Source organism: Micromonospora sp. CB01531 (assembly GCF_001905095.1).
In the GTDB taxonomy this organism is placed as follows: Bacteria; Actinomycetota; Actinomycetes; order Mycobacteriales; family Micromonosporaceae; genus Micromonospora.
In genome coordinates this window covers 340,136-544,665 of sequence record NZ_LWLS01000001.1, presented here as the reverse complement: position 1 = coordinate 544,665, position 204,530 = coordinate 340,136, and the positions used below count along the sequence as shown (strand labels likewise).

Here is a 204,530-nt window from a genome sequence, read left to right as displayed (position 1 = left end):
CTCCACCTCCCGCGTTCGTGTTCACAACAAGACCCTGAAGTACGCCCCTGTGTTCCCGCAGCGGTTCGCGTCCCTGGCCCATGCTCGGGTGTTCATGACCGACTTCGTGGCCTGGTACAACGAGGCACACCGCCACGCTGGCATCGGGCTGCACACCCCGGCCGAGGTCCACCACGGCCGCCACCACGCGGTCCGCGTGGTGCGGGAACGGACCCTGGCCACCGCCCGCGCGGCGCATCCCGAACGGTTCAGCACCCACCGCCTCGCACCCAAGATCCTCGACCTGCCCGACCAGGTCTGGATCAACAAACCCGACCAGCAAACGGAGCCGCAACCGCTGGTCGCTTAACTCCCACTGGCCTCAATCCCTTGAAACGTTCCGGGAGCCCCCGGGCAGACGGACCGACGAATGCCTGCTCACCACAGAAACGCCGCGAGCGCGGCAGGAAGGCCTGCCGCGCTCGCGAGACGGGTGAGACGTCAGCTGCAGCCGCTGGTGGAGCCGCAGCCCTCGCAGACATAGCAGCTACCGGCCGGCCTCATCTTCGTACCGCAGGTGAAGCAGAGCGGCGCGTCGGCGGCCTTGCCGATCACGGCCTCCAGCAGCTCGGTGCTGGAGCCCACCGACGGCGCCGGCTTGACGGCGGCGACCTCCGCGACCTCCTGCCTCGGCTGTACGACCGCCTTCGGCTCGGGCGTCGCGACCGGGGCGGAGGCGGCCATCGCGGTGAGGTCCGCACCGTTCGCCTCCGCCTCCGCCTCGGCCTGGAGCTGGGCGGCCCGCTCCTTGGCGGTGAAGATGCCCAGCTCCGCGCGGCGCTCGTATGGCAGGAAGTCCAGGGCCAGGCGACGGAAGATGTAGTCCATCACCGAGGCCGCCATCCGCACGTCCGGGTCGTCGGTCATGCCGGCCGGCTCGAAGCGCATGTTGGTGAACTTGCTGACGTACGTCTCCAGCGGAACGCCGTACTGGAGACCGATGGAGATGGCCACCGAGAAGGCGTCCATCACGCCGGCCAGGGTCGAGCCCTGCTTCGACATCTTGAGGAAGACCTCACCGAGGCCGTCGTCGGGGTACGACGAGGCGGTGAGGTAGCCCTCGGCGCCGCCGACCGAGAAGGAGATGGTCTCCGACGGGCGCTTCTTCGGCAGCCGCTTGCGCACCGGCCGGTACTCGACGACCTTCTCCACCACCTTCTCGACCTGGGCTGGGGCCTCGGTCGACGCGGCGGCCTTGTTCGGCTTGGCGGCCGACAGCGGCTGGCCGACCTTGCAGTTGTCCCGGTAGATCGCCAGCGCCTTGAGGCCGAGCTTCCAGCCCTCGAAGTAGATCTTCTCGACGTCCTCGACGGTCGCCTGCTCCGGCATGTTGACCGTCTTGGAGATGGCGCCGGAGATGAACGGCTGGACGGCCGCCATCATCCGCACGTGGCCCATCGGCGCGATGGACCGCTCGCCCATGGCGCAGTCGAAGACCGGGTAGTGCTCCGGCTTGAGGCCAGGGGCGTCGACCACGTGCCCGTGGTCGGCGATGTGCTCGATGATCGCCTCGACCTGCTCCTCCGGGTAGCCGAGGCTGCGCAGGGCGCGCGGCACGGTCTGGTTGACGATCTGCATCGAGCCGCCGCCGACCAGCTTCTTGAACTTGACCAGGGCCAGGTCCGGCTCGACACCGGTGGTGTCGCAGTCCATCATCAGGCCGATGGTGCCGGTTGGGGCGAGCACGCTGGCCTGCGAGTTCCGCCAGCCGTTCTTGTCACCGACCTTGTTGCCCAGGGTCCACTGCTTCGTGGCCTCCCGCTGGATGGCGGTGGCCACCGTGCCGGCCGGCTTGATCGCGTCGTTGGCGGCAGCGTGCTTGCGCATGACCCGCTTGTGCGCCTCGGCGTTGCGGGCGTAGCCGTCGTACGCGCCGACGATGCCGGCCAGCTCGGCCGAGCGGCGGTACGCCGTGCCGGTCATCAGCGAGGTGATCGCCGCGGCGACCTCCCGGCCCTGCGCCGAGTCGTACGGCAGGCCGGAGGCCATCAGCAGCGCGCCCAGGTTGGCGTACCCGATGCCGAGCTGCCGGTAGGCGCGGGTGGTCTCGCCGATCTTCTCGGTCGGGAAGTCGGCGAAGCAGATCGAGATGTCCATCGCGGTGATGACCAGCTCGACCGACTTGACGAACTTCGCCACCTCGAAGCTGCCGTCGGCGCGCATGAACTTCATCAGGTTCAGCGAGGCCAGGTTGCACGAGGAGTTGTCCAGGTGCAGGTACTCCGAGCACGGGTTCGACGCGGTGATCCGCCCGGTCTCCGGGCAGGTGTGCCAGTCGTTGATGGTGTCGTCGTACTGCAGGCCGGGGTCGGCGCACTCCCAGGCGGCCTGGGAGATGGTCCGGAACAACTTCTTGGCGTCGATCGTCTCGATGGTCTGCCCGTCGAGCCGGCCGCGCAGGTCGAAGCCGCCGCCGTTCTCCACCGCGGTCATGAACTCGTCGGAGACCCGGACCGAGTTGTTGGCGTTCTGGTACTGCACGCTGACGATGTCGGCGCCGCCCAAGTCCATGTCGAAGCCGGCGTCCCGCAGCGCGCGGATCTTGTCCTCCTCGCGCGCCTTGGTGACCACGAACTCCTCGATGTCCGGGTGGTCCACGTCGAGGATGACCATCTTGGCCGCGCGCCGGGTGGCTCCGCCGGACTTTATGGTCCCCGCGGACGCGTCCGCGCCGCGCATGAAGCTGACCGGGCCGGAGGCGGTGCCGCCGGAGGAGAGCAGCTCCCTGGAGGAGCGGATCCGGGACAGGTTGACGCCGGAGCCGGAGCCGCCCTTGAAGATCAGCCCCTCCTCCTTGTACCAGTCGAGGATCGAGTCCATCGAGTCGTCGACGGCCAGGATGAAGCACGCGCTGACCTGCTGCGGCGACGGCGTGCCCACGTTGAACCAGACCGGCGAGTTGAAGCTGAACACCTGGTGCAGCAGCATCCAGGTCAGTTCGTGCGCGAAGACCTCCGCGTCGGCCGGGGTGGCGAAGTAGCCGTACTCCTCACCGGCGGTGCGGTAGGTGCCGACCACCCGGTCGATCAGCTGCTTGAGCGACCACTCGCGCTCCGGGGTCCCCACCGCGCCCCGGAAGTACTTGGTGGTCACGATGTTCGCCGCGTTGACGGACCAGGACTCGGGGAACTCCACCCCGCGCTGCTCGAAGTTGATCGAGCCATCCCGCCAGTTCGTCATCACGACGTCGCGGCGCTCCCAGGTGACCTCGTCGTAGGGATGCACCCCCTCGGTCGTCCAGACGCGCTCGATCTTCAGCCCTGTCCCGGCCTTGTTCCGTGACTTGCTGGTCGTCACGCCGTCGCCCCCCTCGTCTGCGCGCGGTCACCCACCGCGCGTTCCAATCTGTCAGAAATCCGAAAGCATTCAGCTGGTGCGGCCCGCGGCCTCGACCGGCTGCTCGCCGGCCCCCTCCCGGGCCTGGGCGGCCGCGCGCAGCGTCTCGATCTCACGCTCGAAGTCGGCGAGCGAGTCGAACGACCGGTAGACGCTGGCGAACCGCAGGTAGGCCACCTCGTCCAGGTCGCGCAGCGGCCCCAGGATGGCCAGCCCGACCTCGTGGCTGGGGATCTCGGCGGCCCCCTTGGCCCGCACGGTCTCCTCGACCTTCTGCGCCAGCAGCGCGATGGAGTCGTCGTCGACCGGCCGGCCCTGGCACGCCTTGCGCACCCCGCCGATGATCTTGGTGCGGCTGAACGGCTCGGTCACCCCGCTGCGCTTGACCACCGCGAGCACCGCCTCCTCGACGGTGGTGAACCGCTTGCCGCACTCCGGGCAGGCCCGCCGCCGCCGGATGAGCTGGCCGTCGTCGGCCTCCCGCGAGTCGACCACCCGAGAGTCGGCGTGCCGGCAGTACGGACACCGCATCGCCTGACCTCCTTCATCGACCGTGGGCACACCGACCGGCTCCCGGGCACGCGTCACCGGGGCGAGGCCATCGTCGGATGGCTGACGCCGGGTTGACGGTACGGGAGTGCGTTCGGTAGTTGAACCCAACCTGTAGGCGACTTACGCCCGTGTGACTACTACATCTAGGGGTCGACCGTATGCCGTCGCCCCAGCGAGGTCAAGTTGGCACGCGTGTCGCGCGCGTCATCAGAATCACTCACCCGCCCCACCCTTCCCAGGTCGCCGAAAGCCCAACGGCCGACACCTCGGAGGGTTACCGCACGGCCCTGAACCGCCGCGTTCCGTTGGAACACGCGTTCGACAGCGACGTACCATTTACCAGAACAGGCGTTCGGAAATCCAGGATTTCACCGCGACACGCCGACAACAGGTCGTACAGATGTTTGAAAATGGCTGATCTCACCTATACGGTCAACAACGACCGGACACGGCGTGTCGCGTCGAGCCGGTCGGCAGCACCAGCATCACCCGAGTACGCACCACGAGCCGCCAAGGCACCCAGCGCCGACCAGGGAGGACGGACGTGACCGAGGACCGGGCCAGCCGGCAGAAGAACCCGCAGCCGATCGACGGGGCGGGTCCGCCGGCGACCCGTCGACCCCGCACCGCGCGCACCCGGGCCGCACAGCCCGCCGTGCGCCCGGTCACGCCGGTGGTCAGCAGCTTCCCCGACCCGACCACGGTCGACCTGACCGCCCGGCAGCGCCGGATCCTGGAGTTCATCCGCACCTGGGTGGAGCGCCACGGCTACCCGCCGAGCGTGCGCGAGATCGGCGAGGCGGTCGGCCTGGTCTCGCCGTCCAGCGTCGCCTACCAGCTCAAGGAGCTGGAGAAGAAGGGCTTCCTGCGCCGCGACCCGAACCGGCCGCGCGCGGTGGACGTCCGCGCCCCCGGCGACGTGCTCGACGACGAGACCGCCCGCGCGCAGCGGCCCGCCCCGGCGTACGTGCCGATGCTGGGTCGGATCGCCGCCGGTGGCCCGATCCTCGCCGAGCAGGCGGTGGAGGACATCTTCCCCCTCCCCCGCGAGCTGGTGGGCGAGGGCGAGGTCTTCATGCTCCAGGTCAAGGGCGACTCGATGCTCGACGCCGCGATCTGCGACGGCGACTGGGTGGTCGTCCGGCAGCAGCCGAACGCCGAGGCCGGCGACATCGTGGCGGCCATGCTCGACGGCGAGGCGACCGTGAAGACCTACCGGCGCCGCGACGGGCACGTCTGGCTGATGCCGCAGAATCCAGCCTTCGACCCGATCCCGGGCGACGACGCCACCATCATGGGTCGCGTGGTCGCCGTGCTGCGCCGGATCTGACCTGGCACGGGTGACCGCCACCGCGGCGGTCACCCGTGCCAGGTCAGTAGCGGTCGCCCCGATACTCCCGGCCGCCGCCGGACACCGGCCCGTACTGGCCCCGCTCGTCGTAGCCGCCGTGGCCCCGGCCGTTGCGCGGGTCCCGGTAGTCCGGCTCGCCTCGGCGCGGCTCGGCACGCCCGCCGCCGTACCCGCCCCCGCCCTGGGGTCCACCGCCGTGGCCGCCGCGTCCCTGCGGCGGGCGGCCGTACCCGCCACCGCCCTGCTGCGGGCCGCCACCGTAGACGCCGCCACCCTGCGGGCGGCCACCGCCCCGCTGGCCCCCGCCGTAGACGCCGCCACCACCGCCGCCCTCCTGCGGACGGCCACCGCCGTACACGCCGCCGCCCGCCGGTCGGCCCGGGGTGCCGCTGGCCGGGGCGCCGCCGTAGCCGCCGCCACTGCCCCGGGCGCCATCGCCGCCGTAGACCCCGCCGCTGGCGCCCCCGCCGTAGACCCCGCCGCCGCGCGGCGCGCTGTCCAGCCGGTTGCCGGGCGGGAAGGACTCGTCGCCGCGCTCTTCGGCCGGCTCCTCGGCCTTCGCGGGCTTACGGCGAGCCCGCAGGATGCCGAAGATGCCGGCGCCGACCATCAGCGCGCCGATCACGCCGACCGCGGCGATCAGGTAGGTGATCTGGTCAAGCGTCAGCCCGTCGAGCCAGGACTTCTCGGCGGTCGCCTTGGTGACCTCCTTGCCAGGGTTCGGCAGCGCCTCCGCGCCCTTGGTCGACGGGGTGTAGCTGAGGATGTCGACCGGATCCGAGGTGTCGAGGAGACCGGCGTCGGAGACCGTGACGAAGAGCTTGCCGTCCGGGGTGTAGGAGATGGCCTCGCCGAACGGGTCGGCGAGCGGGGTGACCCGGGGCTTGCCGGTGGTGACCGCCGTGACGATGTCACCGCCGGTCACGTCGAACTCGAAGGCGTCCGCATAGGTGCGCAGGACGACCTTGGTGCCGTCGGGCGAGCGGGCGGCACCGGTGACCAGCAATCGGCCCGGCGCGCCCAGCTTGTTCTCAGTGCTGGTCTTGGGCAGGGTGACCTCGCCGACCTTCTTCATCGGCACCGGGTCGGTGTCGCCGTTCTTGAGCTTCGCCTCCGGCTTGAAGATCTCCGACTTGCCGGAGGTTTCCTTGGTGATGATCAACGGCAGGTTGTCGTCACCGATCAGCAGCGCCTCGGCGTCGTGCGGCTCTTTGCCCGGGTAGGACAGGCGGTGCAGGACGGGCCTCTTGGACCCGTCGAGCGGCATGCTCCACACGGCGACCCGCTCCCGGCGGGTCTTGCTGGTGATGTTGTCCCCGGTGTCGGCGATCCAGAGCGTCTCGCCGTCCGGACCGAGCACGAGGTCCTCGGTGTCGAACGGCCCGTCGCCCGAGTAGCGGACCGGCTCCTTCGAGATCTTGCACTTGGCGTCGAGGTAGAAGACCTTTTTGAGGCTGTCCTGCTCGCTGCCGTCGTTGATCACCACATAGCCGCTGGTGGTGGCGACGAGGCCGGACAGCTCACGCAGCCGTTTGTCCTCGATCGTGCACTTCTTCTTGGGAGCCGCGGCCAGCGCGGAGGCCGCGGCGGGAGCCGCCAGGGCCGGCCCGGCCGGTGCCACGACCGCGCCGACCAGGCCGAGCGCGATCGTGACCGAGGAGACAGCATGCCGCATGGCGCCAAGTGTCGCACGCCTCGGGTTACAGGCGGGTGACGCCGAACGGCTCACCGGCCGACGCCAACCCGCTCTCCGCTGGCGAGCCGCTCCCCCGCCCGGTACGGCGCCAGTTCGGCGGCGAGCGCCTCGTTGACCCGTACGTGCAGCAGCGTGCCCTCGGGCAGGTGGGAGATGCTCAGCACCTCGCCCTGCCGGTGCAGCCGGGCCACCAGGTCACCCCGGTCGTAGGGGAGCACCGCACGGACCTCGACCGCCGGGCGCGGCAGCCGCTGCTCGATCGCCTCGCGCAGCCCCTCGATCCCGCCCCCGGTGTGCGCGGAGACGAGGACCGCCTCGGGCCAGATCCGCTTGAGCCGCAGCAGGTTCTCCTCGTCGGCCGCGTCGGTCTTGTTGACCACCAGCAACTCGGGCAGCCGGTCGGCGCCCACCTCGGCGAGCACCTCGCGGACCGCCCGCACCTGCTCCTCCGGGTTCGGGTGGGTGCCGTCGACCACGTGCACCACCAGGTCGGCGTCGGCGACCTCCTCCAGGGTCGAGCGGAACGCCTCGACGATCTGGTGCGGCAGGTGCCGGACGAACCCGACGGTGTCGGAGAGGGTGTAGAGCCGGCCGTCGGAGGTGGTGGCCCGGCGGGTGGTCGGGTCCAGGGTGGCGAACAGTGCGTTCTCCACCAGCACGCCCGCGCCCGTGAGCCGGTTGAGCAGGCTGGACTTGCCGGCGTTGGTGTAGCCGGCGATGGCCACCGCGGGCACCGCGTTGCGCGTCCGGCGGGCGCGCTTGGTCTGGCGTACCGTCGTCATGCTCTTGATCTCGCGGCGCAGCCGGGCGATCCGGCGCCGGATCCGGCGCCGGTCGGTCTCGAGCTTGGTCTCACCGGGGCCGCGCAGGCCCACGCCACCGCCGGCGCCGCCACCGCGACCGCTACCACCGGTCTGCCGGGAGAGCGTCTCACCCCAACCGCGCAGTCGCGGCAGCAGGTATTCGAGCTGGGCCAGCTCGACCTGGGCCTTGCCCTCGCGGCTCTTGGCGTGCTGGGCGAAGATGTCGAGGATCAGCGCCGTCCGGTCGACCACCTTGACCTTGGTGCGCTGCTCCAGGTTGCGCAGCTGCGACGGGGACAGCTCACCGTCGCAGATCACCGTGTCGGCGCCGGTGGAGAGCACCACCGCGCCCAGGTCGTCGACCTTGCCCCGACCGACGTACGTGGCCGGGTCGGGCCGGTTGCGACGCTGGATCAGCCCCTCGAGCACCTGCGAGCCGGCCGTCTCGGCCAGCGCCGCCAGCTCGGTGAGGCTGTTCTCCGCGTCCTCCTGGGTCCCCTCGGTCCAGACGCCCACCAGGACGACCCGCTCCAGCCGCAGCTGGCGGTATTCGACCTCGGTGATGTCGGTGAGCTCGGTGGAGAGGCCGGGGACCCGCCGCAGCGCCTGCCGCTCCGACAGCTCGTACTCGCCGGTGGTGGCGTCGAGCTCGTCGTCCTCGAAGGGTACGTAGGTCTCCTGGTCTCGCAAACTGCGTCTCCTGTCCGTTCTGTCCGCTACCGAGGGATTTCCGGCGCGTACGAGCAATCCTGACATGTGGCAACGCCGGATGCACCTGCTATATGCCGGTGGCCGTACCCACCAGTAGCGGGGCCGGCTGCCGGGCAAACTCGACGAGCGAGTAGAAATGCCTGGCGAACCGCAGTGATGACGGAGGAGTTTTCGTGGCCATCAGCCGACTGCCGAGTGCCGGATTCTCGATAACGATCCGGATCGCGGTACCCGCCGACGCCTCCTCCATCGGCCGACTGACCACGGCGGCGGGCGAGGCCGGCGCCATCGTCACCGCGCTCGACGTGGTCGACTCCGACCCGGCGCACGTGATCGTCGATCTCACCTGCGACACCGCCGACGCCAACCACGCCGACCAGGTGGTCGAGGCGCTGACCGCGCTCGAGGGGGTGGACGTCCGCAAGGTCTCCGACCGGACGTTCCTGCTGCACCTCGGCGGCAAGATCGAGGTCAGCTCGAAGGTGGCGCTGCGCACCCGGGACGAGCTGTCCCGCGCGTACACCCCGGGGGTGGCCCGGGTCTGCCAGGCGATCGCCGAGAACCCGGCCGACGCCCGCCGGCTCACCATCAAGCGCAACACGGTCGCCGTGGTCAGCGACGGCTCGGCCGTGCTCGGCCTGGGCAACCTCGGGCCGGCCGCCTCGCTGCCGGTGATGGAGGGCAAGGCGGCGCTGTTCAAGCGCTTCGGCGGGGTGGACGCCTGGCCGGTGGTGCTGGACACCCAGGACACCGACGAGATCGTCGCGATCGTCAAGGCGATCGCGCCCGCGTACGGCGGGATCAACCTGGAGGACATCGCCGCGCCGCGCTGCTTCGAGATCGAGGCCCGGCTGCGCGAGGCGCTGGACATCCCGGTCTTCCACGACGACCAGCACGGCACCGCGATCTGCGTGCTCGCCGCGCTGACCAACGCGCTGCGCGTCGTGGGCAAGCAGCTCGCGGACGTCCGGGTGGTCGTCTCCGGCGCCGGCGCGGCCGGCACGGCGATCATGAAGCTGCTGCTCCGTCAGGGTGTGGGCGACATCATCGCGTACGACCGCCAGGGCGCCCTGCACCGCGGGCTGGCCGACCTCAACCCGGCCTGGCAGTGGCTGGCCGAGCACACCAACAAGGACAACTACGCAGGCGACCTGCGCGGGGCGGTCGAGGGCGCGGACGTGTTCATCGGGGTGAGCGCGCCGAACCTGCTCACCGGCGACGACATCGCCACCATGGCCAAGGACGCCATCGTCTTCGCGCTGGCCAACCCGGACCCGGAGGTGGACCCGCGGGAGGCGCGCAAGTACGCCGCGGTGGTCGCCACCGGTCGCTCCGACCAGCCGAACCAGATCAACAACGTGCTCGCCTTCCCGGGCGTCTTCCGCGGCATGCTGGACGCGCACGCGGAGGAGTTCACCGAGGAGATGGCGATCGCGGCGGCCCGAGCCATCGCGGACGTGGTCGGCGAGGACAAGATCAACCCGACGGTGATCGTGCCGAGCGTCTTCGACGCCCGGGTCGCCCCGGCCGTGGCGGCCGCCGTCCGCGCCGCCGCGCAGAACCCGGGCGCCACGCCGCCCCCGGCCGCCGACCCGGGTCCCGCCGACCTCCCCGAGATCGCCGCCGAGGCCAGCGCCATCCCCTGACTCCACCGCTGCCAGTCCCAGGCCCGCCCCCGGAGCCGGCGGTGGCCCGCCGCGGCCGGGTGCCCGGGCTGGTGACCGCCCGGCGTGTCGCGGCCACCCCGTCCGGTGCCCGAGAGCGATATGCCGCTCAGGCATAAAAATGACTGAGCGGCATGTCACTCAACAGTGTGGTGGCCCGGGAACGGGCGACGACCCTTCCGGACGGCGCCGCCCACCAGCAGCGCGACGGACCAGCGGCGCTCGTGATCCCGGCCCACCACCTCGACCGGCTGTTCAACCCGCCGGCGCCGTCACCGTGACCTCGCCGGTGGCGACCAGGACGGCGGGGCCGGAGAGCCAGCAGGAGTCGGGCGTGACCGTCACCGTGAGGCGGCCGCCGGGGACGTCCACGGCCACGGTGCCGGTGTCCCGGCCGGCGTCCCGCAGGGCCACCGCGGCCACGGCACACGCCCCGGTGCCGCAGGAGAGCGTCTCGGCGGAGCCCCGCTCGTAGACCCGCATCCGCACGTGCCCGTCGGCGCCGGGGACCGGCTCGCCGGGGGCGGTGAACTCGACGTTCACCCCGGCGGGGAAGACCGCCGGATCCACGTCGGGCGCCCGGGTGAGATCCAGGCCGGCCAACTCCAGGGCGGCGGGCAGGACGCAGACCAGGTGCGGGTTGCCCACGTCCACCGCCGCGCCGGTCAGGGTCAGCCCGCCCAGGGCGGCGGTGGCCGTGTCGTACACCCGGGGGCGGCGCATCTCGACGGCGATGGCCTCCCCCTCGACCCGTGCGTGCACGACGCCGGCCCGGGTGGCCACCGGCAGCGCCGCACCGGACGGGGTAGCCAGCCCGGTCTCCAGCAGGTAGCGCACGAAGACCCGGGCGCCGTTGCCGCACATCTCCGCGAACGAACCGTCGGAGTTCCAGTAGTCCATGAACCACTCGGCCTCACCGGCCAGGGCCGCACCCTCCGGGTGCTTGGCGGCCCGCACCACCCGCAGCACGCCGTCCCCGCCGATCCCGCGCCGCCGGTCGCAGAGCGCGGCGACCAGGCCCGGCGTCAGGTCGAGCGCCCCGTCCGGGTCGGGCAGGATGACGAAGTCGTTGCCGGTGCCGTGGCCCTTGGTGAACTCCACGCCCCCATCATTCCCGATGCTCGGCGACCACCCGCAGCGCAGTGTCGAGAAACGAAGACGAGGCCGAGTCCAGCCAGTGGATCCGCGGATCGCGCCGGAACCAGGACCGCTGCCGCCGGACGAACCGGCGGGTCGCCCGGATCGTCTCGACGTGCGCCTCGGCCTCGGTCAGCTCCCCGGCCAGGAATCGCAGCACCTGCTGGTAGCCGAGGGCCCGGCTGGCCGTACGCCCCTCGGGCAGGCCGCGGCCGACCAGCGTCTGCGTCTCGGCCACCAGCCCGTCGGCCCACATCCGGTCGACCCGCAACGCGATCCGCTCGTCCAGCAATGCGGTGTCCAGGTCCACGCCCAGCTGCACAGACGGGTAGTACGGCGTGGGCTCGGGCAGCGAGGCGGTGAACGGCGCCCCGGTCAGCTCGATCACTTCGAGTGCCCGGACGATCCGCCGCCCGTTGGTCGGCAGGATGCCGGCCGCCGCCACCGGGTCGGCCGCCTGCAGCCGGGCGTACAGCGGAGCCGGGCCGGCCACGACCAGCTCCGCCTCCAGCCGCTCCCGCACCGCCGGGTCGGTGCCGGGGAACTCGAACTGCTCCAGCACCGCCCGCACGTACAGGCCGGAGCCGCCGACCAGCAGCGGCACCTTCCCCCGGGCCAGGATGTCGTCGACCGCGGCGCGGGCCAGCCGCTGGTACTCGGCGACGCTGGCCGGCTCGGTCACCTCCCAGATGTCGAGCAGGTGGTGCGGCACGCCGTCGCGCTCGGCCGGGGTCAGCTTGGCGGTGCCGATGTCCATGCCCCGATAGAGCTGCATCGAGTCGGCGTTGACCACCTCGCCGTCGAGGGCGTGCGCGAGCGCGATGCTCAGCGCCGACTTCCCGGCCGCGGTCGGACCGACCACGGCCACCACCGGGCCGGTCACTGCTGCTCCCGGTCCCAGCTCGCCACGAAGTAGGAGACCCCGTAGGGGGCCTGGTAGTAGCCCAGGTCACCGCGCCAGCCGCCGCCGGCCGCGCGGACCGCGCCGGCCAGCACCTGCCAGGGCGCCCGCCCGGCGACCTTCAGCTCCGCGGACCGTACCGGGTCCAGGCCGAGCAGGGCCCCGGCGTCCGCGCCGGCCAGGGCCCGGGCCACCCCGTCGTCGTACGCCTCGGCGCCCGGGTCGTCGTAGCCGGGCGCCCCGGTGCCCCGGCACGCCGACCCGTCCCCCAGCACCAGCACCGCGGCGCGCCGCTCGGACTCGTCGGCGAGGGCCGCCCCGAGCTCGGCGCACTCCGCGGGCGTCGCGCCCTCGGCGACGGACCGGGCCAGCCGGGGCAGCTCGGTGCCGGTCCGGCCGACCAGCCACGCGCCGACGGTGAGGCTCAGCGGCAGGACCTCCGCCCCGGAGCAGGCCGGCCACAACCGCACCGGCCGGTCGAGGCCGTAGCCGCGCAGCGACCCCGAGTCGGCGGGGCCGAAGGCCCTGCTCTCCGGCCCGCCGCCCACCAGCAGGATCACCTCGGGAGCGGCGGCGAGCAACCGGGCCAGGGCGCCGTCGGCCGCGGCGCGGAGGTCGTCCAGCTCACCGGCGGCGGCGCCGGCCAGTTCGGGCACGATCAGGGGCGGATGGGGGCAGACGGCGGCGGCGACCAGAGGCACGGGTCCAACCTATCCGTACCCCCCGGTGCGTCCCCGCGCCGATCCGGTCACCAGGGCCCTACGACACCGTATGGTCACGGTCGACGACAGGCGCTCGACACGGACCGGGTCGGACCTGTGACAATGCCGGAAGTAACTTTGCTGCGCCGTGGCGGCGATCGCGGGACCTCCCGTCGACGCCGGGAGAACGAGGATGGGCACATGAGCGACTGGACTGCCTTCGGACGGGTGGACGAGGACGGCACCGTCTACGTCAAGACCGCCGAAGGCGAGCGGGTGGTCGGATCCTGGCAGGCGGGAGCCCCGGAGGAGGGGCTGGCCCACTTCGCCCGGCGGTTCGCTGATCTGGTGACGGAGGTGGACCTGACCGAGGCCCGGCTCAACTCGGGCGCGGCGGACGCCGGGCACTCGCTGACCACGATCAAGCGGATCCGCGCCTCGCTGCCCGAGGCACACGTGGTCGGCGACATCGACGCGCTGGCCGCGCGCCTGGACAAGCTGGCCGCGACGGCCGAGGAGAAGGCCGGCGAGGCCAGGGCAGCCCGGGACGCCGCCCGGAGCGAGGCGCTGGCCCGCAAGACCGCCCTCGTGGAGGAGGCGGAGAAGCTGGCCGCCGAGTCGACCGGCTGGAAGACCGCCGGGGACCGGCTCAAGGAGATCCTCGACGAGTGGAAGACCATCCGGGGGGTCGACAAGAAGACCGACGGTGAGCTGTGGAAGCGGTTCGCCGCCGCCCGGGACGGCTTCACCCGCCGGCGGGGCGCCCACTTCGCCTCCCTCGACCAGCAGCGCAAGCAGGCGCAGTCGATCAAGGAGGAGCTGGTCACCGAGGCCGAGAAGCTCAAGGAATCCACCGACTGGGGCGTCACCGCCAACCAGCTCAAGGACCTGATGGCCCGGTGGAAGTCCGCACCGCGGGCGTCCAAGGAGGCCGAGCAGAAGCTCTGGGAACGGTTCCGGGCGGCGCAGGACGACTTCTTCACCCGGCGCAGTGAGGTCTTCTCGGCGCGGGACAACGAGCAGCGCGCCAACCTGGAGCGCAAGCAGGCCCTGCTCGCCGAGGCCGAGGGACTCGACATCGACGGCGACCCGAAGGGTGCCCAGGCGAAGCTGCGGGACCTCCAGGCCCAGTGGCACGAGGCCGGCCGGGTGCCCCGGGAGGCCGCCGCCGGGCTGGAGCGCCGGCTGCGCGTCGTGGACGAGAAGGTCCGCGAGGTGATGGACTCGGCGTGGCGGCGTACCACCAAGGAGGACAGCCCGCTGCTGGCCCAGATGCGTACGCAGGTCGCCGAGGCCGAGGAGCGGCTGGCCCGGGCGCAGGCCGCCGGCGACACCCGGCGGATCAAGGAGGCCGAGCAGGCGCTCGCCTCGAAGCGGCAGTTCCTCCAGCTGGCCGAGCAGACCAGCTGACCTGAGCACACCCGGGAGCCCTCGGTCCCCCACGGGACCGGGGGCTCCCGCCTGTCCCGGTCGCCCCGCGCCCCCCGCCGGGACCGGTCGGGGCTCCGCCGTCCGGCGGGGCGCCGATCGCGTCAGTGGGCGGCGCAGCCGGTCGCGGGCGTGGGCACCGCGGCCGGCGCACCGATGGTCGGCAGCCCCAGCAGCACACCCGGGGTACGCGGGGCGCGCCCCGCCTCGGCGGCGTCGCCGGCCCGGGTACGCCGGTGCGACAGCGGCTCGCCGTCGGCGTTGAGGTGGTGCGGCGCGGCGTACGTGACGGCGGTGTGCACGATGTCGCCGGGGCGGATCTGCCCGGCCAGGCTTCCCGCGTCGAAGTGCACGAGGCGGCCGTCCCGGGCCCGGCCGGACATCCGGCCGGTGCGCTCGTCCTTGCGTCCCTCGCCGACGGCGACCAGCACCTCGACGCTCTCCCCCACGAGCTTCTTGTTCTCCGCCCAGGTGATCTCCTCCACCGTGGCGATCAGCCGCTCGTACCGCTCCTGCACGACCTGCTTGGGGAGCTGGCCGTCCATGGTCGCGGCCGGGGTGCCGGGGCGCTTGGAGTACTGGAAGGTGAACGCCGAGGCGAAGCGGGCCTCGCGGACCACGTCGAGGGTCCGCTCGAAGTCGGCGTCGGTCTCGCCAGGGAAGCCGACGATGATGTCCGTGGTGATCGCCGCGTCCGGCATGGCCGCCCGGACCTTCTCGATGATGCCCAGGTATCGCTCCGAGCGGTACGAGCGGCGCATCGCCCGCAGCACGTCGTCGGAGCCCGACTGCAACGGCATGTGCAGCGAGTGGCAGACGTTCGGCGTCTCGGCCATCGCGGCGATCACGTCGTCGGTGAAGTCCTTCGGGTGCGGGCTGGTGAACCGGACCCGCTCCAGGCCCTCGATGTCGCCGCACGCCCGCAGCAGCTTGCCGAACGCGTACCGGTCGCCGAACTCCACACCGTAGGAGTTGACGTTCTGCCCGAGCAGGGTCACCTCCAGCACGCCCTCGTCGACCAGGGCGCGCACCTCGGAGAGGATGTCGCCAGGGCGGCGGTCCTTCTCCTTGCCGCGCAGCGACGGCACGATGCAGAACGTGCAGGTGTTGTTGCAGCCCACGGAGATCGACACCCAGCCGGCGTACGTCGACTCGCGCCGGGTGGGCAGCGTGGAGGGGAACACCTCGAGCGACTCGAGGATCTCCACCTCGGCGGCGGCGTTGTGCCGGGCCCGCTCCAGCAGCACCGGCAGCGAGCCGATGTTGTGCGTGCCGAAGACCACGTCCACCCAGGGGGCCTTGCGGACGATCTCGCCGCGGTCCTTCTGAGCCAGGCAGCCGCCGACCGCGATCTGCATCCCGGGGTGCTTGTCCTTCACGGGACGCAGATGACCGAGGTTGCCGTAGAGCCGGTTGTCCGCGTTCTCCCGGACCGCGCAGGTGTTGAACACCACCACGTCGGGCTGCTCGTCGGCCTCGGCGGCGCGCACGTAACCGGCCTGTTCGAGCAGGCCGGAGATGCGCTCGGAGTCGTGCACGTTCATCTGGCAGCCGTACGTGCGCACCTGGTAGGTACGCGGGCTGCCTGCGGCTGCGGTAGTCATGACCCGGACAGCGTATCCGGGCCGAAGCCCGGCGCCCCACCCACCGCCCGGGCCTGACGACCTCGGCCGGTGCGGCGGTGCCGGTCCGGTCAGGCGGCGGCGAGCGCGGGGGCGACCGAGTCGGGGGCCCAGCGCGAGCGGTGGCACTGCGACCAGCCCCGGCACCCGGGGTGGGCGACGGTGCAGAGCCGCTGGTCGCTGAGCACCTCGCCCTCGTCGGTCTCGACCACGTCGAAGTGCACCGGACGGATCGTGCCGTCCGGGGCGACCAGCAGGTGCCGTCCAGCATCGAGGGTGTCGTCACGCATCAGGCAGTTGCGGTCCAGCAGCCGGGCCAGCGCCGCGATGCTGGGCAGCTCGGGCAGGCGCTCGGGCACCCCGTAACAGTCGACCATGGTGCCGTACACCCCCGGCGCCTCCCAGACGTCACAGACCACCGCGTACGCGGGCAGTCGGACCGGGTCGGCGACGGCGAGGGGCATCACCACCCGGCCGAGCGCCTCGGCCAGCGCCGGGTAGACCTCCACGGGCGCCGCGCCGTCGATTCTCCAGTTCCACAGCTCGGTCATGCCGCCTCCTCGCTGTGCTCGTCCCACCGGCCTCCGGATCGGGCCTTACTGACGATGGTGGGGTGCATTTGACCTCAGCCGGGGGCAAGTTACCGGTCTGTGACCATTCCGGGCAAAATTTCCTCGAGCGTCATCGCTTCGAGTAGCGGGAAGATGACAGTTTATCGGGTATGGTGCCCCGTCCGGGAGAGCGACATGGCGGTCAGCGGACCCGGATGAGGTGCTCGCTCGCGGGCAGCAGCTCGCCGATCACCGTGGCGCCGGGGATCTCGCCCGCCACCAGCAGCCCGCCGGAGGTCTGCGCGTCGGCCAGCAGCAGCCGCTCCCCCTCGTCGAGGCCGCCGAAGTCGGTCCACGGGGTCACCCAGTCCAGGTTCCGGCGGGTACCGCCGCTGACGTACCCGTCCCGCAGCGCTTCCCGGGCGCCGGGCAGGTAGGGCACGGCCGCGGCGTCGATGGCGATGGTCAGCCGGCTGGCCCGGGCCAGCTTCGAGGCGTGCCCGAGCAGCCCGAACCCGGTGACGTCGGTGCCGCAGCGGATGCCGGCGGCGATCGCCGCCCGGGCCGCGTCCCGGTTGAGCCGGGTCATCGAGGCGACCGCCTCCGGGAACCGCTCCCCGGTCCGCTTGTGCCGGCTGTTCAGCACCCCGACGCCGAGCGGCTTGGTCAGCGACAGCGGCAGGCCGGCCCGGCCGCCGTCCAGGGTGATGAGTTCCTCCGGCCGCACCACGCCGCTGACCGCGAGGCCGTACTTCGGGCCGTCATCGTCCACGCTGTGCCCACCGGCCAGGTGGCAGCCGGCCTCCCGGGCCACGTCCTGGCCGCCACGCAGCACCTCCCGGGCCAACTCCACCGGCAGCACCTCCCGGGGCCAGCAGAGCAGGTTGAGCGCGACCAGTGGGGTGCCGCCCATGGCGTACACGTCGGAGAGCGCGTTGGTCGCGGCGATCCGGCCCCAGTCGTACGCGTCGTCCACCACCGGGGTGAAGAAGTCCACGGTGCTCACCAGGCCGGTCCGCTCGTCCAGCCGGACCACCGCGGCGTCGTCGCCGTGGTCGAGGCCGACCAGCAGGTCGGCGGCGCCGGCGGCCGGGCCGAGCCCGGCGACCATGGCCTCCAGCTCGCCGGGCGGAATCTTGCAGGCGCAGCCGCCGCCACGGGCGTAATCGGTCAGCCGGAGCGGATGGGTCATCCCCACATGATCTCCGCGTGGTGCCCGGTCCGCCACCGGAGCGGGCCGGTACGTAGCAGAAATCGGACTCCCCGGTACGTGGGCGACCGGTGTTACCTCACTGTGACCGTTCGAGTTGCGTTCCGCCATGTGGCCCCGCCTAGAGTTGCCCAACCGGGGGTCGACCGACCCCGGCTTATCTCCACGGACAGGGACGGTGGACGACGTGACGACGGGCGAACCGCTCATCGTGCTGGACGGGGTCAACAAGTGGTTCGGCCCGCTGCACGTGCTCGACGACGTCTCGCTCTCCGTCGGCAGGGGTGAGGTGGTCGTGGTGATCGGCCCCTCCGGCTCCGGCAAGTCGACGCTCTGCCGGACGATCAACCGGCTGGAGCCGATCAGCTCGGGCACCATCACCTTCGACGGGCAGCCGCTGCCGGCCGAGGGCAAGGCGCTGGCGAAGCTGCGCAGCGAGGTCGGCATGGTCTTCCAGTCGTTCAACCTCTTCGCGCACAAGACCATCCTGGAGAACGTCACGCTCGGCCCGGTCAAGGTCCGCAAGGAGAAGCCGGCCGCCGCCCGCGAGCGCGGCCTGGCCCTGCTCGACCGGGTCGGCATTGCCAACCAGGCCGACAAGTACCCCGCCCAACTCTCCGGCGGCCAGCAGCAGCGGGCGGCCATCGCCCGTGCGCTGGCCATGCAGCCCAAGGCGATGCTCTTCGACGAGCCGACCAGCGCGCTCGACCCGGAGATGGTCGGCGAGGTGCTGGACGTGATGACCTCGCTGGCCCGCGACGGCATGACCATGGTGGTGGTCACTCACGAGATGGGCTTCGCCCGGCACGCGGCCAACCGGGTGATCTTCATGGCCGACGGTCAGCTGGTCGAGGACGCACCGCCGACGGAGTTCTTCGCGAACCCGCGCAGCGAGCGGGCGAAGGATTTCCTCTCCAAGATTCTCACGCACTAGGCATTCGTAGTGGAGCGCGCCGTCCCCCGGCGGCTTCTGTCGAAAAGGAGATGAGTATGCGCATGAAGCGTATGGCGGCGGTCGCCGCCGCGGCCGCCCTGGCGCTCGGGATGACCGCCTGCGGTGACAACAAGGGCGACGAGGGCACCGGCTCGGGCAGCAAGTCGTTCGCCGCCGGCAGCACCATGGAGCGGCTGAGCAAGGCCCAGAAGATCAAGGTCGGCACCAAGTTCGACCAGCCGGGCTTCGGCCTGAAGGGCCTGTCGGGCAAGCCGGAGGGCTTCGACGTCGAGGTCGCGAAGATCATCGTCAAGGAACTCGGCATCCCCGAGGACAAGATCGAGTACGTCGAGACGCCGTCGAAGGTCCGTGAGGACAAGATCGTCGATGGCAGCGTCGACCTGGTCGCCGCGACCTACACGATCAACGACAAGCGCAAGGAGCGCATCGCCTTCGCCGGGCCGTACTACGAGGCCGGCCAGAACATCCTGGTGAAGAAGGACGACACCACGATCACCGGGCCGGACTCGTTCCAGGACGGCACCAAGAAGGTCTGCTCGGTCACCGGCTCCACCCCGGCTGAGGAGATCAAGAAGCACGTCAAGGACGTGGCCACCCAGCTGGTGCTCTTCGACACCTACGACAAGTGCCGCGACGCCCTCAAGGGCGGCCAGGTGGACGCGGTGACCACGGACAACGTGATCCTGCTCGGCTACGTCGCCAAGGACGAGGCCTCCTTCAAGCTCGCCGGCGAGAACTTCACCAAGGAGCCGTACGGCATCGGCGTGAAGAAGGAGGACACCGACTTCCGGAACTTCATCAACGACGTCCTGGAGAAGGCCATGCAGGACGGCCGTTGGAAGAAGGCCTGGGACGACACCGCCGGCAAGTTCGGCGCGCAGCTGGGCACGGCCCCGACCATCAACCGCTACTGAGCTGATCGTTCGATCTGGAGGGTGGGAAGGAACACCGACCCGTGAGTGTGCTCATCGACAAGTTCGACGTGTTTGCGGGTGGTTTCTGGCTCACCCTCCAGATCTGCGTACTCGCCGCGATCGGCGCCCTGATCCTGGGCGCCGTCGTGGCGGTGCTCCGGATCTCCCCGGTGCCGCCGCTCCGCGCCGTCGGCACCGCCTACGTGAACATCTTCCGGAACATGCCGCTGACCGTGGTGATGTTCTTCGCCGCCTTCGGCCTGCCGGCGCTGGGCTCCAACGCGGACTTCCTGCGGATCCCCGGCCTGGACGTGGTCTTCAGGCGGCTCAGCACCGACCTGCCGTACTTCCGCTTCGCGCTGATCGCTCTGGTGCTCTACACCGCGGCGTTCGTCTGCGAGGCGCTGCGGTCCGGGGTGAACGCGGTGCCGGCCGGTCAGGCCGAGGCTGCCCGCTCACTCGGTCTCACCTTCGGCCAGAACCTGCGCTACGTGGTCCTGCCGCAGTCCTGGAAGGCGTCGGTGGTGCCGCTCGGTTCGGTGATCATCGCGATGATCAAGAACTCCGCGCTGGTGGGCTTCTTCGGCGTGGTCGGTGACCTGTCCCAGACCGCCGACCAGCTCACCTCGGCCGAGGGCTACGCCTTCATCCCGGTCGCCATCGGCATCTCCATCGGCTACCTGATCATGACGGTGCCGCTCGGTGCCCTGCTCGACCGGATCGAGAAGCGACAGGCGGTGGCCCGATGAGTCAGCAGAACAGCGTCCTGTACGACGTCCCCGGCCCCCGGCAACGACGGATCACCCTGATCAGCAGCCTGGTCGCCACCGTCGTGGTGCTCGTCGGGGCGTACTTCCTGATCTACCGGCCGCTGTCCGACAAGGGCCAGTTCTCGATGGAGCTGTGGGGCCCGCTGGTCGACCCCGGCAACGAGAACTTCTCCCAGGTCTGGGACCGGATCGGGCTCGGCCTGAAGAACACGCTGATCGCCGCCGCCCTGGCCATCGTGTCCTCGCTGGTCGTGGGGACCCTGATCGCCGTGCTGCGGATCCAGCTCAAGAGCCTGGCCCGACGGCGCTACACCGGGCTGGCCACACCGGTGGCGTACCTGCTGCGCGGGCTGAACGTGCTGCTGTCGGCGGTGACCCGGGTCTGCGTCGAGGTGTTCCGGGGGCTGCCCGTCGTCATCACGATCTTCTTCGTGGCACGCGGCTTCCCCGAGTTCGGCATCTCGTGGGACAACCTCTGGTACCTGGTCATCGGTCTGACCATCTACAACTCGGTGGTGATCGCCGAGATCATCCGCTCCGGCATGGAGGGGCTGCCGGGCGGCCAGGCGGAGGCCGCCGCCGCGATCGGCCTCTCCCCGTTGCAGACCACCCGGATGATCCTGCTGCCGCAGGCGTTCCGGATCATGCTCCCGGCGCTGATCAGCCAGCTCGTCGTGGTACTCAAGGACACCTCGCTCGGCTTCATCATCAGCTACGAGGAGACGCTCAACATCGGCAAGCAGATCATCGGCGTGCTGGGCAACCCGATCCAGGTCTACGTCGTGATCGCCGTGCTCTTCATCGCGGTCAACTACTCGCTGTCGAAGCTGGCCCAGTACGTCCAGCACCGCCTCTCCCGCGGCCGCAAGACCGCCGGCACGCCGGCGCAGAACCCGCCGCCCGTGGCGCTCACGTCGCAGGCCGAGGGTGCCGGCGGAGGCGTCATCTGATCCGACCCGTACGGCGAAGGGCCGGCCCGGTTTCCCGGGCCGGCCCTTCTGCATCTCTGCGGTCAGCGGGCGATCTCGGTGACCCGGGACTCGCGGACCACCGTCACCCGGATCTGGCCCGGATAGGTCAGCTCCTCCTCGATCTGCTTGGCCACATCCCGGGCCAGCACCGCCGCGCCGATGTCGTCGACGTCCTCCGGCTTGACCATCACCCGGATCTCCCGGCCCGCCTGCATGGCGAAGACCTTCTCCACGCCGAGCTTGCCGGCCGCGATCTCCTCGATCCGCTCCAGCCGCTTGACGTACGCCTCCAGGCTCTCCCGCCGCGCCCCCGGCCGGCCACCGGAGCAGGCATCGGAGGCCTGGGTGAGGACCGCCTCGATGGTCTGCGGCGGCACCTCGTTGTGGTGCGCCTCGATGGCGTGCACCACGTCCTCGCTCTCGCCGTACTTGCGGGCCAGGTCCGCGCCGATGATGGCGTGGCTCCCCTCCACCTCGTGGGTGAGCGCCTTGCCGATGTCGTGCAGGAACGCGCAGCGCTTGATCGTCGGCACGTCCAGCCGCAGCTCGGCGGCCATGGTCCCGGCGATGTGCGCGGTCTCCACCAGGTGCTTGAGCACGTTCTGCCCGTACGACGTCCGGTAGCGCAGCCGGCCCAGCAGGGTGACCAGCTCCGGGTGGATCTCGGTGATGCCGACCTCGACCAGGGCGTCCTCGGCGGCCCGGTGGCAGAGCTCCTCCACCTCGTGCCGGGCCTGGTCGTAGACCTCCTCGATCCGGTGCGGGTGGATCCGGCCGTCCAGCACCAGCTTCTCGAGGGTGAGCCGGCCGACCTCCCGGCGTACCGGGTCGAAGCAGGAGAGCAGCACCGCCTCGGGGGTGTCGTCGATGATCAGGTTGACCCCGGTGACCGATTCGAAGGCGCGGATGTTGCGCCCCTCTCGGCCGATGATCCGCCCCTTCATCTCGTCGCCCGGCAGGTGTAGGACACTCACCACGCTCTCCGCGGTCTGCTCGCTGGCGACCCGCTGGATGGCGTCCACGACGATGTGCCGGGCCCGCTGCTCGGCGGTGCTGCGGGCGTCCGACTCGATGTCCCGGACCAACAGGGCGGCCTCCCGCTTGGCCTGGCTCTCGATCGACTCGACCAGCTCGACCCGGGCCGCCTCGGCGGTCAGCCCGGCGACCCGCTCCAGTTCGCGGCGGCGCTGCTCCTCCACCTCGGTGAGGGCCTGCTCCCGCTCGGCCAGCGCGGCCTCCCGGGCGGCCAGGGCAGCGCTGGCGGCCGTGAGCTGCCGTTCCCGCTCGGCGAGCCGCTCCACCTCCTCGGTGTGCAGCCGCTCCCGCTCGTCCATCCGGGTGGCCCGGCGCTCGACCTCGGCCGCCTGCTCGCGGGTGGTCGCGGCGAGCACCGCCACCTCCCGCTCGCCGCTGCGCCGGGCGGCGGTGCGGAGCTGCTCGGCGTCCGCCTCGGCCTGCTTGTGCGCCCGCTCCAGCACCGTGTCGGCCTCGGCGCGGGCATCGTCCAGGACCCGCCGGGCCTCGGCCCGAGCCGCCTTCGCCTCGGCCTTCGCGGCGGCCGCCTCGGCCCGGGCCGCCGCAGCGGCCGACTTCGCCACATCGGCGGTGCTGTTCGCCTCGTCGGCGGCGCTGCGCAGGGCAGCCAGCGACTGCTCCTGGCGATCCTTCTCGGCGATGAAGGCCGGGTCCTCCGGGGTGGGCGTGACACTGAGCCGACGCAGGGTACGCGCGCCGAGCAGGACCGCACCGACCACCACCGCGGCGAGCAGCAGCACCAGCACGAGGATGACGGCCTCGAACGCGCTCATGCCGCTCCGCCCAGTCCGGCCCGGCCGGTCCCGGTCGCACCGGCGATCAGGCTGCGGCGGCCGGCACGGGCCCGGGCGCCGGCGGACGGCCCGCCGAGGGCCCACGGAGGATCACCGGTGAACCTGTCCCGCCCCACCATGGCCGCCTCCCCTGAACGTCGGCGCCGCAGCCCGCGCGCCGACGGCACACGCCTGCGGCTCTGGACGCCCGACCGGAGCGGCTGGCCGTGGGTAGCTTTCCGTCGACGGTGCCCGTGGAGAGCATCGCCGGCGGCCGGTTGCAGTTGTCGGTGGCACCGGACCGACCGTCCGGTGCTGCCGTCAAAGGCCGGTGAAGCTGGCCCAAAGTGATGCGGTTCTGTTACGCGTTCTATGTTGTGCGCTTAGCCTGCGCTGGTCGGGCAATGTGAGCCTGTATGGCGAGGCTAGGTCTCCGGAGGCCGTTCGGTCAAGAACTCATGATCAAACCACCCGGACGGAGAGAAGTTGCGGCATCACCCAGCGCTGATCAGATGCCGGACACCGCCGGACAAAACCCACGCCGGGCAAGCTCGCCGATCACCCTCCCGACCTGCTCAGGGGCCCTCACGAGGCAGATCCCACCCACCCTCCGCTCGCACCGCGCGCCACTCGGCGTGGTCGCGAGGGCAGGCCACAACTTCTCCGAAAGAGTGGTCTTGCGGCGGCGGAAGGCCACACTTTCGGAGAAGTCGTGCGGACCTTGACGACCCGCGGCCCGAGGGCGCCGGCTCGCACCGGACTTCGCTGATCGGTCAGTCGAGGGTGCGGGTGTCCCGGTCGAGTTCGTGCTCGGCGTCCGCGAGCGCGTCGGCGTCGATGTGCTCGGCGAACTCGGCGGCCTCGGCGCTCTGCGCGGCCAGGGCCTCCTTCACCGCCCGGATCGCCACGCCCGGCGGGTACCCCTTGCGGGCCAGCATGCCCACGAGGCGGCGGAACACCGCGTCCGGCTCGCCCCGGGCGGTCCGCAGCTTCCGCTCGACCAGGGCCCGGGCGGTCTCCGCCTCGGTCTCCTCGTCCAGCTCGCCCAGCGCCTCGCTGGCCACCTCGCCGTCGACGCCGCGCTGGCGCAGCTCGTTGGCGAGCGCCCGCCGCGCCAGCCCACGGCCGGTATGCCGGCTGGTGACCCAGGCGCGGGCGAAGGCGGCGTCGTCGATGATGCCCACCTCGTCGTACCGGTCGAGGACCTGGGCGGCGACCTCCTCGGAGATGCCCCGCTTCGCGAGGGCGCCGGCCAGCTCGGCCCGGGTACGCGGCCGGACCGCGAGCTGCCGCAGGCAGATCTCCCGGGCTGCTTCGGCCTCGTCGCGGGGCGGGGCCGGCGCGGCCTCCGGATCGGTCTCCTCGGCGCGGCCCCGGCGAGGGCGGGGTGTGGTGGCGTCACCCGTGCGGGGCGGGCTGGCGTCCCAGCCCCGCCCCGTACGGGCGCGTCGTCCTGCCACGGGTCAGGTCAGAAGTCGACCGGCGGCAGCTCCGGGCCACCGGCGGCGTCGCCCACGCCGACCCCGACGCCGAGCTTCTCCAGGATCTTCTTCTCGATCTCGGCGGCCACATCCGGGTTCTCGCGGAGGAACTCGCGGGCCTTCTCCTTGCCCTGGCCGAGCTGGTCCCCGTCGTAGGTGTACCAGGCGCCGGACTTGCGGATGATCGCCTGCTCCACGCCGACGTCGATCAGCGACCCCTCGCGGGAGATGCCCTTGCCGTACATGATGTCGAACTCGGCCTGCTTGAACGGCGCGGCGACCTTGTTCTTCACGACCTTGACCCGGGTGCGGTTGCCGACCACGTCGGTGCCGTCCTTGAGGCTCTCGATGCGGCGCACGTCGAGCCGGACCGAGGCGTAGAACTTCAGCGCCCGACCACCGGTAGTGGTCTCCGGGCTGCCGAACATCACGCCGATCTTCTCGCGCAGCTGGTTGATGAAGATCGCCGTGGTGCCGGTGTTGTTGAGCACACCGGTGATCTTGCGCAGCGCCTGGCTCATCAGCCGGGCCTGGAGACCCACGTGGCTGTCGCCCATCTCGCCCTCGATCTCGGCGCGCGGCACCAGGGCGGCGACCGAGTCGATCACGATGATGTCGAGCGCGCCGGAGCGGACCAGCATGTCCGCGATCTCCAGCGCCTGCTCGCCGGTGTCCGGCTGGGAGACCAGCAGGGCGTCGGTGTCGACGCCGAGGGCCTTCGCGTACTCCGGGTCGAGCGCGTGCTCGGCGTCGATGAAGGCGGCGATGCCGCCCGCCCGCTGGGCGTTGGCCACCGCGTGCAGGGCGACCGTGGTCTTACCGCTGGACTCCGGGCCGTAGATCTCGATGACCCGGCCACGGGGCAGACCGCCCACGCCGAGCGCGACGTCGAGCGCGATGGAGCTGGTCGGGATCACGGCGGTCTGCACGACCGGCCGCTCCCCCAGCCGCATCACCGAACCCTTGCCGAACTGCTTGTCGATCTGAGCGAGAGCAAGGTCGAGTGCCTTCTCCCGGTCCGGCCCTGCCGCCATCGTTGCCACCCCTGCCTTCGCCGGCGTCTTACCTGAGCTTCGCGTCACGCGGGACACGCTAGGCGCTGGGTCCGACAGAAAACCAGCCGACGGGCCGCGAGCTGTGGACGAGCACCCCGCTGTGGACAATAGCCGAACAGGTGTACGACTCGGCAAGCGACACGCGGACTCGAGAAAAAGGCTGCTCAGCGTAGTCGCGCGGGGACCCGGTCGGGATAGGCGGCGACCACCGCCCGCCACACCACGTGCGTCTCCTCACCCGCGGCGAGGGCCTGCTCGATGGTCCGCCCGCCGAGCTGGGACAACACCTGGTCGCTGGCGATGCTGGCCGCGTAGCCCGGCCCGAACGCCTCCTCCAGCCGCGCCCAGAAGTCGGTCAGCCGCACGTGTCACTCCTCCTTGTCGGGCGCCCCCGCTGGCACCGGACGCAACGCTAGCGCCACCAGGGGCACCACCGCGATCGCCGCGAGCAGGGTGAGGGTCGGATAACCGGCCACCCGCACGACAAAACCACTCAGCGCCGCAGCGCCCGCCCCGGCCAACCCCATGGTCAGGTCCGACAACCCCTGAACGCTCGGCCGCACGTCCGTGGGCACCGACTCGGACAGCAGGGTGGAGCCGGCAACCATGGTGCCCGACCAACCCAGTCCGAGCAGCGCCAGACCGAGCGAGAGTTCCGGCGTGTGGTGTCCGGCCGTGCCGGCGACCGCGCAGGCGGCGAGCAGCACCCCGACCCCGCCGAGGATCACCGCGCGCCGGCCGAGCCGGTCGGTGAGCCAGCCGACCACCGGGGACAGCGCGTACATGCCGGCGATGTGCAGGCTCAGCACGATGCCGACCACCCGCAGCACGTCGGCGTCGTCGTGGAACTCGCCGAGCCGAACCGGGGTCATCGACATCACCGCGACCATCACCAGGTGCCCCATCGCCACCGCGGCGATGCCGAGCCGGGCGGCGGGCCGCTCGCGTACCACCCGCCAGGCCACGCGCATCCCTGCGTCGCGCCGCGCGGCGACCTTGACCGGCGCGGGGCCGGCCGGAGCCGCGACCGGCTCGACCGCCGGGGCGTCGGCCGCCGCCAGCCGGCGCGCGGTGAGCAGCGGGTCGGGCCGCAGCAGGATCAGCAGGACGACCGCGGCCACCACGAACGCGGCGGCGCTGAAGGCGAACGGGCCGGCCAGCGGCGGCAACCCCCAGCCGCTGGTGGCGTGGTCGGCGAGCGCGGCGAAGTTCGGCGCGGCCACCGCGCCGATCGTGGTGGCCCAGACGACCACCGAGAGCTGGCGCCCCCGGCGGGCCGGTTCGGCCAGGTCCATCGCCGTGTAGCGGGCCTGGAGGTTCGCCGCGGTTCCGCCGCCGAAGAGCAGCATGCCGAGAAAGAGCAACGGCACCTGACGGATGACCGCGGCGAGCACCACCAGTACGCCCCCAGCGGCCCCGACCAGGTACGCCACCACCAGGCCCGGCCGACGGCCGTGACCGGTCATGATCCGGGTGACCGGGACGGCGAGCAGCGCCCCGCCGACCACGGCGGCGCTCTGTGCCAGGCCGGCCACGGCGGTGCCGGCGATCCGGGCGGCGAGCAGCGTACCCACGGCGAAGACGATGGCGACGCCGATCCCGCCGATGATCTGGGTGACGAAGAGCAGCCGCAGCGTCCGACGCTGGATCGGGGCGACGTCGGACCGGGTCGGTGCCAGGGCGGTCAGATCGGTGGCCATGCGGAGCGCTCCTTGGTAAGGGGTGACCTATCCTCCCGCACCCGACCAGGCCGCCGGCACCCGGTTTCTGTTAGAGGCCGAGACCCCGGCCGATGATCTCCTTCATGATCTCGGTGGTGCCGCCGTAGATGGTCTGCACCCGGCCGTCCAGCCAGGCCTTGGCCACCGGGTACTCCAGCATGAAGCCGTAGCCGCCGTGCAGCTGCAGGCAGCGGTCGGCCACCCGGTTCTGCAGCTCGGTGGTCCACCACTTGGCCTTCGCCGCGTCGGTCACCGAGAGCCGGCCGGCGTTGAACTCGGCGACGCAGTGGTTGACGAAGGTCCGCGCGATGGTGACCTCGGTGTCCAGCTCGGCCAGGAGGAACCGGTTGTGCTGAAACTTCCCGATCGGCCGGCCGAACGCCTCCCGTGAGCGGGCGTAGTCGAGGGTGAGCGCGAGCAGTTTCTCCGCCGCCGCCACCGCCGCCACGGCGATGCTCAGCCGCTCCCGGGGCAGGTTGGCCATCAGGTGGTAGAAGCCGTGGTTCTCGGTGCCGATCAGGTTCTCCACCGGCACCCGGCAGTCATCGAAGAACAGTTCCGCAGTGTCGTTGGCCTTCAGGCCCACCTTGGCCAGCCGCCGGCCCCGGCTGAACCCGGGCGTGCCGGTCTCCACCGCGATCAGGCTCACGCCGTGCGCGCCCTGGTCGGGCGCCGTCTTGGCGACCACCACCACGAGGTCGGCCAGCTCCCCGTTGGTGATGAACGTCTTCTGGCCGTTGAGGACGTACGTGTCGCCGTCGCGGACCGCGCCGGTGCGGATGCCCGCCAGGTCGGAACCCGCCCCCGGCTCGCTCATCGCGATCGCGGTGACCAGGTCGCCGGAGCAGAAGCCCGGCAGCCAGAGCTTGCGCTGGTCGGCGGTGGTCAGCTCGGTGAGGTACGGGGCCACCACGTCGTTGTGCAGGCCGAACCCGAGGCCGGAACAGCCGGCCGCGACGATCTCCTCGTCGAGGACCGCGTTGAACCGGAAGTCGTGCTGCCCGCCGCCACCGTGCGCCTCGTCAACGTCCATGCCGAGCAGCCCGGCCGCGCCGGCCTTGCGCCACACCTCCCGGTCCACGATCCCGTCGGCCTCCCAGCGCTCGTGGTAGGGCAGGGCTTCCCGGGCGAGGAACTCGCGGCACAGGTCGCGGAACTCCTCGTGCACGGGCTCGTAGAGATGCTGCTCCATGGCGATGAGTCTGCCCGCCACCCGGGCGGGCGGGAAGGGCCGGCAACCCCGCGAAGCGCCCGCAAGGTCTTGACGACGCTATCCGTCGCAGCCTTATTCTCACGAAACGATTTCCGTGGACCTTGGTCCGCTCGCGCAACGCTAACCGTAGGACTGAGGAGCGCCCATGTCAGCCGGGCCCGCCACCCCCGCGGTCGCTCTTCGCGGCCTGCGCAAATCGTTCGGCGCGGTGGAGGCGGTGGCCGGCGTCGATCTGGAGATCGCCGACGGTGAGTTCTTCGCCATGCTCGGGCCGTCCGGCTCGGGCAAAACCACGGTGCTCCGCATGATCGCCGGGTTCGAGCCGCCGACCGCTGGGACGGTCCTGCTCGGTGGGCGCGACGTCACCCGGCTCGCCCCGTTCGAGCGGGACGTCAACACCGTCTTCCAGGACTACGCGCTGTTCCCGCACCTCACCGTGCGGCAGAACGTCGAGTACGGCCTGCGGGTACGGAAGGTGGGCCGCGCTGAGCGGCGCGCGCGGGCGGAGGAGGCGCTGCGCAGCGTACGGCTGGACGGGCTGGATGATCGGCGGCCGGCCGCGCTCTCCGGCGGGCAGCGGCAACGGGTCGCCCTGGCCCGTGCCCTGGTCATCCGCCCGAAGGTGCTCCTGCTCGACGAACCGCTCGGCGCGCTGGACCTGAAGCTGCGCGAGCAGATGCAGGTCGAGTTGAAGGCGCTGCAGCGGGAGGTCGGCATCACCTTCGTCTTCGTCACCCACGACCAGGAGGAGGCGCTCACCATGAGCGACCGGGTGGCGGTCTTCGAGAACGGTCGGATCGCCCAGGTGGGCAGCCCCGCCGAGGTCTACGAGCGGCCCGCCAGCCCGTTTGTCGCCGGCTTCGTCGGCACGTCCAACCTGCTCAGCGGCGACGCGGCACGAGCCATCCTCGGCCGGGAGGGCACCTTCTCGGTCCGCCCGGAGAAGATCCGGCTCGTGGGCCCGCCGACGGCTCCAGGTCGCGGCGCGGCGACAAACGCGCCCGAGCTGGAGTTGCCGCCCGCGAGTGCGGAGGAGGCCTCGGCCACCGGACGGATCGCCGAGGTCGTCTACGCCGGGGCGACCATCCGGTTCGTCGTCGACCTCGACGCCGGCGCCCGGCTGGTCGTGACGCAGCAGAACCTGACCACCTCCTCGGCCGACGTGGCGGCACTGCGCGGCACCCCGGTGCGCCTAGCCTGGCGCGCCGAGCACGCTGTGGCCGTGCCCGACCCCGTGGTGCCGACCCCCCGCGAGAAGGAGAGCGCACATGCGTACCGGTAGAACTCTGACCGCGCTCGCCGCGGTCGGCTTGCTCGCCCTGACCGGCTGCGGCGACGGCGGAACGGACGCCGGCGGATCCGGTCCCGGCGGCATCAAGCCCCCCTCCGTGCCCAAGCTGAGCAGCCTCGGCGCGGGCGAGGGCGAGGTCAACATCGTCGCCTGGGCCGGCTATGTGGAGGACGGCTCCACCGATCCGAAGGTGGACTGGGTCACCGACTTCGAGAAGCAGACCGGCTGCCAGGTCAACGTCAAGGTCGCCGGCACCTCCGACGAGATGGTGACCCTGATGAAGACCGGCGAGTATGACGTGGTCTCCGCCTCAGGTGACGCCTCGCTCCGGCTGATCTACGGCGGGGACGTCGCGCCGGTCAACACCGACCTGGTCACCAACTACAAGGACGTTTTCGACGGGCTCAAGCTGAAGCAGTGGAACTCCGTGGACGGGGTGGCCTACGGCATCCCGCACGGGCGCGGCGCCAACCTGCTGATGTACCGCACGGACGTGGTCAAGCCGGCCCCAACGTCGTGGGGCGCGGTGTTCGACGCCAACTCGCCGTACAAGGGCAAGATCACCGCGTACGACTCGCCGATCTACCTCGCCGACGCGGCGCTCTACCTGATGAAGCACCAGCCGGACCTGGGCATCAAGAACCCGTACGCGCTGGACGACAAGCAGTTCACCGCGGCCGTGGACCTGCTGAAGAAGCAGAACGAGACGATCGGCGAGTACTGGTCGGACTACACCAAGGAGGTGCAGGCCTTCAAGACCGGCAACTCCGTGCTGGGCACCACCTGGCAGGTGATCGCCAACCTGGCGCAGGCCGACAAGGCGCCGGTCGAGGCGATCCTGCCCGAGGAGGGGGCGACCGGCTGGTCCGACACCTGGATGATCTCGGCGAAGTCGAAGCACCCGAACTGCGCGTACCGGTGGATGGACCACATCATCTCCCCGAAGGCCAACGCCGCGGTGGCGGAGTGGTTCGGTGAGGCGCCGGCCAACCGGCTCGCCTGCGCCCAGACGGCCGACAAGAACCACTGCGGGACGTTCCATGCCGAGGACGAGGCGTACTTCGAGAAGGTCTGGTTCTGGAGCACGCCGGTGGCCCAGTGCCTCGACGGGCGCAAGAACGTGACCTGCAAGGACTACGCGGCCTGGACCCAGGCCTGGACCACCGTCAAGGGCTGAGGTGGCCACCTCGATGCTCGGCCGGTCCGCGGACGCCGCTGGAGCGGACACCGCCCGCGGACCGGTCCGCCGGCTCTCCGCCTGGCTGCACCGCCACGCCGGGGTCCGGCTCGCCGCCCTGCTGGCCGCGCCGCTGTTCTGGCTGGTGGTCGCATACCTGGGCGCGCTGGCCGTGCTGTTCGTCTCGGCCCTGTGGACCGTCAACGGCTTCACCGGGGAGGTGGTCCGGCAGCCGACTCTGGTCAACTTCCGCACCATCGCCGCCGACGAGGTGTACCGGACAGTCGCGCTGCGCAGCGTCGGGGTGGCCGCGGCGGTAACCGTGATCGACACGCTCATCGCGCTGCCGATGGCCTTCTACATGGCGAAGGTCGCCCGCCCCCGGTACCGGCGCTGGCTGGTGGTCGCCATCCTCACCCCGCTCTGGGCCAGCTATCTGGTCAAGGCGTACGCCTGGCGGGTGCTGCTGGCCAACGGCGGGCCGGTGGACTGGCTGCTCGGGGGACCCGGCAGCGGCCCGGGTTACGGGCTGACCGCCACCGTGCTGGTGCTGGCCTACCTGTGGTTGCCGTACATGATCCTGCCCGTCTACGCGGGCCTGGAGCGCCTGCCCGATTCGCTGCTGGAGGCGTCGGCGGACCTCGGGGCGCGGGCGGGCCGGACGTTCCGAAAGGTGGTGCTGCCGGTCATCGTCCCGTCGTTGATCGCCGGTTCGATCTTCACCTTCTCGCTCTCGCTGGGCGACTACATCACCGTCCAGATCGTCGGCGGCAAGACCCAGCTCATCGGCAACCTGGTCTACGCGAACATCGGGGCGGCCAACAACCTGCCGTTCGCGGCCGCGCTGGCCACCATCCCGGTCCTGATCATGGTCGTCTACCTGGTCGCCGTGCGGCGCTCCGGGGCTCTGGAGGAGTTGTGACGCTCTCCCGGTCGGCGCGTTGGCTGCTGCGCGGCGCGATGGCGCTCGGCCTGGCCTTCATCTACCTGCCGCTGGCCATCGTGCTGGGCAACTCGTTCAACGCCGACCGCACCTTCGCCTGGCCACCGGTCCGGTGGACGACGGAGTGGTGGGTGCGCGCCTGGGACAACGCGGGCGCGCGGGAGGCGCTGTGGACGTCGGTCAAGGCGGGGCTGGGCGCCACCGCAATCGCGCTGCTGCTCGGCTCGCTGGTCGCGTTCGCCGTGCAGCGCTACCGGTTCTTCGGCCGCGGGACGGTGTCGCTGCTGGTCGTGCTGCCGATCGCGCTGCCCGGCATCGTCACCGGCATCGCCCTGGACACCGCGTTCCGTTCGGTGCTGGCGCCGCTGGGCATCGGCAAGGGCCTCTTCTCGGTGATCGTCGGGCACGCCACCTTCTGTGTCGTGGTGGTCTACAACAACGTGCTGGCCCGGTTGGGCCGGCTGGGCGGCAACCTCCAGGAGGCGTCGGCCGACCTGGGGGCCGACGGCTGGCAGACCTTCCGGTACGTCACCTTCCCGGTGCTGCGCTCGGCGCTGCTGGCCAGTGCGCTGCTGGCGTTCGGGCTCTCCTTCGACGAGATCATCGTCACCACGTTCACCGCCGGCCCGGGCGTGCAGACACTGCCGATCTGGATTTTCAGCAACCTGTTCCGGCCGAACCAGGCGCCGGTCATCAACGTGGTGGCCGCCGTGCTCATCGTCGCCTCGGTGGTGCCCATCTACCTCGCCCAGCGGATCTCGGACACGGCCAGCGGCGGCCGCCTCTGACCCGCCGTGGTCTTTTCCGGGCCCGACCGGTGGGTCAGGATGGCGGGATGACCACGCTCACCGGCCGGCAAATCGCCGACGAGGGACTGGACGGGTGGACGTACCTGCTCGGCGGTCTGCAGACCCGGATCGCCACGGGGAACTTCGCCACCGGGCTGGCGGTCGTCGACGCCATCGGCGCGGAGGCCGAGCGGATGGACCACCACCCCGACCTCGACCTCCGCTACACGCACGTCGACGTGCGGCTCTGGTCCCACGACGTGGGCGGGGTGACCGCCCGGGACGTCCGGCTGGCCCGGGCCATCGCCACGATCGCCGCCGATGCCGGGGTGACGCTGGGTCACACCAGCGTCGCCCGGCTCGAACTCGCCCTGGACACCCCGGACTTCGCCGCCGTGCTGCCGTTCTGGCAGGCGGTGCTGGCCGTGGCGCACCGCTCCGGGCCGGGCCTCGGCGACGAGCTGCGCGACCTGGCCGGCACGCTGCCCACCGTGTGGTTCCAGGAGTCCGGCAGTGCGGAACCCCGGCAGCGCTGGCACCCCGACGTGTGGGTGGACCCGGCGGAGGTGCCACCGCGCATCGAGGCCGCGCTGGCCGCCGGCGGCACGCTCGTCAGCGACGAGAACGCGCCACGGTTCTGGGTGCTCGCCGACCCGGACGGCAACAGCGTCTGCCTCTGCACCTGGCAGGAACGCGACTGACCGGACGTGCCGACGGGTGAGACAGAACCCTTCTCACCGGAGGCGTTGAGAAGGGGCCTCCTCTCACGCCAGGGCGCGGGCGGCCACCGTCAGGTCCGCGACCAGGCCCTCGTACGCCACGTCCTGGTTGTCCGCGCGCAGCACGGCGGACGGGTGGATGGTGGCCAGCAACTGGGCCTCTGGGGCGTCGGCCACCTTGCCGGCCTGGTCCACCGGCACCCGCTTGAAGTCCTGCGGGCGCTGCGCGGCGTCCGGCCAGGGCAGTAGTTCCCCGCGCTGCTTCGTCACCCGGAACGCCGGCCCGAGCAGCGCCTTGGCGGCGGTGGCGCCGAGCACCACGACGACCTCCGGGCGGAGCCGGGCGAACTCGGCGACCAGCCAGGGCCGGCAGGCGGTGATGTGCACCCGGTCCGGCGTCTGGTGGATCCGCCGCTTCCCGCGCAACTCGAACCGGAAGTGCTTCACCGCGTTGGTCAGGTAGATGTGGCCGGGGTCGATGCCGGCGTCGTCCACGGCGCGGCGCAGCACCCGCCCGGCAGGGCCGACGAACGGCAGGCCCTTCTGGTCCTCCATGTCGCCGGGCTGCTCGCCGACGAAGACCACCCGGGCACTCTCGTCACCCCGGCCGAACACCGTCTGGGACGCGTTCCGGTAGAGCTCGCAGCCCTGGCAGCCGGCCGCGGCGGCGCGCAGCTGGTCGATCGTGTCCGCCTGCGGCGGGATGAACTCCTGCGCTCCGGGCGCGCTCTCGGTCTCGGCCATGCCCGACTTTATATACCGGTTTCGTCATCGACGCCGGGTGCCGCCCACATCAGTAACCACCGCCCCCGCCGCCGCCACCGCGCGAGGCCAGCGCGATCGCGATGATCACCAGGATGATCACCACCACCGCCACCCCGATCCAGATGCCCTTCCGGGACCTGTTCGCCACGGTCACCCACCTCCCGGCCGGTCTTACCCGCCGCCGACCGGGCCATGCCGCCGGGCGTGCCGGGTGCGCGGCCCGGCCGGGATCACGCGGTGAACGGGGCCGGCCCGACGGGACGCACCGCTCGCGCCACCGCCTCGGCCAGGGGCGCGAGGTCGGCCTCGTCGAGCGGGCTGACCGTGATCCGGACGCCGGGGGCGGCGGCGATCCGGTTCAGCGCGCCGGGGGCGACCGACCAGCCGGCGTCGCGCAGCGCGGTGACCACCACGGTCTCGTCGGGCACGGGCACCCAGACGTTGATCCCGGTGCGCCCGTGGGCGGCCAGCCCCCGGGCGGCCAGCGCGTCGACCAGCCCGTCCCGCCGCCGCTCGTAGCTCTCCCCCGCCCGCCGCACCAGGTCCGCCGTACCAGGGTCGTGCCAGAGCGCCAGGACCAGGCGTTGCAGCACGGTGGAGACCCAGCCGGCGCCCACCCGGGCGCGGCCGGCCACCCGGGCCACGGTGGCCTCGTCGCCGGCGAGCACCGCGAGTCGCAGGTCCGGACCGTAGGGCTTGCTCACCGACCGGACGAAGGCCCACGCCGGGGTCGCGCCGGCGAGCGGGTGCAGGGGAACGCGGGCCAGCTCGGCGGCGTGGTCGTCCTCGATCAGCAGCAGGTCGGCGCGGCCGGCGAGCAGCGTACGCAGGGCCGCAGCGCGGTCGGCGGAGACGGCGGCGCCGGTCGGGTTCTGGGCGCGGCTGGTCACGATCAGCGCGCGGGCCCCGGCGGTGAGGGCGGCCCGGACGCCCGGCTCGGTGGGGCCGTCGTCGTCGACGGGCACCCCGATGACGCGTAGCCCGAGCGCGGCGAGCAGGTCGAGCAGGTTGGCCCAGCCCGGGTCCTCGACCGCGACCGCGTCGCCGGGACGCAGGTGGGCGGCGAGCAGGCGCTCGATGCCGTCCAGCGCGCCCCCGGTCACGGTGATCTCCTCGGCCGGTACGCCGTCGGCGGCGAGCCGCTCCCGGGCCGCGGCGGCCAGCTCGGGCAGGACGGCGGTGATCGCGTACCCGCCGGGCGGGCCGAGCTCGGTGGCGAGCGCGGCCAGGTGCGGGCCGAGCGGCGGCAGCAGCCGGCTGTCGGGCTGGCCGGCGGAGAGGTTGCGGGCACCGGGCAGCGGGGCCGGCATCAGGGCGGCGCGGCGGGTGGCGACGGGTGGGCGGGGCCGGACCCGGGTGCCGTGCCGGCCGGCGGTGACCACCAGGCCCCGCTGGCGCAGCTCCTGGTACGCCTTGGCCACGGTGGCCGGGCTGACCGCCAGCTCGGTGGCCAGGGCACGGACGGCCGGCAGGGTGACGCCCGGGGCGAGGCCGCCGCTGCGGATGCCGCTTTCCACGCTCGCCGAAATGGCCGCCGACGACGAGCCGACGATCTGATAATGTGCTGCCACAGTTCGAAGATTGTACTAGAACAAAGGTGGGACTGCCGCATGTACCCCCGGACCGAACGGACCACGGCCACCCGCATGCGGGACCGGATGAGCTACGACGAGGCCGCCGCGCACGCCGTACTGGACGAGGCGTACCACTGCGCCCTGGGGTTCACCGTGGACGGCGAGCCGCGCGTGCTGCCCACCCTGCACGTCCGCATCGGCGACACCCTCTACCTGCACGGCTCCACCGGGAGCCGGCCGCTGCTCGCCGCCCGGGGCGACGGGCTGCCGGTCTGCGTCGCGGTGACCCTGCTCGACGGGCTGGTCTACGCCCGGTCCCAGTTCAACCACAGCGCCAACTACCGGTCGGTCGTCGTCCATGGCACCGCCCGCCCGGTGACCGACGAGCGGGAGAAGGCCGAGGTGCTCACCGCGCTGGTGGAGAAGGTGGCGGCCGGACGCAGCACCGACAGCCGCCCGCCGAGCCGGCGCGAACTGGCCGAGACGGCCGTGCTGGCCCTGCCGCTGCGCGAGGTGTCGGTCCGCGCCCGGGCCGCCGGAGCCAACGACGACCCGGCCGACCTCGACCTGCCGTACTGGGCGGGGGTGCTGCCGCTGCGGCTGACCGCCGGCGTGCCCGAGCCGGCCGCCGGGGTGGCCGCGCCGGTGCCGGCGTACCTGCGGCCCGCCCGGTCGGCCTGGCTGGAGCCCGTCGTGCTGCGCGGCGAGCACGTGGTGCTGGAACCGCTCGACCTGTCCCACGCCGAGGAGCTGTACGCCACCCTCGACGACCCGGAGGTCTGGCGGTACGTCGGCAGCCCCCGGCCGCGGAACGCGGCCGAGACGGCCGGCCAGATCCGCGCCGCGCTGGACGCGAACCTGCGGGGAGTCCGGACGCCCTGGGTGCAGCGGTGCGCCGCCACCGGCGCGGCCGTCGGCACCACCTCGTACTACCAGCCCGACCCGGACCTACGGACCCTGGAGATCGGCTTCACCCAGCTCGGACGGGCGTGGTGGCGCACCGGGATCAACACCGAGGCGAAGCTGCTGCTGCTCACCCGGGCCTTCGAGGAGCTGGACGCGATCCGGGTCACCTGGCAGACCAGCACCCTCAACGAGCGCTCGCAGCGGGCCATCGAGCGGCTCGGCGCCACCCGGGAGGGGACGCTGCGATCCAACCGCCGCCGCGCCGACGGCACCTGGCGGGACTCCGCGCTCTACTCCATGCTCGCCACCGAGTGGCCCAACGCACAGGTCACGCTGCGGGAAAGGCTTCGCCCGGCGGCCTCGGTGGCGTCATGATGTCCGGCGTGCTGGGCATCACCGACATCTGGACGTACGTGCTGGGGACCGTGGCCATCGTGCTGCTCCCCGGGCCGAACTCGCTCTTCGTGCTCTCCACCGCCGCCAAGCGCGGAGTACGGGCCGGCTACCGGGCCGCCGGCGGGGTGTTCGTCGGCGACTCGGTGCTGATGTTCCTCTCCGCCGCCGGGGTGGCGTCGCTGCTCAAGGCGTACCCGCCGCTCTTCCTGGTGGTCAAGTACGCCGGCGCCGCGTACCTGGGTTACGTGGGCCTGACCATGCTGCGCGGCGCCTGGCGGCGCTGGCGCGACCGCAACAACCCGGCGACGCCGCGCCTGATCGACGCGGCGGAGCCGGCCGCGATGCGCAGTCCGTTCCGGAAGGCGCTGGTGATCAGCCTGCTCAACCCGAAGGCGATCCTCTTCTTCATCTCGTTCTTCATCCAGTTCGTCGACCCCGGGTACGCCTGGCCGGCGCTGTCGTTCGTGCTGCTCGGGTTGATCGCCCAGGTGACCAGCGCGCTCTACCTGACCGCGCTGATCTTCGCGGGCACCTTCCTGGCCGCCCAGTTCCGCCGTCGCCAGCGCCTGGCCGCCGGCGGCACCACCGCCGTGGCCGCCCTCTTCCTCGGCTTCAGCATCAAGCTCGCCACCGCGTCGATGTAAGGAACGGGCCCCGGTCAACGCCTGGGGTGTAGCAGGGGTCCCCGGTTGACGTGTGGACGCGCGGCGGCACCGGCCCGACACGGGGGCGGGTCAGGTGCCGTCGCCACCGCCGCCGCCCCCGATGCCGCCACCCCCGCCAGCGGTGCCCTGGAGGCCGAAGCCCGGCTGGACGGGCTCGTCCGGGTGGCGGCTGACGTGCGCCGACTCCCGGATCATGGCGGACCAGTCGGCGTGCGCGGCGGCTGCCGCATGCCGGTCGATCGCGTGCCGCAGCCAGCCGTCCACGGTGGACACCCAGTCCCGCTGCCCGGCCCCGGCGTGCCAGACCCGGAACCGGCTGATGCTCTGGTGGGTGACTCCGGCCAGGGAGAGCCGTCGGTCCATCCAGAGCAGCACCTCCAGCCCTGCCGAGTTGGTCACGAAGATCACCTCCAGCTCGGTGATCGGGCCGGCGTACAGCGGCGCCACCCAGTAGCCGAGCTGCTCGTAGAACGGCAGCGTCTGCTCCACGCCGGGCAGCCGGCCGTGCTGGAGGCCCGCCTGCCGCATCACGAAGCCGAGGGTGTCCAGCGCGGCGAGGACGCCCTGCTGGGCGGGGAGCGGGTGGATGAAGATCGGCACCATCGCGCCCTGATCTAGGTCCGGATCGACCGACACCTCGGTACGCAGCCCGTGGCGCAGGCTCATCAGCGGTACCCCGCCGAACATGTTCACCGGGGTCTCCCAGGGCAGCGGGAAGGCGAAGTCGACCGCCCGCCGGCGCCCGGCCGGCACCACGAACCGGCCGGCGACCGGCACCTGGTGGTACTGCACCAACCGGCGCGGCGCGTCCGGATCCTCCGGCTCGAGCTGGGCGGCCAGTCCGAGCCGGATGTGCCGGACCGGCACGTCCTCGACCCCGGCGGTGAGCGTCACCCGGCCGGGCAGCCGCAGGCCCGGTCGGGTGCTGGCGTTGGTCACGGTGGTGCTCACCGAGAGCCCGGTCCAGACGGACTCCGACGACAGCCCGGTCAGCCGCATGCCACCGGCATTCCCGCTCGCCGGGCGGGCACTCCTGCCCCGCGACCGGTCCGGCCCCCGGGCCCTAGGACGTGCAGACGGGCCGGCCGTCGGGCCCGAGGAACCCGACGGCCGGACAGGGTGGGACCGTCAGCGCAGGCGGCGGCCCCGGGGCACCGGGTCGGTCTCGTCGTCGAACTCGCCGATGACCTCCTCCAGCAGGTCCTCCAGCGCCACGAAGCCGATCGGCCGGGTCGGGCCGCCACCGTTGCGGACCAACGCCAGCTGGGCCTGCCGGCCCCGCATGGCCGCCACCGCCTCGGTGACCGACGCACCGGAGGGCAGCGTGAACGCCGGGGTCATCAGCTCACCCGCGGTCGCCGGCCGACCCGTGGTGACCGCCCGGACCGCCTCGCGGACGTGCACGAGGCCGCACACCTCGCCACCGGCGTCGAGCACGGCCAACCGGGACCGGCCGCTGTCCCGCGAGACGTGCTCGATCCGCTCGGCGGTGTCCTCCCGGCGTACCGTGACGATCCGGTCGAACGGCTCCATCACCTGCGCGACCGTGGTGCCCTGCAGCTCCAGCATGCTGGTCAGCATCTGGTGCTGCTCCGCGCCGAGCAGCCCGTGCTCGCGGGACTGCTCCAGCAGGATGCGCAGCTCGTCCGGGCCGTGCACCTGGGCGAGCTGGTCCTGCTGGCGTACGCCGACCAGCCGCAGGATCGCGTTGGCCAGCGCGTTCAGCGCGGACAGCACCGGGCGGGACACCCGGGCGAAGGCCCGGAACGGCAGCGCCAGCAGCGTGGCTGAGCGCTCCGCGTCGGTGATCGCCCACGACTTCGGGGCCATCTCGCCGACCACCAGGTGCAGGAAGGTCACCAGGGCGAGCGCGAACACCAGCGCCACCAGGTGGCTGGCCGCCAGCGGCAGACCCACCGCGTGCAGCAGCGGGCTGATCAGGTGCTCGATCGCGGGCTCGGCGAGGGCACCGAGGCCCAGGGTGCAGAGCGTGATGCCGAGCTGGGCGCCGGCCAGCATCAGGCTCAACTCGCGGACCCCTTCCAGCGCCGCCCGGGCCGCCCGGCCGCCGCCGGCCGCCATCTGCTCCAGGCGGTACCGTTTGGACGCCACCAGGGCGAACTCGGCGGCCACGAAGAAGCCGTTGAGCGCCAGCAGCACCACGGAGAAGAACAGCGCAAACCCGGGGGTCATGCCGCCTCCTCCCCGCGCTCAGCGACGGTCGTCCGGAGCCGGACGGAGTCGGCGACGTGCCGATCCACGGCCAGCACCTCGACCAGGGCGCGCTGTTCGACGTCGGGCAGCTCGCCGTCGACGGCAAGGCTGATCTCCAGCCGGTCGCCGACCTCGGGCACCCGGCCCAGCTCCCGCATGACCAGCCCGGAGAGAGTGTCGTACTCGGGTGCCTCGGGCAGCGCGATGCCGGTGCTGTCGGCGACCTCGTCGATCCGCCAGCGGGCCGGCACCACCCAGGAGCCGTCGTCCTGCCGCGCCGCGGCCCGCTCCGGCGGATCGTCCTCGTCGCGGATCGGCCCGACCAGCTCCTCGGCGATGTCCTCCAGCGTGATCACGCCGGCGAAACCGCCGTACTCGTCGACCACGCAGGCGAGCTGCCGGTGCCCGACCCGGAGCCGGTCCAGCACCGTCGGCAGCGGCAGCGTCTCCGGCACCAGCAGCGGGGGTACGGCCACCGCCTCGACCCGGGTGGTGGCCCGCTCGGCCGGTGGCACCCCCAGCACGTCGGCGATGCCGACCACGCCGACCAGGTCGTCGACGCCCTCGGCGCCCCGGACCGGGAACCGGGAATGCCCGGTGTCCAGCAGCTCGACGACCCGGCTGACCGGCTCGTCGGCCCGTACGGTGTGCACGTCGACCCGGGGAACCATGGCCTCCCCGGCGGTCAGTTCCCGGAAGTCGAGACCCCGGTCGAGCAGATCGGACATCGCGGCGTCGAGGTGCCCCTCCTCTCGGGACTCGGCGATGATCTGTTCCAGGTCCTCCGGGGTGGCGCCGCTGGGCAGCTCCTCGATCGGCTCGATGCCGACCCGGCGGAGCAGCCGCACGGCGGCCCGGTCGAAGAGGGTGATCAACGGTCCGGCGATCTTCAGGTAGATCAGGGTGGACCGGGCCAGCGCCCGGGCCAGGGGTTCGGCACGGGCGATGGCGAGGTTCTTCGGGGCCAGCTCACCGAGGACCATCTGCACCACGGTGGCGATGATCAGGGCCAGCGCCACCGACAGCGGCAGCGCGACCCCGGTGGAGACCCCGGCGACGCCGAGCAGGTCGGCCAGCCCGGCGCCCAGGTACGGCTCGGCGGCGTAACCGACCAGCAGGGCGGTGACGGTGATGCCGAGCTGGGCGCCGGACAGCATGAACGACAGCCGTCCGGTCACCTCCAGGGCCCGGGCGGCGGCCTGGTCACCCCCGTCGGCGAGCTGCTTGAGCTTGCCCCGGTCCACGGCGACGTAGCCGAACTCCTGGGCCACGAAGTAACCGGTGGCGGCGGTGAGCACGATGATGAGAACGAGTCCCACGAGGATCAACACGGGACGCTCAGGGCTCCCGGGGCCGTCGGGACTGGGGATTGCCGGGCATGACCCGGCTGGCTACTGCTGCCCTCCTGGGCAGAGGAGTCGATCATGCGGCCATTTTATCGGCGCTGGCTGTACGTCCGCTGAGGGTGCCGGGAAGCTCCTCGACGTCCGGTTCGCCGGTCCGCCAGGTCCCGCGTGCGGTTCACCGGCCGGCCAGTTCGTCGGCGTCGAGCAGGGCGGCGTCGACCCGGCCCGACCGGTACGCCGCCCGCCCGATCATCTGCGCGGCGACCGGCGCGGTGGTCAGTTGGAAGACCGCGACCAGCCCGATCATCCCCAGGTCCGCCGGCGTACGCAGGCGCAGCGCCACCCCGACGAGCAGCAGCAGCACGCCGAGGACCTGCGGTTTGGTGGCGGCGTGCATCCGGTCCAGCACGTCCGGGAAGCGCAGCACGCCGATCCCGGCGGCGAGCCCGAGCAGCGCCCCGGCCAACAGGAAGGCCGCGCCGAACCAGTCGGCGACGGCGGCCATCAGGCGACCTCGCGGACGGCGAAGCGCACCAGGGAGACCGAACCGACGAAGCCGAGCAGCGAGAGCACCACGAGGATGGGCAGCGTGGTGGCGTGCCGGTTGACCGCCGCCTCCACGGCCACCGCCGCCAGCATGGTGGAGAGCAGCAGGTCGGCGGCGACGACCCGGTCGAGCAGCGACGGTCCGCGATAGATGCGGGCCAGGGCGAGCAGCGCGGTGACCGAGATCAGCACGGTCAGCGCGCCGGCGAGAAGCGTGGTCACGGGTTGGTCCTCCGGTCGTCGGGTTCGGCGGTGAGCTGGCGTACTTCCTGCGGGGAGCCGACGGCGCGGACGATGCGCCGCTCGACGGCGAGGACCCGCTCCCGGCTGTCGGTCAGGTCCTCCGGGCTACGGACGTCGAGGACGTGCACGTAGAGCGCGCCGCGGTCACGGTCCACCTCGAGAATCAGGGTGCCCGGGACCAGGGAGATCAGCTCGGCGGTGAGCGCCAGGTTGAGGTCGGTGCGGATCCGCAGCGGCACCGCGATGATCGCGCCGCGCGGCCGGTAGCCGGGGCGGACCGCGATGGCGGCGACGTGGACACTGGCGCTGACCAACTCGCCGACGAAGGTGACCGCGAGGACCAACAGCGCCCCGGGGCGGAGCCGGCCGCCGAAGGTGACCGGCGGGAGCGGGAAGAACAGCAGCACCGCCCCGCCGACGAGGATCCCGCCGAGCAGGTTTCCCCAGGACAGGTCCCCCCACAGCAGCAGCCAGATCGCCACCAGCCAGCCGAGCGTGACGGCCTGGTCGCGGCGCCGCCCGCCGCGCCCGATGGCGGGCGCGGCCGGGCCGTTGTCGGCCGGCGGCGGTCCGTCCGCCGCGCGCCCGTCGTCGGCCGGCGGGCCCGGGGGCGGGGCGCCGGTCACCGGACGCCCGCGGGCAGCACGGCCCGGACGTACGGGGTGCGTTGCCGCAGGTCGCCGGCGGCGTCCGCGGTGACCCGGAACAGCGGCCCGGCGGCCAGGGTCAGCGCCACGCCGAGTGCCACCAGGGCGGCGGTCGCACCGACCATCAGCGCGGGCAGCCGGACGGCCGGGGCGGCGGTGGCCAGCTGGGGTGCCCGCCAGAACGCGATGTTCCACACCCGGGAGGCGGCGTAGAGGGTGAGCAGACTGGTCACCGTTCCCGCGGCGACCAGCACCCCGGGCAGCACCCCGCCGGCCGCCACCCCGGCCTGGAGCAGGCCGAGCTTGCCGAGGAAGCCGGAGAACGGCGGGATGCCGGCCAGGTTCATCGCCGGGACGAAGAAGAGCACGGCGAGCAGCGGGGCCATCCGGGCCAGTCCGCCCAGCCGGCGCAGGTCGGTGCTGCCGGCCCGCTCCTCGACCAGGCCGGCGACCAGGAAGAGGGTGGTCTGGATGGTGATGTGGTGCACCACGTAGAAGATCGCTCCGGAGAGCCCGGCGACGGTGCTCAGCGCCACCCCGTAGATCATGTAGCCGATGTGGCTGACCAGGGTGAAGGAGAAGAGCCGCTTCAGGTCGGACTGGGCGACCGCGCCGAGGACGCCGACCACCATGGTCAGCCCGGCCACGACCATGAGCAGGCCGGAGACCTGACCGCCGGGGAAGAGCAGGGTCTCGGTGCGGATGATCGCGTACACGCCGACCTTGGTGAGCAGGCCGGCGAAGACCGCGGTGACCGGGGCCGGCGCCGTCGGGTAGCTGTCCGGCAGCCAGGCCGAGACCGGGAACACCGCCGCCTTGATGGCGAACGCGAGCAGCAGCATGAGCTGCAACACCAGGCGTACGCCGGCCGGCAGGTCGTCCAGCCGCCCGGCGAGCTGGGCCATGTTGAGGGTGCCGGTGGCCGCGTACACCAGTCCCACCGCGGCCAGGAAGATCATCGAGGAGAGGACGCTGACCACCACGTACGTCGCGCCGGTCCGGATCCGGGTCTCGGTGCCACCGAGGGTGATCAGCACGAAGCTGGCGGCCAGCAGAATCTCGAAGCCGACGAAGAGGTTGAACAGGTCCCCGGCGAGGAACGCGTTGGTCACGCCAGCGGTGAGCACCAGGTAGGTCGGGTGGTAGATGTTCACCGGGGCCGCCTCCGTGGTCTCCCCGCGCCCCTGACCGATCGAGTAGAGCAGCACGCAGAGGGTCACCGCCGAGGAGACCACCAGCATCAGCGCGGCCAACTGGTCGGCGACCAGCACGATGCCGACCGGCGGAGGCCAGCCACCCACCCGGACCACCACCGGCCCGTGCCGGTACGCCTCGACGAGCAGCACCACCGCGACCGCCAGGGTGGTGACGAGGCCGAGCACGCTCACCGTCCGCTGCCAGCGGGGCCGGTTGGCCAGGATCAGGGTGAGCGCGGCACCGAGCAGCGGCACCACCACCGGCAGCGGGACCAGGGCCGGGGTCATAGTTGTTCCCCCCGGCGGCGCAGCCGGCGCAGCGCCGGCCCCGGGTCCACCTGCTCCGGGTCGTTGTTCGGCCCCTCGCCGCCGCGATCCGCGGTGGACACCTCGTTGCGTTCGGCGAGCCGGACGATCTGCCGGTCCTCCAGGTCGTCCTGCACCTCGTCGTCGCCGCTGAGGTACCAGCTCCGGTAGGCGACCGCGAGCAGGAACGCGGTCAGCCCGAACGTGATCACCACGGCGGTGAGCACCATGGCCTGCGCCAGGGCGTCGCTCATCTGCCCGGTCGGCCCGGTGCCGACCAGGGGCGGGCCGCCGGACCGGCCACCGAGCAGGATCAGCAGGTTCACCCCGTTGCCGACCAGGATGACGCCGAGCAGGATCCGGGTCAGGCTCCGCTCCAGCAGCAGCGTGACGCCGGCCGCCACGAGCGCCCCGACGGCGATCACCAGGACCAGCGTCGGCCCCGTCCCGACATTTGTCATGGCCGGTCCCCCTCCCGCTGGACCACGAGCCCCGAGGCGGACTCGCCGGCGGACTCGATGTGCCGGTCCACCTCGGCGCCGAGGCTGCGCAGGATGTCCAGCACCAGGCCGACCACGATCAGGTAGACGCCGATGTCGAAGAAGAGCGACGTGACCAGGTGGAGGTGGCCGACCACGGGGACCCAGAGGTTCACCTTGACGCTGTGCAGCACGGCGCCAGTGACCAGCAGCGAGAGCACGCCGCCGCCGACCGAGACGGCCAGCCCGGCGCCGAGCACGGTGCCGGCCCCCACCGGGGCGGCCTCGGCCAGCTCGTACCGGCCGCCGGCCAGGTAACGGAGGGCCAGCGCGAGGCTGGCGACCAGCCCGCCGGCGAAGCCACCGCCCGGGGCGTTGTGCCCGGAGAAGAGCAGGAACAGGGAGAACAGCACCACGGTGTGGAAGATCAGCCGGGTGACCACCTCGAAGACGATCGAGCGGCGGCGCTCGTGCAGGGTGGTCCCGCCGCGCAGCCAGACGGTGCGCCGGTCCCGACGGGGCGTGGACGGGCGTGGGCGGCGCGGTCGGGGCCCGGTGCGGGACCGCTCGAAGATCAGGCTGGCCACCCCGGTCGCGGTCACCACCAGCACCGAAATCTCGCCCATGGTGTCCCAGGCCCGGATGTCCACCAGGGTCACGTCCACCACGTTGCGGCCGTGGCCCTCGGTGACCGCCAGGTGCGGGTAGGCCAGCGAGATCGACGGCGCCCGCCGTGCGCCGGCCGCGGCGAGGGCGAGGCCGGCCATCACCAGCCCGGCGGCCAGCCCGATGCCGCGGCGTACCCAGCGGCTGCGGCGCAGCGGGCGGGCCGAGAAGTGGGGCGGCAGGCGCCGCAGGACCAGCACGAAGACCGCGATGGTGGCGGTCTCCACCAGGAACTGGGTGAGCGCCAGGTCGGGCGCGCCGTAGAGGACGAACATCATCGCCGTGCCGTAGCCGGTGACGCCGACCAGCAGCATCGCGGTGAGCCGGCGCCGGGCGCCGAGCGCGAGCACCGCCGCCACCGCGATCACCGCGCAGACCACGAGCTGGGCCGGGCTGGCCCAGCCGGCGATGTCGTTCCGCCAGGGCCGGGTGACCAGCATCGCCGTGCCGGGCACCAGCACCAGGGCGAGCAGCACGATGCCGAGGTACTGCGGCAGGGAGCCGCGCTGGGTGAGGCTGGTGACCTCGATGGCGATCCGGTCGAACCAGTGGGTGATCCACTCGTACCCCTGGTTGCCGCCGACCGGGAAGCGCAGCCGCCGCAGCGCGGACGCCAGCCGGCCGCGGACCAGGTGCAGCACCACGCCGCCGCCGATGGCGGCGGCGGAGAGGCCCAGCGCGACGGTCGGTCCGTGCCAGAGCGCCAGGTGCTCCCCCACCGGGCCGAAGAGCGCCGCGTACGGATGGAGCAGGCCACCGATCCAGCCGGCCGCCGGACCCGCGGCGAGCCCGGCCACGGCGAGCAGGGCCGGTGGTACGAGCATCGCGGCCGGGGGCCGCTCCAGTTCGGTGTCGGCCAGGCCGGGCCGGGTAGCGAAGGCCCCCCAGAGGAAGCGGATGCTGTACGCGACGGTCAGCGCGATGCCCGCGACCAGCACGGCGAGCACCAGCGGCCGGTCGGTGAACGCGGCGAGGACGGCCTCCTTGGCGACGAAGCCGAGCAGCGGCGGTACGCCGGCCATCGAGGCGGCGGCCAGCCCGGCGATCCCGGCGAGCAGCGGCGCGTTGCGCCCCACCCCCGACAGTTCGCGCAGGTCCCGGCCGCCCGCGCTGTGGTCGAGGATGCCCACGACGAGGAACAGCCCCGCCTTGAACAGCGCGTGCGCCAGCAGCATCGCGGTGCCGGCCAGCGCTGTCTCGGGGGTGCCCGCGCCGAGCACCACGGTGAGCAGGCCGAGCTGGCTGACCGTCCCGTACGCCAGCAGCAGCTTGAGGTCGTCCTGCCGCAGCGCCGCCCAGCCCCCGGCGACCAGGGTGATCAGCCCGGCGACCACGGTGACCGGGCGCCACGGACCGGCCGGGGCGAGCGCCGGGCCGAGCAACCCGATCAGGAACACCCCGGCCTTCACCATCGCCGCCGCGTGCAGGTAGGCGCTGACCGGCGTGGGCGCCGCCATCGCCACCGGCAGCCAGGAGCTGAACGGGAACACGGCGGCCTTGGCGAGCGCCCCGGCGAGGACGAGCAGGACGGCCGTGACCAGGTACCCGCCGCCGGGCAGCGGCACGGACGTGATCAGTGACCAGCGGTAGCCGCCGGCGTGCCGGCCGAGCAGCAGGAAGCCGACCAGCATGGCCAGCCCGCCCAGCGTGGTGACGATCAGCGCCTGGGCGGCCGCCAGGCGGCTGGACCGCCGCTCGGTGCTGTGCCCGATCAGCAGGTAGGAGAAGACCGTGGTGAGTTCCCAGAAGACGTAGAGCAGCAACAGGTCGTCGGAGACGACCAGGCCGACCATCGCTCCGGCGAAGGCGACCATGACGGCCGCGAACCGGGCCAGGCCCGCCGAGCCGGCGTGGAAGTAGCGGGCGGAGTAGACCAGCACCAGTGCGCCGACGCCGCCGACCAGCAGCAGCATGAGCCAGGACAGGGTGGTGACCCGCAGCGCCACGTCGAGCTGGAGCTGCGCGATCCACGGGTACGTCTCGACCACCGCGCCGCCGTGGCGTACCACCCCGGTGTGCGCGACGGCCCAGCCGAAGGCGGCGGCCGGGGCGAGGGCGAGGGCGTAGCAGGCGCGTGGGCCCCACCACCGGACCAGCAGTGGCGCGAGCAGGGCCGCCACCAGGTGCAGGATCAGCAGGACGAGCACGCGGACTCCCGGTCGAGTAACAGCGCACGCCGGCACGCTGCGGCCACGACCGATCAGACGTCACAGCGGCACCCACTCGGGCGGTTTTCGGGAAAACCACCCACCCCAACCGGTCCATCCGGCCCACCCGACGCGGCCCCCGTCTGGTTGATCAAGAGGCTTGCGTCCGGATCCGGGGCAGGGGCGACGCGAGCTTCTTGATCAACGACCGCCCCCGTTCGAGCGCTGCTCGCCGCCGGCTGAGCCCCACCGTTGGGTGGGCCGGGCGGTGGGTGGGGGTGGACGGGGCGGTCAGCGGAGGGCGGGGTCGCCGGCGGGAACCGCCGGCGACCGGGCCGGGCGGTCCCGGCGGGTCTCCACCAGCAGGTCCGGGCGGCCGAGCTGGCGGACCGCCTTGTTGACCACCCGCTGCGCGGCGGCCAGGGAGCGCACCGGCAGCAGCTTGCCGCGGCTCTCGCGGCGAAGGACGAAGTAGTGCACGGCGGCGCGGACCAGGGCCCGGTCGGCGGCGCTGGAGTGGGCGGTGGCGACGACCAGCTCACGCAGGCACCGGGCGAGCTCCTCGGCGAGCTCCAACTCGGGGCCGTGCAGCCCGGCGCGGAGCGCGGCGAGGTGGCCGTCGACCTTGCGGATCAGCACGTCGGTCCCGGGCCCGGAGTCTCGCTCCTCGACGGTCATCCAAGCCCTCCACCCCACGCTGCGTTGCGAGTGAAGTTACTTTATGTTGCGCGGCGCGAGCAAGCAGTTAAGTAAGACTTAACGCATGCAACGCCGCATCCGCCGCGTAAGCGGCTGAGCCGGACAGAACAGCGCTCGCCACGGGCCGAATGTCACATCGGCGAGGCAGGATGGGAGCGTGGCGGACGAGGTGACCGGCGGGGACGCGTCGGTGCTGGCGGATTTCGGCGCGGCGACCCGGGAGTGGTTCACCGCCGCCTTCGCGCGGCCCACCGCCGCCCAGGCCGGCGCCTGGCGGTCGGTCGCGGCCGGGCGCAACGCCCTGGTCGTCGCCCCGACCGGCTCCGGCAAGACCCTGGCCGCGTTCCTCTGGTCACTGGACCGGCTGGCCAAGGAGCCGCTGCCGGCCGAGCCCCGGCAGCGCTGCCGGGTGCTCTACGTCAGCCCGCTCAAGGCGCTCGCCGTCGACGTGGAACGCAACCTGCGCGCCCCGCTGGCCGGCATCCGGCAGGCCGCCACCCGGCTCGGTCTCGCCCCGCCGGAGATCACCGTCGGCATGCGCACCGGCGACACGCCGGCCGACGAGCGCCGGTCCTTCGCGCGTACCCCGCCGGACATCCTGATCACCACGCCGGAGTCGCTGTTCCTGCTGCTCACCTCCGCCGCCCGGGACTCGCTGCGCGGCGTACGGACGGTCATCGTCGACGAGGTGCACGCGGTGGCCGGCACCAAGCGCGGCGCTCACCTGGCGCTCTCCCTGGAACGCCTCGACGCGCTGCTGGAGGCGCCGGCACAGCGGATCGGCCTGTCCGCCACCGTCCGGCCGGTCGACGGCTGCGCCCACTTCCTCGGCGGGGCCCGCCCGGTCGACGTGGTGCAGCCGGCCAGCAGCAAGACCATCGAGGTCAGCGTGCAGGTGCCGGTGGAGGACCTGACCCGCCTCGACGAGCAGGAGCCGCCGGAGGACGATCTCGGCGGCCCCGGCCCGCGCCGGCCGTCGATCTGGCCGGCCGTCGAGGAACGCGTCTTCTCGTTGGTCCGGTCGCACCGGTCGACCATCGTCTTCACCAACTCCCGGCGCAGCGCCGAACGGCTCTGCGCCCGCCTCAACGAGCTGGCCGCCGAGGAGCTGGCGGCGGCGAACGCCCCGGGCGGCGGCCACGTGGCGCAGGGCGGCCGGCCGGTGGGCGTACCCGATCGGCCAGGGTGGGACGACGGCCCGGCAGCCGCCGACGGCGGTCCGCGGCGCGGGCCGCTGCGCGCGCCCCGGCAACCGGCCGAGGTGATGGCGCAGTCGGGGGCGGCGGCCGGGGCGCCACCGGTGATCGCCCGGGCCCACCACGGCAGCGTCTCCCGCGAGGAGCGCAAGCAGATCGAGGAGGCGCTCAAGTCCGGGCAGCTCCCCGCCGTGGTCGCCACCTCCAGCCTGGAGCTCGGCATCGACATGGGCGCGGTCGATCTGGTGGTGCAGATCGAGGCCCCGCCGAGCGTCGCCGCCGGCCTGCAACGGGTCGGCCGGGCCGGGCACCAGGTGGGCGCGGTCTCCCGGGGCGTGGTCTTCCCGAAGCACCGCGGCGACCTGCTCTCCTGCACGGTGGTCGCCGAACGGATGGCCGAGGGCGCGATCGAGGAACTGCACTACCCGCGCAACCCGCTGGACGTGCTGGCCCAGCAGATCGTGGCGATGGTGGCCCTGGAGCCGTGGCGGCTCGGCGACCTGGCCGTGCTGGTCCGCCGGGCGGCCCCCTTCGCCGAGCTGCCCGACTCGGCGCTGCACGCCGTGCTCGACATGCTCTCCGGGCGCTACCCGTCGACCGCCTTCGCCGAGCTGCGGCCCCGGCTGGTCTGGGACCGGGCCACCGACGTGCTCACCGGCCGGCCCGGCGCCCAGCGGCTCGCGGTGACCAGCGGCGGCACCATCCCCGACCGGGGGCTGTTCGGGGTCTTCCTGGCCGGCGCCGAACGGGCCGCCCGGGTCGGCGAGCTGGACGAGGAGATGGTCTACGAGTCCCGGGTCGGCGACGTCTTCCTGCTCGGCTCGTCGTCCTGGCGGATCGAGGAGATCACCCCCGACCGGGTGCTGGTCTCCCCCGCCCCCGGGCAGGCCGCCCGGATGCCTTTCTGGAAGGGCGACCAGCTCGGCCGCCCGGTCGAGCTGGGCCGGGCGATCGGCGCCCGGGTCCGGGCGCTGCTGCGGCAGAGCGACTCCGACGCCGTCGCCGCGCTGCGCGCGGGCGGGCTGGACGACTGGGCCGCCGGCAACCTGATGGCGTACCTGCGGGAGCAGAAGGAGGCCACCCGGGCGCTGCCCGACGACCGGACAGTGGTGGTCGAGCGGTTCCGCGACGAGCTCGGCGACTGGCGGCTGGCCGTGCACTCGGTGCTCGGCGCCCGGGTCAACGGCCCCTGGGCGCTCGCCATCGGCCGCCGGCTCGCCGAGCGGTACGGGGTGGACGCCCAGGTGATGCCCGCCGACGACGGCATCGTGGTGCGGCTGCCGGACACCGCCGACGAGCCGCCCGGCGCCGACGTGGTGGTCTTCGAGCCCGACGAGATCGCCCAGCTCGTCGAGGAGTCCGTCGGCACCTCGGCGCTCTTCGCCGCCCGCTTCCGCGAGTGCGCGGCCCGGTCGCTGCTGCTGCCCCGCCGCGACCCGCGCCGCCGGCAGCCGCTCTGGCAGCAGCGCCAGCGGGCCGCCCAGCTGCTCGACGTCGCCCGGGAGTACGCCGACTTCCCGGTCACCCTGGAGGCCGCCCGGGAGTGCCTGCAGGACGTCTTCGACCAGCCGGCGCTCGCCGAGTTGATGCGCGACCTGGCGGCCCGCAAGGTACGCCTGGTCGAGGTGGCGTCCGAGCGCCCGTCGCCGTTCGCCCGCTCGCTGCTCTTCGGGTACGTCGGCGCGTTCCTCTACGAGGGCGACGCGCCGCTCGCCGAACGCCGGGCCGCCGCCCTCGCCCTCGACTCCGGGCTCCTCGGCGAGCTGCTCGGCCGGGTCGACCTGCGGGAGCTGCTCGACCCGGCGGTGCTCGCCGAGACCGAGCGGCAGCTGCGCTGGCGCACCGAGCAGCGCCGCCCCCGCGACGCCGAGGACGTGGTGGAGCTGCTCCGGGTGGTCGGCGACCTGAGCGACGCCGAGCTGGCCGAGCGGGGCGTACCCGCCGGTTGGCTGGACGAGCTGGCGGCGGCCCGGCGGGTGCTGCGGGTCCGGATCGCCGGCGAGGAACGCTGGGTGGGCGTGGAGGACGCGGCCCGGCTGCGGGACGCGCTCGGCGTGGCACTGCCGGTCGGGGTGGCCGAGGCGTACCTGGCGCCGGTGGCCGACCCGCTCGGTGACCTGGTCGCCCGGTACGCGAAGACCCACGGCCCGTTCGCGGCGGCTACCTGCGCCGCCCGGTTCGGGCTCGGGGTGTTCGTGGTCGAGCAGGCGCTGCGCCGGCTCGCCGCCACCGGGCGGGTGGTCTCCGGCGAGTTCGCCCCGGACAGCGTCGGCAGCCAGTGGTGCGACGCCGAGGTGCTGCGGCTGCTGCGCCGGCGGTCCCTCGCGGCGCTGCGGCGCGAGATCGAGCCGGTGCCGCCGCGTGCCCTCGCCGCGTTCCTGCCCCGCTGGCAGCAGGTCGGTTCGTCGGCCCGGGGCGTGGAGGCGGTGGCCGCCACCGTGGAGCAGCTGCAGGGCGCCGCGGTGCCGGCGTCGGCGCTGGAACGGCTGGTGCTGCCCGCCCGGGTCGCCGACTACTCCCCCGCCCAGCTCGACCAGCTCTGCGCCAGCGGGGAGGTGGTGTGGGCCGGGTCCGGGGCGATCTCCGGCGGCGACGGCTGGATCACCCTGGTGTACGCGGATGCCGCGCCGCTGCTGCTCCCGCCGCCGGACGAGGCGCTGACCCGCACCCCGCTGCACGAGGCGGTGCTGGGCGCGCTCGCCGACGGGCAGGCGCTCTTCTTCCGTTCCCTGTCCGACCGGATCGGCTCGACCGACGACGCCGCGCTGGCGGCGGCGATCTGGGATCTGGTCTGGGCGGGGCACCTCACCAACGACACGCTAGCCCCGCTACGGGCGGTGCTCGGCGGGGGCGGCGCGCACCGGTCGCGGCCGTCCGCGCCGCGCACCCGCTACCGCCGGCCGGGCCGGGTGGCGCTGCCCAGCCGCGGCGGCCCGCCCACCGTCGCCGGCCGCTGGTCCCGGCTGCCCGATCGCGACCTCGATCCGACCCGCCGGGCCGCCGCCCTCGCCGACCTGCTGCTGGAACGGCACGGCGTGGTCACCCGGGGCGCGGTCATGGCCGAGCAGGTCACCGGCGGCTTCGCCGCGGTCTACCCGGTGCTGTCCGCGCTAGAGGAACGCGGCGCCGCGCGCCGGGGCTACTTCGTGGAAGGGCTGGGCGCGGCCCAGTTCGCGGTGCCCGGGGCAGTGGATCGGATCCGCGCCCTGGCCGACCCGGCCGACGGCGCTCGTGGCCCGGGCGGGCCGACCCTGGTGCTCGCCGCCACCGACCCGGCAAACCCGTACGGCGCGGCGCTGCCGTGGCCGGATCGGGTGGTCGACTCCGGCGACGGCACGACGCCGGCCACCGGGCACCGGGCCGGACGCAAGGCCGGCGCGCTGGTCGTGCTGGTCGGCGGGGAACCGGTGCTCTACGTGGAGCGGGGCGGGCGGACCCTGCTGTCGTTCACCGACGACGTCGACCTGCTCGCCGCGGCGGGCAAGGGGCTCGCCGACGCGGTGCACTCCGGCGCCCTCGGCGCCATCTCGGTGGAGCGTGCCGACGGCGAGGCGGTGCACTCCTCGCCGCTGCGCGACGCGCTGACCGCCGCCGGTTTCCGAGCCACCCCGCGCGGCCTGCGCCTGCGCGGCTGACCGGTCACCACCAACGACAGCCTGTCGGCGCTGCGGTGACCGGCGTTCGATCTCGGCCGCACGGACGCGCGAACGGCGCCGCGCCCCCGGGGTGGTCCCGGGGGCGCGGCAGCGGACAGCCGGCCGTCAGTTGGCCCGGATCAGCTGACCCACCAGGCCGTGCTGCTCGTCGTCCGGCCCCGAGCTGAACCAGAGGGTTCCCTCGCCGCCGGTCTGCTCGGTCCCCGGCAGCAGCGCCCAGAGACCGTCGATCGTGATGACGTCGCCGTCGTCGTCCCGCAGCAGACCCTCGAACTCGTTCCCGTCGAACACGTTGATCTTGCCGTCGCCGAAGTTGCCCACCAGCAGGTCACCGGCGAACCGGCCGAAGCTCTTCGGCGCGATGGCCATGCCCCATGGCGCGTTGAGCGTCCCCCTGCTGGCGACCCGGCACACGCGCCGACCGAAGTCGGTGAAGAGGTCCACGAAGCCGAGCCCCACACCGGGCACGTCGTCGTGGGCCGCCGCGTCCTGCTTGGCGTAGCTGACGTAGACCGCCTCCCCGACCGCGAACACGTTGAACGGCGCGAAGCCCTCCGGCAGCTCCCGGTCCTGGAACCGGCGGTCCGAAAGGTCGACCTTGTCGAAGTCCTCGTCGAACACGTCGATCCGCGCGTTGTGGAAGTCGGCGGCGAGCAGGAAGTTGCCGGAGTCGGTATGCAGCAGGGTCGCTCCCTTGTAGACCGCACCCTCCTCACCGTGGGCGACGGCGACGCCATTGGCGCCCGCCTTCTGGTTCCACGCGATGACGTCGCCGCTCTCGGTGACGAAGATGAACCTGGCGGGCGCGTTGCCACCCCCGTCCGGCACCGCGAAGCCGTCCGTGTCGTTGAACACCGCGCCGGTCGGCCCACCGGGCACGCTGACCGTGATGTTGACCTTGTTGACGGGCGCGCCGTCCACCCCGCCGCTGTAGACGGTGGCCGTGTCGGTGCCGTTGTTGGCCACCCACAACGGCGTGTCCGGCCCGAGGGCCAGGCCCCAGGTGTTGACCGCGTTCGGATCCACGAGCGGTGGTCTTCGGGAATCCTGCTTCAGCGCCTGGTCCGAGACCTGGTTGATCACGTCGAACTCGGGCGTCCGGTGCCTCTCATGGCCGCCGTCGTGGGCCCACGCCGGGCTGCCGACGGCGGTGGCCGCGGCCACCGCCCCGGCGGTCACCAGCCGTGCCATCTTCGTCGCCATGCTGCTCCTCTCGATCGAGTGACAGGGACCAGCGGCCGCGAGAAGGGTCGGGTGACGTCGCGGGCGCAGGCGTGGGCGTCAACGGCTCGGCGCGTGGGAAATTCGTGGAGCCCTCGGCCGTACCGAGTCTCGGACACCCATAGCGACCCTTCCACCCCGATCGGGTGGGCATCGACAGTTTGGCGAAACATTGTCACATTCCACCCGATAGGGGCGGCGCCAGCCGTTCGGCTGCCACCGGCCCGCCGGATAGCCTTCCCCGCATGTCCCGGACCACCTGGATCTCGCTGACCACCGACTACGGTCTCGCCGACGGGTTCGTGGCGGCGTGTCACGGCGTCCTCGCCCGGCTCGCCCCGGCCGCCCGGGTGATCGACGTGACCCACCTGGTGCCACCGGCGGACGTCCGCCGGGGCGCGGCGGTGCTCTCGCAGACCGTGCCGCACCTGCCCGAGGGGGTGCACGTGGCGGTGGTCGACCCCGGCGTCGGCACCGCACGCCGGGCGATCGGCCTGGCCACCCCGAACGGGCTGCTCGTCGGGCCGGACAACGGCCTGTTGCTCGACGCCGCCGCGGCGCTCGGCGGAATCGCCGCCGCGGTCGAGCTGGCCAACCCGGCGTGGCTGGCTCCCGCGGTCTCCCGCACCTTCCACGGCCGGGACGTCTTCGCGCCGGTCGCCGCCCGCCTCGCGCTCGGCGCACCGCTCGCCGAGGCCGGCCCGGCGCTGGACCCGGCGACGCTGGTCCGGCTGCCCGCACCGGTGCTCCACCGCACCGCCGACGGGTTCGCCGCCGAGGTGCTCACCGTGGACCACTTCGGCAACGTCCAGCTCGCCGCCCCGGCCGACCTCCTCGACGGGCTGCCGGACCGGGTCCGGGTGACCGGCCGGGCCGATCGACCACGCCAGCTCGGCGCGCCTGACACCGCGCCACTACGACAGCCTCAGCTCGGCGCGCCTGACACCGCGCCGCGACCTGAGGCCGTCGCCGAGGCCGTCACGGGGGCCCTCGCGGTGCGCGGGCTCACCTTCGCCGACGCCCCGGTCGAGGAGCTGGTGGTGTACCCGGACTCCGCCGGGCTGGTCGCCGTCGCGGTCAACACCGGCCGGGCGGTCGACCGGCTCGGCGTACGCCCCGGGGACGTGGTGACGGTGACCCGCGGCTGAGCCCCTGTCCGGCCCGTGTGCGGCCCGGGCCGGCGAGGGAGGATGGTGAGGTGCCCGAAGGTGACACCGTCTGGAACACCGCCCGCGTGCTCCAGCGCGCCCTGGCCGGCACCCGGCTCACCGGCTCCGACTTCCGGGTGCCGCAGCTCGCCGTAACCGACCTGACCGGCTGGACCGTCCGGGAGTCGGCCAGCCGGGGCAAGCATCTGCTGCTCCGGCTCACCGCTCCCGACGGGCACCCCGACGGCGGGCGGGACTGGACCCTGCACTCGCACCTGCGGATGGACGGCGCCTGGCGGGCGTACGCCCCGGGCGAGCGGTGGGCAGCCCGGCCGGCGCACCTGATCCGGGCGGTGCTCCGCTCCCCCGGCGCGGTCGCCGTCGGCTACCACCTGCACGAGCTGGCGCTCATCCCGACCGCAGCGGAGGAGTCGCTGGTCGGCCACCTGGGGCCGGACCTGCTCGGCCCGGACTGGGACCCGGACGAGGCGGTCCGCCGGCTGGTCGCCCACCCGGACGAGAGCATCGGCGAGGCGCTGCTGGACCAGCGCAACCTGGCCGGGGTGGGCAACCTCTACAAGTGTGAGGTGCTCTTCCTGCGCGGGGTCTCGCCGTGGACCCCGGTCGGGGCGGTGCCCGACCTGGCCGGCACGGTCGCCCTCGCGCAGCGGTTGCTCGCCGCGAACCGGGGGCGCTGGACGCAGAGCACCACCGGCTCGCTGCACCGGGGGCAGACCAGCTACGTGTACGGCCGGCGGGCCCAGCCCTGCCGGCGCTGCGGCACCGCCATCCGCAAGGCGGAGCAGGGCGAGCGGGTCACCTACTGGTGCCCGGCCTGCCAGCCGGACCGACCCTGACCTCCGCGCCACGACCCCGAGGGCCGGGCTCGGAACAGGCGGGTGGAGATCCGCTTCGGCCGGCAACACTGGCGGCCGGCCCGTGGAACTTCCACGAACCGGCAAGATCGCCCGAGATTGGGACGATTGGGTACTTCCCTCACCGGCTTCGGCGTCGCATGCTGCGGTTGACTGCTCACCCATCGTCAGCAGCGCGTACGCCCCGCCACGCCGCGGTGGCGGCGGGCGCGCCCCGATCCCGGGGAGAGCCATGGCCCTGTTCCGCAGATTCCGGCCGGGCTGGGCGGACCGTGCCGTCCGGGCCGTCGAGGACAATACGCCGACCGTGCCCGCCGCCCGGCTCGCCGAGGAGGCGACCGGGCCGGCGCCGGCCAGCCTCGACCCGGCCGCCGTGCCCCGCTGCTTCGGCCCGGTGCCGAACTTCGCCGGCAGCCCGCTGTCGACCCTCGACCCGGCCGGCCGGCCGGTACCCGGAACGGGCATCCGCAAGTTCGTCGACGCGCTGCCGGTGCCCGCGTTCGACAACTCCAGCTCGGCGCGTCTGACGCCGCGCCGCGACCTGGAGCAGTCGTTCGACAACTCCGGCTCGGCTGGCGGCCCTAATTCGGCCTCCGCGCCGCCAGGCGGCACTCCGGACCGAATGAAGGCCGGTCTGGCGCCGCGCAGCGATCTGAAGCCGTCGCTGGAGCCGTCACCGGCCACCGCCGGGCTGGATGCCCGGCTGCCGGTGGCGGTGCCGGACACCATCAGCTGGCCCGGCTGCGACTACTACGAGATTGGGCTCCAGGAGTACGCGCAACGCCTGCACCGCGACCTGCCCGCCACCCGGCTGCGCGGCTACCGCCAGCTCAACCTGGGCACCGACCCGTCCGGGCACAACACGGTCAGCCCGCCGGACCGGCCCTGGCACCTCGGGCCGCTGATCCTGGCCCGCCGTGGCCGGCCGGTGCGGATCAAGTTCATCAACCAACTCCCGACCGGGCGGGCCGGTGAGCTCTTCCTGCCGGTCGACGAGACCGTGGACGGGGCCGGGACCGGGCCGCGGGACGGGCCGGCGCCGTACCCGCAGAACCGGGCGGTGCCGCACCTGGCCGGCGCGCAGACCGCCTGGATCAGCGCGGGCAACCCGTGGCAGTGGGTCACCCCTGCCGGCGAGATCACCCCGTACCCGACCGGGGTGGGGGTCGTCCCGGTGCCGGACATGCCGCCGCCGGGCGCCGGGGCCACCACGCTCTACTTCCCGAACGAGCAGAGCGGGCGGCTGATGTGGCTGCACGACAACACGCTCGGCCTGTCCCGGCTCACCGTCTACTCCGGGCAGCTCGCCCCCTACCTGCTCACCGATCCGGCCGAGGAGCGGCTGGTCGACGAGGGGGTGCTCCCCGCCGAGCAGCTGCCGCTGATGATCCAGGACAAGACGTTCGTACCGGACGACGCGCAGCTCGCCGACCAGGACCCGACCTGGGACCGGGACCGTTGGGGCGCCAAGGGCAGCCTCTGGCACCCGCACGTCTACCAGCCACGGCAGAACCCCTATCGCCGCACCGGCAGCAACCCCACGGGCCGCTGGGACTACGGGCCGTGGACACACGACCCGGACGGCAGCGGCAGCCCGTGGGTCGCCCCGGTGCCGAACCCGCACCACGACCCGGTCGCCGAACCGGAGGAACCGCCGCTGGCACCGGGTGTGCCGCACCCGTCGGCCGTCCCCGAGGCGTACGGGGACACCCCGCTGGTGAACGGGGTGGCCTACCCGTACCTGGTGGTGGCGCCGCGGGCGTACCGGTTCCGGATCCTCAACGCCTGCGCGGACCGCAGCCTCCACCTCCAGCTCTACCGGGCGTGCTCGGACGAGCCGATGTGGACCGAGGACGGCGACCTGGCCGAGCCGGAGGCCGGGGAGGTGCCGATGGTCGAGGCGGTCCACGCGGCCGGGCGGCCGGCGTACTGGCCCACCGATGGGCGCGACGGCGGGGTGCCGGACCCGCGCGCCGCCGGCCCGGACCTGATCCAGGTCGGCAACGAGTGCGGCCTGCTGCCCGCCCCGGTGGTGCTGGTGAACCAGCCGATCGGCTACCGCTACGACCGCCAGGACCCGACCGTGCTCAACGTGGACGGGCACACCCTGCTGCTCGCCCCCGGCGAGCGGGCCGACGTGGTGGTGGACTTCTCCGCCGTCCCCCCGGGCAGCACACTGATCCTCTACAACGACTGCCCGGCCCCGCTGCCCCGGTTCGACCCCCGGTACGACCACCACACCGACGCCCCGGACCGCACCGCGATCGGCGGCCTCCCCGCCGCCCAGCCCGGCTACGGGCCGAACACCCGGACCCTGCTCCAGTTCCGGGTGGCGGGCATCCCGGCGCCACCGTACGACCTGGCCCGACTGGCCGCCCGCCTGCCCGGCGCGTACGCGGAGAGCCAGCAGCCGCCGATCGTGCCGCAGCCGGCGTACGACGCCGCCTTCGGCACGCTGACGCCTCGGGAGACGCTGGTGCCTGCACGGACCACCTCGGTGACCTTCACCCCGGTGGGCGCGGTCACTCCGGTGACTCTGCCGTTGGCGGTGAAGTCGGTCGGGCAGGTGTTCGAGCCCCGGCACGGCCGGGCGGTGGGTCGCCTCGGCGTGGGCCACCCGCACGCCGGCCCGCTGGCCCCGGCCACCCTGCCGCTCGGGCCGGTCGACCCGGCCACCGAGGTGCTGTACGCGACCGACCCCACCGTGCCGGTGGGCGCCCCGGCCGATGGCACCCAGTTGTGGCGGATCGTCGGGGACGCCCCCGGTACCCAGCCGGTGCACGTCGAGGGCTGCGACCTGCAACTGGTCAACCGGGTCGGCTGGGACGGCACGCTGCGCCCGCCCGAGCCCAACGAGCTGGGCTGGAAGGAGACCGTCCGGGTCAACCCCCGGGAGGACGTGATCGTGGCGCTGCGCCCGGTCCTGCCCGGCCTGCCGTTCAAGATCGGCGACAGCGTACGGCTGCTCGACCCCACCCGGCCGGCCGGCGTCCGCCTCGACGGCAGCCCGGTCAGTCCGATCGACGGGCGGCCCGCCACCGTGGTCAACCAGCTGGTCAACCTGGGCTGGGAGTATCGCTGGCAGACCCGGTCGGCGGGGCTACGCGACCAGGGCATGAGCCGGCCCCTGGTGGTGCGGGTCGCCCCCAAGGCGCCGACCGGGCTGACCGCCACCCCGGCGCCCGGGTCGGCCACCGTGCTGCCGGCCATCGCGCTCGCCTGGACGGGCAACGGCAGCCGCCCGCCGGCCACCAGTCACCTGCTGCAGCGGGCCACCGACACCACGTTCACCGCCGGGCTCACCGAGATCACCGTGGCGGCCAGCGCCACCCGGTACACCGACGCGACGGTGACGCCCGGGGTCACCTACCACTACCGGATCCGGGCGGAGAACGCGGTCAGCTGCTCGGCCTGGTCGAACAGCGTCCCGGCGTCGGTGCAGCTCACCTCGCCGGCGAAGCTGACCGCGGCGGTGCCGCCGGCCGCACCGCTGCGGGTCGCGTTGCGCTGGGCCAACCGCTCCTTCGCCACCGGGGTGGACGTGCAGCGGGCCACCAACCCGACGTTCACCAGCGGGCCGGGCACCACCGCCATCGCGGTCGGCGACGCCCATCTCGACGCAGCGGCCGCCCCGGACACCACGTACTACTACCGGGTACGCACCACCTACCTGGGTGCCGCCTCACCCTGGTCCACGGTGGCGACGGTGACCACCCCGCCCCGGCCCGGAGTGCCGACCGGGGTGTGCGCCACCGCGACCGCACCTGCCCCGGACACCGCCACGGTGATCCTGAGTTGGTCCGCCAGCACGCCCACCGGGCCCGGGTCCGGCTTCGTGGTGCAGCGCGCGATAGACCCCGGATTCACCCGCGAACTGTCCGCCTTCAGCGTCACCGGCCGGGGGTTCACCAACACCGGGCTGGCCCGCGGCGTCACCTACCACTACCGGATCAGGTCGTTCAACGTCGTCGGCACGTCCGCCTGGACCGGCCCCATCCCCATCACCACTCCCGACTGACCACCCGCTGCGTTGATCAAGAGGCTTACGTCAGGACTTCGCGCGGTCCGGACGCACCTTCTTGATCAACACAGGTCGGTCAGGGAGTGGGGAGCGGGGGGTGGGCGGTGCGGAGTTCGGCCAGGGCCGAGGCCACGCCGTGCAGCAGGTCGGTCGCCTCGGTGAGGCGGGCGGCGGCCGGGTGCTCGGTGCTGGGCCGGGCGTCCTCGGCAACGTAGCCGGCGGCGGCCACCACCAGCCGCTCGTACGCGGCGACCCCGCTCTCGAGCTGGGCGGCCAGGGTGCCGTGCGCTGCGGCGAGCGACCCCTGGGCCTCGGCCGGGGCGAGCTTGAGGGCCCGTTCCACGCTGGCCACCCGGTTGGCCAGGTCGCGCAGGGAGCGGTCGGCCTCGGCGGCCTCCTGGACCGCCGGCTCGGCCAGCCCGGTCAGCCGCCCGGTCATCCCGGCCAGGGTCAGTGCCGCCCGGTCCAGCCGGGCCCACGCCCTGGCCGCGGAGGTGCCGCGTAGCGCCAGGCGGGAGCGGACCCGGCGTACCTCGGACAGGACGCCCGGGCCGACGGGCAGCCGCTCGACGGCGGCGACCAGCCGGGCGCGGGAGCGGGCAGCGGCCTCGGCCGGGTCGAGGGCCGGCGGTGCCGGCACGGCGGCCAGCGCGCGGAGGTCGGCCCAGCGCCAGGCGGCGACGGCGATGGCGCTGCCCGCGGCACCGGCCCAGACGGCGTCCGGCAGGCCGATCCCGGCGTACGGGGTCAGCACCGCCGCCGCACCGCCGAGCCCGCCGGCCAGGACGCTCCACCGTCGGGCGGAGCGCCGCAACCGGCGCAGCCGGCGGAAGTGTCGGTTCCGCTCGTCGGCCATCGGTCTCCCCCGCCTCTCAGCCGGTGGTGCTCTCCCCGGCGCCCTGCTCGCGGCTCATGCTGGCCCGGATCTGGTCCAGCCGGGCGGCCGCGGCCGGGTCGGCGGCCGGCGCGGCCGCTGGCTGCCCGACCGCCGGGGACTCCTGGCGGCCGGTGAGCCGCTCGCCGGTCATGCTCGACCGGATCTGCTCCAGTCTCGCCGTCCCGGCGGAGTCGAGCGTGGCCTTCTGGATCTCCAGCATCCGGCCCTCGACGGAGTTGCCGGCCAGCTCGGCCCGGCCCATCGCGGTGGCGTACCTGCGCTCGATCCGGTCCCGGACCTCGTCCAGGGAGGGGGTGGTGCCGGGCGCGGTGAGCGCGGACATGGACTCCAGCGAGCGGGCCACGCTCTCCTGCATCTTGGCCTGTTCGAGCTGGCTGAGCAGCTTGGTCCGCTCGGCCAGCTTCTGCTGGAGGATCATCGAGTTGTTCTCGACGGCCTTGCGGGCCTGCGCGGCTGCACCGAGCGCCTGGTCGTGCAGCGTCTTGAGGTCCTCGGCGGCCTGCTCGGCGGAGACCAACTGGGTGGCGAGCAGCTGCGCGGACTGCTCGTACCGCCCCGCCTCGGTCTCGTCGCCCCGGGCCCGGGCCTGGTCGGCCAGGACCAGGGCCTGCCGGGCGTTGGCCTGGAACTGCTCGACCTCGGACATCTGCCGGGACAGCTTCATCTCGAGCTGGCGCTGGTTGCCGATCACCGCAGCCGCCTGCTGGACCAGCGCCTGGTGCTGCCGCTGGGCCTCCTCGATGGCCTGCTGGATCTGCACCTTCGGGTCGGCGTGCTCGTCGATCTTCGAGCCGAAGAGCGCCATCAGGTATTTCCAACCCTTGACGAACGGGTTCGCCATCTCCGCGTTGTCCCCTCAGTAACGTCGCGCCGCCACGCCGGCCGGGCGGGTCGACCGGCGGGCCGCGCGGTGAGCCTCCATCGTCCCAGCCCGACGCCAGCGCGGCACCTGTACGACCCTGATCAACAGTACGCGGCGTCCGCCACCGGCGGCCATGGCGCGACGGAGCGGATCAGGCGGCGCAGACCACGTCCCGGTCCGCGGGGCGGACCCGGGTGCTGCGCAGCGTCGCCTTGAGCGGCGAGTCCTGGCGGACCTGGACGGCGACCGACCCGTCGGAGGCGACCTGGCGGACGCTCCGGTTGGTCGCCTTGCGGACGGCGGGCGGGGCGACCGGGGTCGACTCGACCGGCTCGTCGGCCACCGGCACCAGCACGCCCGGCAGCTGCTCGGCCAGGGCGACCGTGTCGCTGACCTCGCGGAGCAGCTCGGACAGGCGGGCGCCGAGCGCGTCGCAGATCGCGGCCAGCAGCTCGCTGGAGGCTTCCTTCTGGCCGCGTTCGATCTCGGAGAGGTAACCGAGGCTCACGTTGGCGGCGGAGGAGACCTCGCGGAGGGTGCGGTGCTGCCCCTGCCGGCGCGCCCGCAGTGCGTCACCGATCACCCGGCGTAGCAGGACCATCGCACCTCCCCCTGACGGGACCACCATCTCCGGCCCGTCGTGCCGCGCCGGACGCGGTGGACCGCCCCGGCGCCGACGTCGTTCGTCGGAGCCTTCCCGCAACCGTACCCGTTAGCCGCCCCGGCGACATCCCGCCCCGCCCCATCAATCGCCGAGCCCGCCGCGCGGGCCGGTCGGGCGGCCCTCGGCCGGGCGGTGGGCGTCCGGCTCACCGACGACCCACCCCGGCCCGGTCGGCGGCATCCGTCGGACCCGCATCGGCCTCCCGCTCGGTGGCGGCGTGCAGCCGGTCGGCGAGCAATCGCAGCGCCTCGATCACCGCGGCCGACCGGATGTGCGCGCGGCCCCCGTCGAGGTCGAGCTGGCGTACCTGGGTGTCGCCGGGCCCGGCGACCGCGACGTACACCAGGCCGACCGGCTTGCCGTCCTGCGGTTCCGGCCCGGCCACCCCGGTGGTGGCCAGCCCCCAGTCGGCACCGCAGCGGCGCCGCCCGCCCTCGGCGAGCGCCACGGCCACGTCCGGATCGACCGGTCCCCGCTCCGCCAGCAGGTCCTCGGGTACGCCCGCCAGCTGCGCCTTCAGCTCGGTGGCGTAGACCACCAGCCCGCCCCGGTACGTCCCGCTCACCCCGGCGATCTCCACGATCGAGGCGGAGAGCAGGCCGCCGGTGAGGGACTCGACGGTGGCCAACGTCTCGTGCCGCTCCAACAGGCTGTGCACCACCCCGGCCGCTGGACTGCCGACGGGGCGTTCCCCCCGCGCATCCCGATCATCCATGCCCCAGTCCCTTCCCTCCCCACCTCGGCCTACTCATCCTCCCCACCGATCCGTCGATCACGGGGTCATCGCCATGACACGCCGGTCCAGGGGGCAACGAACTCATGATCGCCCGACCCGGGCGAGGGGTGGGGCGGGCGCGGTCAGGGGATGGGGCGGCGGCGGAGCCGGAGGGCCTGGGCGATGTAGTCGAAGCCGGTCAGCACGGTGACGACGACCGCGGCACCCATGATCCACGGGCCGACGACGGCCAGCGGCTCCGGCATCGGCCAGAGGTACCAGGTGATGGCGAGAATCTGGAGCGCTGTCTTGATCTTGCCGCCCCGACTGGCCGCGATCACCCCGCGCCGGATCACCCAGAAGCGCAGCGCGGTGATGCCCAACTCCCGGACCAGGATCACCACGGTGACCCACCAGGGCAGCCGGTCGTACCAGGAGAGCAGCACCAGGGCGGCGCCGGTGAGCGCCTTGTCGGCGATCGGGTCGGCGACCTTGCCGAGCGAGGTCACCAGCGCGAACCGGCGGGCGATCCAGCCGTCCACGAGGTCCGTCGCCGAGGCGACCACGAAGATCAGGCAGGCCGCCATCCGCCAGCCCGCGTCCGTGAAGTCGGAGGCGACCACCGAGGCGGCGAAGACCGGCACCAGCACCAGCCGCACCGCGGTCAGCACGTTCGCCGCGTTGAGCAGGGGCACCCGACCCACGGTCGGGTCCGCCCCGGTCATCGCCGTGCCCCGCTCCGCCCGCCGTGGCGTACCTGGCACCGCACCACGTGGCTCCCCCGCTCCGTCCGGGCCCGTCGTCACCGTGCCGCGCCGGGCGCCGCCGAGATCATCTCATCCGGTACGGCGACCAGGTCGACACCCTCGGTCGCGGTGACCGTGGCCCGGACCAGGTCGCCGGGGCGCAGCGCGGCCAGGTCGACCCCGCCGCCCACCGGCGCGACCAGGGTGGTCGAGCCGTCCACCTCGGGTGCCTGATGCGCCGCCCGGCCCTCAACCACACCGTCGGCGACCGAGTCGACCAGCACCTCGACCGTCGAGCCGAGCCGCTCCTCGGCCCGCTGCGAGCAGAGCTCGTCGGCGAGCGCGCTGAGCTTGTCGTACCGCCGCTTGACGGTGGCGGCGGAGACCTTGCCGGGCAGGCCGGCGGCCTCGGTGCCGTCCTCGTCGCTGTAGTCGAACATGCCGATCGCGTCGAGTCGCGCGTCGGTCAGGAACCGGACCAGCTCGGCCACGTCCTGCCGGGTCTCGCCCGGGAAACCGACGATGAAGTTGCTCCGGGCGCCCGCCTCCGGGGCGAGCGCGCGGGCCGAGGCCAGCAGTTCCAGGAAGCGGTCGGTCGACCCGAAACGGCGCATCCGGCGCAGCACCGGCTCGCTGGAGTGCTGGAACGACAGGTCGAAGTACGGCGCCACGCCTGGCGTGGTGGCGATCACCTCGACCAGGCCGGGCCGGGTCTCGGCGGGCTGGAGGTAGCTGGCCCGCACCCGGACGATCCCGTCGATCGCGGCGAGCTGCGGCAGCAGCTTCTCCAACGCCCGGGGGTCGCCCAGGTCCTTGCCGTACGAGGTGGAGTTCTCGCTGACCAGCACCAACTCCCGGACGCCGGTCTTGGCCAGCCACTCCGCCTCGGCGAGCAGCTCGTCCGGGGTACGCGAGACGAACGCGCCGCGGAACGCCGGAATGGCGCAGAACGCGCAGCGGCGGTCGCAGCCGCTGGCCAGCTTGAGCGAGGCGACCGGCCCGGTGTCGAGCCGGTGCCGCAGCACCTGCCGGAGGTGGGCCGGGGTGTGCTCGTCGGTCGCCGCGAGAGCCCGGGTCGGGGTGCCGTGGCCGGGCAGCGACACCGCCGCGTCGCGCCGCTTGACCGGGGTGAGCGGCAGCAGCTCCCGCCGGTCACGAGGGGTGTGCGCGTCCAGCGCCTCGCCGGCCACGACCGCGTTCAACCGGGCGGAGATCTCCGGGTAGTCGTCGAAGCTGAGCACCGCCTGCGCCTCGGGCAGGCTGTCGGCCAGCTCGCGGCCGTACCGCTCGGCCATGCACCCGGCGGCCACCACCTTGGCGCCGGTGTCGGCGGCGGCGAGCAGCGTCTGGATCGAGTCCTGCTTGGCCTTCTCCACGAAGCCGCAGGTGTTGACGACCACCACGTCGGCGCCCTCGCCGTCGGTGGTCACCTGCCAGCCGTCGGCGTGCAGCCGCGCGGCCAACTCCTCCGAGTCGACCTCGTTACGGGCGCAGCCCAGGGTCAGCAGGGCGACGCGACGGCTGTTGGCAGGGGAGGTGGCAGACACCATCCGAGGGTACCGGGCCGGGTCGGGGGCCCCGCGACGGCGGGCCGTCGGCATCAGCCGCCTCTCCCCCGGGCCGCCCGGACGTCAGCGGGCCGCCGCGCCGACCCGGGCCAGACGGTCGAGCAGGAAGACCTCCGTGCCGGCCAGGCCGGTGGAGCAGAAGACCGAGATCTGGTCCGCGCCGGTCCGGCCCGGGACCGCCCCCGCCAGCACCGCGCCCAGGTCGCGCAGCCGGCCGGCGTACGGCTCGACGGCGGTGAGCATCGGCGGTACGTACGCGGCGGCCTGCGCCGGCGAGTCGGTGACCAGCAGGTGGGCGGCGTCCAGCAGGTCGGTGCCGAACTCGTGCCGGTTGACCTGCTTGAAGCCGACCGTGTTGACGTGGGTGCCCGGGGCGAGGTCGCGGGCGTCGAGCACCGGCGTGGTGCTGGTGGTGGCGAGCACCACCACGTCCCGGTCGCGGACCGCTTCGGCGGCGGAGGCGACCGCGTGGGCCGGCACGCCCAGCTCGGCCTGGACCCGGGCGGCGAACGCCTCGCGCCGGGCCGCCGAGCGGCTGTGCACGGTCACCTCGCGCAGCGGACGAACCGCGGCGGCGGCCCAGACCTGGGTCCACGCCTGGCGGCCGGAGCCGATCACCCCGACCGTGGCCGCGTCGGGGCGGGCCAGGGCGGCCACGGCCACCCCGCCCAGCCCGCCCGTACGCCGCGAGCCCAGCTCGTCGCCAACGGCGATCGCCCGCACCGCCCCGGTGCGCGCGTCGTGCAGCACGACCAACTGCCCGCTCTCCGCGTGCCCGAAGGTGTCGTACGAGCGGAAGCCGTACCACTCGCCGGTGAGGTGACCTGCGGTGAGCACCATCCGGCCGCCGCCCAGCGGGGCGGACGCCCGGGGCGGGGCGATCAGCCGGCCCTCGTACGCGGCCAGCAGGGCGTCCCGCATGGCGGCGACGGTGAGCGGCGCGTCCACCGCGGCGGCGACGTCCTCGTCGGAGAAGAGCAGGGCCATGCGAACATAGTGCAACCTGAAGTTAACTTGAGATCCACCGACGGTGGGCTTTGTCACCACATCGGCCGCTGGCCGGCGCCGGTGCTACCGTCGGCTGCGGCGGCCCCGAGCCGCCCCGGACGAGTGGTGGCGTACCCGGTCAGGCCAAGACGCCCCGTGACCGCCCCCGTCCCGGTTCCGGTGGCCGGGCTCGCTCGTCAAAGGTGATCTCATGGCTTGGATCCTGCTGGTGCTCTCCGGAATCCTGGAGACCGTCTGGGCGATCGCCCTCGACCGCAGTGCCGGCTTCAGCCGCCCCCTCCCCTCGTTCGTCTTCGGCGTCTCGCTGGTGGCGAGCATGGCCGGCCTGGCGTACGCCCTGCGCGACATCCCGGTCGGCACCGGCTACGCGGTCTGGGTGGGGATCGGAGCGGTGGGCACCGCACTGGTCGGCATGCTGGCGCTGCACGAGCCGGCCACCCTGCCCCGGATCGGCTGCCTGCTGCTGGTGGTCGCCGGCGTGGTCGGCCTCAAGCTCTTCCACTGAGCGGCCCGGAAACGGAGCCGGCGTCCGGTTTGGTGGCCGGCCGGTGGGGGGTAGTCATCCGTCACCTCACCCGAGGGACCGATCTGACGGAGGACACCATGGCTGACATGCCCGCCACCGCCCGCCCGCGCAGCAGTGCGGCGCGCGTCTGCACCATTCTCGCGTTCGTCTTCGCGGTCATCGCGATCTTCTTCCTGCCGCCGCTGTTCGGCCTGGTCGGGCTGATCCTCGGCATCGTCGGCGCGGTCCTGGGCGACAAGCCGCTCGGCTGGTACGCCGCAGCCGCCAGCGTCGTCGGCGCGGTGCTCGGCATGATCATCGGCTACGCGATCCTGAACTCCTGAGCCGTCGTAGACGCTGAGGGCCCGCCGGCTGGCCGGCGGGCCCTCGCGCGTCACATCGGAGTCGGCGGCGGTCGGCGAGCATGACCCGGTTGCCGCCCGGATCGAGGACGACCGCCATGCGCTCAGTCGTCACCACCGCGCAGGCCGACCAGGACCTCCTCCAGTTCGTCCGGCTTGACCAGCACGTCGCGGGCCTTGGAGCCCTCGGACGGCCCGACCACGCCCCGGGTCTCCATCAGGTCCATCAGCCGGCCCGCCTTGGCGAAACCGACCCGCAGCTTCCGCTGGAGCATCGAGGTGGACCCGAACTGCGAGGTAACCACCAGCTCCACCGCCTGCACCAGCAGGTCCAGGTCATCGCCGATGTCCTCGTCGATCTTCTTCTTGCTGTCCTGCGCGGCGGTCAGCACGTCCGCGCGGAACTCCGGCTCGCGCTGGTTCTTGCAGAACTTCACCACGTCGTGGATCTCGCGCTCGGTCACCCAGGCGCCCTGGATCCGGACCGGCTTCGACGCGCCCATCGGCAGGAAGAGGCCGTCGCCCCGGCCGAGCAGCTTCTCCGCGCCCGGCTGGTCGAGGATGACCCGCGAGTCGGCGAGCGACGAGGTGGCGAAGGCCAGCCGGGACGGCACGTTGGCCTTGATCAGGCCGGTGACCACGTCGACCGAGGGCCGCTGGGTGGCCAGCACCAGATGGATGCCGGCGGCCCGGGCGAGCTGGGTGATCCGGACGATCGAGTCCTCGACGTCGCGGGGCGCCACCATCATCAGGTCCGCCAGCTCGTCCACGATCACCAGCAGGTACGGGTACGGCCGCAGCTCCCGCTCACTGCCCGGCGGAGCCTTGATCTCGCCGTTGCGCACCTTGCGGTTGAAGTCGTCGATGTGCCGGACTCCGTTGGCGGCGAGGTCGTCGTAGCGCATGTCCATCTCGCGTACGACCCAATCCAGCGAGTCGGCCGCCTTCTTCGGGTTGGTCACGATCGGCGTGACCAGGTGCGGGATGCCCTCGTAGCTGGTCAGCTCGACCCGCTTCGGGTCGACCAGCAGCAGGCGTACCTCGTCGGGGGTGGCCCGGGTGAGGATCGAAACCAGCAGGGAGTTAAGCAGGCTGGAGTTGTGAGTTGGGACGAGGGTACGACCGGCCAGAAACAGATGACTCGGGCTGTCCACCTGGATGCACCGCACTGGGATCGACGGCACGGGTCGCACATCCACGATGTAGCGCCGTGAGGTGCTGGGGCGGCTCTTCGTAACCTGGCGGACCAGCTTCCTGGTGAGCCGGAAGACCTTGTCCTCCGGCGTGAAATGGATGCGGTAACAGGTCGAGGACTCGGGGCGCCTGCCCTTGACGGCCTTCGTGGTCATGGTCGCCTGGTAACCCAGGCCGAGGACGAGATCGAGGGCGTCCTGGGCAAGCCGTTCGCAGGTGAGTGCGAGTTCGACCCCGCCGCGCTTCGACACCGAACCGTCAGTGTCCAACAAGCCGGCCAGCAGTGCCCGCCGCTGGTTCTCGGACGCCCGCAGGTAGGCCGGCGGAATGTGCTTCTCACCGATTTCTCGGAAAAGGGCGCGCATCGTGCGATACGGCCCACCATTCTCGATTTGTACCGAGTCCGCCGCCAGGCCGCCCTCTGGCACCGCCCCCTTACGGGCCAAGTACACGGCAGTGACAGACACGCCGACCTGTCGGGCTGCGGCCGGCCCACTCATGCCCTGCGCCACGAGGCGCAGAGCTTCCAGGATGCGGAGCTTGCGTTCCTGCCGGTTGGAGATCGTGTAGTGGATCTGGCCGCCGGGCTGTCTGATGACCTCGAAACCATCCAGCCGGATCTGGTCCAGGATCTCGTCGTCGGCGCAGGTGAAACCCGCTGTGCCTGTCGTCCCGTCCCCCAGCCAGCAGCCCAGGGTGTACGGCGCGATGGGCAACTCCTGCTCAGGACAAAGCAGCGGCCGAGCCACGTCGACCGCATGGTTCGCCCACTGGCCGTTGGGGCCGACGCGTAGACTCTCCGCGATCTCCCGGGTTGTCACAGTCTCTTCGTCGTGGCGTTTTCTGCCGCCGGAACGGCCGGGGGCAAGGATCCGCTGGGACAGCGCCTCATACACACGGTGGCGGGAGTAGGTAGGCACCCATCGCGTGATGCGGCGACCGCCACGGTGGTAGGGCATCCGGCCGAGCGTCTGCTCCTTCGGCACCTCCCGAAGCACCTGGTAGAGAACGTTCCGGAACTGCTCGCCGAGATCCGTCACCACCTCGTTGGTGGATACCGACCGATCAGGCTCGTCCAGCACCTCCCGAGTCCGACGAGAAATCAGCTCACGGTCAGCTTCGGCCCAGTAGGAACCGTCCTTCCACCGGTGCCTGCGCTGGGTGCGCCCGGCCCTGGTCGTCGTCCGCCACTCGTGGCTGGCGTCGGCCACGATGACCGTGCCGTCGGAGAACTCAACCTCGTAACACGGGCGACCGTGCATAACGGGGGTCGCCGCAACCACGATGCACGGCCGCCCCTCTTCGTCGAACACCTGATCGCCCACACGCAGGTCGCCCATCGTGGACCAGCCGACGGGCGTGGCGACCGGCGTGTCCAGGGCCAGAGCCTTACCGGCTCCGGTCGCGCCTGCCACGAGAATGTGCGGCATCTTGGCCAGGTTGGCGACGACGTAACCGCCTTCGATGTCCTTGCCGAGAGCGACCACCATCGGGTGGTGGTCAGCGGTGGCGGCCCGGGAGCGGAGCACGTCGCCGAGCGCGACGTTCTCCGGGTCGGTGTTCGGGATCTCCACGCCGACCGCGCTCTTGCCCGGGATCGGGCTGAGGATCCGCACGTCCGGCGACTTCACCGCGTACGCGATGTTGCGGGAGAGTTGGGTGATCCGCTCGACCTTGACGCCCAGGCCCAGCTCGACCTCGTATCGGGTGACGGTCGGGCCGCGGGTGAAGCCGGTGACCGCGGCGTCCACGTCGAACTGCTCGAAGACGCCGGTCAGCGCGGCGATCACCTCGTCGTTGGCCTTGCTCCGGCTCTTCGGCGTGGCACCGCTGCCCAGCATGTTGGCCGGCGGCAGCGTGTAGTCGCCGGCCAGCCCGGTGAGGGCGAGTTGCTCGGCCCGGGTGGGCAGCGGCGAGTGCTCCGGCGGCTCGACCGACTTACGGCTCGCCGGCACCTTCACCGGCTTGCGCGGCAGCACCAGGGTGTCCTGGAGGTCGACGCCGTCGAGGTCGTCGTCCAGCTCCGCCGGGTCCAGCGGCGGCGCAACGCGCTTGGCCGGCCGCTTGCGGGCCGGCTTGGCCGGCGTCTCGGTTTCCGCGTCCGCCGTCTCGGGCGGCGCGACCAGGCTGCCGGCGAGCAGCCCGAGCCGTTCCGGGATCTTGTTAATCGGGGTCGCGGTGACCACCAGCAGACCGAAGACCAGCAGCAGGATGAGCAGTGGCACCGCCACCCAGGGGGTGATCGCGGCGGCCAGCAGGTCGCCGAGGCCGGCGCCGATCAGCCCGCCCGCGTAGTCGCGCTGCACCGCGTCGACCGGGTCCTGTCCGATGTGCAGCATCGCCGCGGTGGCGAGCAGCATGGAGCCCCAGCCGACCAGGCCGCGCCCGCGGTGGGCCGGGTCGCCCGGCGTCCGCATCAGCCGCCAGGCGCCGATCATCAGCAGCACCGGCACGACGATCGCGATCGCGCCGAGGAAGAGCCGCACGGTGTCGGCGAGGCGCGCGCCGACCGGCCCGGCGCCGCCAAACCAGATGGCCACGGCACTGAGGATGGCCAGGCCGAACAGGAGCAGCCCGGCGCCGTCGCGACGGTGCTCCGGGTCGAGGTCGCGGGCCGAGGCGGCCTGCCGGCCGGCGGCGCGGACCGCCCAGCCCACACCGTGCGCGACGCCCATCCACATCGCACCGACTGCGCGGCCCAGGTAGGCGGCCGGGCTCGGCCGCGCCGCCGGTCGCCGCCGCGGGGTGGCCCGGCTGGCCTTCTTCGCCGGCTGGCGGGCACGGCTGTTCGTGGTACCGCGCGGCGACGCGCCGCGCCGCCGGCTCGCCTGAGAGGTACGGCCCGCCATACAGTCACGGTAACGGCGGGACCCGGCAGATCGCCGCTTTTCCGGGTCGTGTCCGCGCGTCGCAGCGCGGGCCGCGCCGTCCGTTGTGTTATTCGCCTCAGAAGGGATGCCCTGATGGCGTCGCCGGAGATCGAGGACGGTCCGGACGGCCCCCTGGCCGGACACCCGCAGACGCTGCGGCCGCTGACCCGCGAGCTGATCGCCGCCGTGCTGGCCAACCGTGGGTACGCGGTGGCCGAGGACGCCGACGGCGACCTGGTGGGCCGCTGGGAGGAGAGCCTGATCTGGTTCTACCGGCGGGGCACCGCCGGGGAGGTGCTCCAGGTCCGCACCGTCGCCGGGCACCGTTTCGGCATCGAGCACGTCCCCGACCTGTACGCGTTCTGCAACTCCTGGAACCACGACCGGCTCTGGCCCAAGGCGTTCGTGCACGTGGCCGACGACGGGCTGGCCCAGGTCTGCGGCGAGGTGACCACCGACCTGGAACGCGGGGTCACCCCGCACCAGCTCGACCAGCTCATCGACTGCGGCATCGTCACCGGCTGCCAACTCGCCGCCGAGGTGGGCCGGCGGCCCGGCGGGTCGCTGCCGTGACCACCTCTCGCGACCGGGGTCTGGCCGAAGCCCTCGACGACGCCCGGGACCTGCCCGACGGCGAGGCCCGCTGCGCCGAGTTGGACCGGATCGCCGCGCGGGCCGACGCTACCGGCGAGCCGCGTATCGCGCTGGCGGCACGGGTGGCGCTGATCGAGGCGTACCTGCAGCTCGGGGAGCGGTGGCGGCTGGTGGAGCTCGTGTGCCGCTGCCTGGCCGCACTCGACCGGACGCCCGGGCTACTGGCCGGCCGCCCCGGCGACGCCGAACGGCTGCACCGGCACCAGCGGCAGGCGGTGGAGGCGCTGTTCGCCACCCCTCGGGTCAGTCTGGACCAGGCCCGGTCCTTGTTGGACGATCTCGCCGACCGGCTCGGCCCGGACGCCGAGGTGGTGGCCGAGCTGCGCTGCCGGCTCGCCGACCACCTGGGCGACGAGCCGACCGCCCGCCGCGAGTACGCCCGCTGGCACGGCGACCAGTCTGGCAGGGCGGGTCCGACACCGCGCCGCGACCAACAGTCGGCCGACCGGTCCGCCACTGCGGGTCCGCGCCGGGTGCCGGACCGGTCGGCCGCGCCCGACCCGGTCGCCGGCTGCCCCGGATGCGCCCCGGTGCGGCGGGCCGAGCTGCTGGCCGGCTGGGGCGAGCCGGCGGCGGCCCTGACGGTGCTGCGCCCGGTGTTCGCCGGCGAGATGGGCTGCACCGACCAGCCGGAACGGGCCCTGGCGGTGGCGCTGCTGCCGTGGCTGCGCACCGGCGAGGCGGCCCGCGCCGCCCGGGCGCACGTGCGCGCGTACCGGCGGCACCGCCGGGAGCGGACGGCGCTCCCGCTGCTCGCCGCGCACCTGCGGTTTTGTGCGCTGGGCGGGCACCTGGCCCGTGGGCTGGACATCCTCGCCGAGCAACTGCCCCGGCTGGACGCCACCGCCGACGACCTGGCCGCGATGGAGTTCGCGGCGGCCGGCGCGCTGCTCTGCGGGCTGGCGGTCGAGGCCGGCCTCGGCGGGCGGCGGATCCACCGCCCCGGGCACGGGTCCCGGCCAGCCGCCGAGGTGGACCTGACCACGCTCGGCGGGCAGCTGCAGACGCTCGCCACCACGCTGGCCGGCAGCTTTGACGCCCGCAACGGCACCGGGCACCAGTCCGGCCGGATCGCCTCCTGGCTGGCGGAGCGCCCGCTCGCCGAGGCGGTGCCGCTGCCCGCTGAGGACGCCGCCGACGAGTGGCCGGAGGACGACCCGGCCGAGCCCGGCCCACCGGGCGACGAGGAGCTGGTGCCGCTGAGCCTGGCGCTGCTCACCGCCGCCCTCGACGACCGTGGAGACGGGTACGCGGCGGAACCGGACGGCACGGTGGTGGGGCGCTGGGGCGAGGCCGTGATCCAGTTCCGGCTGCTCGGGCAGCGCGGGGAGATCCTGCACGCCCGGGTGGTGGCGAACCGGCGGCTGCCGGCCGCCCGGCGCGCCGAGGCGTACGCGTTCTGCAACGCGTGGAACCACGACCGGCTGCTGCCCGCGGCGTACGTGCACGACCCCGGCGACGGGACGTTGGCGCTGGCCGCCGACGTCACCACCGATCTGGCGCACGGGGTCGCCCCGGCGCAGCTCGCGGTGCTGGTCACCGCCGCGGTCAGCACCGGGGCCGCGTACGCCGAGGCGGTCGCCGCGCTGCCCTGACCGGGACGTGGCGCCCCCTCGGCGGGGTGGACACCCCGGAACGGCGACGCCGGTACACCGCGGACGGTGGACCGGCGTCGGGAGCCGGCAGGGATCAGACCTCGACGACCGTCGGGACGATCATGGGCCGGCGCCGGTACGCGTCGTTGACCCAGCGTCCGACGGTGCGCCGGACGATCTGCTGGAGCTGGTGTGGGTCGGTGATGCCGTCCGCGGCGGCCCGGTTCAGCGCCTCGGTGACCAGCGGGACCACCGGGCTGAACGCCTCCGGGTCCTCGGAGAAGCCCTTCGCCGAGACGGTCGGCCCGCCGACCACCTTGCCGGTGACCGAGTCGACCACCACGGTGGCGGCGATGAAGCCGCCGTCGCCGAGGATCCGCCGCTCGGTGAGCAGCGACTCGCTGACGTCGCCGACGGCGAGGCCGTCGACGTAGACGTAGCGGCTCTTCACGTGGCCGACTAGGCTGGCCCGCCCCTCGACCAGGTCGACCACGTCGCCGTCCTCGCAGAGCACCACCCGGTCCGGCGCGACGCCGGACTCGATGCCGAGCCGGGCGTGCGCCCGCAGGTGTCGCCACTCGCCGTGCACCGGCATCAGGTTGCTCGGGCGGGTGACGTTGAGCAGGTAGAGCAGCTCGCCGGCCGGGGCGTGGCCGGAGACGTGCACCTTGGCGACGTCCTTGTGCACCACCACCGCGCCGGCCCGGGCCAGCCGGTTGATCACTCGGTAGACCGAGGTCTCGTTGCCCGGCACCAGCGACGAGGCGAGCACCACGGTGTCGCCGGGGGCGATGGTGATGTGCCGGTGGTCGCCGCTGGCCATCCGGCCCAGCGCGCTCATCGGCTCGCCCTGCGAGCCGGTGGACATCAGCACGATCTGCTCGGGCGGCAGGCTGGTGGCCTCCTCTAGGCCGACGACCAGGCCCGGCGGGATGTTGAGCAGGCCGAGGTCGCGGGCGATGCCCATGTTGCGGACCATCGACCGGCCGATCAGCGCCACCTTGCGGCCGTGCTCGACGGCCGAGTCGAAGACCTGCTGCACCCGGTGCACGTGTGAGGCGAACGAGGCGACGATGATTCGACCGCGCGCCTTGGCGAAGATCGAGTCCAGCACCGGACCGATCTCCCGCTCGGGGGTGACGAAGCCGGGGATCTCCGCGTTGGTGGAGTCCGAGAGCAGCAGGTCGACGCCCTCCGCGCCGAGCCGGGCGAAACCGGCCAGGTCGGTGATCCGGCCGTCGAGCGGGAGCTGGTCCATCTTGAAGTCGCCGGTGTGCAGCACCAGGCCGGCACCGGTCCGGATGGCCACCGCGAGCGCGTCCGGGATCGAGTGGTTGACGGCGAAGAACTCGCACTCGAACGGGCCGAGCCGTTCCCGCTGCCCCTCCCGGACGGTCAGCGTGTACGGCTGGATCCGCCGCTCGGCCAGCTTCGCCTCGACCAGGGCCAGGGTGAACTGCGAGCCCACCAGCGGGATGTCCGTCTTGTGGGCGAGCAGGTACGGCACCGCCCCGATGTGGTCCTCGTGGCCGTGGGTGAGCACGATCGCCTGGATGTCGTCGAGCCGGTCCAGGATCGGGCCGAAGTCGGGCAGGATGAGATCCACACCCGGCTGTTCGACGTCGGGGAAGAGCACCCCGCAGTCGACGATCAGCAGCTTGCCGTCGTACTCGAAGACGGTCATGTTCCGGCCGATGGCGCCGAGTCCGCCGAGCGGGATGATCCGCAGGCCGCCTTCTGGCAGTGGCGGGGGCAGTTCGCCCTCGATGTGCGCCTCGGTCACGCGTCCACCTCATTCTGCGACGCCGGTACCCGGCGTCCGTCGTGTCGTTCGATCATTCGGGAAGGGGCAGCCCGGCCGCCGCGCAGTCGGCGCGCAGCTGGGCCAGTTCGGCCGCGGTGGCGTCCACCAGCGGCGGGCGTACCGGGCCGGCGGGCAGGCCCCTGGCCGCCAGACCCGCCTTTACCAGGATCACGCCCTGGGTACGGAAGATGCCGGTGAACAGGGGCAGCAGCCGGTGGTGCAGCGTCCGGGCGGTGGCGACATCCCCCGCCTCGTACGCCTCGATCAGCTGCTTGGTCGGCACGCCCGTGAAGTGCGTCGAGGTGCCCACCACGCCGACCGCGCCGACCGCGAGAGCGGGCAGGGTCAGCGAGTCCTCGCCGCTGTAGTAGGCGAGGTCGCTGCGGCTCAGCACCTCAGAGGTGGCGGCGAGGTCGCCCTTGGCGTCCTTGACCGCGACGATCCGGCCGTGCTCGGCCAGCTTCACCAGGGTGTCGGTGGCGATCGCGGTGCCGGCCCGGTGCGGGATGTCGTACAGCATGATCGGCAGCCCGGTGGCGTCGGCGACCGCGGTGAAGTGCCGCAGCAGGCCGCTCTGCGGCGGCTTGTTGTAGTACGGCGTGACCACCAGCAGGCCGTGCGCGCCGGCCTTCTCCGCCTGCACGGCCAGCTCGATGGTGTGCCGGGTGTCGTTGGTGCCGACCCCGGCCACGATCCGGGCCCGGTCGCCGACCGCCTCGACGACGGCGCGGATCAGGCTCTCCTTCTCCCCGTCGGTGGTGGTCGGCGACTCGCCCGTGGTGCCGTTGAGCACCAGCGCGTCGTTGCCCTGCTCGTCGACGAGGTGCTGGGCGAGCCGTACGGCACCGTCCAGGTCGAGCGACCCGTCGGCGGTGAACGGCGTCACCATGGCCGTGATCAGGCGCCCGAACGGGCGCGACGCGCCCCGGTCCGGGGCGGCAGGGTGGTCGTGCGTCATGTTCACAACCTAGCGGACGACCACCGGAGCCCCGGTGGGGAAGGGCGCAGGAGTCACTCGGCGTGCGGGCTGGCCGCCACCTCGGTGCCGTCGGGCAGGGTGGAGATCACGAAGTCGGCGAAGACGTTCGGCGCCACGCCCTGGAGCTGGCGCAGGCACTCCACGGCCAGCTCGCGGATCTCCACGTCGGCGTGCTCGGTCGCGCGCATCTTGATGAAGTGTCGCCAGGCCCGGTAGTTGCCGGTGACCACGATCCGGGTCTCGGTGGCGTTGGGCAGCACCGCCCGGGCCGCCTGCCGGGCCTGCTTGCGGCGCAGCGTCGGGTTAGGCTCGTCGGTGAAGCGCGCCTCCAGGCCCTCGAGGAGCTCGGTGTACGCCCGCACGCTCGCCTCGGCCGCCTCGACGAACTTCTTGTGCAGCTCCGGGTCCTCGGCGATCACCGCCGGCTCGACCATCGCGGCGTCCCGCTCGGGGACGTAGCGCTGGGAGAGCTGGGAGTACGAGAAGTGCCGGTGCCGGATCAGCTCGTGGGTGAAGGACCGGGAGACGCCGCTGAAGTAGAAGCTCACCGAGCCGTGCTCCAGCACGGACAGGTGCCCGACCTCGAGGATGTGCGCCAGATAGCCGGCGTTGGTGGCGGTGGCCGGGTTCGGCTTCTTCCAGCTCTGGTAGCAGGCCCGACCGGCGAACTCGGCGAGCGCCTGGCCCCCCTCGGCGTCGGTCGACCACGGCACGTCGTCGGGGGCCTGGAACTGGGTCCACGCGATGAGCTTGACCTGGGGCTGCACCATCTCCGGCATTCCTGCGACTGTAGTGGCCGGTGGGCCGGTGGGGAAACTTGGGCGCGCGGACGTGAACCCGCACACGAGCCGACCGCCGGCGGCGTGGCCCGCTCGCCGGGCCAAGTTCGGGCGTGTCGCGTCCGTGCCGTGCCAAGAGTCGGGACAGATATGCCTGAGAGGCATAAACATGCCTCTGAGGCATACCCGTCTGAACGGATACGGCCTGCTGCGGACATGACGCTCGGTAACCCGCGACGATGCCCAACGACGCCGCGTGCGCCAACGCCTGATCCCGCACTGCACTGGCCGAAACCAGCGGGCGGAACGTCAGACGTAGAGCGCGGTGAACGGCGCCCAGGGAAGGTTGCGCAGCACCGAGAAGGCGAGCCAGAAGGCCAGGAAGCCGCCGAGGACCTTCGGGTTGAGCCGCAGCTCCGGCAGCCGCCAGCCGAACGCCCGGTTCCCGGCCCAGGTGACGAAGAGGTACGCCAGGAAGGGCACCGAGAAGACGAAGAGGAAGTGGTGCCGGGCGGCGGCCGGCAGGTCGCCGTGCAGCAGGTACCAGAGGGCGCGGGTGCCGCCGCAGCCCGGGCAGTCCAGCCCGGTGGTCAGCTTGAGCAGGCAGGTGGGCCGGGCGTCCGGATCGCTGTGGGTGGGGTCGCTCAGCAGGGCGTACGCCATGCCGAGCCCGACGCAGCCGAGCGCGGCCAGGGGCACCGCCCAGCGCGGGGCGCGGGCGTGCAGCCGGAGCACCAGGCGGGTGAACCGGTCCGGCTCGACCGGCGCGTACGCCACCCCGGCGGGCCAGTTCGCCGACCCGGGATCCGGGGCTCCGGCGACGGCGTGCACCCCGTCCGGGGCCGGGGCGGTGGGCGGGACGGGGACCGTCTGCGGGTCGGGCGGGGCGTCCGGCCGGTCAACGCTCGTCACGCGCTCACCGTACACCGGCCACGCCCACCAGCGCGGCGGCCAGCGGGACGGCCAGGTCGCCGGCCGCCGGCGGGGCGACCGCGTCCAGGCCGAGCCAGCCGGCGAGCCGGTAGAGCTCGGCGGCGAGGGCCACCGCCGTCTCCCCCGGGTCCACCCCCGGCTCGACCCACGCGGCCGGCACCAGCAGCACCCCCGCCTTCCGGTCGGCCTTGAGGTCGACCCGGGCGGTGAACCGCTCGCCCTGCAGGAAGGGCAGCACGTAGTAGCCGTGCACCCGCTGCGGGGCGGGCACGTAGATCTCGATCCGGTAGGAGAAGCCGAAGAGCCGCTCGGCACGGGCCCGCTCCCAGACCAGCGGGTCGAACGGGCTGACCAGGGTGTTGCCCCGGACCCACCGGGGCAGCCGCGCCTGCCCGTGCAGGTAGGCCGGCTGCCGCCAGCCCGGCACCGTGACCGGGGTCAGCTCGCCCGCCTCGACCAGCTCCGCGATCGCCCGCCGCGCCCCGGCCACCGGCAGCCGGAAGTAGTCGCGCAGCTCCGGCTCGGCCGCCACGCCCAACGACCGGGCGGCGATCGCCACCAGCGCGCGGTGGGCGTCGGCGTCGCTCGGGGTGGGGACGTCGAGCACCTCGGCCGGCAGCACCCGCTCGGGCAGGTCGTAGCGGCGGGCGAAGGAGGTGGTGCGTTCGGCGGCGGTCACCTCGCCGGACCAGAACAGGAACTCCAGCGCCCGCTTGACGGCCGACCAGTTCCAGCCCCAGTTGCCGGTCTCCCGGGGTGCGTCGTGCTCGATCTCGGCGGCGGTGAGCGGCCCCCGGGCGGCCACCTCGTCGCGCACCCAGGCGACCAGCTCGGGCTGCTCCTGGGCGATCCGGCGCATCCCGCCCCAGGCCTCGTCACGGGCCTTGGCCATCCGCCAACGCAGCGCCGGATGCAGGCCGACCGGGATCAGCGACGCCTCGTGCCCCCAGTATTCGAACAGCTCCCTGGGGCGCCGGTAGGCGGCGTTGTCGAGCAGGGGGGTCGGATAGGGCCCGAGCCGGCTGTAGAGCGGCAGATAGTGGGCCCGTTGCAGGACGTTGACCGAGTCCATCTGGATCAGCCCGACCCGGTCCAGCACCCGGCGCAGATGCCGGCGGGTCGGCACCCCGGCGGGCGCCGGGTCGGCGAAGCCCTGGGCGGCGAGAGCCACGCGGCGGGCCTGGGCGAGCGAGAGCGATTCCGGTGCGGCCATCGTCCCGGGACCCTAGTCCACGGGTATGACGGAGCGGGCGCTGGACCGACCGCCCCTCGGGGCATAGAACGGACGGATGCTGACCATCCGCCGGGAGGACCCGGACGACGCGGCGGCGATCGCCGCGGTGCACATCCGCAGCTGGCAGGCCGGGTACGCCGGGATTATGCCGGACGAGGTACTGCACCGGCTTAACCCGGCCGCCTGGGCGCAGCGCCGCCGGGACCTCGGCACCGCCGACCCGGCGCACCCGTTCACCACTCTGCTCGCCGAGGTCGACGGGGCGATCGCCGGATTCGCCACCTTCGGGCCGTACCGGAACAACCAGGACCGCGACGACCTCGACCCGGCGTACGGGGAGATCCTGGCGATGTACGTCGAGCCCGCGCGGTGGGGCACCGGGACCGGGCGGGCCTTGCTGGCGGCGGCCCGGGCCGGCCTGACCGAGCGGGGCTGGACGGAGTACCGGCTCTGGGTGCTCACCGACAACGTCCGGGCGCGGCGCTTCTACGAGCGGGCCGGGCTGTCACTGGACGGCGCCGAGTCCGTCTACCGGCTGCCGCTCTCCGGCGGGCGTGACCCGGTCCTGCTTCGGGAGGCGCGCTACACCGCCCGACTCGATCAGTGACCCGGACGGGCCGTCCCGGTCGGCGGGCCCACCGCCGGTCGACGCGGCCCCGTGCCGAATCGGCATGCCGAGCAGCAGCGCCAGGCTGATCCAGACGTACGTGTTGCTGCCGAGGAAGCCGGTCACGCCGCTGAAGTCCTCCTCGAACAGCCACACGATCCGGCTGATCAGGAAGGCGTACCCGATGGCCACGGCGGCCAGCAGGAGGCGGCGCCGGTGGCTGCGCGCGGGCGCCGCCATGCCGTTGTCGACCAGCAGGATCAGCGCCGGCAGCAGCCAGACCAGGTGGTGCACCCAGGTGACCGGGCTGATCAGGCACATCACCGCGCCGGTCAGGGCCAGGCCGGTGGCCTCGTCGCCGGCGGTCACCGCGGCCCGGGAGCGCCAGCCCCAGACCGCGAGGGTGGCGAGCACCAGCACCAGCCAGGCGAGGGTGCTCGGATGCTCCGGGTTCAGCCGGGCCACCACCCCGCGCAGCGACTGGTTCGAGACGAAGGCCAGTTCGCCCACCCGGCCGGTGTTCCACAGCGCCTCGGTCCAGAACTCGCGGGAGGCGTCCGGGAAGAGCGCGCCGGCCAGCAGGGTGGCGCCGGTCGCCGCGCCCATCGCGGTGAACGCCGCCCGCCAGCGCCCGGTGATCAGCAGGTAGACGATGAAGATGCCCGGGGTCAGCTTGATCGCGGTGGCCAGGCCGATGCCCGCCCCGGCCCACCGGCTGCCGGCCGGGAGCAGCCGCAGCAGGTCCACCGCCACCAGGAAGAGCAGCAACATGTTGACCTGGCCGAAGTTGACCGTCTCGCGCATCGGCTCGAACGCGGCGGCCAGGCAGAGCGCGACCGCGAGCGCGAACCAGCGGGTCCACCCGGCGCGGCGGGCGATCGGATCGAGCAGCCACCAGATGACCACCGTGCTGACCACCACGGTGGCGGCCACGCTGACCGTGATCGCCGCGTGCCACGGCAGGTACGCCATCGGCAGCATCACCAGGGCGGCGAACGGCGGATAGGTGAAGCCGTACTGGGTCCTGGCCCGGAGGAAGTCGTAGATCTCCCCGCCGTCGTGCACCCAGTAGTTCAGCGCACCCCGGTAGACGTGGAGGTCGAAGAAGCCGTGCCGCACGGCCGCCTCCCTCAGGAAGGCGGCCACCGCGACAGCGAGCACCACCACGGCGACGACCTGCACGATCGTCCGCCTGGCACCCTGCGCCACCGTCGCCTCCCTCGCCCTGCGTAGGCTCACGTGCCATGGCTCTCGGGTACGTCCGCCCCGCGCGTCCAGAGGACGCCGGCGAGATCGCACGCATCCAGCTCGCGACCTGGCGGGTCGCGTACCGCCGGATCCTGCCCCGGCACGTGCTCGACAACCTGGACGAGGCGTACCTCGCCCGGCGGTGGAGCGCCGCGGTGCAGGAGCCGCCCTCGGGCGCGCATCGCGTGCTGGTCGCCGTCGAACAGGCCGAGCAATCGTATCTGGTGGGCTTCGCCGCTTCCGGTCCGGCCGACGCCGAGGCGCTCGCCCCGGGCGAGCCGGCCGACGCGCTCGACGACGGCGTGGCGGCGGTGACCGACCTGCTGGTCGAGCCGCGCTGGGGCCGGCGCGGGCACGGCAGCAGGCTGCTCGCCGCCACCGTCGACGGGTGGCGGTCCGACGGCTTCACCCGGGCGGTGGCCTGGACCTTCGACGGGGACGCGGCGACCCGGAAGTTCCTCACCTCGACCGGCTGGGAGCCGGACGGCGCGGCCCGCGCCCTGGACGTGGACGACCTGCTCGTCCCGCAACTACGGCTGCACGTCGCCGTCCCGACCGAGCCGGTCGCGGCGGACTGAGCAGACCGGCGGTCGCGTTCCGCACCCACGGCCCGCCGTGTCACCGGCGCACGTCGGACGGCGGGCCTACTGTGACGCAGTGCGGGCTTCGCCGCTCCGGCACTGCCCGCCGACGGAGCGCGACCGGAAGAGGGAGACGATCATGTTCAGGGACACGAGGGCGTTCAGCGGCTTCTCGGTGGACGACACCGATCGGGCGATGACGTTCTACGCCGACACGCTCGGCCTGCGGGTGTCGCGGGACGACGCGATGGGCGGACTGCTGACGCTGCACCTCGCCGGGGACCGGGACATCCTGGTCTACCCCAAGGACGACCACACCCCGGCCACCTACACCGTGCTCAACTTCCCCGTGGACGACATCGATCGGGCCGTCGCCGAGTTGACCGCCCGCGGGGTGCAATTCGCGCGCTACCCCGGGATGCCCCAGGACGAGCAGGGGATCGTCCGGGGGAACGGACCCGCGATCGCCTGGTTCACCGACCCCGCCGGCAACGTCATGTCCGTACTGGAACTGAAGTGATCGGTGGCGGTTCCCCGCGCCGCGGGGAACCGCCACCGACACCGATCGAACCCGTCGCTCAGCCCTTGTCGGCGCCCTCGTTGGCGCCCCGCACGAAGTAGCGCTGGAAGATCACGAACAGCACCGCCACCGGGATGGTGGCCAGCAGCGCCGCGCCCAGCTTGAGCGGATACTGCGTGCCCTTGCCCAGCGACCCGCTGACCAGGTCGGCCAGGCCGCGGGGCAGGGTGAACAGGTGCGGGTCCTGGACCGAGACCAGGCTGTGCGGGAATTCGTTCCAGGAGCCCTGGAACGACAGGATGGTCAGCGTGATCAGCGCGGGCCGCGCCATCGGCAGCACCACCGACCAGAAGGTGCGGAACACCCCGGCGCCGTCGATCCGGGCCGCCTCCTCCACGCTGACCGGGATCGACTCGAAGAACTGCTTCATGATGAACACCCCGGCCGCGTCCGCCAGCAGCGGCACCACCAGGCCCGCGTAGCTGTCGTAGAGGCCGAGCTGCTTGAGCACCAGGAACTTCGGGATCAGCAGCACCACGCCGGGCACCGCCATCACCGCGATGACCGCGGCGAAGAGCCCTGCCCGGCCCCGGAAGCGCAGCCGGGCCAGCGCGTATCCGGCCAGCGAGTCGAAGAAGACCCGGCCGAGCGTGACCAGGACGGTGACCAGCAGCGAGTTGCCCAGCCAGAGCGGGAAGTTGGTGCCCGCGAAGATCCGCTCGAAGCCGGCCAGCGTCACCGGGTCGGGCACCGGTGAGAGCGGGTTCGCCGCCGCGTCCGGCTCGGTCTTGAACGAGTTGCCGAGCTGGATCACGAACGGGTAGATGAAGACCAACCCGAAGAAGATCAGGACCGCGTACCCGAGGATGCGGTTGACCCGGGCGCGCGGCCCACGGGCGGCGCGCGGCGCGACGGGCGCCGCCGGCCGGTCGGTCAGCACGGCCATGTCAGGACCCTTCCGGTACGCGTCGCCGCCACCACCGGCCGCGTCGGGATCCGTCCCGGTCGGCCATCACCCGGCGCTGGAGCAGGGTGAACACGATGATGATCAGGAACAGCACGAACGAGATCGCCGCCCCCGAGCCGTAGTCGAAGTCCCGGAACGCGGTGCGGTACGACAGGTACGCCGGGGTGAGGGTGGTCTTGGCCGGGTCGCCCTGGCTCATCACGTACACCTGGTCGAAGACCTGCCAGGAGCCAATCAGGCCGAGGGTGAGCACCAGGAAGGTGGTCGGCTTGATCAGCGGCAGGGTGACGTGGCGGAACCGCTGCCAGCGGGTCGCCCCGTCGAGGGTGCTGGCCTCGTCCAGCGCCACCGGCACGTTCTGCAACGCGGCGAGGAACATCAGCATGAACGTGCCCGAGGTGGTCCAGATCACCAGGCAGATGATCGAGACCATGGCCACGCTCGGCCCGGAGAGCCAGTCCCACCAGCTCAGCCCCAACGGGCCGCCGGAGGTGAGCGCGCCGGGCGGGGAGTCCACGCCGACTGCGCCGAGCAGCAGGTGCAGTACGCCGCGGGAGTCGGCGAACCACTCCGGCCCGTCGATGCCGAGGAAGCTGAGCAGGTTGTTGACCGCGCCGGAGTTGGCGAACAGGAACAGGAACACCACGCTGATCGCCACGGAACTGGTGACCGAGGGGAAGTAGAAGGCGCTGCGGAAGAAGCCCTTTCCCTTGAGCATCCGGTTGTTCACGATCAGCGCGAGACCGAGGGCGAGCGCGGTCTGCGCCGGCACCACGATCCCCACGTAGTACATGGTGTTGCGGATGCTGGTCATGAAGTCCCGGCGGTCGAGCCCGTCCTCGGTGAACAGCCGGGTGTAGTTCTTCCCGCGGACGAACGGCACGTCCGCGGTGAACGGGCTGCCCTGGCCGTTCCAGTCAGTGAGGCTCACCCAGAGCGCCATCAGGATCGGCAGCAGCAGGAAGAACCCGAGGATCACGATCACCGGCGCGACGAAGAGCCAGCCGGCGATGTTCTCGTTGCCGCGGATGCCGCCGAGGCGGCGGCGCGACGGACCGGCCGGCGTGGTGGCCGGAGCGGTGAGCGCCTCCGTAGCCATCTCCCCTCCCTCCTTCGAGTGGGAGCCGACGCGGAGGGGCCCGCGAGGCGGGCCCCTCCGGTCACGCTCAGCCGCCGAGCGCCGCCTTGGCGTTCTTGTCGAAGTTCGCCAGGATGCTCTTCGGGTCACCGTTGGCCAGGCCCTGCAGGCCGGACTCGAGGTCGCGCAGCACGCTGTCCATCTTCGGCGCGTTCACCGGGCCCTGGGCGTACGCGGCGCCGTCGATGAACGGCTTGTCGGCCGGGAAGGCGCTGGTGTACTGGTCGCGGACGGACTGCCGGGACGGCATCACGCCGAACGCGTTGGCGAAGGCGATCTGCTGGTCGCCGGCGGTCATCGCCTCGACGAACTTGATCGCCTGGTCCTTGAACTTCGACTTCGCGGCGATGCCCCAGCACTGGGTGAAGGAGAGGGTGCCCTGGCCCTTCGGTCCGGCCGGCAGCGGGACGACCTTGTACTTCACATTCGGGAAGTCGTTCTTCAGGGCACCCTTGATCCAGTTGCCCTCGATGGTCATCACGGCCTTGCCCTTGCCGAACGCCTCACCGGACCAGCCGGCGTCGAGCTGCTTCGGGAACTTCGCGTAGCCGTTCGTGAGCAGGCCCTTGACGTACTGGAGGGCCTGGAGGTTCTCCGGGGTGTCGGCGGTCGGCTGCTTGCCGTCCTTGCTCATCAGCCAGCCGCCGTTCTGCACCATGAACGCGCCGATCCGGTCCCGGGTGTCGCCGAGGGCGAGCGCCACCATGCCCTTCGCCTTGATCTTCTGGCTGGCGGCGGTGAGCTGGTCCCAGGTGGTCGGCACGTCGGCGTCGGTCAGGCCGGCCTTGGCCCACAGGTCGGTGTTGATCTCGAGCGCCAGGGTGGAGAAGTCCTTCGGCGCGCAGTAGAGCTTGCCGTCGTAGGTGAAGGTGTTCCGCAGGCTCTCGTAGAAGTCGTCCTTGTTGCTGACCTTGTCGCCGTACGGCTCCAGCGCGCCGACGCTGGCGTAGTCGGCGAACCGGGACGCGTCGACGTAGAAGACGTCCGGCGGGGTGCCGCCGGCGAGGGCCTGGCCGAGCTGCTGGGTGAGGTCCTGGGCCGGGGTCACCGTGGCGGTGTTGCCGGAGGAGGAGGCCCACTTCGCGACGGCGTCCTGCACCGCCTTGGTCTCGGCGTCGCCGGAGGAGCCGATCATGATCTGCAGGTTGGCCGGACCGCTGGACTGCTTGGTGTCCTTCGCGGAGTCGTCGAACCCGCTGCCGCAGGCGGCGGTGCCGAACAGCGCGGCGGCCGCGAGGCCAGCCAGCGCCGCCCGGGTGAGGGTGCGAGGTGTCATCTCATTCTCCTGGTGGGGATGGGGGGATCACGCGGTGTGCCGGAGCACGAGCGTGGGGCTGAGTAGCACGTGTGGGTCGGTGGGCTGACCGTCGAGCAGGCCGGTGAGCAGCTCGAAGCAGCGGGCGGCGGCGGCCGCGAGCGGCTGGCTGACGCTGGTCAGCCCGACCACGGCGGCCACCGGGGTGTCGTCGAAGCCGACGACGGCGACGGAGGCGGCCACCGCGCGTACCGCCTGGAGGGCGCCGAGGGCGAGCGAGTCGCTGACGCAGACCACCGCGGTGGGCGGTTCGTCGGCGGCGAGCAGCGCGCGCATCTCCCGCTCGCCGTGGGCGATGCCGTCCTCGGTCTCGCGGTGGGGTGCGGCGCCGGCCAGGCCGGCGGCGGCCATGACGGTACGCCAGCCGGAACGCCGGTCGTCGCCGACGCCGGAACCCGCCGGCCAGCCGATGAAGCCGATCCGGCGGTGGCCGGTGTCGAGCAGCCGCTGGGTGGCCTGCGCGGTGCCGGCCGCCCCGTCGACGTCGACCCAGGGATGGGCCTCGGCGGCGTCCCAGGGCCGGCCGAACGTCACGAATGGCACGTTCCGCTCGGCCAGCCAGGCGGTCCGCGGGTCACCGTGGTCGGTGCCGGTGAGCACAAAACCGTCCAGGTCGTACGCGCCGAGCAGGTCGTCGTAGGTGTCGATCTCGTGTCCGTCGTCACGGGCGGTGTAGAGCAGGACCCGGTAGCCGGCGGCGTCGGCGGTCTCGGTGAGGCCGTGCAGGAACCGGTCGAGCACCGAGCCGTTGATCCCGTCCCGGGTGGGCTCGATGCGGACCGCGACGAGCCGGGAGCGACCGGTCCGCATCTGCCGGGCGGCCTGGTTGGCCCGGTAGCCCAGCGCGGCGATCGCCTCCTCCACCCGGCGCCGGGTCTCGTCCCGGACGATGTGCGGCGCGTTGAGGACGTTGGAGACCGTCTGCCGGCTCACCTGGGCATGCCGGGCCACCGTCGAGATGGTCACCTTTTCAGCCATTGAGTCCCTCTCGCCGCCTTGAACGTTCCAACGTGGATACGGCAGTATTAGATCGTTCAAAGTTTCTGGAATGTTTCGCACTCTGCACCGGGCCGGAGCCAGTTGTCAAGACACGCTCCGGCCACCCGATCAGCACCAGGAGTTCCCCGTGTCCGAACGCCACCTGCAACCCCTGCTGCACGAGCTGGTCGGGGCGGTCCACGCCCCCACCAGCGCGCTGGGCGACGCGGCGGGTCAGATCCGGCCGAGCGGCGTCCAGGGCGTGTTCCACGCCGACGCCCGCGTACTCTCCCGCGCCGAGCTGCGCGTCGACGACCGGGAACCGGAGGCGGTGGCCCACGGGGCGGCCGGGCCCCACGGGGTCCGCTTCGTCACCCTGGCCCGCTGGCTCGGCGACCCCGGCCCCGACCCGACCGTCCGGATCGACCGCATCCGGGAGGCCGGCCCGCACGGCGTCACCGAGGAGATCCAGGCCACCTCCACCGCCGCGGCGCCCGTCCGCGCCACGGTCAGCGTCGACCTGGGCTGCGACCTCGCCCCGATCGAGCTGGTCAAGTCCGGCGGGAACGGGTCGCCGCTGGAGGCGAAGTCCGGCGAGCCCGGCCGGGTCCAGTGGGCCGCCGAGGGCGTCACCGTCACGGTGACCGGCGAGGCGGCGACCGTCGACGCCACCGGCGACCGGGCCCTCGCGCCCCGGCTCAGCTGGCCGGTCGACCTCGCCCCCGGCGACGCCGTGACGCTGCGCTGGCGGCTCGCCGTCACCGACCCGAAGGCCGTGGTGGTCGCCCCGCCGGCCGGCCCCGAGTGGTCCGTCCCGCAGGTACGCGCCGACGACCGCCGCCTGGTCCGGCTGCTCGACCGCTCCCTGGCCGACCTGCGCGGGCTGCGGCTCGCCGACCCGGCCCACCCCGGGGACGTCTTCCTCGGCGCGGGCGTGCCCTGGTTCCTCACCCTCTTCGGCCGGGACAGCCTCTGGGCCGCCCGGATGATGCTGCCGCTCGGCACCGAGCTGGCCGCCGGCACGCTGCGCGTCCTCGCCCGCCGGCAGGGCACCAGGGTCGACCCGGCCACCGGCGAGGCGCCCGGCAAGATCCTGCACGAGCTGCGCCGGCACGAGTTCAGCCTGCCCGCCCATGAGCTGCGGCTGCCGCCCGCGTACTACGGCACCGTCGACGCCACCATGCTCTGGGTCGGCCTGCTGCACGACGCCTGGCGCTGGGGGCTCGCCGCCGACCAGGTCGAGCCGCTGCTCCCGCACCTGGAGGCGGCGCTCGGCTGGCTCGGCGAGCACGCCGACGCCGACGGCGACGGCTTCGTCGAATACGTCGACACCAGCGGCAGCGGCCTGGCCAACCAGGGCTGGAAGGACTCGGGCGACTCGATCCGGTTCCGCGACGGCCGGCAGGCGCAGTCGCCCATCGTGCTGTCCGAGGTGCAGGGGTACGCCTACCAGGCGGCGGTGCACGGCGCCGACCTGCTCGACGCCTTCGGCCGCCCGGGCGGCGACCGCTGGCGGGAGTACGCCGACCGGCTGGCCCGGCGGTTCCGCGACGCGTTCTGGGTCGACGGCCGGTACGGCCCGCAGCCCGCGCTGGCGCTGGACCGGGACAAGCGCCCGGTCGACTCGCTGACCAGCAACATCGGCCACCTGCTCGGCACCGGCCTGCTCTCCGACGCCGAGTCGGCGCAGGTGGCGGCGCTGCTGTCGACCGAGGCGCTGGCCGGCGGCTTCGGGCTGCGCACCATGTCCACCGACGACGCCGGGTTCAGCCCGCTGTCGTACCACTGCGGGTCGATCTGGGCGCACGACACGGCGATCGTGGTCGGCGGGCTGGCCCGGGCCGGCTTCGCCGACGCCGCGCTCCGGCTCGCCGACGGGCTGCTCGCCGCCGCCGAGGCGTTCGACTACCGCCTTCCCGAGCTGTACGCCGGGGACGACCGGGCGACGCTCAGCCGTCCGGTGCCCTACCCGGCGGCGTGCCGCCCGCAGGCGTGGGCGGCGGCGGCCGCCGTGCTGCTGGTCCAGGCCGGCGTGGGCATCTATCCCGACGTGCCGGGCGGCCAGGTGCGGCTGAGCCCGCTGGCCGGCCCGGAGTTGGGCGCGCTCGCCGTCGACAGCCTCCGCGTCGCCGGCGCCCCGGTCGCCGTCCAGGTCGACGCCTCGGGCCGGCCCACCGTCACCGGCCTCCCCGCCGGCCTGACGGTGACCCCCGCCCCGCAGGTCCCCACCCAGCGCCCCGCCACGGAAACCCCCGCCCCCCGCTGACGTCGTTGATCATGAGGTTGGCGGCGAAGTCGATCTCGGACGGTGCCGTCAACCTCATGATCGACGCGGTCAGGCGGGGGTGAGTTCGGCGACCAGTTCGTCGTCCTCCGTGGCGCCGGTGGGGTGGAAGCCGAGGGCACGGTAGAGGGCGGCGGCCTGGGTGTTGTCGGGGTGGTAGCTGAGGCGGATCGGGTGGCCCGCGGTGGCGAGCCAGTCGGCGAGGGTACGCACCGCGGCCCGGCCGACGCCCCGCTCCTGCTCGGCGGCCTCGATCACCATGCCGCCGATCCACCGGGAACCGTCGTCGTCCACGCCCCACATGACGTGCCCGACCGCCGTCTCGTCCGCGTACACGGCCAGCGAGGTCCAGACGTCCGAGCGCATGGTCAGCAACAGATAGCGGGCGGCCAGGGCGGGCACCCAGGCGCGCTGGTCGTCGCGGGGCGCCACGTCCGCCACCGCCCGCCAGTTGTCGTCGTCCACCGGACGCAGGGTCACGTGCCGGCCGGTGCGGTCCCGGAGTGCAGAATCGATCATGTACGCGACCCTAGGCGGGATGTCCCAGCACCACGATCGCTTTCCCGCCCCACCCACGGTCGGCGCGCTCGACCAGCACGTTCCGCCCCTCCCCCGTGAGGTTGCCGCCCGCATCTCGCGCCAGCCACCGGCACGTCCGCCACCCGGTTGACGCGGTCCGTACCCGGCCAGGCGCAGTTGCGCCAGGTCTCATCCATTGACACCGGGCCACCGGATCGGCATTCTCATTTCCCGGCGGGACACACCGCCACAAAGCCCAGAGAAGACCCTTCCTGGGACGACCCATTCAACGGGGGATAGATATGCTTCGATTTGCTGCTGCCCGTCTCGGATCCGCTCTGATCACCGGTCGACTGCTGGCGCTGGCTGCGCTGACCGTGGTCCTCGCCGGCGTTGCCCTGGCCGCCGGGCACGGCGGCTCGTCCACGTCGCTCGCCGAAGGCTTCGGCTGGGGCAGCCCGCAGCCCTGATCCGGCGACAACGGACGAGATCGTCCGTCGACCAGGCTCGCCAGCGATACGGTCGACACCTCAGGCCGGACCCTGCTTTCGGGCCCAGCCAACACGATCGCCAAGAAACTTAGCGGGAATTGCCCCGCCACTGAACGGTGGCGGGGCAATTCGTTCGACCAGAGGCGAATGCCCCCGATCCGCGGGCCCGTCCTTGACAGGTTCGGGCCGTCCGGGGCTTGCCGCGTCAGTCGAGCAGGGCGTCCAGGCCGACCGTGAGGCCCGGCCGGTGGCGTACCTCCCGCACAGCGAGCAGCACGCCCGGCATGAACGAAACCCGGTCGTACGAGTCGTGCCGGATGGTCAGCGTCTCGCCGGTGGTGCCGAAGAGCACCTCCTGGTGGGCGACCAGCCCGGTGGCGCGGACGGCGTGCACGCGTACCCCGTCGATCTCGGCGCCGCGCGCGCCCGGCACCTCGTCGCGGGTGGCGTCCGGCGCGGGGCCGAGGCCGGCCTCGGCACGGGCCTGGGCGATCAGTCGGGCGGTGTGCGTGGCGGTGCCGCTGGGCGCGTCGAGCTTGCGCGGGTGGTGCTGCTCGATGATCTCCACCGACTCGAAGTGCCGGGCGGCGCGGGCGGCGAACTGCATCATCAGCACCGCACCGATGCCGAAGTTGGGGGCGATCACCACGCCCACGCCCGGCTTGCGCGCGAGCCAGCCGCGGACCCGGTCCAGGCGCTGCTCGGTGAAGCCCGTGGTGCCGACCACGACGTTGATGCCCTGGTCGACGCACCAGTGCAGGTTGTCCATGACGACGTCCGGAGTGGTGAAGTCGACGACCACCTCGGCACCGGCGTCGGACGCGGCGAACAGCCCGTCGCCCTGGTCGACCATCGCCACCAGCTCCATGTCGGGGGCCGCGTCGACCGCCTTGCAGACCTCCATGCCCATCCGGCCGCGGGCGCCCAGCACGCCGACCCGGATCGGCTCGGCCAGGTTCTTCTCGTGCTCGTCAGTCACGGGGCACAACCTATCCCAATCGGGGCGCCCACCCCGCTGGAGCTCCGGCCGTCCCACCCCACGAGCATGATCGACTCGGGTTGCGGCAACCTGGGCCCGCCTCGGCGGCGGACACCCCGACCTGCGCCACCCCTCGTCGGCGGGCGCGGCGGGAAGGGTCAGGCGGAGAAGGCGGACTCGTCGAACGGGCCCACCACCGCCAGGGACATCGGGCGGCCGAGCAGGTCGGCGGCCAGGGCGTTCACGTCGTCCAGGGTCACCGCGTCGACCCGGGCGAGCAGCTCGTCCACCGGCATCAGGTCGCCGTAGAGCAACTCGCCCTTGGCCAGCCGGCTCATCCGGGAGCCGGTGTCCTCCAGGCCGAGGACGAAGGAACCCTTGCTCATCCCCTTGCCCCGGGCCAGCTCGGCCTCGCTGATCCCCGCGGCGGCCACCTTGGCCAACTCGGCGCGGGTCAGCTCCAGCACCTCGTCCACCTTGCCCGGAGCGCAGCCGGCGTAGACGGCGAACAAGCCGCTGTCGGCGTACTGGCTGGCGTACGAGTAGACCGAATAGGCCAGCCCGCGCTGCTCGCGGATCTCCTGGAACAGCCGGCTGGACATGCCGCCGCCGAGGACGTTGTTGAGCACCCCGAGGGCGAAGCGCCGCTCGTCGGTGCGGTCGATGCCCGGGCAGCCGAGGATCACGTGCGCCTGCTCGGTCTCCTTCGGCTCGACCACCGTGGTGGCCGGCTTCGTGCATACCGCTGGGGCGGCCGGGCGGTGCGGCGCCGGCACCGCCGGATCGGTGTCCAGCGGGGTGCCGCGCAGGGCCTGGCGGACCAGCTTGACCACGGCGGCGTGGTCGAGGTTGCCGGCGGCGGCGATGACGATCTGCGGCGCGGTGTACCGGCGGCGGTAGAAGGTCTGGATCTGCCGGCGAGTCATCGGGGTGACCGTCTCCTCCGTGCCGGAAATCAGCCGGCCGAGGGGGTGGTCGCCGTAGACGGCGCGGGCGAACAGGTCGTGCACCTCGTCGCCGGGCTCGTCGTCGTGCATGGCGATCTCTTCGAGGATGACGCCGCGCTCGGTCTCCACGTCGGCGTCGTTGAGCACCGAGTCGGCGACCAGGTCGCACATGACGTCGATGGCCAGGGGCAGGTCCTCGTCCAGCACCCGGGCGTAGTAGCAGGTGTATTCCTTGGTGGTGAAGGCGTTCGTCTCGCCGCCGACCGCCTCGATCTGCGAGGAGATCTCCAGCGCGCTGCGCTTGCGGGTGCCCTTGAAGAGCAGGTGCTCCAGGAAGTGCGCGGCGCCGCCCTGCGACCCGGTCTCGTCCCGCGAGCCGACGGCGACCCAGATGCCGAACGAGACGCTGCGCATCGCCGGGATCGCCTCGGTGAGCACGCGCAACCCGCTGGGCAGCACGGTACGGCGTACGGTGCCGCCCAGCGGGTCGTCGCTGAGCGTGCGGGTGACCGCCCGGGTCGACCCGCCGGCGGACCGGGTGGCCCCGGTCACCTGCCGGACGGCGCCCGACGGCGCCACCCCCCGTCGATCCGCAGGAAAAGACGAACGAGGGGTCCGACTCACGAAAAACCTGCTTCCAGTTCGACGAGGGGGTGGATGGCGACGGCTCCAGGTCGCGGCGCGGTCAGACGCGCCGAGCTGGAGTTGCCGAACGACGGCTTCAGGTCGTAGCACTGCGGCGGACGCGCCGAGTTGGAGCCGTCGCAGGATCGGCCGGGTGACGCCGTCGGCGTCACCCGGCCGATCGAGGATCAGCTGTGCCGGGTCCGGCGACGCGGGCGCTCGCCGCCGCCTTCGCCGCCGCCCTCGCCACGCTCCGGGCCCCGGCTGCCGCGCTCGCGGTCCCGGTCGCCGCGGTCGCGCGGGCCGCGGTCGCCCCGGTCCCGGCCGCCCGGGCGCTCGCCACCGGCGGCCTCCTCGGCGGCCGGCGCCTCGGCGCCCTCCGGGCGGACCTTGTCCAGGTAGATCTTGCCGCGCTGGTCGATGTCGGCGATCTCCACCTCGACCTTGTCGCCGACGTTGAGGTAGTCCTCGACCTTCTCGACCCGCTTGCCGTCGCCCACCTTGGAGATGTGCAGCAGGCCGTCGCGGCCGGGCAGGAGCGAGATGAAGGCGCCGAACGGGGCGGTCTTCACCACGGTGCCGAGGAACCGGTCGCCGACCTTCGGCAGGGTCGGGTTGGCGATCGCGTTGATCCGCTCGACCGCGGCCTGGGCCGACGGGCCGTTGGTCGCGCCGACGTAGATGGTGCCGTCGTCCTCGATGGAGATCTCGGCGCCGGTCTCGTCCTGGATGGCGTTGATGGTCTGGCCCTTCGGGCCGATCACCATGCCGATCTTGTCGACCGGGATCTTGACGGTGGTGACCCGCGGCGCGTAGTCGCTCATCGCGGCCGGGGCCTCGATCGCGGACTGCATCACGTCGAGGATGGTCTGCCGGGCCTCGTGCGCCTGCTGGAGCGCGGCGGCCAGCACGTCCGACGGGATGCCGTTGAGCTTGGTGTCGAGCTGGAGGGCGGTGACGAAGTCCCGGGTGCCGGCGACCTTGAAGTCCATGTCGCCGAACGCGTCCTCGGCGCCGAGGATGTCGGTCAGCGTCACGTACTGGGTCTTGCCCTCGACCTCGTCGGAGATGAGGCCCATGGCGATGCCGGCGACCGGGGCCTTCAGCGGCACACCGGCCGAGAGCAGGCCCAGCGTCGAGGCGCAGACCGAACCCATCGAGGTGGAGCCGTTGGAGCCGAGCGCCTCGGAGACCTGCCGGATGGCGTACGGGAACTCCTCGCGCGACGGCAGCACCGGGATCAGCGCCCGCTCGGCCAGCGCGCCGTGGCCGATCTCGCGCCGCTTCGGCGAGCCGACCCGGCCGGTCTCACCGGTGGAGTACGGCGGGAAGTTGTAGTTGTGCATGTAGCGCTTGGACTTTTCCGGGGAGAGGGTGTCCAGCGCCTGCTCCATGCGCAGCATGTTCAGCGTGGTGACGCCCAGGATCTGGGTCTCGCCGCGCTCGAAGAGCGCCGAGCCGTGCACCCGGGGCAGCACGCCGACCTCGGCGGTCAGCGGGCGGATGTCGCGCGGGCCGCGGCCGTCGATGCGGACCTGCTCGCGCAGCACCCGGCTGCGGACCTCGGACTTGGTCAGCGAGCGGAAGGCGGCGGAGAGCTCCTTCTCGCGGCCCTCGAAGCGCGGCCCCAGCTCCTCGGCGACCCGGGCCTTGATCCGGTCCAGGGCCTCCTCGCGGTCGTGCTTGCCGGCGATCTTCAGGGCCTCGGCGACGTCGGCACGGGCCAGGTCGGCCACCGCCTCGTACGCGTCGTCCTGGTAGTCGAGGAAGACCGGGAACTCGGCGACCGGCTTGGCGGCCACCTCGGCCAGCTCGCTCTGCGCCCGGCACAGCTCGCGGATGGCGGGCTTGGCGGCCTCCAGGCCGCTGGCGACGACCTCCTCGGTCGGGGCGGGGGCACCGCCGGCGACCAGCGCCACGGTGTGCTCGGTGGCCTCGGCCTCGACCATCATGATCGCGACGTCGCCGTCGGGCAGGGCACGGCCGGCCACCACCATGTCGAAGGTGGCCCGGGCCAGCTCCTCGTGGGTCGGGAAGGCGACCCACTGGCCGTCGATGTGCGCCATCCGGGTGGCCCCGATCGGGCCGGAGAACGGCAGGCCGGAGAGCTTGGTCGACATCGAGGCGGCGTTGATCGCCACGACGTCGTACGGGTGCTGCGGGTCGAGCGCGAGGACGGTCTCGACGACCTGGACCTCGTTGCGCAGGCCCTTGACGAAGGACGGGCGCAGCGGCCGGTCGATCAGCCGGCAGGTGAGGATGGCGTCCTCGCTGGGCCGGCCCTCGCGGCGGAAGAACGAGCCGGGGATCCGGCCCGCGGCGTACATCCGCTCCTCGACGTCGACGGTCAGCGGGAAGAAGTCGAACTGCTCCCGCGGCTGCTTGCCGGCGGTGGTGGCGGAGAGGACGACCGTCTCGCCGAGCTGGGCGATGACGGAGCCGGCGGCCTGGCGGGCCAGCCGGCCGGTGGAGAAGGTGATCTCACGGGTACCGAAGGACCCGTTGTCGATCACGGCGGTGCGGGATTCGGTGCCGAGGTTGGTCTCGGTCATGGTGCTGTCGTGCTCCTTCGCGTCGGGGGTCCACGACACGGGAGCTACTCAGACGGCCGGTCTTCGATCGAAGCGCCCGGATGGCCGGCATGATGCCGGGGTGCCCGGGAGCCACTACCGGAGACCGGTACGCTGACCGGCTCCCTCTCGGGTGGTCGCGTGACCCGGTTCGTTCTGTGGTACCGGAACGGGGGAGCGGCCGCAGGCCACTCCCCCGTCACGTCACCGGCGCAGGCCGAGCCGCTCGATGAGCGACCGGTAGCGGTTGATGTCCTTCTTCTGGACGTAGTTGAGCAGCCGACGGCGACGGCCGACCAGCAGCAGCAGCCCACGGCGGCTGTGGTGGTCGTGCTTGTGCACCTTCAGGTGCTCGGTGAGCTCGGCGATCCGCTTGGTGAGGACCGCGACCTGGACCTCCGGCGAACCGGTGTCGCCCTCGGCGGTCGCGTACTCCGCACGGATCTTGGCCTTGGCTTCCTGGTCGAGCGCCATGTTCTCCCTGTTTCGTGGGTCGTTCGATGAGGTCCGTCGGAGTGGTCGCAGCGACCGGGGGGACGGACCGGTTCCTCGCACCCGCGGCGTCGTGCAGGCAGGCGAGGCCCCGCGTCGGTCAGCCGACGTCCCTGCCAGACTACCAGCCCGGTCGGGAACCACCCGGTGAAGGGCCAGGTGCCGGTGTCGGCCCGCTCAGCCGAGCGCCCGGCGGGTCCGCTCGACGTCCTCGCCGATCTGGGCGATCAACGGCTCGATCGCGTCGTACGTCCGTTGTTCGCGCAGGTGCGCCACGAAGTCCAGGGCCAGCCGCTCGCCGTACAGGTCGCCGGTGAAGTCCAGCGCGTACGCCTCCACCCGGCGTTCCCGGCCGGAGAAGGTCGGGTTGGTGCCGATCGAGACGGCCGCGGCCAGGGGCTCCCCGCCGCGGCGCACCAGCCGGGCGGCGTACACCCCGTCGGCAGGGATCGCCGCGTACCGGTGGGTCAGCAGGTTGGCGGTGGGAAAGCCCAGCTCACGCCCGCGCTGGTCGCCGCGGACCACCACACCCTCGACCCGGTGCGGGCGGCCGAGCGCGGCGGCCGCCGCGGCCACGTCGCCCGCGTCGACGCAGGAGCGGATGTACGTGGAGGAGAAGACCGTCCCCGCCTCGGCGACCAGCGGGCCGCTCTCCACCCCGAAGCCGAAGGTGCGGCCCAGCCGTTCCAGCAGGGCCACGTCGCCGGCCGCCCGGTGCCCGAAGCGGAAGTTGCCGCCGACCATCACCAGCGCGGCGTGCAGGTGCTCGACCAGGATGTCGTGCACGAACTCCTCGGCCGGCAGCCGGGAGAACTCGGGGGTGAACGGCACCACGCAGAGCACGTCAGCCCCGAGCGACTCGATCAGCTCCGCCTTGCGGGCCGGCTCGGTGAGCACCGCCGGGTGCGACCCGGGACGGACCACCTCCGCCGGATGCGGGTCGAAGGTCAGCACCACCGACCGGACGCCCAGTTCGCGGGCGCGGGCCACGGCGTGGCCGATGATGGCCTGGTGCCCCTTGTGCACGCCGTCGAAGACGCCGATGGTGACGACCGAGCGCCCCCAGCCCCCGGGCACCGCCTCGTACCCCCGCCACCGCTGCATACCGTTCCTCCGCTCCTCCCCTGGTCCCGCACCGGCCGAGGCTCGCCGGCCCGGGGGCCGGTGGGGCGCCGTCACGCCGGGGCCAGCACGATCTCCGCGCGGGCCCGCCCGGCCCGCTCGCTGACGATAGCGATCAACCCGCCGTCGGGGCCGAAGACCGCGTACGGTCCGGCGATGCCGGCCGCGCCGAGCGGGCCGCCGTGCGCGAGCGTGCGCGCCTCGTCCGGGGTGGCGTCCCGGCGCGGGAAGAACCGGTCGGCGGCCGCGTCCAGCGGTAGATTGACCACGTCGGGCGCCCGCTGCTCCAGCGCGTCGAGGGTTGCCGCCTCGGCCAGGGTGAAGCCGCCGACCGCGGTCCGGCGCAGCGCGGTCAGGTGACCGCCGACCCCGAGCGCGGCGCCCGCGTCCCGGGCGATGGCCCGGATGTACGTCCCGGACGAGCAGGTCACGTCGACGTCCACGTCCACCACGTCCGGGACGTCCCAGCGGACCGCCAGGACGTCCAGCCGGGAGATGGTGACCCGCCGGGCGGGCAGCTCCACGATCTCCCCCTCGCGGACCCGCTTGTACGCCCGCTGGCCGTTGATCTTGATGGCGCTGACCGCACTGGGCACCTGGTCGATCTCGCCGGTCTGGGCGGCGAGCGCGGCCCGGATCGCGTCGTCGGCGACGGCGCCGGCCGGGGTGGTCGCCACCACCTCACCCTCGGCGTCGTCGGTGATGGTCGCCTGGCCGAGCCGGATCGTCGCGGTGTAGCTCTTGGCGGCGCCGATCACGTAGGTGAGCAGCCGGGTGGCCCGCCCCACCCCGATCACCAGCACCCCGGTCGCCATCGGGTCGAGCGTGCCACCGTGCCCCACCCGCCGGGTCCGCGCCAGCCGCCGGATCCGCGCCACCACGTCGTGGGACGTCATCCCGCCCGGCTTGTCGACCACGATCAGACCGTCTGTGCTCACGACGGCCAAGCCTGCCAGACCACGGTGATCGCACGCGCGGGGGATACCTCCCTGCTCTGCCGCAGTGCCAAGATCATGCGACCGGGGCAGGAACGTGGTCGCGCGGTCGACTCCGGTGCGGCAGACTTCGCGCGCCCCCTCGCACCCTCAGGAGTCCTCTTGACCAACCCGCCGCCGTCGCACCAGCACCGCCCCCGGGTCGACCTGCCCGACTGGATGCGCAACCCGGAGCCGCCGCGCCGCACCCTCGGCCGCCGGGTCTCCGGATTCGTCGACGGCTTGCCGGCGCTGCGGGCGGCCCGGCACCGGCTGTGGGCGTGGCGGGACCGGAGCCGGTTCAGCGAGCGACACCCGGTGGTCTCCGCGATCGTGTCGTTCGTCGTCGTCGCGGTGGTGGCGACGTGCCTGGTGGTCGGCACGCTGTACCTGTTCTACAAGATCGCCCACGACCGGTCCTGAGCCGACGTCTGATGACCACCGAGGAACCGACCGCCTCGCCCGCCGACGTCGACCGGCCCGCCGTCGCGACCCGCGACGACTCCGTCCGGCTACCCAGTTGGATGAGTGGACAGGACGCGGCCGAGCCGCTCACCCGCGGGGAGCGCGCCCGGCTGGTCTGGGCCCGGCACCGCGGGAAGCTCCTGGTCGGCTTCGTCATCCTGCTACTGCTGGCGCTCGTTGCCGGCACGGCGGTCCTCGGGCACCTCACGGTCGAGCGGATCCGCGCCGGCACGCAGCCCTCGGCGTCCCCGCTGTCCTCGGCGTCCCCGCCGCCGAGCAGCCAGGTCGGCGAACCCCGGGACCTCTACGCCGGGAGCCCCGCCGCCAACTTCGCGGTCGGCGAGGCCGCGATCGTCCTGCCCCCGGTCGCCGCCCGGGCACCCTTCTCCGCCGCGGAGGTACGCGCCGCGCTGACCCAGGTGCGGAAGGCCCTGGTCTCACCGGACCGCGCCGACCACCGCCCAGCCGCCGGAGCGCAGCCGTAGCAGCAGCGCGACCAGCCGGAGCACCACGAACAGCATCAGCCCGGCCCAGATCCCGCCCAGCCCGAGGTCGAGCCCGTAGGCCAGCCAGATCGCCGGCAGGAAGCCGCCCAGCGCCGCGACGATGGTGAGGTTGCGCAGGTAGCGGACGTCGCCCGCGCCGATCAGCACGCCGTCGAGGGCGAAGACGACCCCGCCGATCGGCTGCAGCGCGACGAACCACGGCCAGGCGAGCATCGCCTGCTCGCGTACCTGCGGGTCGGAGCTGAACCACGACGGCACCAGGCCGGCGCCGGCGGCGATCAGCACCGCGAACGCCACGCCGCAGGCACCGCCGAGCAGGGCGATCCGGCGGGCGAGGGCGCGGGCGCCGGACGCGTCGCCGGCGCCGAGCGCCGCGCCGATCAACGCCTGCGCGGCGATCGCCAGGGCGTCGAGCACCAGGGCGGTGAAGAACCACAGCTGTACGGCGATCTGGTGGGCGCCGACCGCGGCGGCGCCGAACCGGGCCGCGACGGCGGTGGCGGACAGGAAGCTCGCCTGGAACGCGACGCCCCGGATCAGCAGGTCCCGACTGAGCACAAGCTGCTGGCGGATCAACCGGGGTCGGGGGCGCAGGGAGATCCGCTCGCGGACCAGCGCGGCCGCGAACAGGCCGCCGGAGAGGGTCTGCGCGATGGCGTTCGCCACCGCCGAGCCGACCAGCCCGAGCCCGACCGGATAGACGAGCAGTGGGCAGAGCAGCGCGGAGAGCAGGTTGGGGGCGAGCACGAAGAGCAGCGGGCGCCGGGTGTCCTGGATGCCGCGCAGCCAGCCGTTGCCTGCTGCGGCCACCAGCAGGCCGGGCGCGCCGAGCGCGGCGACCCGCAGCCAGCCGGCGGCGGCGTCGGCCACCTCGCCCGGACCGCCAACCAGGGTACGCGCCAGCCACCCGCCGCCGACCTGCATGGCAAGTGCCACCAGCACGCCGACGCTCAGGGCGAGCCAGGACGCCTGCACGCCCTCGGCCACCGCCGCGGCCCGGTCCCCCGCGCCGAACCGCCGGGCCGACCGCCCGGTGGTCCCGTACGCGACGACGGTGCCGAGCCAGGCGGTCAGCGTCAGCACCGTGCCGCCGACGGCGAGCGCGGCGAGCGGGACACGGCCCAGGTGCCCGACCACCGCGGTGTCGACCAGGACGTAGAGCGGCTCGGCGGCCAGCACCACGAGTGCCGGCAGGGCGAGCGCGGCGATCCGGCGGGGCGAGGCGGCGGGCAACCCGGTGGCGGGGGCGGCGGTCTGACTCATCGCCGCCGATCCTGGCACGCCCCCAGTAAGGAACGCAACAGACCCCAGCACTTACCAACCCGCCGCCCGGCGTACGTTGATCATGAGGTTGGCGGCGCTGTCGATCTCCGCAGCCGCCGCCAACCTCATGATCACCGCAACGGGGTGGGGAGGGTGGCGAGCCAGCGGCGGGTGTCGGCGCGGGTGCGGAGGCGGATCACCGGCACCTCGGGGGCATGGGCGGCGACGGCCGCGTAGACCAGGGGTCGGGATCGGCGAGGGTACTGCCACACGTACCGGAGGAACTGGAGGTCGACCTGCTCGGGGCAGCCGTCCGGCAGGTCGGGCCGGGGCTTGGCCCGGTACGCCCAGCGGCGACGCAGCACCCGGACGAGGCAGAGCAGCCAGGGCGGGTCGCAGAGCACCAGCAGGTCGGCGTGCGGCAGGCGAAGATCGAAGGTGCTGCGATAGTTGCCGTCCATCACCCACGCGGGGCGGGCGGCCAGCGCGGCGACCTCCGCCCGGAAGTCGGCGGCGGCGGCGGCGACCCAGCCGGGCCGCCAGTAGTGGCGGTCGAGGTGGATCAGCGGGAGGCCGAGCCGGCGGGCGACCGCGCGGGCGAGCGTGCTCTTGCCCGCGCCCGAACTGCCGACGATCAGGATGCGGCGCACCGGGCGACGGTAGCCCCCGCCCGGGTGTACGCGGAACCGGGCGACCGGAACGACGGCGGTGGCGCGGCGGCTACCGCGCCACCGCCGGACGGCCCGCCGTCACTGACGGGTGTCCATCGACGTCTGCAGCGCGCGGCGCAGCTGCTCGCGCGCCTCGTCGTTGGTGGTCTCGGTCTTCGGCTTGCGCTTGCTGGCCATGGGAGTTCCCTTCCAGGGTACGGACCACCGACGGCCGGTGGACGCGTCTGACGCCGCGCCGTGACCTGGAGCCGTCGGTCCTGCTGAACGCCGGGGCAGCGGTCCGGGATCACCGGAGCGGCTCGCCTGGCAGCGTGAGCCCGGGTCGGTCTGACCCTGGAGGGAGGCGGCGCCGGATGTGGCCCCACCGCCCGCGACCAGCGCCGAAGCGCCGGCCCGTCCCTAAATTAACGTTCACTTTCCAGCTGCTGCCCACTGTTCCCGGGATACGGACACGATGGGGTGGACCGGGCCGATCAGCGGGCCAGGAAGTGCCAGCCGAGCCACCACCAGAAGCCGAGGAACCCGATCCGCCCCACCGGCACCGGCCCGACCTCGTAGCGCATCACGAACGCGCAGACGTCGGCCAGCGACGGGATCCGCGAGCCCTCCCGCCGGGCGGCCCACTCGACGGCCGCGAACAGCACCAGCGCGGTCAGGAAACCGCCGATCGCCAGGGCTCGCATCATCGGCGGACCAGCCCCCAGAACGCGGCGAGCCAGGCGAACCAGGCCGCCGAGCGGACCAGGTGGTCCTCCAGGAACGGGTCGGCCAGCAGGGAGAAGGTGGGAAAGTCGTCCCCCATCGACAGCACGAAGGTGGTTCCCTCGAACACCCCGAAGACGGTGACCGGCACCAACCACCAGGCCGCCGCCGGTGGCAGCCGGTGTGGCGCGGGTCGGCGGGGCACCCGGTTGCTCAGGCCGATCCAGATCAGCGCGCCGCCGGTGCCCAGGGTGTAGAGGTTGGCCTGGGCGGAGAAGGACGGCAACTGCCCGCCGACCAGGGAGAGGCAGATCAGCACCGGTACGGAGACGACGGGACGGTCCCAGGCTCGGGGCGCCTCGGCGGTGAGCTCTCGAGGGTGATCCATCACCCGATTGTCCCCACCGTCACGGAACGCCGGAAGACCACCACGCCCCGGAGTCGTCCCTGATATCAGGCCGTCAGCAACGCCCCGTCCAGCTCGGCCCGGATCCGGTCCACCACCTCGTCGACCGTGCCCCGCCCGGTGAAACCGGCGGCGAACCGGTGCCCGCCGCCGCCCAGCGCCACCGCCACCCGGCTCACGTCCACCGCGCCCTTGCTGCGCAGGGAGACGGCCCACTCGGCGGCGGCCACCTGCTTGATCACGCAGCTCACGTCCGCCTCCGCGGTGCACCGGACCGAATCGATCAGCGCCTCCAGCACGTACGCCGGCTGGGCGTACCGGGCCAGGTCGTCCTGGGTGGCGTAGGTCCAGACCAGCCCGCGCCCGGCAGCGGCCGCCGGTTCCAGCCGGGCCCGGCCCAGCACCTCGCCGAAGAGCCGGACGGCGCCGAACGGGCGGGTGTCGAAGATCCGCCGGGAGATGTCCCCGGGACGGATGCCGGTGGCCAGCAGCCGGGCCGCCATCCGGTGCACGTCCGGCGTGGTGGCCTCGAAGCGGAACGAGCCGGTGTCCGTGCTCAGCGCCACGTAGAGGCAGGTGGCGATCTCGGCGTCCAGCGGCACCCCGAGGCGGTCGAGCAGCCCCTCGGCGACCACCGAGGTGGCAGCCGCGTGCGGGTCCACCAGGTGGATGCCGCCGAACCGCGTGTTCGACGCGTGGTGGTCCAGCACCAGCGCCGCCCCCGCCTTGTCCAGCCGGTCGACCAGGTCACCCAGCCGGGACTCGCTCGCCACGTCGAAGCAGATCACCAGGTCCGGGTCCAGGTACGCGTCGTCCTGCGGCACCAGCAGGTCGAGCCCCGGCAGCCAGCGGAACGGCTCCGGCACCTCCGGCGGACCGGGGAAGGTCGCCTGGAGGTGCCGTACGCCCCACCGGCGCAGGCCCAGCCCGAAGCCGAGCATGCTGCCCAGCGCGTCGCCGTCCGGGTTGACGTGACAGATCAGCAGCACCCGCGCATCGGCGGGAAGCCCGCGTACCGCCGCGAGGGCGGCCGCCCAGTCGGTGTCGGTCGGGCCGGCACCGGCCGGCGTACCGCCCTCGGCGGAAGAGGTCACGGGCGGTCGCCGCCGCGCGGCTCGTCGTTCTCGGTCTCCTCGTCCTCGCCGTCCGAGTCCTCCTCCAGCCGGTACGGCTGCGCCTCGCCCGCGAACTGGGCGCCGGCCGCCAGCCGCTGCACCTCGGCGTCGGCGGTGCGGGCCGCCGCGAGCAGGTCGTCGATGTGCTTGACCTGGTCCTGCACGTCGTCGAGGACGAAGGTCAGGGTCGGCGAGTGGCGCAGCCCGAGGGCCTTGCCGACCGTGCTGCGCAGCATGCCCTTGGCGCTCTCCAGCGCGGCGGCGGTGCTGGCCTGCGCCGCCGCGTCGCCGAGCACCGTGTAGAAGACGGTGGCGTCGCGCAGGTCGGCGGTGATCCGGGCGTCGGTGATGGTGATCATCCCGAGCCGGGGGTCCTTGATCTGGCTCCGCACCACCGACGCGACCAGTTCACGGATGCGCTCCGCGTGCCGGCGTACCTTGGCCGGATCCGTCATGTCCCCCACCTCCAGGGCTTCCCGCTCCCGGCCGGAGACGACGGCGCGGGCGCCGCCGGGTCCGACCGCCCAACAACTCGAACACTACCCGCGCGATCGCGGCCCTCGCGCGGGGCCGCCGGTGCAAGGAAGGGCCCCGGGCAACGCCTGCGGCAGGGCGCTGCCCGGGTAGCCGCCGTCCGTCCGTGGCGGTCAGTCCTCCGCCCCGTAGAGGCGCCGGCGGACCGACAGCAGCTCGGTCTCCGGACGGGCCGCCACCAGGCGCTCGCACGAGTCGAGCACCTCGCGGACGTGCGACGCCTCGGCGGCCACCACGGCCACCGCGATCTCGGCCCGGCCGTGCAGGTCGAGCGACCCGACCTCGGCGACCGAGACCTCGAACCGGCGTAGCGCGGCGACGATCGGCCGGACGTACGACCGCTTGGTCTTCAGGGACCGGGAGTCCCCCGGCAGCAACAGGTCGAAGTGCGCGGTTCCCGTATACACGGCGAGCAACGGTACGGCAGCGCCGCCGCCCCGGTCACCCGTTTTCCGTCGGCACGACCGCCACCAGCACGTCCCGGTCGATCGCCTGGTCGACCCGGTGCGCCAGGTCCCGCCAGCCGGGCCCGTCGACCACCCGCAGGCCGGCCCCGGCCAGCACCGCCTCGGCCGCCGCCCGCGGTGCCACCTGGGTGTTCCAGGACAACCCGAGCGCCCCACCGGGACGCAGCAGCTCCCGCCAGACCGGTACGGCCGCGGTGAGCAGGTCCAGCGGGCTGCGGGACAGCCCCTGCTCGGTGCGGCTGCCGTGGGCCACCCCGTACGGCGCGTCGGTCACGATCACGTCGGCGCAGCGCGGGCGCAGCACCTCCCGGGCGCGGGTGGTGTCGGCGTGCAGCACGGTGACCCGCTGGGTCGCCCCGGCCCGGTGGTCGTCGCGGGACGGCGCGAGCACCGCCTCGAAGCGCCGGGCGATCAGCTTGCGGTCCCGGCGTACCGGCACCGTCTCGGCGGTGTGCTTGAGCCGCTTACGGCGCAGCCAGGTGCGCAGGAACGCCCCGTACGCGTCCACGTCCTTGCCGTCGTGCTCGACGCCGATCCCGTCGTAGCCGTACATCAGCGCCTGGTTGAGGGTGGTGCCCCGGCCGCACAGCGGGTCGAGCACCACCAACTGTCGGTCCAGCATGCCGCCGGCCGAGGCGGAGGCGAGCAGGGTGACGTTGAGCAGCAGCCGGGTGAACTGCTCGTTGGTCTTGCCGGCGTACTTGGGGATGGTGATCAGATCCGAGTCGTACCGGGCCAGCGGCCCCAGCGGCACCGGGCGGAGCAGGTCATCACCCACCCTCTCGAACAGCGCGTACGCCGCCGACAGGTTGGCCAGGTACGCCAGGTCCCGCCCGCCCAGCCCCGGCGCGGGCGCGGCGAAGGTCAGGTACTCCACCCCGCCGATCCGCTCCACCGCGGCGTCGACCGGCGCCTCGTGGAGCACCCCCGAGCCGGCGAACACCTTCAGTTCGGCGCGGGCCAGCCGGCCGGCCGCGTCGGCGTAGACGCGGTTGGCGGAGGGGGCGAGGAGCAGCGCGTACCTGAACACGCCGGAGATTGTCGCAGCCGGCGCAGACGGCGACGGCCGGGGCCCACTGGGCCCCGGCCGTCGGTCGTTCACGCCGCTCAGGCGCGCGGCTTCTCCCGCATCTCGAAGGTCTCGATGATGTCGCCGACCTGGACGTTGTTGAAACCGCCCAGCGTCAGACCACACTCGAAGCCCTCGCGGACCTCCGTCGCGTCGTCCTTGAACCGCTTGAGGGAACTGATCGTGAGGTTGTCCGCCACGACCGCCCCGTCCCGCAGCAGCCGCGCCTTGGCGTTGCGGCGGATGAGGCCGGACCGGACGATGCAACCGGAGATGTTGCCGATCTTGGACGAGCGGAAGACGTCGCGGATCTCCGCGGTGCCCAGCTCGACCTCCTCGTACTCCGGCTTGAGCAGCCCCTTGAGCGCGGCGTCGATCTCCTCGATGGCCTGGTAGATGACCGTGTAGTACCGGATCTCCACGCCCTCGCGGTCGGCGATCTCGCGGACCTTGTTGGCGGCCCGCACGTTGAAGCCGATGATCGTGACCGCCTCGGACGAGGCGCTCGCGAGCATGACGTCGCTCTCGGTGATCGCACCCACGCCCCGGTGGATGATCCGCAGCTGGACCTCCTCCGGGATGTCGAGGTTGAACAGCGCGTCCTCGAGGGCCTCCACGGAACCGGAGACGTCGCCCTTGAGCACCAGGTTGAGCGAGGTCTTCTCGCCCTCCTTGAGCTGCTCCATGAGCGTCTCGAGGGTGGCCCGGCCACGGGAGTTGGCGAATGCCGCCGCCCGCCGTCGCGCCTGCCGCTGCTCGGCGATCTGCCGCACGGTCCGGTCGTCCTCGGCGGCCAGGAAGGTGTCACCCGCGCCTGGCACCGTGGTCAGACCCAGCACCATGACCGGACGCGCCGGACCGGCCTCGTCGACCGGCTTGCCGTTCTCGTCCAGCATGGCCCGGACCCGGCCGTGCGCCCCACCGGCGACGATCGAGTCGCCGGCCCGGAGGGTGCCCTTCTGCACCAGCACGGTCGCCACCGCACCACGGCCCTTGTCCAGGTGCGCCTCGATGGCGACACCCTGCGCCGGCCCGTCGATCGGAGCGGTCAGCTCCAGCGACGCGTCGGCGGTCAGCAGCACGGCCTCGAGGAGCTCCTCGATGCCGATACCGGGCTTGGCCGCCACGTTGACGAACATCGTGTCGCCGCCGTACTCCTCGGCGACCAGGCCGTACTCGGTCAGCTGCTGGCGGACCTTGTCGGGGTTCGCCTCCGGCTTGTCGACCTTGTTGACCGCGACCACGATCGGCACGTCCGCCGCCTTGGCGTGGTTGAGCGCCTCGATGGTCTGCGGCATCACGCCGTCGTCGGCCGCGACCACGAGGATCACGATGTCCGTCACCTGGGCACCACGGGCACGCATGGCGGTGAACGCCTCGTGACCCGGGGTGTCGATGAAGGTCACCGCGCGGTCCTCGCCCTCGTGCGGGACGTGGACCTGGTACGCGCCGATGTGCTGGGTGATGCCACCCGCCTCGCCGGCCACCACGTTCGCCTTGCGGATCGCGTCGAGCAGCTTGGTCTTACCGTGGTCGACGTGACCCATGACGGTCACCACCGGCGCACGGCTGACCAGGCGCTCCTCCGCGACCTCGGCATCGAGGTCGATGTTGAACTGCGCGAGCAGCTCGCGGTCCTCGTCCTCCGGGCTGACGATCTGCACGTCGAAGCCGAGGTGCACACCCAGCAAATTCAGGGTGTCGTCGGAGCAAGACTGAGTCGCGGTGACCATCTCGCCCAGGTTGAACATCTCCTGGACCAGCGAACCCGGGTTGGCGTTGATCTTGTCGGCGAAGTCCGACAGCGAGGCGCCACGGGACAACCGGATGACCTGGCCCTGCCCCTTGGGCGCACCTGAGGACATGGTCGGGGCCGACAGGTTGTCGAACTCCTGTCTGCGCTGCTTCTTGGACTTGCGGCCACGGGTCGGACGACCACCCGGACGCCCGAAGGCACCCGCGGCGCCGCCGCCACGGCCACGACCGCCGCCACCCGGACGACCACCACCACCGGCCGGGGCGCCCGGACGGAAACCACCGCCGGGAGCACCGCCGCCACCGCCACCGGGGCCGCCACGGTAGCCACCGCCACCGCCGCCACCACCGGGACCGCCACGGTAGCCACCGCCACCGCCGCCACCACCGGGACCGCCACGGAAGCCACCGCCACCGCCGCCGGGGCGACCGGCGCCGCCACCGGGACCGCCACGACCGCCACCGGGGCCGCCAGGGCGACCCGTGGTTGGGCGCTGGCTCGGCATGGAGGCCGGGCTGGGCCGCGGCGGCATGGAGGCCGGGCTGGGCCGCGGCGGCATGCCGGCCGGGCTCGGACGGGGGCCGCCGGCACCGGCGGCCGGCGGCCGCTGCTGCTGGCCACCCTGGATGCCGAACGGGTTGTTGCCGGCGCCGCGCGCCGGCGGACGACCACCCGGCCGGGCACCCGGGCCCGGGGTCGGGCCACCGGGACGGCCGGCGGCCGGGCTACCCGGACGCGGCGGCACCGCGTTCGGGCCCGGACGCGGACCCGGACGGGGACCGCCCTCGGCCGGGGGCTCCCGGCGGACGTTCTCCCGCTGCTGCTGGCGGGCGGCCTGCGCGGCCTTGACCGCGGCCTCCTGCTCAGCCTTGAGGGCGGCGGCGCGCGCCTCGGCGGCCGCCACCTCGATGTCGTGCGCACTCGCCGGCTTGGCGACCGGGGTCGCCGGCTGCGGCGGGCCGGGGACCGGGCCCTTGGGCCTCGGTCCAGGGGTCGGCGCAGCCGGCCGCCGGGGCGGCATCGGCTTGGCCGAGACCCGGGGGGCACCCGGGGTCGGGGTCGGGGTCGGGGTCGGCGCCTGGCTCGGGGCGGCCGCTGCTGGCGCGGCCGGCGCTGGCGCGGCCGGTGCCGAGGAGGCACCGGCGGACGCGACGAATGCGCCACGCAGCCGTCGGGCGACGGGCGCCTCGACGGTGCTGGACGCGGACTTGACGAACTCGCCCATTTCCTTCAGCTTGGCGAGAACGGTCTTGCTTTCGACCCCGAGCTCCTTGGCAAGCTCGTGTACGCGGGCCTTTCCTGCCACTGCACTCCTCACTCCGAGGTCGTGCGGGCAGCACCCGCAGCGACCTCACTCGTGCACTTGAAGCCTGGTCATTTCAGGGACTTCATCGTGTGCTCATGTTGGTCGTCCTACCTTGCTAGCGATCTCTCGTCCGGTCGGGCTGACCGGACGTAGAGGTTGGCGCGTCGATGTGCTCCGCCAGCGCACCGTGATCGACGACCCCGGTGATGCGCAGTGCCCGCCCGAAGGCGCGGCGCCGCACCGCTTGCGCGAAGCAGGCCGGATCCGGGTGCATGTTCGCTCCCCGACCCGGCAGTCTGCGGGCCGGATCGGATCGGAGGCTGAAGTGATCAGCCCCGTCGCCGACCGCGACGATCCGCAGCAACTCGCTGGCCGGCGCTCGTTTCCGGCAGCCCACACAGGTGCGCTCCGGCAGCGCGCGTCGTGCCACTGGAGGAAGTCTACCCCTAGCTGCTCGAGATCGCTCCGCCCGGCTCGGGTACGTGATCAGCTCCGCTCCGGCCGGGGGCGGCGGTCTGCTCCGCGTCGGAACGGATGTCGATCCGCCAACCGGTCAGCCGGGCCGCAAGCCGGGCATTCTGCCCTTCCCGGCCGATCGCCAGGGAGAGCTGGAAGTCCGGCACGGTGACCCGCGCGGTCCGGGTGAGCGGGTCGACAACCTCCACCCGCAGCGCCTTGGCCGGGGAGAGCGCGTTCCCGACGAAGGTGGCCGGGTCCTCCGACCAGTCGATGATGTCGATCTTCTCACCGTGCAGCTCGCTCATCACCGCGCGGACCCGCTGGCCCATCGGGCCGATGCAGGCACCCTTGGCGTTGACGCCGGGCGCGGTCGAGCGCACCGCGATTTTCGTACGGTGACCTGCCTCACGGGCGATCGCGCTGATCTCCACGGTCCCGTCGGCGATCTCCGGCACCTCCAGGGCGAAGAGCTTCTTCACCAGCGCGGGGTGCGAACGGGACAACGTGATCTGCGGGCCACGCATTCCCTTGGCCACGTGCACCACAACGCAGCGGATCCGCTCGCCGTGCGCGTACCGCTCGCCGGGGACCTGCTCGGACTGCGGCAGGACGCCCTCCAGCTTGCCCAGGTCGACGGTGACGATGCCCTTCTCGGCCCGCGCCTCGTGCGCCTGCACCACGCCGGTGACCAGGTCACCCTCGCGGCCGACGTACTCGCCGAGGTGCACCTCGTCGGTGGCCTCCCGCAGCCGCTGGAGGATCACCTGCTTCGCCGTCATGGCCGCGATCCGGCCGAAGTCGTGCGGGGTGTCGTCCCACTCCCGTACCACGCTGCCGTCGGCGTCCACCTCCTGGGCGTACACCGAGGCGGCCCCGGTCTTGCGGTCGATCTCCACCCGGGCGTGCGGCTCGGCGCCGTCGGTGTGCCGGTAGGCGGTCAGCAACGCGGTCTCGATCGCCGCGAGGATCGTGTCGAACGGGATCTCCCGCTCGCGCTCCAGTGCGCGCAGCGCCGCGAGGTCGATGTTCACCTCTCCTCGTCCTCCACATCATCTTCGTCGTCGATGTCGGTTTCATCGTCTTCGTCAGCCTCGCCGGCCGCGTCGAGCTCGTCCGCCTCGTCGATCTCGTCGAGGCGGCTGAACTCCACCTGGACCCGGCCGGGCCCGAGCTCGGCGTAGCGGTGCGCCACCCGCCCGGCGTCGGTCTCCAGCACCACGCGCTCGTCGTCGGCCTCGACCACCCGGCCGGTGACCTGCCGGTCCCCGGCGGTCCGCTGCTCGGGCACCCCCGCCGCGCCGCGCACGGTCACCTTGACCAGCCGGCCGACGTTGCGCCGCCAGTGTCGGGGCAGGGTCAGCGGCCGGTCCACCCCGGGCGAGCTGACCTCGAGCTGGTACTCGCCGGCCACGATGTCGCCGCCGGCCTCCTCCGCGGCGTCCAGCGCGGCGGAGACCGCCCGGGAGACGTCCGCGACGGCGTCCAGGTTGATCCCGCCGTCGGCGTCCACGATCACGCGGACGACGTGCCGCCGGCCGGCGCGGGAGACGGAGAGGTCCTCCAGGTCGTACCCGGCGGCGGTGACCACCGGCTCGATCACCTCGCGCAGCCGGGCCCGGCGGGCGCTCAGATCGCCGCGGGGCGCGCCGCCCCGACCCCCGGCACGGGGGCCGTCGGCCCGGCGGGGTCGCCCGGCGGGCCCCGTCGGCCTGGTGGCACGGCCACGCTGCGTCATCTGGCGCACCTCTCTGCTGTTCCGACGGGCCGCCCGGCCCGTCATGTCTGCTGTCCGGCGGGGCATTCGTCCCGCCATGCCGGCACGCCACCGGGGCATTCGCGTCCGGTGGCTGCGCAGAGCGTAACGCGCGGGCGGCGCACCGGACCGGGCGGCGCACCGACGGTCGTGGCCCACGACACCGCCGAGATGGTGTTGACTTGTCCGGTGGCGACGGGCAGAACGACACAGCGCGACGGAGCACCGGGACATTCCCGGCGCACCCTGCTGCGCGCCGGGGCGCTGGTGGCGCTCGGCGGCGCCGCCGTACCGCTGACCGGTTGTGATCTTTTCGACCGCGGCGACGACAAGCCGCCGCCCCCGGACTCCCTCGAGCCCCTCGCGGCGGAGTCGGCCGCCCTGGAGGGCCGGTACCGAGCCGCCATCGCCGCCACCCCGGCGCTGGCCGACCGGCTCGGCGCGATCGCGGACACCCACCGGGCGCACGCCGAGGAGCTGCGCAAGGTGATCGGCCGCCCGGCCCCGAGCGGCTCGCCCGCCGCCACCCCGACCGCTGCGGCCGGCGACCCCGACGAGCTGCTGGCCGAGCTGCGCCAGGCGGAGCAGCAGGGGCGGGAGAATGCGGCGAAGGCGTGCGCCGCCGCGCCCGCCGAGCGGGCCGCGCTGCTCGGCTCGATCGCCGCCGCCCGCGCGACCCACCTGGAGGCGCTGAAGTGATCCCGCGGACCGCACCGGCCGGCCCGGCCCAGGCCCTCGCCGACGCGCTCGCCGCCGAGTATGCGGCCATCTGGGCGTACGGGGTGATCGGCGTGCACCTCGCCGACGCCGCGCGGAGCGCGGCCCGGGCCGCCGAGGCGGCCCACCGGAGCCGCCGGGACGCCCTCATCCTGCAGTTGAGCGAGAGCGGCGGCCAGGTCCCCGCCGACCGGGCCGGGTACGCCCTGCCGTACCCGGTGACCGACAGGGCGAGCGCGCTCAAGCTGGCGGTGGAGATCGAGGAGCGGACGGCCGGCCACTGGCGCGCGACCCTGCCGCACACCACCGGGACCGACCGCAACCGGGCCCTGACGGCGCTGACCGACTGCGCGGTACGCGCCACCCGCTGGCGGCGCACCGCCGGCGTGACCCCGATCACGGTTCCATTCCCCGGCCGCCCGGACTGAGCGAGACGACGGTCACGCCCCGGATCGCTCCGGTTGCGGGTCGCATACCAGGTATGCATACTCCTCGCCATGTCCATCCGTCACGGCCTGCTCGCGCTGTTGGAGCGCGGCGAGATGTACGGCTACCAACTGCGGGCCGCGTTCGAGGAGTCGACCGGGTCGACCTGGCCGCTGAACATCGGGCAGGTCTACACCACGCTGGCCCGGCTGGAACGCGACGGCCTGGTCCGCTCGCTGCCCGAGAGCGAGAGCGGGCAGCGGCCGTACGAGATCACCGACGCCGGACGGGCGGACCTGGCGCTCTGGTTCGCCACCCCGATCAGCGCCGCCGACCGGCCCCGGGACGAGCTGTCGATCAAGCTGGCCCTGGCCCTCACCACCCCTGGCGTGGACGTCCGCGCGGTGGTGCAGACCCAGCGCAGCGCCACCATGCGGGCGTTGCAGGAGTTGACCCGGTTGAAGTACGCCAGCGACAAGCCGGAGGACCTGGCCTGGCGGCTGGTGCTGGACGCGATGATCTTCCAGGCCGAGGCGGAGATCCGCTGGCTCGACCACTGCGAGACCAGCCTGGTCCGCCATCGTCCTGCCCCGAGCCGGCCGACCGGCCGACCCGAGGCGGTGGACCGGACCGGCGAGGAGGCCCACCGGTGAGCCGCGGCCCGGCCCAGCCCGGCGGGTCGGCGGTGAGCGCGAGGACGCGCATTCCGGGGCGGCTCGGGTGGGACCCGGCCGAGCCGGAATGCGCGCATGAGCCGGTTTTGCGAGCCCCGCAGCCGCGAACGGAGGTGGCACCGTGAGCGAGGTGCTGGAGCTGCGGGACGTGCACCGGACCCACGGCGCCGGTCCGGCCGCCGTGCACGCGCTGCGCGGGGTCAGCCTGACCGTCCGGGCCGGCGAGCTGGTGGCGGTGATGGGCCCGTCGGGCTCCGGCAAGTCGACCCTGCTGGCGCTGGCCGGTGGGCTGGACCGGCCGACCGGCGGCGAGGTGCTGGTCGAGGGGGAACCGCTCGGCGGGCTGGCCGCCCGCGAGCTGGCCCGGCTGCGCCGCCGCCGGATCGGGTACGTCTTCCAGGACCTGAACCTGCTCGGCAGCCTCACCGCGGCGGAGAACGTGGCACTCCCCCTGGAACTCGACGGCGCCGGCGTCCGACAGGCCCGCCGGCTCGCCCTGGCCGCGCTCGCCGAGGTGGAGGTGGCGGGGCTGGCCGACCGGTTCCCGGACCAGATGTCCGGCGGCCAGCAGCAGCGGGTGGCGATCGCCCGGGCGTTGGTCGGCGAGCGCCGGCTGGTCCTCGCCGACGAGCCCACCGGGGCGCTCGACTCGCAGGCCGGGGAGGCCGTGCTGCACCTGCTGCGCCGCCGGGTGGACGCCGGCGCGGCCGGGGTGCTGGTCACCCACGAGGCGCGGCACGCCGGCTGGGCCGACCGGGTGGTGTTCCTCCGGGACGGGGTGCTGGTCGACTCGACCGCCCCGCTGGCCGGCGTCGAGCAGCTGCTCACCGGCAGCGGACGGTGAACCGGGACCGGACCGCCGCCATGCTCGGGTCGTGGCGGACCGCGCTGCGCGTCGCCCGGCGCGAGGCCCGCCGGGCCCGCGGGCGTACGGCGCTCGTGCTCGCCATGATCGCGCTGCCCGTGCTGGCGCTGAGCTTCGCCGCCGCCAGCTACGACATGGCGGAGCTGAGCCGCGCCGAGGAGCTGGACCGCCGGCTCGGCGCGGCCGACGCCGAGCTGCGCTGGACGGCGGTGAACCCGCTGAAACAGGACGCCTGGGGCCAGAACTCCTGGCCGGTCGAGGGTGACCTGGCGCCGCGGACCCACCCGGTGACGGCCGACGAGATCCGCGCCCTGCTGCCCGCCGGCAGCCGGGTCACCCGGCTGCGCCGCTGGGTCCCCTTCGAGGTACGCGTCGACGGCCGCCCCACGGCGTTCGACGCCCGGGCCGTCGACCTCACCGACCCGCTCACCCGCCCGCTGGCCACGCTGCGCGCCGGCCGCCCACCGGCCATCCCGGACGAGCTCGCGGTCAGCCCGGCCGCGCTGCGCGCGCTGGGCGTCCGGCTCGGCGACCCGCTGCGCACGGCCGACGGAACGACGTACACCGTGGTCGGGGTGGTGGAGTTCCCGGACAGCCTGCGGGAGGTGGTCGCGCTGCGGCCGGAGACGCCACCCGGACCGGTCAGCCCGCCGGACGAGAGCTGGCTGGTGGACCTGCCCGGGCCGGTGGACCCGGCGTTGGTCGACCGGCTCAACGAGCGCGGGATCCAGGTGGCCGCCCGGGCCCCGCTGCCCGGCCGGGAGGAGGCGTTCACCGGCCCGGGGCTGCCCGACCCGGAGCAGGCGGGGAACGCGGTACTGGTCGGCGGACTCGGCCTGCTGGAGGTGGTGCTGCTGGTCGGCCCGGCCTTCGCGGTCGGCGTACGCCGGCGACGCCGGGACCTCGCCCTGGTGGCGGTGGCCGGCGGGGACGCCGCGCACCTGCGCCGGATCGTGCTGGCCGACGGGGTGGTGCTCGGCGCCGGCGGGGCGGCGCTGGGGCTGCTGCTCGGCGTGGGCGCCGCGCTCGCCGGCCGGCCGCTGGTCGAGCAGTACGTCGTGGGCGCCCGCTTCGGCGGGTACCGGGTCTTCCCGGCGGCCCTGGCCGCGATTGCCACGGTGGCGGTAATCGCCGGGCTGCTGGCCGCGCTGGCCCCGGCGTGGACCGCGGCCCGGCAGGACGTGGTGGCCGGCCTCAACGGGCGGCGCAACCCGCCCCGGCACCGGCGCCGCTGGCTGGTGCTCGGGGTGCTGCTCACCGCGGCCGGCGCCGCCCTCGCCGGGCTGGGCGCCAACCGGAGCAGCCCGTCCGTGGTGCTGACCGGGCTGATCCTCGGCGAGCTGGGGCTGGTCTTCGGCACCCCGACGCTGATCGGGCTGCTCGCCCGGGCGGGACGGTTGCTGCCGCTGGTGCCCCGGCTCGCGCTGCGCGACGCCAGCCGCAACCGGTCCTCAGCCGCGCCGGCCATCTCCGCGGTGATGGCGGCGGTCGCCGGCAGCGTCGCCCTCGGCGCCTACCTGGCCAGTGGCGAGGCCCGCAGCCGGGCGGAGTGGCAGCCCGGCATCCCGCCGGGTCAGGTGCTGCTGCTGCGCTTAGGCGGTGCGACAGCAGCCACCCTGCCGCCGGTCGCGGAGGTCACCGAGCCGGTCCGGGCCGCGCTGCCGGCCGCCACGGTCGTCCCGATCGCCACCCCGGCCTGCGCGAGACCCGCCAGCGCCGAGGACTACTGCGTCGCGACGGCGGTGCTGCCCCCCGAGCGGCGCTGCCCTTACGAACTGGGAAACGCCATCGTCACCGCCGACCGCGCCCGGGCCGACCCGCGCTGCGTCCGGGCGGTCCGCGAGTCGACCGGCATCTACCTCCCCGTCCTCGTCGACGACGGGCGCGCGCTGCCCGCCCTCACCGGTGCCCCGGCGGAGGAGGTCGCCGCCGCCACCCGGACGCTCGCCGCCGGCGGCGTGGTGGTCACCGACCCCGCGCAGGTGGTCGACGGCCGGGTGACGGTCGCCGTCACCCACGGCGCTGGCGACGTCACGGCGACGGCCAGCACAGACCTGCCCGGCCATCTGCTGCGCGGCGGCCTGCCGGTGGACCGGCTCGTCCTCTCCCCGTCGGCGGCCGCCGCGGTCGGCCTGGTGGCGGAGCCGTTCGGCTACGCGGTCGACGCGGCCGAACCACCCACCGCCGGGCAGCGGGAGCGGCTCTCCGCCGAACTGTCCCGGCTCACCGCGCTGTCGGTGCTGACAGATGATCAGCCCGGGTCAGACCAGCGGTCGCTGCTGCTCCTGCTGGCGATCGGCTCCGGCGTGATCACCCTGGGCGCGGCCGGGGTGGCCACCGGCCTCGCCGCCGCCGAGGCCCGCCGGGACCTGTCCACCCTCGCCGCGGTCGGGGCCGACCCCCGGGTACGCCGGGTGCTGTCGCTCTGTCAGGCCGGGGTGATCGCGGTGCTCGGCTCGGCGCTCGGCATCCTCGCCGGCCTCGGCTCGGCGGCCATCATCCTGCTCTCCCTGAACCAGCGGTACGCGCAGGCCTGGCCGGCACCGACGCCGTACCCGCTGGTGGTGCCGGGGCTGACCCTCGGCGTGCTGGTGGTGGTGCCGCTGGTGGCGATGCTGGGGGCGGCCCTGTTCACCCGGTCCCGGCTGCCCGTGGAACGCCGGCTGGACTGAATCGGGTCCGGCGTGGACAGCCCCAGGCGTGGCTCCCGGGTGGTTCCGGCTCGCCTGGCTAGGGTGGTGGACGGTCGACGTGTGCGGGACCGCCGACGGGCAGCCCGCCCGCGGAACGGAGGTGGCCGTGGACGCCAGCGGGGGCGAACTGGAGACCGACCGATACCTGGACGATCCCAGGTGGCGGGTCGCCGAGCGGGTGAGCGACGCGGCGCTGCGACGGTTCGCGGCCGACATCCTCGCCGTCGCGGTGCACGGCCCCCTCGCGCACGGCGACGAGGACGGCGGCGGGGACGGCGAGGTCGGGCTGCTGCTGGCCACGTACCGGCCGGGCAGCGGGCCGTCGCCGGCCACCCGGCGGGTGGACGGGGTGCTGGTCGACCTCACCGTCGCCGGGGCGGACGACTACCTGGGGCAGGCCCGGACGATCGGTCCGCTCTGGCCGCTCACCGCCGACCGCTACGTCACCACCCGCGCACTGCACGATCCGACCGGCTGGCTGCGTTCGCTGCGCGACGAGCATCTGGCCCGGCTGGCCCGGGCCCGCCCGGCCGAGTTCAGCGCCGCCGCCCGCCAGGCCTGGTACCGGGGCAGCGCGGCGCACGCCCGGGCGCTCCGGCTCGCCGAGTGGTACGAGACCGACCAGGCGTTGCTCATGCTCGGCGAGGCGCGGCTGGCCGCGGCCACGGTGCACGGGCTGCTCAGCCGCACCTACTTCCGGGACCCGGGCGACGCGGTACGGCGTACCGGCCTGGCCGGCGCGGACATGACCGAGGTCGGCGCGGTGCTGGCCCGCCAGGCCGAGGAACTGGCCGCCCGGGGCCGCCCGGTCGACGGCACCGTCGGCGATCTCCTCACCGGCTGACCCGCCCGGGTCAGCCGAGGCCGCCCTGGACGCCGATCAGGGCACCGACCAGATAGGTGGCGCCGGCCGCCAGCGCGCCCAGCAGCAGCTGCCGCAGGCCGCTGGACCACCAGGGACGGTGGGTGAACCGGGCAACGATCGCGCCGGCCACGAAGAGCCCCACCCCGCCGACGCCGAGCGCCAGCCACAGGCTGGTGAAGCCGAGCAGGTAGGTCAGCAGCGGCACCAGCGCGCCGACCGAGAAGCAGAGGAACGACGAGATCGCCGCCGCCCAGGGGCTCGGCTGCTCGTCGGGGTCGACGCCCAGCTCCTCCCGGACGTGCATCCGCAGCGCCTCCTCCGGGTTGCGCCCGACCGCGCTGGCGACCTGCATGGCCAGATCCCGGGGCAGCCCCCGGGCGACCCACGCGTCGGCCAGCTCGCGGGCCTCCGCCTCCGGGTGCCGTTCCAGCTCGCGCCGTTCCTTGGCCACCTCGGCGGCCACCTGCTCGTTGGCCGACCGGACGCTGGTGTACTCCCCCAGCCCCATCGAGATGGCGCCGGCGACCAGGCCGGCGGCGCCGGTGAGGACGATGCTGCGCGGGGAGACCCCACCCCCGCCGACACCGGCGATCAGGGCGATGTTGGTGACCAATCCGTCCATCGCGCCGAACACGGCCGGACGGAGCCAGCCGCCGGACACGTCCGCGTGGTGCGCCTCGCGCAGCGCAGCCGGGGTGTCGGTCACGGCAGGGTGAGGATCTCGTAGCCGTCGTCGGTCACGACGATGGTGTGCTCGAACTGAGCCGTCCACTTGCGATCCTTGGTGACCACCGTCCAGCCGTCGTCCCACATGTCGTACTGGTAGGTGCCGAGGGTGATCATCGGCTCGATGGTGAACGTCATGCCGGGCTCCATCACGTCGGTGGGCCGCGGGCTGTCGTAGTGCGGCACGTAGAGGCCGCTGTGGAAGGATTCCCCGATGCCGTGGCCGGTGAAGTCGCGGACCACGCCGTAGCCGAACCGCTTGGCGTACGACTCGATGACCCGGCCGACCACGTTGATCTGGCGGCCCGGGGCGACCGCCTTGATGCCCCGCATCATCGCCGCGTGGGTCCGCTCGACCAGCAGGCGGGCCTCCTCGCTCACCTCGCCCACGCAGAACGTCGCGTCGGTGTCGCCGTGCACGCCACCGATGAACGCGGTGACGTCGACGTTGATGATGTCGCCGTCCTGCAGCACCGTCGAGTCCGGGATGCCGTGGCAGATCACCTCGTTGAGGCTGGTGCAGCAGGACTTCGGGAAGCCCTTGTAGCCCAGCGTCGACGGGTAGGCGCCGTGGTCGCAGAGGAACTCGTGGACCACCTTGTCGATCTCGTCGGTGGTCACCCCCGGCTTGCAGTGCTCGCCGGCGAGCTGGGTCGCCTGGGCGGCGAGCCGGCCGGCGATCCGCATCTTCTCGATGGTCTCCGGCGTCTGCACGTGCGAACCGCGCCACTCCTGGGGACGCTTCTTACCCACGTACTCGGGGCGCGGGATGTGGGCGGGCACCGCTCGCCACGGGGAGAGCGTGCCTGGGGTCAGCGGCGCACGGACGGTCATGACCACACCCTATCGCCGGCACCGCGGTGAGCCCCGCCACAGGCGGCCGGCCCGGGGTTGTTGCCGGGCCCGGCCCGCTGTGCCATTGTGGCTGCGTGGATCAAGGGAGCGCACCTCCCGTCTTCTCCGCGACCGCGGAGGCCGACGGTGACCGCCTCCGGGTGGTGGTGACCGGCGAGGTCGACATGGCGACCGCCGACACCATGTACCAGACCGCCCTGCGGGCGCCCGCCGCCCACCTCACGCTCGACCTGCGCGGCGTCACCTTCTTCGACTCGGCCGCGATCCAGGCGCTGGTCCGGCTGGCCCAGCGGTTCGCCGGCACGCTGACCGTGCTGCCGTCCCGCCAGGTACGCCGGGTGCTGGAGATCTCCGGCCTCGGCGACCAGGGCTGGCTGGCGCCCGCCTAGCCACGCCCGGCCCACCTCGGACGGCCGTCAGTCCGCCAGCCGGCGGCGCAGCGTCACCTCGGTGCCCGCCCCGGACCGGGTCACGGTCAGCTCACCGAGCGCCTGGATCAGCGCCAGCCCCCGGCCGCGGAAACTCGACCCGGTGGACTCCCGCCACCGCCCGCTGTCCCGCACGGTGGCCGTCACCGTACGGTCCTCGATCATCACCTCGACGCCGATCACCGGCTCGGTCGGCGACACCGGGTGCTCGATGGCGTTCGCGGCGGCCTCGGAGATCGCCACGGTGAGGTCGAACAGGTCGGTCTCGCCGACGTGGTGGGCGACCAGGAAGTCCTCCAGCCGCTTGCGCAGCACGCTGAGCCGGGTCGGTTCGGCGGGCAGCCGCAGCACGAACCGGTTCAGCTCGGTCGCCTCCAGCGCGAGCACGGCCACGTCGTCGTGCCGGGTACGCTCGGCGACCCGCTGGACCACCGCGTCGACCAGATCGGCCACGTGCTCGCCCCGGGTGGTGGCGTCCAGCCGGAGCCGCCCGAGCCCGGCGTCGATGCCGAGCTGCCGGTCCTCGATCAGCCCGTCGGTGTAGAGCAGCAGCCGGCCGCCGGGGGCCAACTGGCCCTCGACGGTCCGGTACTCGGCCTGCGGCATCGCGCCGACCGGCGGCCCGAGGGCCCGGTCGTGCAGGTACGACACGTCGTCCCCGCGGATCACCAGGGGTGCCGGATGACCCGCGCTGGCGTACCGCAGCCGGCCGGTGCGCGGGGAGAACCAGAGGCAGACCACGGTGGCGAAGGAGCCGCCCTCGGTGGAACCGACCAGGCGGTTCAGCCGGGTCAGCGCCTGCCCCGGGCCGTAGCCCTCCAGCACGTACGCCCGCAGCGCGTTGCGGAGCTGGCCCATCGCGGCGGCGGCCCGGACGCCCTTGCCCATCACGTCGCCGATCACCAGCACCAGCTCGTCGTCGGACGTGCCGATCACGTCGTACCAGTCGCCGCCCACCTCGACCTCGGCGCTGCCGGGCAGGTAGCGGCTGGCCACCACCGCGCCCGGCAACTGCGGCAGGGTACGCGGCAGCAGGCTGTGCTGGAGGGTGGTGGCGATCCGGTGCTCGGCCTCGTAGAGCTGGGCGTTCTCCAGCCGTACGCCGATCAGCCGAGCCAGCTCGGTGAGCGCGGCCTGTTCGGTGCCGCCGCCCTCCCGGCGCCACACCCGCAGCTCGCCGAGCCGCACACCGCTGGTGCCGGTCAGCGGCAGGACGGCTGACGGTTCGGTGCTCGTCTCGCCGCCGCCGTCGGCCTCGTACCGGGCGCCGGTGGCGGTGACCGCCACCCGGGCGGCCTCGGCGAGGCTGAGCGCGTGCCGGGCGGCGACCTGCACCACCTCGGCCGTGGAGCGGGCGGTGTTGACCGCCACGGCCGCGTCGGCGAGGGCCCGCAGCCGGCGGATGATCTGCCCACGCAGCTGGCCCAGCTCGACGTTGGCCCGGACCCGGGCGATCAGCTCCTGGCTGGAGAAGGGCTTGGTCAGGTAGTCGTCGGCACCGACCGAGAGCCCGGCGACCTCCTCGGCCGAGCCGGCCCGGGCGGAGAGCAGCACGATCGGCACGTGCCGGGTGACCGGGTTGGCCCGCAACGCGCTGACCAGCCCGTAACCGTCCAGCCGGGGCATCATCACGTCGGCCAGCACCAAGTCGAACGGGGACTCGACGGCCAGTCGCAGCGCCGCCGCGCCGTCCGGGACGGCGACCACCTCGTACGAGGCGGAAAGCAGCCGGCTGACGTGCTCGCGCAGGTCGGCGTTGTCGTCGGCGAGCAGGATCCGGCCTGCCCCGGCGGGCACCTCGGCCAGCTGCGGCGGGCCGGCGGGCACGGTCATCTCGTCGGTCCAGAGTGCGGTCTCGGCGACATGCAGCCGGGCCTGTTCGGGCTCGCCCAGCGGCGCCGTGGCGCGGGCGGCCACCCGGTCGGCGGGCAGGTGGGCGTACCCGAACGGGACGGTCACGGTGAACGTGGTGCCCTGCTCCACGACGCTGTCCGCCTGCACCGTCCCGCCGTGCATCTCCACCAGCTCGCGGACCAGGGCGAGGCCGATGCCGGTGCCCTCGTGGGTGCGGGCGCGCACGCCGGGCACCCGGTGGAACCGCTCGAAGACCTGCGGCAGCTCCTCCGGCGCGATGCCGACGCCGGTGTCGGCCACCGTCAGCACGGCGACGCCGTCGCCGGGGCGGACCCGGACCCGGATCTCACCCTCGAAGGTGAACTTGACCGCGTTGGAGACCAGGTTGAGGACGATCTTCTCCCACATGTCCCGGTCGAGGTGGACCGGCGCGGGCAGCGGCGGGCAGTCCACCACCAGCCGCAGTCCGGCCCGTTCGGTGGCCGAGCGGAAGGTGCTGGCCAGCCGGGAGGTGTAGTCGGCCAGGTCGGTGGGCTGGTAGTGGGCGGTCATCCGGCCGGACTCCAGCCGCGAGAAGTCGAGCACGGTGTTGACCAGTTTGAGCAGCCGCAGCGCGTTGCGGTGCGTCATGCTCAGCCGCTCGGTGTACGCCGCGGGCAGCCCCGGGTCGGCGAGCAGGTCCTCCAGCGGGCCGAGGACCAGGGTGAGCGGGGTGCGGAACTCGTGACTGACGTTGGCGAAGAAGCTGGTCTTGGCGCGGTCCAGCGCAGCCAGCTCGGCGCCTCGGGCCCGCTCCTGCGCGTACGCCCGCTGGTTGCCGAGCGCGCGGGAGATCTGAGCGGCGACCAGGTCAACGAAGTCGCGGTAGTCGTCGCCGAACGGCAGCCGGCGGGCCAGCCCGAGCAGCAGCACGCCGGCCGGCTCGTTGGTGGCGGTGAGCGGCAGCACCAGGGCGTGCTCGGCGGCGTCGGGCGGCACCTCGCCGAGCAGGTCCGCGACGGACACCGCGCGGGCGGCGCCGTCGGCGGCGGGCTCCGGCGGGCCACCGGCGAGGCGGCCCGGGTCGACTCCGGTGTGGCCGGCCAGCGTCGGCGCGCCGTCCCCGTCGGTCACCCAGATCGCGCCGAACGGCACGTCCGGCCGGTGCGCGCCGAGCACCCGGGCGGCGGACCGGCCCAGTTCCGCCGTGCTCTGCACGTCGGCGAGCCGGCTGCCCAGCTCGGCCAGCGCACGCAGCCGGCGCTCGCCGAGCACCCGGCCGGTGGTCTCGTTGACGAAGCAGAAAACGCCGCTGACGGTGCCGTCGGCGTCCCGGATCGGATCGTACGAGACGTCGAAGTACACGTCCTCCAGGAAGCCGTGCCGGTCCAGCACGAAGGGATGGTTCTCACCGCGGTACGGCTCGCCGGTGCGGCGTACCCCCTCCAGCAGCGTTCCGAGGACGTCCCAGGTCTCCACCCAGTGCTCGCGGGCGGGCTGCCCGATCGCCGCCGGATGCTTGTCGCCGATGGTCGGCCGGTAGGCGTCGTTGTAGAAGGCGCGGTGGTCCTCGCCCCAGAACATCGCGATCTGGGCCCGGGACGAGAGCATCATGCTGACGGCGTGCCGGAGCGCCGGAGGCCAGCTGTCCGGGGTGCCGATCGGGCTGCCGGACCACTCGAAGGCACCCAGCCGCGCGCCCATCTCACCGCCCGCGGCGAACGCCGCGGCCAACAGCGGTGGGAACCGCGCCGCGACTGCCCCCGAGGACGCGTGGTCCCGGTCCTCGCCCCCCTGGGCCGAGCCCATGCAGCCTCCCGCTCCGGCCATGTCCACGACGGCCGGCGCAGACTCCGCCGGCCGTCCCCGCCTCCTACCCAGGCGGAGGAGCAAGCTAAACGCAGGCCCGACCCGGGACGCTGGTTACCTACGCCTCATCCTGGCCTAACCAGCGGTCAACGGCGAGTCGGGCCGGACGCGGATCACCCAGGACGACCGGCGGGGTCGGTGATCTGAGTCACATGGACACTGGTTCGCCGGTGGCGGCGCGGACCAGGGCGGCCACCGGCCAGGGATCCTTGTCGTTCTCCGGATGCCACTGCACCCCGAGCAGGAAGCGCCGCCCCGGGTCCTCGACGGCCTCCACGACCCCGTCGTCGGCCCAGCCGGTGGCGGTCAGGCTGCCCGGGTCGGCCACCCCCTGGTGGTGGTACGAGTTGACCCGGTCCACCCCGCCCATCACCGCCGCGGCCAGGCTGCCCGGGGCGAACCGGACCGGATGGACGCCGTACACCCCGGGCGCCGGCCGGTGCCCGTCGTGGCCGACCACGTCCGGCAGGTGCTGGTGCAAGGCGCCGCCGTGGGCGATCGCGAGCAGCTGCATGCCCCGGCACACGCCGAGCACCGGCACGTCGGCGGCGAGTGCGGCGGTCAGCAGGCCCAGCTCGCCGGCGTCCCGGTCCGGCCGGCTCTCGGTACGCGGGTCGGGCGGCTGGCCGTACCGCTCCGGGCCGACGTCCGCGCCGCCGGCCAGCAGCAGCCCGTCGAGGACCCGCAGCACGTCCGCGTCCGCGTCGTCCGGGGGCAGCACCACGGCGCGGCCGCCGGCGGCGGTCACCGCCCGGACGTACGCCTGCGGCACCAGCGCCGCCGGGACGTCCCGCCACACCGCCCAGCCGGCCGGCTCGACGTACGCGGTTATCCCGATGATCGGCCGGCTCACCGGGCCGCCTTTCGTTCGCGACTGCGGGGCTCGCAAACCCGGCTCACTCCTCGCGCTCACAGCGCCACCTTCGTTCGCGACTGCGGGGCTCGCAAACCCGGCTCACTCCTCGCGCTCACACTGGTGTCACGTAGGCGCCGGTGATCCCGCCGTCCACCACGAACTGCGCGGCCGTCATGAACGAGGCGTCGTCGCTGGCCAGGAAGGCCACCGCGGCGGCGATCTCCGTCGGGTCGCCGAACCGGCCCATCGGCACGTGCACCAGCCGGCGGGCCGCCCGCTCCGGATCCTTGGCGAACAGCTCCAGCAGCAGCGGCGTGGCGATCGGGCCGGGGCAGAGCGCGTTGACCCGGATCCCCTCCCGGGCGAACTGCACGCCCAGCTCCCGGGTCATCGCGAGCACCCCGCCCTTGCTCGCGGTGTACGCGATCTGCGAGGTCGCCGCGCCCATCAACGCCACGAACGAGGCGGTGTTGATGATCGAGCCCTTGCCCTGGCGGCGCATGTGCGGGATGACGTACTTGCAGCACAGGTAGACGCTCGTGGTGTTGACCCGCAGCACCCGCTCCCAGGCGTCCAGCCCGGTGTCCAGGATGGAGTCGTCGTCCGGCGGGGAGATGCCGGCGTTGTTGAACGCGACGTCGACCCGGCCGTGCCGCTCGGCCACCCCGTCGAAGAGGTCCCGGACCGACGCCTCGTCGGCCACGTCGCAGGCGACGAACTCGCCGCCCACCTCGTCGGCGGCCCGCTTGCCCGCTTCGGGGTCGATGTCGACGCAGACCACCCGCGCCCCCTCGGCGGCGAACCGCCGCACGGTGGCCAGCCCGATCCCACTGCCCGCTCCGGTCACCACCGCGACCCGGGCCTGAAGCCGTCCCTGCACTGCGGTCACTCCTCTGTCGAGATGAACACGTTCTTGACGTCGGTGAAGGCGTGCAGCGCGTCCGGGCCAAGTTCCCGGCCGAGCCCGGAGCGCTTCATGCCGCCGAACGGGGTCCAGTAGCGGACCGAGGAGTGCGAGTTCACGCTGAGGTTGCCGGACTCCACCGCCCGGGCCACCCGGACCGCCCGGCCCACGTCCCGGGTCCAGATCGACCCGGACAGGCCGTACTCGGTGTCGTTGGCGAGCCGGATCGCGTCCGCCTCGTCGTCGAAGGACAGCACCGAGACCACCGGGCCGAACACCTCCTCGCGCCAGTGCCGGTCGGCCGGGGATTCGGCGAGCAGCACGGTCGGGGCGTACCACCAGCCCGGGCCGTCGGGGCGGGAGCCGGTGAAGGCCACCTTCGCCCCGTCGACGTACCCGGCGACCCGGTCCCGGTGTCCGGCGGAGATCAGCGGCCCCATCGCGGCGCTCTCGGCGGCCGGGTCCTCGACCCGGAACGCGCGCACGGCCGGTTCGAGCAGCTCCAGAAAGCGGTCGTACACCGGGCGCTGGACCAGGATCCGCGAGCGGGCGCAGCAGTCCTGGCCGGCGTTGTCGAAGACCGCGTACGGCGCGGTGGCCGCCGCCTTCTCGATGTCGGCGTCGGCGAAGACCAGGTTGGCGGACTTCCCGCCCAGCTCCAGCGTCACCCGCTTCACCTGGGCGGCACAGCCGGCCATGATCCGGGTACCGACCTCGGTGGAGCCGGTGAAGCAGACCTTGCGCACCGCCGGATGGGTGACGAACCGCTCGCCCACCACACTCCCCTGACCGGGCAGAACGGTGAACACACCCGCCGGGAGCCCGGCCTCCAGCGCGAGGTCGGCCAGGCGCAGCGCGGTGAGCGGGGTCAGCTCGGCCGGCTTGAGCACGACCGTGTTGCCGGCGGCGAGAGCCGGCGCGAAGCCCCAGCCGGCGATCGGCATCGGGAAGTTCCACGGCACGATCACGCCGACCACGCCGAGCGGTTCGTGGAAGGTGACGTCCAACCCGCCGGGCACCGGGATCTGCCGCCCGGTCAGCCGCTCCGGCGCGCCGGCGTAGTAGTCGAGGACGTCCCGGACGTTGGCCGCCTCCCAGCGGGCGTTGCCGATGGTGTGGCCCGCGTTGCGGACCTCCAGCGACGCCAGCTCCGCCAGGTGCGCGTCCACCACCGCGGCGAACCGCCGCAGCAGCCGCGCCCGGTCGCCGGGCGCCACCGCCCGCCACGACTCGTACGCCCGGGCCGCCCGGGCGATCGCCGCGTCGGTCTCGGCCGGCGAGGTGGCCGGCACCTCGCGCAGCACCGCCCCGGTCGCCGGGTTCCGCACCTCGGTCAACGTGCCCTCCTCCTGGACGTCCGGCCGGTCATAGCCGTTCGAAGCCACGGACCAGTTCCCAGTCGGTCACGGCGGCGTCGAAGGCGGTCAGCTCGACCCGGGCCTGGTTGGCGTAGTGGGCGACCACCTCGGTGCCGAAGGCGTCCCGGGCCACCTCGGAGGACTCCCAGAGGACGAGCGCGTCGCGCAGCGTCCCCGGCACCCGTGCCGCGGTCCCGTCGTCGTACGCGTTGCCGGTGCACTCCTCGCCCAACTCCAGCTCCCGCTCGATGCCGTAGACCGCGCCGGCCACCAGTGCGGCGATCGCCAGGTACGGGTTGACGTCCGCGCCGGGCACCCGGTTCTCCACCCGCATGCCCTGGCCGTGCCCGACCAGCCGCAGCGCGCAGGTGCGGTTGTCGGTGCCCCAGCGCAGCGCGGTCGGGGCGAAGGAGCCCGGCTGGTAGCGCTTGTAGGAGTTGACGTTGGGGGCGAAGAAGAGGCTGAACTCCCGCATCGTGGCGAGCAGCCCGGCCAGCACCCGCCGCCCGGTCACGCTGAGGTGCGCCGGCCCGTCCCCGAGCAGCGCCGAGCGGCCGGCGGCGTCGCGCAGCGAGAAGTGGACGTGGCAGGAGTTGCCCTCCCGCGCGTTCGGCTTCGCCATGAAGGTGATCGACATGCCCTCCTGGGCGGCGATCTCCTTCGCCCCGTTCTTGTAGATGACGTGGTGGTCGGCGCAGGCCAGCGCCTCGTCGTAGCGGAAGGCGATCTCGTGCTGGCCGAGGTTGCACTCGCCCTTGGCGCTCTCCGGGGTCAGTCCCGCCCCGGCCATCTCGGTGCGGATCCGGCGCAGCAGCGGCTCCACCCGGGCGGTGCCGAGCAGCGAGTAGTCCACGTTGTACTGGTTGGCCGGGGTCAGGTCGCGGTAGCCGCGCCGCCACGCCGCCTCGTACGAGTCCCGGAACAGCACGAACTCCAGCTCGGTCCCGGCGTACGCGGTCAGCCCGTGCCCGGCCAGCCGGTCGAGCTGCCGGCGCAGGATCTGCCGGGGCGAGGCGACCACCGGGCCGGTGCCGTCCAGCCACTCCAGGTCGGCCAGGAGCAGGGCGCTGCCCGGCTGCCACGGCATCCGGCGCAGGGTGTCCAGGTCGGGCTTCAGCGCGAAGTCGCCGTAGCCGCGTTCCCAGCTGGACATCGCGTACCCGTCGACGGTGTTCATGTCGACGTCGACGGCGAGCAGGTAGTTGCAGCCCTCGCTGCCGTCCGCGACCACCTGGTCGAGAAAGTAGGGGGCGTGGAAGCGTTTGCCCTGCAGCCGGCCCTGCATGTCGGCCAGGGCCAGCACCACCGTGTCGAGCTCGCCATCGGCGACCGCGACCCGGAGTTGTTCCAGCGTGAGCGGGGCTTTCCTCATCGGCGCGCCTCCATGAGAAAGGTCTACTACCGAACCTTTGAATCCGTCAATGGGCGGCTCTCACTTACCCGAGCAGACCGCGCAGCAACTCCGCCGTGGCGTCGCAGTGTTCCTCCATCACCACCCGGGCGCCATTCGGGTCGCCCGCCAGGATCGCGTCGACGATCCGGGTGTGCTGGACGTCGGAGTGGTCGAGGTTTCGGGGGATCACCGGGATCGCGGCGAGGAGCCGGTCGAGGGTCAACTGCACGTCGGCGACGGCCGCGGCCAGCGACGGGGAGCCGCCGGCCGCGGCGATCGCCAGGTGCAACCGGGAGTCCGCGACCCGCCGGTGGACCGGGTCGCGGTCGCGGGAGGCGGTCAGGGCGGCGACCAGGTGCTGCCGCTCGACCGCCGGCAGGCTGCGGTTGGCGGCCAGGCCCGCGGCACCCGACTCCAGCACCCGCCGGAAGTCGAGCGCGTCGGGCAGCCGGTCGCCCATCTCGCGGGCCAACTCCCCCGCGTCCGGACGCCCGTCGCCGGCACCGGGTACGGGCAGCGCCGAGCGGACGAAGGTCCCACCGGTACGCCCGCGGCGGGACTCGAGATAGCCGGCCTCGCGCAGCGCCGCTATCGCCTCCCGCAGGGTCACCCGGCTGACCTGCAGCCGCTCGGCCAGCTCCCGCTCGGCGGGCAGCCGCTCGCCGACCCGGACCAGGCCCAGCTTGATCGCCTGGACGAGCCGGGCGACGGTGATCTCGAAGGCGTTGCCGCCGCGCACCGGGCGCCACACCGGAAAGGCCGGTACGGCTTCCGGAGTCGATGTCCCGGCACCGCCCGGCCCCCCGGCGGCGGTGCCCCCCGGCTCGGCAGTCCCGGCATCGATCGGCATCGCCGCCCCTTCCCCTTGACGCGGGTGGCGGGCACCCACCGAGCACCCGCCACCCGGGCAACCTACTCGGTGGCCGACTCGGTGCTCGGCTCGGTGACGGGCTCGGCGCCCGTCGCCGGCCTGGGGATCACCGGATCGGCCACGTTGTGGCGAGGGCCGGTGAACCAGCGCCGGGCGCTGAGCACCCACCAGAGCCAGGCACCGCCGAGCACGACGCCGACCGCGACGATCGTGTAGTTGAACGTGCTGGCGGTGACGGGGCTGCTGGTGGGCAGCACGAACAGGACGCAGATGACCGCGACCCAGACGATGGCGATCCACCCGACCGGCGCGCTCCACCGACCCAGGTTCCACGGGCCGATCCGGAAGTCCGTCGTGCGCCGGCGCAGGAAGACCGGGGCCACGTACGCGATGTAGAGGCCGATCACCGCGATGGACGTGGCGGCGAGGTAGGCGGTGGTGTTCCAGAGCGACGGCAGGACGAGCAGGGTGGAGCAGGTGACGCAGAGCCAGATCGAGTTGGTCGGGGTGCCCGTGCGCTGGTTGACCCGCTTCCAGATCCCGGAGCCGGGCAACGCCCCGTCCCGGCTGAACGCGTAGGCCATCCGGGAGTTCGCCGTCACCGATGCCATGCCGCAGAAGAACTGGGCGACCACGCAGATGAAGAGCAGGAACGTGCCGAGGTCCTGCCCCACCGCGTCGATGAAGATCTGCGCCGGGGGCAGGCCCAGCGCGGTCGTCCGCTCGGCCTCGTAGTCCTGGATGGACCAGGTGATGGCGAACAGGAGCACGAAGCCCGCGAGGACCGAGACCACGACCGACATCACGATGCCGCGGGGCGCGGAGCGGGCGGCGTCGTGGGTCTCCTCCGCCACGTGGGCGCTGGCGTCGTACCCGGTGTAGGTGTACTGCGCCATCAGGAGTCCGATGAGCACCGCGTAGCCGGCCGCGCCGGCGAAGGTGAAGCCGGTCTCGTTGCGCACCTCCAGGAAGACCTCGGAGATGGGCTTGTGCTGGTCCGGCACGAACGCGAGGGCGATCACGATGACCGCGACGCCGGCGAGGTGCCACCAGGCGCTGATGTCCGAGAGCAGCCGCACGAGGTTGACGCCGAAGGTGTTGAGCAGGCCGTGCGCGATGATGATCACCAGGAAGATGAGGAAGGTGCGTCCCGCGGTCACCTCCATGTCGAAGGCGAGACTCAGGAAGGCGGAGGTGGTGATGGCCGCACCGAAGTCGATCGCGGCGGTCACCGCCACCTCGCCGAGGAAGTTGAACCAGCCGACGAACCAGGCCCAGACCGCCTTGTTCCGCTTGGCGAGCGCGGCGGCCCACCAGTAGAGGGCCCCGGCGGTGGGATAGACCGAGCAGATCTCGGCCATGGCCAGCGCGACGAAGATCACCATGACGCCGACGAAGAGCCAGCCCAGGGTGATCGCCAGCGGGCCGCCCGCCGTCATCGCGATGCCGTACGACGTGATCGCGCCGGCCAGGATCGAGATGATGGAGAACGAGACCGCGAAGTTGGAGAAGCCGGACAGCTTTCGGCGCAGCTCCTGTTTGTATCCCAGCTGCGCGAGCCGTTCCTCGTCCGAGACCGGGGAAGGCGGGGGTACTCCGTCCTCAATCGTTGAGCTCATCGGTGTCTCCCTTGGACGGGGGTGAAGACTGTGACCTGCGTCACCGCCTGACGGGATGATGAGCCTCCACCCGCAACCAGGTCAATGGAGATCGACCGAAAATTCAGCCAGGACCAGACCATTAATCGATGCCCCCAGCCCGAGGCGCGCGAAATGCGTTGCCGCCCGGGGGCGCCGACGGCATCCTTGAGCCAGTGACCAGGCCCGATCGCGACGGGCCCAACGCCGGGCGCTCGGCAACGCCCGGACCGCGACGGCGCGCGGCGTCCACCTCTCTCTCACTGATGTACGGCGGTTCGCCGTACCCCCGGACGCCCGCGCCGTCGCACCCGGCCTGCCCGCCGTGAATACCAGCCCGGATCGGCGACGTCGACCGGCCCGGCCGATCAGGCGAACAGCAGCCCGGCGACCCAGAGCGCCGCGATGACCAGCCCGGACAGGAACTCGATCAGCATGGACAGCCCGGCGGCCTTGAGCGCCTGCACGGTGGCCGGCCAGGCGAGCTGGTTGCTGCCCAGTCGCAGCCGCTCGGCGCCCCAGACCCCGCCCACGAAGCCGATCGGCAGGCCGACCACCGGAATCACGAAGAACCCGACCAGCCCGAGCAGGCCCCCGGCCAGCAGGGACGAGGTGGGCACCCCGGTCCGCTTCAGGTTCCGCCCCGGCCAGAGATACTTGACGACCCCACCGCCGACGGCGACCACGGTGGCGGCGGCGAGCACCGCCCAGCGGCCCGGGCCGGCGTCGCCGAAGAGCGCCCACACCAGCACCCCGCCCCAGCACAGCGGCAGCGCCGGCAGCCCGGGCACCACCACCCCGGCCAGCCCGGCCAGGATCGCCAGGCCGGCCAGCACCGAGACCAACGCCTGCGTGTCGGTCAGGTCCACGCCGCCTCCCTCGCTCCGCCGGCGGGCCCGACCGGCGGCGAGCCGGTCACGCCGCCTCCTCCTCACCGGCCAGCCGGCGGCGGATGTGCTCGGCCGGGACCGGCGCGCCGAACCAGCGGCCCTGCCCGTTGTCGCAGCGCAGCGCCCGCAGCCGCTCCGCCTGCGCCTCCGTCTCCACCGCCTCGGCGGTCACCCAGAGTTCCACCGCGTGGGCCAGCCGGACCAACGCGTCGACGATCCGCTCGTCCCGGTGGTCGGCGGCGGCGTCGGCCCCGTCGGCCCGGATCCCCTCCACGAACGGGCCGGCCAGCTTCAGGCAGTGGATCGGCAGCCGCCGCAGGTACGCCAGGTTCGAGTACCCGGTGCCGAAGTCGTCGATGGCCAGCCGTACGCCGAGGTCGGCGAGCTGGTGCAGGGCGCGCAGCGGCTCGCCGCCACTGCCCATCACGGCGCTCTCGGTCAGCTCCAGCTGCAGCAGCTCGGCGGGGAGCCCGGTGTGCTGCAGGGCCTCGGCGACGGTCTCCACGATCGCCGGATCGTCGGCCTGCCGGGCGGCCAGGTTGACGCTGACCACCAGCCGCGCGTCCGGATACGCCCGCCGCCAGCCCTCCGCGTCCCGGCACGCCTGCCTCAGCACCCAGGCGCCCAGGCGCACGATCAGGCCGGTCTCCTCGGCCAGCCCGATGAACCGGTCCGGGCCGATCAGCCCCAGCTCCGGGTGCTGCCAGCGGACCAACGCCTCCACCGCCACCATGGACCCGTCGAGCAGCGACACGATGGGCTGGTAGTGCAGCACGAACTCGCCCCGGTCCAGGGCGGCGGGCAGGCTCGCGGCCAGCGCCGAGCGGGCGATGTCCGCGGCGCTGCGCTCCGGGTCGTAGACCGCCCAGCGGCCCCGCCCCTCGGCCTTGGCCCAGTAGAGGGTGGTGTCGGCCGCCTTCATCAGCTCGGAGACGCTGGTCTCCTCGACCGGGCACTCGACGATGCCGATGCTGGCCGAGACGGCGAGCTGCTGGGTCCCGACCTGGACCGGGGCGGACACCGCGGCCAGGGCCAGTTCGGCCACCTCCACCGCATCGTCGAGGCCGCCGCCGGAGTCGACCAGGATGACGAACTCGTCGCCGCCCATCCGGGCCACCAGGTGGCCGCGGCCGGCCACGCAGTCGGACAGCCGCCAGGCGATGACCTTGAGCAGCCGGTCACCGAGGTCGTGGCCGAGGCTGTCGTTGATCGCCTTGAAGCCGTCCAGGTCGAGGAAGCAGAGCCCGACCCGCTCCTCCGGGCCGGCCCGGTCGAAGACCTCACCCAACCGCTCGAAGAAGAGCGTGCGGTTGGGCAGGCCGGTGAGCGGGTCGTGCAGCGCCTGGAAACGCAGCCGCTGCTGGAGCTCGTGCCGCTCGGTGATGTCCTCGATCATGGCGACGGTGAACCGGGGGCGGCCGTCGTCGTACCGGATCAGGGAGACGGCCAGGTCGGTCCAGACGACGCTGCCGTCCTTGCGGTGGTAGCGCTTCTCCACCCGGGCGCTGTCCCGCTTCCCCTCGATCAGCTCCTGGTATAGCTCCCACATGCCGGCCGCGTCGTCGGCGTGGAAGAGCGCGGCCACGTTGATCTGGCGCAGCTCGGCGACGGAGTAGCCGAGCATGTCCGCGAACGACTCGTTGACGTCGATGATCCGCCCGTCCACCCCGGCGATGCCGATTCCGATGGCCGCGCCGACGAAGACCGTGCGGAACCGGGCCTCGCTGTCCCGCAGGGCCTGTTCCACCGCGTCCCGGGCCTGCCAGGCCGAGCGGGCGATCCGCTCCTGCTGGTAGAAGGTGCGGTCGCGCAGCGCCCGAGCGAAGCCGGCGGCGAGCGCACCCTGCAACGCGGCGACCCGGTCCCGTGCCTCGGGCAGCTCGGCGCGGGCCGGCAGCACCGAGGGCAGGAACCGGTCACCGAGGGCGCGGACCGACCAGTCCAGCACCCCCGGCTCGGTGAAGTGCGCCTCCACCAGGGCCCGCCCCACCTCCTCCCCCGCCTCGGCGGAGAAGGTCGGGGCGCGCAGCGCCCGGCCCAGGCGTACGGCATGCGCCAGCAGCAGGCGCTCGGTCTCGGCCGCGCTCATCGGCACGAACCCGAGCCGCCGCACCGCCCGGGCCCACTCGGCGGCGTACGCGGCGGCACCCGGCCGGCTGAGGTCGTCCCCGTCGGGGGCGCTCATGTCGGCTCAGCCGGCGGGCCGGTCGTACCGGGCGACGCCGCCGAACGCCCCGAACCGCTCGGGGTGCTCGTCCACGTCGGACGGCGAGTCGGGTCGCCACAGCGGCATGTGCACCACGCCCGGCTCAAGGATGGTCCAGTCGCCGAAGAAGTCGGTGACCTCGGCCCGCGAGCGGAGCGTGATCTCGGTGGCGGTACGCGCCGACAACCGCTGCGCGTCGAGCATCTCCTGCGGCTGGTCCTCGAAGGTGGAGTGGGAGATGACCAGGTAGCTGCCCGGTGCGGCGGCAGCCCGCAGGGTGGCCAGGATGTCGGCGGGCCGGTCGGCGTCGTGGATGAAGTGGACCACCCCGGCGAGCAGGATGCCGAGCGGACGGTCGAAGTCGATCAGCGTGCTGGACCGGGCCTCGTCCAGGATCCGCTTCGGGTCGCGCAGGTCGGCCCGGACGGCGACCGCCCGATCGTTGCCGGCCAGCAGTTCCTGGCTGTGTGCCACGGCGACCGGGTCGATGTCGACGTAGACGATCCGGGCCTCGGGGTTGGCCGCCTGGGCGACCTCGTGCACGTTGCCGACGGTGGGGATGCCCGACCCGATGTCGAGGAACTGGTCGATGCCGGCGTCGAGCAGCACCCGGACCGCCCGGCGCAGGAACTCCCGGCCCGCGCGCATGGTGGCGGGCAGGTGCGGGGTCATGCCGGCGATCTGCTCGGCGAGTTGCCGGTCGATCTCGAAGTTGTGCGCGCCACCGAGGAAGTAGTCGTAGACCCGGGCCGCGCTGGGCCGGGTCAGGTCGATCTCGGCGGGTGGTCCGTCCGGCGTCTGCATCGCTCGGCCCCCCAGGTCGTCTCCGCGTGTGCGGGAACGTCCGGCGCCCGGGCACTCGGAAGGGACACCGGCCGACCCGCGGGATCGTGTCGTCCTGACCACTCTATGCGCCGAGCACCAGGTACGGGAGATCCACAGTCGACGGCCTGGACCGGCCGACCGCCGGTGCCGGAGCCGACCGCCCGGCCCGCGGGGGCGCGCCGGGCGGACCACGGCTCAGGCGGCCGACTCCAGCAGCAGCGAGATGCCCTGCCCGACGCCGATGCACATGGTGGCGAGGGCCCGCCGGCCGCCCCGGCGGCGCAGCTCCAGCGCGGCGGTGAGCGCCAGCCGGGCACCGCTGGCACCCAGCGGGTGGCCCAGGGCGATGGCGCCGCCGTTCGGGTTGACGTGCTCGGCGTCCTCGGGCAGCCCCAGCTCGCGCAGCACCGCCACGGACTGGGCGGCGAACGCCTCGTTCAGCTCGATCACGTCGAGGTCGGCCAGGCCGAGGCCGTGCCGGTCCAGCAGCTTGCGGGTGGCCGGCACCGGGCCGACGCCCATGATCCGAGGTGGTACGCCGGCCGCCGCCGCGCCGCTCACCCGGGCCAGCGGGGTGAGGCCGTACCGGAAGACGGCGGCCTCGGAGGCGACCAGCAGGGCCACCGCGCCGTCGTTGACGCCGGACGAGTTGCCGGCGGTCACCGTGCCGCGCTCGCGGAACGGGGTGGGCAGCGCGGCGAGCTTCTCCAGCGAGGTCTCCCGGGGGTGCTCGTCGACCTCGACCAGCTTCGTCTCGCGCCGGCCGGCCGGCACCGTCACCGGCACGATCTCCTCGGCCAGCCGGCCGTCGGCCTGCGCCTTGGCGGCCCGCTGCTGGGAGCGGAACGCGAACTCGTCCTGCGCCGCCCGGTCGACGCCGTACTCGGCGGCGACGTTCTCCGCCGTCTCCGGCATCGAGTCGATGCCCCAGCCCCGCTCCATCAGCGGGTTGACCAGCCGCCAGCCGATGGTGGTGTCGTACACCTCGGCGGTGCGGGAGAACGGGGTGGTCGCCTTCGGCATGACGAACGGCGCCCGGCTCATGCTCTCCACCCCGCCGGCGACCACCAGGTCGGCCTCCCCCGCGACGATCGCGCGGGCCGCGGTGGCGAGGGCGTCCAGGCCGGAGCCGCAGAGCCGGTTGACCGTGCTGCCCGGAACCTCCTCGGGCAGCCCGCCGAGCAGCGCCGCCATCCGGGCCACGTTGCGGTTGTCCTCGCCGGCCTGGTTGGCGCAGCCGAGGAGCACGTCGTCGGTGCGGGCCCAGTCCACGGCCGGGTGCCGGGCGACCAGTTCGCGGATCACGTGCGCGGCCAGGTCGTCGGGGCGTACCCCGGCGAGGGCGCCGGCGTACCGGCCGATCGGGGTGCGGACTCCGGCCACGAGGTATGCCACGGTCATCGTGCTGCGTCCTTCGGGGGTGGAAGGGGCTGGCGGGGGCGCCCGCCGGGTACCGGGGACGTCCGGCGCCAGGATATCCGCGCCCGTAACGGATAGGTTGACGGCATGGCCCGGGCCCAGTTCAGCGCAGAGAGCACCCGCAGCGGTGAGTTCGTCCGCCAGCCCAACCGGTTCACCGGTCGGGTCACCCCGCACTCCACCTCCCCGGAGGGCGGCGGCCCCGACGACCAGGACCGCTGGCCCCTGGAGGCCGGCCGGTACCGGCTCATCTGGTGCCGGGCCTGCCCGTGGGCGCACCGGGCCCGGATCGTGCGCAACCTGCTCGGGCTGGAGGACGTGATCTCGCTGGGCACGGTCGACCCCATCCGGGACGAGCGGGGCTGGCGGTTCGCGCTCGACCCGGACGGCTTCGACCCGGTGCTGGGGATCAGCTTCCTCTCCGACGCGTACCTGGCCACCGACCCGGACTACACCGGCCGGGTGACCGTGCCGGCGCTGATCGACACGCTGACCGGCCGGGTGGTGACCAACGACTACCCGCAGCTCACCCTGGACTTGTCCACCGAGTGGCGGCGGTTCCACAAGCCGGGCGCGCCGGACCTCTACCCGGTCGAGCTGCGCCCGGAGCTGGACGCCCTGATGGCGAAGATCCACCGGGACGTCAACAACGGCGTCTACCGGTGCGGCTTCGCCACCTCGCAGGAGGCGTACGACGAGGCGTACATGGCGCTCTTCGCCCGCCTCGACGCGCTGTCGGAGCGGCTGTCCGGGCGCCGCTACCTGATGGGCGACCAGATCACCGAGGCGGACGTGCGGCTGTTCACCACGCTGGTCCGCTTCGACGTGGCGTACCACGGGCACTTCAAGTGCAACCGGCAGAAGCTGACCGAGATGCCGGTACTCTGGGCGTACGCCCGGGACCTGTTCCAGACCCCGGGCTTCGGCGAGACGGTGGACTTCGACCACATCAAGCGGCACTACTACGCCACCCACGACATGATCAACCCGACCCGGATCGTGCCGCTCGGTCCGGACCTGCACGGCTGGACCACGCCGCACGGGCGTGGCTGATCCCGGCGTCGCCCGGGCCGCCGCCGCGTCGGCCGCCGCCGGCTGCGTCGTGGCCGGCACGGTCGCCGTGACGGTCGCCGTGGTCGCCGGGCCCGGGCCGGGCCTGACCGGGTACGTCAGCGAGGCCGGCGTCACCGACAGCGGGTACGCCGGGGCGTACCGGATCGGGATCTTCGCCCTGGCGGCGGCGCTGCTGCTGCTCGCGGTGGCGCTGCCGCCGGCGCTGCGGACGGCGGCGGTGCTGCTCGCCGCCGGCGGGACCTGCACGGTGCTCTCCGGCGCGGTGACCTGCAGCGCCGGCTGCCCGCTGCCGCCGTTCGAGGCCGCCACCGTGGCGGACCTGGTGCACGGCGGGGCCAGCGTGGCGGCCACGGCCGCGGTGATCTTCGCGATGCTGGCGCTGGTGCCCGCCCCGGCGGCGGGCCGGCCGCTGCGCCGGATCGCCGGAGCCGGCGCGGCGCTGGCCCTGCCGCTCTCGGGGGCGATCGCGCTGGCCATGCTGGCGGTGGGCCGCGGCGAACTGGTGGGGGTGCTGGAGCGACTGCTGCTGGCGGTGGCCGCCGCCTGGGGCCTGGCCACGGCCACCGCCCTGGGGCTGTCCCGCCGACCGTGACGAACGGGTGAACTCTGCCTGTAAGGAGCATCACGGCGGTCGATCCTTCCGCCTGTGGACCGGCTGGGAGTAGCATCCGCAGGCGATGACCAACGTCTGGCACCTCACCGAGCGCCTGTACGTCGACCTTCGACGGCAGGCCAGCGGCGTCTGTCCGGCGCAGCCTCGTTCCTGACGCTGCCCTGACCGCCCCTCTTCAGACTTGGACGCATCCTCATGGCTTCCGCCCTGCGCAAAGTCCCCTTTTCCCTGCAGATCCTGCTCGGCCTCGTGCTCGGCGTGGTGCTCGGCTTCGTCGCCCGCGCCAACGACGTCAGCTGGCTGACCAGCACCCTCGACACGGTCGGCCACCTCTTCGTCCAGCTCCTCAAGCTGGCCGTGCCGCCGCTGGTCTTCACCGCCATCGTGGTCAGCGTGGTCAGCCTGCGCGGCGTGGCCAACGCGGCCCGGCTGGCGCTGAAGACGCTGCTCTGGTTCGGCATCACCGCGCTGATCGCGGTGAGCCTCGGCATCGGCATCGGCCTGCTCACCGACCCGGGCAAGGGCGTCACGCTCGACCTGGCCGGCGCCGCCGCGCCGAAGCGGACCGGCTCGTGGACCGACTTCCTTACCGGCATCGTCCCGACCAACCCGATCGGCGCCTTCGTGGAGGGCAACGTCCTCCAGATCGTCTTCCTCGCCCTGGTGGTGGGCGCCGCCGCGATGCTGATCGGCGAGGCCGCCGAGCCGTTCGTGGCGCTCAACCGGTCGCTGCTGGCCATCGTGCAGAAGGCGCTGTGGTGGGTCATCCGGCTCGCCCCGCTCGGCACGCTCGGCCTGATCGGCAACGCGGTCGCCTCGTACGGCTGGGACCTGCTGGCCCCGCTCGCCAAGTTCACCACCGCCGTCTACGTCGGCTGCGCGATCGTGCTCTTCGTGGTCTACCCGCTGCTGCTGGTGGGCGCGGGCCGGCTCAACCCGCTGCGCTTCTTCGCCGGCGCCTGGCCCGCCATCGAGCTGGCCTTCGTCTCCCGCTCCTCGGTGGGCACCATGCCGGTGACCCAGCGCTCGGTCGAGCGGCTCGGCGTCCCCCGCGAGTACGCCTCCTTCGCGGTGCCGTTCGGCGCCACCACGAAGATGGACGGCTGCGCCGCCATCTACCCGGCCCTGGCCGCGATCTTCGTGGCGCAGGTCTTCGGGGTGCACCTGGGCGTCACCGACTACCTGCTGATCGCCTTCGTCTCGGTGGTCGGTTCGGCCGCCACGGCCGGCCTGACCGGCGCGATCGTCATGCTCACCCTGACCCTGAGCACGCTGGGCCTGCCGCTCGCCGGTGCCGGCCTGCTGCTGGCGATCGACCCGATCCTCGACATGATCCGCACCGCCACCAACGTGGCCGGGCAGGCGCTCGTGCCGACCATCGTGGCCGCCCGCGAGGGCACCCTCGACCGGGCGGCGTACGACTCGGCCGGCAAGCGCGACCTGGTGGACGTGGACGAGGCCGACCGTCCCGCGGAGCGGCTCGTCCCCGTCCCCGCCTGACACCGCTGACGCAGAGGGGCCCCACCCGGGGCCCCTCTGCATGTCGTTGGAGGATCCCGACATGAGTGCCCTGTTCACCCCGCTCGCCCTGCGCGGCGTCACCCTGCCCAACCGGGTCGCCATGGCGCCGATGTGCCAGTACAGCGCCGGCCCGGATGGCCTGCCCACCGACTGGCACCGGATCCACCTCGGCTCCCGCGCCGTCGGCGGGGTCGGGCTGATCATCACCGAGGCCACCGCCGTGGTGCCCGAGGGGCGGATCAGCCCCCAGGACACCGGGCTGTGGTCCGGCGCGCACGTCGACGCGTGGCGGCCGATCACCGCGTTCCTCACCGGGCAGGGGGCGGTGCCGGCCGTGCAGCTGGCGCACGCCGGGTTCAAGGCGTCGACGTACCGGCCGTGGGCCGCGCACCGGGGTGGCGTGCCGGACGCCGAGGGCGGCTGGACGCCGGTCGGCCCCGGCAGCGAGCCGTTCCTGCCCGATCACCGGCGGCCGGCCGCGCTCGACGAGGCCGGGATCGCCCGGGTGGTCGAGGCGTTCGCCGTCGCCGCCGGGCGGGCGCTGGACGCCGGCTTCCACGCCGTGGAGATCCACGCCGCGCACGGCTACCTGCTGCACGAGTTCCTCTCCCCGCTGACCAACCGGCGGGACGACGCGTACGGCGGCGACCGGGCCGGCCGGATGCGGCTCACCCTGGAGGTGGCCCGGGCGGTCCGCGCCACCGTCGGTGCGGCGGTGCCGGTGCTCACCCGGATCTCCGCCACCGACTGGGTGGACGGCGGCTGGACCGTCGAGGACAGCGTGGTGCTCGCCGGCGAGCTGGCCGCCGCCGGGGTGGACCTGGTGGACGCCTCGTCCGGGGGCGCCTCGGCCGGGGCGAGCATCCCGGTCGGCCCCGGCTACCAGGTGCCGCTGGCCGCCCGGATCCGCCGCGACGCGGGCGTGCCCACCGGCGCGGTCGGCCTGATCGTCGAGCCGGAGCAGGCTGAGCAGATCGTCGCCGGCGGCGAGGCCGATCTGGTGATGCTCGGCCGGGAGCTGCTGCGCGACCCGTACTGGCCCCGCCGCGCCGCCGCCAAGCTCGGCGCCACCCCCGACTGGCCGAACCAGTACACCCGCGCCTTCTGACCCACCCCGCCAGCCCCCGGCCACGCCGGTCGGGTCCAGGTCGATCATGAGGCTGGCGGGGCGATTCACCCCTTTCGTCCCCGCTCACCTCATGATCACCGGAAACGGCGAACCGGGCGGTGGTCAGCCCGCCAGGTGGCCCCAGTCGGTTTCCAGGTCGCGCCACGGCCCCTGCGCCACCACCGCCCCGTCGACCAGCACCACGACGTGGTCCGCCCGGACCAACGCGGCCCGTTTGGCGGTCGACCCGACCACGGTCACGCCGTGCTCCCGCAGTGCCGCCCAGAGCGCCAGCTCGGTGGTGACGTCCAGCGCGGACGACACGTCGTCGGCGACCAGCAGCTCGGTACGCGGCGCCAGCGCCCGGGCCAGCGCCAGCCGCTGGAGCTGCCCACCGGAGAGCCGGGTGCCCTTGTGCCCGATGAGCAGCCCGAGCCCACCGCCGGCGGCGGCCAGGTCGTGGTCGAGCTGGGCGGTCGACACCGCCTCGGCGGCGTCCACCTCGTGCCCGAGCGCGATGTTGTCGGCCACGGTGCCGGAGAGCACCCGGGGCAGCTGACCGACGTAGCCGACCTGGTTGGGGCGGAGGAACAGTTCCGGCTCGGTCACCGGCTCGCCGTTCCAGCGCAGCGCGCCGGTGTGGTGCACGATCCCGGCGAGGGCCCGCAGCAGCGACGACTTGCCGGATCCGACCGGCCCGACCACCAGCACCAACTGCCCCCGGTCGACGGTGAGGTCGACGTCGCGGACGGCGAGGGTGCCGTCGGTGTGCAGCGCGCCGAACCCGGCCAGCTCCAGCCGGCGCAGCGGCCGCCGGGCCGCAGGCACCGGGGCCGGGGCGGTGCCGGCCGCGATGTCCACGCCCGGCACCGTCGCCGAGTACGCGGCCACCCCGGCCATCGCCACGGTCCGTCGGGTCCACACCCGGGCCGACGGGTAGTGGGACACCAGCGAGGCGGTGGTCCACGCGAACCAGCGGGCCGCGCCGAGGGTGGAGACGGCCACCAGCACACCGCCGGCGGAGAGGCCGCCGGTCAGGTAGAGCGCCCACGCCCCGATCGGCAGCAGCCCACTGGCCATCGACGGAGTGGACCGCGCCCACACCTGCATGGCGATCTCCCGGCGCTGCCGGTCGCTGCGGACGACATCCAGCCGGGCGAGGTGGTCCAGCACCGGGCGGGTGGCACCGGCCAGCTTCACCGTACGGGCCGCCGACAGCGAGGAGACCAGGGCGGTCGCGAACGCCGCCCGCGCCTTCACCGTGCCCCGGGCGGTGCGTTCCAGCCGGGGGCCGAAAAGCGTCGCGGCCAGGCCGGAGACCACCATCGTGCCCACGAAGAACAGCCCGGGCACCACGCTGCCGGTCACCGCGACCATGCTCACCAGCAGCGCCAGGGCGATGAACTGGTCCATCAGGTTGTCGGCGAGCTGCACCACCCGGTCGGTGTCGCCGCCCTGGGCCACCACCTCCGCCGGGGTGTGCCCGCTGACCCGGCGCGGTCCGGTCTGCCCGTGCACCAGGCGCGCGCTGATACGCAGCATCTGCCGGACCCACCACTGCGGAAACCGCAGGTTGGTGAGGAACGGCAGGGGCAGGATCAGCAGCAGCGCGGCGGCGATGCCGAGCGCCGGCAGCCACGGGTCGCCGCCGTCGACGACGTCCGCCCACAGCCAGGGCAGGATCGAGCCGTCGAGGCCGAGCAGCAGCATGACGACGAACATGGCGACCGAGGCCAGGCCGTAGCGGGGATCGTTCAGGCCCAACCTGAGGATCTCGCGCATGGTGCGCGCGGGCGGTGCGGGTGGTACCGGCGGCGGGTCGGTCTTCGGTACGGCCACCGGTCGCTCGGCCGGTGCCGGCGCGAGAGTCGCCACCGGTCGCTCGGCCGGTGCCGGCGTGACCGTCGCCACCGGCTCGTCGTCCCACTCGCCGGCCGGCGCGGGCAGCAGGTCCACCCCACCGCGTCCCGCGGTCGCGGCGGCGTACGCGCCGGCATGGCTGTGTGCCAGCAGTTCGGCGAAGCGTTCCGACTCGCGCAGCGGGCCGGCCTCCAGCACCGCACCGTCACCCATCACCACGACCTCGTCGCAGCGGCGCACTGAGGAGAGCCGGTGCGCGATGATGATGCCGATCCGGCCGGCGAGCAGCCGCTCGGTGGCCTGGCGCACCCGGTTCTCGGTGACCGGGTCGAGCCGGGCGGTGGCCTCATCGAGGATCACCACCTGCGGATCCCGGACCAGGATCCGGGCGAACGCCACGAGCTGCTCCTGCCCGGCGGAGAGCGCCTGCCCGCCCTCCCCGAGCCTGGTGTGCACCCCGTCGGGCAGCTCGGCGACCCAGCCGCCCAGCCCCAGCTCATCCAGCGCCCGGGGCGCTTCGTCGAGCAGGTCGGGGTCGAAGAGGGCGACGTTCTCGGCGAGCGTGCCGGCCAGGATCTCGGTGCGCTGCGGCACCACGGCGATCCACTGCCGCAGCCGCTCCACGTCGAGGTCCATCAGGTCGGTGTCGCCGAGGAAGACGGTGCCGCGAGGCACCTCCACCGCCCGGGTGAGCACCTTGGCAAGGGTCGACTTGCCCGACCCGGTCCGCCCCACCAGGGCGTAGGACCGGCCACGGGCGAAGGTGAGTCGCACGTCGCGCAGCGCCGGGCCACGCTCGGCCTCCGAGGTGGCGGGGTAGCGGAAGGTGAGCCCCCGCACGGTGAGGTCGCCCCCAGCCGGGGCGACGCCGCCGACGGGTTCCTGACGGGCGTCGGAGAGCAGCTGCACGCGGGCCCACGCGCCGAGCGCGTACTGCAGGTGCGGCACCCAGCGGGCGATGTGCTCGACGGTGGCCCCGAAGGCGAGGGCGAGCAACCAGATCGCGGTGAGCCGGGTGCCGTCCACCCGGCCGGTGGTGAGCGCCCACGCCCCGGCGAGGACGACGGCGGCGATGCCGGCGCGGATCCCCCCGCCGGCGACGGTGGTGACCTTCGCGGACATGAGGAACACCCGCTTGCCGCGGGCCAGCACCTCGGCGGCGCGCCGGGCGTACAGCCGCAGCACGTACGGCTGGGCGAGGCTGGTCCGTACGTCGTCCTGGCCGTGGACGGCCTCCTCCATCACCGCGGCGAGATCGGACCAGGCCTCCTCCTCGGCCATCCGGGCCGGGCCGATGCGGGCGGTCGGCCGGCGCAGCAGCACGCCGAGCAGCGCGGTCAGCACCACCATGCCGACCCCGGCGGGCCACCAGACGAAGAGCGCGCTCACCGTGGCCAGCAGGCAGACCGCCAGCCCCTGGGCGAGCCGTACGCCGGTGTTCCGCAGCTCGGAGGCGACCTGGTAGACGTCGTTGTCGATGCGGTCGAGCAGCTCGCCGACCGGGGTGGTCTCCAGGGTGGGCAGGTCCTGCCCGAGGGCCACCCGGCAGAGCCGGCGGCGTACGTCGGCCGACCAGTCCGCGGTGACCCGGGCCATCACCAGCCCGATCACCAGGTCGCTGACGACGGCGGCGACCAGCGCGACGGCCAGCAGGACGAACCAGCCGGACGACCGTTGTACGAGGACCGGGCCGGCCAGCGCGGAGGCGGCCGCCTGACCGCCGGCGCCGAGGACGGTCAGGAACCCCACGAGGGCCATGCGGCGGGGTGCGGTGGCCCAGAGATCTCGGAGCAGGCGCATGGACAGTCCTCCGGACTCGGGTCGGTGGGGGCGGTGATCCCAGCCTTCCGGTCCGGCCGCGACGGCTCAAACCATTTACGCGCGGTTCACGTCTGGGCGACCCGGCGGACGATACCGAGCAGCGCCTCCTGCACGTCCTCGATCGGCCGGTCCGGCTGGAAGACCAGCCAGTCCACGGCCACCACCAGACCCACGCCGAACAGCGCCGAGCTGGCCGTACGCACGTCCAGGTCGGCGGGGAGGTCACCGCTGGCCACGCCGGCCCGTACGGTCTCCGCGATCACCTCGATGGCCTCGCCGCGCAGCAGCCGCAGGGTCTGCTGCCACTCGCGGTTGGTACGCCACATCTCGGAGAGCAGGAGCTGGGCGAAGGCCCGGTAGCGGCGGATGTACTCCAGCTCGGCGCGGACCAGCGCGGCGAGCGCCTCGCGGGGCGGCAGCCCGGCGACCGCGGCGCGGAAGTCGGCGGTGAGCAGGCCGATGCCGTGTCGCAGCAACTCCTCGAAGAGGACGGTCTTGGACTCGAAGTTGTAGTAGACGGTCCCCTTCGCCACCCCGGCCCGGGCCGCGATGTCGTCCACGGTGGTGGCGGAGAAGCCCTGCTCGGCGATGAGCTCCACCGCCGCCACGTAGAGACGCTGGCGGGTGTCCTCCCGTCGGCGCGACCGTCCGTCCGTCACTCGCCCTCCCCGTCGACCGGTCCGGTGCGGGCCGCCGGAGCGACCCGCGCCGAGGCCGGGCACCACCGCCGTACGGCCCATGAGCATCCTCACATGGCCAGTTCGGGGTGCAGCTTGGCCGGGGTGAGCCGGCGGGACCGGCGCGCCGCGCCGACGGTGAGCGCCAGCGCGCCCGCCCCGAAGGCGACCAGCACCAGCGCCCCGGTGACCACCGGCCCGGCCGGGCCGCCGTTGATGGTGTGCCGCAGCCCGGCCACCACGTACGTCATCGGCAGCCAGGGGTGGATCGCCTGGAAGAAGCCGGGCGAGGTCTGCACGGGGTAGGTGCCGCCGGAGGAGGTGAGCTGCAGCATCAGCAGGGCCAGCGCGGCGAGCCGGCCGGCCGGGCCGAGCGCCACGCCGAGCAGCTGCATGATCGCGGTGAACGCCAGCGAGGCCAGCGCGAGCAGGCCCAGCGTCGCCATCCGGTGCTGCGGGTCGAGGCCGAGCACCAGGGTGACCACGGTGAACAGCACGGCGGACTGGGCCAGACCGACCGCCGCGGCGGGCAGCCAGCCGGCGAGGGCGACCCGCCAGCCGGGTGCCCCGGACATCACGTGCCGCCGGTTGACCGGCCGCAGCAGCATGTACGTGATCATCGCGCCGACCCAGAGCGCCAGGGCCAGGAAGTACGGCGCGAAGCCCACCCCGTACGAGCCGGCCGGGTGGTGCGCGGTGCGGAGCAGGCCGACCGGGTCGCCGAGGATGTCGGCGCGGCTGTCCGCGTCGTGGTACCCGGGCAGCTTCCGCTCACCGGCCGCGAGCCCGTCGGCGAGGTCGCCGGCGCCGCTCTCCAGCTTGGTCAGCCCGTCGGCGAGCCGGTTGCTGCCGCTGCTGAGCTGGGCCAGGCCGCCGTCGAGCTGCCGGGCGCCGGTGGCGAGCCGGTAGAGCCCGCCGCGGAGCTGGTCGGCGCCGTCCGTGGCGCTGCCCAGCCCGTCGCGGAGCTTGGCGCTGCCCTGGGCGAGGGTGTTGAGCCCGCTGGCGAGCTGGTCGACCTGGGCGCGAGCCGCGGCGACGTCGTCGGCCAGGTGCGGCGCCGCGGCGGCGACCGCCCGAGCGGTCTGCTCGACCTCGGTCATCTGCTGCTTGAGCGCCGTGAGGTCGGTCCGGTCGAGGGCGGACGTCATGGCGCGGGCCCCGGTGACGGCGTTGTCGGCGGCCCGCCGCGCGGCGACGAGGTCGGGGTCGTCGGCCAGCTCGGGGTGCGTCCTGACCACGGCGTCGAGGCGGTCGCGGACCTGCTCGGCCTGGCTCACCACCTCGTCGGCCCGGGCCGGGAGCGCGTCGAGGCCGTCGGCGAGCGCCTGCGCGCCCTCGGCGACCAGGCTGGCGGCCCGCTGGATGTCGGCGGCGTTCCGGCGCAGCAGCGGCTCGTACCGGTCGGCGGCGGCGTCCACCTTGGCCGCAGCGGCGCGGGTCTCGGTGGCCGCCCGGTTGGTGCCGTCGGCGATCTGTGCCGCGCCGGTGTAGAGCTGGTCGAGGCCGCTGGCGAGCTGCTCCGCTCCCCGCACGGACTGGTTGAGGCCACCCGCGAGCTGCCCGGCGCCGTCCTCGGCGGTGCCCAGCCCGTCGGCGAGCTGTCCGGCCCCCTGCTGCGAGGCGCCGAGCCCGTCGTGGAGCTTGCCGGCCCCGTCGGCGGCCCGACCGGTCTCGGCCTTGGCGTCGGTGAAGCCGATCAGCATCCGGTCGAAGTACGACGCCGCGGTGCTCTCCGCGGCGGCGGCCCGGATCTCGCTGAACGCGGAGCGGGCGAGCAGCCCGGACAGGTAGTTGGTGGCGTCGTCGTTGACCACCTTCAGCTCGCCCCGGCGGGCCGGCTGGTCCGGTTCCGGACCGGCGACGAGGGTGGCCGAGAAGTCGGCGGGGATGGCGAAGACCAGGTGGTACCGCCCGTCGCGCAGCCCCTCGGTCGCGTCGGCCTGGTCGGTCACCGTCCAGCCGAAGACCTTCCGGTCCAGCAGCTCGTCGGTGAGGTCCCGCCCGGCGTGCACCTCGCTGCCGTCGCCGGCCTTCGCCGGCCGGTCGGCGTTGACCAGGGCGATCGGGATCCGGTCGAGGTTCCCGTACGGGTCCCAGAAGGCGTAGAGGTAGAGGGCGCCGTAGAGCAGCGGGATGACGGTGAGGGCGGCGAGCGCGGCGCGCCGCAGCCGGCCCCGGGTCATCCGGCGCAACTCGAAGAGCGCGAGTCGACCGACACTCATGCCTTCACCTCGGCGGTCTGGTCCCCGTCGGCCGCGACGCGCGGCGCGACCAGGGCGGGGGTGGGGAGGGACGGGTCGCCGATCCGGTGCACGATCGCGGTAGCGCCCGGCTCGACGGCCCGAGCGCTGGCGATCACCGCGTACCCCTGGTCGGCGAGGCGGGCCAGGGCGGCCCAGATCCACTCCCGCTCGGGGGCGTCGGAGCCGGCGTCCACGTCGTCGGCGACGATCAGGCTCGGGCCGCTGAGGCTGGCCAGCACCAGCCCGAGCACCTGACGCTCGACGGGGGTGAGGTCCCGGCCGTACCGGTCGGGGTCGAGCGGAGCGTCGGTGAAGCCGGCGCCGGCGATCGCGGCGGCGAAGGCGTCCCGGCGGTACGCCCGGCGGGCCCGCACGGCGGCAACCGGGACGAGTTGCCGGCGGCGGCGCGGCACCGGCCCGAGCAGCAGCAGCCGCTCCTGGATGTGCTCGGCCACGGTCAGCGTCGGGTCGGCTTCGTGCACGCCGATGACCTGCCCGAGCGCCGCTGGCCCCCGGCGGCGCAGTTCCCCGTCGGTGCGCGGGAAGCGCCCGGCCAGGGTGAGCAGCAGGGAGGTACGCCCGCTGCCCGGCGGCCCGGTCACCGCGTGCAGCTCGCCCGCCTCGGCGGTGAGGTCCACGTCCCGGTACACCCAGCCGCCGCGGCGGGTCCGCAGCCCGAGCCCGCCGGCCTCGACGATCTTCATCGTCCCGTCCTGAAATCTAAACTGACTGGTCAGTGCAAAAACATGCCCAGCATAACGCCGGCTGTCCGGTTCGGCGCAATTCGGAGCGGCGTGATCCCGGCCATGCCGCAGTCAGCAGCCGGCCGCCGTGCCGCAGGCGGGGAAAGGACCCCTCAGAAGAGGACGGTGGCGAGGGTGCCCACCGGGCGGAAGCCGCAGCGCTCGTAGACCCGCCGGGCGGGCAGGTTGAAGTCGTTGACGTAGAGGCTGACCGTCGGGGCGACCCGGATCAGCGCGTCCCGTACCACCGCCGCCATGGCCGCCGTGGCGATCCCCCGGCCCCGCCACTCCGGCGCCACCCAGACCCCCTGCACCTGGGCGGTCCGCCTGGTGACCACGGCCAACTCGGCCTTGAAGATCACCTTGCCGTCCGCGAACCGGGCATAGGCGCGGCCCGCGCGGACCAGGTCGGCCACCCGCCGCCGGTAGCCGCGCCCGCCGTCCTCGGCCAGCGGCGAGACACCGACCTCCTCGGTGTACATCGCCACGGCTGCCGGGAAGAGCCGATCGACCTCACCGCTGCGCACCCGGCGCACCTCCGGGTCGGCCGCCACCGCGGGCAGGGCGTCCGTGGCCAGCAGCGGCTGGTTCGGGCGTACGTCCCGGGCCGGCCCCCAGTACGCGGAGAGGCGATCCCAGAGCCCGAGCACCGCGTCGGCGCGCCCGACGATCGAGGAGCAGAGCCGTTCCTCGGTGCTCAACTGGTCGGCGAAGGCCGCCACCGCCGGCACCGTGGCGAGCACCGGCGTCAGGTTGCCACCCAGCCAGCAGATCGACTCCAGGTGGCGGCGGGAGCCGTAGCCCAGGATCCGCCCCTCGGCCCGCCACCAGGCCAGCCCGCGGGCCGCCACCCGCTCGGCGACCTGCGCGCCGGCATAGGGGTCGAGGTCCAGCAGCCGCTCGACCGCGCGGCGCTCCGACTCCCCCAGTTGGCGTACCGGCACCGTCAGCACGGATACCAGCCTGCCAGATGCACCCCGGCGCGCGCGGGCTGACCTGCGGACCGCGACGGTATGTCCGGACCCCGATCGCCGAGCGGCGACTCAGCCGACCGGCGCCCCGGCGAGCTGCCGCCCCGGTGACCTGCGGCGCAGCCGGCCGCTGGTTCGGCCGAGGGGCGGAAAACCGAGCGGCGGCTCAGCCAAGCGGCAGCGGTGCGGCAACCGGCTCAGCCCAGCGGGAGCGGTGCCGCGACCGGCTCAGGCCAACCCGGACCGGCGCGGCCGCCGGCCGACCCCGACCGCCGGCTCACCCGACCGGGACCGGCGCGGCCGCCGGCTCGACCGGCCGGGTCCGCCCGGCCCAGGCCACCACCGGCGGCACCAGCACGCCGAGCAGCAGGAACAGGCCGCCGAGCAGCAACCAGCCCGGTACGCCCCAGCCGACGGCCAGGGTGGTCACCACCACCGGCGCCACCATCGAGCCGAGCTGCATGCCCATCCCGTACGCGCCCTGGTACTGGCCCTGCGCGTGCGCCGGGGCGAGACCGAACGAGATGCCCCAGCCGGCCGCGGCGTGCCACAACTCGCCCACCACGTGCACCAGCGCCCCGCCGAGCAGCAGCGGCACGGCGACCGTGGTGGGTACGCCACCACTGGCCGCGAAGAGCGCGCAGGCGACCGCGATGACCGCGCCGCCGCGCCGGGCGGCCCGGCCGGCGCCGGTCAGCTCCTCGGTACCGCGCGAGGCGCGGACCTGGAAGAGCACCACGACCACGGTGTTGACCAGCAGGCATGCCGAGATGAGCCAGCGCGGGGCGCTGGTGTGCCCGGCGATCCACAGCGGCAGGGCGATGTTGATCAGGCCGAAGTGCATCGACATCAGCCCGTCGAGCACGGTGAAGGCGAGGAACGGGCGGTCCCGCAGGGCGATCAGCCGTGGCCCGTGCGCCGGCGCCGGCACCGGCGGCACGGGTGACAGTCGGAGCAGCACCGCGGCGGCCACCAGGTACGTGGCGCAGTCGAGCAGGATCAGCGACACGTACGCGGTCCGGGTGTCGGCGGCCAGGGCGACGCCGGCCAGCACCGTGCCGACCGAGATCCCGACGTTGGTGACCGCGCGCAGGTAGGCCCGGGTGCGCACCCGCTGGTCCGGGGGCACGGCGCCGGCAATCAGCGCACCCCGGGCGCCCCGGGTGGCCGAGTCGGCGACCGCCATCAGCACCCCAACCACCAGGAAGCCGGCGAAGGAGCGGACGGCCACCAGAGCGGCGGTGAACCCGGCGGAGGCGAGCAGCGCGGCGATCTGAAGGCCGCGCGGGCCGAGCCGGTCGGCCAGGTAACCCATCGGGGTGCTGGCGACCAGGCTCACCAGCGCCGTGATGGTGAGGCCGACGCCGACCTGGGCCACCGTGAGCCCGACCGAACGGGTCAGGAAGAGGGCACTGGCGGTCAGCCAGGTGCCCCGGCCGACGGTGTTGACCAGCGTGGAGAGGGCGAGCGTCCGGGCCGGACCCGGTTCGGGAAGCAGGCGCACGTCGGGCAGCTTAACAAGACGTACGTACGGTTTGGCATCTCACCATCGAAACGCCTTGTCGGCGATGCATTGCCGATATATCGTCGACGCATCAGTGATACGACGACAGAAGGAGAGCCCGATGGGTTTCCACCGACGGATGCACGCCATGCACGAGATGCGGATGCGCGGCTTCGGCTTCCCGCCCGTACCCCCCGGTCCCCCGTTCCCGCCCGGACCGCACGGCCACGGGCATGGCCGAGGTGGACGCGGCCGCGGACGGGGCCGCCGGCCCAACGTGCGCGGCGCCGTGCTGGCCCTGCTCACCGAGCGGCCGATGCACGGCTACGAGATGATCCAGGAGATCGACTCCAGGACCGGCGGCGCCTGGCGGCCCAGCCCCGGCTCGATCTACCCCACCCTGCAGCTGCTGGAGGACGAGGGTGTGATCACCGCCGCCGCCGACTCCGACGGCGGCCGGAAGCGGTTCGCCCTCACCGAGCAGGGGCGGGAGGAGGCGGCCACCGCGGCCCAGACCCCGCCCTGGGCGGAGTTCGCCGAGACGACCGTCAACAGCTGGCACGACATCCGCGACGCCGGCGCGCAGGCGATGCACGCGCTGCGCCAGGTGATGATGACCGGCACCGACGACCAGCGGGAACGCGCCGCGCAGGTGCTCGACGAGACCCGCCGCAAGCTGTACGCCATCCTCGCCGAATCCGAGTGAGCACGGCCGGCGCCGGAGTCCGGTCAGCCGCGCCGGCGCGCGGTGACCAGCAGGTACTCCCACCGCATCACCCCGGCCTCGACGTGCCGCCGTGCCAGGTCGGCGAGGGCCTGATCGAGGCCGGCGACCCGGTCGGGGTCGCCGGCGATCGCCCGGTAGACCGCGATCGTCGGTCCGTAGTGGGACTTGAAGAAGTCCCGGAACGCCTCCGGGCCGGCGAACCGGTCCACCGTGACCGCCTGACGGCGGGTGACGACGTCGGTGACCCGGTCCCCGAGCAGCGCGCGGACGTGGTCCTCGCTCCCCCACAGCGGCGGGGGCTGCGCGCCCGGCGGTGGCGGTGGGGCGTACGGCTTCATGGTGGCGAACATCTGCCCGATGAACCCCTCGGGCGTCCAGTTGACCAGGCCGATCGTGCCACCCGGGCGACAGACCCGGACCAGTTCGTCGGCGCTGGCCTGGTGCCGGGGCGCGAACATCACGCCCACGCAGGACAGGACCCGGTCGAACTCGCCGTCGGCATACGGGAGCGCCTCGGCGTCGGCCTGCTGCCAGGTCAGCTCGGCGCCACGCGCCGCGGCGAGCGCCCGCCCGATCTCCAGCAGCTCCGGCGTCAGATCACTGGCGACCACGTCGGCCCCGGCCAGGGCTGCCGGAATGGCCGCGTTGCCGGTCCCGGCGGCGACGTCCAGCACCCGGTCGCCGGGGCCGACGCCGGCCGCCTGGACCAGGGTCGCCCCCAGCTCCGGGATGACCTCCGCGGCGACGGTGGCGTAGCTGCCGAGCGCCCACATCTGGCGGTGCCCGGCCTTCACGGCCCGATCCCGCTCCATCGACTCGATCATCACTGCTCCTCTGCCTCGTCCTTCACCACGGACGGTAGGCAGCGGGCAACCGGCAACCTAGTACGAGATGTGTACCGGTCCCGACAGGTTCCTGGTCGGGCCGGCGGCACCGGCGTAGCGTGCCGGCCATGGGGGCCTCCTACCACCAGTTCTGCCCCGTCGCGAAGGCCATGGAGCTGCTCGACGAGCGGTGGACGCTGCTCGTGATCCGAGAGCTGGTGAGCGGGTCCGAGCGGTTCAACGAGCTGCGCCGCGGCCTGCCCCGGATGTCGCCCAGCCTGCTGTCCCGGCGACTGCACCAGCTCGTCCGCGCCGGCGTCGTGGAGCGGCACGTCGAGGGCCCCGACGTGCGGTACGTCCCGACCCAGGCGGGGCGGGAGCTGCGGCCGGTGCTCGAGGCGCTCGGCGCGTGGGGCGTCCGCTGGATCGGTGAGCTGGGTGACGCGGACCTGGACCCGAAGCTGCTGCTGTGGGACATGCACCGCCACGTCGACCACGGCGCCGTCCCGGACGGGCGGACCGTCGTCCAGTTCCGCTTCCACGACGTGCCGGCCGACCTGCGGGACTGGTGGCTCGTCATCACCGCCGGCGAGGCCGACGTCTGCGACGTGGACCCGGGCCACGAGGTCTCCGTGACGGTGCGCGCGAGCCTGCGTGGCCTGGTACAGGTCTGGCTCGGCGACCTGAGCTGGCCGGAGGCGCTGCGCGGCGGCGCGGTGCAGGTGGCCGGCCCGGAGGCGCTCCGCCGGGCCCTGCCCCGGTGGTTCACCCTCTCCGAGTTCGCCGCCGTGCCCAGACCGACGGTGCGGGCCTGATCCCCGGACCAGCGGAAACGACACGTGCGGCTGCCCCCGGGCGGGGGCAGCCGCACGTCGTGGCGGATCCGCGCTCAGTGCACGGTGACGGTGGCTCCGGGAACCAGGTCGCGGAGCTCCTCGGGGATCTCGGCGCCCATCTCGGCGGCGAGCCGGAGCGCCTCCTCGATCAGGGTCTCCACGATCTGCCCCTCCGGGACGGTCTTGATGACCTGGCCCTTCACGAAGATCTGACCCTTGCCGTTGCCGGAGGCGACGCCGAGGTCGGCCTCCCGGGCCTCGCCCGGACCGTTCACCACGCAGCCCATGACGGCGACACGCAGCGGCACCGGAAGCCCCTCCAGGCCGGCGGTGACCTCCTCGGCCAGCTTGTAGACGTCCACCTGGGCCCGACCGCAGGACGGGCAGGAGACGATCTCCAGGCCCCGCTCGCGCAGGCCCAGCGACTCCAGGATCGCGCTGCCGACCTTGATCTCCTCGACCGGCGGGGCGGAGAGGGAGACCCGGATGGTGTCGCCGATCCCCTCGGCCAGCAGCGCGCCGAAGGCGACCGCCGACTTGATGGTGCCCTGGAACGCCGGGCCGGCCTCGGTGACACCCAGGTGCAGCGGGTAGTCGCACTTCTCGGCGAGCTGCCGGTACGCGCGGATCATCACCACCGGGTCGTTGTGCTTGACCGAGATCTTGATGTCCCGGAAGCCGTGCTCCTCGAAGAGCGAGCACTCCCAGAGCGCCGACTCGACCAGCGCCTCGGCGGTGGCCTTGCCGTACTTGGCCAGCAGCCGCTTGTCCAGCGAGCCGGCGTTCACGCCGATCCGGATCGGCACGCCCGCGTCGCCGGCGGCCTTGGCGATCTCCTTGACCTTGTCGTCGAACTGCCGGATGTTGCCCGGGTTCACCCGGACCGCCGCGCAGCCCGCGTCGATCGCGGCGAACACGTACTTCGGCTGAAAGTGGATGTCGGCGATCACCGGGATCTGCGACTTCTTCGCGATCGCCGGCAGCGCCTCCACGTCGTCCTGCGACGGCACGGCGACCCGGACGATCTGGCAGCCGGACGCGGTGAGCTCGGCGATCTGCTGCAGCGTCGCGTTGACGTCGGCGGTCAGGGTGGTGGTCATCGACTGCACCGAGACCGGTGCGCCCCCACCGACCGGCACCGAGCCGACCATGATCTGGCGGCTGGCCCGGCGCGGGGCGAGCGGCGGCGGCGGTACGGGCGGCATACCGAGACTGACAGCGGTCACTTCAGGCACTCACCTTGAGAAGAGCGTGATCGGGTTGATGACGTCCGCGGTGACGGTCAGCAGCGTGAACGCGCCACCGATGAGGATCACCGCGTACGTGATGGGCATGAGCTTGAGGTAGTCGACGCGACCCGGGTCCGGGCGACGCAGGCGTGCGTAGAGCCAGGACCGGACCCGCTCGAACCAGGCGATCGCGATGTGCCCGCCGTCCAGCGGGAGCAGCGGCAGCAGGTTGAACACCCCGATGAAGAAGTTCAGCGAGACGAAGAGCATGAAGAACCCGTACCAGGCGTCGTTCGCCACGAACTCGCCACCGAGCCGGCTGGCGCCGACCACGCTGATCGGGGTGTCCATGTCCCGCTCGCCGCCGGTGATCGCGTTCCACAGGGCAGGCACCTTCTGCGGGATCCGCTGCATGGCGTGCGCGGTCTGCACGGCCATGGTGCCGGTGAAGTCGGCCGTGGCGCCGATCGCGGCGACCGGGCCGTACTCGATCCGGGCCGGCGTGGTGGGCCGGAGCCCGACGCCGAGCGCGGCGACCGACGAGGCGGCACCCTTCGGATCGGCCAACGGCGGGCGCTGCACGGCCGCGAGATCGACGGTGGCGGTGGCCGGCTGCCCGTCACGGACGTAGTCGACGGTGGCCGTGCCCGGCTTGGTGGCGCGGACCACGTCGAGCATGTCGCCCCAGGTGGAGACCGGCTTGCCGTTGACCGCGGTGATCCGGTCGCCGTCCTTGAGCTGGGCCTTCGCGGCCGGGCTGGCCGGGTCTCCGGCCTGGCAGGCACGGTTGGCGTTCTCCACCACCACGCACGGGGCCAGGGCGATGACCGCCGGCTCGGCCTTGAAGCCTGCCTCGGTCGTCGGGGCCTTGGGGTTGGGCAGGCCGACAGAGATCGCCATGACCCAGAGCGCGCCCAGGGCCAGGGCGAAGTGGGTGATGGAGCCGGCGGACATCACGATCGTCCGCTTCCAGACCGGGTACCGCCACATGGCACGCGGCTGGTCGGCCGGCTCGACGTCGTCGTCCTGCGGGGTCATCCCGACGATCTTGCAGAAGCCGCCGAGCGGGATGCCCTTGATGCCGTACTCGGTCTCGCCCCGCCGGAACGACCACAGCGTCGGGCCGAAGCCCACGAAGTATCGGGTGACCTTCATCCCGAACGCCTTGGCGGTGAGCATGTGCCCCGCCTCGTGCAGGCTCACCGAGACGAGGATGAACACGGCGAAGAGCACCACCCCGAGCAGGTTTGCCATCAAGCTCCTTCCACCGACCCGAAGATGATCTTCTGGGCGTACCCCCGTGCCCACGACTCGGCGGCGAGCACGTCCTCGACGGTACCCGGTTCGCCGAATTCCGGAGCGTCCTCCAGCACACGCTGGAGGGTGTCGACGATGCCGAGGAACGGCAGCCGCCCGGCGACGAACGCCGCCACGCACTCCTCGTTCGCCGCGTTGTAGATCGCCGGGCGGCAGCGCCCGGCCTCCCCGGCCGCCTTCGCCAGGGCGACCGCCGGGAAGGCCGCGTCGTCGAGGGGGAAGAACTCCCAGCTGTGCGCCCTGGTCCAGTCGACCGCGGCGGCGGCCTCGGGCACCCGGTCGGGCCAGCCGAGGCCGAGCGCGATGGGCAGCCGCATGTCCGGCGGGCTGGCCTGGGCGAGGGTGGAGCCGTCGGTGAACTCGACCATCGAGTGGATCACCGACTGGGGGTGGACCATCACCTCGATGTCGGCGTACGGCACGTCGAACAGCTCGTGCGCCTCGATCACCTCAAGAGCCTTGTTGACCATCGTGGCGGAGTTGATCGTGACCACCGGGCCCATGTTCCAGGTCGGGTGGGCCAGGGCCTGCTCCGGCGTGACCTCGGTGAGCTCGTCCCGCCGCCGGCCCCGGAACGGCCCGCCGCTGGCGGTCACCACGAGCCGGCGTACCTCGCCCCGGGTGCCGACGCGCAGGCACTGCGCCAGCGCAGAGTGCTCCGAGTCCACCGGGACGATCTGCCCCGGCCGCCGCACCGCGGCCTTCACCAGGGGGCCGCCGGCCACCAGCGACTCCTTGTTGGCCAGCGCGAGGGTACGCCCGGCGCGCAGCGCGGCCAGGGTCGGCGCCAGCCCGAGCGAGCCGACCACCCCGTTGAGCACCACGTCGCACGGCCACCCGGCCAGCTCGGTCATCGCATCCGGCCCGGCCACGATCTTGGGCAGCTTGAAGTCGCCGGTGGCCCAGCCACGCCGGCTCGCCTCTGAATAGAAGGCGAGCTGGAGGTCCTGGGCGGCGGACGCCTTCGCCACGCCGACCACCTCGACGCCCAGCTCTAGGGCCTGCGCGGCGAGCAGGTCCACGTTGCCGCCACCGGCGCCGAGCGCGACCACCCGGAACCGGTCCGGGTTGCGCCGGATGATGTCGATGGCCTGGGTACCGATCGAGCCGGTCGAGCCGAGCAGGACAAGTTCGCGGAGAGAACTCACCCGCCCATTCTTCCCCAGCGTCGCTGAGCGCCCGCTGGGAGCCTCAGTTTCCGCCGTCCGGTCCCTCGACCGGGGATTCATCGCCGCCCTCGACCAGGGACTCGTCGTCGTCCTCGATCGGCGCCTCCTCGTCGAGGAGGTCGGCCGGGTCGACGGAGAACTCGAACGGCTGCTTCATGACGAAGGTGCTGCCGGCCGCCGCGGCGGCGAGCGGGCGGTACTCCCCGTCGATCAGCTCGTAGAGCGCCATCGCGGGAACCCGGTTACGCAGGTCGACCCGGAGGAAGAATGGCACCCCGGCGACGGCGTACTCGCGGGGGCGGTCGATCACGTCCTTGCGCCGGTTGCCCGGCGACACGATCTCACCGAGCAGCACCGCCTGTCGGATGTCGACGGCGGATCGGCCGCCTCCGGAGGTCCGGAGCACCGCGATGTCCGGGATGAACAGGTCCTTGCCCGAGACCAGGTTGATCTCGGGATAGACCCAGAGCCCGGCTCGACGGGCGGCCCGGTGCAGCAGGTAGGGCAGCTCCCGCTCGACCGACTGGTGGTCGATTCCCGCATGTGGTGTCACAATCACGCTTCCGCTCAGGACCTCGACCTTGGGACCGTTGGTCTCCGGCAACAGCTCAAGGGCGAGCTGGGCGGTCCACGGCTCGTCGTGCCAGCGCAGCACGTCGAACGACGGCTCACCGCGCTGCGGCGCCGGTTCCGGCGCGTAAGCGGCCTGGGCCACCGGACTCACCCCCTCAGCGGAACATCGTGCTACCCACCACCCTAGTCGCGCCGCCCCGAGCCCAGCCGGATCGCACAACCTGTGCGTCGGCAAGCCTCGGTTCCCGCCGAGCGGTCCACCAGCAGGCCCGGTACCCACCTGTTGATCTGCACCGAACGGCTACGAACCAGCGCGCAGCACGAAGGTCTCCAGGTCGACGCCGCCGTACCAGTCGGTGCGGATGCCGAGGTAGGTCATGCCGAGCCGCCGGGCCACCGCCATCGACGGCTCGTTGCCCGCCATCACCACCGCGTAGACCTGCCGGGTGCCGGTGGCGAACTCGCGGTCCAGCACGGCCCGGGCCGCCTCGGTGGCGTAGCCGTGGCCCTGCGAGTCGGGGTGCAGGTGCCAGCCGACCTCGATGTCGTCGGTCGGCGTGACCCCGTCCCGCCCGGGCAGCGGCTTCAAAAGGACGCTGCCGGCCGCCCGGCCCGCGTCGCGCGGCTCGATGGCCCAGAGGCCCCACCGGCCGGCGTACGGGTCGTACCGGTCCCGCCAGGCGCGTACCCGCTCCGCCGCCTCGGCCGGGTCGGTCATCCGCCCCTTGCCCCCGCCCAGCCAGCGCATCACCTCGTCCCGCGAGTAGATGTCATAGATCCGGGCCAGGTCGTCGGGCGCGTCGGTCCAGTCGCGGACCACCAGCCGCTCGGTCGAGGCGATCATCACGAGGCATCGTAGCCCGTCCCCCGCCCCGTACGTCGCCCCCGAGTTGATCAAGGAGTTTGCGTCGGGAAGGCCGCTGTTTCTCACGCGACGCAAACTCCTTGATCAGCGAGCGCCGGTCTAGCGGGCGTGGTCAGGGGGCCGGGACGGGAGGGGCTGGCTCGGACTCGCGGATGCCGTAGCGGCGGTGGACCCGGGCCAGCGGGCCGGGGGCCCACCAGTTCCAGCGGCCGAGCAGGCGCATGGTCGCCGGCACCAGCAGCGCCCGGACCAGGGTCGCGTCGACGACGATCGCGACGATCATGCCGACCCCGATGAGCTTGATGTACGACATGCCACCGGTGGTGAAGCCGGCCACCACGATGATCAGCAGCAGCGCGGCGGCGGTGATGATCCGCCCGGTGCGCTGGAGGCCGCCGGCAACCGCTGCGGTGTTGTCGCCGGTGCGGTCCCACTCCTCCCGGACCCGGGAGAGCAGGAACACCTCGTAGTCGGTGGCCAGCCCGAAGAGCACCGCGAGCATGAGGATCGGGTTGCTCGGCTCGATGAAGCCGGTCGGGGTGAAGCCGAGCAGGCCGGCCAGGTGGCCGTCCTGGAAGATCCAGACCACCACGCCGAACGACGCGCCGATCGAGAGCAGGTTCATCAGCACCGCCTTGACCGGCAGCACCACCGAGCCGAAGGCGAGGAAGAGCAGCACCAGCGTGGCGGCGGCCATCAGCAGTGCCATCCAGGGCAGCCGGTCACCGAGGCTGTCGAGCAGGTCCCGATCGGCGCCGGGCCGCCCACCGACCAGCACCTCGGCCCCGGCCGGGCCGGGCAGGTCGCGCAGGTCGCGGACCACCCGCTGCGCGGTGTCGCCGGTCGGTTCGCCGGGGTAGCTCACCGAGAGCAGCGTGCTCTCCCCACGCTGGGCGGCGACCTGCACCCCGGTCACCCCCGGCACCGCCGCGATCCGGTCGGCGAAGCCGCGCGCCACCTCGGCCGGCGCACCGGAGACCAGCACGTCGATCGGGGCGACCTGGCCGCCGGGGAACTCGGCGGCGATCCGTTCGGAGACCACCCGGGGCGCGGCGTCCGCCGGCAGCACCCGCTCGTCGAAGCCGCCGAAGGTGATCCGCAGGAACGGCGTGGCCAGCACGACGAGCACCAGCGCGACCCCGACCAGGTAGCGCACCGGGCGGCGCATCACGCTCCGCGCGATCCGGGCCCAGGCGCCGCCCGCGCCGGCCTCCGCCGGCCCGGCCCGACGCGCCCCGCGCCACCTCGGCAGGGGTACGCGCACCGCGTCGATCCGGTGGCCGAGCACCGCGAGCAGGGCCGGCAGCACGGTCAACGCGGCCAGCATGGCGACCAGGACGGCGGCCACGCCACCGAGCCCCATCGAGCGGAGGAAGGCCTGCGGGAAGATCAGCAGGCTGGCCAGGGCCAGGGCGACGGTGAGCCCGGAGACCAGCACGGTCCGGCCGGCGGTGGCCATGGTGCGGCGGATCGCCTCGCTGGTGTCGTGCCGGGCGGCGAGTTCCTCGCGGAACCGGCTGACCACGAAGAGGGCGTAGTCGACGGCCATGCCGAGGCCGATCAACGTGATGATGTTGATCGCGAAGATCGACACGTCGGTGAACAGGTTCACCAGGCGTACCGCGACGAAGGCGCCCAGGATGGCGAGCCCGCCGATGAGCAGCGGGGTGGTGGCGGCGACCAGTCCGCCGAAGATCAGCACGAGGAGCACCAGCAGCACCGGCAGGGACAGCGTCTCGGCGCGGGTGATGTCCTCGGTGGTCTGCGTGTTGGCGTAGTGCTGGAAGGCGACCGCGCCGCCGACCTCGGTGCGCAGCCCGGGGGCGTCCAGCGCGGGGCGCAGCGCCTCGAACTGCGCGGCCCGCGCGTCGTCGTCCGCGCCGGTGAGCCGGACGAGCGCGTAGGTGGCCCGCCGGTCGGTGGCGACCAGCGCCGGGGCCGGGCTGTCGTACCAGGTGGTCACGCTGGTCACCTCGGACCGGCCGCGCAGCCCGGCCACGGTGGCGGTGACCGGATCGCGGAACGCCGACTGGTCGACCGTGGCGGTGTCGCTGGACCAGAGCACGACCACGTCGGCGCCCTGCCGGCCCAGTTCGCTGGTGATCCGCGCGGCGGTGCGGCTGGTCTCGCTGGCCGGGTCCTCGAACCCACCCCCGGTCAGTTCGCCGAAGACCCCGGCGCCCCAGGTGGAGCCGAGCGCCACGAGTGCCACGGCGGCGGCCAGCACCGCCCACCGGACGCGTACCACCACTCGCCCCCACCAGGCGAACATCGCCTTCCTCCTCACCGACCGTTAAGGTCGTAGGTAAGCATGAATCATTTGAGTGAACGCCGTTTACTATGTCAACGGCGTTCGCTCCGGGTCAAGGGGGTCGACGGATGACCGCACCCACCCGGCGGGAACGCCTGCGCACGGCGACCCTGTCCGAGATCAAGGACGGGGCACGGCGACTGCTGGTGACCGGCGGGATCGAGGCGGTCTCGCTGCGGGCGATCGCCCGGGACATGGGCATGACCGCCCCGGCGATCTACCGGTACTTCCCCAGCCTGGAGGCGCTGGTCGCCGGGCTCGCCGGCGACCTCTACGACGAGCTGCGCCAGGAGGTCGAGGCGGCCCGGGACGGGTCCGGCCCGGACCCGGCCGGCCAGCTCCTCGAGATGTGCCGGGCGCTGCGGCGGTGGGCCGTCGGCCACCCCGCCGAATTCACCCTGATCTTCGGCAACCCGGTCCCCGGGGTGATCGAGTTCGCCGACCAGTGCGACAACCCCGACCACCCTGGGGCGCGCCTCGGGGCGGTCTTCCTCACCCCGTTCGTGGAACTCACCCGGGGCAGCCGGCTGCCGACCCCACCGGCGGAGCTGCTCCAGGAACGGCTCGGCGGGCACCTCGCCCCGCTGGCGACCAGCCACGGCCCTCTGCCGATCGAGATCGCGTACACCTTCCTCTCCGCCTGGACCCGCCTCTACGGCCTGGTCGCCATGGAGGTCTTCGGCCACCTCGGCTGGGCGGTCGACGAGCCGGAGGCGCTCTTCGAGACCGAGCTGATCAGCCAGCTCCTCCAGTTCCGCCCGGCCGAACCCGGCGACGCCCTCCCCGAGGGAGGCGCGCGCCACTAGGCTGCCCGGACATGAGCGAGCGCAGCGAGCGAATCATCCGGCACAGTGCAATGGAGCCTCATGCCGTCGCCGAGCGGAGCGAGGTGGCGGCATGAGCGAGCAACGGAGTGAGCTGCCGTCCCGCGCCGACGTCGTCGTGGTCGGCTCCGGGCACAACGGTCTGGTCTCGGCGATCCTGCTGGCCCGCGCGGGCCTCGACGTGCTGGTGCTGGAGGCGGCCGAGGTGATCGGCGGGGCGACCCGGACCGAGAGCCCCTTCCCGAAGGTGCCCGGCCTGCGCCACTCCACCGGCTCGTACCTGCTCGGGTTGATGCCGCCGGAACTGCTCGCCACGCTCGACGTGAGCATCCCGGTGCTGCGCCGCGACCCGCACTACTTCCTGCCCACCCCGGGCGGGCTCGGCGCGCCGTACCTGCTCTTCGGCAGCGACGCCGTGGCGAGCCGGCGGCAGCTCGCGGAGATGTTCTCCCCCGCCGACGCGGCCGCCGACGACGCGCTCCAGGCCGAGCTGGCCCAGCTCCGCGAGGACCTGGCGCCGGCCTGGCTGGCCGAGCCGCTGCCGGTGGTGGAGACCGCCGAGCGGTACGTCCGCCCGGCGCTCCGGCAGGTCTTCGCGGACCTGGTCCGCGGCTCGGTCGCCGACTACCTGGCCCGCTTCGACTTCCGCTCCGAGCTGCTGGTCAGCATGTACGCGGTCACCGACGGCCTCTCCGGCCTCAACGCCGGCCCGGACGACCCCGGCACCGGGCACAACTTCCTGGTGCACAACATGTGCCGGCTGCCCGGCTCGGGCGGCACCTGGATGATCGCCCAGGGCGGCATGGGCACGGTCTCCCGGACCTTCGCCGAGGCCGCCCGCGTCGCCGGCGCCCGCATCCTGACCGGTACGCCCGTCACGGGGATCACCCTGGCCGGCGGCGCGGCGTCCGGCGTGGTGCTCGCCGACGGGCGGGAGGTGGCCGCCTCGGTGGTGCTCGGGGCCTGTGACCCGTACCGGTTGATGGAGCTGCTGCCCGACGGCGCGCTCCCGGCGCCGCTGGCCGAGCGGATGGCGGCGGTCCGCCGTCCCGGCACCACGCTCAAGCTCAACCTGGCGCTGCGCGGCCTGCCCCGGTTCTCCTGCCTGCCGGCGGACGCGCCCAGCCCGTTCGGCTCCACCATCCACCTGCTGCCCGGCTCGTCGTCGCTGGTCGGGCAGGGCGGTGAGTCGCCGATGGCCGCGCTGCGCGCCATGTGGGCGGACGTGCAGGCCGGGCGGCTGCCGGAGGAGCCGACCATCGAGTGGTACCTGCACACCACGGTCGACCCGTCGCTGGCCGACGACGCTGGGCACCACTCCTCGGCGCTGTTCGTGCAGTCGGTCCCGTACGAGCTTTCCGGCACCAGCTGGGACGAGGCGCTGCCCGGCTACGTCGACAAGCTGGTGGCGATCTGCGAGCGGTACGCCCCCGGCACCGGCGACCTGATCGCCGATGCGGTGCCGCTGCCCCCGCCCGGCATCGAGGCGCACTTCGGCATCACCGGCGGCCACATCCACCACGTCGACAACACCGTCTCGTTCACCGACCGGATGCCGTACGCCACCGGCGTCGACGGGGTGTACGCGGGCAGCGCCGGTTGCCACCCGGCCGGCAGCGTGATCGGCGCGGCCGGCCACAACGCCGCCCAGCGCATCCTCGCCGACCTGGGCCGCTGAGGTGAGCAGGGGCCTGCTACGGAAGGCCCCTGCTCAACGCCGGGCGGGGATCAGCTGATCGCCTCGCCGGCCGGGGCCGGGGTGTCTGCGTCGGCGCGGTGCGCGCGGATCTTGTGGCCGACACTGGTCAGGCAGCGGCCGCTGGCCAGGTCGAACCGCCAGCCGTGCAGCTGGCAGGTGAGCTGGTCACCGTCGACGACGCCGAACCGGCTCAGGTCCGCCTTGAGGTGCGGGCAGCGCCGCTGGACCACCCAGCCGTCCAGCGTGATGTCCTCCGCGTCGACAGCCCGCTCGTGCTCGTCGTACCAGCCCTCCGCGTACTGGAGGCGCTCCTCGGACAGGCACTTGAAGAACGCGTAGACGAACTCGTTGTACTGGCCGATCCGGGCCGCCGAGAAGCGGCAGGACAGGAAGAGCGAGTTGACCCAGTCCACCTCGCCGATGTGCAGCAGGTGCTCGATCAGCGCCCGCTCGGTACGGAACCGGTAACGGACCTTCTCGTCCGCGTACGGCCGGACCTCCTTGCCCGGGAAGTCCACCACGATCGACTCGACGCTTTCTCCGTCGTAGCCGACCAGGTCGAAGCGGACCGGCCCGCCGACGCCCTTGGCCAGGTAGATCGACTCGTCCAGCAGCGGCTCGATCCGGCGCTTCATCTCGCCGAGCACGTCAAGCTCCGGGTGCCGCCAGGACTGCTTCTCGGCCTCGATGATCGGGCGCTTGCGCTCCCGCATCTCCTCCAGGTGGGCCACCTTGTTGGCGAAGAACTCGGCCACCGGCACCGGGTGCGTGGTGCTCGCGCCCTCGGTGGTGATCTCCGCGACGCTGCCCGGCAGCAGCACGATGCCGTTGGTGCCGCCGACCTTGGCGTACTCCTCCAGGAAGACCGACTGGTCGGGGAAGATGTTGCCCTCGTCGTCGAAGATGTCGTTGAACTGCCACAGCGTGTCGTCGAGGAAGCAGGGCGGGCCGGCGATCGGGAAGACGTGGTCGGCCTTCAGGTCGTCGATGTAGCGCCAGGTGCGGTCGAACTGCCGATCCCGCTTCTGCTTGCCGAACGCGGTCTTCGCGGCCTGCGGCAGCTCGTAGACCATCGGGTACCAGATCGCGCCGGAGAACTGCAGCAGGTGCGCGTGCACGTGGCCCAGCTCGGCGAAGACGCTCAGGTCGGCCGGGCGGGCGTCGTTCTGGTTGAGCAGCCGGACACCGTTGTACTCGACCCAGAGCGACGAGTCACCGATCGGGCCGTCGGTCGGGCTGGTGAGCGCCTGGATCATGATCTTCAGGCCGCCGGGCAGCTCGACGACCTGCTCGTTCGGCGCCTTGAGGAACTTGGTGAAGCCCAGTTCCCGCAGCTCGTCCTCCATCTCGGAGGTGGGGAACTCGGGCAGCAGGACAGTGACGTCCTTCGAGATGTGGTCGCGCAGGTGCTTCGCGTCGAAGTGGTCCCGGTGCAGGTGCGAGACGTAGAGGTAGTCGACCTGGCCGAGGGACTCCCAGTCGAGCTGCGAATTGTCGGGGAAAGGGAACCAGGAGGCGAAATAGGCGGGATTGACCCACGGGTCGCACAGGATGCTGCCCGCGGCCGTGTCGATCCGCATGCTGGCATGTCCCGTACCGGTCACTCGCACCGCAGTCCCCCTCGAAAGGCAATCAGACGTACGTCCCGACGCTACCGGAGGCAGTGTGGTCCCCGACCCGCGACGCCGGTAGTGCCCTTCCGCCCTGGTACGGGCAGGTCCACCGGCCCGGGTGCCTCAGCCCCGCACCGATCCCGTCCAGCTCCGGCGCGCCGGCTCCGCCGGCGACCGCCCAGTCCTCCGCGCCCCACGCCTCGTACGCCGCCTTGAGCAGCTCCCGATCGTCCTCGCGGGTCACCCTTCCCCCATCAGGCCGGACCCTGCGCCGGGCGCGACACGGGGCGTGCCAGACTAACCGGAGATCCGATCGCGAGGGAAGGACCGACAGTGGCAGGAAGCGAGCCGGTAACCGCGCCAGATCAGCACAAGCCCGGACACCGCAAGTCCGGACGGATCGGGGCGGTGCTGTCGGCGGTGGTGTTGGTGATCATGGCGCTCTGCGGCAACCACGAGGGCAAGGTCGAGGACATCTGGCTGCTCGGGATCGCCGCGCTGCTGCTGGCCATCGTGCTCGGCGACGCGGTGCTGCGCCGCAACGGCCTGCGCTCCTGATCCGGCGCTCGCGCTCGACCGGTACGCCCGAGGGCCCGCCCCCAAACCGGGGCGGGCCCTCGTCGTCTGCGGATCAGCGGCCGAGCAGGATGTCCTGCACGTCTTTGAGAGCGGCGTCGACCTCGGCCTCGAAGTAGCCGCCCGGCACCAGCCCGAAGCGCAGGGTGTCCAGGTCGTTCGGGTTCACCGGCATCGGGTTGCGTCCCTGCATGCCGCCGAGCAGGCTGTCGAAGAACCGGTCGACCTGATCCGGGTCGTACCCGCTGCCGAAACGGCGGACCTGGAAGCTGCGCCGGATCTGATCCACCCGGTAGAGATCGCTGCCGGGCGGGCCAGCCATCGGCGGGCCGACCATCGGCGGCCCCGCGACAGGCGGACCGGCCATCGGCGGCCCCGCGACGGGCGGACCGGCCATCGGCGGGCCGGACATGCCCGGGCCACCCCCGAAGCCCTGCTGAGGCAGGTGCGGCGGGCCGGCCGGGCCACGGCCACGCGGGTCACGCGGGTCCCGGTCGGGCATCCGGATCTCGGCGGTCATGTCGGGGCGACCGCGCCGGCCGGCCTCGAAACCGTCGAACCGCTCGTCCGGGCCGTAGCCGCCGGGGCCCGGGGGCAGGCCGCGGGAGGGCGGGCCGCCGTGCCCCATCGGGGCGTTGGGACCCATCGGCCCCGGGCCGGCCGGGCCACGCGGCGCGTCGTACCCGCGCGGGCCGTCGTAGCCACCGGCGAAGGCGCCGGTGGGCTCGTCGTAGCGACCGCCGCCGGTGGGATCGTCGTAGCGGCCGGCGCCGGTGGGATCGTCGTAGCGGCCGACGCCGGCCGGCTCGTCGTAGCGGCTGCCGTAGCGGTCGGGCGGGCCGGGCTGCGCGGACATCGGCCGGGGCGGCGGCTGCGGCGCCGGGGACAGGCCCCGGTCGTCGCGCATCGGCGGGCCCAGCCGGTCGCTCATCCGGGGGTCACCGCCACGCCCGCCCGGAACGCCGCCGCGTTCCTCCAGCTCGGCCAGCTGCCGCTCCACCCGGTCGAGGTGCAGGTCGACCTGCCACTCGTCGTAGCCGTTGAACCGGACCCGGAAGACGACGTCGTGGACCTCCTGGGAGGCCACGGGCGCGCCGACCGGCTGACCGGCGAGCGTCGCCTCTACCCGGTCCAGGAAGGCGTCCACCTCGTCAACCTTGTATCCCCGGCGGAGCGCCTTACGCCGGAAACGCTGACCCTGACTCGCCACTATGTCTCCTGGTCTCGTTCGCTACGCCCGGTCACACCGTTGCCTTGCGCGGTGGGTCGGTGTCCCTGTCCTCGGCGGCGGCGAGCTGCCCACACGCACCGTCGATCTCGCGCCCTCGGGTGTCCCGCACCGTGGTCGACACCCCGGCTTCGCGCAACCGCCGGACGAACTCCCGCTCGACCGGCTTCGGGCTGGCGTCCCAACGGCTGCCCGGAGTCGGGTTGAGTGGGATGAGGTTCACGTGGGCCAGCTTGCCGGCCAGTAGCCGCCCGAGCAGATCGGCTCGCCACGGCTGGTCGTTCACGTCCTTGATCATCGCGTACTCGATCGACACGCGACGCCCCGTCGTAGCTGCGTATTCCCACGCCGCGTCCAGCACCTCGGACACCTTCCAGCGCTGGTTGACCGGGACGAGTTCGTCGCGCAGCTCATCATCGGGGGCGTGCAGCGACAACGCAAGAGTCACCGCGAGGTCTTCGCTGGCCAGTCGGCGGATGGCCGGGACCAGCCCGACCGTGGAAACGGTGATGTGCCGCTGGGACAGGCCGAGCCCCTCCGGGGCCGGCGACACCAGCCGGCGGATCGCCGCCACCACACGGGAGTAGTTGGCCAGTGGCTCGCCCATGCCCATGAAGACGACGTGCGACAGGCGTGGCGGCGAGCCGGCCACCGCCCCCGAGGCGGCCACCCCGGCGAGGTAGACCGCCTGGTCGACGATCTCGGCGGTGGAGAGGTTTCGGGTCAGCCCGGCCTGGCCGGTGGCGCAGAACGGACAGGCCATGCCGCAGCCGGCCTGGCTGGAGATGCAGACGGTGACCCGGTCCGGGTAGCCCATCAGCACGCTCTCCACCAGCGAACCGTCGTGCAGCCGCCAGAGCGCCTTGCGCGTCGCGCCGTCGTCGCAGGCCAGCTCGCGGACCGGGGTGAGCAGCGTGGGCAGCAGCGTGGTGGCCAGCCGCTCCCGGGTGGCCGCCGGCAGGTCGGTCATCTGCGCGGGGTCGCGGACCAGGCGGCCGAAGTAGTGGTTCGAGACCTGCTTGGCACGGAACGTCGGCTCCCCCAGCTCGGCGACGAGCGCCTGCCGGCCCGGCAGGTCCAGGTCGGCGAGGTGGCGGGGCGGCATCGCCGGTCGGCGGCCGCGGGCGTCGGGGTCTACGGAGATCAGGGGGAGACTCGTCATGGCGCGTCCAGTCTGACACGCGCGGAGCGGGGCGCACCCGTCCGTAGGGGCCGAATCGACCCCGACCGGCTGGCGGATGCGCACCCACCCACGTGATTCATCCCTCAGCCCACCACCGGTACGAAGATCGCCAGCAGCAGGTAGGCCGTCGGTACCGCGAACAGGATCGAGTCGAGCCGGTCCATCAGCCCGCCGTGCCCGGGGAGCAGGTTGCTCATGTCCTTGACCCCGAGATCCCGCTTGATCATCGACTCGGCGAGGTCACCGAGGACCGCCGCGCCGGAGATCGCCACCCCGAACAGCGCACCCCACCAGGGCGCCACGTCGAGGAGCAGCCAGAGCAGCAGGGCACTACCGGCCGCAGCCGCCGTCACCGAGCCGCCGAAGCCCTCCCAGGACTTCTTCGGGCTGATCGTCGGGGCCATCGGGTGCTTGCCGAAGGCGACCCCGGCGGCGTACCCGCCGGTGTCGGAGAGCACCACGGCGACCAGGGTGACCAGCACCCGCAGGTGCCCGTCACCGGGGGCGGCCGCCAGCATCGCGGCGAAGCCGCCGAGGAACGGCACGTACACCGCGATCAGAGTGGCCGCGGTCAGGTCCCGCTGATAGTTGCCGGGGCCGTCACCCAACCGCCAGATCATCGTGCCCAGCACGGTGACCAGCAGCCCGAGACTCAGCGCGTCCGGGCCGGCGAACCAGGCCAGCCCGACGGTGATCACGCCACCGGCGATCAACGGCACCAGCGGCGGGTGCGCCCCGCTGCGGCGCACCGCCCGGGCCATCTCCCAGATGCCGATCCCGACCGCCGCGGTGATCACGGCGAGGAACGCCGGCAGGTAGAAGAAGAGCGGCACCACGATCGCCGCGCCGAGAGCCAACCCGACGGCGATCGCGGCCGGCAGGTTACGCCCGGCCCGGCCCGATGACGGCTGGGCGGTCGGGGGCCGGTCCGCGCTGGCCCGCCGGCGGCCGCGCGGGCGCCGGCCGGCCGGCGACTCCGACTCCGGCCCGTCCCCGCCTGCGAGGTGGGTGGTCGGTTCGTCGCGTACCGGGGCGAATTGGGCGGTCGAGTCGTCGTCGGATACCGGGACGATCTGGGCAGTGGGGTACTCGTCGTGCGGCACGCCGGGGTGTCCACCCCGGGGGCCGCCGTAGCCCCGGTCGTGCGGGTCACCGTCGCCGGGATCGTCCTCGCCGTGGCTTCGCGGGCCCGCGTCCCGGTACCGGGGATCCTCCGGGCCGGGCTCGCGGTAGCCCCGGCCCCCGCCGCGCCACTCCTGCCCGTCGCGGTAGCGCTGATCGTCCCGGTAGCCGCGCTCGTCGCGGTCCGGGCCCGGGCGCTCGTCGTACGGCCGGCGGCCGGGCGGCGCGTCGTACCCGTCGCCCGGACGGGCGTACGGGCCGGCGGCGGGGCGGGGCCGACCGTGCGGCTCCGCGTACGCCTCGGGGGCGCCGGGCCGTCGCCACGGCCCCGGCTCGACGTCAGCCTCCGGCCACGGCAGCGCGGCCGGCCGGTCCCAGCCGCGCGGCTCGGCGGCGCTGTAGGGGTCGGAGTGGGACATCACGTACCGAGCGGAAGCGGTACGGGAGCCACCACATGACGCAAGATCAAAACCATCCCCTACACGCGCGACTGTTCCGGTTGACCGGCCCGACGGCCGGCCGATCCCCGCTGTTCACCCAGCGGTGGTGGGAATCGTGCCGAGCCTACTGCACCAAGGGAGCCGGCACGGCGGACGATGGGTCCCACCACGGCGACGGCACCGGGCCCGCCACCCGCGACGGCTCCAGCGGCGGCTTCAGGTCGCGACGCGGTGTCAGACGCGCCGAACTGAAGTCGTCGTAGCGGCGCGGCGTCAGACCGGCCTTCATTCGGTCCGGCGCGCCGCCAAGCGGCGCGAAGGCCGAATCACGGCCGTCGGCCGAGCTGGAGTTCGTCGTACGCGGGGTGGCGGCACCGGTGCCGTGGCAGGTGCTCGGGCCGCTCAGACCTCGAGCAGCTCGTTCTCCTTGTGCTTGACCAACTCGTCGACGGTGGCGACGAAACGCTGGGTCAGGTCGTCCAACTCCTTCTCGGCGCGCCGGCCATCGTCCTCGCCGACCTCGCCGTCCTTGACCAGGCGGTCCAGCTCCTCCTTGGCCTTGCGGCGGATGTTGCGGACGGCGACCTTGGCCTCTTCGCCCTTGTGCCGGGCCACCTTGATCATCTCGCGCCGCCGCTCCTCGGTCATCTGCGGGAGCAGGATGCGCAGCTGGTTGCCCTCGTTGTTCGGGTTCACGCCGAGGTCGGAGTCGCGGATCGCCTTCTCCATGGCGCCCAGCTGCGAGTTGTCGTACGGCTTGATGATCACCATGCGCGGCTCGGGGACCCCGATGGACGCCATCTGCGGCAGCGGCGTGGGGCTGCCGTAGTAGTCGATGACGATCCGGGAGAACATCGCCGCGTTGGCGCGACCGGTGCGGATGCCGCCGAACTCTTCCTTGGCGTGCTCGATGGCACGCTCCATCTTCTCCTCGGCCTCGAGGAGGGTGTCGTCGATCACCGGTCTCCTCGCCTCCTTCTGTTGCTCGTCGTGGGCTGTGCTGCTGTGGTTCGGAGGGCCGCTGCCGGCTCGGGGCCGTTTCAGGCGGTGATCAGGGTGCCGATCTTCTCGCCACTGACGGCACGGACGATGGTGTCGTCGCCCTCGGCGCCGAAGACCAGCATCGGCAGGCCGTTCTCCATGCAGAGGCTGAACGCCGCAGCGTCGGCCACCCGGAGGTTGCGGCGCAACACCTCGGAGAAGGTGATCGAGTCGAGCTTGCTCGCCGTCGGGTCGATCCGGGGGTCCGCGGTGTAGACCGCGTCCACGCCGTTCTTGCTCATCAGCACCACGTCGGCGCGAATCTCCAACGCCCGCTGGGCGGCGACGGTGTCGGTGGAGAAGTACGGCATGCCGGCGCCGGCGCCGAAGATGACCACGCGGCCCTTCTCCAGGTGCCGGATCGCCCGCAGCGGGATGTACGGCTCGGCGACCTGGGCCATGGTGATCGCGGTCTGCACCCGGGTCTCGATGCCCTCCTTCTCCAGGAAGTCCTGGAGGGCCAGGCAGTTCATCACCGTGCCGAGCATGCCCATGTAGTCCGCCCGAGCCCGGTCCATGCCGCGCTTCTGCAGCTCCGCTCCGCGGAAGAAGTTGCCGCCGCCGACCACCACGGAGACCTGCACGCCGCGGCGGACCACGGTGGCGATCTGCCGGGCGATGCCCTGCACGACGTCCGGGTCGACACCGATCGCGCCGCCGCCGAAGACCTCGCCGGAGAGCTTCAGCACCACCCGGCGGGCCCGGCCCGGCGGTGGGGCGGTCGGATCATCCGCCGCCAGGCTCCGGTCACTCACAACCTGCGTCATCCGCACCGCCCCTTCCGTCGCGCACCGCACGTGCGCCGCGTCCCGCGTACCTGCCGCTGCCGACCCTATGTGACGAGGAGGCCGCGGTGCCTGTCACGTACACCAGCGGCCTCCTCGTCGACGTTTCCCTGCGCACGGGCGCGTCATACGCCCGATGCGGCGGCTCAGGCCTGGCCGACCTCGAACCGGACGAAGCGGGTCACCTCGATGCCGGCCTCGGCCAGCAGCTGCTTCACCGTCTTCTTGTTGTCGGCGACCGACGCCTGCTCCAGGAGGACGAAGTCCTTGAAGAAGGCGTTGACCCGGCCCTCGACGATCTTCGGCAGCGCCGCCTCGGGCTTGTTCTCCTCGCGGGCGGTCTGCTCGGCGATCCGCCGCTCGGACTCGACGACATCGGCCGAGACCTCGTCCCGGGTCAGGTACCTCGGCCGCATCGCGGCGATCTGCATGGCCACGCCACGGGCGTCCGCGTCGGCGGCCTCGTCGGTCTTACCGGCGTACTGCACCAGCACACCCACGGCCGGCGGCAGGTCCTGGCTCTTGCGGTGCAGGTAGACCGCGGTAGTGCCGTCGAGCTTGGCGAAGCGGTTGAGCACCAGCTTCTCGCCGATCTTGGCGGACTGCTCCTGGACCAGGTCGGCGACGCTCTTGCCGTCGAGAGTGCTGGCGAGCAGCTCCTCGGCGGTGGAGACGCCGCTGGCGACGCCGTGCTCGACCAGCTGCTGGGCCAGCGCGATGAAGGCGTCGTTCTTGGCGACGAAGTCGGTCTCGCAGTTGAGCTCGAGCAGCGCCTGGCCGGCGTGGGCGATGAGGCCGTTGGCGGCCGTGCGGCCGGCCCGCTTGCCGACGTCCTTGGCGCCCTTGACGCGCAGGATCTCGACGGCCTTGTCGAAGTCGCCCTCCGCCTCGGTCAGCGCCTTCTTGCAGTCCATCATGCCGGCGCCGGTGAGGTCGCGGAGCTTCTTGACGTCCGCGGCGGTGAAGTTGGACATGACTCTCTCTTCGGGTCTTGAGACTGCGGTGGGATGGTCTGGGTTCCCGGTTACCCGGATCCGGGCCGGATGTGCCCGGCGTACCCGCCGCGCCCCACCAGCCGGAAAATCGGACGGTGGGGACGCGACGGCGCGATCACTCCGCGGCGGCGGTCGCCGGCTGCTCGTCGCCCTTCTTCGGCTCCTCGAGCAGCTCGCGCTCCCACTCGGCCAGCGGCTCGTCGGCGCCGACCTGGCCCGGCTCGGGCTTCTCGTCGGTGCCGCGGCCCCGGCCGGAGCGGGCGATCAGGCCGTCGGCGACGGCGGCGGCGACGACCTTGGTCAGCAGCTCGGCCGAGCGGATGGCGTCGTCGTTACCCGGGATCGGGAAGTCGACCTCGTCCGGGTCGCAGTTGGTGTCGAGCACGGCGATCACCGGGATGCCCAGCTTGCGGGCCTCGTCGACGGCGATGTGCTCCTTCTTGGTGTCGACCACCCAGACCGCGGCCGGGAGCTTCTGCATGTCCCGCAGACCACCGAGGGTCTTGGTCAGCTTGTCCTTCTCGCGGGAGAGCTGCAGGGTCTCCTTCTTGGTGTAACCGGCGGCAGTGCCGCTCAGGTCACCGAGGGCCTCCAGCTCCTTCATCCGCTGGAGCCGCTTGTACACAGTCTGGAAGTTGGTCAGCATGCCGCCGAGCCAGCGGTGGTTCACGTACGGCTGGCCGACCCGGGTCGCCTGCTCGGCGATGGCCTCCTGGGCCTGCTTCTTGGTGCCGACGAAGAGGATGCTGCCGCCACCGGCCACGGTGTTGCGCACGAAGTCGTACGCCTTCTCGATGTAGTCGAGGGTCTGGCGCAGGTCGATGATGTAGATGCCGTTGCGCTCGGTGAAGATGAAGCGCTTCATCTTCGGGTTCCACCGCCGGGTCTGGTGCCCGAAGTGGACACCGCTCTCCAGCAGCTGGCGCATGGTCACGACGGCCATGGTGGGTACTCCTTGCGATCCCTGGTTGTCGCGCCCGGCCGGCGGCCGGGCGTCCTGGCGCCCGATCGCCGGCCGTGACGGGCCCGATCAAGATCGGGACCAGGGAGGCCGTCGCCCCACGAAGGTGTCCGTGGAGAGGGCACGCGAGGTCGACCGCGCGAGGCGGTCGCCAGTCGACCAGTGTACGCCCTCCCCCTGTGCACCGGCCCCGGGGTGCGGGACCCCGGGGGCGTGGTTCATGATCCGCGCACGCTCCGGGATGGGTGGCCACCGAATGCCGCCAGGTACCACTGTCCCGGAATATCCGGCTCCTGGAGAACGGCGCGGCCGGTCAGCGGGCGGCGAGCGCCGCGGCGACGAAGAGCACCAGCCCGACCGTCAGATACGCCGTCGGCGGCCGCAACCAGCCCCGGCTGCCATCGGCCAGCGCCAGGCCGCCGGTCCGCAACCCGTACAGACCGGCACCGAAGATCGGCAGCCCGACCACCAGGAACGTGCCCACCACGACGTGCGAGGTGGAGACCGGGTCACCCACCACGCCCCGCAGGAGCACCCGCAGCGCCGGAACCTCCAGCGCGAGCACCAGCAGCGCCAGCAGCACCGCGAGCGCCGGCCGGCGGGTCCGGTAGACCCCATCGCCGGGCGGCGGCGCGTCCAGCCGGGGCGCCACCGACGGCATCGGTCCGGTCGGCATCTCCAGCGGGTGTGGCGCCGGAGTGGCCACCACCTCCGGCGCCGGCACGGCGGGCCGCTCCCCCACGATCAGCGGCGTGGGCGCGCCGTGCGCCGGCCGGTCCCCGACGGTGATCGGGGCCGGGCCCACGTGCGCCGGCTCGGCCGGACGGGCCGGCTCGACGACCGGGTAGCCGGCCAACGGGCCGGACCGTGGGTCGCCGACGAACGGATCGCCGGCGCTCTCCCGCGAGACCCCGCCGAACGGATCGCCGGCCTCGCGGGCCGCCCGTCGGCCGCCGCGACCGCCCGGCAACTCGCCGGAGATCTCTCCGGAGTCGTCCAGCCGGCGCGACCGCCGGTAGCTCGCGGTGTCGTCGCCCAGCGGTTCGACCGCACCGAACCGGGCCGGGTCGGCGTACCGGCCCTCGCCGCCGGCACGCTGCTCGGGGGCCTGGAAGTCGTCGTCGCGGTAGCGCGCCTCGCCAGCCGCCCGCCAGTCCGGGTCGGCGTACCCGGGATCGCTCCAGCGCGGCCCCTGCTGATCTTCGGGAAAGCTCCGTCGTCCGTCCACGACCGGCACGGTATGCGACCGCCATCCCGCCCGCCAACCGCCCTTCAGCCCGACATTGCCGCAGGTCAGGGCGGTTAATACCGCCTTATAACGGGGCACACGGTGAGTGATCGGGCGGCTGCTCCGGGATGTCGCGGGTCGTGCCGGCTGCCCCGTCCACGGCCATGCCTGTGGGCCTGGCGGTGGCCGGCCCGGTGAGGTCGCGAGCACGGCACGGGCATGATCGTCCGCCCGTCCACAGGGCGCCCCGTCGTCCACAGATGGCCGGCCCGGGACCCGCCTCCGGACCCGGGGTGGGCGCACCGTGGGCGGCATGACGAAGCGGAACCAGGCCGTCGGCGCGTACGGCGAGCGGTGCGCCGTCCGGCACCTGATCGAGGCGGGGTTGCGCCCGGTCGCCCGGAACTGGCGGTGCCCCGACGGGGAGATCGACGTCATCGCCTGGGAGGGCGAGGTGCTCGCGTTCTGCGAGGTGAAGGCCCGCCGGAGCCACGGCTTCGGCAGTCCGGCCTCCCGCCGCCGGCCGGGCCCGGGTCGAGCACCTTTAGGGCGCCTTTCTGAACATGAGCTACGCCGAGGTGCTGTGCGTGGGTCTGGTCGGGGTGACCGGGCGCGTGGTGGAGATGGAGGCCGACCTGGCGCCCGGGCTGCCGGGCGTGGGATCTCCGGCTGCCGGACACGGCCCTGCACGAGGCCCGAGGACGGGTACACGCCCCCATCGTCAACTCCGGCCAGAAATGGCCGAACCGACGGCTCACCCTCAACCTGCTCCCGGCCACCCTGGCGAAGTACGGGTCAGCTTTCGACTTCCGAACGTCGGCTTATGCCATACTCAGCGCTTTGACGCGAGCCGCTATCTATGTCCGGATCTCCCGGGACCGAGAGGGAGGCGGGCTCGGCGTAGCGCGCCAGGAGCACGACTGCCGGGAGCTGGCGGCGCGCCACGGGCTGGCCGTAGCGCAGGTCTACAGCGACAACGACCTATCCGCATACAGCGGCAAGCCGCGCCCGTCGTACCGCCGGATGCTCGACGACATTGCCGCCGCCCGCATCGACGCCGTCATGGCCTGGCACACCGACCGGCTACACCGCTCGCCCACCGAGCTGGAGGAGTACATCTCAGCGTGCGAGCCGCGCGGCGTGCCGACGTACACCGTTAAGGCCGGCCCGCTCGACCTGAGCACACCGAGCGGCCGCATGGGCGCGCGACAGCTCGGCGCCGTCGCCCGGTACGAGGTGGAGCACCAAGTCGAGCGGCAGCAGCGCGCCAAGCAGCAAGCCGCCGCGGATGGCCGGTGGGGCGGCGGCCGACGACCGTACGGGTACGAGTCGGACGGCCTCACCCTCCGGCCGGAAGAGGCGCGGGCAATCGCCGAGGTCACCGACGCGATCCTGTCCGGGACCAGCCTGCGCGGCCAGGCGGCCGAGATGAACGCCCGCGGCCTGGTCACGTCGACCGGACGCCCGTGGACCGCGAACGAGCTACGCAAGGTGCTGCTGCGCCCCCGGAACGCCGGCCTGCGTGAGCACCGCGGGGAGGTGGTCGGCCCGGCCGCGTGGCCGCCGCTGGTTGACGAAGACCGGTGGCGGGCGCTGGTGTCGGTCCTGACCCACCCCGGCCGCCGCACGCAGTGGTCATCAGCCCGTCGCTGGCTGCTCTCCGGCTTGGCCCTGTGTGGGGTGTGCGGAGCGCCGGTACGCGCCACGCTGGCGGCAGCCGGTAGCCGCTCGGTGGAGAGCTACACCTGCAAGGTGGGCAAGTGCGTCAGCCGCAACGCGGCCGAGCTGGACACGTACATCGGCTCAGTCGTGGTCGAGCGGCTGTCCCGGCCCGACGTCGCCGAACTGCTCGCCAGCCCGGACGGGCCCGACTCCGGCGCGCTCCAGCTCGACGCCGCAGCGCTGCGCGAACGGCTCGCCGGCCTGGCCACCGCGTACGCCGACGGCGCGATCGACGTCCGCCAGCTGCGCGAGGACTCCGAGCGGCTACGCACCCGGCTTACCGAGCTCGAACAGAAGATGGCCACCGCCGGGCGGGGCGACGCGCTGGCCGGCCTGATCGGCGTCGCGGACCCGGCCAAGGCGTGGGAAGGGCTCGACCTGCACCGGCGCCGGGCGGTCGTCGACACGCTGATGACGGTGACGATCCATCGAACTCAGAAGGGCCGGCCGCGCGGCTGGACACCGGGCAGCTCGTACTTTGATCCATCCACGATCGACGCCGCATGGAAGGGCTGACGGAGCCGAAACGATCTTCTCTGCTGGTCTCTCTAGCTGGACGTCGACGTAGGGGCCGCGGAGGGCCAGCCGCGATGCCCGACGCTCTTGTTCGAAGCGCGCCGGGTACACCGCGCTGAAGCGCCGCCACGGGCCGACCGCCTCGCCACGCAAGCCGCGCCCCGTGAGCTACATGACGAAGCGCTCGCCCGGCACATCAGCCGCCTGGTCAACCAGGCCCCGCCGCTCACCAAGAGCAGCGCGCCCGGCTCTCTGCCCTCCTGACGAACGGGGGGCATCAGTGCAGCGGCATGAGAAAGGCCCCCGCGACGCAGGGGCTTTCACGACGGCCAGCAAAGCTGTCCCCACACCGTACCGTTCAACCCGTCTCCCAGCGGCATCCTCGCCGCCGTCGACGCGATCTACGGGCAGGACACATACACCCGCGAGCAGGTGGCCTACCTCGTGGCACTCGCGTACCAGGCCGGCCGGGTTCACGCCGCCGCCGAGGACATCGCCGAAGACGTCTCGTGCTGGCGGGAGCACGCTGCCCCGGCGTCCACCCGGGAGCAGCGCATCGCCATGCGGATGGCGGAGATGGCGGCACACACCGTGCCGGTGCGGTACGACGATCCGGACTGGCCACCACCACGAATACGCCGAAGTAACGAAGCGGGTCTCAGTCGCCCTCGAATCGGATCTCAACGTCCCGCCGGTCTAGGCAGCGCCGCGCGAGCAGCGCCAACCGGCGGATCTGCGTGACCTCCGCGGGCGCCCGGGCCACCTCGGCCAGACAGCGCAGCTCGGCGAGCAGTTGCAGGATCGCCTCGGCGTCCACCACCAGTTCGCCCAGCGGGTCAACGCGATCCAGCAGCGGCGTACGACCCCCGCCCCGCACCCGCTTGAGCAGGTCGAGCAGCACGTCGTCCGGGTCCGCGACCACGTCCGACGCGACGTACGACGGCCGGAGACGTACTGGCCCGGCCCGCACCAGCCGGTAGAGGACGGCATCCACACCCACGCCTGGCTTCTCCTCCCGCCCGCGTCGCTCGCCCGGACCGACGCGCCTGTTCTGACTCGCGACTTGCCCTTTCGCGCCGCGGTGCCGGGATTCACCCGCCCCAGCGCACCCCGGCCGCCCGCCACGGGCGGAGGCGGCACCTGCCGGCAGCGACGCGAACCAGACCTTCGAGGGCCCAGCCGACGCCACTGTCCTCTTCGTATGACCAGTTTCTCCTGTCCAGGCCCCGGTCAGCCACCCCGACCTGCAGCTGGAGGCCGCCCGCCCGGCGTACGGCGCCGTTCGAACGGGGGCGGCGCGGCCCGCGCGGCCACCCTGCCCGGCTAGCAGGTCGGCGGCGACGGGGCGGCGTGGGCCGGCTGCTCTCCGGCGGTCACGCCCGTAGGCTGAGCCGGTGTCCGCCGACAGCAGGGGCCGCCGGGGCCGCGGATGTCTTCCACGGCACGCCGACGCGTCGCCGTCCCGGCTGACCGGGCCCGCGGCGAGGTCCAGGTGGGGCCGGAGGTGCCGGTGAGCGGCGAGCGGCGCGGCACCCGGGCGACGCACGAGGCGCTGCCGCCGCAGCTACGGGAGGCGGTGGACGCCTTCGCCGACCATCTGGCCGGGGTGCGCAACAGGTCCGCGCACACCGTGCGGGCGTACGTGACCGACCTGGTGTCCTTGCTCGACCATGCGGTACGGATGGGCTGCGCCGACCTGTCGGAGCTGGACCTCGCGGTGCTGCGGAGCTGGTTGGCGAAGCAGCGGACGATGGGCGCGGCACGCACCTCCCTGGCCCGTCGGGCCGCCGCCGCACGCACCTTCAGTGCCTGGGCCCACCGGGCCGGCCTGCTCACCGCCGACGTGGCCGCGCCACTGGCCAGTCCCCGCGCCCACCGGGACCTGCCCACGGTCCTGCGGGCCGACCAGGCCGCCGCCCTGATGGACGCCCCACGCGTCCGGGCCGTCGGCCAGGCCGCCGCCCGGGCGGACGCCCCGCACGTCCGGTCCACCGCCGAAGGCCCGACCACCGGCGACGGGCCGACCGCCGGCGGCAGTCCGGCGGCGCGCGGGGCCTCGGGCGACAGCCGGGGTGGAGCGGCCGAGGGCACCGCGTCCGGTCAGGAGGGTCCCGGCGGCGAGGACGCGGCGCTGCTGCGTGACCGGGTGCTGCTCGAGCTGCTCTACGGCACCGGGGTGCGGATCAGCGAGGCGTGCGGCCTGGACGTCGCGGACGTCGACCACGCCCGCCGGGTGGTACGCGTGCTGGGCAAGGGCGGCCGGGAGCGCGCCGTGCCGTACGGGGTGCCGGCGCAGCGCGCGTTGGACGCCTGGCTCGGCAGGGGTCGACCGGCGCTGGCCGGCCCGGGCTCGGGGACGGCGTTGCTCCTCGGCGCGCGCGGCGGGCGGCTCAACCCGACGACCGCGCGGCGGATCGTCGCCGGGTACGCCGATGCCGCCGGCCTTCCCCGCACCTCCCCGCACGGGCTGCGGCACTCGGCGGCCACCCATCTGCTGGAGGGTGGGGCGGACCTGCGGGCCGTGCAGGAGTTACTCGGTCACTCCTCGCTGGCCAGCACCCAGATCTACACGCATGTGTCGGTGGAGCGGCTGCGGGCGGCGTACCGGCAGGCGCACCCGCGGGCCTGACGGCCGGAGAGCTTCCCGCCGCCGCACGGGTGGCATGCCCTCGCGGCGAACGGCGGGTTGATGATCCACGGGGGGCTACGATCAACGAATGACCGTCCCGCAGCCGCCCGAGCCGATCCCGGGTGCTCGGCTGCTCTTCTCCCTCGATCCGTCGGTCAGCCATCTCAACCACGGGTCGTTCGGCGCGGTGCCGATCGGGGTGCAGCGGGCCCAGCAGCGCCTGCGCGACGAGATGGAGGCCAACCCGCTGCGCTTCTTCACCCAGGGCCTGGTCGACCGGATCGCGCACACCCGGCGGTACCTGGCCACCTTCCTCGGCGCCGACCCGGACGGCACCGCGCTGGTGGGCAACGCCACCACCGGTGTGGCGGTGGTGCTCCAGTCGCTCGGCCTCGGTCCGGGCGACGAGGTGGTGACCACCGACCACGGGTACGGGGCGGTCGCCTTCTCGGTGGAGCGGGAGTGTCGCCGGACCGGAGCGGTGTCCCGGACCCTGCCGGTGCCGCTGACCGCCTCTAACGAGGAAGTGGTGGAGATCGTCCGGGCCGGGCTGCGTCCGGGACGGACCAAGCTGCTCATCGTCGACCAGATCACCTCGCCCACCGCCCGGCTCTTCCCGACGGCCGCGATCGTCGGGGTGGCCCGGGAGCACGGGGTGCCCGTGCTGGTCGACGCGGCGCACGCCCCGGGCATGTTGCCGATCAGCGTGGCCTCGATCGGTGCCGACTTCTGGGTGGGCAACCTGCACAAGTGGGCGTACGCGCCGCGGGGGACCGCCGCGCTGGTGGTGGCCGGGGCGTGGCGGGAGCGGATCCAACCGCTGGTCGTCTCGTGGGAGCAGGAGACCGGCTTCCCCACCCGGGTCGAATGGCAGGCGACGCTGGACTACACCGCCTGGTTGGCCGCCCCGGCGGGCCTGTTCACCCTGCGCACCCTGGGACTGGACCGGGTACGTGCGCACAACGCCGCGCTGGCGGCGTACGGGCAACGGGTGGTCGGGGACGCGCTCGGGGTCGCGCCGGCCGACCTGCCGGAGCCCGGCGGACCGACGGTCGCCATGCGGCTCGTCCCGTTGCCGCCCGGCGTCGCCCCGACGATCGACGCGGCGCGGGAGCTGCGCGCCCGGATCGCGGAACGCTTGGCCGCCGAGGTCTCGGTGGCCTCCTGGCACGGCCAGGGCTGGCTGCGCCTGTGCGGCCAGGTCTACAACACCCCCGACGAGTACGACCGGTTGGCCGTTCGTCTCCCCACGCTGCTGGCCGCGGGCTGAGCCGTCGAGCGGCAGCAGCCGCACCGGGCCGAGCCCGAGGAGGGTCAGCGGATCGAGGTACTCCTCGCCCCGGCGCAGCCCCCAGTGCAGGCACGCCTCGGCGGGGCAGCCGGGATGGCCGGCGAGCAGGGTGCCGATCGGCGTGGCGGCACTGACCGGGGTGCCGGCCGGCAGGCGGGGTCGACCGGCTCGTAGGTGGTGCGTAACCCGGTGGCGTGCCCGACGGTGACCACGGGCCGCCCGGCCACCATGCCGGCGAAGAGACACGACCCCGGCGCCAGCGGCGCACACCTCGACGCCCGGGGTGGCGGCCAGGTCGACGCCGCGGTGGCCGGGCAGCCACGGCTGCGGCGGCGGGTCGAACCGGCGTACCGGTCGGGGGGTGCCGGCGAGCGGCCAGCCGAATCGGGCGGCGCCGGATGGCCCGGGAGGCACCCGGTCGGCCGGTGGCCGATGACCCCCGGCGGGGCCGGCGGCCGGCAGGATGGGCGGCAGTGGTCGGACCGTCATCCGGTCGGACGAGCCCACCGGAGTGGTCGGCGAGGGCGACATCATCGGCGGCGGCAACTCCCGGTTCATCAGCCGGACGGACGCCGCCCCCGGTGGCGGCCCCGGCCGGTCGGGCCGGACGGCGACCGGGACGACCAGCAGCAGGAGCCCGAGGGCTGCGGTGGCCCGGCGCAGCGGTTTCGGCACGCCGAACACCCTGCCGTCACGATCGGTGTCGCCGCGACGGGCCGGAGCGGTGCCTGTGGACGACTGGTGAGCTGTGGACGGCCCCCCGTGCACGGGACCGATCTGATAATCGACCGCCCCTATGCTGGCCGCGTGACGAAGGACTGGTACGCCTGGCACGCCGACTACGACCAGCCCGGCTCGGCGCTGTCCCGCCGTCTCGCCGAGCTGCGGAGCCGGATCCGGGACGCGCTGGACGCCGCACCGGCCGGTCCGCTGCGGGTGATCAGTGTCTGCGCCGGCCAGGGTCGGGACCTGATCCCGGTGCTCGCCGCTCATCCCCGGCGGGACGCCGTCACCGCCCGCCTGGTCGAGCTGGATCCACGCAACGTCGAGGTGGTCCGGGCGGCCGCCGCCGAGGCCGGCCTCCGCGGGGTGGAGGTGGTGGCGGGCGACGCGGCGCTGACCGACCGGTACGCCGACCTCGTGCCCGCCGACCTGGTCCTGGTCTGCGGCATCTTCGGCAACATCGTCGACGCCGACATCCGGGCCACGGTGCGGCACTGCGCCGCGCTGTGCGCCACCGGCGGCACGGTGTTCTGGACCCGGCACCGCCGCGAGCCGGACCTGGTGCCCGCCATCTGCGACTGGTTCGCCGAGGAAGGCTTCACCCCGGTCGCGGTGAGCAGCCCCGCCGACGGGGTGGGCGTGGGCGTGCATCGGTTCACCGGTACGCCCCACCCGCTGGAGGCCGGCGTGCGGATGTTCGAGTTCGTCGGCGACGACCGGCTGACCTGGTCCGGCCGCTCGGTGGGCTCGGCCGGGCCTGCGATCCACCCCCTGACCGATCCGAGGGAGTCGAGATGACCACTGTGGACCACGTCAGCCACCCCTCGCGGGTGGCCGGGCCGGACGAGGCGATCAGCGCCGAGGAACTTCAGCTGGCCGCGCGCAACCACGGGATCCCGCTGGAGGCGCTCCGCTACGACGTGACCCCGGCCGGCCTGCACTACCTGCTCATCCACTACGACATCCCGGACGTGGACCCGGCGGCGCACACGCTGACCGTCGACGGGGCGGTGCGGCGGCCGTTCACCCTGGACCTGGCCGCGCTGCGGGAGCGGCCCCGGGTCACCCACCGGGTCACCCTGGAGTGCGCTGGCAACGGACGGGCGTTGCTGCACCCGCGGCCGGTGAGCCAGCCGTGGCTGGTGGAGGCGGTGGGCAACGCGGAGTGGACCGGCACGCCGCTGGCGCCGCTGCTGCGCGAGGCCGGGCTCGCCGCCGACGTGGTGGACGTGGTCTTCACCGGGGCGGACCACGGGGTGGAGCGCGGCGTCGAGCAGGACTACCAGCGGGCGCTGCCGGTCGCGGACGCGCTGCGCGAGGAGGTGCTGCTCGCGTACGAGATGAACGGCGCTCCCCTGCTGCCCCAGCATGGGGCGCCGCTGCGGCTGATCGTGCCCGGCTGGTACGGCATGGCGCACGTCAAGTGGCTGCGGAACGTGCGGGTGCTGGCCGAGCCGTTCGACGGCTACCAGAACACCGTGGCCTACCGGCTGCGGCAGGACGCCGACGACCCGGGCGTGCCGGTGACCCGGATCGAGCCCCGGGCGCTGGTCCGCCCGCCGGGCTTCCCGGACTTCATGTCGCGTACCCGGGTGCTACGGGCGGGTCCGTGCACCGTGGACGGTCGGGCCTGGTCGGGGTACGCGCCGGTGACGGGGGTGGAGGTGACCTTCGACGGCGGTACGACCTGGGTGCCGGCGACCGTGGACGGGCCGACCGGGGGTGAGTGGGCCTGGCGGCGGTGGCACGTCGAATGGCACCCGACGCCGGGGCGCTACGCGCTGGGCGCGCGGGCGACCGACGCCTCCGGGCGTACCCAGCCGGTCGAGCAGCCGTGGAACCGGGGTGGTTTTGCCAACAACCTGGTGCAGCGGGTCGAGGTGGTGGTGCTGGCGGAGTGATCCGCTGTCGGCGGCGGGCGGCAAGTCGGCCGTCCCGCCGCCCCGGTCAGCCGCCGAATCCGGAGTCTGCGGGAAGCGAGATGTCGGGCTTTTCGAGCTCTTCCACATTGACGTCCTTGAACGTCATCACCCGGACATTCTTGACGAATCGCGCAGGCCGGTACATGTCCCACACCCAGGCGTCGTGCATCTCGACCTCGAAGTAGACCTCACCGTCCGAGTTGCGGACGTGCAGATCGACCTGATTGGCCAGGTAGAAGCGGCGCTCGGTCTCCACCACGTAGGAGAATTGGCGGACAATGTCGCGGTACTCCCGGTAGAGCTGCAGCTCCATCTCGGTCTCGTACTTCTCGAGATCTTCCGCGCTCATCGCACTCCGCCTTCCATGACCACATCTTCCCCCACCGGCGCTGGAGGTCGCGGCTGCTCGCCCAACGCCACGCCGACGGTACCCCCTGGCGCGCCGGAACGCTCCATCGGCTCGTCCGGGCTCCCGGCGGGCACCTCCTCCGGGCCGCCGAAGAGCGCCGCGACCGGGCCGCCGAAGAGCGGCTCCGAGCCCGGGCCACCGAACAGCGGCTCCGAGCCCGGGCCACCGAACAGCGGCTCGTCCGGGTCGCCGGCCGCCGGCCGCCGGGAGCGGGGCGGCCGCCCGTCCCGGCCGGAGACGGTGGCGACGTTGACGTACGAGAAACGGTGCTCCCGGCACGGCCCGAGCTCCCGCAGCGCGGCGGTGTGCTCAGGCGTGATGTAGCCCTTGTGCTCGGCGAAGCCGTAGCCCGGGTACCGCCCGTCCAGCTCGACCATGATCCGGTCCCGGGTGACCTTGGCCAGCACACTGGCCGCCGCCACGCAGGCGGCCACCCGGTCCCCCTTCCAGACCGCCAGCCCCGGCACGTCCAGCCCGTCGACACCGAAACCGTCGCTCAGCACGTATTCCGGACGGGTGGTCAGCGAGGCGAGCGCCCGGCGCATGGCGGCCAGGTTGCACACATGCAGCCCGCGCGCGTCGACCTCGTCGGCCGGGATGACCACCACGGCGTACGCCAGGGCCCGCGCCACCACCTCGTCGTAGATCCGCTCCCGGCTGGCCGGGGTGAGCAGCTTGGAATCGGCCAGCCCCTCGATCTCGCCGCGGCGCCCCTCGGGCAGCACCGCCGCGGCGGCCACCAGCGGACCGGCACACGCGCCACGGCCGGCCTCGTCGGCACCGGCCACGTGGCGGAAGCCCCGCCGTTGCAGGGCCCGTTCGAGGGCGTAGAGGCCGCCGTCGCGGCGCACCACCGTGCGCGGGGGCGTCAGCACGGCTCACCCCCGGCGGCGGACCGGTCCCCGGCCAGCGCGGCGGCGAGCCGGTCCGGCAGGTCCGGCGGGTAGTAGCGCTCGGCGGTCGCGGACAGCTCCGCCAGCGACCACCAGCGGTGGCCGGACACGCTGGCCCGCTCGACCTCGTCGAAGCCGGTCGTGTCGACCTCCCAGGCGGGCACCCGGACCAGGAAGAACTCCTGCTCCTGGCGGTACCAGACGCCGTCGAACGGGAACTCGACCTTCTCCGCCCAGACCGGCGCGCCCAGTTCTGCCGGGGTGAGCCGCAGCCCGGTCTCCTCGGCCAACTCCCGGGCCGCGCCCGCGGCGGGGCTCTCCCCCGGATCCAGTCCCCCGCCCGGGGTGAACCAGTAGGCGTGCCCCGGCCGGCCCGGATCGGTGCCGGCGAACAGCAGCACCCGGTCGGACGCGTCGACGAGCAGCACGCGGGCCGCGCGACGAGGGGTGTAGACGGTCACGGCCCAAGCCTGCCAGACGCCTCCGACGAACGCCCACGCCCTCCTGGGTCAGGGATTGGGAATCCCGTCGAACTGCTTCGGCACGGTGAGCCAGGTCGCCCGGCCGACCGGCCAGAAGATCGTGAAGGCCCGCCCGACCACCCGGTCCTCGGGGATGGTGGCCTCGTTGATGTCCTCGCCGGACTGCTGCCAGTGCTCCAGCGAGTCGCCGGAGGCCTGCCGATGGTCACCCATCACCCAGAGCCGGCCATCCGGCACGGTGATGTCGAAGTCCTGGTCGGCGGGCTTGTTACCGGGGAAGAGATACGGCTCGTCGAGCGGCTTGCCGTTGATCACCAGCCGCTCGTTGCCGCCGGTGCGGTCGCAGCAGACCACGTGGTCACCGCCGACGCCGATCACCCGCTTGATGAAGTCCTCGCCCTCCGGATTGCCGCTCCAGTCGGTGGGCGCCTTGAAGACGATCACCTCGCCCCGGTGCGGCGAGCGGAAGTCGTAGACCAGTTTGTTGACCAGCACCCGATCGTCGATCTTGAGAGTGTTCTCCATCGACGGGGACGGGATGAAGAAGGTCTGCAGCACGAAGGCACGTACCAGCACTGCGACCAGGATCGCCACGCCCAGGAGGATGGGCAGCTCCTTCCAGAAGGAGCTGCGCGGCTTTTCGGTCTGCTCGTCAATCACGGGAGGAGCCTACGTCCCCGGGCGCGGCGCAGTCGCCCCGAACTCGCGAGAACGGAGAGCGCGGCGGTGACCGGCAGGATCAGGACGACACCGCCCACCGGGTCCGGATCGACGGGCACCGTTCCGGCCGGCGCGGCGTTGGATTGCGGCAGGTCGGCGAAGGTCTGCGGGACCGGCAGGGTGGCCCACCGCTGCGACGGCCACACGATCATGAAGGCCCGGCCCACGACGTTGTCGATCGGCACCGGGCCCTGGCACCGGGCGTCCTGGGAGACCAGCCGGTGGTCGCCCATCACGAAGATCTGCCCCGGGGGTACGACCACCTCGGTGAACTGCCGGGAGCGGCACTCCTTCGGGTTCGGCGGCAGCTCGACCGGCGAGTCCTCCGACACGTACGCCCGCTCGTCCAACGGCACGCCGTTGACCACGACCCGGCCGTCGTCGCAGCACCAGATCCGGTCGCCCGGAACGCCGATGACCCGCTTGATGAAGTCCTTCTCGCCGGGGCGACTGATCCCCACCAGGTCCCCGAGGGTGCGGCCGACCTTGCCGGCGAAGTTGGTCGGCGGCGCCGGGGCCTCCTGAGCCACCCACCGGTCGGTGCCCCGGAAGACCACGACCTCGCCCCGGGCCGGGTCACGGACGTCGTAGACGACCTTGTTGACCAGCACCCGGTCGCCGATGAGGAGGGTGTCCTCCATCGAGCCGGAGGGGATGAAGAACGCCTGGAGCAGGAAGGTGCGGATCAGCACGGCCAAGCAGAAGGCGACCACCAGGAGCAGGGGCAGCTCCTGCCAGAGGGGCATCTGCCGGCGGGACCGCCGGGCCCGCCGGTGTAACGGATCGACGGTGCCGTCCTCGTCAAGCATCTGCACCATGTCACTCTCCGGTCCGCGCAAACGACACTACCGCCCGGGAGTCTCGCCAGGAGACCCCACGGGCGGTAGTGGATCGCTGTGCCACCGCGTCGAGCACGCGCGGTGTGCCGTCCCCCTGCGCCCGTACGACCAGGGTAATGGGCTCCGGTCGATACCACATACGGGCAGGTCAGGCGGCGTGGCGCAAGGAGATTCAGCTCGCCGGCTGCTTCTCGCGCAGCTCCTTGATCTTGGCCTTCTTGCCGCGCAGCTCACGCAGGTAGTAGAGCTTGGCGCGCCGCACGTCACCGCGGGTCACGACCTCGATCCGGTCGATCGCCGGGCTGTTGATCGGGTAGGTCCGCTCGACACCCACGCCGAAGCTGACCTTGCGGACCGAGAAGGTCTCGCGCAGGCCGTCACCCTGGCGGCGGATGACGACGCCCTGGAAGATCTGGACCCGGGACCGGTTGCCCTCGACAACCCGCGCGTGCACCTTGACGGTGTCACCGGCACGGAAGTCGGGGATGTCAACGCGCTTCGACTGGGCGTCAAGGGCGTCCAGGATGTTCATCGCTGCGTCCTCGTGAGGCTCACGGCGCACCGTCAGTCGATGCGCGAATGGGTGATTCTGACCCCCGGGTGGTGGCCGGCGGCGCCGACCCCGGTCGAGGGTCCTCGCAGCCGCCCACGGCGTGGACGGATGCGGCAACCCCCCTACTTTGCCACATCCCCCGGCGGCAGCTGAAATCCGCCCCGGTCCAACGCTGCCCGGTCCCGCTTGTCCAGGCTCTCCGGGGGGAGCGTGGCGATCATGTCGGGGCGGCAGGCCGCCGTACGCAGCAGCGACTCGTCGCGCCGCCAGCGGGCGATCTTCCCGTGGTCGCCGGAGCGCAACACCTCGGGCACCTCGTGCCCGCGCCAGATCGCCGGCTTGGTGTACATCGGCGCCTCCAGCAGCCCGTGGGCGTGCGACTCCTCGTCCAGCGAGCCGGCGTTGCCGAGCACCCCGGGCAGCAGCCGGGTGACCGCCTCCAGGATCACCAGCACCGCCACCTCGCCGCCGAAGAGCACGTAGTCGCCGAGGGAGACCTCGGTCACCCGCATCCGGGTCGCCGCGTGGTCGAGCACCCGCTGGTCGATGCCCTCGTACCGGCCGCAGGCGAAGAGTAGGTGCGGCTCGACGGCCAGCTCGTGCGCCATCGCCTGGGTGAACCGGACGCCGGCCGGGGAGGGCACCAGCAGCCGGGGCTCCGGTTCGCCGCCGGCGGGGACGAGAGCGTCCAGCGCCTCACCCCACGGCTCCGGCCGCATCACCATGCCGGGCCCGCCGCCATAGGGCGTGTCGTCGACCGTGCGGTGCACGTCGTGGGTCCAGGCCCGCAGATCGTGTACGGCCAGCCGTAGGCTGCCGTTCGCCCGCGCCTTGCCGATCAGCGACAGGTCGAGCGGGGCGAAGTACTCCGGGAAGATTGACACGATGTCGACGCGCATGAAGGCTGGCTCCAGCTACAGGTCGAGCAGGCCGCCGGGCGGGTCGACGACGACGCGACCGCCGGCGAGGTCCACCTCGGGCACGATCGCCTTGACGAACGGGATCAGCGCGGTCCGCCCCTCGGGGCGCCGCAGCACCAGCAGGTCGGAGGCGGGAGCGTGGTCGATCCGGGCCACCTCGCCCAGCCGCTCGCCCTGCGGGGTGACCACCGCGAGGCCGACGAGCTGGTGGTCGTGGAACTCCTCCGGGTCCTCCGGCGGAGCGACGTCGGCGCTGTCCACGCCGACCAGGGTGTCGCGCAGCGCCTCGGCGACGTTGCGGTCCAGCACGCCCTCGAAGGCGACCAGCAGCCGCCCCTGGTGCCAGCGCGCCGACTCGACGGTCAACTCGGCCGGCACCCGGTAGGCCCCGGGCTCCGCGGGCGCGACCGCCCCGGAGTCGGTGCGCAGCACCGCCCCCGGGGCGAACCGTGCTTCGGGCTCATCGGTCCGCACCTCCACGGTGACCTCACCGCGGATCCCGTGCGGCTTGCCGACCCTGCCGACGATGAGAAGCATCAGTACGAGTCGACGATGTCGACGCGCACCCCGCGCCCACCGATGGAGCCGATCACCTGGCGCAGCGCCTTGGCGGTCCGACCGGACCGCCCGATCACCGTGCCGAGGTCCTCCGGGTGCACGCGGACCTCGAGCCGCTTGCCCCGACGGGAATCGACCATCCGCACCCGGACGTCGTCCGGGTGGTCGACGATCCCCTTGACCAGGTGCTCCAGGGCGGGACGCAGCGCCATGTCAGGCCTGCTCGCCGGACTCTGCACCGGTCTGCTCCTCGGCCTGCGGCGCCTCGGCCGGGGCCTGCGCCTTGGCGGCCTTCTTGACCGGCGCCGGGGTCTCGGCCACGCCGGCGGCGGCCTTCGCCTCGGCCTCGTACGCCGCCTTGCGGTCGGCCCGCTCCGGGGCAACCTTCAGCGGCGCCGGGGCCGGCAGGCCCTTGAACTTCTGCCAGTCACCGGTCAGCTCCAGCAGGCGCTGCACCGCCTCGCTCGGCTGCGCGCCGACGGACAGCCAGTACTGGACCCGCTCCGACTTGACCTCGATCACCGAAGGGTCCTCCTTCGGCTGGTACACACCGACGAACTCGATCGCCCGACCGTCACGCTTGGTGCGCGAGTCGGCGACGACGATGCGGTACTGCGGGTTGCGGATCTTGCCCATCCGCAGGAGCCGGATCTTTACGGCCACAGTTGTTTCGCTCCTGTTGCGATCTCACCGGCCCGTACGGGCGGTGTGCGGGTGAGCGCCGACCGGCACAGTGGGGTTGGGCCGGAGACTGCTCGGTGGACTGGCGGCGTGCCCGGGTTAGAGGGCGCCGGACGCGCGCCGGATACCAGCGAACCATTCTGCCAGATCCGGCTCCGATCTCTCACACCGGACCCGGACTGGTCACCCGGGTCGACTCCGGCGTGACGCACGACACGCTCAACGCACGGGCGGCCGGTCCCAGCCGGGCGGCAGCCCGTCCGGTACGTCCCATTCCGCCGGCGGGGTGAAATCGCACCAGGTGCCGTCGAACGGGAACTCGACCGACTCGGCGATCCGGATCACCCGCTCCCCCTCGGCGCGGACCGCCTTCTCGTCGGGCACCCAGTAGTCGTCCGGGAAGGCGAGGCGCTCGACGAACTCCTCCTCGTCCTTCCACTCCCAGCGGAGATCCGGGTGCACCACCACGTCGAGGTCCTGATCCGTCATGTCGACCCCGGCCACCGCGCCGTCGTCCCAGCGGACGGCGGGCTCCTCCAGGTTGACGTACCAGTTCTTGAACCGGCCCCGGTCGTCGCGGAACCACCACACCGAATGGGCGGCACCGGTGGGCAGGAACTTCAGCACCGGCGGCCCGTTCCAGCGGCCCTGGGCGAGCCGGTACGACGAGGTGATCCACTCGGCGAACGGCATGGCCCGCATGCCCAGCCCCGCCTCGGTCACCTCGTTCGCCACCGGCGCGCCCCGGGCGATCCAGAGCAGCAGCCCCCGGTCGTCGTCGCGGACCACCCGGGCCGAGCGGACCCAACCGATCCGCCCGTGCCGCACGTTGCGGTGCATGATCAGCCGACCCGGCGCGAACCGGCCGACCGAGCCGCCCGGGCGCACCTCAGTAGGCGCGGGCGAGGACGGCGATCAGATCCGGCTCGTCCTCGGAATCCGGCACCGAGCCGTCGGCCCGCAGCAGGCACCGGACGGTGACGCCCTGCGCGTTCGCCTCGGCCTCGCCCTGCACGCCGACCGCCGACCACGGCACCCGGGCCCAGCCGGTGGCCGCCGCCTCGATCGCCTCGGCGAGGGTGGCGACGTCGGTGGTGCGGGACTGCCGGAAGGCCAACGCCTGGTCGTGCAGCGCCTGCTGGTCCGCCTCCAACGCGGCGAGGACCGCGCCGACCACGTCGGCCACCGGCGTCGCGGCCTTCGAGCCGTCCGTACGCCGGACCACCACCGCGTTGCCGGCGGCCAGGTCACGGGGGCCGACCTCGACGCGGACCGGGTAGCCGCGCAGCTCGGCGTCGACGGCCCGGCGGCCGAAGGCGGTGTCGGTCCGGTCGTCCAGCGCGACCCGGACACCGGCGTCGCGCAGCGCGTCGCGGAGCTTGGCCGCCGCCTCGGCCACGCCCTCGCCGTCCTTGACGATCATCACGTACGCCTGGACCGGCGCCAGCTTCGGCGGCACCCGCAGGCCGTTGTCGTCCCCGTGGCACATGATCAGGCCACCGAGCATCCGGGTCGAGGTGCCCCAGGAGGTGGTCCAGGCGTGCTCCCGGCCACCCTCGGCCGAGGAGAAGCTGATATCGAACGCCCGGGCGAAGTTCTGGCCCAGCTCGTGGCTGGTGCCCAGCTGGAGCGCCTTGCCGTCGCCCATCATGCCTTCGCAGGTGTAGGTGGCGGTCGCGCCGGCGAAGCGCTCGCGGGCGGTCTTCAGGCCGACCACCACCGGGATGCCGAGCACGTTGACCATCAGGTCCTCGTACGCCTCGTGCAGGATCCGCCGGGCGTAGGCGCGGGCGTCCTCGCGGGTGGCGTGCGCGGTGTGCCCCTCCTGCCAGAGGAACTCGCTGGTACGCAGGAAGATCCGCGGGCGCAGCTCCCAGCGGACCACGTTCGCCCACTGGTTGAGCAGCAGCGGCAGGTCCCGGTACGAGTCGATCCACTTGGCCATGAACTCGCCGATCACCGTCTCGCTGGTGGGGCGGACCACCACCGGCTCGGCGAGCTGCTTGCCCCCACCGTGGGTGACCACCGCCAGCTCCGGCGAGAAGCCCTCGACGTGCTCGGCCTCGCGCTTGAGGTAGCTCTCCGGGATGAAGAGCGGGAAGTAGGCGTTCTCCGCGCCGGCCGCCTTGATCCGGGCGTCCATCTCCGCCTGCATCCGCTCCCAGATGGCGTAGCCCGCCGGTCGGATGACCATGGTGCCCCGCACCGGGCCGTTGTCGGCCAGCTTGGCCTTGGCGATCAGGTCCTGGTACCAGCGGGGGAAATCCTCCGCACGGGGAGTGAGCACGCGTGCCATGAGCGCACATCCTATGCGCCGGGTGCGCCGCCGCAGCGCCCGGGAGGCCGCCCGCGCCGTGTCGCGTCGCCCCGAGCCCCGCGCCTCGCGCGAAATCCGCACGGATTCCCGGAAAGAGTGCCCTTCCGCGACCGAATGAGCACCCTTTCCGGGAAGATGCGGTCAGCCAGGCGGCGGGTGCGGTCAGCGGAGGACGCGGCCGCGCAGGACGATGCGGGATGGAGTGCGGACCACCCGGAGGTCGCGGCGCGGGTCCTCGGGATAGACGACCAGGTCGGCGAGGCCACCCTCGACCAGGCCGGGGAAGCCGAGCCACTCGCGGGCGCGCCAGGTGGCGGCGGCGAGGACGTCCTCGGTAGACATGCCGGCCCGCTCGTGCAGCAGCAGCATCTCCTCGGCGGCCAGCCCGTGGTCGATGCCCCCGCCCGCGTCGGTGCCGACGTAGATCGGCACCCCCGCCTCGTACGCGGCCCGGACCACCTCGGGGAAGCGGTCGCGCAGGGCGAGCATGTGGTCGGCGTATCCGGGGAACCTGGGGCGGGCCTGGTCGGCGATGCCACCGAAGGTCTGAATGTTGATCATCGTGGGGACAAGCGCGGTGCCCTGGCGGGCCATCAGGTCGATCAGGTCGAGGCTGAGCCCGGTGCCGTGCTCCACCGAGTCCACCCCGGCCCGCACCATGACCTCCACGGCCGATTCGGAGAAGGTGTGCACCGCGGCGCGTGCCCCGGCGGCGTGCGCGGCGGCGACGGCGGCCGTCATGGTGTCCGCGTCCCAGGCCGGGGCCAGGTCGCCCACGCCCCGGTCGATCCAGTCCCCGACCAGCTTGACCCAGCCGTTGCCGGCGGCGGCCTGCGCCGCCACCGTCGCGGCCACCTCGGCCGCGCCGACCTCCACCCCGATGTCCCGCAGGTAACGCTTCGGCGGTGCGACGTGCCGGCCGGCGCGGGCCAGCCGCGGCAGCTCCGGGTCGTCGTCGAGCTCCGGGTACGGGTACGGCGAGCCGGCGTCCCGGATGGCCAGCACCCCGGCGTCGCGGTCGGTACGGGCCAGCTCCCGGGCCTGGTCGAGGGCGGTGATCGGGGCGCCGCCCCGGGCGATGCCGATGTGGCAGTGGGCGTCGGTCAGGCCGGGAAGCACGAAGCCGCCGTCGGCGACGGTCTCCGCGCCGGGCACCGGTTCGAAGGTGACCCGGTCGCCGACCAGCCACACGTCCCGGACCTCGTCGTCGGGCAGGAGCACACCGCGCACATGCAGAGCCATGTGCACAGTCCTACCGGGTCACTCCCCGTCCGTGGCGAGCAGGTCGCCCGGCTGGTGGTGCGGGCGGGCACGACGACGGCCCCGCCACCAGCGGGGTGACGGGGCCGTCGGAGGTCGGCGACGCGGTCAGCGAGGGTTCTTGTCCCCGCCCTTGCCGAGCTTGTTGAAGTCGATCTTCGGGAGCTTGAAGCCCGGCGGCAGGCCCTGGCCACCGGCCAGATCCCCCGGGTCCAGGCCCGGCGGGAGCTGCGGCATGCCGCCCGGGAAGCCGCCCGGCAGGCCCGCGCCGGTACGGGGCCGACCGCCGCCCTTGGTGCCCTTGCGCTTGTTCTTCGGCGACTTGGTCGCCTTGCGCCGACCGCCTCCGGGCAGGCCCATCATGCCGCCCATCTGCTTCATCATCTTCTGCGCGTCGGCGAAGCGGTTGAGCAGCTGGTTGACATCCATCACGGTGACCCCGGAGCCGTTGGCGATGCGGGCGCGCCGGGAGCCGTTGATGATCTTCGGGTTGGTGCGCTCGCCCGGGGTCATCGACCGGATGATCGCGGTGACCCGGTCGAAGTGCTTGTCGTCCAGCTCGGCGAGCTGGTCCTTCATCTGCCCCATGCCCGGCATCATGGCCAGCACGTTGGCGATCGGCCCCATCCGCCGGACCGCGATGAGCTGATCGAGGAAGTCCTCCAGGGTGAAGGTCTCGCCGCCCATCAGCTTGGCGGTCATCTTCTCCTTCTGATCGGCGTCGAAGGCCGCCTCGGCCTGCTCGATCAGCGTGAGGACGTCGCCCATGCCGAGGATCCGGCTGGCCATCCGGTCGGGGTGGAAGACGTCGAAGTCCTCCAGCTTCTCGCCGGTGGAGGCGAAGAGGATCGGCTGCCCGGTGACCTCGCGGACGGAGAGCGCGGCACCACCGCGGGCGTCGCCGTCGAGCTTGGAGAGGACCACGCCGCTGATGCCGACGCCGTCGCGGAACGCCTCGGCGGTGCGGACCGCGTCCTGACCGACCATGGCGTCGATGACGAAGATGACCTCGTCGGGCTGGACCGCGTCGCGGATGTCGGCGGCCTGCTGCATCATCTCGGCGTCGATACCGAGCCGGCCGGCGGTGTCGACGATGACGATGTCCCGGGCGGCCCGCTTGGCGTGCTCGATCGAGTCGCGCGCCACCTGCACCGGGTCGCCGACGCCGTTGCCGGGCGCCGGGGCGTACACCTCGACGCCGGCCCGGCCACCGAGCACCTGGAGCTGCCCGACGGCGTTGGGGCGCTGGAGGTCGGCGGCGACCAGCAGTGGCTGGTGGCCCTGGGCCTTGAGCCAGCGGGCCAGCTTGCCGGCGAGGGTGGTCTTACCAGAACCCTGGAGACCGGCCAGCATGATCACGGTCGGCGGCTGCTTGGCGAACTGGAGCCGGCGCCCCTCGCCACCGAGGACGGCGATCAGCTCCTCGTTGACGATCTTGATGATCTGCTGGGCCGGGTTGAGCGCCTGGGAGACCTCGGCCCCCCGGGCCCGCTCCTTGACGTTCGCGATGAACCCCTTGACCACCGGCAGGGCGACGTCGGCCTCCAGCAGCGCCATGCGGATCTCGCGCGCGGTGGCGTCGATGTCGGCGTCGGTGAGCCGTCCCTTGCCGCGGAGCTTGGTGAAGATCCCGGACAGGCGGTCACTCAAGGTGTCAAACACACGAACATCCCGTTTGTCGTCTTCGGCGGGCACGATCAGCCAGCGCACACAAGGCCGGCTACCCGCAAGGGTAACGGTCCCACCTCCCCGATGCTTCCCGCCGGCACGGCCGTGCCCATCACGGGCACCGCACCCGCGGCGGTGTCACGACGCGGTGGGTCTCGCTCAGCGCTTGGGCTTGCGGACCAGCAGGTACACCTGCACGCGCGGAAACCGCTCTTCCTGCACGATCTGAAACAGCTTGCTCAGCGTCGCCGCCCGGTCCCGCGACATCTCCGACCACGGCTGCTGGCTGGCACTGCTACTCACCAGCCAGATCCGTTGGTGATCACCGAGACAGCTGAGGGTGACGTCGCACTCCTGCCCCGCGAAGCTGCCTCGCTCGGCGGGCGACCGGGTCAGGAAGATGTCCGCCGGAAGGCCACCGTCGCGCAGTTCGTAGGACATGGCCAACCGGGGCGGTCGGGCCCGCCCGGCGTAGACGATCGCGTCCCCCGGACGCACCTTGGGCGCCATCATCCGGGCGGCGGACCGGAAGTCGGGCTCCCACTCGACGACCGGCTCGCGGGCCTCCCGTTGCCCGGGAAGGGTCAGCAGGGTCAATCCGGGCAACGCCGCGACCGCCACCAGCAGCTGCGGCCATGACCGGCGAAAGATCAGCCGGGTCATGGCATGGAGGCCGCCTGCCGCCAGCAGCGCCCATGCCGGGAGGGTGAACAGGAAGTACCGGTAAAGGAAGAGGTGCAGCAGCGGAAACGTGACGAACGTGAACAGCGGCGGAAACAGTGCCCAGACGAGCAGGGCGACCATCGTTCCGCGGCGTCGGACGAACGGCAGCCCGAGGAGGCCGAGCAACCCGAGCGCGCAGACCGCTGCTGCCGACCGATACGAGCCGAACAGCCGCCTGGGCAGCTCGACGACCGTCGCCCCGTCCGCCTTGATCCAGTCTATGGAACCAGACTGGTCCGAGCCGGAGTGGATCAACGGCAGCGCCACGGCCGCGATCAGCGCCAGCGCCCCCAGGTACTTCCACAACCGCACATCCCGCTCGGACCGCTGATAGCGCAGCCAGAAGATGATCGCGTGCGCGGCGAGGACCAGCCCGGCTACGAGGTGGAACGCGCAGGCCAGCACCATGCTGAAGCTGTAGGCGAACCACCACGGCCACCGCGGTCGCTCCAGCGAGACCAGCAGCAGCGCGGTACCGAGGGTGACGGCGGCCACGGCCAGCGCGTACGGTCTGGCCTCCTGCGCGTACCGGCTGACGGACGGCACGAGCCCGAAGATGACGCCCGCGGTCAGCCCGGCGTACCAGTCGAACAGCCGCTGGCCGACCAGTGCCGTGCAGCCGGCCGCGCAGCTCATCGCCACGAGCGAGGGCAGCCGGAGCATGCTGGGGTCATCCCCCACCAGCGACACCCAGCCATGCATCAGCACGTAGTACAGCCCGAGCACCCGGTCCACGTGGTCGAGCAGTCTCGACAATTCCGTCCAGCCGAGGGTGGCGGCGTGCCAGGTGGCGTACTCGTCGTTCCACAACTGTCGATCAGCGATGCCCCGCGCGCCGATGGCGAGCGTGAGCGAGGCCGGCAGCAGGAAGATCAGCGCCTGTTGCCAGGACGGGTAGCGGACGGACCGCTCCGCGACAGTCGGCGCATTCTCCCTGGCCGGCGGAACGGGCCGCCTCACCCGGGGCATGATGACCGTGCCCGCGGTCGTCCTCGGCAGGACCTCGGTCACCGCGTCGGATCGGGGACGCGGGGAGGCGTTCTCGTTCGTCAGCATGCCGGATTCGCCACCGCCAGACCGGACTTGAACGCGGCGAGGTTCGCGGGGGTGTCGTCGAACCGCCAGTCGCCCTGCCGGACAACCTGATACCAGATGAAGCCGGCGACGCGAGGGTTGTCCCGCAGCCAGGGGCCGAAGCGCCTGAGCCAGCTCTCCTTCTCCGGCCCGGGCTGCACCCCCACCTCGGTCAGCAGGATTTTCTTCCAGGTCAGCGCGTACACCTGCTTCAACGTCGCCCGGTAGGTGGTCTCCGGCGTGGTCTCCCGCACCCCGTATCCGGTCACGCCGACGATGTCCACGTACTTCTCACCGGGCCAGAACTCCTTGATCGTGCGGCTGTCGGCGCCACGCAGAATGTTCGGCGACCACACCCACAGCGCGTTGGTGGCGCCCGCGGTCCGGAAGATGTCCACGACGTGCCGCCAGGCCGTGATGAACTCACCCCGGCGGTTCCCGTTGCGCGTCCCCCACGGATACCAGTGGCCGTTCATCTCGTGACCGAATCGGATGAGGATCGGCTTGCCGTAGGCGACCACCGCCCGGGCGATGGCCGCGTAACGCTCGTCCCATCGCCCGTCGATGGTGCTTGCCAGCGTCCACGCCGGCTGCGTACGCCCCGACGTGTTGTGCCACGGCTCCATCGCCAGCAACGGAGTTCCGGGCACCTCGGCGAGCCGCTCTGCCGAGATCCCCTTCTCCACCGAGGCGAACAGTTGCACCACCGCGGGCCGGCAGTTCAGCTTCAGCGCGACGTCAGCCAGCGCGGCATCCGCGGGGTCGTGCGTCGTAATGCCGAAGATGACCCGGTCGCCCAGCAACTGGTCCACGTCCGCCACCACGGGACCGTCTGCCTGCGGGGTGGAGCCGGCCGACGGGGCCTGCGAACCCGACGGATTCCGGGAGGTCTCCCGGTCCGTGTCGCCGCCGCACCCCGCGAGCGGAACCAGCGCCGCGAGCACCACCGTGGCCGCCAGCAGTCGCCTCCAGCGGGATGTCATGTCGCTCTCACCGCCTTCCCGTCACGGTGGGCGGCTGCATCAGCGCGTGTCGCGGGGAGGCCGGGCGCTCGGGCTGCTCGCCCCGGTCGTGCCCGGCTCGTTCCGCCGGGTACCGGCTGGTGCCATGGCCGTGCCGGTTCTGGTCGTCGCCGAGGTGCCTCGGCTGGTAGGACGGCCCCGGCTGCGCTGCCGGCCGCGAATGCGCCCGGGGAGACGCCGGTGGCTGCGGCCGCACCCGATCCTGGCGGTATCGCGCCACCGAGACGGCAGTCGGCGTCCAGGCCGCGGCGGCCGGCCCGGCGACCCGCGACGCGGACGCCGCGACCGGGACGTGACCCGGCGCGACCTGTACAGAAACCGATCCGACGGGTACGCGAGGCACCACTCGCGCAGTCGGGGCCGGTTGGGCGGGAGCGGGGGCCGGGGAGATCGGGATCGGGGGCGGGGTGGGCGGGAAGCTGGGCCGGATGCCGTACGAGGGGGTAAGCAGCGGCACCACCATGTACAGCTGCACGCCGGCGAGGAGTGCCGTCGTCCAGAGCGGACCGATGCCGTACTCCGGGAATCGGAGCGCGAGGCCAGTCCAGAGCAGCATCTGCACCGCGACGATCCAGGTGCGGATCAGCCGGGAGACCCGCTCCGGCGCACCCTTCTTCTTCGCCTTCGGCATCCGGCTGGCGGCACCGGTCGGCACCCACTCCTGCACCTTCGCGCGGAGCGCGTCGCAGATGGCGATGACGTGACAGGCGGAGTTGATGAGGCAGAGCCGGAAGATGGACGATCGCCAGCCGCGGGCCATCATCGGGAAGACGAGCAGGGTGGCCAGCACGGCGGGCACCATCGGCAGGTAGTTGCGCGGTAGGACCCGGTCCGGGAAGAACCAGAGCATGGTCAAGGTGGGGAACGGCCCGGTGATCAACAAGCCTGCCGACGCCATGTAGTACAGGAAGGCGGCCCAGAACGCGGTTCGCTGCTGCCAGTTGAACTTGGCGTCGCGGAAATGCTTCTCCGTCATCAGCAGCATCGACGAGCGGCACCACCGCTGCTGCTGGTTGGTGATCGCCGCCCAGGTGTCGGGCGCGACACCCTTGGCCAGCGCGAGCGGCAGGTACCGGGTCTCCCAGCCGCCGGTCCACAGCTTCACGCCGGAGTTCACGTCCTCGCCGAGGGGGACCCGGGCGAATCCGCCCACCGCCTCCACCGCCTCCCGCCGGTAGACCACGTTCGTGCCGGCACAGATGGCCGCCCGCCAGACGTCCCGGGCCGGCTGGATCCAGCGAAAGAAGATCTCCTGGAGACTGCCGGCGCCTCGCTGGACGTAGTTCATCCACGGTTCGACGTCGAAGTACTGGGCGGTCTGCACTATGCCGAGCCGCGGTTCGGCCTGCATATACGGCACGGTCTCGTACAGGAAGTCCGGGCGGGGCGCGAAGTCCGCGTCGAACACCGCACCGAAGCGGCCGATCGAGTACTCGAAGGCATTGATCATGTTGCCCGCCTTCTTCAACCAACCACGCTCACCCTCCTGCGGCGGGCAGCCGGGCACCGGATCCCTGCGCCGCATGTAGACGAAGCCGTGCTTGATGGCGAGTTGCTCGACCTCGGGTCGGCGGTCACCGTCGTCCAGCAGGTACCGCATGACCGGCGCGTGCCACTCGATCGCGGCGACCGCCCGGCAGGTGTTTTCCAGCACGGCCATGGGCTCGCCGCAGATCGGCACCCAGATGTCGATCGTGTCGGCCGGATCCGGGCGGTACTGCGACACGATCGCCTGGTGCTTCGGCAGGGTCAGCCGCGGACGGTGGCTGCGCAACCAGAAGTTCACCAGCACCGGCATGATCATGATGGGCAGGAAGAGCAAGGCGGGCGTGGTCCACGGCGCCTTGAGGGCTACCATGACGTAGCCGTACAGGATGCCGAGGGCGCTGACGAAGATCCACGCGAAGATCCACGGCTTCGGCTTCTGGAAGTAGCTGTACCTTTCCTGGTCCGTCGGTGGCTGCGGTAGGTACCGGACGCCCTCGGTGTCCTCCGTGGCGCGCGAGGATGAACCGTGCCGGTCACGCATGTGAGACGTTCCCTTCAGCGGCACGTGCCATGCCGACTGCTCAGAAGTTGGGCAACCGGCACATCCCCTTGCCATCCGCCCAGCGCACACAGAGGTGAACGCGAAAGGCTCACTTCGGATACGTCAGTTCGCCAGGGCGGCGCGGAACAGACCGTTTTGTGGTAATTCACCCCGGCGTTCGCCGGCTGGGCGTGCTGCCACCGCACCACCAGATGGCCAGGTCCTGGTAGGCCGTTCAGCCCAGCCGGAGGGTCACGACACGACCAGCCCCGACTGGTACGCGAAGACCACCAGCTGGGCCCGGTCCCGGGCGCCCAGCTTGACCATGGCCCGGCTCACGTGGGTACGCGCGGTCGCCGGGCTCACCACCAGCCGCTCGGCGATCTCGGCGTTGCTCAGCCCCTCGCCGACCAGCCCCACCACCTCCCGTTCCCGGTCGGTGAGGGTGTCCAGCCGCGGGTGCGGCCGGGGCACCCGGGCCGGCCGGGTGGCGAACTCCCGGACCACCCGCCGGGTCACCGACGGGGTCAGCAGCGCCTCGCCCTCGGCGACCAGCCGGATCGCCCGCAGCAGCTCGGCCGGGCGGGTGTCCTTGGTCAGGAAACCGCTCGCCCCGTGCCGGAGCGCGTCGAAGACGTACTCGTCCAGCTCGAAGGTGGTCAGGACAACCACCCGGGTGCCGGCCAGCCCGGGGTCGGCGACGATCCGCCGGGTCGCCTCGATGCCGTCCACGCCGGGCATCCGGACGTCCATCAGCACCACGTCGGGGCGCTCCCGGCGGGCCAGCTCGACGGCGGCCAGCCCGTCGGCGGCCTCCCCGACCACCGCGAGGTCGTCCTCGCTCTCCACCAGGGCACGCAGCCCGATCCGGACCAGATCCTGATCGTCCGCGAGCAACACCGAGATCATGTGGCCTCCTCCAGCGGCAGTGTCGCGTACACCCGGAAGCCGCCGGCGGAGGCGGGGCCGGCGGTGAACGACCCGCCCAACGCGGTGACCCGCTCCCGCATGCCGGCCAGGCCGTAGCCGGCGGTCCCGCCCGGCAGCGCGACGGCGCCCCGGCCGGTGTCGGTCACCTCCACGGTGACCTCGGTGGGCGCGTACCGGAGGCGGACGGTGGCGGTGGCCGGACCGGCGTGGCGCAGCACGTTGGTCAGCGCCTCCTGCACCACCCGGTACGCGGCCAGGTCCACCGCCACCGGCAACGCGCGGGGCTCCCCGTCGACCTCGACGGTCACCGGCACCCCGGCGCCGGCCAGCCGCTCGCGCAACTGCGGGAGCTGGGCCAGCCCGGGGGCCGGCGCCCGCTCGTCGACCGGCTCGTCGCGCCGCACGACGGTGAGGGTGACCCGCAACTCGTCCAGCGCCTCCTTGCTGGTGCGGCTGATCGCGGTCAACGCGGCCTCGGCCTGCTCCGGCCGCTTGGCCAGCAGGTGCAGCGCGATCTCCGCCTGCATGTGGATGGCGGCGAGGCCGTGCCCGACCACGTCGTGCACCTCCCGGGCCACCCGCAGCCGTTCGGCGTCGGCCAGCCGGCGGGCCTCGTCCACCCGGTTGCGGGCCGCGCTCTCCCGGCCCAGCCGCACGGTGGTCCCGACCGCGAACGGCACGACCACCCAGGCGGCGGCAGGCATCAGGCCGAGCAGGCCGAGTGACCGGACGCCCACGAAGACGTGGAGCAGCAGCACGGCCAGGGCAAGGCCGCAGGCCACCGCCGCGGCCCGCAACGGCCGGTACGCGGCCACCGTGTAGACCGCGACGAAGAACGAGAGCAGGATCGGCCCGTACGGGTAGCCGAGCACCAGGTACGCCGTGGCCGCCGCGGTGACCACGGCCAGGGTGGCCAGCGGCCAGCGCCGCCGAACGGCCAGGGCGATCGCGGCCACCACGACCAGCGGGTACGTCGCCCGGCCGGTGCCCACCCCCTGGTTGAGGCCCGCCGGCGCGGTGCCGAACAGGCCGATGACGAGCAGGGCCAGGGCGACCAGGGCGTCGAAGACGCCGTCGCCCCAGCCGCTCCGGTTCCGGTCCACGCCGTCCCTCCCCGCCGACCTCAGCCGATGTCCCGCCGGCGCAGCAGCGCCCCGCCGATCAGGGCGAAGGCGACCAGGTACGCCGCGACCACGAGGGCCGCCTGCCCGCCCCCGACCGTCGCCCCGACGCCAGGGGTGTCGCCGGGCGAGCCCAGCGCCGCGGCCAGGGACCCGGCGTTCGGGCCGGGCAGCCCCTTCTGCACCTGCGCCACCCAGTCGAGCAGCGGCGCGGCGATCGCGGCGAGCAGGTTCTGCACGGCGAGCATCCACACCAGCCCCAGCCCGACCGGGAGCGCCACCGCCCGCAGGGCGACGGCGAGCACGGCACCGAGCATGGCCCACATCGTCGCGATCAGCCACCCCGCGCCGATCCCGGTGAGCAGGTCGCCGACCGACGGCCAGTGCACCGGCTGCCCCTCGGCGAGCGCAATGAGCACGCTGGCCACCGCCCCGACCGCGAACACGGCGAGCACCACGGCCAGCGCGGCGGCGGCGAGGGCGAGCAGTTTGCCGGCGTACACCTCCAGCCGGGACGGCCCCTGGGAGAGCACCGTCTTCCAGGTGCCCCAGCCGTACTCGCCGCCGACGGTGAGCACCCCGAGGATCAGCACGATCGAGCCGAGGAAGACCGGCAGGCCGCCGAGCGAGTTGCCGACCAACTGGTCGGGCAGCAGCATGGGCAGGGTCCGGTCGGTGTTCGGCCCGGTCGTCCCGCCGGCGATGCTGGCGTACGGGAAGACGTAGGTGAAGATCAGCGCGAGGACCAGTGTGATGGCCAGCAGCAGCCAGGTCGCCGGGCGTCGGACCAGCTTGATCAGCTCGGCGCGGAAGCTACGCGACATCGGCCGTTCCCTTCTCGATGAGGTCGAAGAAGACCTGCTCCAGGTCCCGTTCGCGGGGGCGCAGCTCGCGCACGGCGAGCCCGGCGCCGACCAGCTCGGTGTTGAGCCAGGCGGCCCGCTCCGGCTCGACGGCGAGCTCCAGCGCACCGTCGACCACCCGCACCCGCTCGGCGCCGACGAGCGTCCGGACCCGTGCCGCCGCCTCGTCGAGCGGGTCGGCGAGCACCCGCAGCCCGGCCGTGCCGCGCAGCTCGGCGACGCTCCCCTCGGCGATCAGCCGCCCCCGGGAGATCACCCCGACCCGGTCGCAGACCTGCTCGACCTCGCCGAGCAGGTGGCTGGAGACCAGGACGGTGCAGCCGCCCGCGCCGAGCCGGCGGATCAGCGTGCGCATGTCCGCCATGCCGGCCGGGTCGAGGCCGTTGGTCGGCTCGTCGAGGATCAGCAGGCGCGGGTCCTTGAGCAGGGCGGCGGCGACGCCGAGCCGCTGCTTCATGCCCAACGAGTAGCCGGCGTACCGGTCGCCGGCCCGGTCGGTGAGGTCGACCAGGTCGAGCACGAGCGCCACCCGGTCGGCGCCGACCCCGGCGTAGCGGGCGAGCACCGTCAGGTTGTCCCGCCCGGAGAGGTACGGATAGAAGGCGGGCCCCTCGATCAGCGCCCCGACCCCGGTGAGCCGGCCGGCGCCGGGGGGACGGCCGAGCAGCCGTACCGTGCCGGCGGTGGGGCGGACCAGCCCGAGCAGCATGCGCAGGGTGGTGGTCTTGCCGGCGCCGTTGGGGCCGAGGAAGCCGTACACCTCGCCGGGACGCACGGTCAGGTGGAGGTCGTCGACGGCGGTCAGCGCGCCGTACCGTTTGGTGAGCCCTTCGGTGTGCACTGGCAGGTTCATGCCCCGAGACTGCCGCTTCCCGGGTCGGGCGGCGTCGCCCCGCGAGCGGCACCTCGCCTACGCCCCGGGACGTAGGCGGCGACTACACGGCGGCGAGGACGGCGGCCTCGACGCGGTCCCGGTCGGCGTCGGAGGGCCAGCCGCCGACCAGGTAGAACACGTCCACCACGTCGGCGCCGAGGGTGGAGATCCGGGCCGCCCGGACCTGGGCGCCGGCCTCGTCGAGGGCGCAGCTGACCCAGTAGAGCAGTCCGGCCGCGTCGGCGGCGCGCAGCTCCAGCAGCACCGCGTCGGTGGCCGCCTCGCGGTGCCAGACCACCCGGGGCGCGGCGGCACCCTGGCTGCGGGCGGCCAGGGCTCGGCCGCGCAGCCGCTGGGTGACCGAGACGTCGCCGGCAACCGCGCGGCGCAGATCGGCGGTGAGCGCGATCGGGTCGGGCGCCAGGCCGTAGCGGGGCTGCACCCGGCACTCGACCAGGGCCCGGCCGTCGACCGTGGAGGCGTCCGCGGAGATCACCTCCAGCCGGTGCAGGGCCAGGCAGCCGGCCACCGTGGCGAGCAGGCCGCGTCGGTCCGCCGCAGCCACGGACACCCGGTCCTCCGCCACGTGTACGACCGGCAGCGGTCCCGAGACCAGCGCCGGATCCGGGGCGGGCGGCGCCGGCACCACGCCGGTGTCCAGGGCGGTACGCACCCGGGCGACCAACTCGGCGACGAGCCGCCCCTTCCAGTCCGACCAGGCGGCCGGCCCGGTGGCGGCGGCGTCGGCCCGGACCAGGGCGTGCAGCAGCTCCAGGGTCGTGGTGTCGCCGACCTGCTCGGCGACCCCGGCGACGGTCTTCGCGTCGGACAGGTCGCGCCGGGTCGCCACGTCGGGCAGCAGCAGATGCAGCCGGACCAGTTCGCCGATCAACGCGGCCTCGGCCGCGGGCAGCCCGATCCGGGCGGCCACCGCCTCGGCAAGCGGCGCCCCGACGATACTGTGGTCCACGAAGGCGCCGTCCGGCTCATGCCTGCCGGCCCGCCCGGCGGCACCGTCGCCGGGCAGTCCCTTGCCGATGTCGTGCAGGAGCGCGCCGAGCAGCAGCAGGTCGGGGCGGTCCACCTCGCGGGTGTGCCGGCTCGCCTCGTACGCGGTCTGCACCAGGTGCCGGTCGAGGGTGAACCGGTGCACCGGGTTGTGCTGGGGCAGGCTGCGCAGCCGGATCCACTCGGGCAGCCAGCGGTCGACCAGGCCGTACCGGTCGCAGGTCTCCCAGGCGGGCACCAGGCCGGGACCGGCCCCGAGGAGGGTGATCAGCGCGGCCAGGGCGGCCGGCGGCCAGGGCGCGGGCAGCGGCGGGCAGTACGCGGCAAGCCACTCGCAGGTGGCCCGGGCGATCGGGAGCCGGGTGATGGCCGCGGCGGCGGCGACCCGCAGAGACAGGCTAGGGTCGGGCCGGGCGCCGATGGCGGTGCGGGCCAGCACCAGCTCGCCGTCGTGTTCGACGACGTCCCGGGCGACGGGGCGGCGGACCGGCCGGCCGTCGGTGCCCCGGCGGCGCCCGGAGCGGAGCCGGTCGGCGGCCCGCCAGGCGTCGTCGAGGGCGTGGCTGACGGTCCGCGCGTCCCCGGCGACCCGGCGCAGCAACGCGTCACCGTCGTCCACCACGCCCCCGGCGGCGCCGGACGCGTCGAGCTGGAGTTGCCGCAGCCCGAGCAGCCCGGCGACGCCGTCGCGTTCCTGGGCGACGAGCCGGTCGACCCGGCGGCCGACCTGCTGGTGCAGGGCGTCGCGGGTGTCGAGGAGCCGCCGGTGGGCGGCGTGCACGGCGGGGCGCAGCGCGTCGGTCACGCCGGCGGTGGCGATGGCCCGCAGGAGGCCGACGTCGCGCAGCCCGCCGGCGGCCTCCTTCAGGTCGCCTTCGAGGAGGAAGGCCAGCTCGCCGTGGGTCTCCCAGCGGGCGGCAGTGATCTCCCGCAGCCGCGGAAGCTGCCGGACGGCGGTGCGCCGCCAGTGGTCGGCGGCGGTGTGGACGAGCTGGTCGGCGAGGGCCGCATCGCCGGCCACGTGGCGGGCGTCGAGCAGGCCGAGGGCGACCTTGACGTCGTCCTGGGCGACGGAGAGCGCCTCGGCGACGGTCCGGACGGAGTGGTCGAGGCGCAGCCCGGCGTCCCAGATCGGATACCAGAGCGAGGCGGCCAGCTCGTCGATGCCGGGCACCCCGGCGTGCAGCAGCACCAGGTCGACGTCCCCGTACGGCGCGCACTGCCGCCGGCCCAGCCCGCCGACCGCGACCAGCGCGATCCCCGCCCGGCGCGGAAACACCGACCGCAACCACCGGTCGATCGCCTCCGCCCGCTGCGCCCGCGCCTGGGCCCCGATCCCCCCGGGTACGCCGACGACCTCGTTGACCAAGGGGTTCGCGTCGCCGTTCCCGGGGTGTCCCGAGGCGTTCTCCTTGATCAACGAGGTCATCGAGGCATCCTCAGAGGGCGTCCAGGCCGCGCTCGCCCGTGCGGACCCGGACGACCTCCTCGACGCCGGTCACCCAGACCTTGCCGTCGCCGATCTTGCCGGTACGGGCGGCGCCCACGATGGCGTCGACGATCTTGTCGACCTCCATCTCGTCGGTGAGCACCTCCACCCGGATCTTGGGCAGGAACTCGACCGTGTACTCGGCACCCCGGTAGACCTCGGTGTGCCCCTTCTGCCGGCCGTAGCCCTGGACCTCGCTGACGGTCAGGCCGGCCACGCCGAGGGCGTGCAGGGCCTCCTTCACCGCGTCCAGCTGGTACGGCTTGATGACCGCGGTCACCAGCTTCATGTCCATCCCCTCCATCACAGGAACGTTAACCGGCGACCTTCTCGCTGACCGGCGCGGCGGGCTCGTCCGCCTCGTCGGTGTGCCCCGGGCCCGGCTTGGCGGCGCCGATCCCGGCCATCGCGAACGCGCCACCAGCGCTGCCGCCCGTGGTCGCCGACAGGTCGTACGCGCTCTCCGCGTGCTCGGCGACGTCGATGCCCTCGACCTCCGCCTCGGCGGACACCCGGAACCCGATCGTCTTGTCGATCACGAAGCCCAGGGCGTAGGCGACCACGAAGGAGTAGACCGTCACGATCAACGCGCCCAGCGCCTGCTTGCCGAGCAGGGTGGCGTTGCCCCCGACCAGCAGGCCGTCGCTGGCCACCAGCGAGCTCACCGAGGCCGTGCCGAACAGAC

At 73.2% G+C, this 204,530-nt stretch carries 177 protein-coding genes, 6 pseudogenes and 1 riboswitch (1 of these 184 cut by a window edge); of the genes and pseudogenes, 54 read left to right on the top strand and 129 right to left on the bottom strand.

The annotated features are described in order from the left end of the window. On the top strand, positions 1 to 349 hold a 349-nt coding region (locus A6A27_RS02500), incomplete at its 5' end, for an integrase core domain-containing protein (protein WP_143193822.1). A gap of 131 nt (positions 350 to 480) precedes the next feature. Here A6A27_RS02500 and A6A27_RS02495 read toward each other — a convergent pair. Further along, positions 481 to 3,336: a vitamin B12-dependent ribonucleotide reductase gene (locus tag A6A27_RS02495; protein ID WP_073832661.1), complete on the bottom strand. Its 2,856-nt coding sequence runs from the start codon at positions 3,334 to 3,336 to the stop codon at positions 481 to 483. A gap of 69 nt (positions 3,337 to 3,405) precedes the next feature. After that, positions 3,406 to 3,906: a transcriptional regulator NrdR gene (nrdR, locus tag A6A27_RS02490; RefSeq protein WP_073832660.1), complete on the bottom strand. Its 501-nt coding sequence runs from the start codon at positions 3,904 to 3,906 to the stop codon at positions 3,406 to 3,408. A 565-nt stretch (positions 3,907 to 4,471) separates the two neighbouring features. Between nrdR and lexA the strand changes: the two genes are divergently transcribed. Beyond that, a complete protein-coding gene (gene lexA / locus A6A27_RS02485) occupies positions 4,472 to 5,257 on the top strand; it encodes a transcriptional repressor LexA (RefSeq protein ID WP_073832659.1) in 786 nt (261 codons plus the stop codon). Positions 5,258 to 5,300: 43 nt separating this feature from the next. Here lexA and A6A27_RS44085 read toward each other — a convergent pair whose 3' ends face one another. Beyond that, a complete protein-coding gene (locus A6A27_RS44085) occupies positions 5,301 to 6,953 on the bottom strand; it encodes a hypothetical protein (RefSeq protein WP_073832658.1) in 1,653 nt (550 codons plus the stop codon). Positions 6,954 to 7,003: 50 nt separating this feature from the next. Next, complete coding sequence (gene hflX, locus A6A27_RS02475) at positions 7,004 to 8,467, bottom strand: GTPase HflX (RefSeq protein WP_073832657.1); 1,464 nt, start codon at positions 8,465 to 8,467, stop codon at positions 7,004 to 7,006. Positions 8,468 to 8,661: 194 nt separating this feature from the next. Here hflX and A6A27_RS02470 point away from each other — a divergent pair, with 194 nt between their 5' ends. Beyond that, positions 8,662 to 10,134, top strand: coding sequence for an NAD-dependent malic enzyme (locus A6A27_RS02470; RefSeq protein ID WP_073832656.1), 1,473 nt, complete (start codon positions 8,662 to 8,664; stop codon positions 10,132 to 10,134). A gap of 152 nt (positions 10,135 to 10,286) precedes the next feature. After that, positions 10,287 to 10,433 carry a hypothetical protein gene (locus A6A27_RS44080; protein ID WP_158073932.1) on the top strand — a complete coding sequence of 49 codons (147 nt, stop codon included), beginning with the start codon at positions 10,287 to 10,289 and terminating at the stop codon, positions 10,431 to 10,433. Here the strand turns inward: A6A27_RS44080 and dapF are convergent. The 3 genes from dapF to A6A27_RS02455 are packed head-to-tail and all read right to left on the bottom strand — an operon-like array spanning position 10,408 to position 12,891. Continuing rightward, entirely contained in the window at positions 10,408 to 11,253 is an 846-nt protein-coding gene (dapF, locus tag A6A27_RS02465; RefSeq protein ID WP_073832655.1) for a diaminopimelate epimerase, read from the bottom strand. The two genes, A6A27_RS44080 and dapF, sit on opposite strands and share 26 nt — an antisense overlap. Positions 11,254 to 11,260: 7 nt before the next feature. Continuing rightward, positions 11,261 to 12,190 carry a tRNA (adenosine(37)-N6)-dimethylallyltransferase MiaA gene (gene miaA / locus A6A27_RS02460; protein ID WP_241825039.1) on the bottom strand — a complete coding sequence of 310 codons (930 nt, stop codon included), beginning with the start codon at positions 12,188 to 12,190 and terminating at the stop codon, positions 11,261 to 11,263. Continuing rightward, on the bottom strand, positions 12,169 to 12,891 hold the full coding sequence (locus tag A6A27_RS02455) for a hypothetical protein (protein ID WP_073832654.1): 723 nt from the start codon (positions 12,889 to 12,891) through the stop codon (positions 12,169 to 12,171). Before A6A27_RS02455 ends, miaA begins: the two co-directional genes overlap by 22 nt. 201 nt (positions 12,892 to 13,092) lie before the next feature. Here A6A27_RS02455 and A6A27_RS02450 point away from each other — a divergent pair, with 201 nt between their 5' ends. Beyond that, positions 13,093 to 14,301, top strand: a complete 1,209-nt coding sequence (locus A6A27_RS02450) for a DUF349 domain-containing protein (RefSeq protein WP_073832653.1) — start codon at positions 13,093 to 13,095, stop codon at positions 14,299 to 14,301. A 122-nt stretch (positions 14,302 to 14,423) separates the two neighbouring features. Here the strand turns inward: A6A27_RS02450 and miaB are convergent, their stop codons facing one another. The 3 genes from miaB to selD all read right to left on the bottom strand — a co-directional run bounded on the left by miaB (position 14,424) and on the right by selD (position 17,684). Further along, positions 14,424 to 15,923: a tRNA (N6-isopentenyl adenosine(37)-C2)-methylthiotransferase MiaB gene (gene miaB / locus A6A27_RS02445; protein WP_073832652.1), complete on the bottom strand. Its 1,500-nt coding sequence runs from the start codon at positions 15,921 to 15,923 to the stop codon at positions 14,424 to 14,426. Positions 15,924 to 16,012: 89 nt separating this feature from the next. Next, a complete protein-coding gene (locus tag A6A27_RS02440; protein WP_073832651.1) occupies positions 16,013 to 16,492 on the bottom strand; it encodes a hypothetical protein in 480 nt (159 codons plus the stop codon). A 202-nt stretch (positions 16,493 to 16,694) separates the two neighbouring features. Next, positions 16,695 to 17,684: a selenide, water dikinase SelD gene (gene selD, locus A6A27_RS02435; RefSeq protein WP_073832650.1), complete on the bottom strand. Its 990-nt coding sequence runs from the start codon at positions 17,682 to 17,684 to the stop codon at positions 16,695 to 16,697. 196 nt (positions 17,685 to 17,880) lie between these two features. Between selD and A6A27_RS02430 the strand changes: the two genes are divergently transcribed. Genes A6A27_RS02430 through A6A27_RS02415 form a run of 4 tightly spaced genes read left to right on the top strand, consistent with a single transcriptional unit; the run spans position 17,881 to position 21,291 of the window. Next, the gene (locus A6A27_RS02430; RefSeq protein WP_073832649.1) at positions 17,881 to 18,636 is read left to right on the top strand and encodes an amino acid ABC transporter ATP-binding protein; all 756 of its coding nucleotides are present in this window, start codon (positions 17,881 to 17,883) and stop codon (positions 18,634 to 18,636) included. A 56-nt stretch (positions 18,637 to 18,692) separates the two neighbouring features. Further along, positions 18,693 to 19,571 (top strand): glutamate ABC transporter substrate-binding protein, encoded by an 879-nt coding sequence (locus A6A27_RS02425; protein ID WP_073832648.1) that lies wholly within the window; start codon positions 18,693 to 18,695, stop codon positions 19,569 to 19,571. A 41-nt stretch (positions 19,572 to 19,612) separates the two neighbouring features. Next, a complete protein-coding gene (locus A6A27_RS02420; protein ID WP_073832647.1) occupies positions 19,613 to 20,320 on the top strand; it encodes an amino acid ABC transporter permease in 708 nt (235 codons plus the stop codon). Next, positions 20,317 to 21,291 (top strand): amino acid ABC transporter permease, encoded by a 975-nt coding sequence (locus A6A27_RS02415; protein WP_073832646.1) that lies wholly within the window; start codon positions 20,317 to 20,319, stop codon positions 21,289 to 21,291. The genes A6A27_RS02420 and A6A27_RS02415 overlap by 4 nt, the downstream gene beginning before the upstream one ends. A 62-nt stretch (positions 21,292 to 21,353) precedes the next feature. On the opposite strand, the gene rny is transcribed toward A6A27_RS02415, so the two are convergent. From rny to A6A27_RS02385, 6 genes and pseudogenes are all read right to left on the bottom strand, one after another. Then, positions 21,354 to 23,120 carry a ribonuclease Y gene (rny, locus tag A6A27_RS02410; RefSeq protein ID WP_073832645.1) on the bottom strand — a complete coding sequence of 589 codons (1,767 nt, stop codon included), beginning with the start codon at positions 23,118 to 23,120 and terminating at the stop codon, positions 21,354 to 21,356. A gap of 773 nt (positions 23,121 to 23,893) precedes the next feature. Next, complete coding sequence (locus tag A6A27_RS02405) at positions 23,894 to 24,580, bottom strand: regulatory protein RecX (RefSeq protein WP_073832644.1); 687 nt, start codon at positions 24,578 to 24,580, stop codon at positions 23,894 to 23,896. An 8-nt stretch (positions 24,581 to 24,588) separates the two neighbouring features. Beyond that, entirely contained in the window at positions 24,589 to 25,635 is a 1,047-nt protein-coding gene (recA, locus tag A6A27_RS02400; RefSeq protein WP_073832643.1) for a recombinase RecA, read from the bottom strand. A gap of 185 nt (positions 25,636 to 25,820) precedes the next feature. Then, positions 25,821 to 26,021, bottom strand: coding sequence for a DUF3046 domain-containing protein (locus tag A6A27_RS02395; RefSeq protein WP_073832642.1), 201 nt, complete (start codon positions 26,019 to 26,021; stop codon positions 25,821 to 25,823). After that, positions 26,012 to 27,356: pseudogene (locus A6A27_RS02390) on the bottom strand (MFS transporter). The gene A6A27_RS02395 and the pseudogene A6A27_RS02390 overlap by 10 nt, the downstream one beginning before the upstream one ends. Before the next feature lie 70 nt (positions 27,357 to 27,426). Next, positions 27,427 to 28,569, bottom strand: coding sequence for an acyl-CoA dehydrogenase family protein (locus A6A27_RS02385; RefSeq protein WP_073832726.1), 1,143 nt, complete (start codon positions 28,567 to 28,569; stop codon positions 27,427 to 27,429). A 166-nt stretch (positions 28,570 to 28,735) separates the two neighbouring features. On the opposite strand from A6A27_RS02385, the gene A6A27_RS02380 reads away from it, so the two are divergent. The 5 genes from A6A27_RS02380 to A6A27_RS02360 are packed head-to-tail and all read left to right on the top strand — an operon-like array spanning position 28,736 to position 33,490. Next, a complete protein-coding gene (locus A6A27_RS02380) occupies positions 28,736 to 29,872 on the top strand; it encodes an ABC transporter ATP-binding protein (protein WP_073832641.1) in 1,137 nt (378 codons plus the stop codon). Continuing rightward, complete coding sequence (locus A6A27_RS02375; protein ID WP_073832640.1) at positions 29,859 to 31,058, top strand: ABC transporter substrate-binding protein; 1,200 nt, start codon at positions 29,859 to 29,861, stop codon at positions 31,056 to 31,058. Before A6A27_RS02380 ends, A6A27_RS02375 begins: the two co-directional genes overlap by 14 nt. A 13-nt stretch (positions 31,059 to 31,071) precedes the next feature. After that, a complete protein-coding gene (locus tag A6A27_RS02370) occupies positions 31,072 to 31,980 on the top strand; it encodes an ABC transporter permease (protein WP_073832725.1) in 909 nt (302 codons plus the stop codon). Then, a complete protein-coding gene (locus A6A27_RS02365; protein WP_073832639.1) occupies positions 31,977 to 32,789 on the top strand; it encodes an ABC transporter permease in 813 nt (270 codons plus the stop codon). The genes A6A27_RS02370 and A6A27_RS02365 overlap by 4 nt, the downstream gene beginning before the upstream one ends. A gap of 47 nt (positions 32,790 to 32,836) precedes the next feature. After that, a complete protein-coding gene (locus A6A27_RS02360) occupies positions 32,837 to 33,490 on the top strand; it encodes a 4a-hydroxytetrahydrobiopterin dehydratase (protein WP_073832638.1) in 654 nt (217 codons plus the stop codon). Between the two features lie 63 nt (positions 33,491 to 33,553). Here the strand turns inward: A6A27_RS02360 and A6A27_RS02355 are convergent, their stop codons facing one another. Continuing rightward, complete coding sequence (locus A6A27_RS02355; protein ID WP_073832637.1) at positions 33,554 to 34,252, bottom strand: UdgX family uracil-DNA binding protein; 699 nt, start codon at positions 34,250 to 34,252, stop codon at positions 33,554 to 33,556. A 251-nt stretch (positions 34,253 to 34,503) separates the two neighbouring features. Further along, positions 34,504 to 35,844, bottom strand: a complete 1,341-nt coding sequence (locus A6A27_RS02350) for an aminotransferase class I/II-fold pyridoxal phosphate-dependent enzyme (protein WP_073832636.1) — start codon at positions 35,842 to 35,844, stop codon at positions 34,504 to 34,506. A gap of 39 nt (positions 35,845 to 35,883) precedes the next feature. Between A6A27_RS02350 and A6A27_RS02345 the strand changes: the two genes are divergently transcribed. Further along, positions 35,884 to 37,128, top strand: coding sequence for a bifunctional pyridoxamine 5'-phosphate oxidase family protein/GNAT family N-acetyltransferase (locus A6A27_RS02345; RefSeq protein WP_073832635.1), 1,245 nt, complete (start codon positions 35,884 to 35,886; stop codon positions 37,126 to 37,128). Continuing rightward, positions 37,125 to 37,793, top strand: a complete 669-nt coding sequence (leuE, locus tag A6A27_RS02340; RefSeq protein WP_073832634.1) for a leucine efflux protein LeuE — start codon at positions 37,125 to 37,127, stop codon at positions 37,791 to 37,793. Before A6A27_RS02345 ends, leuE begins: the two co-directional genes overlap by 4 nt. Before the next feature lie 90 nt (positions 37,794 to 37,883). On the opposite strand, the gene A6A27_RS02335 is transcribed toward leuE, so the two are convergent. The 10 genes from A6A27_RS02335 to A6A27_RS02290 all read right to left on the bottom strand — a co-directional run bounded on the left by A6A27_RS02335 (position 37,884) and on the right by A6A27_RS02290 (position 48,282). Further along, positions 37,884 to 38,813 (bottom strand): sporulation protein, encoded by a 930-nt coding sequence (locus A6A27_RS02335; protein ID WP_073832633.1) that lies wholly within the window; start codon positions 38,811 to 38,813, stop codon positions 37,884 to 37,886. 129 nt (positions 38,814 to 38,942) lie between these two features. Then, positions 38,943 to 40,007, bottom strand: coding sequence for a hemolysin family protein (locus A6A27_RS02330; protein WP_073832632.1), 1,065 nt, complete (start codon positions 40,005 to 40,007; stop codon positions 38,943 to 38,945). After that, on the bottom strand, positions 40,004 to 41,359 hold the full coding sequence (locus A6A27_RS02325; RefSeq protein WP_073832631.1) for a hemolysin family protein: 1,356 nt from the start codon (positions 41,357 to 41,359) through the stop codon (positions 40,004 to 40,006). The genes A6A27_RS02330 and A6A27_RS02325 overlap by 4 nt, the downstream gene beginning before the upstream one ends. Positions 41,360 to 41,549: 190 nt before the next feature. Beyond that, complete coding sequence (gene mnhG, locus A6A27_RS02320) at positions 41,550 to 41,879, bottom strand: monovalent cation/H(+) antiporter subunit G (protein WP_073832630.1); 330 nt, start codon at positions 41,877 to 41,879, stop codon at positions 41,550 to 41,552. Then, positions 41,879 to 42,142, bottom strand: a complete 264-nt coding sequence (locus A6A27_RS02315) for a monovalent cation/H+ antiporter complex subunit F (protein WP_073832629.1) — start codon at positions 42,140 to 42,142, stop codon at positions 41,879 to 41,881. Before A6A27_RS02315 ends, mnhG begins: the two co-directional genes overlap by 1 nt. Beyond that, positions 42,139 to 42,789 (bottom strand): Na+/H+ antiporter subunit E, encoded by a 651-nt coding sequence (locus A6A27_RS02310; RefSeq protein WP_083672373.1) that lies wholly within the window; start codon positions 42,787 to 42,789, stop codon positions 42,139 to 42,141. Before A6A27_RS02310 ends, A6A27_RS02315 begins: the two co-directional genes overlap by 4 nt. Beyond that, positions 42,786 to 44,294 carry a Na+/H+ antiporter subunit D gene (locus A6A27_RS02305; RefSeq protein ID WP_073832628.1) on the bottom strand — a complete coding sequence of 503 codons (1,509 nt, stop codon included), beginning with the start codon at positions 44,292 to 44,294 and terminating at the stop codon, positions 42,786 to 42,788. Before A6A27_RS02305 ends, A6A27_RS02310 begins: the two co-directional genes overlap by 4 nt. Then, complete coding sequence (locus A6A27_RS02300; protein WP_073832627.1) at positions 44,291 to 44,773, bottom strand: Na(+)/H(+) antiporter subunit C; 483 nt, start codon at positions 44,771 to 44,773, stop codon at positions 44,291 to 44,293. Before A6A27_RS02300 ends, A6A27_RS02305 begins: the two co-directional genes overlap by 4 nt. Beyond that, entirely contained in the window at positions 44,770 to 47,604 is a 2,835-nt protein-coding gene (locus A6A27_RS02295; protein WP_073832626.1) for a Na+/H+ antiporter subunit A, read from the bottom strand. The genes A6A27_RS02300 and A6A27_RS02295 overlap by 4 nt, the downstream gene beginning before the upstream one ends. A 291-nt stretch (positions 47,605 to 47,895) precedes the next feature. Further along, positions 47,896 to 48,282 carry a hypothetical protein gene (locus A6A27_RS02290; protein WP_073832625.1) on the bottom strand — a complete coding sequence of 129 codons (387 nt, stop codon included), beginning with the start codon at positions 48,280 to 48,282 and terminating at the stop codon, positions 47,896 to 47,898. Positions 48,283 to 48,460: 178 nt separating this feature from the next. Here A6A27_RS02290 and A6A27_RS02285 point away from each other — a divergent pair, with 178 nt between their 5' ends. Beyond that, positions 48,461 to 53,134 (top strand): Lhr family helicase, encoded by a 4,674-nt coding sequence (locus A6A27_RS02285; protein WP_073832624.1) that lies wholly within the window; start codon positions 48,461 to 48,463, stop codon positions 53,132 to 53,134. 126 nt (positions 53,135 to 53,260) lie between these two features. On the opposite strand, the gene A6A27_RS02280 is transcribed toward A6A27_RS02285, so the two are convergent. Continuing rightward, entirely contained in the window at positions 53,261 to 54,358 is a 1,098-nt protein-coding gene (locus A6A27_RS02280) for a TIGR03118 family protein (RefSeq protein ID WP_083672372.1), read from the bottom strand. Positions 54,359 to 54,621: 263 nt separating this feature from the next. Here A6A27_RS02280 and A6A27_RS02275 point away from each other — a divergent pair, with 263 nt between their 5' ends. From A6A27_RS02275 to A6A27_RS02265, 3 genes are all read left to right on the top strand, one after another. Next, complete coding sequence (locus A6A27_RS02275; protein WP_073832622.1) at positions 54,622 to 55,524, top strand: SAM hydrolase/SAM-dependent halogenase family protein; 903 nt, start codon at positions 54,622 to 54,624, stop codon at positions 55,522 to 55,524. A gap of 50 nt (positions 55,525 to 55,574) precedes the next feature. Beyond that, positions 55,575 to 56,381 carry a DNA-formamidopyrimidine glycosylase family protein gene (locus A6A27_RS02270; RefSeq protein ID WP_073832621.1) on the top strand — a complete coding sequence of 269 codons (807 nt, stop codon included), beginning with the start codon at positions 55,575 to 55,577 and terminating at the stop codon, positions 56,379 to 56,381. 250 nt (positions 56,382 to 56,631) lie between these two features. Beyond that, positions 56,632 to 60,417 carry a multicopper oxidase domain-containing protein gene (locus A6A27_RS02265; protein WP_073832620.1) on the top strand — a complete coding sequence of 1,262 codons (3,786 nt, stop codon included), beginning with the start codon at positions 56,632 to 56,634 and terminating at the stop codon, positions 60,415 to 60,417. Between the two features lie 79 nt (positions 60,418 to 60,496). On the opposite strand, the gene pspM is transcribed toward A6A27_RS02265, so the two are convergent. From pspM to A6A27_RS02230, 7 genes are all read right to left on the bottom strand, one after another. Further along, a complete protein-coding gene (gene pspM / locus A6A27_RS02260) occupies positions 60,497 to 61,276 on the bottom strand; it encodes a phage shock envelope stress response protein PspM (protein ID WP_073832619.1) in 780 nt (259 codons plus the stop codon). Between the two features lie 16 nt (positions 61,277 to 61,292). Beyond that, positions 61,293 to 62,159 (bottom strand): PspA/IM30 family protein, encoded by an 867-nt coding sequence (locus tag A6A27_RS02255; RefSeq protein WP_073832618.1) that lies wholly within the window; start codon positions 62,157 to 62,159, stop codon positions 61,293 to 61,295. Positions 62,160 to 62,331: 172 nt separating this feature from the next. Continuing rightward, positions 62,332 to 62,781, bottom strand: a complete 450-nt coding sequence (locus tag A6A27_RS02250; protein ID WP_073832617.1) for a helix-turn-helix domain-containing protein — start codon at positions 62,779 to 62,781, stop codon at positions 62,332 to 62,334. 208 nt (positions 62,782 to 62,989) lie between these two features. Then, on the bottom strand, positions 62,990 to 63,559 hold the full coding sequence (locus A6A27_RS02245; protein ID WP_073832616.1) for a CinA family protein: 570 nt from the start codon (positions 63,557 to 63,559) through the stop codon (positions 62,990 to 62,992). Between the two features lie 143 nt (positions 63,560 to 63,702). Next, positions 63,703 to 64,284, bottom strand: a complete 582-nt coding sequence (pgsA, locus tag A6A27_RS02240; protein WP_073832615.1) for a CDP-diacylglycerol--glycerol-3-phosphate 3-phosphatidyltransferase — start codon at positions 64,282 to 64,284, stop codon at positions 63,703 to 63,705. Positions 64,285 to 64,361: 77 nt separating this feature from the next. After that, positions 64,362 to 65,855 (bottom strand): 30S ribosomal protein S12 methylthiotransferase RimO, encoded by a 1,494-nt coding sequence (rimO, locus tag A6A27_RS02235; protein ID WP_073832614.1) that lies wholly within the window; start codon positions 65,853 to 65,855, stop codon positions 64,362 to 64,364. 81 nt (positions 65,856 to 65,936) lie between these two features. After that, entirely contained in the window at positions 65,937 to 66,860 is a 924-nt protein-coding gene (locus A6A27_RS02230; RefSeq protein ID WP_073832613.1) for an ornithine cyclodeaminase family protein, read from the bottom strand. Positions 66,861 to 66,955: 95 nt separating this feature from the next. Beyond that, a riboswitch (guanidine-III (ykkC-III) riboswitch) is annotated at positions 66,956 to 67,018 on the top strand. Between the two features lie 53 nt (positions 67,019 to 67,071). Between A6A27_RS02230 and A6A27_RS02225 the strand changes: the two genes are divergently transcribed. Both A6A27_RS02225 and A6A27_RS02220 read left to right on the top strand, forming a co-directional pair. After that, a complete protein-coding gene (locus tag A6A27_RS02225) occupies positions 67,072 to 67,386 on the top strand; it encodes a DMT family transporter (RefSeq protein WP_073832612.1) in 315 nt (104 codons plus the stop codon). A gap of 98 nt (positions 67,387 to 67,484) precedes the next feature. Further along, the gene (locus A6A27_RS02220) at positions 67,485 to 67,730 is read left to right on the top strand and encodes a hypothetical protein (RefSeq protein WP_073832723.1); all 246 of its coding nucleotides are present in this window, start codon (positions 67,485 to 67,487) and stop codon (positions 67,728 to 67,730) included. A 122-nt stretch (positions 67,731 to 67,852) separates the two neighbouring features. Here the strand turns inward: A6A27_RS02220 and A6A27_RS47300 are convergent, their stop codons facing one another. Further along, positions 67,853 to 70,204, bottom strand: a complete 2,352-nt coding sequence (locus tag A6A27_RS47300) for an FtsK/SpoIIIE domain-containing protein (RefSeq protein ID WP_443189940.1) — start codon at positions 70,202 to 70,204, stop codon at positions 67,853 to 67,855. A 60-nt stretch (positions 70,205 to 70,264) separates the two neighbouring features. Further along, a pseudogene (locus A6A27_RS47295) lies at positions 70,265 to 71,791 on the bottom strand (DNA translocase FtsK 4TM domain-containing protein); the annotation flags it as partial. 114 nt (positions 71,792 to 71,905) lie between these two features. On the opposite strand from A6A27_RS47295, the gene A6A27_RS02200 reads away from it, so the two are divergent. Together A6A27_RS02200 and A6A27_RS02195 are read left to right on the top strand one after the other, a co-directional pair. Further along, positions 71,906 to 72,385 carry a YbjN domain-containing protein gene (locus tag A6A27_RS02200; RefSeq protein WP_073832611.1) on the top strand — a complete coding sequence of 160 codons (480 nt, stop codon included), beginning with the start codon at positions 71,906 to 71,908 and terminating at the stop codon, positions 72,383 to 72,385. Then, positions 72,382 to 74,061 (top strand): YbjN domain-containing protein, encoded by a 1,680-nt coding sequence (locus A6A27_RS02195; protein WP_073832610.1) that lies wholly within the window; start codon positions 72,382 to 72,384, stop codon positions 74,059 to 74,061. Before A6A27_RS02200 ends, A6A27_RS02195 begins: the two co-directional genes overlap by 4 nt. A 94-nt stretch (positions 74,062 to 74,155) precedes the next feature. On the opposite strand, the gene A6A27_RS02190 is transcribed toward A6A27_RS02195, so the two are convergent. The 5 genes from A6A27_RS02190 to A6A27_RS02170 form a co-directional block, all read right to left on the bottom strand. Beyond that, positions 74,156 to 75,844, bottom strand: a complete 1,689-nt coding sequence (locus A6A27_RS02190; protein WP_073832609.1) for a ribonuclease J — start codon at positions 75,842 to 75,844, stop codon at positions 74,156 to 74,158. A gap of 52 nt (positions 75,845 to 75,896) precedes the next feature. After that, complete coding sequence (dapA, locus tag A6A27_RS02185; RefSeq protein ID WP_073832608.1) at positions 75,897 to 76,823, bottom strand: 4-hydroxy-tetrahydrodipicolinate synthase; 927 nt, start codon at positions 76,821 to 76,823, stop codon at positions 75,897 to 75,899. Positions 76,824 to 76,876: 53 nt separating this feature from the next. Beyond that, the gene (thyX, locus tag A6A27_RS02180; protein ID WP_073832607.1) at positions 76,877 to 77,614 is read right to left on the bottom strand and encodes an FAD-dependent thymidylate synthase; all 738 of its coding nucleotides are present in this window, start codon (positions 77,612 to 77,614) and stop codon (positions 76,877 to 76,879) included. 318 nt (positions 77,615 to 77,932) lie between these two features. Continuing rightward, the gene (locus tag A6A27_RS02175) at positions 77,933 to 78,550 is read right to left on the bottom strand and encodes a DUF2752 domain-containing protein (RefSeq protein WP_073832606.1); all 618 of its coding nucleotides are present in this window, start codon (positions 78,548 to 78,550) and stop codon (positions 77,933 to 77,935) included. Next, positions 78,540 to 79,769 (bottom strand): winged helix-turn-helix domain-containing protein, encoded by a 1,230-nt coding sequence (locus A6A27_RS02170; protein ID WP_073832605.1) that lies wholly within the window; start codon positions 79,767 to 79,769, stop codon positions 78,540 to 78,542. Before A6A27_RS02170 ends, A6A27_RS02175 begins: the two co-directional genes overlap by 11 nt. A gap of 76 nt (positions 79,770 to 79,845) precedes the next feature. Here A6A27_RS02170 and A6A27_RS02165 point away from each other — a divergent pair, with 76 nt between their 5' ends. Next, positions 79,846 to 80,397, top strand: a complete 552-nt coding sequence (locus A6A27_RS02165) for a GNAT family N-acetyltransferase (RefSeq protein WP_073832604.1) — start codon at positions 79,846 to 79,848, stop codon at positions 80,395 to 80,397. On the opposite strand, the gene A6A27_RS02160 is transcribed toward A6A27_RS02165, so the two are convergent. Next, positions 80,296 to 81,606 (bottom strand): glycosyltransferase family 87 protein, encoded by a 1,311-nt coding sequence (locus A6A27_RS02160; protein WP_073832603.1) that lies wholly within the window; start codon positions 81,604 to 81,606, stop codon positions 80,296 to 80,298. The two genes, A6A27_RS02165 and A6A27_RS02160, sit on opposite strands and share 102 nt — an antisense overlap. Positions 81,607 to 81,641: 35 nt before the next feature. Between A6A27_RS02160 and A6A27_RS02155 the strand changes: the two genes are divergently transcribed. Beyond that, positions 81,642 to 82,223, top strand: coding sequence for a GNAT family N-acetyltransferase (locus A6A27_RS02155; RefSeq protein ID WP_073832602.1), 582 nt, complete (start codon positions 81,642 to 81,644; stop codon positions 82,221 to 82,223). 142 nt (positions 82,224 to 82,365) lie between these two features. Beyond that, the gene (locus A6A27_RS02150) at positions 82,366 to 82,746 is read left to right on the top strand and encodes a VOC family protein (protein ID WP_073832601.1); all 381 of its coding nucleotides are present in this window, start codon (positions 82,366 to 82,368) and stop codon (positions 82,744 to 82,746) included. A 58-nt stretch (positions 82,747 to 82,804) separates the two neighbouring features. Here A6A27_RS02150 and A6A27_RS02145 read toward each other — a convergent pair whose 3' ends face one another. The 4 genes from A6A27_RS02145 to A6A27_RS02130 all read right to left on the bottom strand — a co-directional run bounded on the left by A6A27_RS02145 (position 82,805) and on the right by A6A27_RS02130 (position 87,144). Next, positions 82,805 to 83,692, bottom strand: a complete 888-nt coding sequence (locus A6A27_RS02145; RefSeq protein WP_083672371.1) for a carbohydrate ABC transporter permease — start codon at positions 83,690 to 83,692, stop codon at positions 82,805 to 82,807. A gap of 1 nt (position 83,693) precedes the next feature. Further along, the gene (locus tag A6A27_RS02140; protein WP_073832600.1) at positions 83,694 to 84,812 is read right to left on the bottom strand and encodes a carbohydrate ABC transporter permease; all 1,119 of its coding nucleotides are present in this window, start codon (positions 84,810 to 84,812) and stop codon (positions 83,694 to 83,696) included. A 67-nt stretch (positions 84,813 to 84,879) separates the two neighbouring features. Continuing rightward, positions 84,880 to 86,127, bottom strand: a complete 1,248-nt coding sequence (locus tag A6A27_RS02135) for a sugar ABC transporter substrate-binding protein (RefSeq protein ID WP_073832599.1) — start codon at positions 86,125 to 86,127, stop codon at positions 84,880 to 84,882. 27 nt (positions 86,128 to 86,154) lie between these two features. After that, positions 86,155 to 87,144 carry a LacI family DNA-binding transcriptional regulator gene (locus A6A27_RS02130; RefSeq protein ID WP_073832598.1) on the bottom strand — a complete coding sequence of 330 codons (990 nt, stop codon included), beginning with the start codon at positions 87,142 to 87,144 and terminating at the stop codon, positions 86,155 to 86,157. A 148-nt stretch (positions 87,145 to 87,292) separates the two neighbouring features. Here A6A27_RS02130 and A6A27_RS02125 point away from each other — a divergent pair, with 148 nt between their 5' ends. Then, positions 87,293 to 89,410: an amylo-alpha-1,6-glucosidase gene (locus A6A27_RS02125; protein WP_073832597.1), complete on the top strand. Its 2,118-nt coding sequence runs from the start codon at positions 87,293 to 87,295 to the stop codon at positions 89,408 to 89,410. A 69-nt stretch (positions 89,411 to 89,479) separates the two neighbouring features. On the opposite strand, the gene A6A27_RS02120 is transcribed toward A6A27_RS02125, so the two are convergent. Continuing rightward, a complete protein-coding gene (locus tag A6A27_RS02120; protein WP_073832596.1) occupies positions 89,480 to 89,947 on the bottom strand; it encodes a GNAT family N-acetyltransferase in 468 nt (155 codons plus the stop codon). A gap of 302 nt (positions 89,948 to 90,249) precedes the next feature. Between A6A27_RS02120 and A6A27_RS44070 the strand changes: the two genes are divergently transcribed. Next, positions 90,250 to 90,417 carry a hypothetical protein gene (locus A6A27_RS44070; RefSeq protein ID WP_158073930.1) on the top strand — a complete coding sequence of 56 codons (168 nt, stop codon included), beginning with the start codon at positions 90,250 to 90,252 and terminating at the stop codon, positions 90,415 to 90,417. A 226-nt stretch (positions 90,418 to 90,643) separates the two neighbouring features. On the opposite strand, the gene dapB is transcribed toward A6A27_RS44070, so the two are convergent. The 6 genes from dapB to truB all read right to left on the bottom strand — a co-directional run bounded on the left by dapB (position 90,644) and on the right by truB (position 98,110). Continuing rightward, entirely contained in the window at positions 90,644 to 91,426 is a 783-nt protein-coding gene (dapB, locus tag A6A27_RS02115; protein WP_443189939.1) for a 4-hydroxy-tetrahydrodipicolinate reductase, read from the bottom strand. A 149-nt stretch (positions 91,427 to 91,575) separates the two neighbouring features. Next, complete coding sequence (locus tag A6A27_RS02110; protein ID WP_073832594.1) at positions 91,576 to 92,943, bottom strand: M16 family metallopeptidase; 1,368 nt, start codon at positions 92,941 to 92,943, stop codon at positions 91,576 to 91,578. A 233-nt stretch (positions 92,944 to 93,176) separates the two neighbouring features. Continuing rightward, positions 93,177 to 95,540, bottom strand: coding sequence for a polyribonucleotide nucleotidyltransferase (locus A6A27_RS02105; protein ID WP_073832721.1), 2,364 nt, complete (start codon positions 95,538 to 95,540; stop codon positions 93,177 to 93,179). 222 nt (positions 95,541 to 95,762) lie between these two features. After that, a complete protein-coding gene (gene rpsO / locus A6A27_RS02100; protein WP_043962418.1) occupies positions 95,763 to 96,032 on the bottom strand; it encodes a 30S ribosomal protein S15 in 270 nt (89 codons plus the stop codon). A gap of 195 nt (positions 96,033 to 96,227) precedes the next feature. After that, on the bottom strand, positions 96,228 to 97,154 hold the full coding sequence (locus A6A27_RS02095; RefSeq protein WP_073832593.1) for a bifunctional riboflavin kinase/FAD synthetase: 927 nt from the start codon (positions 97,152 to 97,154) through the stop codon (positions 96,228 to 96,230). Between the two features lie 71 nt (positions 97,155 to 97,225). Further along, positions 97,226 to 98,110: a tRNA pseudouridine(55) synthase TruB gene (gene truB / locus A6A27_RS02090; protein ID WP_073832720.1), complete on the bottom strand. Its 885-nt coding sequence runs from the start codon at positions 98,108 to 98,110 to the stop codon at positions 97,226 to 97,228. A gap of 159 nt (positions 98,111 to 98,269) precedes the next feature. On the opposite strand from truB, the gene A6A27_RS02085 reads away from it, so the two are divergent. Beyond that, positions 98,270 to 98,569: a hypothetical protein gene (locus A6A27_RS02085; RefSeq protein WP_073832592.1), complete on the top strand. Its 300-nt coding sequence runs from the start codon at positions 98,270 to 98,272 to the stop codon at positions 98,567 to 98,569. A gap of 11 nt (positions 98,570 to 98,580) precedes the next feature. Then, a complete protein-coding gene (locus A6A27_RS02080; protein WP_073832591.1) occupies positions 98,581 to 99,096 on the top strand; it encodes a hypothetical protein in 516 nt (171 codons plus the stop codon). Here A6A27_RS02080 and A6A27_RS02075 read toward each other — a convergent pair. The 12 genes and pseudogenes from A6A27_RS02075 to rimP form a co-directional block, all read right to left on the bottom strand. Continuing rightward, positions 99,049 to 100,380 (bottom strand): MATE family efflux transporter, encoded by a 1,332-nt coding sequence (locus tag A6A27_RS02075; protein ID WP_073832590.1) that lies wholly within the window; start codon positions 100,378 to 100,380, stop codon positions 99,049 to 99,051. The genes A6A27_RS02080 and A6A27_RS02075 overlap by 48 nt on opposite strands. 131 nt (positions 100,381 to 100,511) lie before the next feature. Further along, positions 100,512 to 101,030, bottom strand: coding sequence for an AAA family ATPase (locus tag A6A27_RS02070; protein ID WP_073832589.1), 519 nt, complete (start codon positions 101,028 to 101,030; stop codon positions 100,512 to 100,514). Between the two features lie 494 nt (positions 101,031 to 101,524). After that, on the bottom strand, positions 101,525 to 101,734 hold the full coding sequence (locus tag A6A27_RS02065) for a DUF6186 family protein (RefSeq protein WP_187413392.1): 210 nt from the start codon (positions 101,732 to 101,734) through the stop codon (positions 101,525 to 101,527). Next, positions 101,734 to 102,141 (bottom strand): hypothetical protein, encoded by a 408-nt coding sequence (locus A6A27_RS02060; protein ID WP_073832587.1) that lies wholly within the window; start codon positions 102,139 to 102,141, stop codon positions 101,734 to 101,736. The genes A6A27_RS02065 and A6A27_RS02060 overlap by 1 nt, the downstream gene beginning before the upstream one ends. 65 nt (positions 102,142 to 102,206) lie before the next feature. Next, positions 102,207 to 103,253: a DHH family phosphoesterase gene (locus A6A27_RS02055; protein ID WP_073832586.1), complete on the bottom strand. Its 1,047-nt coding sequence runs from the start codon at positions 103,251 to 103,253 to the stop codon at positions 102,207 to 102,209. Next, positions 103,250 to 103,729 (bottom strand): 30S ribosome-binding factor RbfA, encoded by a 480-nt coding sequence (gene rbfA, locus A6A27_RS02050; protein ID WP_073832585.1) that lies wholly within the window; start codon positions 103,727 to 103,729, stop codon positions 103,250 to 103,252. Before rbfA ends, A6A27_RS02055 begins: the two co-directional genes overlap by 4 nt. A 192-nt stretch (positions 103,730 to 103,921) precedes the next feature. Beyond that, a complete protein-coding gene (locus A6A27_RS02045; RefSeq protein WP_073832719.1) occupies positions 103,922 to 104,215 on the bottom strand; it encodes a DUF503 domain-containing protein in 294 nt (97 codons plus the stop codon). A 34-nt stretch (positions 104,216 to 104,249) separates the two neighbouring features. Next, on the bottom strand, positions 104,250 to 105,305 hold the full coding sequence (locus A6A27_RS02040) for a TRM11 family SAM-dependent methyltransferase (RefSeq protein WP_073832584.1): 1,056 nt from the start codon (positions 105,303 to 105,305) through the stop codon (positions 104,250 to 104,252). A 77-nt stretch (positions 105,306 to 105,382) separates the two neighbouring features. After that, on the bottom strand, positions 105,383 to 108,406 hold the full coding sequence (gene infB, locus A6A27_RS02035; protein WP_073832583.1) for a translation initiation factor IF-2: 3,024 nt from the start codon (positions 108,404 to 108,406) through the stop codon (positions 105,383 to 105,385). A gap of 93 nt (positions 108,407 to 108,499) precedes the next feature. Continuing rightward, a pseudogene (locus A6A27_RS02030) lies at positions 108,500 to 108,836 on the bottom strand (YlxR family protein). A 16-nt stretch (positions 108,837 to 108,852) separates the two neighbouring features. Next, on the bottom strand, positions 108,853 to 109,896 hold the full coding sequence (gene nusA, locus A6A27_RS02025) for a transcription termination factor NusA (RefSeq protein WP_073832581.1): 1,044 nt from the start codon (positions 109,894 to 109,896) through the stop codon (positions 108,853 to 108,855). Then, on the bottom strand, positions 109,893 to 110,600 hold the full coding sequence (gene rimP / locus A6A27_RS02020; protein WP_073832580.1) for a ribosome maturation factor RimP: 708 nt from the start codon (positions 110,598 to 110,600) through the stop codon (positions 109,893 to 109,895). The genes nusA and rimP overlap by 4 nt, the downstream gene beginning before the upstream one ends. A 264-nt stretch (positions 110,601 to 110,864) precedes the next feature. Here rimP and A6A27_RS02015 point away from each other — a divergent pair, with 264 nt between their 5' ends. From A6A27_RS02015 to A6A27_RS01990, 6 genes are all read left to right on the top strand, one after another. Beyond that, positions 110,865 to 111,317, top strand: a complete 453-nt coding sequence (locus tag A6A27_RS02015; protein WP_198940159.1) for a hypothetical protein — start codon at positions 110,865 to 110,867, stop codon at positions 111,315 to 111,317. Continuing rightward, positions 111,314 to 111,763, top strand: coding sequence for a ferritin-like domain-containing protein (locus A6A27_RS02010; protein WP_073832579.1), 450 nt, complete (start codon positions 111,314 to 111,316; stop codon positions 111,761 to 111,763). Before A6A27_RS02015 ends, A6A27_RS02010 begins: the two co-directional genes overlap by 4 nt. A gap of 69 nt (positions 111,764 to 111,832) precedes the next feature. Next, a complete protein-coding gene (locus A6A27_RS02005; protein ID WP_073832578.1) occupies positions 111,833 to 112,414 on the top strand; it encodes a PadR family transcriptional regulator in 582 nt (193 codons plus the stop codon). Between the two features lie 142 nt (positions 112,415 to 112,556). Continuing rightward, complete coding sequence (locus tag A6A27_RS02000; RefSeq protein WP_073832577.1) at positions 112,557 to 113,279, top strand: ABC transporter ATP-binding protein; 723 nt, start codon at positions 112,557 to 112,559, stop codon at positions 113,277 to 113,279. Beyond that, complete coding sequence (locus tag A6A27_RS01995; RefSeq protein ID WP_143193819.1) at positions 113,276 to 115,972, top strand: FtsX-like permease family protein; 2,697 nt, start codon at positions 113,276 to 113,278, stop codon at positions 115,970 to 115,972. Before A6A27_RS02000 ends, A6A27_RS01995 begins: the two co-directional genes overlap by 4 nt. 148 nt (positions 115,973 to 116,120) lie before the next feature. Then, on the top strand, positions 116,121 to 116,837 hold the full coding sequence (locus tag A6A27_RS01990; RefSeq protein ID WP_198940158.1) for a nucleotidyltransferase domain-containing protein: 717 nt from the start codon (positions 116,121 to 116,123) through the stop codon (positions 116,835 to 116,837). 10 nt (positions 116,838 to 116,847) lie between these two features. On the opposite strand, the gene A6A27_RS01985 is transcribed toward A6A27_RS01990, so the two are convergent. Further along, a complete protein-coding gene (locus tag A6A27_RS01985) occupies positions 116,848 to 117,564 on the bottom strand; it encodes a VIT1/CCC1 transporter family protein (RefSeq protein WP_073832576.1) in 717 nt (238 codons plus the stop codon). Beyond that, positions 117,561 to 118,418 carry a type I methionyl aminopeptidase gene (gene map / locus A6A27_RS01980; protein ID WP_073832715.1) on the bottom strand — a complete coding sequence of 286 codons (858 nt, stop codon included), beginning with the start codon at positions 118,416 to 118,418 and terminating at the stop codon, positions 117,561 to 117,563. The genes A6A27_RS01985 and map overlap by 4 nt, the downstream gene beginning before the upstream one ends. A 95-nt stretch (positions 118,419 to 118,513) precedes the next feature. Between map and A6A27_RS01975 the strand changes: the two genes are divergently transcribed. Then, positions 118,514 to 118,828, top strand: coding sequence for an STAS domain-containing protein (locus A6A27_RS01975; protein ID WP_198940148.1), 315 nt, complete (start codon positions 118,514 to 118,516; stop codon positions 118,826 to 118,828). A gap of 27 nt (positions 118,829 to 118,855) precedes the next feature. Here the strand turns inward: A6A27_RS01975 and A6A27_RS01970 are convergent, their stop codons facing one another. The 11 genes from A6A27_RS01970 to pcaF form a co-directional block, all read right to left on the bottom strand. Then, complete coding sequence (locus A6A27_RS01970; protein WP_073832575.1) at positions 118,856 to 122,509, bottom strand: SpoIIE family protein phosphatase; 3,654 nt, start codon at positions 122,507 to 122,509, stop codon at positions 118,856 to 118,858. A gap of 208 nt (positions 122,510 to 122,717) precedes the next feature. Continuing rightward, positions 122,718 to 123,422, bottom strand: coding sequence for a gamma-glutamyl-gamma-aminobutyrate hydrolase family protein (locus tag A6A27_RS01965; RefSeq protein ID WP_073832574.1), 705 nt, complete (start codon positions 123,420 to 123,422; stop codon positions 122,718 to 122,720). A gap of 115 nt (positions 123,423 to 123,537) precedes the next feature. Next, positions 123,538 to 124,305, bottom strand: a complete 768-nt coding sequence (locus tag A6A27_RS01960; RefSeq protein WP_073832573.1) for a 3-oxoacyl-ACP reductase — start codon at positions 124,303 to 124,305, stop codon at positions 123,538 to 123,540. 5 nt (positions 124,306 to 124,310) lie between these two features. Next, positions 124,311 to 125,666 (bottom strand): aldehyde dehydrogenase family protein, encoded by a 1,356-nt coding sequence (locus tag A6A27_RS01955; protein WP_073832713.1) that lies wholly within the window; start codon positions 125,664 to 125,666, stop codon positions 124,311 to 124,313. Between the two features lie 28 nt (positions 125,667 to 125,694). After that, positions 125,695 to 127,059, bottom strand: a complete 1,365-nt coding sequence (locus A6A27_RS01950; protein WP_073832572.1) for a glutamine synthetase family protein — start codon at positions 127,057 to 127,059, stop codon at positions 125,695 to 125,697. A gap of 64 nt (positions 127,060 to 127,123) precedes the next feature. Next, entirely contained in the window at positions 127,124 to 127,930 is an 807-nt protein-coding gene (locus A6A27_RS01945; protein WP_083672369.1) for a FadR/GntR family transcriptional regulator, read from the bottom strand. 62 nt (positions 127,931 to 127,992) lie between these two features. Next, on the bottom strand, positions 127,993 to 129,570 hold the full coding sequence (locus A6A27_RS01940) for an amino acid permease (RefSeq protein ID WP_073832570.1): 1,578 nt from the start codon (positions 129,568 to 129,570) through the stop codon (positions 127,993 to 127,995). A 386-nt stretch (positions 129,571 to 129,956) separates the two neighbouring features. Beyond that, complete coding sequence (locus A6A27_RS01935; protein ID WP_073832569.1) at positions 129,957 to 130,457, bottom strand: DUF456 domain-containing protein; 501 nt, start codon at positions 130,455 to 130,457, stop codon at positions 129,957 to 129,959. Positions 130,458 to 130,503: 46 nt separating this feature from the next. Further along, positions 130,504 to 132,663, bottom strand: coding sequence for a putative bifunctional diguanylate cyclase/phosphodiesterase (locus tag A6A27_RS01930; RefSeq protein ID WP_073832568.1), 2,160 nt, complete (start codon positions 132,661 to 132,663; stop codon positions 130,504 to 130,506). 6 nt (positions 132,664 to 132,669) lie between these two features. Next, the gene (locus tag A6A27_RS01925; RefSeq protein ID WP_073832567.1) at positions 132,670 to 133,488 is read right to left on the bottom strand and encodes an SAM-dependent methyltransferase; all 819 of its coding nucleotides are present in this window, start codon (positions 133,486 to 133,488) and stop codon (positions 132,670 to 132,672) included. A gap of 216 nt (positions 133,489 to 133,704) precedes the next feature. Further along, the gene (pcaF, locus tag A6A27_RS01920) at positions 133,705 to 134,910 is read right to left on the bottom strand and encodes a 3-oxoadipyl-CoA thiolase (RefSeq protein WP_073832566.1); all 1,206 of its coding nucleotides are present in this window, start codon (positions 134,908 to 134,910) and stop codon (positions 133,705 to 133,707) included. 105 nt (positions 134,911 to 135,015) lie between these two features. Between pcaF and A6A27_RS01915 the strand changes: the two genes are divergently transcribed. The 4 genes from A6A27_RS01915 to A6A27_RS01900 all read left to right on the top strand — a co-directional run bounded on the left by A6A27_RS01915 (position 135,016) and on the right by A6A27_RS01900 (position 139,244). Then, positions 135,016 to 135,981 carry a glutathione S-transferase family protein gene (locus A6A27_RS01915; RefSeq protein ID WP_073832565.1) on the top strand — a complete coding sequence of 322 codons (966 nt, stop codon included), beginning with the start codon at positions 135,016 to 135,018 and terminating at the stop codon, positions 135,979 to 135,981. Further along, entirely contained in the window at positions 135,974 to 136,594 is a 621-nt protein-coding gene (locus tag A6A27_RS01910) for a DUF998 domain-containing protein (protein ID WP_143193818.1), read from the top strand. The genes A6A27_RS01915 and A6A27_RS01910 overlap by 8 nt, the downstream gene beginning before the upstream one ends. 228 nt (positions 136,595 to 136,822) lie before the next feature. Next, positions 136,823 to 138,115: a dicarboxylate/amino acid:cation symporter gene (locus tag A6A27_RS01905; RefSeq protein WP_198940157.1), complete on the top strand. Its 1,293-nt coding sequence runs from the start codon at positions 136,823 to 136,825 to the stop codon at positions 138,113 to 138,115. A 61-nt stretch (positions 138,116 to 138,176) separates the two neighbouring features. Then, positions 138,177 to 139,244 carry an NADH:flavin oxidoreductase/NADH oxidase gene (locus A6A27_RS01900; protein WP_073832563.1) on the top strand — a complete coding sequence of 356 codons (1,068 nt, stop codon included), beginning with the start codon at positions 138,177 to 138,179 and terminating at the stop codon, positions 139,242 to 139,244. A gap of 123 nt (positions 139,245 to 139,367) precedes the next feature. Here the strand turns inward: A6A27_RS01900 and A6A27_RS01895 are convergent, their stop codons facing one another. The 6 genes from A6A27_RS01895 to A6A27_RS01870 form a co-directional block, all read right to left on the bottom strand. Beyond that, entirely contained in the window at positions 139,368 to 142,904 is a 3,537-nt protein-coding gene (locus A6A27_RS01895) for an ATP-binding cassette domain-containing protein (RefSeq protein WP_073832562.1), read from the bottom strand. An 86-nt stretch (positions 142,905 to 142,990) separates the two neighbouring features. Further along, complete coding sequence (locus tag A6A27_RS01890; protein WP_073832561.1) at positions 142,991 to 143,584, bottom strand: TetR/AcrR family transcriptional regulator; 594 nt, start codon at positions 143,582 to 143,584, stop codon at positions 142,991 to 142,993. 89 nt (positions 143,585 to 143,673) lie between these two features. Next, complete coding sequence (locus tag A6A27_RS01885; RefSeq protein WP_073832560.1) at positions 143,674 to 145,824, bottom strand: YhgE/Pip domain-containing protein; 2,151 nt, start codon at positions 145,822 to 145,824, stop codon at positions 143,674 to 143,676. Beyond that, positions 145,821 to 146,549 (bottom strand): ATP-binding cassette domain-containing protein, encoded by a 729-nt coding sequence (locus A6A27_RS01880; RefSeq protein ID WP_073832559.1) that lies wholly within the window; start codon positions 146,547 to 146,549, stop codon positions 145,821 to 145,823. Before A6A27_RS01880 ends, A6A27_RS01885 begins: the two co-directional genes overlap by 4 nt. A 152-nt stretch (positions 146,550 to 146,701) precedes the next feature. Continuing rightward, a complete protein-coding gene (locus tag A6A27_RS01875) occupies positions 146,702 to 147,541 on the bottom strand; it encodes a GNAT family N-acetyltransferase (protein WP_073832558.1) in 840 nt (279 codons plus the stop codon). 295 nt (positions 147,542 to 147,836) lie between these two features. After that, positions 147,837 to 149,063, bottom strand: a complete 1,227-nt coding sequence (locus tag A6A27_RS01870; protein WP_073832557.1) for an MFS transporter — start codon at positions 149,061 to 149,063, stop codon at positions 147,837 to 147,839. Between the two features lie 121 nt (positions 149,064 to 149,184). Between A6A27_RS01870 and A6A27_RS01865 the strand changes: the two genes are divergently transcribed. Further along, positions 149,185 to 149,769: a PadR family transcriptional regulator gene (locus A6A27_RS01865; protein ID WP_073832556.1), complete on the top strand. Its 585-nt coding sequence runs from the start codon at positions 149,185 to 149,187 to the stop codon at positions 149,767 to 149,769. A gap of 23 nt (positions 149,770 to 149,792) precedes the next feature. Here A6A27_RS01865 and A6A27_RS01860 read toward each other — a convergent pair whose 3' ends face one another. Further along, entirely contained in the window at positions 149,793 to 150,614 is an 822-nt protein-coding gene (locus tag A6A27_RS01860) for a class I SAM-dependent methyltransferase (RefSeq protein ID WP_073832555.1), read from the bottom strand. 128 nt (positions 150,615 to 150,742) lie between these two features. Here A6A27_RS01860 and A6A27_RS01855 point away from each other — a divergent pair, with 128 nt between their 5' ends. Beyond that, the gene (locus tag A6A27_RS01855; RefSeq protein ID WP_073832712.1) at positions 150,743 to 151,429 is read left to right on the top strand and encodes a winged helix-turn-helix transcriptional regulator; all 687 of its coding nucleotides are present in this window, start codon (positions 150,743 to 150,745) and stop codon (positions 151,427 to 151,429) included. 74 nt (positions 151,430 to 151,503) lie between these two features. Here the strand turns inward: A6A27_RS01855 and ispG are convergent, their stop codons facing one another. From ispG to A6A27_RS01825, 6 genes are all read right to left on the bottom strand, one after another. Then, positions 151,504 to 152,676 carry a flavodoxin-dependent (E)-4-hydroxy-3-methylbut-2-enyl-diphosphate synthase gene (ispG, locus tag A6A27_RS01850; RefSeq protein WP_073832554.1) on the bottom strand — a complete coding sequence of 391 codons (1,173 nt, stop codon included), beginning with the start codon at positions 152,674 to 152,676 and terminating at the stop codon, positions 151,504 to 151,506. A 9-nt stretch (positions 152,677 to 152,685) separates the two neighbouring features. Then, positions 152,686 to 153,933, bottom strand: a complete 1,248-nt coding sequence (locus tag A6A27_RS01845) for a M50 family metallopeptidase (protein WP_073832553.1) — start codon at positions 153,931 to 153,933, stop codon at positions 152,686 to 152,688. After that, complete coding sequence (dxr, locus tag A6A27_RS01840; protein WP_073832552.1) at positions 153,933 to 155,144, bottom strand: 1-deoxy-D-xylulose-5-phosphate reductoisomerase; 1,212 nt, start codon at positions 155,142 to 155,144, stop codon at positions 153,933 to 153,935. The genes A6A27_RS01845 and dxr overlap by 1 nt, the downstream gene beginning before the upstream one ends. A gap of 43 nt (positions 155,145 to 155,187) precedes the next feature. After that, on the bottom strand, positions 155,188 to 155,880 hold the full coding sequence (locus tag A6A27_RS01835; RefSeq protein WP_073832551.1) for a Uma2 family endonuclease: 693 nt from the start codon (positions 155,878 to 155,880) through the stop codon (positions 155,188 to 155,190). Positions 155,881 to 156,039: 159 nt separating this feature from the next. Beyond that, the gene (locus A6A27_RS01830; protein ID WP_073832550.1) at positions 156,040 to 156,585 is read right to left on the bottom strand and encodes a GNAT family N-acetyltransferase; all 546 of its coding nucleotides are present in this window, start codon (positions 156,583 to 156,585) and stop codon (positions 156,040 to 156,042) included. 130 nt (positions 156,586 to 156,715) lie between these two features. Continuing rightward, positions 156,716 to 158,875, bottom strand: a complete 2,160-nt coding sequence (locus A6A27_RS01825; RefSeq protein WP_073832549.1) for an MMPL family transporter — start codon at positions 158,873 to 158,875, stop codon at positions 156,716 to 156,718. Between the two features lie 107 nt (positions 158,876 to 158,982). On the opposite strand from A6A27_RS01825, the gene A6A27_RS01820 reads away from it, so the two are divergent. Continuing rightward, on the top strand, positions 158,983 to 159,720 hold the full coding sequence (locus A6A27_RS01820) for a TetR/AcrR family transcriptional regulator (protein ID WP_158073929.1): 738 nt from the start codon (positions 158,983 to 158,985) through the stop codon (positions 159,718 to 159,720). 91 nt (positions 159,721 to 159,811) lie between these two features. Further along, positions 159,812 to 161,416, top strand: coding sequence for a phytoene desaturase family protein (locus A6A27_RS01815; RefSeq protein WP_073832547.1), 1,605 nt, complete (start codon positions 159,812 to 159,814; stop codon positions 161,414 to 161,416). A 50-nt stretch (positions 161,417 to 161,466) separates the two neighbouring features. Here A6A27_RS01815 and A6A27_RS01810 read toward each other — a convergent pair whose 3' ends face one another. Together A6A27_RS01810 and A6A27_RS01805 are read right to left on the bottom strand one after the other, a co-directional pair. Next, complete coding sequence (locus tag A6A27_RS01810) at positions 161,467 to 163,047, bottom strand: Rieske 2Fe-2S domain-containing protein (RefSeq protein WP_073832546.1); 1,581 nt, start codon at positions 163,045 to 163,047, stop codon at positions 161,467 to 161,469. Positions 163,048 to 163,069: 22 nt separating this feature from the next. Next, the gene (locus tag A6A27_RS01805) at positions 163,070 to 163,294 is read right to left on the bottom strand and encodes a hypothetical protein (protein ID WP_073832545.1); all 225 of its coding nucleotides are present in this window, start codon (positions 163,292 to 163,294) and stop codon (positions 163,070 to 163,072) included. Positions 163,295 to 163,383: 89 nt separating this feature from the next. On the opposite strand from A6A27_RS01805, the gene A6A27_RS01800 reads away from it, so the two are divergent. Next, positions 163,384 to 163,608, top strand: coding sequence for a DUF2631 domain-containing protein (locus tag A6A27_RS01800; RefSeq protein WP_073832544.1), 225 nt, complete (start codon positions 163,384 to 163,386; stop codon positions 163,606 to 163,608). Between the two features lie 73 nt (positions 163,609 to 163,681). On the opposite strand, the gene A6A27_RS01795 is transcribed toward A6A27_RS01800, so the two are convergent. The 8 genes from A6A27_RS01795 to A6A27_RS01760 all read right to left on the bottom strand — a co-directional run bounded on the left by A6A27_RS01795 (position 163,682) and on the right by A6A27_RS01760 (position 172,618). Next, on the bottom strand, positions 163,682 to 164,836 hold the full coding sequence (locus A6A27_RS01795; RefSeq protein WP_073832543.1) for a DivIVA domain-containing protein: 1,155 nt from the start codon (positions 164,834 to 164,836) through the stop codon (positions 163,682 to 163,684). A gap of 31 nt (positions 164,837 to 164,867) precedes the next feature. Next, positions 164,868 to 166,016, bottom strand: coding sequence for a 23S rRNA (adenine(2503)-C(2))-methyltransferase RlmN (gene rlmN, locus A6A27_RS01790; RefSeq protein WP_073832542.1), 1,149 nt, complete (start codon positions 166,014 to 166,016; stop codon positions 164,868 to 164,870). Between the two features lie 104 nt (positions 166,017 to 166,120). Further along, positions 166,121 to 167,578 (bottom strand): phosphatidate cytidylyltransferase, encoded by a 1,458-nt coding sequence (locus A6A27_RS01785; protein ID WP_073832541.1) that lies wholly within the window; start codon positions 167,576 to 167,578, stop codon positions 166,121 to 166,123. A 423-nt stretch (positions 167,579 to 168,001) separates the two neighbouring features. Beyond that, on the bottom strand, positions 168,002 to 168,559 hold the full coding sequence (gene frr / locus A6A27_RS01780) for a ribosome recycling factor (RefSeq protein ID WP_073832540.1): 558 nt from the start codon (positions 168,557 to 168,559) through the stop codon (positions 168,002 to 168,004). A gap of 80 nt (positions 168,560 to 168,639) precedes the next feature. Next, positions 168,640 to 169,407 carry a UMP kinase gene (gene pyrH / locus A6A27_RS01775; protein ID WP_073832711.1) on the bottom strand — a complete coding sequence of 256 codons (768 nt, stop codon included), beginning with the start codon at positions 169,405 to 169,407 and terminating at the stop codon, positions 168,640 to 168,642. Between the two features lie 164 nt (positions 169,408 to 169,571). Next, positions 169,572 to 170,399: a translation elongation factor Ts gene (gene tsf / locus A6A27_RS01770; protein ID WP_073832539.1), complete on the bottom strand. Its 828-nt coding sequence runs from the start codon at positions 170,397 to 170,399 to the stop codon at positions 169,572 to 169,574. Positions 170,400 to 170,535: 136 nt separating this feature from the next. After that, a complete protein-coding gene (gene rpsB / locus A6A27_RS01765; RefSeq protein ID WP_073832538.1) occupies positions 170,536 to 171,363 on the bottom strand; it encodes a 30S ribosomal protein S2 in 828 nt (275 codons plus the stop codon). A gap of 331 nt (positions 171,364 to 171,694) precedes the next feature. Continuing rightward, positions 171,695 to 172,618 carry a hypothetical protein gene (locus A6A27_RS01760; protein WP_073832537.1) on the bottom strand — a complete coding sequence of 308 codons (924 nt, stop codon included), beginning with the start codon at positions 172,616 to 172,618 and terminating at the stop codon, positions 171,695 to 171,697. Between the two features lie 304 nt (positions 172,619 to 172,922). Between A6A27_RS01760 and A6A27_RS01755 the strand changes: the two are divergent. From A6A27_RS01755 to A6A27_RS42000, 3 genes and pseudogenes are all read left to right on the top strand, one after another. Continuing rightward, positions 172,923 to 173,123: pseudogene (locus tag A6A27_RS01755) on the top strand (YraN family protein); the annotation flags it as partial. Positions 173,124 to 173,172: 49 nt separating this feature from the next. Further along, positions 173,173 to 173,449 (top strand): annotated as a pseudogene (locus A6A27_RS42005) (magnesium chelatase domain-containing protein); the annotation flags it as partial. After that, positions 173,450 to 174,847, top strand: coding sequence for a recombinase family protein (locus A6A27_RS42000; protein ID WP_241825036.1), 1,398 nt, complete (start codon positions 173,450 to 173,452; stop codon positions 174,845 to 174,847). A gap of 658 nt (positions 174,848 to 175,505) precedes the next feature. Here A6A27_RS42000 and A6A27_RS01745 read toward each other — a convergent pair. Further along, the gene (locus tag A6A27_RS01745) at positions 175,506 to 175,847 is read right to left on the bottom strand and encodes a hypothetical protein (protein ID WP_073832536.1); all 342 of its coding nucleotides are present in this window, start codon (positions 175,845 to 175,847) and stop codon (positions 175,506 to 175,508) included. A 510-nt stretch (positions 175,848 to 176,357) separates the two neighbouring features. On the opposite strand from A6A27_RS01745, the gene A6A27_RS01740 reads away from it, so the two are divergent. Together A6A27_RS01740 and A6A27_RS01735 are read left to right on the top strand one after the other, a co-directional pair. Next, complete coding sequence (locus tag A6A27_RS01740) at positions 176,358 to 177,476, top strand: tyrosine recombinase XerC (RefSeq protein ID WP_073832710.1); 1,119 nt, start codon at positions 176,358 to 176,360, stop codon at positions 177,474 to 177,476. Between the two features lie 88 nt (positions 177,477 to 177,564). After that, positions 177,565 to 178,746, top strand: a complete 1,182-nt coding sequence (locus A6A27_RS01735; protein ID WP_073832535.1) for an aminotransferase class V-fold PLP-dependent enzyme — start codon at positions 177,565 to 177,567, stop codon at positions 178,744 to 178,746. Here A6A27_RS01735 and A6A27_RS41995 read toward each other — a convergent pair. Further along, positions 178,738 to 179,298, bottom strand: a pseudogene (locus tag A6A27_RS41995) (murein hydrolase activator EnvC family protein); the annotation flags it as partial. The gene A6A27_RS01735 and the pseudogene A6A27_RS41995 overlap by 9 nt on opposite strands. A 276-nt stretch (positions 179,299 to 179,574) precedes the next feature. On the opposite strand from A6A27_RS41995, the gene A6A27_RS01720 reads away from it, so the two are divergent. Both A6A27_RS01720 and A6A27_RS01715 read left to right on the top strand, forming a co-directional pair. After that, positions 179,575 to 180,288, top strand: a complete 714-nt coding sequence (locus A6A27_RS01720) for a class I SAM-dependent methyltransferase family protein (RefSeq protein WP_143193817.1) — start codon at positions 179,575 to 179,577, stop codon at positions 180,286 to 180,288. Beyond that, positions 180,285 to 181,391 (top strand): sulfite oxidase, encoded by a 1,107-nt coding sequence (locus A6A27_RS01715; RefSeq protein WP_073832533.1) that lies wholly within the window; start codon positions 180,285 to 180,287, stop codon positions 181,389 to 181,391. Before A6A27_RS01720 ends, A6A27_RS01715 begins: the two co-directional genes overlap by 4 nt. A gap of 46 nt (positions 181,392 to 181,437) precedes the next feature. Here the strand turns inward: A6A27_RS01715 and A6A27_RS01710 are convergent, their stop codons facing one another. From A6A27_RS01710 to A6A27_RS01595, 24 genes are all read right to left on the bottom strand, one after another. Then, positions 181,438 to 181,761 carry a DUF2469 domain-containing protein gene (locus A6A27_RS01710; RefSeq protein WP_007075222.1) on the bottom strand — a complete coding sequence of 108 codons (324 nt, stop codon included), beginning with the start codon at positions 181,759 to 181,761 and terminating at the stop codon, positions 181,438 to 181,440. Further along, positions 181,758 to 182,696: a ribonuclease HII gene (locus tag A6A27_RS01705; protein WP_073832532.1), complete on the bottom strand. Its 939-nt coding sequence runs from the start codon at positions 182,694 to 182,696 to the stop codon at positions 181,758 to 181,760. Before A6A27_RS01705 ends, A6A27_RS01710 begins: the two co-directional genes overlap by 4 nt. Then, the gene (locus tag A6A27_RS01700; RefSeq protein WP_073832531.1) at positions 182,690 to 183,175 is read right to left on the bottom strand and encodes an NUDIX hydrolase; all 486 of its coding nucleotides are present in this window, start codon (positions 183,173 to 183,175) and stop codon (positions 182,690 to 182,692) included. The genes A6A27_RS01705 and A6A27_RS01700 overlap by 7 nt, the downstream gene beginning before the upstream one ends. Before the next feature lie 48 nt (positions 183,176 to 183,223). Then, positions 183,224 to 183,856 carry a signal peptidase I gene (gene lepB / locus A6A27_RS01695; protein ID WP_073832530.1) on the bottom strand — a complete coding sequence of 211 codons (633 nt, stop codon included), beginning with the start codon at positions 183,854 to 183,856 and terminating at the stop codon, positions 183,224 to 183,226. Next, positions 183,853 to 184,734, bottom strand: coding sequence for a signal peptidase I (gene lepB / locus A6A27_RS01690; protein ID WP_073832529.1), 882 nt, complete (start codon positions 184,732 to 184,734; stop codon positions 183,853 to 183,855). The genes lepB (A6A27_RS01695) and lepB (A6A27_RS01690) overlap by 4 nt, the downstream gene beginning before the upstream one ends. Before the next feature lie 193 nt (positions 184,735 to 184,927). After that, positions 184,928 to 185,287 (bottom strand): 50S ribosomal protein L19, encoded by a 360-nt coding sequence (rplS, locus tag A6A27_RS01685; protein ID WP_073832528.1) that lies wholly within the window; start codon positions 185,285 to 185,287, stop codon positions 184,928 to 184,930. Between the two features lie 143 nt (positions 185,288 to 185,430). Continuing rightward, complete coding sequence (gene trmD / locus A6A27_RS01680; RefSeq protein WP_073832527.1) at positions 185,431 to 186,207, bottom strand: tRNA (guanosine(37)-N1)-methyltransferase TrmD; 777 nt, start codon at positions 186,205 to 186,207, stop codon at positions 185,431 to 185,433. A gap of 15 nt (positions 186,208 to 186,222) precedes the next feature. Then, positions 186,223 to 186,765, bottom strand: coding sequence for a ribosome maturation factor RimM (rimM, locus tag A6A27_RS01675; RefSeq protein WP_073832526.1), 543 nt, complete (start codon positions 186,763 to 186,765; stop codon positions 186,223 to 186,225). Further along, the gene (locus A6A27_RS01670; protein WP_172967834.1) at positions 186,765 to 187,025 is read right to left on the bottom strand and encodes an RNA-binding protein; all 261 of its coding nucleotides are present in this window, start codon (positions 187,023 to 187,025) and stop codon (positions 186,765 to 186,767) included. The genes rimM and A6A27_RS01670 overlap by 1 nt, the downstream gene beginning before the upstream one ends. Next, positions 187,000 to 187,449 carry a 30S ribosomal protein S16 gene (gene rpsP / locus A6A27_RS01665; protein ID WP_073832525.1) on the bottom strand — a complete coding sequence of 150 codons (450 nt, stop codon included), beginning with the start codon at positions 187,447 to 187,449 and terminating at the stop codon, positions 187,000 to 187,002. Before rpsP ends, A6A27_RS01670 begins: the two co-directional genes overlap by 26 nt. Before the next feature lie 237 nt (positions 187,450 to 187,686). After that, entirely contained in the window at positions 187,687 to 188,307 is a 621-nt protein-coding gene (locus A6A27_RS01660; RefSeq protein ID WP_073832709.1) for a DUF402 domain-containing protein, read from the bottom strand. 49 nt (positions 188,308 to 188,356) lie between these two features. Continuing rightward, complete coding sequence (gene proS, locus A6A27_RS01655) at positions 188,357 to 189,763, bottom strand: proline--tRNA ligase (protein ID WP_073832524.1); 1,407 nt, start codon at positions 189,761 to 189,763, stop codon at positions 188,357 to 188,359. Positions 189,764 to 189,946: 183 nt separating this feature from the next. After that, positions 189,947 to 191,026 (bottom strand): amidohydrolase family protein, encoded by a 1,080-nt coding sequence (locus A6A27_RS01650; protein WP_073832523.1) that lies wholly within the window; start codon positions 191,024 to 191,026, stop codon positions 189,947 to 189,949. 126 nt (positions 191,027 to 191,152) lie between these two features. Then, on the bottom strand, positions 191,153 to 192,706 hold the full coding sequence (ffh, locus tag A6A27_RS01645; RefSeq protein ID WP_073832708.1) for a signal recognition particle protein: 1,554 nt from the start codon (positions 192,704 to 192,706) through the stop codon (positions 191,153 to 191,155). 165 nt (positions 192,707 to 192,871) lie between these two features. Beyond that, positions 192,872 to 194,491: a glycosyltransferase family 39 protein gene (locus A6A27_RS01640; RefSeq protein ID WP_073832522.1), complete on the bottom strand. Its 1,620-nt coding sequence runs from the start codon at positions 194,489 to 194,491 to the stop codon at positions 192,872 to 192,874. Further along, a complete protein-coding gene (locus A6A27_RS01635) occupies positions 194,485 to 195,492 on the bottom strand; it encodes a glycoside hydrolase family 26 protein (RefSeq protein ID WP_073832521.1) in 1,008 nt (335 codons plus the stop codon). Before A6A27_RS01635 ends, A6A27_RS01640 begins: the two co-directional genes overlap by 7 nt. A 7-nt stretch (positions 195,493 to 195,499) precedes the next feature. Continuing rightward, positions 195,500 to 197,560: a glycosyltransferase family 2 protein gene (locus tag A6A27_RS01630; protein ID WP_073832520.1), complete on the bottom strand. Its 2,061-nt coding sequence runs from the start codon at positions 197,558 to 197,560 to the stop codon at positions 195,500 to 195,502. Between the two features lie 252 nt (positions 197,561 to 197,812). After that, on the bottom strand, positions 197,813 to 198,469 hold the full coding sequence (locus A6A27_RS01625) for a response regulator transcription factor (RefSeq protein WP_073832519.1): 657 nt from the start codon (positions 198,467 to 198,469) through the stop codon (positions 197,813 to 197,815). Then, positions 198,466 to 199,593, bottom strand: coding sequence for a sensor histidine kinase (locus A6A27_RS01620; RefSeq protein WP_073832518.1), 1,128 nt, complete (start codon positions 199,591 to 199,593; stop codon positions 198,466 to 198,468). Before A6A27_RS01620 ends, A6A27_RS01625 begins: the two co-directional genes overlap by 4 nt. A gap of 20 nt (positions 199,594 to 199,613) precedes the next feature. Beyond that, the gene (locus tag A6A27_RS01615) at positions 199,614 to 200,435 is read right to left on the bottom strand and encodes an ABC transporter permease subunit (protein WP_073832517.1); all 822 of its coding nucleotides are present in this window, start codon (positions 200,433 to 200,435) and stop codon (positions 199,614 to 199,616) included. Beyond that, a complete protein-coding gene (locus tag A6A27_RS01610; protein WP_073832516.1) occupies positions 200,425 to 201,327 on the bottom strand; it encodes an ABC transporter ATP-binding protein in 903 nt (300 codons plus the stop codon). The genes A6A27_RS01615 and A6A27_RS01610 overlap by 11 nt, the downstream gene beginning before the upstream one ends. Before the next feature lie 82 nt (positions 201,328 to 201,409). Continuing rightward, complete coding sequence (locus A6A27_RS01605; RefSeq protein WP_073832515.1) at positions 201,410 to 203,785, bottom strand: [protein-PII] uridylyltransferase; 2,376 nt, start codon at positions 203,783 to 203,785, stop codon at positions 201,410 to 201,412. A 10-nt stretch (positions 203,786 to 203,795) separates the two neighbouring features. After that, complete coding sequence (locus A6A27_RS01600; protein ID WP_198940156.1) at positions 203,796 to 204,134, bottom strand: P-II family nitrogen regulator; 339 nt, start codon at positions 204,132 to 204,134, stop codon at positions 203,796 to 203,798. A 25-nt stretch (positions 204,135 to 204,159) separates the two neighbouring features. Beyond that, on the bottom strand, positions 204,160 to 204,530 hold the final stretch of the coding sequence (locus A6A27_RS01595) for an ammonium transporter (protein WP_241825035.1). The gene runs 931 nt beyond the window's last position; the window shows 371 of its 1,302 coding nt (coding positions 932-1,302); the start codon falls outside the window, past its right edge; the stop codon is at positions 204,160 to 204,162.

Bases quoted from the DNA above. Each gene is read 5' to 3' on its own strand.
- A6A27_RS01950 (WP_073832572.1), bottom strand. From the start codon at position 127,059: ATGAGGAAAGCCCCGCTCACGCTGGAACAACTCCGGGTCGCGGTCGCC.
- trmD (WP_073832527.1), bottom strand. From the start codon at position 186,207: ATGCGCGTCGACATCGTGTCAATCTTCCCGGAGTACTTCGCCCCGCTC.
- recA (WP_073832643.1), bottom strand. From the start codon at position 25,635: ATGGCGGCAGGGCCGGACCGGGAGAAGGCACTCGACCTTGCTCTCGCT.
- A6A27_RS02380 (WP_073832641.1), top strand. From the start codon at position 28,736: ATGTCAGCCGGGCCCGCCACCCCCGCGGTCGCTCTTCGCGGCCTGCGC.
- A6A27_RS01970 (WP_073832575.1), bottom strand. From the start codon at position 122,509: ATGGGCTCGGCCCAGGGGGGCGAGGACCGGGACCACGCGTCCTCGGGG.
- A6A27_RS02335 (WP_073832633.1), bottom strand. From the start codon at position 38,813: ATGCGGCTGACCGGGCTGTCGTCGGAGTCCGTCTGGACCGGGCTCTCG.
- A6A27_RS02375 (WP_073832640.1), top strand. From the start codon at position 29,859: ATGCGTACCGGTAGAACTCTGACCGCGCTCGCCGCGGTCGGCTTGCTC.
- A6A27_RS02005 (WP_073832578.1), top strand. From the start codon at position 111,833: ATGTCCATCCGTCACGGCCTGCTCGCGCTGTTGGAGCGCGGCGAGATG.
- map (WP_073832715.1), bottom strand. From the start codon at position 118,418: ATGACCGTCCGTGCGCCGCTGACCCCAGGCACGCTCTCCCCGTGGCGA.
- pgsA (WP_073832615.1), bottom strand. From the start codon at position 64,284: ATGACCGGGGCGGACCCGACCGTGGGTCGGGTGCCCCTGCTCAACGCG.
- A6A27_RS01930 (WP_073832568.1), bottom strand. From the start codon at position 132,663: ATGAGCGCCCCCGACGGGGACGACCTCAGCCGGCCGGGTGCCGCCGCG.
- rlmN (WP_073832542.1), bottom strand. From the start codon at position 166,016: ATGACGAGTCTCCCCCTGATCTCCGTAGACCCCGACGCCCGCGGCCGC.
- A6A27_RS01895 (WP_073832562.1), bottom strand. From the start codon at position 142,904: ATGCGCCTGCTCCGAGATCTCTGGGCCACCGCACCCCGCCGCATGGCC.
- lepB (WP_073832529.1), bottom strand. From the start codon at position 184,734: ATGGTGCAGATGCTTGACGAGGACGGCACCGTCGATCCGTTACACCGG.
- A6A27_RS02440 (WP_073832651.1), bottom strand. From the start codon at position 16,492: ATGACCGAGCTGTGGAACTGGAGAATCGACGGCGCGGCGCCCGTGGAG.
- leuE (WP_073832634.1), top strand. From the start codon at position 37,125: ATGATGTCCGGCGTGCTGGGCATCACCGACATCTGGACGTACGTGCTG.
- A6A27_RS01880 (WP_073832559.1), bottom strand. From the start codon at position 146,549: ATGAAGATCGTCGAGGCCGGCGGGCTCGGGCTGCGGACCCGCCGCGGC.
- A6A27_RS02385 (WP_073832726.1), bottom strand. From the start codon at position 28,569: ATGGAGCAGCATCTCTACGAGCCCGTGCACGAGGAGTTCCGCGACCTG.
- A6A27_RS02155 (WP_073832602.1), top strand. From the start codon at position 81,642: ATGGCTCTCGGGTACGTCCGCCCCGCGCGTCCAGAGGACGCCGGCGAG.
- A6A27_RS01825 (WP_073832549.1), bottom strand. From the start codon at position 158,875: ATGTTCGCCTGGTGGGGGCGAGTGGTGGTACGCGTCCGGTGGGCGGTG.
- A6A27_RS01885 (WP_073832560.1), bottom strand. From the start codon at position 145,824: ATGAGTGTCGGTCGACTCGCGCTCTTCGAGTTGCGCCGGATGACCCGG.
- A6A27_RS01865 (WP_073832556.1), top strand. From the start codon at position 149,185: ATGGGTTTCCACCGACGGATGCACGCCATGCACGAGATGCGGATGCGC.
- A6A27_RS02305 (WP_073832628.1), bottom strand. From the start codon at position 44,294: ATGACCCCGGCCCTGGTCCCGCTGCCGGTGGTGGTGCCGCTGCTCGGT.
- A6A27_RS01915 (WP_073832565.1), top strand. From the start codon at position 135,016: ATGGCCCGGGCCCAGTTCAGCGCAGAGAGCACCCGCAGCGGTGAGTTC.
- A6A27_RS02220 (WP_073832723.1), top strand. From the start codon at position 67,485: ATGGCTGACATGCCCGCCACCGCCCGCCCGCGCAGCAGTGCGGCGCGC.
- tsf (WP_073832539.1), bottom strand. From the start codon at position 170,399: ATGTCCAACTTCACCGCCGCGGACGTCAAGAAGCTCCGCGACCTCACC.
- miaB (WP_073832652.1), bottom strand. From the start codon at position 15,923: ATGACTACCGCAGCCGCAGGCAGCCCGCGTACCTACCAGGTGCGCACG.
- A6A27_RS02120 (WP_073832596.1), bottom strand. From the start codon at position 89,947: ATGATCGATTCTGCACTCCGGGACCGCACCGGCCGGCACGTGACCCTG.
- A6A27_RS01820 (WP_158073929.1), top strand. From the start codon at position 158,983: ATGACCGCACCCACCCGGCGGGAACGCCTGCGCACGGCGACCCTGTCC.
- A6A27_RS01735 (WP_073832535.1), top strand. From the start codon at position 177,565: ATGACCGTCCCGCAGCCGCCCGAGCCGATCCCGGGTGCTCGGCTGCTC.
- A6A27_RS02075 (WP_073832590.1), bottom strand. From the start codon at position 100,380: ATGAGTCAGACCGCCGCCCCCGCCACCGGGTTGCCCGCCGCCTCGCCC.
- A6A27_RS44080 (WP_158073932.1), top strand. From the start codon at position 10,287: ATGTCACTCAACAGTGTGGTGGCCCGGGAACGGGCGACGACCCTTCCG.
- A6A27_RS01630 (WP_073832520.1), bottom strand. From the start codon at position 197,560: ATGCGTGACCGGCACGGTTCATCCTCGCGCGCCACGGAGGACACCGAG.
- A6A27_RS02245 (WP_073832616.1), bottom strand. From the start codon at position 63,559: ATGGATGATCGGGATGCGCGGGGGGAACGCCCCGTCGGCAGTCCAGCG.
- pspM (WP_073832619.1), bottom strand. From the start codon at position 61,276: ATGGCCGACGAGCGGAACCGACACTTCCGCCGGCTGCGCCGGTTGCGG.
- A6A27_RS01660 (WP_073832709.1), bottom strand. From the start codon at position 188,307: ATGCACCGCAACGTGCGGCACGGGCGGATCGGTTGGGTCCGCTCGGCC.
- A6A27_RS02255 (WP_073832618.1), bottom strand. From the start codon at position 62,159: ATGGCGAACCCGTTCGTCAAGGGTTGGAAATACCTGATGGCGCTCTTC.
- A6A27_RS01600 (WP_198940156.1), bottom strand. From the start codon at position 204,134: ATGAAGCTGGTGACCGCGGTCATCAAGCCGTACCAGCTGGACGCGGTG.
- A6A27_RS02280 (WP_083672372.1), bottom strand. From the start codon at position 54,358: ATGGCGACGAAGATGGCACGGCTGGTGACCGCCGGGGCGGTGGCCGCG.
- A6A27_RS01925 (WP_073832567.1), bottom strand. From the start codon at position 133,488: ATGCAGACGCCGGACGGACCACCCGCCGAGATCGACCTGACCCGGCCC.
- A6A27_RS44085 (WP_073832658.1), bottom strand. From the start codon at position 6,953: ATGCGGCATGCTGTCTCCTCGGTCACGATCGCGCTCGGCCTGGTCGGC.
- A6A27_RS02230 (WP_073832613.1), bottom strand. From the start codon at position 66,860: ATGGCCCTGCTCTTCTCCGACGAGGACGTCGCCGCCGCGGTGGACGCG.
- A6A27_RS01900 (WP_073832563.1), top strand. From the start codon at position 138,177: ATGAGTGCCCTGTTCACCCCGCTCGCCCTGCGCGGCGTCACCCTGCCC.
- rimO (WP_073832614.1), bottom strand. From the start codon at position 65,855: ATGGTGTCTGCCACCTCCCCTGCCAACAGCCGTCGCGTCGCCCTGCTG.
- A6A27_RS02135 (WP_073832599.1), bottom strand. From the start codon at position 86,127: ATGACACCTCGCACCCTCACCCGGGCGGCGCTGGCTGGCCTCGCGGCC.
- A6A27_RS02225 (WP_073832612.1), top strand. From the start codon at position 67,072: ATGGCTTGGATCCTGCTGGTGCTCTCCGGAATCCTGGAGACCGTCTGG.
- A6A27_RS02370 (WP_073832725.1), top strand. From the start codon at position 31,072: ATGCTCGGCCGGTCCGCGGACGCCGCTGGAGCGGACACCGCCCGCGGA.
- A6A27_RS02080 (WP_073832591.1), top strand. From the start codon at position 98,581: ATGACCACCGAGGAACCGACCGCCTCGCCCGCCGACGTCGACCGGCCC.
- A6A27_RS01855 (WP_073832712.1), top strand. From the start codon at position 150,743: ATGGGGGCCTCCTACCACCAGTTCTGCCCCGTCGCGAAGGCCATGGAG.
- A6A27_RS02165 (WP_073832604.1), top strand. From the start codon at position 79,846: ATGCTGACCATCCGCCGGGAGGACCCGGACGACGCGGCGGCGATCGCC.
- rbfA (WP_073832585.1), bottom strand. From the start codon at position 103,729: ATGACGGATCCGGCCAAGGTACGCCGGCACGCGGAGCGCATCCGTGAA.
- A6A27_RS01605 (WP_073832515.1), bottom strand. From the start codon at position 203,785: ATGACCTCGTTGATCAAGGAGAACGCCTCGGGACACCCCGGGAACGGC.
- A6A27_RS01945 (WP_083672369.1), bottom strand. From the start codon at position 127,930: ATGCCGATCGATGCCGGGACTGCCGAGCCGGGGGGCACCGCCGCCGGG.
- A6A27_RS02265 (WP_073832620.1), top strand. From the start codon at position 56,632: ATGGCCCTGTTCCGCAGATTCCGGCCGGGCTGGGCGGACCGTGCCGTC.
- A6A27_RS01845 (WP_073832553.1), bottom strand. From the start codon at position 153,933: ATGGCAAACCTGCTCGGGGTGGTGCTCTTCGCCGTGTTCATCCTCGTC.
- rplS (WP_073832528.1), bottom strand. From the start codon at position 185,287: ATGAACATCCTGGACGCCCTTGACGCCCAGTCGAAGCGCGTTGACATC.
- mnhG (WP_073832630.1), bottom strand. From the start codon at position 41,879: ATGGCCGCCGTCGCCGACTGGTTCGGCGCGGCCTTCCTGTTGGCCGGG.
- A6A27_RS02200 (WP_073832611.1), top strand. From the start codon at position 71,906: ATGGCGTCGCCGGAGATCGAGGACGGTCCGGACGGCCCCCTGGCCGGA.
- A6A27_RS02290 (WP_073832625.1), bottom strand. From the start codon at position 48,282: ATGACCGTCGAGGAGCGAGACTCCGGGCCCGGGACCGACGTGCTGATC.
- selD (WP_073832650.1), bottom strand. From the start codon at position 17,684: ATGACCCATCCGCTCCGGCTGACCGATTACGCCCGTGGCGGCGGCTGC.
- A6A27_RS02065 (WP_187413392.1), bottom strand. From the start codon at position 101,734: ATGCGAGCCCTGGCGATCGGCGGTTTCCTGACCGCGCTGGTGCTGTTC.
- A6A27_RS02105 (WP_073832721.1), bottom strand. From the start codon at position 95,540: ATGACCGAGACCAACCTCGGCACCGAATCCCGCACCGCCGTGATCGAC.
- A6A27_RS02425 (WP_073832648.1), top strand. From the start codon at position 18,693: ATGCGCATGAAGCGTATGGCGGCGGTCGCCGCCGCGGCCGCCCTGGCG.
- A6A27_RS02130 (WP_073832598.1), bottom strand. From the start codon at position 87,144: ATGGCTGAAAAGGTGACCATCTCGACGGTGGCCCGGCATGCCCAGGTG.
- nrdR (WP_073832660.1), bottom strand. From the start codon at position 3,906: ATGCGGTGTCCGTACTGCCGGCACGCCGACTCTCGGGTGGTCGACTCG.
- dapA (WP_073832608.1), bottom strand. From the start codon at position 76,823: ATGACGCACGACCACCCTGCCGCCCCGGACCGGGGCGCGTCGCGCCCG.
- A6A27_RS02145 (WP_083672371.1), bottom strand. From the start codon at position 83,692: ATGGCCGTGCTGACCGACCGGCCGGCGGCGCCCGTCGCGCCGCGCGCC.
- proS (WP_073832524.1), bottom strand. From the start codon at position 189,763: ATGGCACGCGTGCTCACTCCCCGTGCGGAGGATTTCCCCCGCTGGTAC.
- rpsO (WP_043962418.1), bottom strand. From the start codon at position 96,032: ATGGCGCTCGACCAGGAAGCCAAGGCCAAGATCCGTGCGGAGTACGCG.
- A6A27_RS01785 (WP_073832541.1), bottom strand. From the start codon at position 167,578: ATGTCCCACTCCGACCCCTACAGCGCCGCCGAGCCGCGCGGCTGGGAC.
- pcaF (WP_073832566.1), bottom strand. From the start codon at position 134,910: ATGACCGTGGCATACCTCGTGGCCGGAGTCCGCACCCCGATCGGCCGG.
- A6A27_RS01650 (WP_073832523.1), bottom strand. From the start codon at position 191,026: ATGGCTCTGCATGTGCGCGGTGTGCTCCTGCCCGACGACGAGGTCCGG.
- A6A27_RS02345 (WP_073832635.1), top strand. From the start codon at position 35,884: ATGTACCCCCGGACCGAACGGACCACGGCCACCCGCATGCGGGACCGG.
- A6A27_RS02250 (WP_073832617.1), bottom strand. From the start codon at position 62,781: ATGGTCCTGCTACGCCGGGTGATCGGTGACGCACTGCGGGCGCGCCGG.
- A6A27_RS02300 (WP_073832627.1), bottom strand. From the start codon at position 44,773: ATGACAAATGTCGGGACGGGGCCGACGCTGGTCCTGGTGATCGCCGTC.
- A6A27_RS02415 (WP_073832646.1), top strand. From the start codon at position 20,317: ATGAGTCAGCAGAACAGCGTCCTGTACGACGTCCCCGGCCCCCGGCAA.
- A6A27_RS01940 (WP_073832570.1), bottom strand. From the start codon at position 129,570: ATGAGCTCAACGATTGAGGACGGAGTACCCCCGCCTTCCCCGGTCTCG.
- A6A27_RS01640 (WP_073832522.1), bottom strand. From the start codon at position 194,491: ATGCTGACGAACGAGAACGCCTCCCCGCGTCCCCGATCCGACGCGGTG.
- A6A27_RS02330 (WP_073832632.1), bottom strand. From the start codon at position 40,007: ATGACCCCCGGGTTTGCGCTGTTCTTCTCCGTGGTGCTGCTGGCGCTC.
- A6A27_RS01625 (WP_073832519.1), bottom strand. From the start codon at position 198,469: ATGATCTCGGTGTTGCTCGCGGACGATCAGGATCTGGTCCGGATCGGG.
- rpsB (WP_073832538.1), bottom strand. From the start codon at position 171,363: ATGGCCGTCGTGACCATGCGCCAGCTGCTGGAGAGCGGTGTCCACTTC.
- A6A27_RS01715 (WP_073832533.1), top strand. From the start codon at position 180,285: ATGACCACTGTGGACCACGTCAGCCACCCCTCGCGGGTGGCCGGGCCG.
- A6A27_RS02150 (WP_073832601.1), top strand. From the start codon at position 82,366: ATGTTCAGGGACACGAGGGCGTTCAGCGGCTTCTCGGTGGACGACACC.
- rny (WP_073832645.1), bottom strand. From the start codon at position 23,120: ATGAGCGCGTTCGAGGCCGTCATCCTCGTGCTGGTGCTGCTGCTCGCC.
- A6A27_RS01635 (WP_073832521.1), bottom strand. From the start codon at position 195,492: ATGACATCCCGCTGGAGGCGACTGCTGGCGGCCACGGTGGTGCTCGCG.
- A6A27_RS01710 (WP_007075222.1), bottom strand. From the start codon at position 181,761: ATGAGCGCGGAAGATCTCGAGAAGTACGAGACCGAGATGGAGCTGCAG.
- pyrH (WP_073832711.1), bottom strand. From the start codon at position 169,407: ATGACGCAGGTTGTGAGTGACCGGAGCCTGGCGGCGGATGATCCGACC.
- A6A27_RS02355 (WP_073832637.1), bottom strand. From the start codon at position 34,252: ATGGCCGAGACCGAGAGCGCGCCCGGAGCGCAGGAGTTCATCCCGCCG.
- A6A27_RS01860 (WP_073832555.1), bottom strand. From the start codon at position 150,614: ATGATCGAGTCGATGGAGCGGGATCGGGCCGTGAAGGCCGGGCACCGC.
- A6A27_RS02360 (WP_073832638.1), top strand. From the start codon at position 32,837: ATGACCACGCTCACCGGCCGGCAAATCGCCGACGAGGGACTGGACGGG.
- A6A27_RS02275 (WP_073832622.1), top strand. From the start codon at position 54,622: ATGTCCCGGACCACCTGGATCTCGCTGACCACCGACTACGGTCTCGCC.
- A6A27_RS02450 (WP_073832653.1), top strand. From the start codon at position 13,093: ATGAGCGACTGGACTGCCTTCGGACGGGTGGACGAGGACGGCACCGTC.
- A6A27_RS44070 (WP_158073930.1), top strand. From the start codon at position 90,250: ATGCTTCGATTTGCTGCTGCCCGTCTCGGATCCGCTCTGATCACCGGT.
- A6A27_RS02060 (WP_073832587.1), bottom strand. From the start codon at position 102,141: ATGGATCACCCTCGAGAGCTCACCGCCGAGGCGCCCCGAGCCTGGGAC.
- thyX (WP_073832607.1), bottom strand. From the start codon at position 77,614: ATGGTGCAGCCCCAGGTCAAGCTCATCGCGTGGACCCAGTTCCAGGCC.
- rimP (WP_073832580.1), bottom strand. From the start codon at position 110,600: ATGACGCAGCGTGGCCGTGCCACCAGGCCGACGGGGCCCGCCGGGCGA.
- A6A27_RS02170 (WP_073832605.1), bottom strand. From the start codon at position 79,769: ATGGCCGCACCGGAATCGCTCTCGCTCGCCCAGGCCCGCCGCGTGGCT.
- A6A27_RS02140 (WP_073832600.1), bottom strand. From the start codon at position 84,812: ATGGCTACGGAGGCGCTCACCGCTCCGGCCACCACGCCGGCCGGTCCG.
- A6A27_RS01815 (WP_073832547.1), top strand. From the start codon at position 159,812: ATGAGCGAGCAACGGAGTGAGCTGCCGTCCCGCGCCGACGTCGTCGTG.
- A6A27_RS01610 (WP_073832516.1), bottom strand. From the start codon at position 201,327: ATGAACCTGCCAGTGCACACCGAAGGGCTCACCAAACGGTACGGCGCG.
- A6A27_RS01615 (WP_073832517.1), bottom strand. From the start codon at position 200,435: ATGTCGCGTAGCTTCCGCGCCGAGCTGATCAAGCTGGTCCGACGCCCG.
- A6A27_RS47300 (WP_443189940.1), bottom strand. From the start codon at position 70,204: ATGCACGGTCGCCCGTGTTACGAGGTTGAGTTCTCCGACGGCACGGTC.
- rimM (WP_073832526.1), bottom strand. From the start codon at position 186,765: ATGCTTCTCATCGTCGGCAGGGTCGGCAAGCCGCACGGGATCCGCGGT.
- A6A27_RS02095 (WP_073832593.1), bottom strand. From the start codon at position 97,154: ATGCAGCGGTGGCGGGGGTACGAGGCGGTGCCCGGGGGCTGGGGGCGC.